The organism is Gilliamella sp. B2785, from assembly GCF_026537005.1.
In the GTDB taxonomy this organism is placed as follows: Bacteria; Pseudomonadota; Gammaproteobacteria; order Enterobacterales; family Orbaceae; genus Gilliamella; species Gilliamella apicola_E.
This window is the reverse complement of sequence record NZ_JAFNNC010000007.1, coordinates 1-194,813: the sequence shown is the minus strand read 5'-3', so window position 1 is coordinate 194,813 and position 194,813 is coordinate 1. Positions and strand designations below refer to the sequence as shown.

The 194,813-nt window shown below is 35.2% G+C and carries 178 protein-coding genes, 4 tRNA genes and 3 pseudogenes; 103 read left to right on the top strand and 82 right to left on the bottom strand.

The annotated features are described in order from the left end of the window. From J3U24_RS09595 to ispC, 9 genes and pseudogenes are all read left to right on the top strand, one after another. Positions 1-98 (top strand): annotated as a pseudogene (locus tag J3U24_RS09595) (elongation factor Tu); the annotation flags it as partial. Positions 99-435: 337 nt separating this feature from the next. After that, positions 436-771: a zinc ribbon domain-containing protein YjdM gene (locus J3U24_RS09590; RefSeq protein ID WP_065733703.1), complete on the top strand. Its 336-nt coding sequence runs from the start codon at positions 436-438 to the stop codon at positions 769-771. 834 nt (positions 772-1,605) lie between these two features. Next, complete coding sequence (gene rpsB / locus J3U24_RS09585) at positions 1,606-2,343, top strand: 30S ribosomal protein S2 (RefSeq protein ID WP_034882419.1); 738 nt, start codon at positions 1,606-1,608, stop codon at positions 2,341-2,343. A gap of 84 nt (positions 2,344-2,427) precedes the next feature. Further along, positions 2,428-3,288, top strand: coding sequence for a translation elongation factor Ts (tsf, locus tag J3U24_RS09580; RefSeq protein WP_267330774.1), 861 nt, complete (start codon positions 2,428-2,430; stop codon positions 3,286-3,288). A gap of 114 nt (positions 3,289-3,402) precedes the next feature. Then, the gene (gene pyrH / locus J3U24_RS09575) at positions 3,403-4,137 is read left to right on the top strand and encodes a UMP kinase (RefSeq protein ID WP_065562695.1); all 735 of its coding nucleotides are present in this window, start codon (positions 3,403-3,405) and stop codon (positions 4,135-4,137) included. A 27-nt stretch (positions 4,138-4,164) separates the two neighbouring features. Then, positions 4,165-4,722 (top strand): ribosome recycling factor, encoded by a 558-nt coding sequence (frr, locus tag J3U24_RS09570; RefSeq protein ID WP_065562696.1) that lies wholly within the window; start codon positions 4,165-4,167, stop codon positions 4,720-4,722. Positions 4,723-5,217: 495 nt separating this feature from the next. Beyond that, positions 5,218-5,883 (top strand): deoxyribose-phosphate aldolase, encoded by a 666-nt coding sequence (deoC, locus tag J3U24_RS09565; RefSeq protein ID WP_267337239.1) that lies wholly within the window; start codon positions 5,218-5,220, stop codon positions 5,881-5,883. A 54-nt stretch (positions 5,884-5,937) separates the two neighbouring features. Then, on the top strand, positions 5,938-6,699 hold the full coding sequence (deoR, locus tag J3U24_RS09560) for a DNA-binding transcriptional repressor DeoR (RefSeq protein WP_267337238.1): 762 nt from the start codon (positions 5,938-5,940) through the stop codon (positions 6,697-6,699). 2 nt (positions 6,700-6,701) lie between these two features. Beyond that, positions 6,702-7,886 (top strand): 1-deoxy-D-xylulose-5-phosphate reductoisomerase, encoded by a 1,185-nt coding sequence (gene ispC / locus J3U24_RS09555; RefSeq protein WP_267337237.1) that lies wholly within the window; start codon positions 6,702-6,704, stop codon positions 7,884-7,886. A 6-nt stretch (positions 7,887-7,892) separates the two neighbouring features. Here ispC and J3U24_RS09550 read toward each other — a convergent pair whose 3' ends face one another. Together J3U24_RS09550 and J3U24_RS09545 are read right to left on the bottom strand one after the other, a co-directional pair. Continuing rightward, positions 7,893-8,444 carry a sugar O-acetyltransferase gene (locus J3U24_RS09550; protein WP_267342338.1) on the bottom strand — a complete coding sequence of 184 codons (552 nt, stop codon included), beginning with the start codon at positions 8,442-8,444 and terminating at the stop codon, positions 7,893-7,895. Between the two features lie 4 nt (positions 8,445-8,448). Further along, on the bottom strand, positions 8,449-9,408 hold the full coding sequence (locus tag J3U24_RS09545; protein ID WP_267337236.1) for an aminoimidazole riboside kinase: 960 nt from the start codon (positions 9,406-9,408) through the stop codon (positions 8,449-8,451). A 273-nt stretch (positions 9,409-9,681) separates the two neighbouring features. Between J3U24_RS09545 and J3U24_RS09540 the strand changes: the two genes are divergently transcribed. Continuing rightward, entirely contained in the window at positions 9,682-11,151 is a 1,470-nt protein-coding gene (locus J3U24_RS09540) for a glycoside hydrolase family 32 protein (protein WP_065733695.1), read from the top strand. Between the two features lie 36 nt (positions 11,152-11,187). Here J3U24_RS09540 and J3U24_RS09535 read toward each other — a convergent pair whose 3' ends face one another. Further along, positions 11,188-12,192, bottom strand: a complete 1,005-nt coding sequence (locus tag J3U24_RS09535) for a LacI family DNA-binding transcriptional regulator (protein ID WP_065562703.1) — start codon at positions 12,190-12,192, stop codon at positions 11,188-11,190. A 195-nt stretch (positions 12,193-12,387) separates the two neighbouring features. On the opposite strand from J3U24_RS09535, the gene J3U24_RS09530 reads away from it, so the two are divergent. Beyond that, positions 12,388-13,629: an oligosaccharide MFS transporter gene (locus tag J3U24_RS09530; protein ID WP_218059968.1), complete on the top strand. Its 1,242-nt coding sequence runs from the start codon at positions 12,388-12,390 to the stop codon at positions 13,627-13,629. Positions 13,630-13,802: 173 nt separating this feature from the next. Next, positions 13,803-14,564 (top strand): serine O-acetyltransferase, encoded by a 762-nt coding sequence (cysE, locus tag J3U24_RS09525; protein WP_065562771.1) that lies wholly within the window; start codon positions 13,803-13,805, stop codon positions 14,562-14,564. Between the two features lie 57 nt (positions 14,565-14,621). Here cysE and J3U24_RS09520 read toward each other — a convergent pair whose 3' ends face one another. The 6 genes from J3U24_RS09520 to J3U24_RS09495 form a co-directional block, all read right to left on the bottom strand. Continuing rightward, a complete protein-coding gene (locus tag J3U24_RS09520) occupies positions 14,622-15,458 on the bottom strand; it encodes a mechanosensitive ion channel domain-containing protein (RefSeq protein ID WP_065562705.1) in 837 nt (278 codons plus the stop codon). Positions 15,459-15,518: 60 nt separating this feature from the next. Next, positions 15,519-16,106 carry a nucleoid occlusion factor SlmA gene (gene slmA, locus J3U24_RS09515; protein ID WP_255305725.1) on the bottom strand — a complete coding sequence of 196 codons (588 nt, stop codon included), beginning with the start codon at positions 16,104-16,106 and terminating at the stop codon, positions 15,519-15,521. Between the two features lie 2 nt (positions 16,107-16,108). Continuing rightward, positions 16,109-16,567, bottom strand: coding sequence for a dUTP diphosphatase (gene dut / locus J3U24_RS09510; RefSeq protein ID WP_065733692.1), 459 nt, complete (start codon positions 16,565-16,567; stop codon positions 16,109-16,111). Next, a complete protein-coding gene (coaBC, locus tag J3U24_RS09505) occupies positions 16,551-17,780 on the bottom strand; it encodes a bifunctional phosphopantothenoylcysteine decarboxylase/phosphopantothenate--cysteine ligase CoaBC (protein ID WP_416380480.1) in 1,230 nt (409 codons plus the stop codon). Before coaBC ends, dut begins: the two co-directional genes overlap by 17 nt. Before the next feature lie 49 nt (positions 17,781-17,829). Then, positions 17,830-19,491, bottom strand: a complete 1,662-nt coding sequence (gene recN, locus J3U24_RS09500; protein ID WP_267330785.1) for a DNA repair protein RecN — start codon at positions 19,489-19,491, stop codon at positions 17,830-17,832. Between the two features lie 116 nt (positions 19,492-19,607). Continuing rightward, positions 19,608-20,072 (bottom strand): AraC family transcriptional regulator, encoded by a 465-nt coding sequence (locus tag J3U24_RS09495; protein ID WP_267330786.1) that lies wholly within the window; start codon positions 20,070-20,072, stop codon positions 19,608-19,610. 183 nt (positions 20,073-20,255) lie between these two features. Between J3U24_RS09495 and J3U24_RS09490 the strand changes: the two genes are divergently transcribed. The 3 genes from J3U24_RS09490 to metF all read left to right on the top strand — a co-directional run bounded on the left by J3U24_RS09490 (position 20,256) and on the right by metF (position 24,239). Then, positions 20,256-20,807: a YagU family protein gene (locus J3U24_RS09490; RefSeq protein ID WP_065733689.1), complete on the top strand. Its 552-nt coding sequence runs from the start codon at positions 20,256-20,258 to the stop codon at positions 20,805-20,807. 184 nt (positions 20,808-20,991) lie between these two features. After that, positions 20,992-23,265 carry a 5-methyltetrahydropteroyltriglutamate--homocysteine S-methyltransferase gene (metE, locus tag J3U24_RS09485; RefSeq protein ID WP_267330787.1) on the top strand — a complete coding sequence of 758 codons (2,274 nt, stop codon included), beginning with the start codon at positions 20,992-20,994 and terminating at the stop codon, positions 23,263-23,265. A gap of 98 nt (positions 23,266-23,363) precedes the next feature. After that, positions 23,364-24,239, top strand: a complete 876-nt coding sequence (gene metF, locus J3U24_RS09480) for a methylenetetrahydrofolate reductase [NAD(P)H] (protein ID WP_065733687.1) — start codon at positions 23,364-23,366, stop codon at positions 24,237-24,239. A gap of 154 nt (positions 24,240-24,393) precedes the next feature. Here the strand turns inward: metF and J3U24_RS09475 are convergent, their stop codons facing one another. Then, on the bottom strand, positions 24,394-24,972 hold the full coding sequence (locus J3U24_RS09475; RefSeq protein WP_065733686.1) for an AAA family ATPase: 579 nt from the start codon (positions 24,970-24,972) through the stop codon (positions 24,394-24,396). Between the two features lie 182 nt (positions 24,973-25,154). Here J3U24_RS09475 and J3U24_RS09470 point away from each other — a divergent pair, with 182 nt between their 5' ends. The 3 genes from J3U24_RS09470 to J3U24_RS09460 all read left to right on the top strand — a co-directional run bounded on the left by J3U24_RS09470 (position 25,155) and on the right by J3U24_RS09460 (position 27,962). Next, on the top strand, positions 25,155-25,961 hold the full coding sequence (locus J3U24_RS09470) for an IclR family transcriptional regulator (RefSeq protein WP_065733685.1): 807 nt from the start codon (positions 25,155-25,157) through the stop codon (positions 25,959-25,961). A gap of 22 nt (positions 25,962-25,983) precedes the next feature. Then, entirely contained in the window at positions 25,984-26,631 is a 648-nt protein-coding gene (gene eda, locus J3U24_RS09465; protein WP_065733684.1) for a bifunctional 4-hydroxy-2-oxoglutarate aldolase/2-dehydro-3-deoxy-phosphogluconate aldolase, read from the top strand. Between the two features lie 80 nt (positions 26,632-26,711). Next, positions 26,712-27,962: an MFS transporter gene (locus J3U24_RS09460; RefSeq protein ID WP_065733683.1), complete on the top strand. Its 1,251-nt coding sequence runs from the start codon at positions 26,712-26,714 to the stop codon at positions 27,960-27,962. 590 nt (positions 27,963-28,552) lie between these two features. Here the strand turns inward: J3U24_RS09460 and J3U24_RS09455 are convergent. From J3U24_RS09455 to carA, 3 genes are all read right to left on the bottom strand, one after another. Beyond that, a tRNA-Met gene (locus J3U24_RS09455) sits at positions 28,553-28,629 on the bottom strand. Between the two features lie 283 nt (positions 28,630-28,912). After that, positions 28,913-32,128, bottom strand: a complete 3,216-nt coding sequence (gene carB, locus J3U24_RS09450) for a carbamoyl-phosphate synthase large subunit (RefSeq protein WP_267337234.1) — start codon at positions 32,126-32,128, stop codon at positions 28,913-28,915. Position 32,129: 1 nt separating this feature from the next. Then, a complete protein-coding gene (gene carA / locus J3U24_RS09445) occupies positions 32,130-33,284 on the bottom strand; it encodes a glutamine-hydrolyzing carbamoyl-phosphate synthase small subunit (protein ID WP_267337233.1) in 1,155 nt (384 codons plus the stop codon). 268 nt (positions 33,285-33,552) lie between these two features. Between carA and argF the strand changes: the two genes are divergently transcribed. Both argF and J3U24_RS09435 read left to right on the top strand, forming a co-directional pair. Then, the gene (gene argF / locus J3U24_RS09440) at positions 33,553-34,560 is read left to right on the top strand and encodes an ornithine carbamoyltransferase (RefSeq protein WP_267337232.1); all 1,008 of its coding nucleotides are present in this window, start codon (positions 33,553-33,555) and stop codon (positions 34,558-34,560) included. Between the two features lie 98 nt (positions 34,561-34,658). Beyond that, the gene (locus J3U24_RS09435; RefSeq protein ID WP_267337231.1) at positions 34,659-35,156 is read left to right on the top strand and encodes a phosphatidylglycerophosphatase A; all 498 of its coding nucleotides are present in this window, start codon (positions 34,659-34,661) and stop codon (positions 35,154-35,156) included. A 47-nt stretch (positions 35,157-35,203) separates the two neighbouring features. On the opposite strand, the gene nadK is transcribed toward J3U24_RS09435, so the two are convergent. Continuing rightward, positions 35,204-36,082 (bottom strand): NAD(+) kinase, encoded by an 879-nt coding sequence (nadK, locus tag J3U24_RS09430; protein ID WP_065733678.1) that lies wholly within the window; start codon positions 36,080-36,082, stop codon positions 35,204-35,206. A gap of 152 nt (positions 36,083-36,234) precedes the next feature. On the opposite strand from nadK, the gene grpE reads away from it, so the two are divergent. Then, complete coding sequence (gene grpE, locus J3U24_RS09425) at positions 36,235-36,819, top strand: nucleotide exchange factor GrpE (RefSeq protein ID WP_065562718.1); 585 nt, start codon at positions 36,235-36,237, stop codon at positions 36,817-36,819. A gap of 43 nt (positions 36,820-36,862) precedes the next feature. Here the strand turns inward: grpE and def are convergent, their stop codons facing one another. Beyond that, a complete protein-coding gene (gene def, locus J3U24_RS09420) occupies positions 36,863-37,375 on the bottom strand; it encodes a peptide deformylase (protein ID WP_065562719.1) in 513 nt (170 codons plus the stop codon). A 163-nt stretch (positions 37,376-37,538) separates the two neighbouring features. Between def and dprA the strand changes: the two genes are divergently transcribed. Next, complete coding sequence (dprA, locus tag J3U24_RS09415; protein ID WP_267330793.1) at positions 37,539-38,639, top strand: DNA-processing protein DprA; 1,101 nt, start codon at positions 37,539-37,541, stop codon at positions 38,637-38,639. 92 nt (positions 38,640-38,731) lie between these two features. On the opposite strand, the gene rraA is transcribed toward dprA, so the two are convergent. The 5 genes from rraA to J3U24_RS09390 all read right to left on the bottom strand — a co-directional run bounded on the left by rraA (position 38,732) and on the right by J3U24_RS09390 (position 43,578). Next, positions 38,732-39,223, bottom strand: coding sequence for a ribonuclease E activity regulator RraA (gene rraA, locus J3U24_RS09410; RefSeq protein ID WP_220225416.1), 492 nt, complete (start codon positions 39,221-39,223; stop codon positions 38,732-38,734). An 89-nt stretch (positions 39,224-39,312) separates the two neighbouring features. Then, positions 39,313-40,215 carry a 1,4-dihydroxy-2-naphthoate polyprenyltransferase gene (locus J3U24_RS09405; protein WP_267330794.1) on the bottom strand — a complete coding sequence of 301 codons (903 nt, stop codon included), beginning with the start codon at positions 40,213-40,215 and terminating at the stop codon, positions 39,313-39,315. Between the two features lie 68 nt (positions 40,216-40,283). Further along, a complete protein-coding gene (locus tag J3U24_RS09400; RefSeq protein WP_267337230.1) occupies positions 40,284-41,471 on the bottom strand; it encodes an ABC transporter permease in 1,188 nt (395 codons plus the stop codon). 14 nt (positions 41,472-41,485) lie between these two features. Continuing rightward, positions 41,486-42,625: an ABC transporter permease gene (locus J3U24_RS09395; protein ID WP_065562723.1), complete on the bottom strand. Its 1,140-nt coding sequence runs from the start codon at positions 42,623-42,625 to the stop codon at positions 41,486-41,488. Continuing rightward, positions 42,607-43,578, bottom strand: a complete 972-nt coding sequence (locus tag J3U24_RS09390) for an HlyD family secretion protein (protein WP_267337228.1) — start codon at positions 43,576-43,578, stop codon at positions 42,607-42,609. The genes J3U24_RS09395 and J3U24_RS09390 overlap by 19 nt, the downstream gene beginning before the upstream one ends. Before the next feature lie 336 nt (positions 43,579-43,914). Between J3U24_RS09390 and J3U24_RS09385 the strand changes: the two genes are divergently transcribed. Continuing rightward, on the top strand, positions 43,915-45,204 hold the full coding sequence (locus J3U24_RS09385; protein WP_065562725.1) for an NAD(P)/FAD-dependent oxidoreductase: 1,290 nt from the start codon (positions 43,915-43,917) through the stop codon (positions 45,202-45,204). A gap of 100 nt (positions 45,205-45,304) precedes the next feature. After that, positions 45,305-45,913 (top strand): YiiX family permuted papain-like enzyme, encoded by a 609-nt coding sequence (locus tag J3U24_RS09380; protein WP_267337227.1) that lies wholly within the window; start codon positions 45,305-45,307, stop codon positions 45,911-45,913. Here J3U24_RS09380 and rnhB read toward each other — a convergent pair. From rnhB to fabZ, 4 genes are read right to left on the bottom strand one after another with little or no spacing between them, the layout of a single operon-like run. Beyond that, positions 45,910-46,500: a ribonuclease HII gene (rnhB, locus tag J3U24_RS09375; RefSeq protein ID WP_065733672.1), complete on the bottom strand. Its 591-nt coding sequence runs from the start codon at positions 46,498-46,500 to the stop codon at positions 45,910-45,912. The two genes, J3U24_RS09380 and rnhB, sit on opposite strands and share 4 nt — an antisense overlap. Then, positions 46,494-47,648, bottom strand: coding sequence for a lipid-A-disaccharide synthase (gene lpxB / locus J3U24_RS09370; protein WP_267337226.1), 1,155 nt, complete (start codon positions 47,646-47,648; stop codon positions 46,494-46,496). Before lpxB ends, rnhB begins: the two co-directional genes overlap by 7 nt. Next, positions 47,648-48,427, bottom strand: coding sequence for an acyl-ACP--UDP-N-acetylglucosamine O-acyltransferase (gene lpxA, locus J3U24_RS09365; RefSeq protein ID WP_065562729.1), 780 nt, complete (start codon positions 48,425-48,427; stop codon positions 47,648-47,650). Before lpxA ends, lpxB begins: the two co-directional genes overlap by 1 nt. Positions 48,428-48,467: 40 nt before the next feature. Beyond that, on the bottom strand, positions 48,468-48,914 hold the full coding sequence (gene fabZ, locus J3U24_RS09360) for a 3-hydroxyacyl-ACP dehydratase FabZ (RefSeq protein WP_034882348.1): 447 nt from the start codon (positions 48,912-48,914) through the stop codon (positions 48,468-48,470). Between the two features lie 442 nt (positions 48,915-49,356). Here fabZ and fkpA point away from each other — a divergent pair, with 442 nt between their 5' ends. From fkpA to tusC, 3 genes are read left to right on the top strand one after another with little or no spacing between them, the layout of a single operon-like run. After that, complete coding sequence (fkpA, locus tag J3U24_RS09355) at positions 49,357-50,370, top strand: FKBP-type peptidyl-prolyl cis-trans isomerase (RefSeq protein ID WP_267337225.1); 1,014 nt, start codon at positions 49,357-49,359, stop codon at positions 50,368-50,370. A 4-nt stretch (positions 50,371-50,374) separates the two neighbouring features. Continuing rightward, entirely contained in the window at positions 50,375-50,740 is a 366-nt protein-coding gene (gene tusD / locus J3U24_RS09350) for a sulfurtransferase complex subunit TusD (RefSeq protein ID WP_267330799.1), read from the top strand. Positions 50,741-50,753: 13 nt separating this feature from the next. After that, on the top strand, positions 50,754-51,107 hold the full coding sequence (gene tusC, locus J3U24_RS09345) for a sulfurtransferase complex subunit TusC (RefSeq protein ID WP_267337224.1): 354 nt from the start codon (positions 50,754-50,756) through the stop codon (positions 51,105-51,107). 145 nt (positions 51,108-51,252) lie between these two features. On the opposite strand, the gene nagE is transcribed toward tusC, so the two are convergent. Continuing rightward, positions 51,253-52,722 (bottom strand): N-acetylglucosamine-specific PTS transporter subunit IIBC, encoded by a 1,470-nt coding sequence (gene nagE / locus J3U24_RS09340; protein WP_267330801.1) that lies wholly within the window; start codon positions 52,720-52,722, stop codon positions 51,253-51,255. Positions 52,723-52,971: 249 nt separating this feature from the next. On the opposite strand from nagE, the gene nagB reads away from it, so the two are divergent. From nagB to J3U24_RS09325, 3 genes are read left to right on the top strand one after another with little or no spacing between them, the layout of a single operon-like run. Beyond that, on the top strand, positions 52,972-53,778 hold the full coding sequence (gene nagB / locus J3U24_RS09335) for a glucosamine-6-phosphate deaminase (RefSeq protein ID WP_065562734.1): 807 nt from the start codon (positions 52,972-52,974) through the stop codon (positions 53,776-53,778). Between the two features lie 11 nt (positions 53,779-53,789). Then, complete coding sequence (gene nagA, locus J3U24_RS09330; RefSeq protein ID WP_220225425.1) at positions 53,790-54,932, top strand: N-acetylglucosamine-6-phosphate deacetylase; 1,143 nt, start codon at positions 53,790-53,792, stop codon at positions 54,930-54,932. 36 nt (positions 54,933-54,968) lie between these two features. After that, complete coding sequence (locus J3U24_RS09325) at positions 54,969-56,201, top strand: ROK family protein (protein ID WP_267330803.1); 1,233 nt, start codon at positions 54,969-54,971, stop codon at positions 56,199-56,201. A 45-nt stretch (positions 56,202-56,246) separates the two neighbouring features. Here the strand turns inward: J3U24_RS09325 and asd are convergent, their stop codons facing one another. The 13 genes from asd to J3U24_RS09260 all read right to left on the bottom strand — a co-directional run bounded on the left by asd (position 56,247) and on the right by J3U24_RS09260 (position 67,830). Continuing rightward, positions 56,247-57,350, bottom strand: coding sequence for an aspartate-semialdehyde dehydrogenase (gene asd, locus J3U24_RS09320; RefSeq protein WP_065562737.1), 1,104 nt, complete (start codon positions 57,348-57,350; stop codon positions 56,247-56,249). 275 nt (positions 57,351-57,625) lie between these two features. After that, a complete protein-coding gene (locus J3U24_RS09315) occupies positions 57,626-59,707 on the bottom strand; it encodes a prolyl oligopeptidase family serine peptidase (protein WP_267346996.1) in 2,082 nt (693 codons plus the stop codon). Positions 59,708-59,853: 146 nt separating this feature from the next. Next, positions 59,854-60,285 carry a PTS sugar transporter subunit IIA gene (locus tag J3U24_RS09310; protein WP_065733663.1) on the bottom strand — a complete coding sequence of 144 codons (432 nt, stop codon included), beginning with the start codon at positions 60,283-60,285 and terminating at the stop codon, positions 59,854-59,856. An 11-nt stretch (positions 60,286-60,296) separates the two neighbouring features. Beyond that, a complete protein-coding gene (locus tag J3U24_RS09305; protein ID WP_267337222.1) occupies positions 60,297-61,295 on the bottom strand; it encodes an SIS domain-containing protein in 999 nt (332 codons plus the stop codon). Then, positions 61,292-62,377: an SIS domain-containing protein gene (locus J3U24_RS09300; RefSeq protein WP_267337221.1), complete on the bottom strand. Its 1,086-nt coding sequence runs from the start codon at positions 62,375-62,377 to the stop codon at positions 61,292-61,294. Before J3U24_RS09300 ends, J3U24_RS09305 begins: the two co-directional genes overlap by 4 nt. 10 nt (positions 62,378-62,387) lie before the next feature. Next, the gene (locus tag J3U24_RS09295) at positions 62,388-63,212 is read right to left on the bottom strand and encodes a PTS system mannose/fructose/sorbose family transporter subunit IID (protein ID WP_065562742.1); all 825 of its coding nucleotides are present in this window, start codon (positions 63,210-63,212) and stop codon (positions 62,388-62,390) included. Beyond that, positions 63,193-64,023 carry a PTS mannose/fructose/sorbose/N-acetylgalactosamine transporter subunit IIC gene (locus J3U24_RS09290; RefSeq protein WP_220225430.1) on the bottom strand — a complete coding sequence of 277 codons (831 nt, stop codon included), beginning with the start codon at positions 64,021-64,023 and terminating at the stop codon, positions 63,193-63,195. Before J3U24_RS09290 ends, J3U24_RS09295 begins: the two co-directional genes overlap by 20 nt. A 14-nt stretch (positions 64,024-64,037) precedes the next feature. Continuing rightward, complete coding sequence (locus J3U24_RS09285) at positions 64,038-64,505, bottom strand: PTS sugar transporter subunit IIB (RefSeq protein ID WP_065562744.1); 468 nt, start codon at positions 64,503-64,505, stop codon at positions 64,038-64,040. Between the two features lie 11 nt (positions 64,506-64,516). Continuing rightward, positions 64,517-65,200 (bottom strand): GntR family transcriptional regulator, encoded by a 684-nt coding sequence (locus J3U24_RS09280; protein ID WP_065562745.1) that lies wholly within the window; start codon positions 65,198-65,200, stop codon positions 64,517-64,519. After that, positions 65,197-65,919, bottom strand: coding sequence for a GntR family transcriptional regulator (locus tag J3U24_RS09275; protein ID WP_267337219.1), 723 nt, complete (start codon positions 65,917-65,919; stop codon positions 65,197-65,199). The genes J3U24_RS09280 and J3U24_RS09275 overlap by 4 nt, the downstream gene beginning before the upstream one ends. A 319-nt stretch (positions 65,920-66,238) precedes the next feature. After that, positions 66,239-66,315 (bottom strand) — tRNA-Pro (locus J3U24_RS09270). A 25-nt stretch (positions 66,316-66,340) separates the two neighbouring features. Beyond that, a tRNA-His gene (locus J3U24_RS09265) sits at positions 66,341-66,416 on the bottom strand. 124 nt (positions 66,417-66,540) lie between these two features. Further along, positions 66,541-67,830: a serine dehydratase subunit alpha family protein gene (locus J3U24_RS09260; protein WP_267337217.1), complete on the bottom strand. Its 1,290-nt coding sequence runs from the start codon at positions 67,828-67,830 to the stop codon at positions 66,541-66,543. 375 nt (positions 67,831-68,205) lie between these two features. Here J3U24_RS09260 and J3U24_RS09255 point away from each other — a divergent pair, with 375 nt between their 5' ends. Together J3U24_RS09255 and J3U24_RS09250 are read left to right on the top strand one after the other, a co-directional pair. Continuing rightward, positions 68,206-68,886, top strand: a complete 681-nt coding sequence (locus J3U24_RS09255) for a response regulator transcription factor (protein ID WP_065562775.1) — start codon at positions 68,206-68,208, stop codon at positions 68,884-68,886. A 12-nt stretch (positions 68,887-68,898) separates the two neighbouring features. Continuing rightward, entirely contained in the window at positions 68,899-70,200 is a 1,302-nt protein-coding gene (locus J3U24_RS09250; protein ID WP_065562747.1) for an ATP-binding protein, read from the top strand. On the opposite strand, the gene J3U24_RS09245 is transcribed toward J3U24_RS09250, so the two are convergent. Next, positions 70,197-70,943: a M15 family metallopeptidase gene (locus J3U24_RS09245; RefSeq protein WP_081299501.1), complete on the bottom strand. Its 747-nt coding sequence runs from the start codon at positions 70,941-70,943 to the stop codon at positions 70,197-70,199. The two genes, J3U24_RS09250 and J3U24_RS09245, sit on opposite strands and share 4 nt — an antisense overlap. Positions 70,944-71,043: 100 nt before the next feature. Between J3U24_RS09245 and J3U24_RS09240 the strand changes: the two genes are divergently transcribed. From J3U24_RS09240 to J3U24_RS09230, 3 genes are read left to right on the top strand one after another with little or no spacing between them, the layout of a single operon-like run. Further along, entirely contained in the window at positions 71,044-72,222 is a 1,179-nt protein-coding gene (locus tag J3U24_RS09240) for a bifunctional tRNA (adenosine(37)-C2)-methyltransferase TrmG/ribosomal RNA large subunit methyltransferase RlmN (RefSeq protein ID WP_267337215.1), read from the top strand. A 13-nt stretch (positions 72,223-72,235) separates the two neighbouring features. Beyond that, complete coding sequence (locus J3U24_RS09235) at positions 72,236-72,844, top strand: hypothetical protein (protein WP_220225435.1); 609 nt, start codon at positions 72,236-72,238, stop codon at positions 72,842-72,844. A gap of 40 nt (positions 72,845-72,884) precedes the next feature. Beyond that, positions 72,885-73,457 carry a manganese efflux pump MntP family protein gene (locus tag J3U24_RS09230; RefSeq protein WP_065562750.1) on the top strand — a complete coding sequence of 191 codons (573 nt, stop codon included), beginning with the start codon at positions 72,885-72,887 and terminating at the stop codon, positions 73,455-73,457. An 85-nt stretch (positions 73,458-73,542) separates the two neighbouring features. Here the strand turns inward: J3U24_RS09230 and groL are convergent, their stop codons facing one another. The 3 genes from groL to J3U24_RS09215 all read right to left on the bottom strand — a co-directional run bounded on the left by groL (position 73,543) and on the right by J3U24_RS09215 (position 76,112). Next, positions 73,543-75,189, bottom strand: a complete 1,647-nt coding sequence (gene groL, locus J3U24_RS09225; protein WP_065562751.1) for a chaperonin GroEL — start codon at positions 75,187-75,189, stop codon at positions 73,543-73,545. Positions 75,190-75,235: 46 nt separating this feature from the next. Then, positions 75,236-75,529, bottom strand: a complete 294-nt coding sequence (locus tag J3U24_RS09220; RefSeq protein ID WP_034915350.1) for a co-chaperone GroES — start codon at positions 75,527-75,529, stop codon at positions 75,236-75,238. 148 nt (positions 75,530-75,677) lie between these two features. Next, the gene (locus tag J3U24_RS09215) at positions 75,678-76,112 is read right to left on the bottom strand and encodes an FxsA family protein (RefSeq protein ID WP_065562752.1); all 435 of its coding nucleotides are present in this window, start codon (positions 76,110-76,112) and stop codon (positions 75,678-75,680) included. A gap of 159 nt (positions 76,113-76,271) precedes the next feature. Here J3U24_RS09215 and J3U24_RS09210 point away from each other — a divergent pair. From J3U24_RS09210 to J3U24_RS09165, 10 genes are all read left to right on the top strand, one after another. Beyond that, positions 76,272-76,347: transfer RNA gene (locus tag J3U24_RS09210), tRNA-Phe, on the top strand. 510 nt (positions 76,348-76,857) lie between these two features. Next, positions 76,858-79,449, top strand: coding sequence for a type I restriction-modification system subunit M (locus tag J3U24_RS09205; RefSeq protein WP_267337213.1), 2,592 nt, complete (start codon positions 76,858-76,860; stop codon positions 79,447-79,449). A gap of 1 nt (position 79,450) precedes the next feature. Continuing rightward, on the top strand, positions 79,451-80,650 hold the full coding sequence (locus J3U24_RS09200; protein WP_267337212.1) for a restriction endonuclease subunit S: 1,200 nt from the start codon (positions 79,451-79,453) through the stop codon (positions 80,648-80,650). 9 nt (positions 80,651-80,659) lie between these two features. After that, a complete protein-coding gene (locus tag J3U24_RS09195; RefSeq protein ID WP_267337211.1) occupies positions 80,660-83,851 on the top strand; it encodes a type I restriction endonuclease subunit R in 3,192 nt (1,063 codons plus the stop codon). A gap of 232 nt (positions 83,852-84,083) precedes the next feature. After that, positions 84,084-84,992 (top strand): restriction endonuclease, encoded by a 909-nt coding sequence (locus tag J3U24_RS09190; RefSeq protein ID WP_187756183.1) that lies wholly within the window; start codon positions 84,084-84,086, stop codon positions 84,990-84,992. 156 nt (positions 84,993-85,148) lie between these two features. Continuing rightward, the gene (locus J3U24_RS09185) at positions 85,149-86,072 is read left to right on the top strand and encodes a hypothetical protein (protein WP_267337210.1); all 924 of its coding nucleotides are present in this window, start codon (positions 85,149-85,151) and stop codon (positions 86,070-86,072) included. A 462-nt stretch (positions 86,073-86,534) separates the two neighbouring features. Beyond that, complete coding sequence (locus J3U24_RS09180; RefSeq protein WP_267337253.1) at positions 86,535-87,518, top strand: sulfate ABC transporter substrate-binding protein; 984 nt, start codon at positions 86,535-86,537, stop codon at positions 87,516-87,518. A gap of 80 nt (positions 87,519-87,598) precedes the next feature. Then, entirely contained in the window at positions 87,599-88,417 is an 819-nt protein-coding gene (gene cysT, locus J3U24_RS09175) for a sulfate ABC transporter permease subunit CysT (RefSeq protein ID WP_416380479.1), read from the top strand. Between the two features lie 9 nt (positions 88,418-88,426). Continuing rightward, positions 88,427-89,275, top strand: a complete 849-nt coding sequence (gene cysW, locus J3U24_RS09170) for a sulfate ABC transporter permease subunit CysW (protein WP_267337208.1) — start codon at positions 88,427-88,429, stop codon at positions 89,273-89,275. A gap of 9 nt (positions 89,276-89,284) precedes the next feature. After that, positions 89,285-90,364 carry a sulfate/molybdate ABC transporter ATP-binding protein gene (locus tag J3U24_RS09165; RefSeq protein ID WP_220225442.1) on the top strand — a complete coding sequence of 360 codons (1,080 nt, stop codon included), beginning with the start codon at positions 89,285-89,287 and terminating at the stop codon, positions 90,362-90,364. A 19-nt stretch (positions 90,365-90,383) separates the two neighbouring features. On the opposite strand, the gene J3U24_RS09160 is transcribed toward J3U24_RS09165, so the two are convergent. The 5 genes from J3U24_RS09160 to sat form a co-directional block, all read right to left on the bottom strand. Beyond that, positions 90,384-91,337, bottom strand: a complete 954-nt coding sequence (locus J3U24_RS09160) for a LysR substrate-binding domain-containing protein (protein ID WP_065733648.1) — start codon at positions 91,335-91,337, stop codon at positions 90,384-90,386. 352 nt (positions 91,338-91,689) lie between these two features. Beyond that, on the bottom strand, positions 91,690-93,450 hold the full coding sequence (gene cysI / locus J3U24_RS09155) for an assimilatory sulfite reductase (NADPH) hemoprotein subunit (RefSeq protein ID WP_267337205.1): 1,761 nt from the start codon (positions 93,448-93,450) through the stop codon (positions 91,690-91,692). 47 nt (positions 93,451-93,497) lie between these two features. Next, positions 93,498-95,285: an assimilatory sulfite reductase (NADPH) flavoprotein subunit gene (locus J3U24_RS09150; protein WP_267337204.1), complete on the bottom strand. Its 1,788-nt coding sequence runs from the start codon at positions 95,283-95,285 to the stop codon at positions 93,498-93,500. Positions 95,286-95,424: 139 nt separating this feature from the next. Further along, positions 95,425-96,060, bottom strand: coding sequence for a phosphoadenosine phosphosulfate reductase family protein (locus tag J3U24_RS09145; RefSeq protein ID WP_065562758.1), 636 nt, complete (start codon positions 96,058-96,060; stop codon positions 95,425-95,427). Between the two features lie 45 nt (positions 96,061-96,105). After that, the gene (gene sat, locus J3U24_RS09140; protein WP_267337203.1) at positions 96,106-97,266 is read right to left on the bottom strand and encodes a sulfate adenylyltransferase; all 1,161 of its coding nucleotides are present in this window, start codon (positions 97,264-97,266) and stop codon (positions 96,106-96,108) included. 340 nt (positions 97,267-97,606) lie between these two features. On the opposite strand from sat, the gene J3U24_RS09135 reads away from it, so the two are divergent. The 3 genes from J3U24_RS09135 to ggt all read left to right on the top strand — a co-directional run bounded on the left by J3U24_RS09135 (position 97,607) and on the right by ggt (position 101,630). Next, complete coding sequence (locus J3U24_RS09135; protein WP_065733644.1) at positions 97,607-98,884, top strand: MFS transporter; 1,278 nt, start codon at positions 97,607-97,609, stop codon at positions 98,882-98,884. Between the two features lie 12 nt (positions 98,885-98,896). Next, complete coding sequence (gene pdxY / locus J3U24_RS09130; protein WP_267337202.1) at positions 98,897-99,763, top strand: pyridoxal kinase PdxY; 867 nt, start codon at positions 98,897-98,899, stop codon at positions 99,761-99,763. A 127-nt stretch (positions 99,764-99,890) separates the two neighbouring features. After that, entirely contained in the window at positions 99,891-101,630 is a 1,740-nt protein-coding gene (ggt, locus tag J3U24_RS09125; protein ID WP_267346995.1) for a gamma-glutamyltransferase, read from the top strand. 302 nt (positions 101,631-101,932) lie between these two features. On the opposite strand, the gene J3U24_RS09120 is transcribed toward ggt, so the two are convergent. After that, positions 101,933-103,330, bottom strand: a complete 1,398-nt coding sequence (locus J3U24_RS09120; RefSeq protein ID WP_267337200.1) for an RtcB family protein — start codon at positions 103,328-103,330, stop codon at positions 101,933-101,935. Between the two features lie 145 nt (positions 103,331-103,475). Then, positions 103,476-104,279, bottom strand: a complete 804-nt coding sequence (locus tag J3U24_RS09115; protein ID WP_267337199.1) for a hypothetical protein — start codon at positions 104,277-104,279, stop codon at positions 103,476-103,478. Positions 104,280-104,383: 104 nt separating this feature from the next. Here J3U24_RS09115 and J3U24_RS09110 point away from each other — a divergent pair. After that, positions 104,384-104,657: pseudogene (locus tag J3U24_RS09110) on the top strand (RtcB family protein); the annotation flags it as partial. A gap of 277 nt (positions 104,658-104,934) precedes the next feature. Here the strand turns inward: J3U24_RS09110 and J3U24_RS09105 are convergent. From J3U24_RS09105 to J3U24_RS09095, 3 genes are all read right to left on the bottom strand, one after another. Then, entirely contained in the window at positions 104,935-105,837 is a 903-nt protein-coding gene (locus J3U24_RS09105) for a hypothetical protein (protein WP_218059967.1), read from the bottom strand. Next, positions 105,837-106,784: a restriction endonuclease gene (locus tag J3U24_RS09100; RefSeq protein ID WP_267337197.1), complete on the bottom strand. Its 948-nt coding sequence runs from the start codon at positions 106,782-106,784 to the stop codon at positions 105,837-105,839. The genes J3U24_RS09105 and J3U24_RS09100 overlap by 1 nt, the downstream gene beginning before the upstream one ends. A gap of 71 nt (positions 106,785-106,855) precedes the next feature. After that, positions 106,856-107,278 carry a hypothetical protein gene (locus J3U24_RS09095; RefSeq protein WP_267337195.1) on the bottom strand — a complete coding sequence of 141 codons (423 nt, stop codon included), beginning with the start codon at positions 107,276-107,278 and terminating at the stop codon, positions 106,856-106,858. A 152-nt stretch (positions 107,279-107,430) separates the two neighbouring features. Between J3U24_RS09095 and J3U24_RS09090 the strand changes: the two genes are divergently transcribed. From J3U24_RS09090 to J3U24_RS09075, 4 genes are all read left to right on the top strand, one after another. Further along, positions 107,431-108,183 (top strand): hypothetical protein, encoded by a 753-nt coding sequence (locus J3U24_RS09090; protein ID WP_267337194.1) that lies wholly within the window; start codon positions 107,431-107,433, stop codon positions 108,181-108,183. A 279-nt stretch (positions 108,184-108,462) separates the two neighbouring features. After that, complete coding sequence (locus tag J3U24_RS09085) at positions 108,463-109,635, top strand: HlyD family efflux transporter periplasmic adaptor subunit (RefSeq protein WP_267337193.1); 1,173 nt, start codon at positions 108,463-108,465, stop codon at positions 109,633-109,635. Beyond that, positions 109,632-111,161: a DHA2 family efflux MFS transporter permease subunit gene (locus J3U24_RS09080; RefSeq protein ID WP_220680117.1), complete on the top strand. Its 1,530-nt coding sequence runs from the start codon at positions 109,632-109,634 to the stop codon at positions 111,159-111,161. The genes J3U24_RS09085 and J3U24_RS09080 overlap by 4 nt, the downstream gene beginning before the upstream one ends. 101 nt (positions 111,162-111,262) lie before the next feature. Then, complete coding sequence (locus J3U24_RS09075; protein ID WP_267337190.1) at positions 111,263-112,066, top strand: AraC family transcriptional regulator; 804 nt, start codon at positions 111,263-111,265, stop codon at positions 112,064-112,066. A gap of 58 nt (positions 112,067-112,124) precedes the next feature. On the opposite strand, the gene treC is transcribed toward J3U24_RS09075, so the two are convergent. The 3 genes from treC to treR form a co-directional block, all read right to left on the bottom strand. Then, positions 112,125-113,798 carry an alpha,alpha-phosphotrehalase gene (treC, locus tag J3U24_RS09070; protein WP_267337189.1) on the bottom strand — a complete coding sequence of 558 codons (1,674 nt, stop codon included), beginning with the start codon at positions 113,796-113,798 and terminating at the stop codon, positions 112,125-112,127. 69 nt (positions 113,799-113,867) lie between these two features. Further along, positions 113,868-115,295: a PTS trehalose transporter subunit IIBC gene (treB, locus tag J3U24_RS09065; RefSeq protein ID WP_065562511.1), complete on the bottom strand. Its 1,428-nt coding sequence runs from the start codon at positions 115,293-115,295 to the stop codon at positions 113,868-113,870. A 163-nt stretch (positions 115,296-115,458) separates the two neighbouring features. Next, positions 115,459-116,415: a trehalose operon repressor TreR gene (gene treR, locus J3U24_RS09060; RefSeq protein WP_065733630.1), complete on the bottom strand. Its 957-nt coding sequence runs from the start codon at positions 116,413-116,415 to the stop codon at positions 115,459-115,461. Positions 116,416-116,612: 197 nt separating this feature from the next. Between treR and J3U24_RS09055 the strand changes: the two genes are divergently transcribed. Further along, positions 116,613-117,143, top strand: coding sequence for a hypothetical protein (locus tag J3U24_RS09055; protein WP_267337188.1), 531 nt, complete (start codon positions 116,613-116,615; stop codon positions 117,141-117,143). 63 nt (positions 117,144-117,206) lie between these two features. Here J3U24_RS09055 and J3U24_RS09050 read toward each other — a convergent pair whose 3' ends face one another. Beyond that, entirely contained in the window at positions 117,207-117,542 is a 336-nt protein-coding gene (locus tag J3U24_RS09050; protein WP_267330834.1) for a winged helix-turn-helix transcriptional regulator, read from the bottom strand. Between the two features lie 177 nt (positions 117,543-117,719). Between J3U24_RS09050 and J3U24_RS09045 the strand changes: the two genes are divergently transcribed. The 3 genes from J3U24_RS09045 to J3U24_RS09035 all read left to right on the top strand — a co-directional run bounded on the left by J3U24_RS09045 (position 117,720) and on the right by J3U24_RS09035 (position 121,480). Then, complete coding sequence (locus tag J3U24_RS09045) at positions 117,720-118,355, top strand: NAD(P)-dependent oxidoreductase (RefSeq protein WP_267337187.1); 636 nt, start codon at positions 117,720-117,722, stop codon at positions 118,353-118,355. A gap of 332 nt (positions 118,356-118,687) precedes the next feature. Then, the gene (gene allB / locus J3U24_RS09040; RefSeq protein WP_267337186.1) at positions 118,688-120,055 is read left to right on the top strand and encodes an allantoinase AllB; all 1,368 of its coding nucleotides are present in this window, start codon (positions 118,688-118,690) and stop codon (positions 120,053-120,055) included. 42 nt (positions 120,056-120,097) lie between these two features. Next, on the top strand, positions 120,098-121,480 hold the full coding sequence (locus J3U24_RS09035) for an NCS1 family transporter (RefSeq protein WP_267337185.1): 1,383 nt from the start codon (positions 120,098-120,100) through the stop codon (positions 121,478-121,480). A gap of 34 nt (positions 121,481-121,514) precedes the next feature. Here the strand turns inward: J3U24_RS09035 and flhA are convergent, their stop codons facing one another. The 5 genes from flhA to flgA all read right to left on the bottom strand — a co-directional run bounded on the left by flhA (position 121,515) and on the right by flgA (position 126,365). After that, a complete protein-coding gene (flhA, locus tag J3U24_RS09030) occupies positions 121,515-123,596 on the bottom strand; it encodes a flagellar biosynthesis protein FlhA (RefSeq protein WP_416380478.1) in 2,082 nt (693 codons plus the stop codon). A 15-nt stretch (positions 123,597-123,611) separates the two neighbouring features. Then, on the bottom strand, positions 123,612-124,742 hold the full coding sequence (gene flhB, locus J3U24_RS09025; protein ID WP_065562518.1) for a flagellar biosynthesis protein FlhB: 1,131 nt from the start codon (positions 124,740-124,742) through the stop codon (positions 123,612-123,614). 137 nt (positions 124,743-124,879) lie between these two features. Then, complete coding sequence (locus J3U24_RS09020) at positions 124,880-125,314, bottom strand: flagella synthesis protein FlgN (protein WP_065562519.1); 435 nt, start codon at positions 125,312-125,314, stop codon at positions 124,880-124,882. A gap of 22 nt (positions 125,315-125,336) precedes the next feature. Then, on the bottom strand, positions 125,337-125,624 hold the full coding sequence (gene flgM / locus J3U24_RS09015; RefSeq protein WP_267337180.1) for a flagellar biosynthesis anti-sigma factor FlgM: 288 nt from the start codon (positions 125,622-125,624) through the stop codon (positions 125,337-125,339). Positions 125,625-125,702: 78 nt separating this feature from the next. Continuing rightward, the gene (gene flgA, locus J3U24_RS09010) at positions 125,703-126,365 is read right to left on the bottom strand and encodes a flagellar basal body P-ring formation chaperone FlgA (protein ID WP_267337179.1); all 663 of its coding nucleotides are present in this window, start codon (positions 126,363-126,365) and stop codon (positions 125,703-125,705) included. A gap of 150 nt (positions 126,366-126,515) precedes the next feature. Between flgA and flgB the strand changes: the two genes are divergently transcribed. Genes flgB through flgJ form a run of 9 tightly spaced genes read left to right on the top strand, consistent with a single transcriptional unit; the run spans position 126,516 to position 133,661 of the window. After that, positions 126,516-126,920 (top strand): flagellar basal body rod protein FlgB, encoded by a 405-nt coding sequence (gene flgB, locus J3U24_RS09005; protein ID WP_267337178.1) that lies wholly within the window; start codon positions 126,516-126,518, stop codon positions 126,918-126,920. A 2-nt stretch (positions 126,921-126,922) separates the two neighbouring features. Next, positions 126,923-127,330 carry a flagellar basal body rod protein FlgC gene (gene flgC, locus J3U24_RS09000; protein WP_141673923.1) on the top strand — a complete coding sequence of 136 codons (408 nt, stop codon included), beginning with the start codon at positions 126,923-126,925 and terminating at the stop codon, positions 127,328-127,330. Between the two features lie 52 nt (positions 127,331-127,382). Continuing rightward, positions 127,383-128,063: a flagellar hook assembly protein FlgD gene (gene flgD, locus J3U24_RS08995; RefSeq protein ID WP_370632648.1), complete on the top strand. Its 681-nt coding sequence runs from the start codon at positions 127,383-127,385 to the stop codon at positions 128,061-128,063. 16 nt (positions 128,064-128,079) lie between these two features. After that, positions 128,080-129,291, top strand: a complete 1,212-nt coding sequence (gene flgE / locus J3U24_RS08990; RefSeq protein ID WP_065562525.1) for a flagellar hook protein FlgE — start codon at positions 128,080-128,082, stop codon at positions 129,289-129,291. Between the two features lie 14 nt (positions 129,292-129,305). Beyond that, positions 129,306-130,055 (top strand): flagellar basal body rod protein FlgF, encoded by a 750-nt coding sequence (locus J3U24_RS08985; protein ID WP_267337177.1) that lies wholly within the window; start codon positions 129,306-129,308, stop codon positions 130,053-130,055. An 18-nt stretch (positions 130,056-130,073) separates the two neighbouring features. Continuing rightward, entirely contained in the window at positions 130,074-130,856 is a 783-nt protein-coding gene (gene flgG, locus J3U24_RS08980) for a flagellar basal-body rod protein FlgG (RefSeq protein WP_065562527.1), read from the top strand. A 10-nt stretch (positions 130,857-130,866) separates the two neighbouring features. Further along, positions 130,867-131,544: a flagellar basal body L-ring protein FlgH gene (locus J3U24_RS08975; protein ID WP_081299484.1), complete on the top strand. Its 678-nt coding sequence runs from the start codon at positions 130,867-130,869 to the stop codon at positions 131,542-131,544. 11 nt (positions 131,545-131,555) lie between these two features. After that, entirely contained in the window at positions 131,556-132,659 is a 1,104-nt protein-coding gene (locus J3U24_RS08970; protein WP_267337176.1) for a flagellar basal body P-ring protein FlgI, read from the top strand. 12 nt (positions 132,660-132,671) lie between these two features. After that, complete coding sequence (gene flgJ / locus J3U24_RS08965) at positions 132,672-133,661, top strand: flagellar assembly peptidoglycan hydrolase FlgJ (protein ID WP_267337175.1); 990 nt, start codon at positions 132,672-132,674, stop codon at positions 133,659-133,661. Between the two features lie 85 nt (positions 133,662-133,746). Here flgJ and flgL read toward each other — a convergent pair whose 3' ends face one another. The 8 genes from flgL to J3U24_RS08925 form a co-directional block, all read right to left on the bottom strand. Next, entirely contained in the window at positions 133,747-134,685 is a 939-nt protein-coding gene (gene flgL, locus J3U24_RS08960) for a flagellar hook-associated protein FlgL (RefSeq protein ID WP_267332180.1), read from the bottom strand. A gap of 15 nt (positions 134,686-134,700) precedes the next feature. Beyond that, complete coding sequence (gene flgK, locus J3U24_RS08955) at positions 134,701-136,344, bottom strand: flagellar hook-associated protein FlgK (protein ID WP_267337174.1); 1,644 nt, start codon at positions 136,342-136,344, stop codon at positions 134,701-134,703. Positions 136,345-136,492: 148 nt separating this feature from the next. After that, a complete protein-coding gene (gene motB / locus J3U24_RS08950; protein ID WP_065733615.1) occupies positions 136,493-137,380 on the bottom strand; it encodes a flagellar motor protein MotB in 888 nt (295 codons plus the stop codon). Next, positions 137,380-138,267, bottom strand: coding sequence for a flagellar motor stator protein MotA (gene motA / locus J3U24_RS08945; protein WP_065733614.1), 888 nt, complete (start codon positions 138,265-138,267; stop codon positions 137,380-137,382). The genes motB and motA overlap by 1 nt, the downstream gene beginning before the upstream one ends. Before the next feature lie 55 nt (positions 138,268-138,322). Further along, positions 138,323-138,928, bottom strand: coding sequence for a flagellar transcriptional regulator FlhC (gene flhC / locus J3U24_RS08940; protein WP_081299485.1), 606 nt, complete (start codon positions 138,926-138,928; stop codon positions 138,323-138,325). A 13-nt stretch (positions 138,929-138,941) separates the two neighbouring features. Further along, positions 138,942-139,262 (bottom strand): flagellar transcriptional regulator FlhD, encoded by a 321-nt coding sequence (gene flhD / locus J3U24_RS08935; RefSeq protein ID WP_141673924.1) that lies wholly within the window; start codon positions 139,260-139,262, stop codon positions 138,942-138,944. Positions 139,263-139,447: 185 nt separating this feature from the next. Next, positions 139,448-140,164, bottom strand: a complete 717-nt coding sequence (locus J3U24_RS08930) for an RNA polymerase sigma factor FliA (protein WP_267337173.1) — start codon at positions 140,162-140,164, stop codon at positions 139,448-139,450. Between the two features lie 172 nt (positions 140,165-140,336). Further along, positions 140,337-141,149 carry a flagellin gene (locus J3U24_RS08925; RefSeq protein WP_065562537.1) on the bottom strand — a complete coding sequence of 271 codons (813 nt, stop codon included), beginning with the start codon at positions 141,147-141,149 and terminating at the stop codon, positions 140,337-140,339. Between the two features lie 648 nt (positions 141,150-141,797). Here J3U24_RS08925 and fliD point away from each other — a divergent pair. The 3 genes from fliD to fliT are packed head-to-tail and all read left to right on the top strand — an operon-like array spanning position 141,798 to position 143,964. Then, positions 141,798-143,231 carry a flagellar filament capping protein FliD gene (fliD, locus tag J3U24_RS08920; protein ID WP_065733613.1) on the top strand — a complete coding sequence of 478 codons (1,434 nt, stop codon included), beginning with the start codon at positions 141,798-141,800 and terminating at the stop codon, positions 143,229-143,231. 11 nt (positions 143,232-143,242) lie between these two features. Further along, positions 143,243-143,611 carry a flagellar export chaperone FliS gene (gene fliS, locus J3U24_RS08915; protein ID WP_065561862.1) on the top strand — a complete coding sequence of 123 codons (369 nt, stop codon included), beginning with the start codon at positions 143,243-143,245 and terminating at the stop codon, positions 143,609-143,611. Between the two features lie 2 nt (positions 143,612-143,613). Then, entirely contained in the window at positions 143,614-143,964 is a 351-nt protein-coding gene (fliT, locus tag J3U24_RS08910) for a flagellar protein FliT (protein ID WP_267337172.1), read from the top strand. Between the two features lie 235 nt (positions 143,965-144,199). Here the strand turns inward: fliT and fliE are convergent, their stop codons facing one another. Then, a complete protein-coding gene (gene fliE / locus J3U24_RS08905) occupies positions 144,200-144,496 on the bottom strand; it encodes a flagellar hook-basal body complex protein FliE (RefSeq protein ID WP_267337171.1) in 297 nt (98 codons plus the stop codon). A 168-nt stretch (positions 144,497-144,664) separates the two neighbouring features. On the opposite strand from fliE, the gene fliF reads away from it, so the two are divergent. From fliF to fliR, 13 genes are all read left to right on the top strand, one after another. Further along, positions 144,665-146,359: a flagellar basal-body MS-ring/collar protein FliF gene (gene fliF, locus J3U24_RS08900; protein WP_267337170.1), complete on the top strand. Its 1,695-nt coding sequence runs from the start codon at positions 144,665-144,667 to the stop codon at positions 146,357-146,359. Then, positions 146,359-147,357: a flagellar motor switch protein FliG gene (gene fliG, locus J3U24_RS08895; protein ID WP_065561866.1), complete on the top strand. Its 999-nt coding sequence runs from the start codon at positions 146,359-146,361 to the stop codon at positions 147,355-147,357. Before fliF ends, fliG begins: the two co-directional genes overlap by 1 nt. After that, positions 147,341-148,099 carry a flagellar assembly protein FliH gene (locus J3U24_RS08890; protein WP_267346994.1) on the top strand — a complete coding sequence of 253 codons (759 nt, stop codon included), beginning with the start codon at positions 147,341-147,343 and terminating at the stop codon, positions 148,097-148,099. The genes fliG and J3U24_RS08890 overlap by 17 nt, the downstream gene beginning before the upstream one ends. Then, positions 148,089-149,486 (top strand): flagellar protein export ATPase FliI, encoded by a 1,398-nt coding sequence (fliI, locus tag J3U24_RS08885; RefSeq protein WP_267332176.1) that lies wholly within the window; start codon positions 148,089-148,091, stop codon positions 149,484-149,486. The genes J3U24_RS08890 and fliI overlap by 11 nt, the downstream gene beginning before the upstream one ends. Further along, positions 149,470-149,934, top strand: a complete 465-nt coding sequence (gene fliJ / locus J3U24_RS08880; protein WP_065561869.1) for a flagellar export protein FliJ — start codon at positions 149,470-149,472, stop codon at positions 149,932-149,934. Before fliI ends, fliJ begins: the two co-directional genes overlap by 17 nt. Beyond that, complete coding sequence (locus J3U24_RS08875) at positions 149,924-151,009, top strand: flagellar hook-length control protein FliK (RefSeq protein WP_267337167.1); 1,086 nt, start codon at positions 149,924-149,926, stop codon at positions 151,007-151,009. The genes fliJ and J3U24_RS08875 overlap by 11 nt, the downstream gene beginning before the upstream one ends. Before the next feature lie 175 nt (positions 151,010-151,184). Beyond that, complete coding sequence (locus J3U24_RS08870; RefSeq protein ID WP_065561871.1) at positions 151,185-151,646, top strand: flagellar basal body-associated FliL family protein; 462 nt, start codon at positions 151,185-151,187, stop codon at positions 151,644-151,646. A 5-nt stretch (positions 151,647-151,651) separates the two neighbouring features. After that, the gene (gene fliM, locus J3U24_RS08865; protein WP_267330852.1) at positions 151,652-152,683 is read left to right on the top strand and encodes a flagellar motor switch protein FliM; all 1,032 of its coding nucleotides are present in this window, start codon (positions 151,652-151,654) and stop codon (positions 152,681-152,683) included. A gap of 46 nt (positions 152,684-152,729) precedes the next feature. Further along, a complete protein-coding gene (fliN, locus tag J3U24_RS08860; RefSeq protein WP_370632649.1) occupies positions 152,730-153,044 on the top strand; it encodes a flagellar motor switch protein FliN in 315 nt (104 codons plus the stop codon). A 13-nt stretch (positions 153,045-153,057) separates the two neighbouring features. Continuing rightward, positions 153,058-153,429: a flagellar biosynthetic protein FliO gene (gene fliO, locus J3U24_RS08855; RefSeq protein WP_065561874.1), complete on the top strand. Its 372-nt coding sequence runs from the start codon at positions 153,058-153,060 to the stop codon at positions 153,427-153,429. A gap of 1 nt (position 153,430) precedes the next feature. Beyond that, on the top strand, positions 153,431-154,174 hold the full coding sequence (gene fliP / locus J3U24_RS08850; protein ID WP_267332238.1) for a flagellar type III secretion system pore protein FliP: 744 nt from the start codon (positions 153,431-153,433) through the stop codon (positions 154,172-154,174). Between the two features lie 14 nt (positions 154,175-154,188). Beyond that, positions 154,189-154,458 (top strand): flagellar biosynthesis protein FliQ, encoded by a 270-nt coding sequence (gene fliQ / locus J3U24_RS08845; protein ID WP_065561876.1) that lies wholly within the window; start codon positions 154,189-154,191, stop codon positions 154,456-154,458. Between the two features lie 5 nt (positions 154,459-154,463). Further along, on the top strand, positions 154,464-155,267 hold the full coding sequence (gene fliR, locus J3U24_RS08840; RefSeq protein ID WP_267330853.1) for a flagellar biosynthetic protein FliR: 804 nt from the start codon (positions 154,464-154,466) through the stop codon (positions 155,265-155,267). Positions 155,268-155,399: 132 nt separating this feature from the next. Here the strand turns inward: fliR and J3U24_RS08835 are convergent, their stop codons facing one another. From J3U24_RS08835 to miaB, 5 genes are all read right to left on the bottom strand, one after another. Beyond that, positions 155,400-156,581, bottom strand: a complete 1,182-nt coding sequence (locus J3U24_RS08835; RefSeq protein ID WP_065733601.1) for a serine hydrolase — start codon at positions 156,579-156,581, stop codon at positions 155,400-155,402. Between the two features lie 14 nt (positions 156,582-156,595). Beyond that, complete coding sequence (gene mrdB / locus J3U24_RS08830; protein WP_065561879.1) at positions 156,596-157,705, bottom strand: peptidoglycan glycosyltransferase MrdB; 1,110 nt, start codon at positions 157,703-157,705, stop codon at positions 156,596-156,598. Further along, positions 157,705-159,642, bottom strand: coding sequence for a penicillin-binding protein 2 (gene mrdA / locus J3U24_RS08825; RefSeq protein ID WP_370632650.1), 1,938 nt, complete (start codon positions 159,640-159,642; stop codon positions 157,705-157,707). Before mrdA ends, mrdB begins: the two co-directional genes overlap by 1 nt. Before the next feature lie 29 nt (positions 159,643-159,671). Further along, the gene (locus tag J3U24_RS08820) at positions 159,672-160,673 is read right to left on the bottom strand and encodes a PhoH family protein (protein ID WP_267330854.1); all 1,002 of its coding nucleotides are present in this window, start codon (positions 160,671-160,673) and stop codon (positions 159,672-159,674) included. 90 nt (positions 160,674-160,763) lie between these two features. Continuing rightward, positions 160,764-162,191 (bottom strand): tRNA (N6-isopentenyl adenosine(37)-C2)-methylthiotransferase MiaB, encoded by a 1,428-nt coding sequence (gene miaB, locus J3U24_RS08815; protein WP_220225482.1) that lies wholly within the window; start codon positions 162,189-162,191, stop codon positions 160,764-160,766. Positions 162,192-162,457: 266 nt separating this feature from the next. Here miaB and J3U24_RS08810 point away from each other — a divergent pair, with 266 nt between their 5' ends. Further along, a complete protein-coding gene (locus tag J3U24_RS08810; RefSeq protein ID WP_267337166.1) occupies positions 162,458-163,690 on the top strand; it encodes an N-acetylmuramoyl-L-alanine amidase in 1,233 nt (410 codons plus the stop codon). A gap of 29 nt (positions 163,691-163,719) precedes the next feature. On the opposite strand, the gene rsmG is transcribed toward J3U24_RS08810, so the two are convergent. Beyond that, on the bottom strand, positions 163,720-164,319 hold the full coding sequence (rsmG, locus tag J3U24_RS08805; protein ID WP_267337165.1) for a 16S rRNA (guanine(527)-N(7))-methyltransferase RsmG: 600 nt from the start codon (positions 164,317-164,319) through the stop codon (positions 163,720-163,722). Beyond that, positions 164,297-166,189, bottom strand: coding sequence for a tRNA uridine-5-carboxymethylaminomethyl(34) synthesis enzyme MnmG (gene mnmG / locus J3U24_RS08800; RefSeq protein WP_220225485.1), 1,893 nt, complete (start codon positions 166,187-166,189; stop codon positions 164,297-164,299). Before mnmG ends, rsmG begins: the two co-directional genes overlap by 23 nt. A 1,030-nt stretch (positions 166,190-167,219) precedes the next feature. Here mnmG and hda point away from each other — a divergent pair. Both hda and J3U24_RS08790 read left to right on the top strand, forming a co-directional pair. Beyond that, positions 167,220-167,903: a DnaA inactivator Hda gene (gene hda / locus J3U24_RS08795; RefSeq protein ID WP_065561886.1), complete on the top strand. Its 684-nt coding sequence runs from the start codon at positions 167,220-167,222 to the stop codon at positions 167,901-167,903. 1 nt (position 167,904) lies between these two features. Beyond that, a complete protein-coding gene (locus J3U24_RS08790) occupies positions 167,905-168,684 on the top strand; it encodes a Cof-type HAD-IIB family hydrolase (RefSeq protein ID WP_267337164.1) in 780 nt (259 codons plus the stop codon). A 63-nt stretch (positions 168,685-168,747) separates the two neighbouring features. Here J3U24_RS08790 and J3U24_RS08785 read toward each other — a convergent pair whose 3' ends face one another. After that, positions 168,748-170,253 carry an MFS transporter gene (locus tag J3U24_RS08785; protein ID WP_065561888.1) on the bottom strand — a complete coding sequence of 502 codons (1,506 nt, stop codon included), beginning with the start codon at positions 170,251-170,253 and terminating at the stop codon, positions 168,748-168,750. 301 nt (positions 170,254-170,554) lie between these two features. On the opposite strand from J3U24_RS08785, the gene J3U24_RS08780 reads away from it, so the two are divergent. The 4 genes from J3U24_RS08780 to J3U24_RS08765 are packed head-to-tail and all read left to right on the top strand — an operon-like array spanning position 170,555 to position 177,172. Continuing rightward, a complete protein-coding gene (locus J3U24_RS08780; protein WP_267337163.1) occupies positions 170,555-172,117 on the top strand; it encodes an oligogalacturonate-specific porin KdgM family protein in 1,563 nt (520 codons plus the stop codon). A gap of 36 nt (positions 172,118-172,153) precedes the next feature. Then, positions 172,154-173,710, top strand: coding sequence for an SGNH/GDSL hydrolase family protein (locus tag J3U24_RS08775; RefSeq protein ID WP_267337162.1), 1,557 nt, complete (start codon positions 172,154-172,156; stop codon positions 173,708-173,710). A 17-nt stretch (positions 173,711-173,727) separates the two neighbouring features. Next, entirely contained in the window at positions 173,728-174,894 is a 1,167-nt protein-coding gene (locus tag J3U24_RS08770) for a pectate lyase family protein (protein WP_065735265.1), read from the top strand. A gap of 34 nt (positions 174,895-174,928) precedes the next feature. Further along, complete coding sequence (locus tag J3U24_RS08765) at positions 174,929-177,172, top strand: right-handed parallel beta-helix repeat-containing protein (RefSeq protein ID WP_267337161.1); 2,244 nt, start codon at positions 174,929-174,931, stop codon at positions 177,170-177,172. 224 nt (positions 177,173-177,396) lie between these two features. Here J3U24_RS08765 and J3U24_RS08760 read toward each other — a convergent pair whose 3' ends face one another. Further along, positions 177,397-178,032 carry an RpiB/LacA/LacB family sugar-phosphate isomerase gene (locus J3U24_RS08760; RefSeq protein WP_267330862.1) on the bottom strand — a complete coding sequence of 212 codons (636 nt, stop codon included), beginning with the start codon at positions 178,030-178,032 and terminating at the stop codon, positions 177,397-177,399. Between the two features lie 232 nt (positions 178,033-178,264). On the opposite strand from J3U24_RS08760, the gene J3U24_RS08755 reads away from it, so the two are divergent. The 4 genes from J3U24_RS08755 to kdgR all read left to right on the top strand — a co-directional run bounded on the left by J3U24_RS08755 (position 178,265) and on the right by kdgR (position 181,602). After that, positions 178,265-179,437 (top strand): oligogalacturonate lyase family protein, encoded by a 1,173-nt coding sequence (locus J3U24_RS08755; RefSeq protein WP_065561894.1) that lies wholly within the window; start codon positions 178,265-178,267, stop codon positions 179,435-179,437. Between the two features lie 48 nt (positions 179,438-179,485). Further along, the gene (locus J3U24_RS08750; RefSeq protein WP_065735277.1) at positions 179,486-180,280 is read left to right on the top strand and encodes a gluconate 5-dehydrogenase; all 795 of its coding nucleotides are present in this window, start codon (positions 179,486-179,488) and stop codon (positions 180,278-180,280) included. A 95-nt stretch (positions 180,281-180,375) separates the two neighbouring features. Then, positions 180,376-180,696, top strand: coding sequence for a cupin domain-containing protein (locus J3U24_RS08745; protein ID WP_065561895.1), 321 nt, complete (start codon positions 180,376-180,378; stop codon positions 180,694-180,696). A 111-nt stretch (positions 180,697-180,807) separates the two neighbouring features. Further along, entirely contained in the window at positions 180,808-181,602 is a 795-nt protein-coding gene (kdgR, locus tag J3U24_RS08740) for a DNA-binding transcriptional regulator KdgR (RefSeq protein ID WP_081299433.1), read from the top strand. A gap of 6 nt (positions 181,603-181,608) precedes the next feature. On the opposite strand, the gene J3U24_RS08735 is transcribed toward kdgR, so the two are convergent. From J3U24_RS08735 to tusB, 3 genes are all read right to left on the bottom strand, one after another. Next, positions 181,609-182,715 (bottom strand): anhydro-N-acetylmuramic acid kinase, encoded by a 1,107-nt coding sequence (locus tag J3U24_RS08735; RefSeq protein ID WP_267337160.1) that lies wholly within the window; start codon positions 182,713-182,715, stop codon positions 181,609-181,611. Between the two features lie 4 nt (positions 182,716-182,719). Then, the gene (locus tag J3U24_RS08730) at positions 182,720-183,283 is read right to left on the bottom strand and encodes a Sua5/YciO/YrdC/YwlC family protein (protein ID WP_267337159.1); all 564 of its coding nucleotides are present in this window, start codon (positions 183,281-183,283) and stop codon (positions 182,720-182,722) included. Between the two features lie 122 nt (positions 183,284-183,405). Then, a complete protein-coding gene (gene tusB / locus J3U24_RS08725; protein ID WP_065561899.1) occupies positions 183,406-183,687 on the bottom strand; it encodes a sulfurtransferase complex subunit TusB in 282 nt (93 codons plus the stop codon). Between the two features lie 135 nt (positions 183,688-183,822). Here tusB and tsaE point away from each other — a divergent pair, with 135 nt between their 5' ends. From tsaE to purT, 10 genes and pseudogenes are all read left to right on the top strand, one after another. Then, the gene (tsaE, locus tag J3U24_RS08720) at positions 183,823-184,290 is read left to right on the top strand and encodes a tRNA (adenosine(37)-N6)-threonylcarbamoyltransferase complex ATPase subunit type 1 TsaE (protein WP_065561900.1); all 468 of its coding nucleotides are present in this window, start codon (positions 183,823-183,825) and stop codon (positions 184,288-184,290) included. 68 nt (positions 184,291-184,358) lie between these two features. Then, positions 184,359-185,051: pseudogene (locus J3U24_RS08715) on the top strand (N-acetylmuramoyl-L-alanine amidase); the annotation flags it as partial. A gap of 20 nt (positions 185,052-185,071) precedes the next feature. Further along, complete coding sequence (gene mutL / locus J3U24_RS08710) at positions 185,072-186,925, top strand: DNA mismatch repair endonuclease MutL (RefSeq protein ID WP_267337158.1); 1,854 nt, start codon at positions 185,072-185,074, stop codon at positions 186,923-186,925. Further along, positions 186,922-187,833, top strand: a complete 912-nt coding sequence (gene miaA, locus J3U24_RS08705) for a tRNA (adenosine(37)-N6)-dimethylallyltransferase MiaA (RefSeq protein ID WP_220225496.1) — start codon at positions 186,922-186,924, stop codon at positions 187,831-187,833. Before mutL ends, miaA begins: the two co-directional genes overlap by 4 nt. A gap of 311 nt (positions 187,834-188,144) precedes the next feature. Beyond that, positions 188,145-188,390, top strand: coding sequence for an RNA chaperone Hfq (gene hfq / locus J3U24_RS08700; RefSeq protein WP_065561904.1), 246 nt, complete (start codon positions 188,145-188,147; stop codon positions 188,388-188,390). Positions 188,391-188,411: 21 nt separating this feature from the next. After that, a complete protein-coding gene (hflX, locus tag J3U24_RS08695; RefSeq protein ID WP_267337157.1) occupies positions 188,412-189,701 on the top strand; it encodes a ribosome rescue GTPase HflX in 1,290 nt (429 codons plus the stop codon). Between the two features lie 30 nt (positions 189,702-189,731). After that, a complete protein-coding gene (hflK, locus tag J3U24_RS08690; RefSeq protein WP_267332160.1) occupies positions 189,732-190,967 on the top strand; it encodes an FtsH protease activity modulator HflK in 1,236 nt (411 codons plus the stop codon). A gap of 10 nt (positions 190,968-190,977) precedes the next feature. Further along, a complete protein-coding gene (gene hflC / locus J3U24_RS08685; protein ID WP_065561907.1) occupies positions 190,978-191,940 on the top strand; it encodes a protease modulator HflC in 963 nt (320 codons plus the stop codon). 19 nt (positions 191,941-191,959) lie between these two features. Further along, entirely contained in the window at positions 191,960-193,258 is a 1,299-nt protein-coding gene (locus J3U24_RS08680) for an adenylosuccinate synthase (protein ID WP_065561908.1), read from the top strand. A gap of 81 nt (positions 193,259-193,339) precedes the next feature. After that, positions 193,340-194,521, top strand: a complete 1,182-nt coding sequence (gene purT / locus J3U24_RS08675) for a formate-dependent phosphoribosylglycinamide formyltransferase (RefSeq protein WP_267337155.1) — start codon at positions 193,340-193,342, stop codon at positions 194,519-194,521. Positions 194,522-194,813: the final 292 nt, after the last annotated feature.

The window sequence follows — 194,813 nt, the reverse complement described above, 5'->3', positions numbered from 1 at the left end:
TAATTCACCCAATCGCAATGGCAGACGGCTTACGTTTCGCTATCCGTGAAGGTGGTCGTACTGTTGGTGCTGGTGTTGTTGCTAAAGTTATTAAATAATTTAAGCTTAATCAGCTCAAGAAAAGAAGGTGCACTATGTGCACCTTTTTTTATTGTTCTCAATGTTAATTAAATAAGTTATAGTCGTTGACCACTTTTTTATCCAAACTGCATTTTATTTATTTTTGTCATATTATCGGCATAGATATGGATAAAAATACACTAAAAAAAGCCAAACAAAATGTTATAAAAAATGACCTCAATTATATTGCAGTGTGCAATTGAAAAAAATAATAAATTTGGCATAACCACCTCTTAAAAAGAGAATACAATGACTAAACAGCCTTTTTTTGCTATAGTAATCACTATTTTATTTAACGTGGAATAATGAAAAGCTATGGAATCGATACCTAATTGCCCTGTTTGCCAATCAGAACATACTTACCATGATGGCACATTTTATGTTTGCCCTGAATGTGCACATGAATGGGATCCAAATCAAGAAACCTCAACCAATGATGAATTACAAGTTAAAGATAGTAATGGCAATACACTTGTTGATGGTGATGATATTATTTTAATAAAAGATCTAAAATTAAAAGGTTCATCAACTGTTCTCAAAAAAGGAGCTAAAGCTAAAGGCATTCGTCTTGTAGACGGCGATCACGAAATCGATTGTAAGGTTGATGGAATGAAAGTAATGCTGAAAGCTTGTTTTGTTAAAAAAGCGTAATTGTATAAATCAATATTCAACTTTTTATATAAACTAATGAAAAAACATCTTTAATTAAACCTTTGTTAAAACCATTTAATAACAAAAAATTATTTAATGGTTTTACAATATAAATCAATTCACACACAAATAAAAACATCTACGTTCGTTTAATACTTTTTGAGTATCTTTTAGTAGACAAAATACCTTATATATAATTTACACAATAATGTTGAGTTTTATCTTGATCGAAAATTTTAGCTTGTTTATTACTTATAGCTTTTAACGAAATAGATAATTAATATTTTTCAATCACTTTGGGGAATAGAAAAGTTTTACGATGGGAAGCTGTATAAACATTTACCATATGTAAAGCATTAAAATGCTGCGTAGCAACATTTGAATTGTCCATACTTCACACCTATTTTACATTAGGTGATAAATCATTTTTTGAAGTTTATTTATTATTTCCTCTACAGGTTCAAACGATATATCTAATTCATCAATAAGAACAACAATTGCCTTATTGATAATCTTTAAAACCACTCTGCACGGTTATTGATTTTATAAAGTTTTTATTCTTCACTAATATTATTTTTTTCTAAAAAATATGCATTATTCTTTTTACGTAAGAAAAAACTAGCAATTCTCAGTTAAATATGGTATAAAACGCGCGCTACTTTTCACATTCATTTTTCAAAAATATTTGTGAAATAAAGCACAAATTTAAAACTTAATTAACGTTATAACACACACATATCATTACTCTTTTCCGGGGTGCCTTTTACTTTGTGTATAAAGGTCGGATAAAGCGGATATGTGGAGGCATAACCCCAACGTCAAAATGAGGAAATCATGACTACAGTATCAATGCGCGATATGTTACAAGCAGGTGTACACTTTGGACACCAAACTCGTTATTGGAATCCAAAAATGAAACCATTTATTTTTGGTGCACGCAACAAAGTACACATCATCAATCTTGAAAAAACAGTACCTATGTTCAATGAAGCATTAGCTGAATTAAACAAGATTGCTGCGCGTAAAGGTAAAATTTTATTTGTTGGTACAAAACGTGCTGCAAGTGAAGCAATTAAACAAGCAGCTGAAAGCTGTGGACAATATTACGTTAATCACCGCTGGTTAGGTGGTATGTTGACTAACTGGAAAACAGTACGTCAATCAATCAAACGTCTTAAAGATTTAGAAACACAAGCTAATGATGGTACATTTGATAAATTAACCAAAAAAGAAGCACTTATGCGTGCTCGTGAAATGGCTAAATTAGAAAATAGCTTGGGTGGAATTAAAAATATGGGTGGCTTACCCGATGTGATTTTTGTAATTGGTGCAGACCATGAACATATCGCAATCAAAGAAGCTAACAATTTAGGTATTCCAGTCATTGCTGTTGTTGATACTAATTCAGATCCAGATGGTATTGATTACATCGTTCCTGGTAATGATGATGCGATCCGTGCAATACAATTATATGCAAATGCGGTTGCTGAAGCAGTTCGTTCTGGTCGTGAACAAAATCAATCTCCAGTATCTGAAGAAAGCTTTGTTGAAGAAGCTCCAGCAGCAGAGTAATAAACTCAAATATTTTCAGGGTCGATAATATCATCGACCCATTCTAATGAAAATCATCAAAATGGTTAAATAGAGGATTTAAAAATGGCTGAAGTTACCGCTTCTATGGTAAAAGAACTGCGTGAAAGAACTGGCGCAGGTATGATGGAATGTAAGAAAGCATTAGTTGAAGCAAATGGTGATATCGATCTTGCTATCGACAACATGCGTAAATCAGGTCAAGCAAAAGCAGCTAAAAAAGCTGGTCGTGTTGCAGCTGAAGGTGTAATCATTTCAAAAATTTCTGCTGATAAAAAAGTAGGTGTTATTTTAGAAATCAACTGTGAAACTGACTTCGTAGCTAAAGATGCTGGATTCTTAGCATTTAGTGAAAAAGTAGCAACAGCAGCTTTAAATGATCGAATCACTGATCTTGCAACGCTACAAGCAAAATTTGAAGAAGAACGTACTGCACTAGTAGCTAAAATTGGTGAGAATATTGGCATCCGTCGTATTAAAGAAATTGCTGGTGATGTAGTTGGTAGTTATCAACACGGCGCGCGCATTGGCGTTTTAGTTGCAGCTAATAATGGTTGTGATGAGGAATTAGTTAAACACATTGCAATGCACATTGCAGCAAGCAAACCAGAATATGTTGACCCAAGTGATGTACCTGCTGATGTGGTTGAACATGAACGTAATATTCAAATCGATATTGCAATGCAATCAGGTAAACCTCGTGAAATCGCAGAAAAAATGGTTGAAGGCCGTATGCGTAAATTCACAGGTGAAGTATCACTTACTGGTCAACCATTTGTAATGGATCCAAGTAAAACAGTTGGTGATTTACTTGCTGAGAAAAAAGCAACAATTGCAACATTTATCCGCTTCGAAGTGGGTGAAGGTATCGAAAAAGTCGAAGTTGACTTTGCAGCCGAGGTTGCTGCGATATCAAAACAATCTTAATTGTTTTTATCGAAACCGCCGTAATGGCGGTTTTGTTTATCTGCAAAATATTTTAAAATGATTGCCAGCTAGTTATTCTAGATTTTTAAGTAATAAAATATAGTGAGATTTCATATGGTAACCCCTTTCTATAAACGTATCCTTCTTAAACTCAGTGGTGAAGCATTACAAGGTGATGAAGGTTTTGGTATTGATCCAACCGTTCTTGATCGTATGGCACAAGAAATTAAAGAACTTATCGACATGGAAGTTCAGGTTGCTGTTGTTATCGGAGGTGGTAACCTATTTCGTGGTGCAGGACTTGCTAAAGCGGGTATGAACCGTGTTGTTGGTGACCATATGGGGATGCTAGCAACAGTTATGAATGGCCTTGCCATGCGTGATGCTTTGCACCGAATTGAAGTTAATGCACGTTTGATGTCGGCAATCCCATTAAACGGAGTTTGCGACGATTATCGCTGGACTGAAGCAATTAGCTTGCTTAAACATGGCAAAGTCGTTATTCTTTCTGCAGGAACAGGCAACCCATTTTTCACAACTGACTCTGCGGCTTGTTTACGTGGTATTGAAATTGAAGCAGATGTCGTTTTAAAAGCAACCAAAGTTGATGGTGTTTATTCTGCCGATCCAGTAAAAAATCCCAATGCTACACTATATAAAACACTTAACTATGAGAAAGTGTTGGACGATGAATTAAAAGTCATGGATTTAGCCGCATTTACATTAGCACGAGATCATAATCTACCAATTTGTGTTTTTAATATGAATAAACCTGGTGCATTACGTCGTGTCATTTTAGGCGAGCAAGAGGGAACATTAATCAATAATCAGACTACAGTGAGCTGTTAGTCTTAATTATTTAAAAAGGTTTTTATTATGCTAAATGAGATTCAAAAAGAAGCGCAAACGCGCATGGAAAAAAGTATTGAAGCGTTTCAAAATCATATTTCTAAAGTCAGAACTGGACGTGCTTCACCAAGCTTATTAGACGGTATTATGGTTGAATACTACGGTAGTCCTACACCACTGCGTCAGCTAGCTAACGTTGTTGCTGAAGATGCAAGAACTCTAGCCATTACGGTATTTGATAAATCATTAACGCCAATGATTGAAAAGGCAGTTTTAACCTCTGATTTAGGACTTAATCCTGCTTCAGCAGGGACAGTTATTCGAGTACCTCTACCACCATTAACTGAAGAACGTCGTCGTGATTTAACTAAAATAGTGCGTAATGAAGCAGAACAAGGTCGTGTGTCAATTCGAAATATTCGTCGTGATGCTAACGATCAAATCAAAGCTTTGTTAAAAGATAAAGAAATCTCAGAAGATGATGAACGTAAATCACAAGATTTAATTCAAAAAGCAACAGATGCAGCTATCAAAAAATTAGATGCAGTGCTTGCAGATAAAGAAAAAGAGTTAATGGAATTTTAATCTCTTGGCTAAAAAGCCTAGTTGATAAAACTAGGTTTTTTTGATTTTTACCAATCAACTATCAATCATTTAATTACCGCTGAAAAATACAAAATATTAGTTTTATCAGTAAGCGAATAGATCAAAAATAAAAAATCACTCAATAAAATAAACAGCTATCCTTCTATTTAAGCGATATAAAGTCTAACTGAGTTTATCTACAGTTGCTCAATGAAGATAATGCGCTTATGCAAAATTAAAGGGTAAACAATGTGTCCGTATTAGCGCATTATTAGCCACTAAAAATAATCAAGTTTGTCAAAATCATGGTTTCCAGTCTGGTTTGATTCAATTGTTTAAGTTTATTAAATAGTTTAGTTTTTAATTATCAAAATTTAAGTATATAATGTTACGGAAATAACATTATAGGGCTATATATGTTATTTTTATAACATCATTTACTTAATACTAAAATCATTTACTAGACATTACTAACAAAAATTAAAGGACATCATTATGGATTATGCAAAGTATATTGATCATACTTTACTGGCGATGAATGCCACAGAAGATCAAATACGTAAACTTTGTGAAGAAGCAAAGCAGTATCATTTCTATTCTGTATGTGTTAATTCAGGCTATGTGCCTTTAGTTGCTAGCTTGCTTAAAGGTAGCGATGTAAAGGTTTGTTCAGTCGTTGGCTTTCCTTTAGGTGCTATGCTGACTTCTGCTAAAGCATTTGAGACTGAAATGGCAGTCAAAGCTGGTGCAGAAGAGATCGATATGGTTATCAATGTCGGCTGGCTAAAAAGCAATGATTTAACGGCGGTTAAAGAAGATATTCAAACAGTATTTAATGCTTGTGGTTCAGTGCCGTTAAAAGTTATTTTAGAAACTTGCTTATTAACTAAAGAAGAAATCGTTACAGTTTGTACAATTTGTAAAGAAATTGGCGTTGCTTTTGTTAAAACTTCAACTGGTTTTAGCTTATCAGGGGCAACAGTTGAAGATGTTAAATTGATGCGCGAAACAGTCGGTGATAAAATGGGTGTTAAAGCATCAGGTGGCATTAGAGATCGTCAAACTGCTGAAAAAATGGTTCAAGCTGGTGCAACACGGTTAGGCGCTAGTGCTGGTATTGCAATTGTATCAGGCGATAAAGCATCATCTAGCGGCTATTAATTCATCCTTTTATAAGCTACTGTATAGTAGCTTATTGCTATTTATGGAATGGCAATGGAAACGCAACCGCAAAAAAGAGTTAATGCACTTATTGAGCAATTAAAAAATACCGATAAAATTCATTTAAAGCAAGCAGCGCAAATGCTTGCTGTTTCTGAAATGACGATTCGTCGAGATCTTAGTAATCAATCTTCATGTTTAGCTGTTTTAGGCGGTTATATTGTTAACCAAGCACGCCATACCATATCACAATATTTTGTTTCAGATCAGCAAGATAAGCATGTAGATGAAAAGCGTTATATCGGTAAGTTGGTTAGCCAATTTGTTGATGAGAACGACACCATTTTTTTTGATTGTGGTACAACCATGCAATTTATCATTGATGAAATTAGTGATGATATCGCCTTTACTGCAATCTGCTATTCACTCAATGCTTTTCTAGCGTTACAAAACAAACCAAAATGTAAAATCATTTTATGCGGTGGGCAATATCAGCTTAATAATGCAATTTTTACCAATATTAGTTCCCATAATCCGATCGATTTTATCTGTCCAAATAAAGCTTTTATTTCGGCAGCGGGTATTGATCTCACTCAAGGTGCAACTTGTTACCATTTTGATGAACTGAATATGAAGCATCAGGCGATGAAAAAATCTAATCAAAATATTTTAATTGCCGATCATACTAAGTTTAATCAAGTTAAACCGGCTTTTATTTGTAACCTTGATCAGTTTAATTTGGTGATGACCGATAGAGCGCCGGATTTAGGCTACGTCGCTTACTTTGAAGAAAATAACATTGGTTTAATTTATTAATTATGAAAAATATCGCAATTTTAGGTTCAACAGGATCGATCGGCTGTAGCACGTTAGCCGTCATTCGGCAAAATCCAACTTTATACAAAGCTTATGTGCTAGTAGGTGGCGCTAATGTTGCAAAAATGACAGAGCAGTGTCAGGAGTTTAAACCAAAATATGTTGCTATGGCGAGCAAACAAGCAGCGCAAGAGCTTAAAGCAAATTTAGCTAACCTAAAATTGAATATAGAAGTACTGAGTGGGGAGCAAGCTATGTGTGATTTAGCACAGCTTCCCGAAGTTAACCAAGTTATGGCTGCAATTGTTGGTGCTGCGGGATTAAGGCCGACTCTTGCTGCAATTAAAAAAGGTAAACGCATTTTACTCGCTAATAAAGAGTCATTAGTCACTTGTGGGCATTTATTTATGCAAGCGGTGAAGCAATATGGCGCCGAGCTACTGCCGGTCGATAGTGAACATAATGCGATCTTTCAAAGTTTACCTACCGCAGTACAACATGATCTTGGATTTGCTAATCTGACTGATCATGGTATCGCCAAAATTGTGTTAACCGGATCTGGCGGACCTTTTCGGGAACTACCGTTAAATAAATTAACTTCAGTCACGCCTGCGCAAGCGACTTTACATCCTAACTGGTCAATGGGTAAAAAGATTTCAGTTGATTCGGCAACGATGATGAATAAAGGCTTAGAATACATTGAAGCACGCTGGTTGTTTAATGCTAGTTCTGAACAGATGGAGATTATTGTACATCCTCAATCGATTATTCACTCAATGGTACGTTATCTAGATGGCAGTATTATTGCAGAATTAGGCGTGCCAGATATGTGTACGCCAATTGCTTATTCAATGTCTTATCCATTACGTATTTCATCCGGTGTACCTGCTTTAGATTTTACTCAAATCTCATCATTAACCTTCAATCAACCCGATTTTATTCGCTATCCATGCTTAAAATTAGCCATTGAGGCTTGTGGTGAAGGGCAAGCGGCAACAACAGCGCTTAACGCTGCCAACGAAGTGGCAGTTGAAGCATTTTTACAGCAAAAAATTGGTTTTATGGATATTGCCAAACAAGTTGCAACCACGTTAGATCAACTTAATTTTCCGGAACCTGCCACTATTGATGATGTGTTCACTATTGATGCATGGGCTAGAGCACAATGTAGCAAACAGATAGTTTAAATGGCATTAAAGTGTTTTATATACTCGGCATGGCGTACCCATGGCAACGACATTTGAAGGGATATCTCGATCTACAATACTGCCTGCTGCAATAACCGTATTATCGCCGATAGTCACATTGGGTAGTACAATTACGTTACCACCAATCCAAACGTTATTACCGATCGTAATCGGTTTGGCAAACTCAAGCCCACTGTTGCGTATTTGGCTATCAAGTGGGTGACCTGAGGTATAAAAACCGCAATTGGGTGCGACAAGGACATTATCTCCGAATGTAATTTTGGCCGCATCAAGCATGATGCAGTTAAAATTAGCAAAAAAATTCTCTCCAATTTCAACATTGTAGCCATAATCACATTGAAAACCGGGCATAATTGTAAATTGCTTCGGTGTTTTACCTAATAGCTTTCTAAAAAGTTGTTGCCGTTTATCCACTGCTGAAGGTGATAGTTGGTTTAACTGAAAGCAGAGATCTTGTGCATAAATTCGCTCTTTTTCAAGCTCATTAATACAAGGATTATAAAGTAAACCTGTTAACATTTTCTCCTTTTCAGTCATTTTACTATCCCATCTGTTTTGCTATTAGTGCAGGATTATCACTAATAAATGATTGTAAAAAACCACTGTCTGGTAATGCCGTTAATGCACCTTTTTTGGTGGTAGCTAGTGCTCCGCATGCGCTGGCTATAGTCATCATACTTTCTAACATTAATTTATCCTCAGGCATACCTGATAAAGCAATACTACTAAGTAATCCTGCAACAAATGCATCTCCAGCTCCAGTTGTATCAATGCTATTGACATGAAATGAGTCAAAAGTAAAAGTTTTACCTTGCCATAACACAATACTACCATCTCTGCCTTTGGTAACTAACTTAAGTGGTGCATTATAATGTTGTTGCAATTTATCGAGTGCTACATGCCAATCTTGGCTCTCAGTTAACCAAAACAACTCTTCATCAGAGAGTTTAAGAATGTCAGCATCATGACAGAATTGAGTGATAATTGTGCGCATTTCATTTTTATCTTGCCACATTTGTTCACGTAAATTGATATCAAAACTAATTAAACCATTTTTATCACTGAGTTTCTCAATAGCTTGTTTGAGCGTTTGTCGACAAGTTGTTCCAACTAATGCTAAAGAACAAAAATGAAGAATATCTTGATTAAAATCAGGAAGTGCTTGTTCTGACAAAAATTGATCGGCCGAAGGTGAAACAAGAAAGGTAAAACTTCGTTCACCATTTTCACCTAAATCAACAACAACAGTGCTTGTTCTATGCTCCTCATCCTTTTCAAGACTTTGGCAATCAACATGATGCTCACAAAAAGTCTTTTCCATGAAGTGACCAAATGGATCATGACCAACTCTACCAATAAAACCAGAGGGCAGTCCTAACTTAGCAATACCAATAGCAACATTTGCAGGAGCGCCTCCAGCACAGGCTCGGTAGTTCATTTCACCAAATGGTAATAAATCGATAACAGCATCACCAAGAGACCATACTTTTGTATTATTCATTTTGTCACTCATATTATTAATAGGTTAAATTTTTGTGTCATTACTATCTCAGCATACTCAAATTAATTCATTAAGCATTGATTAGCTGATGTATTGATAATCAATATTAACTATAAACTAAATCATTTATAAAAAAAATCATTGTTAACGTTAAAAATATGTGACTATCATCACATATTTTAACGTTTATTTCACTATAAGTTAACGTTAACAAAAAAATTAATGTAGTATGTAATCGTATTAACCTAACTCATGATAAAAGAAGGGAATGTTATGACAAATGCAATTGATAAAGCTAACCAAGCTATAAAAAAATTAGAAAAAGAAATGAATAAGCAATATTATCCTCATTTCCATTTATCACCTCAAGCTGGTTGGATGAATGATCCAAATGGCTTAGTCTATTATAAAGGACAATATCATGCTTTCTATCAACACCATCCTTATAATGAGAATTGGGGACCAATGCACTGGGGACATGCAGTAAGTGATGATCTTATTACATGGCGAAGATTACCAATTGCAATTGCGCCAGATCATGATTATGACAAGAGTGGGTGTTTTTCAGGTTCAGCTGTAGATAATAATGGCGAATTGAGCTTAATTTACACAGGCCATATATGGTTAAATGGTCAAGGTAATGATGAACATATCCGAGAAACTCAATGTCTTGCCACAAGTAAAGATGGTATTAATTTTAAAAAACATGGAACTGTACTTACACCAAAAGAAGGGATTATGCATTTTCGTGATCCTAAAGTGTTTAAACAAAATGGTAAATGGTGGATGGTAGTTGGTCAGCGAGAAACCAATGATGTTGGTCAAGTGTTACTTTATCGTTCAACTGATTTAAAAGATTGGAAGTTTGAACAAGTCCTTATCAGTGATATCGATCCGAATGTTTATATGCTTGAATGTCCAGACTTTTTCCCATTAGGAGATAAATGGGTATTAATGTTCTCACCACAAGGTATGCAAGCAAAAGGTTATCAATATCGAAATCGATTCCAATCTGGTTATATCGTTGGAGATTGGCAGCCAGGTAAACCATTTTCAATAATCAAATCATTCCAAGAGATGGACTTTGGTCACGATTTTTATGCGCCACAATCATTCCTCGCAGCAGATGGTCGTCGTATTATGTTTGGTTGGATGGATATGTGGGAATCAAAAATGCCAAGTAAACATGATAAATGGATGGGAGCATTTACTTTACCACGCGAATTAATCCTAGATCGACAAAATAGAGTTCGTAATCGACCAATTAAAGAACTTGTGGCACTTCGCGAAAAACCACAATCATTAACTAATATTGAATTAAATAGTGAATTAAAAAATACCAAAATTGAATCAATTAGTTGTGAAATTAATGTTGAAATTGATTTAGTCAATAGTAATGCTGAACGTTTTGGATTACAACTTGCTGCGACACCAGATGGTAAGCAAGCAACCTTATTGTACATTGATCGGCAAGCTAACCGCATCATTCTAGACCGAAGTCTTTCTGGAATTGACTTAAAAGGTTATCGAAGTGTGCCATTACCAAAAACCAAAAAACTAACATTACATATTTTTGTTGATGCATCATCAGTCGAAGTTTTCATAAATAAAGATTTATATAGCCTCTCAAGCCGTATTTATCCTAAATTACCAGCAAAAAGGTTAATTAACTTATTTGCCGAAAATGGACAAGCAAAAATTACCAAATTAGATAGCTGGCAATTAAAATCAATTTATGAATAATTTATAAAAAAACCACCAACTAAGGTGGTTTTTTCGTTATAAAGATTCTCGTTCTAAATATGGTGATGGTATGTGAGTGATAGTTTTTTTACTTTCACTATTGATTATATGGAGAGCTGCTTTTTGACCTATTTCATAATGTGGTAATTGTACAGTAGTCAGTGAAGGATAAAAAAGTTCACCAGTACCAACCATATTGTCATAACCGAGAACCGCAACATCGTTGGGAATATGAAATCCTTTACCAAGTAAAAATTGATAAGCAACAAAAGCAATTCTATCGTTACCACAAATTAATACATCAAAATCTGGTTTTTTAACACAATGTTTTGCCAAAATTTCTATCGTCATCATATATTCTAGGGAAAGGTTTGCAGGTGACATTAAAGTATGATAACTCTTGATATCGTTTAAATCGTTGCCAGCATCTAACCATGCTTGCTCAGCAGCTTTACGCCTAATTTTACCCGCTAAAGTATTTTCTGATAAATAGATACATAATGGTTTTTTATATCCCTTATTTATTACATTCTGCATCGCTTGATATTGACCAGAATAATCATCAGGGATGTAACAAGCAAGCAGCTCAGAATCACTAATGCAGTTTGCTAATACCACATTTTTACCGAGCAATTTATCTGGCAGTTGAACTTTTCTTAACCCCATTGTTGTATAAATAATACCATTAGGTCGATAAGATAAAAGAGTATTAATCGCATGATCAGCATCTTTATCATCAAATAAATTAACAATAAATGTATTCCAACCATGTTGTTGAGCTGTTTTTTCTATTGCTTGAAGTAATTCAACTGAGAATGGCGTTGTCGCCGTTTCTAATGCCAGCACACCAATAGCATAAGGGCCAGAATTATCTCCTCGAATCTTTCGTGCAGATAAATCCGGCACATAATTAAGCTCCTCAATAGCTTTCTTCACTTTTTTATATGTTTCTTTATTGAGTTTGTCAGGATTATTGATTGCTCGAGAAACCGTCATCAATGAAACTGATGCCAATCTAGCAACATCCTTGAGTGAAGCCATAGTTGAATCCTTTTGCTCACATTAAAAATAATAATAAATTTTAGCTTTGTATGATGATACCACAAATAAAAATGATAAAAAGTGTGAGGAAAGTAACATTTATGATAATTGGTTGTTTCTATTTTATTCCAATTATGACAATAATGTTAACATTAACATGTTAACGTTAAACTTCAACATAAAAAGAGAATGAAAATGAATATAGATATAATACAAAATAGAAATTATTGGTTCTCGTCAGGCTATCTTGTTACCTTTTATGCAGCATGGTCACTTTGGTGGTCTTTTTATGCCATTTGGCTCAAAAGCCAAATTGGTTTATCTGGTGAACAATTAGGGGTTGTTTATTCTGCTAACTCTGCTGCAGCCATGTTTTTTATGATTTTTTATGGCATTATCCAAGATAAATTGCAGATAGGTAAAGCGGTAATTACCTTCCAAAGTATTATCATGTTACTTATTGGCCCGTTTTTAATTTATGTCTATGAGCCTTTACTTCGAAATGATTTTATTTTGGGTGTCTGTATTGGTGCCCCAGTATTAAGTGCTGGTTTTATTTCTGGATGTGCTTTGATTGACTCTTTTATCGAGCGAATTAGTCGTCTATTTGGTTTTGAATTTGGGCCAGCAAGATTCTGGGGATCATTTGGTTATGCTGCTGCAACTTTTGTTGCTGGTATTTTATTTGGCATTAACCCTCACATTAACTTCTGGATGGCATCTGGCGTTGCAGCTATCTATTTCACCATCAATTTAGTTTTTAAACCTAAACAAGAGTCTTTGGCAAATGGTAAAACACAAGCCGTCATGGAAAAACCATCTATCCCTACCATGAGTGAAATTTTTTCACTATTTGGTATGAAAAAGTTTTGGTTATTTGTCTTTTTTATAATCGGTACTAATAGCTTTTATACCATATATGATCAGCAACTATTCCCAAATTTCTATACCAGCTTCTTTGATAAACCAGAAAGTGGCTATCAAGTTTATGGATATTTAAATTCTTTCCAAGTTTTTTTAGAAGCAGCTTGTATGATTTTAGTACCCTATTTTATTAATAAAATTGGTGCAAAAAAAGCTTTACTAGCAGCAGCGTTGGTAATGGTATGCCGAATCTCATTATCTGCAACGTTAGATAATGTTTATCTAATTTCATTAGTTAAACTTTTCCACGCAATTGAAACACCACTATTTATTCTAGCAGTATTTAAATACGCTGTAGCCAACTTTGATGCGAGACTATCATCCACACTATACTTAGTTGGATTTAACATCTCATCAAATGTAGGTGTTATTGTATTGTCATGGATTGTAGGTAAGTTATTTGATAAAACAGGATATTCAACTACTTTCTATGTACTAGCAGCAATAGTATTTGTCATTTTATTTATTGCAACATTTACTTTAAGTGACAATAAACAAAAAACAGAAAAATAACCATCATTCTTAAATGTTATAAAATGGGAACAATTTGTTCCCATTTTATAATATCTATAGAGAAAGCTTGCTTCTATTCTTAGTTTGCGAAACAATATAAATTGTTGAGACTGACGTTTAAATCTATATAGGTACTTGGTGTGAATACAAGCAAAAAAGTGGTTAAACCGGACATGTTATGGCAGACAATCCGAGAAGAAGCATCAAAGCTCGTTGAAAGTGAGCCAATGTTAGCAAGCTATTTCCATGCAACTTTACTTAATCATGAAAATTTAGGTAGTGCATTAAGTTATATTTTAGCTAACAAGCTTGCAACCCAAGTTGTACCGGCAATTGAGATTCGAGAAATTGCTAGACAAGCTTATCAAGCAGATAACAACATAATCAATGCCGCGATTACCGATATACTTGCTGTTTACATTCGAGATCCAGCAACCAATTACTATTCCACACCGCTACTTTATTATAAAGGTTTTCTTTCACTACAAGCTTATCGAATTGCACACTGGCTTTGGAAACAAAACCGTAAATCACTAGCAACTTTTTTACAGAGTCAAATTGCTATTGTATTTGGCGTTGATATCCATCCAGCAGCTAAAATTGGCTGTGGTGTTATGTTTGACCATGCAACAGGGATAGTCATTGGTGAAACCGTAGTTATTGAAAATGATGTTTCTATTTTACAATCAGTGACATTAGGTGGAACCGGAAAAGAAAATGGCGATCGTCATCCTAAAATTCGTGAAGGAGTAATGATTGGTGCGCACTCAACGATTTTAGGAAATATAGAAATAGGTAAAGGAGCAAAAATTGGAGCTGGTTCAGTCGTTTTAGAGCCTGTTCCTGAACATACAACAGTAGCTGGTGTTCCTGCTAAAATTGTTGGTTGTCCTGATTGTGATAAACCAGCTTTAAACATGGATCAAGATATCTAATTTTTGAAAAATGATTCCGTTGTTCAATGACAACGGAATACATAATGTAGTTGAAAATTACGACGGAGAACTAAGATTTACATCCATAGTTGGGTAAGGAATATTAATGCCATTTTCAGTTAGCCCATTTTTAATATTCTCAAGTAATACAGCTTTTACTGGTCCATAATTAGCATTTAACGTCCAGACTAAAACATTAAAATTCATGGATGAAGCATCCAGCAAATCCAAACGTATAATCGGTTCTTTACTCGTTAAAATATTATCAGTTTTATTTACAGCTTCTCTTAATACTTTATAAACTTTCTGAATATCAGAATCATATCCCACATTAACAACTATATCTAAACGTCTTTCTGGCAAACGAGTATAGTTAATAATATTTGCACTAACCACTTGTCCATTTGGAATGACGACCATTTCATTCGTTGGCGTGACAATAGTTGTTGAAAAAATTTGAATCGAATCAATAACACCTTGCTGATTATTAATAATGACTGTTTCACCAACTCTAAATGGGCGAAAGATAATTAAAATTACACCAGCTGCAAAATTAGACAACGAACCTTGCAGAGCTAAACCTACGGCTAAGCCGGCGGCACCAATTACCGCAACTATTGATGCGGTTTGCACACCAAGTTGACCTAACACGGCAACTAGCGTCATAACAATAATGGCATAATAAGATAAAGAACTAACAAATTTAACTACAGTCGGATCGACATGGCGATTAGTTAAAATTCTTCTTAATTGACGAGCAACAAATTTAGCAATTGTTCGACCAATTAAAAAAATAAGAATGGCAAAACAAAAATGAGCAATATAACTGATTACTACGCCATCATATTTCTCAATAAACAACCAAATCTGGTTTACTATATTTTCAAAACTCATGAAATTATCCTCTGTAAAAATAACAGAAATAGTTAATTGAATAATTGCGATTAAATTGGTTTAAACTAACTGTTTTGCTAATAAAGCCCAACGGGTTTCAAAGTTTGTTGTTGGTAGATATTTAAAACCAGAACGGGAATAACGAGCCATCATTCCTTCGCAAAAAGCAAGTAACTGACTAGATAAAATACGTTCATCAGTGGTAAAGGCCACACCTTCACGGATTTTTCTTTCTCGTATAACTTGCTTTATCTGCGTTTCGATACGTTCAAATAATTGACTGATTCGTTCTTGCAATTGGTCTTGCTCAAACATTAACGCATGGCCAGTCATAATCCGAGTCAACCCAGGATTCTTTTCAGAAAAACCAAGGATTAAAGCCAAAATAAGTTGAAGCCGCGTAAATGTTTTTGGTTCATCTTGCAAAATCACATTGATGCGAGAAAGCAAAATATCTTCAATATAAACGATCAAACTTTCAAACATTTTAGTTTTACTTGGAAAATGCCTATACAATGCCGCTTCAGAAACACCAACAGTTGCAGCTAATTTAGCAGTAGTTATTCGTTGTGTTCCCTCATTGGATTCAAGCATTGTTGCTAATGCTTGAAGTATATCTTCTTTACGATTTTTATTTTTGCTACTCACGATTATTTCTTACCTGAATGCCCAAATCCACCTTCGCCACGCGCTGATTCGATAAAATCATCAACAATATTAAATTCTGCTTGCACGACTGGCACAATAATTAATTGAGCAATACGATCACCTGGCTCAATAACAAATGGGTTTTGACTTCGGTTCCAAAGGGGAACAAACAACTGTCCTTGATAATCGGAATCAATTAAACCGACTAAATTACCAAGGACAATACCATTTTTTGAACCAAGGCCTGAACGAGGTAATACTAATGCAGCTAAACTAGGGTCAGCAATATGCATTGATAATCCGGTTGGGGTTAAGATTGTTTCGCCTGCTTTGATTTCGGTTGTTTTATCAAACATCGCTCTTAAATCAATACCTGCGGAACCTTCAGTTGCGTAAGTTGGCAGTGGAAACTCGTTACCTAAACGTTTATCTAATACTTTTATATCAATTTTTCTTTTCATCATGACTCGCTTTATATCGTGTTATAACTGCTTGAAGTAATTCTTTTGCTAATTCTTGCTTATTGCTTAATGGTAACGTTTGTTCACCATTTTGCCAATAAAGGGTTAATGCGTTTTGATCAGAATTAAAGCCTATTTTCTTGTCAGACACATCATTAGCACAAATCAAATCTAAATTCTTAGTGGTTAATTTTTTAAGGGCATAAGCCTTTATGTTATTGGTTTCAGCGGCAAAGCCTACAACAAACGGGCGTCCTTTCTTTAATGAAGCAATGTTGGCAACAATATCAGGATTTTTAACTAATTTAATAACAAGTTCATCACTATCATCGGTTTTTTTAATTTTTTTCGTGGCAATAGTTTCAGCTCTATAATCAGCAACAGCAGCACAAGAAATAAAAATTGATGATTTTTTAGCAAACTTTAATGCCACATCATACATCTCATTAGCACTTTTTACATTAATGCGATTCACATTATTTGGAGTTGCTAAATTAACTGGGCCACTGATTAAGTTTACTGTTGCTCCAATTTCAGCCGCTGCCTGAGCAATAGCATAACCCATTTTACCTGAACTGTAATTACTGATATAGCGTACCGGATCAAGCTCTTCAATGGTTGGGCCTGCAGTAATGGTAATCTCGGTTCCAGCAAGTGTTGACGTTGCTGAAAAATACTTCTCAACATGCTTAGCAATAGTTGCAGGTTCAACCATTCGCCCTGGGCCAAAATCACCACAAGCTTGAAAGCCATCATCAGGACCCCAAATTAAGGTATTTCGCGAAGCTAATGTCGCTAAGTTCTGTTGAGTTGCAGCAGCTTTATACATCTGTTGGTTCATAGCTGGCGCTATGGCAATTTTAGCTGGTGTTGCAAGACACACTGTTGATAAAAGATCATCAGCAATACCATTTGCCATTTTCGCAATGATATTTGCCGTAGCGGGAGCAATTAATACCAAATCAGCCCATTTAGCTAATTCAATATGACTCATCGATAGTTCAGCAGAAGGGTCAAATAAATCACTTGATACCGTATTACCAGACAATGCTTGCAATGTCATTGGCGTGACAAAATGGCTCGCTGACTCAGTTAATACCACATGTACCTGCGCACCTGCTTTTTTTAGATGGCGGACAAGATCAGGGCATTTGTAAGCAGCAATGCCACCAGTTATCCCTAATAAAATATGTTTACCAGATAGACTCATGATCTCGTTATTCTCCGATCCCAATTAAAGGCGATATATTACCATAATTAAATTAGATAATAAGTAACTCTTTCGCATTGGCAAGCGTTGCATCTGTAATTTTATCCCCACCTAACAACCGAGCAAGTTCATTTAAACGTCCGTTTTCATCTAATCTTTGCATATCTGTCGATGTTTGTTTACCATTCGTTTGCTTACTGACAAAATAGTGCTGATTAGCTTGACCCGCTACCTGTGGTAAATGCGTTACCGTAATGACTTGTGTTGACTCACCAAGTTGCCTTAACAGTTGCCCAACCTTAGCCGCTGTTGGTCCACTAATACCGACATCAATTTCATCAAAAATCAACGCTGGGGTATCCATTTTTTGCGCGGTCAAAACCTGTATGGCTAGTGCGATACGAGACAATTCACCACCAGATGCAACTTTGGCTAATGGCTGCACGACTTGCCCAGCATTAGTACTCACTAAAAAAGAAACTTGGTCTGCGCCATCTTCACCTAATCGATTTTCATCAAATATAACATCTATACTGAATTGACCGTTTGGCATAGATAAATCGTGCATAATAGCCATTACTTTTTTAGCCAACGTTTTACTCACTGTTAATCGTTTTTGATGCAATTTTGCAGCCAGTTCTATCGCAATTTGTTGATACTTTTTGATCTCTTCTTTTAACTGTTCACCTTGTTCATCTTGTTGATTAATCTGCTTAAATTCATTAAGTAAATTTTGATGTAACTCAGGTAATGCTTCAGGAGAAACATGATGTTTTCGCGCTAAAGCAATTTGTTTAGACAAGCGTTGTTCAAGTTGCATCACTCTTGCCGGATCGAGCTCTAAGCTCTCACTATAATGGCGTAATTCATAGCTAGCTTCTTTAATTTGAATAGCGGCATCTTCTAACATAGCTAAAACATCATTCAGTGAAGGATCTAATGCGACCAACTCATGAATACTTTGTTTAACACTATTAAGCATGTTGCTGACATTATATTCGTCTGCTTCATCTAATAGCATGATAGATTGTTGGCTAAGATTAATTAGCTGTTCGCTATTGGATAATTTTTTATATTCTTCATCTATTTGTTGATATTCACCTTCAATTGGTGAAAATTCATTTAACTCTTTTAATTGATATTGTAATAACTGAACATGAGCATCACGCTCTTGTTTGGAAGAAAGATATTGTTGATAAGCTTGGCTTGCTGATTTCCATTGTTTATAAGCTTGTTGCATATTCGACAATAGTGTCGGCTCATTCATATAATGATTAAGTAAAATTTGTTGATAATCACTTCGTAATAAACGCTGATGTTCATGTTGGCCATGAATTTGTATTAACATTTGTCCTAAATCTTTTAATTGTGAGATAGGAACAGCACGCCCATTAATAAATGCTTTCGAACGCCCATCTTGATTGATAACTCTTCTTAAAATACATTCATTACCTTCATCAAGTTGATTTTCGGTTAACCAGGAGTATGCTGCTGGAGTATCATCAAGAACAAAACTGGCTGAAATATCAACCCGATCAGCTCCATTACGAATAGCTGAAGCATCAGAACGATTTCCTAAACAAAGCCCTAATGCATCGATCGCAATCGATTTACCTGCGCCTGTTTCACCCGTAATTGCGGTCATACCTGTTGTAAAATCAACTAACAACTGATCGACGATAGCAAAATTATTAATAGTCAATTGCGTTATCATAATAAATTAATACATAAGGTTGGTTACCATATTGGCAGTATAACAGCAAAAACACTGTAAATAAATACAGTTAATTATTTTTATAAGCGTTAATTTTTAAAAAGATAATAATTAATTTACGCTAAAGGCAAATAAACATCAGTGATCATCTCTTGTGGTTGAATGTTTAAACCGACATTTACATAATGGAAAATTGGAGGAAAGTTCCCTATTCGCTCGCCACTTTGTGGAAGCCATGTTTCAAGTAAGTAAATAATGGCTTGATTATTTTCTCTAGAGCCAATATCCCTTGCCTTGGCACAACGAAGTTGTGGTATTTTTTTATTGATGATTCCGTAATCATTTGGGGGAATTGTGCTATTTATCGATATTGCAAAATCGACATGATGCTCATTGAGAGGCGTCGTGTTGGGATTGGTATAATGAATACCATAACTTTGATACTTTTGACTATCTAAAAAATTGTTTTCTTGTCGCCATTTAATGAATTTATTTAGAGTGTTATTCTCTAATAAAGGTGAACCATAATGTTCAATGACGGCTAATTGTGTAGCAGGAAATTGTACAATTTCGACATTCATAACCTAAATCCATGGATAATTTATTTGCTACCTTTTAGGATGCTATTAAAAGACGCTTAATAAATAATTTTTACCAATTATAACAATAACTTTTACACTCGGTCAATTCAGCTTATTCCCCTTTCTTCCACGGTTGCTTACGGATATAATTTACAAGCTTTTAAACTATAAAGGTATTATTAAATGTTTGGAAATAAAATAAATCGACAAATTATTGTTTGGACTACTCTGATTGGTGGATTCATTAGCGCACTGGTTAAATGGGGTTCTGAAGTTAATATGCCTCCTCGTGTTCCTGGGGAAATTTCACCACCTGCGGCACACATTGATGCATGGCTTGGTTGGTTAGGCATTAATTCTCATTCACTTGATTATGTTTACCAAACGGCAATCGTTTCGGGCGCAGTAACACTTTATCACTGGTTATTTAGTTTTGCCTTTGCCTTCGTTTATGTATTTATTGCCTACTTTTGGAATAATATTCGATTATGGTATGGTGCATTTTATGGCATTATCATTACCGTTATGATGCACGGTTTTTTAATTCCGCTATTAGGTTTTCGTCATCCCGCTTATGATCCGGAAGGCACCGTTGGTTGGTTATGGAACCTAAATGGTTATGAACTTTGGAGTGAAATTTTAGGGCATATCTATTGGGGTGTATCGATTGAAATCTGTATGATCGCTGTGCTTGCTCATTTTTCAAGACCAATTCGTGGCGAATGGCGCCAGTAGTTAATTTATTAATTTTCATCTATTTCAATCCTTCTGTTGAAAAACAGAGGGATTTTTTTATACCTTTTGATATAGTTAAAAACTATATCTTTTGATAAAAAACTAGAATTATTCAATAACATTTTTTTTTGCTATCTTTTTAACCACTAAAGAAAAGTGCTAAATGCTAAATAAGGAAAAGAAAATGAATACTGCAGTTATTGGATATCCTCGTGTTGGTAAACTTCGTGAGCTTAAATTTGCAACCGAAGCTTATTTTAAAGGTAACAAAACCCAAGCTGAATTATTAAATGAAGCAAAAGCCCTACGTGCTGAACATCTACAACAACAAGCATCACATAAAATTGCTTTAATCTCATCTAATGACTTTTCATTTTATGATGCAGTATTAGATACGGCCTGTTTACTGAATGTTATCCCGAAACGTTATCAAGATTTAGGCTTACCTGAACTCGATCGTTATTTTGCCATGGCGCGTGGTTATCAAGGTGAAAAAGGTGATGTGCGAGCGCTGGCAATGAAAAAATGGTTTAATACCAACTATCACTACTTAGTGCCGGAAATTGAAGATTCACTACAAATAAAACTAGCCAGCACCAAACCTTTTGACGAATATCAAGAAGCCAAAGCATTAGGTATTCAAACCAAACCGGTTGTGATTGGCGCATTAACCTTTTTCAAATTAGCACAGTATTTAGGTAATAAACAGCTAGTTGATTTTAAAGCCGATATTATTAAAGCCTATCAAGAAATTATTCAGAAATTTACTGCACTTGGTGCGCAGTGGATACAAATTGATGAGCCAATTTTAGTGACGGATTTAACTCATGAAGATATTGCTCTATTCAATGAGCTTTATCAGTCAATTTTATCCGTTAAAGGTACAACCAAAGTGGTTTTACAAACTTACTTTGGCGATGTGCGTGATTGTTACCAACAATTAGTGGCGTTACCATTTGACGGTATCGGACTTGATTTTGTTGAAGGTAAACAATCCTTAGCATTACTTGAAAGTCATGGTTTCCCGGCTGATAAAGTGTTATTTGCCGGTGTGGTAAATGGTAAAAATATTTGGAAAAATAATTATAAAAAAACATTGGAATTAGTCGCAAAAATTAAGCAAAAAGCGGCAAACATTGTGATTAATACTTCGTGTTCTTTACTCCACGTACCTTATACATTACAAAACGAAACTAAATTAACGATTCAACAACGAGCTTATTTTGCTTTTGCTCAAGAAAAACTACAAGAGTTAGCAGAACTTGGTGAATTAGTCAAAGACTCGAATTTTGAAAATAGTCCGGCTTACAAAGCAAATCAAACACTATTTACGCGTGAGCGTGAAGGAGCAAATCAAGCGGTACGTCAAAAAGTTTCGGCTTTAAAAGCGTCTGATTTTACTCGTCTACCGGAATTTTCAGTACGTGAAGCAGCACAGAAAAAAGCCTTTAATTTGCCATTATTACCTACAACAACGATTGGTTCATTTCCGCAAACACCTGATGTACGTTTAAACCGTGCAAAATTCAAGAAAGGTGAAATTTGTTTAAATGAATATACCGAGTTTAACAAACAAAAAATTGCAGAATGTATCAAGCTTCAAGAACAGATTGGTATTGATGTGTTAGTTCACGGCGAATTTGAACGTAATGACATGGTTGAGTATTTTGGTGAAAGCTTAAATGGTTTTGTCTTTACTGAAAAAGCATGGGTGCAATCTTATGGTACTCGTTGTGTTAAGCCGCCAATTGTATGGGGTGATATTTCACGCTCTAAACCAATTACCGTTGAATATTCACAATATGCACAAAGCCTAACTGACAAACCAGTTAAAGGCATGTTAACTGGCCCAGTGACGATCCTTAACTGGTCGTTCCCTCGTGAAGATATTTCACAAAAAGAGTCTGTATTCCAAATTGGTTTAGCAATCAGTGATGAAGTGTTAGATCTTGAAGCGGCCGGCATTAAAGTCATCCAAATTGATGAAGCGGCGTTAAAAGAGAAATTACCATTACGTAAAGCTGATTGGAATAGTGAATATCTGGATTGGGCTATTCCGGCATTTAGACTAGTGCACAGCAAAGTACAAGCTGATACACAAATTCATACACATATGTGTTATAGCGAATTTGCTGACATTATCAAAGATATCGATGCCATGGATGCTGATGTGATTTCATTTGAAGCATCACGTTCTAATCTACAATTGATTGATGTGCTTAAAGCCAATAATTTTAAAACGGAAGTTGGACCGGGTGTTTATGATATCCATTCACCACGTGTACCACCGGTTGCTGAAATCAAAGCAACAATTGAGAAGTTACTGGCAAAAATTGACAAGCAAAAACTTTGGATTAATCCGGATTGTGGTTTAAAAACTCGTGGTGAGAAAGAAGTTGTTGCAAGTTTAGAACATTTAGTTCAAGCAACATTAGAAGTTCGAAAAACACTTAATTAACAGCGTTAATTAATTTGCTTTACCTTAATTTCCGCCGCCGATTTTGGCGGCGGAAATGTCAGTAAGGATAATAGTAATCACACCAATGGATGATACAGATGAAAACAAATTTACTCTTTAATAAAAAAACCGTGTTCTCTTTTGAAGTTTTTCCCCCTAAAAAAACGTCACCTTTAGAGACAATCTATAGCACATTGCGTGAACTTGGTTACTTCAAACCTGATTTTATCAGTGTTACTTATGGCGCTGGTGGTAGTTTGAATGGTCAAACGACAATTGATATCGCCCACGCTGTCAAACATACTTATGGCATTGAAAGTGTTGCTCATTTGCCAGGAATTAATTTTGATAAAGCAGAAATGCAGAAAATTCTTCATGATCTCAAATGTGCCGGTATCGATAATGTGCTTGCATTGCGAGGTGATATTAGCCCGACAGTTACACCTAAAGATGATTTTCGCTATGCCAGCGAGCTGGTTTCATTTATTAAAGAAAATGGTGATTTTAATGTGATTGGGGCCTGTTATCCTGAAGGACATCTTGAAGCATCAACGCTAAAACAAGATTTAATACATTTAAAAGAAAAGGTGAGTGCCGGAACAGATCAACTGATATCACAGCTATTTTTTGATAACGACTATTTTTACACTTTCTTAGACAAAGCCCGTGATATGGGGATTAATGTACCAATTGAAGCAGGGATTATGCCGGTAACGAACAAAAACCAAATTGAACGTATGGTATCGATGTGTGGCGTAAATCTACCGAAGAAATTCAAACAGATGATGGAGAAATATGAGTATCACCCTGATGCATTCCGTGACGCCGGTATTGCTTATGCTATCGATCAGATTGTTGATTTAGTTTCACAAAATGTTGACGGTATCCATTTGTACACCATGAATAATAGCTATATCGCTAGAAGAATTAGTGAAGCGGTATCAACGTTACTTGCAGTACCAAAATCAGTATAAACAATAAAATTTTAAGTAAGAAAAGCTATAATAAATATAAAAGAATTAATGCAGGAGCAGAATTTGAACCAGTGATCTTATGATCCCAACGTACTACCAAGCTGCTCCCCTGCGTCAAAGACAAAAGTATATAATAATTATATAATCTCATAATCTAATTAAAGTGTTTTAAAAGAGTATATTCATCTATTTCCGGTGCACTATTATCATAACGGATATAATTTACATCTTTCCATAGACATCGTTTTTGATTTAAACTTTCAATAAATGTATCCCAATTATCTAATTTCCAGGTATCACGAGCATTATTACGTTCTAATATTCTTTGCTTCAAAACATCAGCTGGTACAAAGACTTCTAAAACATAGCATTCCATTTGGCTACAATTAAATCGTTGCTTAACTTGATTGATATAGTTTTCATCAGAAAAATAACTTAAAAAAGGAGCATCAAGTATTACTGAATTACCCAGTTTCAAATTTTCACTTGCAATATGCAGTAATGTATCATATTCAATATTCATAACTTCTTTTTTATAAAATTCGCATCCATCTCTTGCTGTAGGTTCATATCCTTTTGACATAAGTAATTCGCCAGTAAAGCGGTTAGCTACAATGTCTTTATCCAAATAACAATAGTGGAGCTTTGAAGATAAAAATTTTCCTACGGTTGACTTCCCTGAACCAGCTGCTCCAATAAGAAAAATAGCCTTTGTACTTGTATTAACTTTCATAATCCTTTCCTTTTCGCATTTGCGAACCGTCATTCATAAACGCGAACCATTAATGTGAACTAAATAATAAATTGAATAATATAATATAAAATGGAAATGCAATAATAATATGACATGCTATATTAAATACAGAAATATAGTTTAATTATTGAACCTACTTCACAGTTCACATTTGCGAAATTATGAAACAAGATAATAGACCACTAAAATTAAATAAATCGGCAGCAAGAACAATAGATTTACTTTTACTATTTGTAAGTAGTGATAAATATTTAACACTCAATAATATTTGCGAAATGTTGCAATTGCCTAAGAGTAGTGCTTTTGAACTAATACAAACTTTAGTGTATAAGGAAATTATCGAGATAAAAGATATTAAACAAAAAACTTATGGTTTGAGTTTATTAGCATTTGAAATCGGTAGTTCAGTTATTACTAATATGGGTGTAGCCGATGCAGCAAGGCCATTTATTCAGGAACTCAATCGACAAACAGGTAGTACCGTATTTCTTGGTGTAAAAGATAAAGGCAAAATAGTTTATATTGATAAGGCTGAAAATCATTCAACCATAAAACCAACAGCTAAATTGGGTTCTAGGCGTTATTTACATACAACAGGGTTAGGAAAAGGGTTGCTTCACGCATTTTCAAATCAGCAAATTATTGATATTTTAGGAAAAGAACCTTATCCAAGCAAAACACCACTATCGCATACAAATCATCAAGAAGTTCTAAAAGATGCCGATAAAACAAGAGAGCGTGGTTACGCTATCGATGATCGCGAAGATAATTTAGAAATGTATTGCATCAGTTCTGCTATCTATAACCACGAAAATGAGCCGATTGCGTCATTTAGCGTTGCCAGTTTATATAGTGGAATGACTAAAGATAAAGAACAACTTATTGCCAAATCAGTTAAAGAAACAGCTTTGCAAATTTCAAGAAAATTAGGATTTACTGGAAATAAGTTATATCAATTAAAAGATTAAGACAGACTATTGGAGATAATGAATGTATCGTAAATTAGATAATCTGAATAAAATTATTAATTCAGGAATTGTATTGATTGTGAGATTAGCAACAGAAGAAGAATCAATAAAAGTTGCTGAAGCAGCAATTAAAGGTGGTATTACCGTTATTGAAATTCCAATGGCAGTACCTAATGCTCTTGGTGTAGTAAAATATTTATCAGATAAATATAAAAAGAAAGGTATTTTAATTGGCGCTGGAACAGTTCTAGATGGTGAAACAGCCCGAGCTGCAATATTAGCAGGAGCGGAATTATTAGTTAGCCCTAACTTAAATCCAGAAATGATTAAAGTTGCGAATCGTTATCAAGCTATAACGATGAGCGGTGCCTTTACTCCCACTGAGATTCAAAATACTTTAGAAGCTGGAGCTGATATTGTGAAACTCTTTCCAGCTGAGTTTGTTAATCCAAATTATGTCAAATCTGTTTTAGCACCCTTAGAGCATGCTCCAATCTCTCCAACAGGTGGCGTAACACCTGAAAACGTTCATGAATGGTTTGCTGCTGGAGCTGTTTGTGTGGGGGTCGCTAGTTATATTACCAAAGCAGCTATGAAGGATAATGATTATAGTAAAGTAACTCAAGCAGCTAAAAAATTTGTAGCAGCAGTAAATAAAGCTAAAAAATAAACAATAATTAATATTAATAAAGTAAAGGCATATCTTTGATATGTCTATAGGATCGTTTTGTCTAAAATAAAGGTGTGGATATGACAATACAACAAAAACCAAAACTAAGATGGGGATTCATCATTCTTCTTGTAATCGGGGCTATCGTCAATTACTTAGATAGATCAAATTTAAGTATTGCAAATACAACAATAGCTCAGGAGTTTGGGTTATCTCAAACCCAAATGGGATTTTTATTATCGGCATTCCTCTGGCCATACGCGCTAGCTAACTTACCTGCAGGTTGGTTGGTGGATAAATTTGGTCCTAAAAAAATGTTTGCTTGGGCGTCTGGCCTATGGTCTTTAGTTACCATCCTTTGCGGCTTTTTAAATAGCTATTCAATGTTTTATGCCATGAGAGTAGTGTTAGGTGTTGTTGAATCACCTTTCTTTACCTCAGGATTAAAAACAACTGAAACATGGTTCTCAAAAGAAGAACGAGGTGTCCCTGTATCCATAATTAATACTGGTTCACAAATAGCTAATGCTATTGCTCCGCCACTATTAACCATTCTTATGTTAACGATGAGTTGGCGTGGTATGTTTATAATCATTGGTGTATTTGGATTACTTGTCATGCTTGTTTGGTTAAAAGTATATCGGAACCCAACACCGGAAGAAATTACGCTAATAAAAGGTAAATCTAATGCAGAAGAACCGAAAAGAAAAGAATCTCAAGCATCATGGGGAGATTTATTAAAACAAAAAATGACTTGGTTTATGATTCTCGGTAATTTTGGAATTATGTTTACTATTTGGGTTTACTTAACATGGTTACCTAGTTACTTAGAAAAAGAACAAGGCTTTACTTTAAAACAAATGGGATGGATTGCATCAATTCCTTTTTTCTGCGGTATTATAGGTGTTCTACTCGGTGGAATTATTTCTGATTTCGCTATACGACGAGGTTTTCAACCAATAAATGCAAGAAAAATTCCTATTGTTGGTGGAGCTATACTTGCAGCCGCTTCAGTCGCACCCATTGCTTTTATTGATAATACTGTACTTAGTATTGTTCTTTTATCTATTGGTTATTTTGCTTCTCAACTCCCATCAGGTGTTATATGGACATTAGCTGCTGATGTAGCACCTAGTCACCAAGTCGGTTCATTAGGTGCAATTCAGAACTTTGGAGGCTTTTTAGGTGCAGCAATGGCACCAATTGTAACAGGTATCATACTTGATATAACCGGTAGTTTCGGTTATGTATTTATATTAGGTGCATGTTTACTTATTTTAGGTGCAATTTCATATGGCATCTTTTTAAGAAAACCAATAAATAATAAATAATACAGACCGCTAATCATATATGAAGATCATTAATTTTAATGATCTTCCTTAATATTAATAAACTAATTACTTTTGATAAAAAACTAATATTTCATATTTAATAATTTAAGGATCAACATGATTACTCAATATCATGATCCATCCTTACATAGCTTCGTTTAAATAGTTATGCAAAATATTGATTTAATTGCTTGCTATACCTATCGTAAATCGAATATGGCCAATCAAATTGTGATAATTCTGCCAATCACACCAATAATCTAAAGAAGCCAATATTCTAGTAGTGGTTGCAGAAAACTCATTTAATAGCTAAATATAGAATTATGCCTCTCGTTTATTCTCTTATTTAATAAGTATCAGTTACACACGATTCTTAATGTTCTGCTAACCATTATATTGATATTCTGAATTAACTTTTCTCAAAGATAGAGAGTAATGTATGTAACTTGCATAACAGTATTTTTAATTATAATTAGGTTATGTATCAATGATTAAAAGATGCCAGCTCGATTTTAATGCTAAACCCTTGCAGTATACCAAAGTCAGGATAGTAAATTATTAAGAATAAGTTAGGATAGGTTTAAAAGAATTGGTTGCGGGGGCTGGATTTGAACCAACGACCTTCGGGTTATGAGCCCGACGAGCTACCAAGCTGCTCCACCCCGCGTCAAAGAGGTGGCTATATTATAGTAATAAAATAATAAAGCAATACCCTTCTAGCCTAAACGTCCTATTTTTACACATTCCTTAACAAATAAGGACGATTTTTATACGAAATGGTATACACTCCTCAATATTTTTTACATTAATTATCGTTGATTATGCTCAAACTCTCCTAATTAGATAAAATAGTTCAAAGGAAAAAGAAATATTTTTTCAGGTGAATAAGAGATCTTATTTGTACAACACCGTAAACCAGATTAGTGAAAAGAGACGAGCTTTACTCGTCTCTATTGATAAAGTGCCTGTAATGGTTTCACGCTATGAGCTGGATCATAATCAAGCGCCGACGTTGTGGCATAAGCCGCATTCATCGTGGTATCGTAATGAACTTTATATTGAATAGCACTACGGCGTAGGATTTTCGATGCCTCAATAGCAGCCCGTCCAGATGTGGTATTGAGAATATAGCTATATTCGCCATTTTTAATATGGTCATGAATATTGGGGCGCCCTTCGTTCTCTTTTTTAACCATTTGGCAGGGTATGCCAGCTTGTTGTAATGCCTTAGCAGTGCCCAAAGTAGCATCAATACTAAAGCCATGCGCAATTAATCGTTTAGCGATCGCTAACAAGCGAGTTTTGTCTTGATCACGAACAGATAGCAGAGCTTTTCCTGATTTTTTCATACTTGATAAGCTACCAAGTTGTGCTTTGGCAAAGGCTTCGGCAAAGGTTTTACCAATTCCCATCACTTCACCGGTTGAACGCATTTCAGGCCCCAAAATTGGGTCAACGCCACTAAATTTATTAAACGGTAATACCACCTCTTTCACTGAGTAATAAGGCGGTATGACTTCTTTGGTGATATTTTGTTTAGCCAGTGATTGCCCGGTCATAACTCGTGCAGCGATTTTCGCTAATGGCAAACCGGTAGCTTTCGACACAAATGGCACGGTGCGAGCGGCTCGAGGGTTGATTTCAATCAAATAAATTTGGTTATCTTTGACGGCAAATTGTCCATTCATAAGCCCTTTTACATTAAGTTCTAACGCTAATTGTTTAGCTTGCTTGCGCAATTGGTCTAAAATTTCCGAGCTTAAAGTATATGTTGGTAATGAACAAGCAGAATCACCGGAGTGAATTCCCGCTTGTTCAATATGCTCCATAATGCCGCCAATTACGATTTGCTCGCCGTCGGCAATGACATCAATATCAACTTCAATAGCATCATCTAAAAAGTGATCAAGTAGTACGGGAGCATTATTCGATTCACTGACTGCGTTTTTAAAATAACGTCTTAAATCTTGCTCGTTATACACAATTTCCATTGCTCGACCACCAAGCACATAAGACGGTCTGACCACTAATGGATAGCCAATTTGTTCGGCTTTAATCACCGCATCTTCAATATCGGTAACCGTTGCGTTAACTGGCTGTTTTAACTTTAACTTATCGACAATCGACTGAAAACGTTTGCGATCTTCAGCTTGATCTATCGCATCTGGCGAGGTACCAATAATCGGTAGCCCAGCGACTTCAAGCGCTCTGGCTAATTTTAATGGTGTTTGCCCGCCGTATTGTACGATTACGCCATTTGGTTTTTCCACATGAGCAATTTCAAGCACATCTTCCAGTGTGACTGGCTCAAAGTAGAGTCGATCTGAGGTATCATAATCGGTAGATACCGTTTCCGGATTACAGTTAACCATAATTGTTTCATAACCGTCTTCACGGAGCGCCAGCGCTGCATGTACACAACAGTAATCAAACTCAATACCTTGCCCAATCCGATTCGGTCCACCGCCTAATATCATAATCTTAGGGCGAATGAATTGTGGTTTAGCTTCGCACTCTTGTTCATAGGTTGAGTAAAGATAAGCTGTATCGGTCGAGAATTCCGCCGCGCAGGTATCAACTCGTTTATATACAGGATGAATATCGTATTGGTTTCGTCGATCACGAACGTCTTGTTCTTCAACATTCAACAGCTTAGCAATACGTAAATCTGAAAAACCTTTACGCTTAAGTTGCCATAATGATTCTGAATTTAGGCGAGCGAATGATTGCGATTTTAGTTGGTTTTCAAGGCTGATAAGTTCTTCAATCTGCACTAAAAACCAGCGATCGATATTCGTTAATGTGAAAATTTCATCTAAACTAAAGCCGGCTCGAAAAGCGTCAGCAATATACCAAATTCGTTCAGCGCCCGCTTCTTGTAGTTCATAACGTATTTTGCTGAGATTTTTTTCATCATCATAATTGTCAATTTTCGGATCAAAACCACACGCACCGACTTCAAGCCCTCGTAGCGCTTTTTGTAATGATTCTTGAAAAGTCCGCCCAATAGCCATCACTTCACCCACTGATTTCATTTGGGTTGTTAGACGATCATTACACCCAGCAAACTTTTCGAAATTAAAGCGGGGTATTTTTGTCACCACATAGTCGATCGAAGGCTCAAATGACGCTGGCGTTTTACCTCCGGTAATATCATTAGATAGCTCATCAAGGGTAAAGCCGACCGCAAGTTTGGCCGCAATTTTTGCGATTGGAAAACCGGTTGCTTTAGATGCTAATGCTGATGAACGTGATACCCTTGGATTCATTTCAATCACAATTAAGCGTCCGGTTTTAGGATCAACCGAAAATTGTACATTCGAACCACCTGTTTCAACGCCAATTTCACGAAGTACCGCTATCGATGCGTTACGCATGATTTGATACTCTTTATCAGTTAGTGTTTGAGCTGGCGCAACGGTAATGGAATCCCCGGTATGAATGCCCATAGGGTCAACATTTTCAATCGAACAGACGATGATGCAGTTATCATTTTTATCTCGTACCACTTCCATTTCGTACTCTTTCCAACCAATTAATGACTCATCAATGAGGAGTTCATTGGTGGGCGACAGATCAAGTCCTCGGGTACAAATTTCATCAAATTCTTGAGTGTTATAAGCAATCCCGCCACCGGTTCCCCCCATAGTAAAAGAAGGGCGGATAATGCAAGGAAAGCCAACTTGTTCAAGTACGGCATAAGCCTCTTTTAATGAGTGAGCAATGCCGGAACGGGCAGTATCAAGACCAATTTTTTTCATGGCTTGATCAAAACGTTTGCGATCTTCAGCTTTATCAATTGCATCAGCGGTAGCGCCGATCATCTCGACATTAAATTGTTTTAAAATGCCTCTTTTATCCAGTTCTAACGCACAATTGAGCGCTGTTTGTCCGCCCATGGTGGGCAAAATGGCATCGGGTCTTTCTTGTTCAATAATTTTACTCACCGTTGTCCAATCAATCGGCTCAATATAGGTGGCATCCGCCATTTCCGGATCGGTCATAATGGTGGCAGGATTAGAATTGACTAAAATAACCCGATAACCTTCTTCACGCAGAGCCTTACAAGCTTGAGCGCCGGAATAATCAAATTCACAAGCTTGACCAATAACAATTGGGCCAGCGCCAATAATGAGAATGCTATTAATATCTGTTCGCTTAGGCATGTTATTGCTCCTGCTTATAAATTTTAATTAATTCGATAAAGTGATCAAATAGTGGGGCGGCATCGTGAGGCCCGGGACTCGCTTCGGGGTGACCTTGAAAGCTAAAAGCCGGTTTTTGATTATGATGAATACCTTGTAGCGAACCGTCGAACAGTGATTTATGCGTCACACGTAAGTGAGTCGGTAAACTCATTTCATCAACGGCAAAACCATGATTTTGCGCGGTAATCATAACTCGATTATTTTCAAGATCTTTAACCGGATGATTGCCACCATGATGTCCAAATTTCATTTTTATGGTTTTTGCACCACAAGCCAACGCTAACAGTTGATGCCCTAAACAGATACCAAATATCGGTATGTTAGTGGCTAAAAACTGTTTAATGGCATCAATGGCATAAGTACAAGGTGCCGGATCACCGGGACCATTTGATAGGAATATACCGTCAGGATTTAATGCTAATACCTCCTGCGCAGAGGTTTTGGCCGGAACAATGGTCAATTTACAACCCCGTGCAACTAACATCCGTAAGATATTACGTTTTACGCCAAAATCATAAGCCACAACATGATAAGGCAAGGCGTTTTTTGCCGCGGGGTGTTCTTGCTCTCTTGTCCATACACCTTGTGTCCACAAATAGCTTTTTGTACAGGTGACTTTTTGGGCTAAGTCCAGTCCGGATAATCCTTTAAAATCGATCGCCATTTGTTTAGCGGTATCGACTTTTTCAAGTATAGTTTCTTTATCATATGCCGTGATAATCACACCATGCTGAGCCCCTTTTTCACGCAAGATTCGAGTTAAACGGCGAGTATCGATATCGGCAATGGCAATAACATTATGCTGTTTTAAATAACTCGAAAGATCGAGCTCATTGCGATAATTGCTGGCTAATAGTGGTAAATCACGAATAATCAGCCCTTTTGCATAAACTTGATTAGATTCAGCATCGGCATTGTTAGTACCGACATTACCTATATGGGGATAAGTTAACGTGACCAATTGCTCGCAATAGGAAGGGTCGGTGAGTATTTCTTGATAACCGGTCATTGAGGTATTAAAAACAACCTCACCAACAGTTTGTCCGTCGGCACCGATTGATTTACCGATAAATTGTGAACCGTCTTGTAATATAAGGAGGGCATAAGTTTGCATGGCTAAGAGACCTTTTGATTAAATAAACACTATTTATGAATAATAATTCACATAAATGCTTTTTCAGTAACTCATTAATTGGTCATTTTATTACAATTTTTTAAACAAAAAAAGTGTTATTATAAAAAATAATTAAATAATAAAATCTAATTTTTTAGACAATTCAATAACTAAAAAGGACATTTTATAAATTTAAAACGTTTAACTTGAAATTGCATAATTATTCAAATAGAATCGTAACAATACTTACCGCTATTAGGAGCTTGATATGTACGGTTTTTATCAACGTCATTTTTTACGTTTACTCGACTTTACCCCAACAGAAATTAACCAGCTGATTCAACTTGCTATTGAATTAAAAAAAGCAAAAAAACAAGGTAACGAAAAACAACATTTAGTTGGCAAAAATATTGCCTTAATTTTCGAAAAAGATTCCACCCGTACGCGCTGTGCTTTTGAAGTCGGTGCATATGATCAAGGCGCTCAAGTCACCTATCTAGGGCCAAGTGGTAGCCAAATTGGGCATAAAGAGTCGATTGCTGATACAGCTCGAGTACTCGGACGCATGTATGACGGTATTGAGTATCGAGGTTATGGGCAAGATATTGTTGAAACTTTAGCAAAATATGCCGGTGTGCCGGTTTGGAATGGTTTAACGACTGAAGCGCATCCAACGCAAATTTTAGCAGATTTTATGACCATGAAAGAGCATATCGGTGAGCGCCCACTTAATAGTGTTAAATTTGCTTATTTAGGCGATGCTCGTAATAACATGGGCAATTCGTTAATGGAAGGTGCTGCCTTAATGGGTATGGAGATCAGACTAGTGGCGCCTAAAGCGTGCCAACCTGAATCAGAGCTTGTTCAAAAGTGCCAAGAGATAGCTAAAACAACAGGCGCTAAAATCGTTTTAACTGAAGATGTCGCTGAAGGTGTGAAAGGCGTTGATTTTCTTTATACCGATGTATGGGTTTCCATGGGCGAACCGAAAGAAGTGTGGGATGAGCGAGTGAAATTATTAACCCCATACCAAGTCAATCAAAATGTAATTAAATTAACCGAGAATCCAAATGTTAAATTTATGCATTGCTTACCGGCTTTCCATGATATGAATACCACAGTAGGTCAACAAATGGCTGCCCAGTATGGTTTGAAAAATGGTTTAGAAGTGACAAATGAAGTCTTTGAATCTAAACATAGCATCGTTTTTGATGAAGCCGAAAATCGCCTGCACACGATCAAAGCAGTAATGGTTGCAACCTTAGCTAAAGACTAATAATATAGCTAAATATTATTAGTGCTGGCTAAAGTTAGCTAAACAAATTTTTTGCCGACCTCAAGTCGGCATAATTTTATCAACCGATTATCATCAGAATGACGAAACAAGCGCGCAATAAAGATTTTAAAAAATACCTAAAACTCACAAATCCAATCCATTTTTTAGCGGTCGGATTAGGCAGTGGGCTATCACCCATTATGCCTGGTACTATGGGATCATTAATGGCGATACCACTGTGGCTTTTATTTTTGGGTTTACAACCTACTTTATATTGGGTTTTTATTTTAGTGACGTTTGTGTTTGGTTGTTATCTTTGCCAAAAAACTTCAGATGATACCCATACTCATGATTCGGGTCATATTGTTTGGGATGAATTTGTCGGTATGTGGATAACGCTGTATTTCATTCCTCAATTTTCAATACTATGGGTAACGATTGCTTTTGTCGCATTTAGATTGTTTGATATGGCCAAACCTTGGCCTATTCGTTGGTTTGATAAGCGTGTGCCGGGCGGTTTTGGTATTATGGTCGACGATGTTATCGCCGCCATATTCTCTTCTTTATCTGTTTATGTATTAACATTTATCATTTAAAGATAGTTTACCTTTAAATGATAATTTTCTTAACATAACGATTAAATTCAAAACATCTTTTGTGACCAACCTAGTTTGCTTGAAAGATTATTAAAATAATCATAATCCTTAGAATGAATTAAATTAAACTCATAATCTGAGCGACGAATAATTACCTCTTGTGTTGGTTTAACAGGCAAGATAATTTGGCTATCGCAAGCAACATTAAGATCCAAAGCTGTTGTTGGAAATTTAAGATGGATAGGATTATCACTCTTAATCACTAATGGTCTGACCGCTAAAGAGTGTGGAAACATTGGTGTGATAATTAACGCATCTAAGTGTGGCGCAAGGATTGGCCCACCAGCTGATAACGAGTAAGCAGTCGATCCTGTGGGCGTTGCAATAATTAAACCATCAGCTCGTTGTGAAAATGCATTGCGTTCATTGATATACACATCATAATCAATCATATGCGCAACAGTATTAGGTGTAACTACAATTTCATTTACAGCAAAACCAGAATTAATTAACCGACCATCACTGTAGATAGACACTTCCAATAAAAACCGAGGATCATCATCATAGTCCCCTTTGATAACAGGAGTTAATTGCTCAATAACATGATCATGGGAAATATCGGTTAAAAAGCCTAAATTACCTCGATTTACTCCAATCACTTTAATTTTATAGTGCGACAATTGACGTGCCGAACGTAGCATATTACCATCACCACCGACAACAATGGCTAAGTCGGCTTGCTCACCAATCGTATCTAAAGTTGCGTATACACTACTAGGAAATTTTATATACTGCGCTAACCGATCTTCAACTAAAACTTGAATACCTAAGTTAACTAGCCAGTCATATAGAACCTGATGAGTTTCAATCGCCTCTAATTTACGTGGAATCCCAACCAAACCAACACATTTAAATGGTATACCCATAAAATATCCTTGTTTTTTTAACTTAAATATAAAGATTTTTTAGTTACCGTTTAAAAAACACGATATCATCTTATCGTTAAACTTGTAATAATAAAAATTGCCCCCATAATAACTGTTATTCATTAAGTTTTCGACTAAATTTGGAGTACCGTATGACTGAACAAGAGAATAATATGTCAGAAAATGAAACAAACATTGAAGTCCCAGCTGAGCAAACTACTGAAGAACAAACGCCATCTCAACCAAGTGTTGAAGAGCAGTTAAAAGCCAAAGATACACGTATTGCTGAACTTGAACAAGCATTAGAAATTGCTAAAAAAAATGAAAGTGAAGCAATGATTCGTGCTCGAGCTGAAATTGATAACGTGCGCAAACGTGTTGAACAAGATGTGGACAAAGCACGTAAATATGCTCTTGAGAAATTCTCAAATGAGCTTTTACCTGTAATTGATAATCTTGAACGCGCATTAGAATCTACAGATAAAAATAATCCAGAACACAAAGCAACTGTAGAAGGATTAGAGTTAACATTAAAATCGTTTTTAGATACGGTCAAAAAATTTGGTATTGAAGTGATAAATACGGCTGATTCACAATTAAACCCAGATCTACATCAAGCGATTAGTATGGTTGAATCACCAGAACATCAATCAGGGCAGATCGTCAATACTATCCAAAAAGGCTATACACTCAATGGTCGACTTATCCGACCTGCTATGGTGATTGTAGCTAAATAATGAAAGCTTAAATAAAAAACCGCCAAATTAATGGCGGTTTAATTTATCGATTCTTTTGCTCTTCACGAGCTAGCTTTTTCATCTTTTGCTCAATACGTTGACGCTTTAATGGCGAGAGATAATCGACAAAGAGTTTACCTTTTAAGTGATCCATTTCATGCTGGATACAAATTGCCAATAGTTCATCAGCATCAATTTCATAAGGTTTACCATTACGATCTAATGCCTTGATTTTGATTTTTTCTGATCTTGGAACAAATCCACGGCAGTCAGGTATCGACAAACATCCCTCTTCAATGCCAGTTTCACCTTCTTGGCTTATCACCTCAGGATTGATAATCACATAAAGTTGGCTTCTATCTTCCGACACATCAATCACAATAATCTGCTCATGTACATCTACTTGTGTAGCTGCAAGTCCAATACCATTTTCGGCATACATGGTTTCAGTCATGTTATCGATAATGTTTTGTAGCTCTGGTGTAAAATTAGAGACAGGCTTTGCAATTTTGCGAAGTCGTTCGTCTGGGAAACGTAATACCGGTAAAATAGCCATAAATTCTTCGATCTACTCCTCAATTTTGTATTTTTTCAAATTCGCCTACATTGTAAACATTTATTATGCCTATGAATAGATTTAGTTGACTATTACTAAAATATATCTAATCAATCCTTCTAGATATGGCACAAAGCAACAATGTAGAGGAAAAAGGACTGTAATGAGTAAATATGAGTTTTTGTTACGAATTTCAATGCTTGGTCAGAAAAGAAAGGGATATTTCGAGCAAATTGCTCACTATTTTAGTACTGGTCTACCTAATAAAATAAGAGATGTATCGCTATTATTAGAAAAAATAGGTTTATCCAAAACTCTCCAAGATCGTTTTTTTGAAACATCTTATCTTCATTTTGAGCCAATACTCGATTGGTTGGCAACACCTTACCCAGCCAAACATTTGATCGCTTATTGTGATTCCGATTATCCAATGTTACTTAAGCAAATTAGTTCACCACCATTATTGTTATTTGTTATGGGTAATAGGCAATTATTACATTCACCACAAATTGCCATGGTTGGTAGCCGTGAATTTAGTGAATATGGTGCACAATGGGGAAGATATTTCGCTGGCGAATTAGCAATTAATGGTTTAACAGTCACTAGCGGATTAGCATTGGGTTTAGACGCTATTTGCCATAGAGGGGCTCTTGAGGTATCAGGAAATACTATAGCTGTTTTAGGTAGTGGATTAGCTCAAATCTCACCACGCTCAAACCTCCGATTGGCAAATGATATTTTGGCACAAAATGGCGCCATCATTTCAGAATTTTATCCATTTGAAAAAGCAAGATCCGAATACTTTCCACGTCGCAATCGTATTATTAGTGGATTAAGTTTAGGAACCTTTGTGGTTGAAGCATCTGAAAAAAGTGGATCACTAATCACTGCTCGTTATGCGCTTGAACAAAATCGCGATGTATTTGCCTTACCGGGTGATATCGATAATCAAAATAGTCATGGAACCCATTATTTAATCAAGCAAGGGGCTTATCTAGTCACTCACCCAACTGATATTTTAGAACACTATAGTGGCTTTTTATCAACAATAAATAGACAAAATAGTGTTGAGAATAAAGAGAGTAATACTGTTTTATATCCTGAAATTTTTGCCGTTATTCGTCATCACCCAATTCCAGTTGATACAATTGCAGCCCTGGTTAATTTACCCATTCCTGAACTCACTATTAAATTATTAGATATGGAGATAGCAGGATTAATTATCACCGTTACTGGTGGTTATATTCGTAATCGAACAAAATAGAAAATTGTATCGCAAAAAAAGTTGAGGAGCGGGGTTTTTGAGCATAAAAAACCACTGTAAAACCACAGCGGTTTATGAAAATAATAAGTGATTTATTTATCGTCTACTTCAAGAGCGATTTCAGATAAGATAATGCCGGTATTATCAGCATAAATAAAGTCACCAGAGAAGAAAGTCACGCCACCAAAATTAACACGAATATCAATTTCACCAACGCCTTGATCATCCGAGCCAACAGGAATTGCTGCGAGTGCTTGAACACCAATTTCAGCATCAGCAATATAATCAACTTGGCGCACAGCACCATAAACGATGATACCTTCCCATTGGTTTTGCAGTGCAATATCGATTAATTCCGCATCTATCAATGCTCGGCGCACAGAACCACCACCATCAATAACCAATACTTTACCTGCCCCATTGGATTGTAATACTTCGTACAATATACCGTTATCCTCAAAACATTTCACTGTGACGACCTGGCCTGAAAACGAAGCTACACCACCAAAATTACTAAATATCGGTTCTACGACATTAACATCTTCTGGGTAGTAATCACAAAGAATTGATGTTTCAAACTCCATGGTAGAGTCTCCTTTAACTGTAATATTCATTCGATTCTAGTATAACGCTAACATTAAGTAAAACGATATAAATTTAGAATAAACGTGAGCTAGCTCAAAATAATACCCAAACAATAAAGTAAATTAGTTAATAAAGCAAGTTTGACCATTTGTATTAGTAACGGTGCAGCGTCATTAACCGTCTTAAATTTAAACACCGAATTGATATGTTTTATATATAGTGGCAATGTTAATAAAAATAGTCCACTCCAAAAAGTATGTAGATTTTTGTAAGCAAATAAACTAAATAGACAAAATGATACAATTAATAAAAGTAAGTGATAACAGCAACCGTAAGTTTTACCAATTAGCACAATCAATGTTCGTTTATGATGTTGTTTATCGCTTTCATAATCGCGTAGATTATTAATATTAAGTACTCCAACCGCTAATAATCCACTAGCAATTGCAGGTAAGATGAGTCGTGTCGATAACACTTTAGTCTGTAAGTAATCACTGCCAATTACCCCAACCAGCCCAAAAAAGATAAGGACAGAGAAATCACCTAATCCAATATAACCATAAGGTTTTTTCCCCATCGTATAGGTAATTGCTGCAATGATTGAGCATAATCCTAACAAGACAAAAATCAGAAGTTGTCGATAGTTGTTGCAGGCTAAAATAAGTAATGCAAGCCCTGAAGTAATACATAATAAAACGGTAATCCAAAGCGCTATTTTTAGTTGATTAAGCGTGATTAAACCTAATTGTAATCCCCGTTTATGCCCTGTTAAATTTTGTTGGTCACTGCCTTTAATTGCATCACCGTAATCATTAGCCAAATTGGATAAAATTTGTAATAACGATGCGGTAATGATTGATAGTAGCATAATCAATGGGTCAAAAGACCGTTGCCAATATGCTAGCGAATTTCCCATCAAAATAGCCGAAAGCGATAATACTAACGTTTTAGGGCGTAAACTAATAATCCATGGATAATATTTATTGGACATACGTTATTTATTTGAAAAATTTAAGCATTCATCATAACAGCTATTGATTGTATATTCACGTTTTAGCATTAACTAATTGAAGGTTTATTATTAACTTTTTTAGTATTTGAACGCACAAAGTTTTTTATTTTTTTGAAATATCTTCTCATTTTTCCTTCGCGTAGTGCTGCAATAAAAAAGCCTAGCGAACCATATATGACTCCGAGAAATAGAATCATAAATATATTAAATACATTATCTGATAAACCTAACCCCATCTGATTTACACCAGCAATCATATTTGTTGCCCATGTAGATGGTAACATTCGCGATACCGTTTGTACCCATAACGGCATAGCATCAAGAGGCCATATAGTACCAGATAGGTAAAATACGGGGGTAGTCAAAAAGGCTAAGGTTAGGTAAATCATCTCGGTTCGATGTAAACATTCAGTGAGTAATTTACTCAACCCCAACACCGCTAATAATAGCGGAAATGTCATAATAATAATTTCGAGTATGCTTGCTAATTGCCTATAGCCAAGAACCCAAGGCCATAATCCAAAGAGGACTAAAGACAAAAAGAGCCATATTGGTATAAGACCGCATAAACTTCCGAATATAACAATCTTTGGTGGTTTACCTTGGGGCAAGGAGTGCAAGGTGATATTGGTACGCGTTGAGGCAATCAAAAAGGAGTGTTGCAACAACATGACGAGTAATCCAGGAAAAGTTATCGCCGCAAAACTAATCCCGGCATTATAAAGCGGCATCGTTTGCCCTTTTATTGGCGATAAGATGATATTAATCTGCGGATCAGAAAAACCAGCATTGCGCATTACCCGCGTATTATATTCGGTTAATATTTGTTGATATATTCCTCTAATATCAACTTGTATTAGACCATTAGCTAGACGGCTAGAAGCATCACCATAAGCAGGAATTGTCACCTCTTCACCGTTTAAAAGACGTTTTTCGAAATTTCTTGGAATGGTAAATACCGCAAATAATTTACGGCTGTTAATATCATCATAAGCTTCTAATGAATTTTCATAAGTAAGCACATCAATTTTAGAGCTAGTATTTAAAGATCGAATCAAACTTCGACTTGTAGCGCTATGATCCTGATCAACAATTGCTACCGGCAAATTGGTGATGGTGCCATTAATATAAACTAAGCTCATTAATGAAACAGAAACTAATAGCAATAACCACATTGGTCGCATTAGCATATAAAAAAACATTTTTATAGCTGAAGATAAAAATAGCTTAAGCATCCAAATATTGCCTCTTACTGTGAATGTAAACGTTTGACTAAACGTTTTCTAACTAACACTGTAATAATTATTGGATAGATCATTAAAATCCCACATGTTTTTAATACAGATAGATAACTGGAATGTCGTAAAAAGAGATCGAATAATTTATTCAGTGCATAGGTTAAAGGCTCAAGTGACGAAATAAATCTTGCTATCCAAGGCATCGACAATTCAGGCACCACTACTCCTGAATAGGTCAACGCAAGCCCCACCAATACCCCAATATAGGTATATGCATCTAATACTGTTTTAGTAAATGTATAAAGCAAAATACCAATACTTTGCGCTGCAATAACATAAAAGAATACCACCAGCATCATAGCAAATGGCGAACCAGATACGCGCGCATCAGAAAATAAAACCAGCATAGCTATTTCAAACATCAATAACATGGTATACCAGATGGTATAAGGAGCTAGTTTACCTAATACAAATGGATAATTAGGCCGAGTCCGTTTAGGTAATCGCGATAAAATATGAATTGTTGTGGTCACTACAAATAATTGTAACAAATGAACTACCGCGGAAAATTGCTGGAAGTACATTGAGTTACCACTAGCATTAAATAACCCATCATAATTGAAATTAACTTGAGAAAGCTTAGGTACGGGCAAACCAATACTGGTTGCCATGGTCGTCCGATATTGTGTATTTAATGAAGCAATTAGGCCGGAATAGTCCATAATAGAGTATAAGCCAGCACTATAATATAAAGCATTATAATAAAGCATCGGCGTTGGTTGACGACCAGCTAACACATCGGCTTCAAAATTAGGCGGTATATAGAGAATGGCGTAAATTTTAGCTTTTTCTAAATCACGTTCAGCCATTTTTAACTGATTATCATAATTAATTAGATTTGCGTGCGCGCCAGCGTTAAGATCCCGAATAATTTCACGAGATAAGGTACTTTTATCTTGATCAACATAACCTACAGGAAGATCAAATAATACACCTCGATAAAATATACTGCTGATGATCACAAAAATAATCAGCGGTAAAATCCACATTAACCAATGGAAAGTAAAACGCTTAAATATAACTGGAATTTCATCGTTAAATGCTTCTTTAAAGCGATGCCAGAAATCTGAAATTAGTTGTCTATTTTCCATAATGTACTCATACCTGCGCGTAAGCCTTCAACAGGTTTAGTTGGATAAAGTCTAATTTCAAAGGTTTTCAAATCGAAATCACCCGTTGCTCGAGTAGCACGTTTAGTTGCATAATCGCCCATTGGTGAAATAAAACGAACTTCCGCTTCAACTTCTTTATTGCCAAGGGCTGGAACTTCCAACCTAACATGGTCACCCTTGTGAATATTAGGCATAATATTCTCACGAATATTAAACACAAAATAAGCTTGTGGTAATCGAATAACTGTTAATAGTGGGCTATTTGCATTAAACAGCTCGCCTACTTCGGCAGGGATTGAACCAACCTCACCATCTACAGGCGCCTTGACTTGCAGATCATCATATTGAATCTGTAATTGTTTAAGTTGCTCTTCAGCCTCTTGCAATTTAGCATTATAGATCTCACGCTGTTCAATACGATCACCGTTTTTCGCTTGATCTAAATTGGCTTGGGCTGACAAAACCTGCTGATGAGCTGCATCACGCGTTTTAAGGGCATTATCTAATATTGATTGAGAAACAAAACCTTTTGCCGAAATGGCTTTATTACGATTGTACTCTTTCGAAGCATTATCATAAGAAACTTTTGCTTGTTCCAATAACGCTTCATAATAGCGAATACTTTCTTCACGAGTACCGTTTTGAGAAAGTTCAACTTGCGCTTTTGCTTGATCTCGTCCAGCTTCAGCAGCTTTAACTTGAGCTAAAAGCTCAGGACTGTCAAGCGTAATTAAGACATCATTTTGTTTAACATCATCGCCACGATTGACATGAATTACTTGCACTCGCCCCTTGGCTTTAGAGGATATGCTGACATTAGGTGCATCAACTTCGCCTTGCAAAATAAGCTGGCTGCTATGAGCACTTATTAAGATCGTCATTGAAATTAAAATAACAATCAATGCAATAACAATAAAAATTTTTTTATTCATAAATTTGTTTTGAGTGACAATTGTAAGATAAGGCCTAAAGAACTAGGATAATTGTATGCAATCAAGAATTAACATACTTCAAAAATGATTACTATATCATACGATATAACGCTTTATTTAAACAATCTAAGCTATATTTCTATGCCCAAATAAGGCTAAACGGGATTATTTACAACTATATTGAATGATATTCTATTTCACCCTTAAATAAATTTCAATAATTGTAAACCTCCATTTTAATAGATTTCATTTATAAATGTTATCAGTCAAAAGAAATAGATAAAAACCTACTTATTTAGTATGATATTTTACAATTGAAATAATAAGGCTTGAAATATGCAAAAAATAATTATTATTGGTGGTGGTGCCGGCGGTTTAGAGCTCGCTACTGACCTAGGTGATAAGTTAGGCAAAACGGACAAAGCTCAAATTACCCTAATTGATAAAAACAGTTATCATTTATGGAAACCATTATTACATGAAGTAGCAACGGGTGTACTTGATGAGCAAGTTGATAATATTTATTATGCATCTCAAGGACAACAACATAATTTCGAATTTACCCAGGGTACCTTTACTGACCTTAATCGGGACCAAAAACAAATCACTATTATCAATCATCAAGATGAATCAGTCGCTATTGATTACGACATTTTAGTTATTGCCATTGGTAGTACTTCTAACGATTTTGGTACACCTGGTGTTAAAGAACATTGTATCTTTTTAGACGATCAAAATGCAGCGATTCGCTTGCGAGAAACCTTAATAAATAAATTCACCAGTTTCTGTTCAATTATCGATAATGATCAAAGCACCGACGAAGATAAAATTCGAATTGCTATCGTAGGCGGTGGTGCAACAGGCGTTGAGTTAGCTTCTGAACTACCACACATGGTGGAAGCATTTGGCGCCTGTGGTCGTAATAAGATGTGTTCCGATCTTTTAGATGTGTCGGTTATTGAAGCAACAGATCGTATTTTACCAGCCCTACCAGAAAAGACCGCAGCAAGTATTACTAAAACACTTGAAAAACAAGGTATTCATGTATTAACCAAGACCATGATTACTAAGGCTGAAAGCGATGGATTTTATCCAAAAGAAGGCGATACTATTAAAGCCGACATTATGATCTGGACTGCGGGTGTTAAAGCTCCTGATTATTTGAAGGAAATTGCTGGATTAGAGTCAAGTCGTTCAAATCAATTGGTGGTAAAACCAACATTGCAAACTTCTCGTGATGACAATATTTTTGTTATCGGCGATTGCGCTTACGCAATGCAAGACAATGGCCATGCCTCACCACCTACTGCTCAAGCTGCACATCAAATGGCAAAAATTTGTTACGAAAACATTATCAACATATTAGATAATAAGCCATTAAAATCGTTTAAGTATACCGATAATGGCACAATCATTTCTTTACATGATACCGCGCAAGGTGTGGTTAAAATAGCAGGAAAAAGTGAAATGGGTGTAAAGGGATGGTTTGCGCTAATTATTCATCGATTGTTGTATCGAATGCATCAAGCTAGCTTGTTAGGTATTTTCAAAACGATTCGTTTTGCTCGTGCCAGTAAAGTTATGTATAAAACAAAATCGACATCTATTTTCAGTAATCGGGATTAATGACTGAAACACGCCTAAAAGCTACTTAAAATTTATTTAAGTAGCTATTTTAGCTAATAATTTTATAATATTACCTTGATTTTTTTTTAATTATAAAATTATGCGTTTTATTTTAATTATTACATTACTCTTCGCTACTTACACAGCGGCCACAGCAGATTATCAACCACTTGATGGCGATATTATTTTCCAATCTTCTCAATCAAACCAAAGCAAGGCGATTGAGCTAGCAACCAAGTCACCTTATAGTCACATGGGAATAATTTTTATTAAAAATGGAAAACCTTATGTCTTTGAAGCAGCATCTAAAGTGGTCTATACACCGTTTGATAAATGGGTAAATCGAGGAAAAAATAGAAAATATATAATTAAACGCCTAAAAGATCACACTTTATCACAAAAAGAAATTGCTAATTTAAAACGAGTTGCTCATTCATTTGAAAATAAGCCTTACGATATTTGGTTTGGCTGGGATGATAAGTATATTTATTGCTCAGAACTAGTTTGGAAAATTTATAATAAAGCACTTAACTTAAAAATTGGACAATTACAAAGGATTAAAGATTTTAATCTGTCAGCACCAGCAGTTAAACAAAAACTAATTGAACGCTATGGAGATAAGATCCCTTATCAAGAAACCGTTATTTCACCAGTCGCTATATTCAATTCACCATTATTAATAACGGTAGATCAACATTGGTCGAATTAGATAAGTAACAATCTCTTAATTGGAGCAAAACTCTTACGATACAAATGGTTGATACCGTGTGATTCTATAGCCATTAGGTGATCCTTGGTGGGGTATCCTTTATGCTTTGCCAATCCATATTGCGGATACAATTTGTCTAATTCAACCATTTCACGATCACGAGTCACTTTCGCAAGAATCGACGCTGCGCTAATTTCAGCAACAAGTAAATCGCCTTTAACGACGGCTTGTGTTTGAATACCAAATTCAGGACAACGATTGCCATCCACTAAAACATAATTGGGTTTGATTTTTAAGCCAGACACCGCCCGTTGCATAGCCAGCATAGTGGCATGAAGAATATTAAGCTTATCAATCTCATCGACTGATGCTCTAGCAACACTCCACGCTAATGCATTTTGCTTGATAATATCAAATAAAGCTTCACGTTTTTTTTCTGTCAGCTTTTTAGAATCGGTTAATCCCTCTATCGGTTTATTTGGATCTAAAATCACAGCAGCAGTAACAACATCACCACACAGAGGACCTCGTCCAACTTCGTCAACTCCGGCAATTAATGTGGCATCAGGGTAGGTAAATTCTAACAACAATGTGAATCCTCTAATACATCAAGTACAGCTTGTGCTGCTTGTTCATCTGCATTACAACGAATTTGTTTATGCAAAGCTAAAAATGTCGCTTTTAATTCGGTATTATCACTTTCTAAAAAAGGAAGAACATGATTAGCGATATTTTCTGGTGTACAATCATGTTGTAGCAACTCAGGCACTATTTCTTTACCTGCTAAGATATTTGGTAACGACACATAAGGCGTTTTGATTAACTTTTTAGCCAACCAAAACGTAAAAGCTTTCATTTTGTAACCGACAACCATTGGGCATTTAGCTAACATACATTCAAGAGCAACCGTTCCAGACGCTAAAATTGCCGCATTACTGGCAATCATTGCTTCACGAGCATGACCATCTAATAACTGCACATTAAATTGTGGTACGATTTCAGCTTTAATTCGCTCAAACTCTTGTCTCCTTTTCTCATTTGCTAAAGGAACCACAATATGTAAATCAGGAAATTTGTCACGTAGCAATTGAGCCGCCTTTAAAAAAGGCTCAGATAATAACGTCACTTCAGCATGACGGCTGCCAGGTAAAAGTGCTAAGCATTGGCAATCAAGCGGGATACCTAATTGTTGACGCATTGCGGTTTGATCTGGTTCTAAAGGAATATCATCAGCCATTTTATGACCAATAAAACGACAAGGAACATCAAATTTATCGTAAAAGGCTTTTTCAAAAGGAAGAAAAGCTAAGATAAGATTAGTATTTCGTTTAATCTTAAACACGCGCTTTTGTTTCCAAGCCCAGACTGATGGGCTCACATAATGAATAGTTTTAATACCAGCTTGTTTGAGTTTACCTTCTAATGAAAGATTAAAATCAGGCGCATCAATACCAATAAATATATCAGGTTTTAGTTCAATAAGGCGTTTAGTGATATCTCGACGAATAGCTAAAATACGACGTAATCGACCTAATACCTCGACAATGCCCATCACAGACAGCTCTTCCATTTCATACCAAGCTTTACAGCCTTCAGCTTGCATTTGTGGTCCAGCAATTCCAACAAATTGAATATTTGGATGGTGTTTTTTGAGAGAACGAATTAAACCTGCACCTAAAATGTCACCAGATGTTTCACCAGCGACAAGTGCTACAGTTAAAGCTTTATCAGTCATTAACGAATAATGCCACGAGTCGAACGAGCAAAAAAGTCAGTAAACAGTTGAACTTCAGGGTACTGTTTAGCTAACGATTCAATTTCAACTTTGGCATCGTCAAGGGTTAACCCATTTCGATAAAGAATTTTGTAAGTATTACGAATAGCTTGTAGTGCTTCTTTACTAAAACCTCTACGTTTCAATCCTTCATAGTTAACGCCATGTGGTGTTGCATGATTGCCTTGTGCAATAACATAAGGAGGAACATCTTGGGCAACACCAGAACAACCACCAACCATTACGTGAGATCCGATAACACAAAATTGATGTACAGCTGTCATACCACCAATAATAACATGATTGTCTAACTGCACATGACCGCCAAGCGTTGCATTATTCGCTAAAATACAATTATTACCAATAATACAATCATGAGCAACGTGTGCATTAATCATGAATAAATTATCACTACCAATACGCGTTAACTCCCCCCCTTGAACAGTGCCGCGATGAATCGTCACACTTTCACGAATCATATTACGATCACCAATTTCAGTGCGAGTTGGTTCTCCACGATATTTTAGATCTTGGTTAACTTCACCGATTGAAGCAAATTGATAGATTTGATTATTTTGACCAATTTTGGTGTGGCCATTAACGACAACATGTGATTTTAAAAAAGTGCCATCACCAATTTCAACATGTTCACCAATATAACAAAAAGGCCCGATTTTGACGTTATCACCAATCTTTGCCCCCTTTTCTATTACTGAACTTGGGTGTATTTCCGTTGCCATAGCAATTCCTTAATACATTTGGGATATTTCAAAATCAATATTATTTACGAGCACACATCATTTCGGCTTCACAAACCAGTTTACCATCAACTGTTGCAACACCATGGAACAATGCAATACCACGACGCTCTTTAATATATTCAACATCAAGTACGATTTGGTCACCTGGTACTACAGGACGTTTAAAACGCGCTTTATCGATTGAAGCAAAATAATAAAGCTGTCCTGGCGATAACTCTTCAATACTTTTAAAAGCTAAAATTCCAGTCGCTTGCGCCATCGCTTCTAAAATTAATACACCAGGGAAAATCGGTTTATTTGGAAAGTGACCTTGGAAGAATGGTTCATTAAAAGTAACATTTTTAATGGCCTTTAATGTTTTGCCTTTTTCATAACTAAGTACGCGATCAACCATTAAAAATGGGTAACGATGAGGCAGTAAACTTATGATTTCTTCAATATCAAGGGTATTAAGTTCGGTAGTCAAAATAGCTATCCTTATACAATATTTACTATAAATTGGATCTATTATAACTGAGGATACCACTTTCACTCAAGGAGTGATTTTTCAGTGTATTTTTACAGTTTTCAATAACAAATAAACCTAATTTTATATAAAAGATGCTTAAAAAATATTTTGTCTTATAGTAGATCATATAATACGATTGATATTTAACTAAAAGGTCGTTTAGCTTAGAGAGTGAATTGAACTCATTTATTAAATTGACATTAATAAGCAGTACTATCTTATTAACACTTACAGGCTGTAGTGATTTTCCTGTGTGTTTTTACAGTTTTCAATAACAAATAAAGCTAATTTTATATAAATTAATTAGATAAAAGATACGTAAAAACTATATTATCATATAATAGATCATATATAATACCGTGAATATTTAGCTAAAAGATCTTTTAACTTGGAGAGTGAAATGAAATCATTTATTAAAATGACATTGATAAGTAGTGCTATCGTATTAGCACTTGCAGGTTGTGATGATAAAAAAACTACCGAAGAAAACAAAACACCTGCTACTACAACGACAAATGCTACCGAAACAGCACCTGCACCAGCAGAAAATAAAGCAGAACCTGCGCAAGCAGAAAATAAAGCAGAGCCTACACCAGCAGAAAATAAAGCAGAGCCTGCACCAGCAGAAAATAAAGCAGAGCCTGCTAAAACCGATGATAAAGCTGAAAACACAGTTTCAACTTCAACTGAAAAAGCTGATTCTTTGAACAATAAAATAAAAATTACCACTGAAGCCCAAAAAGAGTCTTATGCACTAGGTTCTTCATTTGCTAACTACCTAAAATCAAACTTAGAACAAAATGAAGTAAAAGCAGACCAAGAATATCTAATCAGCGGATTTAATGAAACCATGAAAGGTGATTCACAACTTAATCAAGAAGAAGTGAACACAATTCTAGAAGCTTTCGGTAAACGTATCCAAGAAGAAAGCCAAGCGCGATTTGAAAAGCAAAAAACTGAAAATACCGCAGCGGGTGAAAAATTCCGTGAAGCATTTGCCAAAGAGCCTGGAGTAATAAAAACTAAATCAGGTTTATTATATAAAGTTATTCAAGAAGGTACTGGAGCTCACCCAACTGCCAAAGATACTGTTATCGTTCACTATGTTGGTACCTTAACTGATGGTCGTAAATTCGATAGTTCTTATGACCGAAACGAGCCAGCAACCTTCCCACTTGACGGTGTAATCAAAGGTTGGACTGAAGGAATTCAACTCATTGGTGTTGGCGGTAGAATTAAATTAGTTGTCCCACCAGAATTAGCTTATGAAGATAAAAGCTTCCCAAGCCAAGGTGACAATGCCAATATTACCCCTGCGTCAACTTTAGTTTTTGAAGTTGAATTGCTTGGTATTGATAAAGATAACAACGAAGAAGCTATTCCAACTGCTCGGCCAGTACAAGCACCAAACTAATTTGATGAAACCATTAAGTTATACGCTGGTTATTATGGGTCCCGCTTATGGGACCCAATCTGCTTATTGTGCTTATCAATTTGCTCAAACATTATCTTCAAATACAAATCATTCAATCAATAGCATCTTTTTTTATGCTGACGGTGTCTATAACGCTAATCATTTTACTGATCCCGCCAATGATGAATTTGAACTCGTCAAAGCATGGCAAGACTTAGCAAAACAAAATGCTTTAAAGCTTAAGGTTTGCGTGGCAGCAGCACAAAGAAGAGGAATTAGTATAGAAAACCTTGCTGAACATTTTGAACTAACCGGTCTTGGTGAGTTGAGTGAGGCAGTAGCAAGTTCTGATCGAGTTCTACAATTTTAAAAAGGTAGATTAGATGAAAAATGTAGCAATTATTATTAGTACTCCACCACACGGCAATGCAAAAGGCCGAGAAGCATTGGATACGGCTTTAGCTTTATCAACATTTAATCACATCTCTGTCTTTTTTATGGGTGACGGTGTTTTTCATCTCTTACCTAATCAACATCCAGAAGAGATATTAATGCGAGATTACATAGCAACCTTTAATATGTTAGAACTTTATGACATTGAAGAGGTTTATGTTTGTAAAACAGCTTTAGATGAGCGGAATTTAAGCCAGATTGCCCTCAACATTCCTAACCAACAAATCGAAATTACCCAGTTTCATCAGTTACTTGCGGATCAAGACACTATTTTACGCTTTTAATTAGCTTCAAAAACCCCGCTCCTCAACTTTTTTTATAATTCTATAAACAAAATCTATGCTTGCCAAAGATAATAAAAATCCTCGTGGCTTTTATCATTACTACCACGAGGAGAATATTGATAAAACTTATTTAATAAAATTGATATTAAACTAATTTTTTCATTTTATCGGCAATCTTCTCAGCTTGTTGACCAACAACAATTTGAACGCCAGTTTTACCTAGTTTTATCACTGCCATTGCACCAAGTGCTTTAGCTGCTTGTTCATCAACCAAATCTGAATCATGAACATTCAAACGTAAACGTGTGATACAAGCATCAATATTAGTTAGATTTTCTTTACCACCAACGATAACTAAATATTGTTCAGCAAGCTTAGAAGTATCGCCCACAGTTGGTACATTCTCTTCAGCTGAAGTATCGGTCACATCGTCTTCACGCCCCGGCGTTTTAAGATTGAATTTAACAATAACAAAACGGAACACAATATAATATACAAAGAAAAATACGACACCTTGAAGAATAAGCATATACCAATGTACAGCTAAAGGATTGCGGCTTGAAAGTAACATATCGAGTAAACCAGCACTAAAGGCAAATCCAGATATCCATTGCAATGTTGCTGCAATAAACAAAGAGATACCCGTTAAAATTGCATGGATAACATAAAGCACTGGAGCCACAAACATGAAGGCAAATTCTAATGGTTCAGTAATACCTGTAAAGAAGGCAGCAAAAGAAGCGGCTAACATAATGGAAGCTGTTTTGTCTTTATTACCTTCTTTCGCTGTATGATACATCGCTAAAGCAGCACCTGGTAAACCAAACATCATAATTGGGAAGAAACCAGCTTGATAACGACCAGTAATACCAACAATCGCTTTACCACTATCAATTGCATTTTGTCCTGCTAAAAAATTAGGGATATCGTTAATTTCAGCAACATTAAACCAAAATACAGAATTAAGTGCATGATGCAAACCAACCGGAATCAACAAACGGTTAAAGAACCCATAAATACCCGCTCCAATTGCACCTTGTCCTTTAATTTCTTTACCAAATGTGACTAAAAATTCATAAATATGTGGCCAAACATAAAGCATTCCAAAAGAAACAAATAACATTACAAATGAAACAATAATTGGTACCAGACGCCTTCCACTAAAGAAAGCAAATGCCTTATGTAACTCAATATTACTAAAGCGGTTATATATTTCAGCAGAAATTATACCAACTAAAATACCGATGAATTGGTTTTGATGGATTTTATCAAAAGCCTTTGAAACTTCAGCTTTTGGTGTAGAAGTTAATAATGCTACTGTATCTGTAGATAATAAAGTTGTTATAACCAAAAAACCAACCAATCCACTCAACGCCGCAGCACCATCTTTATCTTTAGACATACCGTATGCGATACCAATAGCAAACAGTATAGCCATATTATCGATAATGGCCCCACCAGATTTAATTAAAAAAGCGGCGACTCTGCTATTTGCTCCCCAACCAACAGGATCAATCCAATAACCAACACCAAGAAGAATTGCAGCAGCAGGTAATACTGCCACAGGCACCATCAACGAGCGCCCAATGCGTTGTAAATAAGCTAAAATTCCCATAAGTTTTACCTCATATTATTATTTTGGGTTACTTAAAAAATAATGAAATTTCACATCTTTAAGTAAATGTAAGTAAGTCAACTATATTTCACATTATATTATTTTACTTCGCAAATTAAATGTTTGCTTTTTGTGATTTATATCACGATTTATTTTTGATTAATTAGTTTAATATAGTAGAATATGCTCAACATATTTTACGTTAAAAAAAAAGATTTTATTTAATTATATCAGAAGAGGCTGTATCTTATGAGACTTATTCCTTTAGTAAATGCGCAAGAAGTCGGCGCTTGGGTAGCACAGCGCATTGTTAACAAAATTAATCAATTTAAACCGACAGCGGAACGTCCGTTTTTATTAGGTTTACCTACAGGTAGTTCTCCGCTAGTTATGTATCAACAACTCATCAAACAATATCAAGCAGGTAAAGTCAGTTTTAAACACGTTGTTACCTTTAATATGGATGAGTATGTCGGTCTTCCAGAAGATCACCCTCAAAGTTATCACACTTTCATGTATGAAAATTTCTTCAACCATATTGATATTGATAAAAACAATATCCATATATTAAATGGTAATGCACCAGATATCGATCAAGAATGCCGCGAATATGAAGAAAAGATTAAATCTTACGGTAAAATCAATATTTTCGTTGGTGGTGTTGGTCAAGATGGGCATATTGCATTTAACGAACCAGGTTCTTCACTTTGCTCAAGAACTCGAATTAAAACTTTGACTGAAGACACAATTATCGCTAACTCACGCTTCTTTGATAATGATATCAAACAAGTTCCGAAACATGCGTTAACGATCGGTGTTGCAACATTAATGGATGCACAGGAAGTGATCTTATTAGTTTGTGGACACAACAAAAGTTTAGCGTTACAAGCCGGTGTTGAAGGATGCGTTAATCATTTATGGACAGTTACCGCATTACAAATGCATCCAGCATCAATTATTGTTTGTGATGAGCCAAGTACTGATGATCTTAAAGTGAAAACACTAAAATATTTTAAACAAATGGAAGCTGATAACCTTAAAGTGACCGTTTTATAAAGGATAACTCAATGTACGCATTAACAAATTGTCGTATTTACACTGGTTATGAAATTCTTGAAAATCACGCCGTTATTATTGACGGCGATAAGATTGCCAAAGTTTGTAAACAAGAAGAACTACCAGCTAATATCACTACTGAAGATTTACAAAGTGCCATTGTTGCACCGGGTCTTATTGATATTCAAGTCAATGGTTGTGGTGGTGTACAATTTAATGAGACCCTCGATGCGTTAAGTGTCGAGACATTAGAAAAAATGCAAAAAACTAATCTAGTTTATGGTTGTACTAGCTATTTACCTACTTTAATCACATCAACTGATGAATTTATGATTAAAGCAGTAAACGTTATGCGTGAGTATTTGGCTAAACATCCAAACCAGGCATTAGGTTTGCATCTTGAAGGCCCTTACATTAATCCAGAAAAGAAGGGTATTCATAATGTAAATTACATCCGCCAACCTTCACAAAAAATGATCGACTTTCTTTGTGAAAATGCTGATGTCATAAAAATCATTACGTTAGCCCCAGAAAAAGTTGAATCTCACTATATTAAGCAATTAGCTGATGCTGGTATTCATGTTTCTGTCGGTCATTCTAACGGTCATTATGAAGACTGTCGTCGTGGTTTTAATGCTGGTATCCGTTTAGGAACGCATCTATTTAATGCAATGCCTTATATCACTGGACGAGAGCCCGGTGTTGTTGGCGCAATTTATGATGAACCCGAAGTTTATGTCGGTATTATTGCTGATGGTCAACACGTAAGTTGGGCTAATATTCGTAATAGTCATAAAATTAAACAAGATCATTTAATTTTGATTACCGATGCTATGTTATTAGCAGGGTCTAATCTAACCTCTGGCGTATTTGCTGATAAAACTATCTATTATAAAGATGGCCGTTGTGTTGATGAAAATGGCACTTTAGGTGGTTCAGCATTAACTATGATTGAAGCAGTTAAAAATGCAGTTGAATATGTTGGTATTGCTTTAGATGAAGCTCTAAGAATGGCAACGCTTTATCCTGCAAAAGCAATTGGTGTTGATAAACAACTTGGTACAATTAGTGAAAGTAAAATTGCGAACTTAGTTATTTTTAATCGTGATTTTTCAAACGTGAAAACGGTTGTTAATGGAGTAATGACCCGCTAGAATGTTAGATAGTTAATGAAAATATTGAGATAAAATATGACCTTTAATTATCTACACCTAGTTGGCAATGCTGAGCTAATCAAACAATTAAATTACGCTATGATTTACCGTTTGATTGTTCAGCAAGCCCCAGTTTCACGGATACAACTCGCCGAAATTAGTCAATTAGCACCAGCCAGTATAACCAAAATTACTCGCCAACTTATTAAAAAAAATTTAATCAAAGAAGTTGATGCACAGCAATCAACTGGTGGGCGTCCGGCTGTGTCAATACAAGCAAAATTTGGTTACTATCAGACTATTGCCATTCAATTAAGTCGTTCCCATGTTACCATTGAACTATATGATCTTGGTGCTAACTGTTTAGTATCTGAAGTTTATCCATTAACCTCGTTTACCCAAGAATCAGCTGAAGAATATTTAATTGCATTAATTGAACAGTTCATAGAGCAAAATAGCAAAAAAATAAAACATCTTGTTGCTATATCAGTGGTATTACCAGGTTTGATTGACTCTGTTCGCGGGATTATTCGTTATACACCTCATATTCAAGTTAAAGCTTGGCCTCTAGCTGATGCTCTTCGTAATAAATTTAACATTTCGATTTTTATTGGCAATGATATTCAAAGTTTAGCTTTAGCCGAAAGTTATTTTGGCTCAACTCAAGATGTTGATGACTCAATTTTGATTCGTGTACATCGCGGTGTGGGATCCGGTGTAATTGTCAATCAGCAACTATTAACAAACCATAATCAAAGTGCTTGTGAAGTTGGACACATCCAAATCGATGCGTTAGGAGAGCGTTGCCATTGTGGAAATTTTGGCTGTTTGGAAAATCGTGTAGTTAATAAAGCGATCGAGTTTCGAGCTAAACAAATGATTGAGCAAGGTTATCCAACTAAATTAAGTTTAGATAACTGTAATATTTCCACTATTTGTAAATATGCGAATCAAGGCGATGAGCTGGCAATTAAGTTAGTCAAAGATGCTGGTGAAAATCTTGGTCGTGCTGTTGCTATGATGGTGAATATTTTTAATCCACAACGAATTGTGTTAGCGGGTGAATTAACTAAATCATCAGAAGTGTTGTTAAATGCGGTAAACAGCGCGTTAAACGCACAAAGTTTAGAAGAGTTGAGAAAAAATCTTACTATCAATTGTTCATCGCTTAATGACCGTTCAGCAATTGGTGCATTTGCATTGATACAACAAGCGTTATTTAATGGTTCATTATTAATGACATTGTTAGAAAACAATATTACATTATAATGTGCATATATCACAAAAAAAGCCCGGTAACCGGGCTTTTTTTGATTAAGCTAAGATGCGAAGCATTCTTCTTAATGGTTCGGCAGCTCCCCATAATAACTGGTCGCCAACAGTAAAGGCTGATAAATAGTCTTTACCCATATTAAGTTTACGTAAACGTCCAACTGGCGTAGTTAATGTACCAGTAACAGCTGCTGGAGTCAGCTCACGCATTGATAAATCACGATCATTAGGGATAACTTTTACCCAATCGTTATGCGCAGCAAGTAGTTTTTCAACTTCTGGCACACTGATGTCTTTTTTGAGTTTGATGGTAAATGATTGACTATGGCAACGTAATGCACCAATACGCACGCAAAGTCCATCAACAGGAATAATTTGGCTAGTACCTAAAATCTTATTCGTTTCAGCCTGGCCTTTCCATTCTTCTTTACTTTGACCATTATCAAGAGCTTTATCAATCCAAGGGATTAAACTACCCGCTAATGGCACACCAAAATTATCTGTTGGTAAACTACCATCACGCATTTTTTGCGTCACTTTCCGTTCAATATCTAAGATCGAAGAATTAGGGTCTTGTAGCTCTTTAGCTACTTCGGCGTTTAACATGCCCATTTGGGTAAGCAATTCACGCATATGACGCGCACCGCCACCTGAAGCAGCTTGATAAGTTGATACCGATACCCAATCAACTAAGTTTTCAGCAAACAATCCACCAAGCGACATTAACATTAAACTTACGGTACAGTTACCACCAACAAAGGTTTTGATACCTCTATCTAAAGCTGCATGAATATTAGCTTTATTGACTGGATCAAGAACAATGATTGCTTCATCTTCCATTCTCAATGTTGATGCCGCATCAATCCAGTAACCTTGCCAGCCAGTTGCACGCAATTTTTTATAAATTTCAGAAGTATAATCACCACCTTGGCAAGTCACTATAATATCTAATGCTTTCAGAGCATCAATATTATCGGCACTTTGTAATGTTCCTGTTTTACCACCAAAGGTAGGGGCAGCTTGACCAGCTTGAGAAGTAGAAAAGAAAACAGGATTGATATAATCAAAATCATGCTCTTCAACCATACGTTGCATAAGGACGGAACCAACCATTCCACGCCAACCAACAAAACCAACATTTTTCATATTTTATTTCCAACGGTAGATGTTATATAAAGAAATCTTTATTGACTATTAAAACAAAATATCACCATAAAACAAGTGAGATAAGAATTATTTTTTAAGAGTATTAAAAGATAATAGCGAATTATATAAAACTATCGTTATTTAAATTGCTGGCTAGTTTTTATTGATATTCCTTTTCCAGATAATTTTTCACGATGATAAGTACACCCAAATGACTTATTTGATGATGAGGATTGTCATAAATAATATTAACTCTAATATTAACTATTTTTTAATTATGGTGTTGGCGTGGTTTTCCAAATAAAAAACTCGACTGTATTTAGAAAATTATCAAAAAAATGCCCTTCATATTGATCTGCTACAACTAATAACTGCTGTTTTTGGGTATGGTTTATCTCATTAAGACGAGCGATAAATTTAGCACTTTGCCATGGAGCTACACGTTCATCTTTCAAACCTACCGAAATCATAACCGGTGGATACGTAACATAATCTTTTAAATTTAAATAAGCATCTATTTTAGATAAATCCTTTAACTGTTTTAAGTTTAATGGCGAGCCAAACTCAGCAAAGTTTGCTTTACCAATGGCGATTTTATCTAATCGACTCATATTTAACATACCCACATTAATGGATGCCGCAGCAAAAAGTTCAGGATGTTTAGCTAATGCCATTCCAATTATAATACCACCAGCACTCTCACCGCTGATAACTAGCTTAGATGGTTGAGTAATATTATGATTAATTAAATATTGTGCGCATGTTATAAAGTCATCAACTGAGTTTTGTTTATTAGCTAAGCTACCGCCAATATGCCAATCTTCGCCTAATTCTCCACCTCCCCGAACGTGAGCAATTGCAATTATTCCACCTCTTTCAAGCCAAATTAAACGTGTAGCATCAAAAAAAGCGCGCTGACTTACACCATATGCACCATAGGTAGTTAACCATGTAGGAGCAGTACCATCATATTTGATCCCCTTAGGATGAATAATCGTCATAGGAACAAGTGTTCCATCGTTTGATTTTACCCATTGTTGTTCAGCCTCATAGTTTGCAAACGAAAAAGCACTGGGATTAATCATTTTTGAATCTTGAATTGATCCATTATCGGGGTTATAGGTAAATATTTTCGGGGGAACAGTCCAATTTTGAGCAGTAAATAATATTTCTTTGCGATCAGTATCACTAAAAATGGCTGTTATTTCTTCACTATTTATAAGAGAAATCAATTTAACATGATGAGGGTCAGTAAAAGGAATAGCAACAAACTTGGGTGTTTCTGACTCATGATAAGCTAAGTAAATAGCATCTTTGCTTGCTGCAAATTGGAGCAAATCTCCATTTTGCCATTCCATAATTTTTTCTTCTAATTGGCTATTCTTATTCAAATTCACGCGCGAAATAGTATAACCAGACAACACATTGTATTTAGCTAAATATAACCAATCATCTTTTAGAATAAAATTGGTAACTTTTTGTTTTCTATCGATGATTTTTTGCCAGTGAACTTTAGTATTATTAAGATTATCATAATGTGTAAGGTATAAATCGATACTATAACCAGATATAGAAGATGAGATAGACGCAATAGCCCAATTACTAGAAAAAGATAAGGCTATATTTTGATCGGTAACGGGGTCATAACCCGTTATTTGATTTTTACTAAAGATTAAGACATCATCTTTTGTCTTAGTATTTAGATGGTGCAAATATAACTCTTCTGTGCCCGATTTTGGGCTATTTTGTTGATATTTATCATTTCTTTTATAAAAAAAAGATAAATTATCATTTGACCAAATAATGCTTGGATCCGATATGCCTGTTATATGATCATTAAGATGTGATTTAGTTTTTACATTGATAATTTTTATTGATGATATCTCAGCACCATTTTCATAAATACTATAAGCAATATATTGCCCATCACGTGACGGATAAAAATCATATATACCATAGCCAATAGGAGGATCTATCAACAATTTTTCATTATTGTAGCGATCTCTAACAAAAAGGCGATTATACGGATAATCTGCTGTTTGTTTGAAATAAAAACAATTATCGCCTACATATTGAATATCAGAAATTCTAGGTTCAGAACCAAAATCAGTTAATTGATTAAATCGTTTACTGACAGTTTTTGACCATGGTAATGCATCTAGTATGTTGACGGTTCGTTCAGACTCAGATAATAACCAATTACTGATTAACTGTGGCTGATTTTCCATCCAACGGTATTTATCGTTCGCTTCGATTTTTTTTAACGTTAATTCATTATTAGTTGTACAACAGCAACAAATACTACTTAACAAGAGAATCAATATTATGATAAATGTTTTCTCTTTAGATATAGTCAAATTTACCTACCTATTAATTCTATATAATTCAAGGCTTAGATAAAAAGGTATAACTAGTAATGAATAAAAGCAAATATAATTTTATTTGAGTTAAAAATATATTTGCCTTATTAAAGTTAAATTAATTGATTATTTATCTGACCAGCTTAAAACTCTTCATCTTCTATTATTGATGACGTCATTGACACCATATTATAGTGCTCAATACTTTGTTGAGCTGTTTGCATTAGTTCTGATAGTAAATCATCTAGCGCCATTTGTGTTCTTAGCATAAATGTTGCCAATAACATGGGTATATTCACCCCAGTAACAATTTCTAGATTTGGATAATTGGCCATTAATCTGGTTAGTGTGTTAAAAGGCGTTCCGCCTTTTAAATCCACCAAACACAATATTGCCTCACCTTGTTGAGCAAAGCTTGCTAAATGATTTTCAATCTGTTGTTGAAACTCATCTAACGATTGCCCCATTAAAAAGGGCACTGCTTCACATAAGGTTTGTTTACCACAAATCATCTCGGCACTTACGATCAGACTTTGAGCAGTAGGTCCATGAGTACTGATTAATACCGCAACCATTGTTGCTCTCCTTAATAATCCAAGCAACGATAGTAGCGACGAATAGTCATTGGGTGCCGATTTAAGTGTTCAACGTAAGCATCAATTCGGTTATTTATCGTTCTAAACACAAACGGTGATAAATGACCACGATATTTTTCTGATATACCCGGTAATGGATAGTCTTTGGTATCAATAATGGTGTAGTTACCACAAATTTGCGGTAAGAATTTTGCCACTCTTTCACTTAATGGACGTTGACTATCTTCACCAACATAAACAGTTACAGCTGTATCACGGTCAATCACTTCTAATGTGCCATGGAAAAATTCAGCAGACTCGATCGATTTTGAACGTAGCCAGTGTTGCTCTTCCCAGTAGCACATCGCATGAGAATAAGTTGCACCCCATTGGTTGCCAGCGCCGACAAAATAGTGCATAGCATCGTTATGATGTTTCAATGCGACTTCTTGCCCGAATGCATCAGCTTTTTTCGCCACTTCGACGATATTTTTAGCAAAATGTTGATCCATTTGATGATAAAATTCATCATAGTCAGGGTATTCGCCTGCTAAATACATTAAGCGATCAGCAGCCATAAAGAATTTTAATTGCTCATTCATTGGGTAAGAAATCACATGGTGCGCCATTTTACCTAATGGTGAATCGGCTTTATCTAAAAAGGCTAAAACTGTTGCACCCACATCTTGTTGAATTTTATTAATAGCCTCAACGACCTCTTGGGTTGAGCCTGTAACAGATGAGATGATAATTAAGGTGTCTTTGGTTATACGCTTATTGCCGGTAACCAGATATTCCGCTGCATGTTGAATAAAGGTTTCAATGGCTGATTTTTCTTTCATATGGACAACTGCTTGCATCGATGAAGCGTAAGTTCCGCCAATACCTAACCAGCACACATTACTGTAACCACGGAAGTGAATTTTATCTATAAATTCATTGATTTGTGGACGAAGTGCTAATGCGCCATTCATGCTGTCGAGTTCTTTTTTTTCATCGTATTTTCTCATGCTCTAATCCTCTTAATTTTAGATTTAGTAATTTCATCAAATTCCGGATATGTTGATTTTTCCAGATTGTGACCTTTTAACTGTGATACTTGATAGCTAAGTAAGTGAATAGGAATTGTCATAAACAGCGAAGTTAATCGCTCATCACAACTGATACCTAGACATAAGTCATTTTGTGTTCGGTTGCCTTGTTGATATGCATAAATTGTTACAACATTTTTCACATACTGATTTAAGAATTGTTTTAAGGAATCGGCTCTTTGCGCCAGTCTTCCTTGCGGTTCAATAAAAATGATTTGATCATCGCTATGCAAACCCAGATAAGGGCCATGCATATACTCTTCGAGCTCTTTACCCAACGCAGTGTTGCGTACGGTTTCGGTAAATTTAGTTTCTCCTTCCCTTGCAACCCCGTAGGTAGCACCGTAACCGATCAATATTACCCGTTGAGCTAGAGTATATTGATCTTCAAGGCGATTAACCCAAGCTTGTGAACGCTCAATGACTTGTGGTAATAATTGGGTAATCGTTTTAATCTGATTCATATAGTCATCAAATTTGGCTTGATTAATGGTTTCGGTTTTTTGTCCAATAATGAGGCTAATTAAGATCAAATCTAAAATAGTGATACTATAACCGGCACTGACATAAGGCATTTCTTCAATCGGCATCCCCATAGATAAAACGTGATTGCTAACTTGATACAAAGGACTTTGTGGATTGCTGGTCAGGCTATATATCGTCTTGTTATGGTGAATAAATTCCTTAACTAAATGAATGGTTGAATAACTCTCTCCACCTTGTGAAATGGCAAAATAGAGTGTATTTGGATCGTTATAGTGTAGGTAATTAGCCGCCATTGAAGGATCTTCAATATAGACAGGAATCTTCAACAGTTCGCTCATTATCGGTCTTGCACCATAAGCAGCATTAGCACTGGAGCCGGTGGCAAAAATGACAATGGCATTAAGCTGTTTTATTTGACTTAAATCGATATGGTCGGCAAATAACGTCTGATAATTATCTAAAACAGCTTGATAATATTTCGGCTCTAATGCGACATAATCAGCAATACTTTTCATTGTTAATTCCTCAACTTCCTAATAACCCAGTCCAGGCACCGAAAATACCAATGGCGGCAATGAGTAGAAGAATCCAATGTGCTTTAACGCCTTTTCTCACCAATACAAACATAAATAGCGTAAAGAGTAACGGTAGGATCTGTGGCACAATGCCGTCAAAAATATCTTGTAAGGATGCCGAATCATCACCGGTACCTATTTTCAATGGCATATTGAGTGTCACCATGGTGGCAACCATTGCCCCGACCACACAGAGCCCGAGTACTGAAGCGCCATAGGACAATTTATCCATTAAGCCCGTTTTTTGCACTTTTTCAATAAAGGAAGCACCAATGTTATAGCCAATTAATAAGCCAAAATATCGTGCTAAAATCGCCGGCACATTAAAGATAAGCAGGAATAACAATGGACCTAAAATATTGCCTTCCAGCGCTAAAGAGGTGCCAATGCCGGTGGCAATAACACGTAATGTCCCCCAGAAAAAAGAGTCACCTAAACCACTCAACGGCCCCATTAACGCAATTTTGACATCATTAATCGAACTTTTATCAAATTCACTATCGGTGGCATTTTGTTCTTCCATAGCAATACAGATGCCTAAAGGGAAAGTAATTAGCCAAGGGGTAACATTATAAAATTCTAAGTGGCGTTGATAGGCATCGGTAAGGTCAACTTGATTATCACTATAAATTTTATCTAAAGCCGGGCGCATGGCATAGGCATAGCCTAAGTTCATTTGCCGTTCATAATTCCATGACCATTCAGCGGTGAAAGAGCGCCAAAAAGTTCGGGTTAATTCTTTATTGGTTATTAATTTAGAATTCTTCGTTTTCATAATCGATCTCCTGTGCACCTAAAACGTTGCCAGTTGTTAGCTTCTGACTGTCTTGTTCTGTTACGCCTTTTTTTCCATTAAATGAGGAATAACCGGTCAAAATAAGTGCTAGGCAGGCACCAAAAATGGCCACGCCAGTAACAGGCACTTTCATATAAACGGCTAAAGCAAAGCCAAGAACAAAAAAGGTGACATTGGTTTTTTTAATCATAATTTTCATTAACATAGCAAAACCGAACGCCGGTAATAAGCCGGTGGCAATACCTAAACCATCGATAATAAAGCGAGGAATCATTTCTAATAATCCATTGACCGCTGAACTACCGAATAAGTAGGAGAATCCAACCACTAAACCAATTGGCAGATTGATTGAAAAGAAACCACCAAGTATGTTCATTCGATCCATACCTTTGCCGTTGCCTTCGCTGGCGTATTTATCGGCTTTGTGAACAAAGTAAGGAAGAATAAAAAGAAAACATAAATTTTTGACTAATAAAACCAGTGATGCAATTGGAATGCCCAGTGCTAAGGCGATTTCGGTACTTTTCCCAGCGCCAATGGCAAAAGCGGTACCTAAAACACTGCCGGAAATTATTTCCGGTGGAATGGATGCACCGATTGAAAACGATCCGACAAACGCTAATTCCAACGTTGCCCCAATTATAATGCCTTGTGTGATATCACCCATGACTAAACCAGCTAAGGTACAAGTCACTAACGGTCTGGATAACATTGATGAACCTAAAAAGTATTCACCATTTGCTAACATCGCAATCAAGGCTAGCAGTAATGCGGTTAATTCGATACTCATTTTGTACCTCTCAACTATTTCTCAAATTTCTGCTTTGATTCACTTGGAATTTGCTGAATGTAGATATCAATACCGTCTTGTTGCAATTTGGTCAGTAAATCTGCTTCAAGATCGGTTAAATTGATGGTTTTAGAGTAGTTTTTTGTGCCTTCACGTGGTTTAGTACCACCTAAATTAAGGCTGGTTATTTTGCCTTGCGTGCCACGGATTAATTTTTCAGCATCTGCTACTGATTCAACGACTATCAGCATTTGATATTTATCAGTTGCGCCTGAGTTTATCGCCTCAATACTGTCATCAATTGATTTCATCACTAATTTTGCATGCTCTGGCTTAGCCAAACGAATCGCAGATTTACGTAGTTCGTCGTTGGCTACAACATCATTAGCAACTAAAATCGTGTTTGCATCCATACTTTCGAACCATGAAACAACAACTTGACCATGCAATAAGCGATGATCAACGCGTAACAATTTAATCATTGGTGTACCTCCTAAGTGAAATCGACCACATATTTGGTATTACTAGCAAACTTATACTCGAGAGCAATCGGTTCGCTATTAGTATCAAAATAGTGATTAGAAATTTTAAATAATGGGTCGTTAATCTGGATTCGAAGTTGTTTAGCGAGCTCGGAGTTGGCCACAATCAGTTGCAAATCTTGTTCTAATTTATCGACTTTTTTCTTGCCTGAATTGATGATTTCGAGCGCAGATAACACTTTGATAATTGAAATTTGAAAATCGGGAAAGTTATTTAATGGCAGGACAAAAATCTCTTTCGTAATACTGTTTTTTGCCACTTCAAGGAAGCTAATGTAATAGATCAGTTCAGCCGGTTTTATTTTTAGTAATTGACTGTAATATGCACCTGCTTGTCTTAAGTAAGCTTCTTTGATTACTTTTTTGTGATTGGGGTAGATGTATGGTTTTATGATACCTGTCATCTCTAAAATATTTTGGGTCGAGAGCGTTGGCGCAACAAACAGACCAACTCCTTTTTTCCTAACCACCATATTTTGATCAACTAATCGATCTATTGCTTTACGAACAGTTGTTCGACTTACATTATAATCTTTTTGCAATTGCCCTTCGGGTGGTAACTCAGCACCAACGCCATATCGTCCGGTATTTATCTGCTCGAGTAATTGAGCGGCAATTTTTTCAAATAGCTTCATTCATGTTTTTCCTCATAATTGAAGATATTTTTGGCCGATAAGTGATACCGAAATCGGTTACCAATCAAATATTGTTCAGTATATTCAAATGGTTGAAAATTATTATCGTAACTATAACTTGATACTTTATAGATAGGTGTTCCTTCGGCAATAGCTAAATACTCTGCTTTATCTTCGGTCGCCGCTTCGTAGGTGATCTCTTCCCGTCCATGGCTTGGTGTAAAATGATAATGCTCTTTAAGGTATTCATAGAGCGAAATGTTATTTAAGTCCTGTTTTTCTAAATCGGTAAATTTTTCTGAAGGGAGATAATTGATTTCATAAGAAAGCGGTATTTTCCCCAATAGACGTTGTCTGATAATTCTAATTAGTTGCTGGTTAGATCCGAAAAAGGTACGCAATTGTGCAGGCATCTTTATAATTTGATTGGACAATACTTTTATTTCAATTTGAACATTTTCTTCTTTTTGGATCTCTTCACTAAACGATGACATTTTTAGCATATTGATTTCAAAAACATTGTGTTCCGGGCTATAGTTATCTGCTTGAAACATATAACTTTCCATAGCTAAATCATGCAATGCTTTCCTGACGGTTGTTCGGCTTACCTTAAAAAATTCGGCAAGTCCTCGCTCAGTCGATTTTTCCGTAATAATTTTAGGATTTGCTCTTATTTGTTCTTCTACATCGGTTTTAGACGCAATATCACGATATTCCAAAGATCACACTCCAATTACTGGGCTTTTTTAATTCACAGATATATCTTAAATCACATAATATAGTTCAAAAAATAGATAAAAAAATACATGTTGTCAATTTTAAGTACCAAAAGTGTAAGGGAGATCACAAATTTTATGAGAAAGTTAATAAAATCAATTAAATGAATATTAATTAGGGTTGGCAGTGGGGTAAAATAGCAGCAGATAATGCGTTAAATAAACACTATAAAGCAACTGTTTATATGCTATTGCTGAGAATACAAGCGATAAAGCGGATAATAAAAAAGCCTACTCATTGAGCAGGCTTTTTTATATAAATTGGTCGGCGAGAGAGGATTCGAACCTCCGACCCACTGGTCCCAAACCAGTTGCGCTACCAAGCTGCGCTACTCGCCGTTAGATGTTTCATACTTTGCATAAATGGGGTGGCTAATGGGATTCGAACCCACGACAACTGGAATCACAATCCAGGGCTCTACCAACTGAGCTATAGCCACCATATGAAGTAGGACGAAATATTACGCATAAAAAATAATATTGTCCAGTATATTTTTTAAAAATAATGCTAATTGGTTATATTAAAAGCGCTTAAAGTCTATTCTTTTACCATCAGGGATAACATTAGACTTTATGCGACATAATATCAATGATCTGAGTATCCAATGCTTTCATACTATTACTTGCAATCGCCCCTAGATTATTAATGGTCGTTTCAACACTATCACAAACAATGCCTTCATTACCGGTTACTCGAATCCGATTTAAAGCCATCAATACAGCTTTAAATCCAGATGAAACCGATGTTGACACTTTCATTGCACAACTATTTGATGCACCATCACATATTATTCCTGACAAATCACCAACCATATTGCATATTGCCATATCTACTGGCTCATATTGCTCTTTTCCAAGCAACCATGCCATACCAGCAGCAGCGCCCATTGCAGCCGTTGATGCTGCACAAAGTGCTGATAAAGGTGGGAATTTGCTATGTATATAGATCGCAATAGTATGAGATAAAATTAATGCTCTAGCTAATTGCTCTGGCGTCGCATTTAAATAATCGGCGACAACAACTACCGGCATAGTTGCTGTTATCCCCTGATTACCCGATCCGGAGTTACTCATTGCAGGTAAAGTCGCACCACCCATTCGTGCATCAGATGCTGCTGCGGTGCGAATCATCACTTTGGACAGCAAGTCATCTGCTAACAATCCTGTTTTTGTTTGTTCATACAATGTTGCAGCAATACTTAAACCATATTCTCGTCTTAATCCTTCTTGTGATAAAGCATTGTTTAATTCTGCCGAATGTAAAATAAATTCGATATCATCAAAATTAGCTTGCATTGCAAACTCATATATCTGTTTGACTGACATATGGTTTATGATCGACTCTTGTTTAGATTCACCTTGTGCTCTTTTATCTGCTTTGAAAATAGTTTCACCATTTTTTTCGATCAAAATTACGTTAGTATGTGAGTTTTCGATGCATACCCTAACATGATCGGTGTTCGTATAAATATTGGCTTCAGAATAAATAGCAGTATTATTATCAGCAATTTGTACATTAACTTTATGTTCACTAATTAACGCTTTAGCCTGATTAATTTGTTTTGGTTTAATATTTTTTAATACTTCAAGGCCAGCTTGAGCATCGCCACCTATTGCCCCAATTGCTGCGGCAATAGGTAATCCAACCATACCGGTACCTGGAACAGTAACACCCATGCCGTTTTTCATTAAATTTGGCGAAACAAAAGCCTCAATACGATTAATATTATTTTTATCAATATATTTAGCTGCAACTGCAGCAGCCAAAGCAAGCGAGATAGGCTCTGTACAACCAAGAGCAGGTAAAACTTCGTGTTTCACCAATTTAATTAATTGTTGCCAAGTTAGTTTCATTTATTATCTCCATATAGCTAACAATAAATAGTGAAACGTTCAATTTATAAATAATGCGACTATTTTATTCTATTTAACTTGAAAACTGAATGTACTGCTCACATATTACATAACAAGTTAGTTAAAAAATATTAATGAAACATAGCTTTTATTAATAAATTACATCACTACTAACAGTTCCTTATTCAATCGTTTTTTGATTGAAATATATACTATGAAAATAGAGTAAATCTAAATTTCTATACTTAGTTGCATAGTAAATAAATTAATCAGGAATAGTTCAAAATATGTAATATTTTAGTAAATCCACCTGACTTTTTTTTTATTATTGCAATAATGTAACTATCTAAAATTAAATAATAATGGCGACGTATGATAAATATTTTATTAATTGATGATGATGTAGAATTATCACAAATGCTTAGCGAATATTTAACCAATGAAGGTTTTAATATTAAAAGTGTTTATTTGGGTAAAGATGGTATTGATGAAGCGCTTTCAGGTAAATACCGTGTAGCAATTTTAGATGTAATGTTACCTGATATTAATGGAATTGATGTCCTTAAAAGCATTCGTCAACAATGTAATATGCCAGTAATTATGCTAACCGCTAAAGGTGATAATATTGATCGCGTGTTAGGGTTAGAATTAGGTGCAGATGATTACATTCCAAAACCATGTTATCCACGTGAATTATTAGCTAGATTACGAGCGGTTTTACGTCGTTTTGATGAACGTTCGGTTGAATTAGTCGATGATAAAAAATATCACTTTAATGGTTTAACCTTAGATATTCCTCAGCGATTATGCACTTGGAATGGTCAACCTATTGATTTAACGTCTACCGAATTTAACTTATTAGTTTTACTTGTGAAACATAGTGAGCGAGTGGTAACTAAAGAAGAATTATCTGAAATTGGGCTTGGTCGTGCACGAGAGCTTTATGACCGTAGTGTAGATGTCCATATCAGTAATATTCGCCAAAAATTACATCAAGTCGCACAAAATGATGTAACCATTGAAACGATAAGAGCCGTTGGTTACCGTATTCGTTAATGTAGGTTTAACATGAATCGTCGATTATTTTGGAAAATTCTGATTATCTTTTGGATAATCTTTTATCTTACTTTCCAATTAACTTGGATTGCTTTCTCTTATTATATAGAGAATAAAAATCAACGATTCTTAAATCATATGCCAACTAAAGTGGATATGATTGCACAATTACTACATGTTGCTGGTGAAGATGAGACTCTCAATTTTATCGCACATCTCCCCGAACGTGAGCGAGTTTTATTGTCGATAAAATTGGTCTCTCCTCAAAATGATCAAGTCAATATCATCACAGATGAATTAGAATCAACCAGTTATTTATATCAAAGGATGGCGGTTGCACCAGACGGAACACTTTACTCGGTATCATTTAAAGACGATAAAACAGATCATAGCAATAATAGGAAAACTTTATTCAATATGCCAACTCCCATTGTATTAATGGGGATATGTGTTGGGTTAGTATTCAGCCTTTTTTTAGCATGGAACTTAACCAGACCAATGAAGTTATTAAGGCAAGGGTTTTTTAGAGTTTCTCAAGGCGATCTTTCTGTCCGCCTATTCAAAAAATTAAAACCTCGTCGTGATGAGCTTAGCGAATTAGGTAAAGATTTTGACATGATGGTTGAACAGCTCAATATCTTAATTTCTGATCGCCAAGCACTACTTCATGATGTTTCACACGAACTTAGAACACCACTGGCCCGTTTGCAGCTTGCCATCGGCCTTGCACAGCAAAATAAACAAAACATAGATACTTCATTAGCTAGGATTGAGTTAGAGTCAGAACGCCTAGATCAATTAATAGGTGAAATTTTGAATTATTCACGCGCAGAAATGAATAATCGAACCGATGAATATTTTGACTTAAAAGAGTTAATTGGTGTTGTTGTTAATGATGCTAACTATGAAGCAAATCATCAATCTATTGAAGTAGTATTTAGCATATCATCGATTTCACATTCTATTGTTAAAGGTAATTCAGAACAAATACGACGAGCGATTGAAAATATTATTCGTAATGCTATCCGCTTCTCTAAAGCCGGTCAGACTGTTGAAGTATCGTTAAAAGAAGCTGGAAAATATTTACAAATAGAGGTTAAAGATCGCGGTCCTGGTGTAGATTCAAGTAAATTATCAAGCATTTTTGAACCTTTTGTCCGTATTCAATCAGCACAATTAGGTAAAGGCTATGGACTAGGCTTGGCGATTGCAAGAAAGACCGTTATTATGCATAACGGTACTATTCAAGCTAATAATCGAGATGGCGGTGGTTTAGTGGTAACAATAAAACTACCTTATTGGCGAAAGCACTAATAACATTCTGAATTAACAGTTAAAACATACTCTTTCACAAGGCTTTCAAGTGTAATTTTATCATAACCAGTAAAATTCAAATTTTTCATAATTGTTTGTGGATTAGTTTCAAGTATCGCCTTATATTCAGCTATATATTGCTTTGCAATTGGTTTATAAGACCAGTGCCACTCTTCTGGTAAATATCCACCCTTTCTTCCTTCATTAAATGGCTGGCAAAAACCATATTTTGGTAAGTTTTCACGAAGCCATTGATACAAAATAATACCCTTTTTATCATTTTTAAAATATTCAGATGACACGCTGGTAATATCAATATCTGTTCCCCAATGATGTCTTGATGTGCCAGGCATTGAAGATAATTTTAAAATTTCTTCGGCAATTTTTTGTGGCACTTTTAACTTAGGTAATAAGGCGTCCCATTTACGTTGCCAAATGCCATTTTGATACGTGTAATTACGTGTTGCACTCACAACTATAAACGGAATATCTGGATAAGATTTTTTAAAATCGTTATAAGCTTTAATTAGCTGCTGAGTGGGCTCTTTTTGAAGATACATGCCTTTTTTATTTACTGGTAATATTGTTGAATCCAGAGCAATAAAATCGCTGTCTTTTTTCTCATCAAATTGGCCTGTAAGTTTATTTAATGGAATTGATTGTGCCATAGCAAATGTTGAACATAAAAGTAGAGTTAAAGTTTGAGTAAAATTGGCAATTGTTTTTATTATTTTTTTCATCATTCAAATTGTAATTAATATTATATTAGCCAGATAAGGTGAAAAACAGTATAATCCTTTCCCTAAAAATTGAAATAGCCATAATGTGTAAAAACGAGGCAATATGTTAACACCAGCTACACAAAAATCGTCTGGCGATTGTTCAGATGTGACAACCAATCAAAACACCACAAACCCAACCAATGAAAAAATTAACTTGCTTAACTTCACTAGACAACAGTTAAGAGAGTTTTTTATTTCCTTAGGGGAAAAACCATTTAGAGCTGATCAAGTGATGAAATGGATCTATCATTTTGGGATAGATGATTTTGATCTGATGACCGACATCAACAAAAAGCTCCGTGAGCAACTAAAAAAATTAGCTGAAATTAAAGCACCTAAAATTGCTCTTGAACAGCGAGCATCGGATGGTACCATTAAATGGGCGTTAGATGTGGGTAATAATCAGATGATTGAATCGGTTTATATCCCTGAACGTGATCGAGCAACTTTGTGCGTATCATCACAAGTGGGTTGTGCGCTTGAATGTAAATTCTGTTCAACTGCCCAGCAAGGTTTTAATCGCAATTTAACCGTTTCTGAAATTATTGGCCAGGTTTGGCAAGCATCAAATGCGATTGGTGTCACAGGTAAATTAGCCGATCGGCCTATCACGAATGTTGTTATGATGGGTATGGGTGAACCTTTACTTAATTTATCTAACGTTGCACCAGCAATGGAAATCATGTTAGATGATTTTGGTTATGGTTTATCAAAAAGACGTGTCACACTTTCAACCTCTGGCGTAGTACCGGCATTAGATAAATTGGCAGGAATGATTGATGTTGCTTTAGCTATTTCACTTCATGCACCAAATGATGAAATCCGAAGTGAAATAATGCCAATCAACCAAAAATATAATATGGCAATGCTACGTGATTCAATTTTACGTTATCTATCAACATCAAATGCTAATCACGGTAAGGTGACAATTGAATATGTTTTACTCAATCAAATCAATGATAGTGTTGAACATGCGCATGAACTGGCAAAATTCTTAAAAAATGTGCCTAGTAAGATCAATTTAATTCCATGGAATCCATTCCCTGGAGCACCTTATTCTCGTTGTTCAAATACCCGAATTGATCGCTTTATGAAAACATTAATGGGTTATGGATTTACGGTTATTGTTCGTAAAACACGCGGTGATGATATTGATGCGGCTTGCGGGCAACTTGCTGGAGAAGTGGTTGATCGTACTAAACGCACACTATATAAGAAACAAAACCTTATTCAACAATAAAAAGGAGTTGTGGATGAAAGGCGTATTAATTGCATTAATTAGTATGTTAATACTAGCTGGCTGTCAAACAAATGCTCGTGAAGAATTTGATCCTGAAGCAGCGGCACTCGCTAGAATGCGATTGGGGTTAGGCTACTTAGCTAAAGCCAATGAATCCGAGGATAATGTTAAAGCTGCACATTATAATCTAAAATTAGCCGCTCAGTATTCACCCAATAATCCACAAGTGATGCTGGCAATGGCAATGTTTGATCAGCATGTTGGTGAATATAATGAAGCAGAAATGATCTACAAACGTATTACATTAATGCAACCTGGTAATGGCTTATTTCATGTCCATTATGGATCCTTTTTATGTGGCAGGAATCGTTATCAAGAAGCCAAAGAACAATTTAGCAAAAGCCTAGAATTTGATCGACACCGCTGGAAAGCCGATACCTATGAGCAATATGGTTATTGTGCGATTCAAAATGGAGATACAAAAACGGCAGATCTTATGTTCAAACAACTTTTTGAATATGATTCAAACCGCCGAAATAATGTAATAAAAACAGCAGAATTTTATAAAAACAAAGGCGATAAAAAGATAGCTAACTATCTATTTTTAATATCAAAAAAATAAATTATAAAAATTAAAATCATTAGAAGCAAGAGTAAATATCATGAGTTTTTGGGCTATTTTATTATTAGCATTAGCCATGTCGACTGATGCATTTGCGGTAGCGGTTTGTCGTGGCGTTTCGCTTAAATCAACACCCTTTTTCGGTGCATTAAAAGTAGGCGTTTTATTTGGCTTTATCGAAGCTATTACCCCTATACTAGGCTGGTTTATTGGCTATATTGCACTTCAATATATTGAAAACTGGGATCATTGGATCATTTTTGCCGTCATGCTTTTGTTAGGTCTTAATATGATTTATCATAGTTTTAAAGAAGAAAACGATGAAAATGACGACCAAAAACCCCTCTCCTCAAAATCATTTCTAATATTAGTCCTTACGGCTATTTCAACTAGTATTGATGCTTTTGCAATTGGTGTTGGATTAGCCCTCGCTAGTGTCAATATCTACTTCGCATCAACAATGATCGGGTTAGCGACTTGTATTATGGTTACCCTTGGGTTATTGCTAGGTAAAAAAATTGGTTGTTTAATTGGGAAAAAAGCATCATTTATTGGCGGTATAGTTCTTATCATCATTGGTTCAATAACACTTTACCAGCACTTAACAAGTTAATTTTGAATATTTTATATAATCAACCGCTAGGTATAAAAAAACCACTCACATAACGGAGTGGTTTTTATTAGGAGAAACAGCAGAATTACATCATTCCGCCCATTCCACCCATGCCGCCCATACCTGCAGCAGCACCTAAATCAGCTTTATCATCTTTAGGTAGATCAGTAACCATACATTCAGTTGTGATCATAAGACCAGCAACAGATGCAGCATATTGTAATGCGCTACGAGTTACTTTAGTTGGATCTAAGATACCCATTGCGATCATATCGCCGTACTCTTCAGTTGAAGCATTGTAACCATAGTTACCTTTACCACCTTTAACTGCGTTAACAACAACAGATGCTTCTTCACCACAGTTAGTCACGATTTGACGTAATGGCGCTTCCATTGCACGAAGGGCAACTTTAATACCAACGTTTTGATCTTCGTTTGCACCTTTAAGGTCTAAAATTGCAGATGCAGCACGAACTAACGCAACACCACCACCGGCAACCACACCTTCTTCAACTGCTGCACGAGTTGCATGTAATGCATCTTCAACACGTGCTTTTTTCTCTTTCATTTCAACTTCAGTTGCTGCACCAACTTTAATCACAGCAACACCACCAGCTAATTTAGCTACACGTTCTTGAAGTTTTTCTTTATCGTAATCAGAAGTTGATTCTTCGATTTGTTTACGAATTTGTTCAACACGTGCACTGATTAAAGACTCTTCACCAACACCATCAATGATAGTGGTATTGTCTTTATTGATAACAACACGTTTAGCTTGACCTAGATCTTCTAAAGTTGCTTTTTCAAGCTCTAAACCAATTTCTTCTGAAATTACAGTACCGGCTGTTAAAATAGCGATATCTTGTAACATTGCTTTACGACGGTCACCAAAGCCAGGTGCTTTAACTGCGGCAACTTTAACAATACCCCGCATAGTGTTCACAACTAAAGTTGCTAATGCTTCGCCTTCAACATCTTCAGCAATGATTAATAGTGATTTACCTGCTTTAGCAACTGCTTCTAATACTGGTAATAATTCACGGATGTTAGAGATTTTTTTATCCGCTAATAAAATATATGGGCTATCTAATTCAACAGTAGCTGTTTCTGGTTTATTGATGAAATATGGTGATAAATAACCACGATCAAATTGCATACCTTCAACAACATCAAGCTCGTCTTGTAAACCAGTACCATCTTCAACAGTGATAACACCTTCTTTACCCACTTTTTCCATTGCTTGAGCAATTAAAGTACCAACAGTTTCATCTGAGTTAGCAGAGATTGTACCTACTTGAGCAATCGCTTTAGAATCAGCACATGGTGAAGATAATTTTTTAAGCTCTTCAACTGCTGCAACAACTGCTTTATCGATACCACGTTTTAAATCCATTGGATTCATGCCTGCAGCAACCGCTTTTAAACCTTCATTAACAATAGCTTGAGCAAGTACAGTTGCGGTAGTTGTACCGTCACCAGCGGCATCGTTTGCTTTTGAAGCCACTTCTTTAACCATTTGTGCACCCATGTTTTCGAATTTGTCTTCTAATTCGATTTCACGAGCAACTGACACACCATCTTTAGTAATAGTTGGTGCACCGAATGATTTATCTAATACTACGTTACGTCCTTTTGGACCTAAAGTTACTTTAACTGCATCAGCTAATACATTGACGCCTTTAAGCATTTTAACGCGAGCGTCATTACCAAATTTTACATCTTTAGCTGCCATTTTGTATTTCTCCTAAATTCTGTCTATAAATTAAATTATTTGCCAATTACGCTTGAACAATGGCTAAAATATCGCTTTCAGATAAGATAAGCACTTCTTCGTTATCAATTTTTTCTGTTTTAACGCCATATCCTTCATTGAAAATAACGATATCACCAACTTTTACATCTAGTGGTTGAACTTGACCATTTTCTAAAATGCGACCATTACCAACAGCTAAAACTTCACCACGTGTTGATTTACCCGCAGCTGAGCCTGTTAAAACAATACCGCCAGCTGATTTTGACTCTACTTCTTTGCGTTTAATGATCACACGATCATGCAATGGACGAATTTTCATTAGTTATCTCCTAGCACTAATATAAATTAAATAATTATTAACAATAAATCATAAAATTATGATCTATATAATATAGTGAACATTAAATGGGGGTTGTTTTAAATTCTTCAAGAGAATAACATTAAAAAATTTTTTAATTGATTAATTATTAGTCATCTTTACGCTCAAATTCACCCTCAATTACATCATTAAGTTGCGCATTGTTGCTAGAAGAAAATGATCGAACTTTGAAAGGAAATTTTTTAACAATAAAGCGAACAATATAATCTTGAACGCGTGGAATTAACAAAATCCCGCCAAGCATATCGGTTAAAAAACCAGGAATTAGCAATAAAAAACCCGCAAAGAGTAAGGACACACTCTTAATAATTTCATCTTTAGGACTTTGATTATTAGCGATTTTTTGTTGCATAATACTTAGGTTATTTAAACCCTGCTTTTTAATTAAAGAAAACCCAATAATCGAAGTGGCAATAATGCCAATTAAAGCAAGAAAAACACCTATTGAATCAGCAACTTTTATAAAGAAGCTGAGTTCCAAATAAGCATAAATAAAAAAAACAATAAATCCAAAGACTCGCATATAAAATTCCTCTAAGTATAGAGTGATATTATGTCATAATAAGTTACTAATATAGTAATAACTAGTTAAATTTCAACCAAACGACATATATTTTTCAAAATATCTTACAAAAGGGATTGACTGATAATCGCGAATCGTGTTTAATACACCTCCATTGTTGCCCGGATAGCTCAGTCGGTAGAGCAGGGGATTGAAAATCCCCGTGTCCGTGGTTCGATTCCGCGTCCGGGCACCAATTACGAAAAAGGAACACCAGCGAAAGCTGGTTTTTTTGTGTCTGAAATCTCGCTAAATGAATATATTCTCCACCTTTTTTAAGCATTTCCGTTGTATTACCAATGATATTTATGATGCTAGGAAATTCACTTTCAAAATAAACTAAAATAAGATTAATCCACTAGTTCAATTAATTTAGATAAAATAAACAGTTTCAAAAAGCTTAAGCAGCAATTTAAAGAAAAAACGATAATAGCAACATATAGAATAACTTAAGTTAATAATGGCGTTTATGGATTTTTGAGATATTCACCTGTATTATTATACTCAAAATAAGTCAATTAGGCTGTTCGTCAAAAGCATGGACTAGTTCAGCTAGCAAGTTAAAACATTGCGGATTGGCATTATGGCGCCTAAACGATTCAATTTAAAAAATTAGTTCATTTTGATAAAAATTATCAAAATTTATATTGTAAGGATAATTGTTAGATTTTATCTGATTTCGATAACATCACCAAACAGGATAAAAATGAATAAACAACAATTGGCCGCTAAGATTTGGGAATCTGCCAACCAGATGCGTTCTAAAATTGAGGCGAATGAATATAAAGATTACATTCTTGGTTTTATTTTCTATAAATATTTAAGTGATCAGTTAGTACAATTTGTTTCCAAAGAAGGCATGACACCAGACGATATCAAATTGCTTACTGAAACAGATACAGACACGGTAAAGTTCGTGCAAGATAACTTAGGTTACTTTATTGCCTATGATAATTTATTTTCCACTTGGATAGATCCCAAATATCCATTCGATGAATCTAATGTACGTGATGCACTATCAGCATTTAGCCGTTTAATTTCACCAACCTATAAAAAGCTCTTTGAGGGAATTTTTACCACTTTAGAAACCGGTTTAAGTAAGCTCGGTGAAAGTGCAGGTAAACGTACCAAAGCTATCAGTGATTTACTTCAATTAATCAAAAGTATTCCAATGAATGCTAATCAAGGATACGATGTATTGGGTTACATTTACGAATATTTGATTGAAAAATTTGCGGCGAATGCGGGTAAAAAAGCTGGTGAATTTTATACACCGCATGAAGTTTCAGTACTGATGTCAAACATCATCGCTCATGAATTAAAACATAAAAATACTATTAAAATTTACGACCCAACATCGGGGTCAGGTTCTCTGTTAATTAATATCGGTGAGGCGTTCCAGAAATACGGCAAAAATAAAGACAGTATTACCTATTATGCTCAAGAATTAAAAGCGAACACTTATAATCTTACTCGTATGAACTTAATTATGCGGGGTATTAAAGCCAGCAACATTAAAACCCGTAATGCCGACACATTGGAAGAAGATTGGCCTTATGTTGACGACAGTGATCCACAAGGTTCATATGACCCTTTGCATGTTGATGCAGTAGTATCAAATCCACCTTACTCCCAAAGCTGGGATCCAAGTTTTAAAGAGAGCGATCCTCGTTATTCTCGTTTTGGGCTCGCCCCCAAAACCAAAGCCGATTTTGCGTTTTTGTTGCATGATCTATACCATTTAAAACCCGATGGCATTATGACAATTGTTCTTCCTCATGGTGTTTTATTTAGAGGGGGTGAAGAGGGCGAGATTCGTAAGCAACTTATTGAACAGAATCATATTGATACGATCATCGGTTTGCCGGCAAATATCTTTTTTGGTACCGGTATTCCGACGGTAATTTTAGTACTTAAACAAAAACGTCAAAATACTGACGTATTGGTAATTGATGCCTCGAAACATTTTATTAAAGAAGGAAAAAATAACAAACTGCAAATTAGTGATATCAAACGTATTACAGATGCGGTGATTAATCGTGAAAGTATCGATAAGTTCTCACAACTTGTTAGCAAGGATACTATACGTGCTAACGACTTTAACCTTAATATTCCTCGCTATGTGGACTCTTCAGAAGCGACACCAAACTGGGATTTACATGCCACTATGCTGGGCGGTATACCTAACAGCGAAATTGCTGAATTACAGCACTATTGGCAAACTTTTCCAGCGCTGCGTAACAAACTGTTTGCTGCTAAATCAGCGGCTTATAGTGAGCTAGCTATCGATAAAAAAGACGTCAATGTCACTATTGTGCAGCATCCACAAGTGTTGGCATTTATTGACGCCTATAATCAAGCCTTTAACGGTTTTGATACATACTTACAAACGCAATTAATTGAAAATTGGCAGAGTGTTAAACGTAATCAGTGTGAATCGGCGTTAAGTGCTGAATTATTTAACCGTTTAGCGTCAAATAATCTAATCGACAAATATCAAGCTTATCAGTTTTTAAGTGATCAATGGCAAATCATCAGCGCTGATTTAGAAATGATGCAAACAGAGGGGTTTTCCGCCACTAAACAAGTTGATCCCAATATGGTGATCAAGAAAAAAAACGGTCAAGACACTGACGTACAAGACGGTTGGAAAGGCCATATTTTACCGTTTGATTTAGTACAAAAGACTTGTTTGAATGATGCTTTACAGGCATTAGCTGAAAAGGAAACTCGCTTAGCTGAAATTGCGAGTTTGCTGGAAGCGATTCTAGAATCGCTCACCGAAGAAGAAAAAGAACAAGATACCATTAAAGAGAGCCAAGATGGTTTTGCCAACACCGAAGTTAGTAAAGCAGCCAAAAACTTCTTAAAAGAGCAAAAAGAGAGCAAAATCAAGTTTGCTGAAGAAAGTTATGAGCACAAAATAATTCAAGCTAGTCGGCTGATTGATGAAGAAAAAACATTAAAGAAAACGGTTAAAGACGCCGCTATTGAGTTGCATCTAAAAACCAAAACGACTATTGAAAGTTTAACTGATGAACAGGTGAACAATCTACTATGCCTTAAATGGATTACCCCATTATGCAATGAACTTGCCACAATGCCAAACGTAGTAATTAACCAACTCACTAATCAAGTACAAGCGCTTGCCGATAAATATGCTGTGACCTATTCGCAAATAGCCAATGAAATTAAAACCACTGAGCAAGAGTTGGCACAGATGATAGGTGAACTCACTGGTAATGAGTTTGATATGCAGGGTCTTAATGAACTCGCGAAATTACTAAAAGGTGAATAGGATGAGTGCGGATAGAAAAGTGCCAGAGATTCGGTTTAAAGGGTTTCATAAAGAGTGGTTTGAAAATAAGCTAGGTGAATTAATAGATATTAGATCTGCTGCAAGAGTTCATAAAAAACAATGGACTGAAGCAGGAGTACCATTTTTTAGAACAAGCGATGTTATATCTATTTACAAGGGACAGAATAATAGTAAAGCCTATATACCTTATGAGGTTTATCAACAGCTATCTGAAAAAATCGGCAGAGTAACAAAAAATGATCTACTTATAACTGGTGGAGGTTCAATTGGTATCCCTTATCTAATTCGGAGCGATAATCCTTTATATTTCAAGGATGCAGACCTACTATGGCTAAAGAACGATAAAAATTTCAATGGATACTTTCTATATACATTTTTCTTTAGCAAATGTTTCAAAAAACATATTAAAAGCATTTCTCATACAGGAACGATTGCGCACTACACAATTGAACAAGCTAAAGCAACACCAATAAATATATGTAACGAAGAAGAACAAGTCTCTATAAGCAACTACTTCCAAAAACTCGACACCCTTATCAACCAACACCAAAAAAAGCATGATAAGCTTTGCAATATTAAAAAAGCCATGCTGGAAAAAATGTTCCCCAAGCAAGGTAAAACGATTCCAGAAATCCGTTTTAAAGATTTTAGTGGACAATGGGAAGAAAAAGCTATTTACGAACTGTTTACTATCACTCGTGGAAATGTGTTGTCGGCAAATAAAACCAGTCCGATTCCAACTACTTCTATGTGCTACCCCGTATATTCATCACAAACAAAAAACAATGGATTGATGGGATTCTATGATAAATATTTATTTGAAACAGCAATTACATGGACAACAGATGGAGCAAATGCAGGAACAGTTAATTTTAGAGATAGTAAATTTTATAGTACGAATGTAAACGGTGTTCTTTTATCTAATAAAGGTTATGCTAATAAAGCTATTGCAGAAATATTAAACAAAGAAGCTTGGAGACATGTTTCACATGTTGGAAATCCTAAATTGATGAATAATGTTATGAGCACAATTAAAATAACAATTCCTAACTCGATTGCAGAACAAAACGCCATTAGCAATTATTTCCAAAAACTCGACAATTTGATCAACCAACACCAACAACAAATCACCAAACTCAATAATATCAAGCAAGCCTGCTTGAGCAAAATGTTTGTTTAAGGAGAAACAATGATAACCTTTAGAACTGAAGCCGAATTTGAGCAGGCCTTTATTGATGTCCTTACCCAAAAAGGGTGGGAATCGGAAATACTTAAAAACAAAACTGAGGCGCAATTGTTGCAAAACTGGGCAACTATCTTGTTTGAAAATAATCGCCAACAGGATCGGTTAAATGATGTGCCCTTAACCAATACCGAAATGCAGCAAATCATTGAGCAAATCAAAGAGCTTAAAACACCGATCAAACTAAATGGCTTAATTAACGGTAAAACTATTGCCATCAAGCGAGATAACCCATTAGATACCTTGCATTTCGGTAAAGAAGTCAGCTTAAAAATTTACGATCGCCAAGAAATTGCCGCCGGTCAAAGCCGTTACCAAATTGTGCAACAACCCAAATTTGAACGTGGTAGCCCTTTGCGTAATGACCGTCGTGGTGATGTTATGTTACTCATTAATGGAATGCCGGTGATTCATGTAGAGCTAAAGCGCAGTGGTATTCCGGTTAGCCAAGCTATTAACCAAATTGAAAAGTACAGCAAAGAGGGAATATTTAGCGGGCTGTTTTCGCTTATCCAAGTATTTGTGGCGATGGAACCAGAGGAAACGAAATACTTTGCCAATCCGGGGATAGAGGGCAATTTTAACCCTGATTATCAATTTCACTGGGCTGATTTTAATAATGAGCCGATGAATCATTGGAAAGATATTGCTTCGACCTTGTTGTCTATTCCTATGGCACACCAATTGATTGGCTTTTACACTGTTGCTGACGATACTGATGGCATCCTTAAAGTGATGCGTAGTTATCAGTATTATGCTGCCAATGCAATATCGGACAAAGTTGCCAAAACCAATTGGCAACAACTTAGTAATACTGCAAATAATTCAGATCGCCTCGGTGGTTATGTATGGCATACTACTGGCTCAGGTAAAACCATGACCAGTTTTAAATCGGCGCAGTTAATTGCTCAATCCAAAGATGCCGATAAAGTAATTTTTTTAATGGATCGTGTTGAACTCGGTACACAATCCCTTGCAGAGTACCGCAATTTTGCCAATGATGGTGAAGACGTTCAAGCTACGGAAGATACCCATACGCTCATTACCAAATTAAAAAGTAGTAATCCAGCCGATACTTTAATTGTTACTTCTATTCAAAAAATGAGTAATATTTTTGAAGCGGTTAACGATGAAGGGACAGCTACTAACTCTGCCGATATTGAAAAAATTCGTACCAATCGCTTAGTGTTCATTATCGATGAGGCACATCGATCAACGATGAGTGGCGGTAATGAAGATAAAGAAGGCATGTTGGTGCGAATAAAAAGAACTTTCCCTAAGGCACTCTTTTTTGGTTTTACTGGCACACCGATTCATGAGGAAAATCAGATTAATCTCAATACGACCGCTGATGTGTTTGGTAACGAACTACATCGTTACAGTATCGCCGATGGTATACGCGATGGCAACGTACTGGGTTTTGATCCCTATAAAGTTTCTACGTTTAGAGATATTGATTTGAGGGAAAAGGTAGCGCTTGAGCAAGCTAAAGCTAACACCATTATAGAGGCCATGAACGATCCCGTAAAGAAAGAAAAATTTAATTATTTTATGAATGATGTGCCTATGGCTGGCTATAAAGATGCTATGGGTAAATATCACAAAGGCATTGAAGACTATATACCGAAAAGCCAATATTTATCCGATGCGCATCAAGAAAAGGTTATCAGTGATATCTTAGATAAATGGGAAATACTCAGTCAAGGCAATAAGTTTCATGCTATTTTAGCTACAAGCAGTATCGCCGAAGCCATTGATTATTATCGACGATTAAAAGCAGCCAAACCGGAACTGAAAGTGTCCGCCTTATTTGATCCACATATTGATAACAGTGGTGATGAAAATCGAGGCCCAACCTTTAAAGGTGATGGTTTAGAAGAAATAATGGCCGATTATAACGCACGTTACAGTCAGAATTTTGATTTTGCCCGCCATGCTGCTTTCAAAAAAGATTTAGCGGATCGTCTTGCTCATAAAAAACAATACAAACATATACATACTGAGCCTGCAAAACAGTTAGATTTATTGATTGTAGTAGACCAGATGCTTACCGGTTTCGATTCTAAATGGCTCAATACGTTATATTTAGATAAGGTGATTAAATATCAACATATCATTCAAGCGTTCTCACGTACTAATCGCCTGTTTGGTCCTGATAAACCTCATGGCATTATTCGTTATTACCGCTACCCACACACCATGGAGCGGCACATCAACGATGCGGTAAAACTCTACTCTGGTGATAAGCCGATTGGTCTATTTGTTGATAAGTTGGCAAGCAACCTTGAAGCTATGAATGAATTTGTCGCAGATATGCGTGAGCTGTTTATTAACGCAGGTATTGATAATTTTGAAAAACTGCCAGAAGATATTGATGCTTGTGCTAAATTTGCAAAACTATTTAATACGTTTAATCAACACTTAGAAGCAGCAAAAATACAAGGATTTAATTGGAAACAGTCGATCTACTCCTTTACTGAAAAGGATAAACCGTATGAGGTAACATTAGCTATAGACGAACAAACTTACTTGAGTCTCATTTTACGTTACAGAGAGTTGGTTGCAAAAGGCGAAAGCATTGGTGCGAGAGGGGGGGATGTCCCTTTTGATGTTAGTGGTTATTTAACGGAAATCGATACCGGTAAAATCGATGCCAACTATATGAATAGTCGATTTGATAAATATTTGAAAGAGCTGAATCAAAATTCAATCAATATTGAAAACACCTTAAATGAGCTGCATAAGTCATTTGCTTCACTTTCTCAAAGTGAGCAAAAGTACGCTAAACTTTTTTTACATGATTTACAACGTGGTGATGCGCGGTTAATTGATGGTCACACTTTTAGGGATTATATCAATATTTACAAAGATAACGCTGAAAATGCGCAAGTGAATATGGTGGTTGATGCGCTTGGTTTAGATAAAAGACTACTTTTAACGTTAATGAGCGATAGAGTGAATGTGAATAATCTCAATGATTTTGGTCGATTCGATGCCTTAAAAGAAACGGTCGATAAAGCAAAGGCGAAAGCCTATTTTGAAAAACAAGACGGCATCACAATATCATTATTTAAGCTCAATATTCGCATTGAACAGTTTTTGAAACAATTTATTTTTTCACGAACAGATGATCTTTAAGATAACGTTGTTTGTAGGGATTTTTTCAAATTAAATTTTTTAAATAAGTTTTAATCTAACCATTACAACAAAATTTGGTTTTTTTCGATTCAACTCATAACGTTTTGTAACGTTATACAATAGATTATAGAAGTTTTTTCTGTATTGATGTGAATAACTTGAATTTAATGGGACCAATATAAATGGTTGTGATAAGCTTAAAAATATAATCCATTATATTAAGGAGAAATAAATGGCTATTCCCGATTATCAAACGCTTATGCTACCACTTTTAGAATGGTTATCCGATGGAAAAGCGCATACAACAAGGAAAACGTATGATCATTTGATTCAGCTATTCAACTTAACACCTGATGAAGCAAATCAATTACTCCCTAATAGCAATCAAGCGATTATTGAAAATAGAATCGGTTGGGCTAAAACCTATCTGAAAAAAGCAGGATTAATTGATAACGCTAAACGAGGTATTTGGCAAATAAGTGAATTGGGATTAAAGTTTTTACAAAGCAAGCCTACGCGATTAACAAATGAAGAGTTAATGCACATACCAGAATTTGTATCATTTAAACAATCATCGTCTGCCACTCCAACGCAAACAAAGCCAATTAACGTTGAATCAGAAAACACACCGACAGAACTTATGGATTCATCCTATCAAGAAATTCGAGGCTCACTTGTCACTGATCTACTGAGTTCAATTAAAACGTGTTCACCTGCATTTTTTGAACGGTTAGTCTTGGACGTTATGCTTGCTTTAGGTTATGGTGGCTCTCGCCGTGATGCAGGGGAGGCAACTCGCATAGCAAAAGATGGTGGCATTGATGGGATCATCCGAGAAGATAAGCTTGGACTTGACATGATTTATTTACAGGCTAAAAAGTGGGAAGGTACTGTCGGCCGACCTGAAATACAAAAATTTGCTGGCGCCCTACAGGGTGTAAAAGCTAGAAAAGGCGTATTTATTACAACTTCCAATTTTAGCAATGAAGCAATTGATTACGTAACACATTTAGAGTCAAAAATTATTTTAATTAATGGTAGTCAGTTAGCAGAGTTAATGATTGATCACAATGTTGGGGTTTCAACAAAGCAGACTTATGAAGTAAAGCAAATTGATAGTGATTACTTTGAGGAGGTTTAGTAAAAGGTATTTCCTATATGAGTTTGATGTCATCATAAATCGATACTTTATTTACACAAAATGAAAAATAATGCGGAATTAGTAACGGTTGCTCCGATAAATTTTTCTAGAATTTATCCAATACAACGATTATTAAATATAGAAAAGGGAAATAATATGGAATCTGCTCGTGATAAATTGACAAGACAAATTGTTGAAGCTAAGGATTTATGCAAGTTAGATTTTGTTAACCGTAAAGGTTATGAATGTTGGGGTTGCGGTATTGATATGGTTCCCCGTTCATGGGGCGAAAAAAATAAATTGCGTCCAAATTTCTCTAAATATCCAAATCAATCTCATGTTGGAAATTGTGATGCAGACGCAGAAGAGAAAATTATTAATCAGGGGATAGGAAAAAAACAGAGTATCAAAGATAAATTAGAAAACACGCCTGGATTATCGCCTTCAGGATTGGTTCTGATTGATGAAAGAGAGCATGTGGGGGATTTAGTCAATCCAAATAGCAAAAAGGCATCCTCATCAGTTAACGCAAATAGTAAAAACCAAGATCTAAATGATGTTCTTAATAAAAAATCCAGACGGGCAGCTAATACTATTCGTCCAATATGTCGAGCTTTTGTCAACTTTCCTTACGATCGTAATATGTCTTTAAATGTTCCCGGAGTTTCTGGTTATAATTATATGACAATTTTCAAAAAAATTGAAAATAATGCGATTAAAAAATATAACGAAAAGAAAATTTTTTATTCTCCATTGCAATGGAATAAAATCATACATGATGATGAGTTATTGATTATACCGTTGACTGCTGGAATTTGGACTGACAATAAACCAGAACGTACTTATAAAATTCACGTCGATTGGTCTACATGGTCTCAAGCAAAAAAAACAATGTTATTGCATGAACTCGAAGCCGCTCAAGACGAGGCAAAGCAGGCTAAAAAAGAAAATAAGAAAGATAAAGCTTGGGTCTTTTTTATCGGCGAACAAGATGAAGAAAACGATGATATTTTTTATCTAAAAGATCAAAGGCTGATTTGTTCTATTGTTGGTCATATCCTTTACCCTCGACTAACATAGTTAGATGAGTTCTATCTTAATCGTAAAAAAATTCATTTTTAAAGGAATAAGGCATTACAAGGATCGATTGAACAAAATTTTGATAACCAAAATGCTATTCATCATTTTTTAAAACAACATCATTTATCTGAGAATGTTTCTCTTGATTTTGAAGATTTCAAAGAATTTATTTTAGAACGTGAAAAATATATTAAGCAGGATTTACTTGATATATTGAATATTAAGCCGAGCCTTTAAATATTATAAATATATTAATTTTTATATTCACCTCTCCTCATCTCCCTCCACACCTATATATCTATTTTTGTTATAACTAAATGCAAAATAATCGTTTTCGCATCTCACCATAATTTGGTCTAATTATTTCATATTTTTATCATTACTAATCCAATACATTAGTAGCGTAGCGTGAGGTGTCGAGTGAAAAATTTACCTCTTTTTCAAAAATTATATAGGCATGGGATCAGCTTAATCTTATTGGCAATTTGCACTTTTATGCATCAAGCGCAAGCAATTGAATTACTCAATGTTTCTTATGATCCCACGCGAGAGCTTTATAAAGCATATAATCAGGCTTTTATCGAGCATTGGCAGCAGCAAACCGGTGAACGGTTGACGATAAATAATTCGCATGGTGGGTCTGGTAAACAGGCGCGTTCGGTCATTGATGGTTTGCAGGCCGATGTGGTTACGCTTGCTTTAGCGTGTGATATTGATGCGTTAAACCGTTATCAAACTAACATATCACCTGATTGGCAAGCTAGGTTGCCAAATAATAGTGCGCCTTACCATTCAACTATTGTCTTTTTAGTGCGTAAAGGTAATCCAAAACAGATTTATGATTGGGGTGATCTCATAAAAGATGATGTTGAGGTAATAACACCCAATCCCAAAACCTCGGGTGGGGCTCGTTGGAATTTTTTGGCGGCTTGGGCTTATGCTAAAAGTACCTATGGTAACGATGAACAAGCTCAAGACTTTGTCACCAAATTATATCAACATGTTCCGGTTTTAGACACAGGTGCCAGAGGCGCAACCATTAGCTTTGTACAGCGAGGCTTAGGTGATGTTTTAATTTCTTGGGAAAATGAGGCTTATTTGGCGTTAAGAGAGCAAGGTGGCGATCAATTAGAAATTATTATGCCCTCATTATCCATTTTAGCTGAGCCGACTGTGGCTTTAGTCGATAAAGTTGTTGATAGCAAAGGTACACGTAAGCAAGCGCAAGCTTATTTGGAATACTTATATAGCGATCCGGCACAACATATTATAGCCAAGCATTTTTACCGTCCTGTTAATCCTGATGTCCTTAAACAATATGCTGATCAGTTTCCTACTATTAAGTTAGTTACGGTTGATAACGATTTTGGTGGATGGCAAACAGTGCAAAAAAAATTTTTTAGTGATGGGGCCATCTTTGATGCAATTTATGCTGAGATAAACTAATTACTACTTATTCTGGCAATGTTATGTGTGTGCTCACTTAGCTTTGCGGTATAAAGGTGAATGTTATGAAAGTTGCAAGCATTAAACAACAACGGATCATCCCAGGTTTTAACTTAACGTTAGGTTACACTTTAACCTTTCTTAGTTTGATTGTGCTTATTCCGTTATTAGGTTTGTTTCTTTATTCAACAAAGCTGTCTTTTGAGGAGTGGCATCGGTTATTAGTCAGCAAACAGTTTTTATTGGCATTAACTCTTTCATTAAGTACCGCATTTATCAATGCCGGTTTAAACAGCTTTATTGGTTTATTATTGGCTTGGGTACTGGTGCGTTATCGATTTCCAGGACGTAAGATAATGGATATCTGTATTGATATCCCGTTTGCTTTACCAACAGCCGTTGCTGGCATTGCGTTAACCGCAATTTATGCCCAAAACGGGCCAATTGGGCAATGGTTCAGTTTTAAAATTGCTTATACCCCCATTGGCATTACCTTAGCGCTGTTATTTGTTACATTGCCGTTTGTTGTGCGTACTTTGCAACCGGTGATGGCTGATTTACCACGTGAACAAGAAGAAGCGGCGAGTTTGCTTGGTGCATCGCCTAGGCAAATTTTTATGCATATTATTTTACCTGCCATTTTACCAGCTTGGCTAACGGGGTTTACCCTCGCTTTTGCTCGTGCTATTGGCGAATATGGTTCAGTAGTCTTTATTGCCGGTAATATTCCATTTAAGACCGAAATATTACCGTTATTAATTGTCTCAAAACTTGATCAATATGCTTATGATGCCGCTGCCGCGATTGGCGTAACGATGTTACTGATTGCTTTTGTATTGTTATTAATTATGAACAGTTTACAGCGAAAACTTAACCGTAAGATTAATAAAAACCATTAATATAAGATTATGCAGATATTACAATCAATAACAGAAAAAAAGAGAGTAACCCGTTTCCAGCTATTGCTAATCTTGTTGGCGGTATTACTGTTTTTCGGACTTTTATTGTTGCCGCTAGTTGTGGTGCTCGCGCAGGGGCTAGCTAATGGTGTAAATGCATTTTGGCAAGTGATTATTGAGCCAGATACCTTATCCGCTTTTAAATTAACACTGATTGCCGTTGGTGTAGCGGTGCCATTAAATGTGATATTTGGTGTATGTGCAGCTTGGGTCATAACTAAATATCAATTCAAAGGCAAACAAATATTAGTCACATTAATTGATTTACCGTTCTCGATTTCCCCCATTGTTGCGGGTTTAATCTATGTATTGCTATTTGGCGCACAAAGTGCGTTGTATCCGTTTTTGCAGGCGTGGAATATTCAAATTGTCTATGCGATTCCAGGAATTATCTTAGCAACGATTTTTGTATCCGTTCCTTTTGTGGCAAGAGAACTCATTCCGATAATGGCGTTACAAGGTACTCATGAAGAAGAGGCCGCCAGCGTCCTTGGTGCAAATGGCTGGCAAATTTTTTTCCACATTACTTTACCCAATATTAAATGGGCCTTAATGCATGGTGTTGTTCTTTGCACCGCTCGCTCACTCGGTGAATTTGGCGCGGTATCGGTTGTTTCTGGGCATATTCGTGGTTACACCAATACCTTACCGCTTCATGTTGAGATTTTATACAATGAATACAATATTGTTGCCGCATTTAGTGTCGCTATTTTGCTATTAATTATGTCGCTTGCGTTACTCTTGATTCGTCAATGGATTGAAAGGCGCTTAGCCAATGAATGTCATTACGGGAACTAAGAGGTAGATATGAGTATTACACTACACAATATCAATAAAAGTTTTGAACACGTTAATGTCTTAGAAAATATCAATTTCAGCATAAAACAAGGTGAATTAGTTGCACTATTAGGCCCATCTGGTTGTGGAAAAACAACTTTACTGCGCATTATAGCGGGTTTAGAAACAGCCAGTTCAGGGCAAATCTATTTTGCTGATAGGGAAGTAACTAAGCTGAGCGCCAAGCAACGAGATATTGGTTTTGTCTTTCAAAATTATGCGTTATTTCGGCATATGAATGTAGCTGAAAATGTGGCATTTGGACTAAAAATGAAACCAAGATCTGTACGATTAAATAAAACAGCAATTGATGAACGCGTTAATCAATTACTCGAATTAGTGCAACTTGACCATTTTGCCAAACGTTATCCAGACCAACTGTCAGGTGGTCAGCGTCAGCGAGTTGCGTTAGCGCGTGCGTTGGCTTCGAAACCTAATGTGTTGTTGCTTGATGAACCATTTAGTGCTTTAGATGCTAAAGTCCGTAAAGATTTAAGACGTTGGTTACGTGATTTTCATCATGAACTTAATGTTACCAGCATCTTTGTTACCCATGATCAAGAAGAAGCACTGGAAGTTGCTGATAGAATAATTTTAATGAATCAAGGTCACATAGAGCAAATAGGTACCCCTGCTGAAGTCTATAAGCAACCAAAAACCGCCTTTGTTGCGCATTTTCTAGGGGATGTTAACCTTTTATATGGTTATATTGAAAATAATACATTAATCATTGGTGATTTTCACAAAGATATGAAGGAACAAGGTACCTGGCCTGATCAGTCTGCTATCGCTTATGTTCGACCTCACGAAATCAGTATTGCTAAAATTGCCCGAAAAAATGATATCCAAGGAGAAGTTGTACGTATACATACTGCTGGTCCAACCGTCTTTCTGGAAATTGCTGTAGCCGGACAACCAAAGCATATTGATGTATCTATTAGCTATCGACAATATGAACAACAGCAAGTTGAAATTGGTGATACTGTCTACTGGCAACCTGCACTCGTTAATATTTTTATGCAAGATGAGCTATTAGAGTTTATGATTTAAGGAGAATGATTCCTATAAATTAAATCTGATAATCAAGTATTTTGGAATGAGTTTGCTCAATTAATGCATGACTTTTGATATCTTCGAGTGACAACTCTTGATTGCATAATTGAATAAAGCGCCAAATATAATTACGTTGTAATTTATGTCGTTTTAATCCTAGCCATGTAACATGTGATTCAAACAGATGTTTCGCATCCAATTCAACTAAATTGATATCATGATCAGGGTTGTACATTTTATTACCTAAAATACCAATCCCTAAACCTAACTCAACATAGGTTTTAATAACATCAGGCTCCTGAACATTGAGCGAGATATTGGGTGTCAATCCAATAGCCGAAAAAGCTTTATCAATACTTTTACGAGGAAATATTCCTTGACGATAAGTGATGATAGGTAATGTTTGTAACATATCTAACGTCACTTTATCGACTTTAGTCAAAGGATGATCTTTAGGAGTAACTATCGAGTAATGCCAACGATAAAAAGGGTAAATAGCAAGTGAATTGTTATCCACTCTTTCATTATCAATACCAATATCCGCTTCGCCAGAAAGAAGCTGAGAGATAATTTCACTAGATGATCCCTGATTGATAATGATATGAACTTTAGGAAAAAGCATTCTAAAAGATTTTATAATATTTGGGAGAATATAACGGGCCTGAGAGTGGGTGGTCGCTATCACTAATGAACCTTCATCAGTATTAGAAAAAATGGTTGATAACCGCTTAATATTATTAATTTCATTTAAAATTCGCTCGGCAATAACCACCAATTCTAAACCGGGTTCAGTCATGTTAATCAAGCGCTTACCTTGACGAATAAAAAGATCAATATTCAGCTCTTCTTCTAGCTCTTTGATATGTCGGCTTACACCAGACTGAGATGTGTATAAAGAATTTGCGACTTCGGTTAAATTATAATTACAACGCGCAGCTTCGTGAATAATCCTTAATTGTTGTATATTCATGACGATCTTCCTAGTAAAAATTACTTTATTCCCGTTATATAGTTGTATTATTTATGTGTAAGTTGCTGTATATAATTAATAACTAAAAAGTGAATTATTTAAAAAATTTCAGACCGCAAGCAAGCATAAGCAATATGATGAAACTGGTTATAAGCATTTTGTCTAATTTATAAATTATGCTTATTCGTAATTTTATTAGTAAAATTATGTACTTTGATAAGTAATTTCAGTATAAAAGAACGTATAAAAAAGACAAATATGATAAAGTAATAACCATATGAATTATGGCTATATATGCCTACAGTCAATAAACATAGTTTAAAATTATCAATCAACAACTTTTATACTCATCTCAATTCGCCTCCTGATAAAAATCGATCGCTGAATTGAGTACCGGTTTCACAATCTCATGACGAATAACAAAATCACCAAATCCTTCTTCTTTATTGCGATGAATGGACCATGCGGCAATAAGTGGTTCAAGTGCTAATAAAATCTCCTCTACATTCACGTTTTCTTTATATAAGCGAGGAATTCGTGTGCCTTCTCGATTACCGCCGAGATATAAATTGTAGCGACCAGGTGCTTTACCCACCATGCCCACTTCCGCCAACATGGCTCTGGCGCAACCGTTAGGACAACCGGTTACACGCAAAATAATATAATCATCGGATAAGTGATGCTGAGTTAACATCTGTTCTATTTTAGTTACAAACGTCGGTAAAAACCGTTCTGCTTCAGCCATAGCTAGTGGGCAAGTTGGGAAAGACACACAGGCCATGGAATATTTACGTTGTAATGTGACAGTATCGTCAAGCAAACCATATTGACGTGCAATTTGTTCAATGGCTGCTTTTTGTTCCTCTGGCACGTTAGCTATAATTAAGTTTTGATTGGCGGTTATACGCAGATCACCTTGATGAATTTTGGCAATTTCTGCAACGCCGGTTTTTAATGGTTTATTGGGATAATCAAGTAACCGACCATTTTCAATAAATAGCGTTAAATGCCAGTTATCATCAATACCTTTATACCAACCAAATTGATCACCTCGTCGACTAAATTTATAAGGTTTACTACTTAGAAATTTACTTCCGGCACGTAGTTCAACCTCTTTTTTGAAGTTTTCCACGCCAACACGTTCAAGCGTATATTTAGTTTTGGCATTTTTTCGATTATTGCGGTTACCCCAATCACGTTGGGTGGTCACAACGGCCTCAGCAAAAGTCAGTACTTTTTCGACAGGAATAAAACCAAAATCGTCGGCTTTGCGTGGGTAAGTTGTTTTATCACCATGCGTCATTGCCAAACCACCACCAACTAATACATTAAAACCAATTAGTTCGCCTTTTTCTGCTATTGCCACAAAGCTAAGATCATTAGCATGAACATCCACATCATTAATCGGGGGGATGACAACGGCAGTTTTAAATTTACGCGGTAAATAAGTCGAACTTAAAATTGGCTCACTATCGGGTGTAGAAAGCTTTTCACCATCCAGCCATATTTCAACGTAAGCACGGGTTTTCGGTAAAAGATGTTCTGAGATTTTGCTTGCCCAATGATAAGCTTGTTGATGAACTTTTGATTCCACAGGATTTGAAGTACATAAAACGTTACGATTCACATCACCGGCAGTGGCGATCGAATCTAGCCCTATCTTATGCAACAGCTGATGAGCAGACTTAAGGCTGCGTTTAAACAGTCCGTGAAATTGGAAAGTTTGTCGAGTCGTGAGTCGAATACTGCCATATTTTGTTGCTTCAGTAGCAAATTTATCGATAGTCAGCCACTGTTTTGGGGTGATGATACCACCAGGCAGGCGGCAACGTAACATCATGGAGATCAGTGGCTCGAGTTTTTGTTCTGTGCGTTCTTTACGAATATCGCGATCATCTTGCTGATACATACCATGTAAGCGAATTAGCTGAGAATTATCGCTGTTAAAGCCACCCGTTAAACCGTTATCAAGATCATCAACGATAGTGCCTCGCAAATAATTACTTTCTCGCTTAAATCGTTCAGAATCCGATAAAGGCAGATCAGAGACATCATTTTGTGGCGGTGTTAAATTGACTGTTTGAGTCAGGGTAACTGTTTTAGATTTGCTCATATTACATCACTCGATAAATTAATATTAGTTGTTGTATCTGTTTATCATTAGTAAACATCTCGTTGATAGCGCTTTTGACTTCTTAATTCATCCAAATAACTTATAGCTTGTTCTTGACTATATTGTGCTTGAGTCATCAAAATTTGTTGAAGCGCTAAATCAACCGCTTTTGCCATACGTTTAGCATCTCCACAAACATAGATAAAGGCACCTTCTTGTAGCCATTGCCAAATATCACTGGCTTGAGCAATTAATTTATCTTGTACATAGATTTTCTCAGCTTGATCTCGTGACCAAGCAAGATCGATGCGAGTTAACAGACCTTCTTTAACATAGCTCTGCCATTCCACTTGATAGAGAAAATCGGATATAAAATGTGGATTGCCAAAGAATAACCAATTCTTACCGGTAGCACCTTGACTCGCACGCTGTTGTAAGAACGCCCTAAAGGGGGCAATGCCCGTACCGGCAGCAATCATAATGATTGGTGCATGAGTATCATCAGGTAATCGAAAATTATCATTATGCTCAATAAAAATTTTGACTTGATCTTGATCAGCAATTTGATTTGCTAAGAATCCAGATGCGCCGCCCATACGGATCTTATCGTCGACCTGATAACGTACTACATTTACGGTAAGATGAACTTCTGAGCCAACTTCATCTTGCGCAGAAGCAATGGAATAGAAACGCGGAGTAAGAGGCCGAAGCAATCCAACGAAGACCTGTGCCGCTATCTTGCCGCGATAGCGGTTAAGCATATCAACCAGTGGTAATGTTTGACTCATTTCCAATAAGGCTTCTCGATCGCCAATTAAGGTAAGAAGTTCGGGATGTTGAACGGCTTGAGCGTATTTTTCAATAATGATCGGCGTATTTTGAGTCAATTCAACATATTCAGTCAGAACTGTTTTTAAAGCGATCTGTTGTCCATGATGTTCAACTGGCGTCTCACCTGCAAGTTGGGTGATACTTAGTATCTCCTCCACAAGTTCATTACTATTTTGATACCAAACACCTACCGCATCACCAGGCTGATAATGAAGATCCGAATCGGACAGGTCAAGCTCAATATGACGAATATCACGATCTGAATCGCGTGAGGTGATTTTTTGATTAACGTTAACGGTTGCAATAAATGGATTATCGCGGTGATAAAGGCTACTGTTAACGGCTATACTGGTTGAATTTTCTGTTGGCGATTGTGTGTTTGATAGTTGAAATTGACTAAGTTTATCAATCACTGCCTGTCGCCAAGAGGTACTTACGGTTTGAAAATCTGTATCAGCATCTACACGTACTAGCAGGCGCTGAGCATCTAATTCAGCTAATCGTTGATCAAAGTCTTTAGCGGCTTGACAAAATTTTGGATAAGAAGCGTCGCCTAAGCCAAAAACCGCAAACTGTAAATGAGTTAATTTAGGCGCTTTAGCGGCAAACAGATATTTATAGAGTGACAGCGCTTCTTCCGGTGGCTCGCCCTCACCTTGGGTTGAGGTCACCAATATTAATATCTCTTCCTGACTGAGTTTTTTAGCTTTATATTCTCCTGCCGGCAGATGAGTCACCGCAATACCCAAACGTTCAATATCCTGACTTAACTCGTTAGCGACTCGGCGGGCATTACCGGTTTGTGATGCCGATATGATTGTGACTTTTTGCTCCGCTTGTGTCATATTGGAGGGGAGAGTGGTACTCGGTAAAACTTGTTCGACGGAACTTTTTTCCGCCCGTCCCCATAAATAACCCGATAACCAAGCTAGCTGCTTATCGTTGTAATTTTCAATAATTTTTTTTAATTCATCACAATTAAAAGGAAATTGTTGTGTACTCATACGATGACCTTATCTGATAGCGTTTAGCTATCGTTAAATTGCTATTGGCTCGTAACCTTAACGTGCTATGGTAAATCCAACCAACTTAGATTCACTTACCTTTTGCCAGTAAAGTCTAATGTTGTTTATTTATAAAAAATCAAAAAGTTATTTTATGTAAACCGCACTCTCTACCTTGTGGTCCTTTAGTTGGATCGACGTAGTCCATTTCGTTAGGTAAATTATGTTTTTCGATATAATTCTGCATATCTTGACTCGTCCAATCGAGTATTGGGGCGATCTTAAATAAATTGTCCCCTGCTTTTGTTACAATATTGAGTTCTTGCCTTAGCGCAGATTGTTCACGGCGTAGTGCAGTAAACCACAATGTGGGTTTAAGCGTAGACAAAGCACGGTTAAACGGCTCAATTTTAACAATTTGTGTAAACTCGGTGTGTTCCGGAGTATCAAGTTCAGGTAGCCCGCCATATCGCACATTTAAATAAGCGGTCGTCCTTTGTGGAACAAAAATATGTAAATTAAGATTAAGTTGCTTAGTAATTTCATTGGCTACACGATAGGTTGCATTGGTTGCATAACCGTTATCGACCCAAACAACCTTAATATTCGGATCGATTTGGGTAACAAGGTGCAAAAGTACTGCCTCATAAGGGCCAAAATGGGTACTGATAATACTTTTCACTGGAATATCTTGTTGTTTTTTCAGTGCCCATTCAATAATGGTTAACGGTGACTGATTTTGCAATTTTTGGTTAACTTTAGTTAAATCTAGCATGGCTTTTCCCTTTATTGATTTATGGATGATTAACTATTTAGCTGATTACTGATTTACCCATTGATATAACTCAGCAACGACTTCTGGCCGACTAAAAGTTTCTGGTATCGGCTCTTTGGCTTGTAAACGCCGTCTGACCTCCGTGCCTGAAATAAGAACGTGATCAGCACTACCGTGTGGACAGGTTTTCGTTGATGCCATACCGTCACATTTATGGCAATAAAATGTCCAGTCAATCTTAATTGGCTTAATGAGTAAATCGTTGTCCTGCAAATGGCTAAAGATCTCTTGTGCAGCAAACGGTGAGTAAAAATCCCCAACCCCAGCATGATCGCGGCCAACGATAAGATGACTACAACCATAATTTTGTCTAAAAAGGGCATGTAGTAACGCCTCTTTCGGCCCAGCATAGCGCATATCTAAAGGGTAACCGGAATGAATAACGGAATCTGGCACAAAGTAATTATGAATTAAACGATTAATTGCTTTAAGACGAATGTTGGCCGGTACATCGCCGGGTTTTAAGTTACCAAATAATGAATGGATAAGCACACCATCAAAAAGTTCTAACACGGTTTTAACTAAATATTCGTGTGAGCGATGCATTGGATTACGAGTTTGAAAGGCCGCTATTTTTTTCCAACCTAATTGATTAAAGCGTTCCCGTGTCTGTTGTGGCGTTAAAGCATATTGACCAAATTGTGCTTTAAAGCCATTATCGTGCAGAACCCGGACTTTACCACCTAAATTAACCGGTGGTTGAGCCATCAGCATTGCAACACCAGGATGGCTTGGATCTGTCGTTGTAAATACCTGATTAGCTTCATATTGTTTATCTGGACGATAAATGCTATCCACATTCAAAATACCGATTATCTGCCCATCTGGTGTTTTTAAAGCGATTTCATCACCTAATTTTAGGGTATCAGCTTGAGCATCGGTCACAGATACGGTTATGGGAATTGGCCAAAAAACCCCGTTCGCTAAATGCATATTATCGCAAACGCTACGCCAGTCCTCTTCTCGCATAAAGCCATACAGAGGTGTAAAACCCCCGATGCCTAACATGACTAAATCTCCAGTTTCACGACTGGATAAGGTAATTGCTGGTAAATTTTTTGCATATTGTTGCAGAGCTAGCCGTTCATCGTCATCAACCTGTAAAGGTTGTAAACTGCCACTAGCATGAGGCGCGATCAATCCCATAATGATTCCTTACCGATATTTTTATTAAATCTAATTAAAAGCGATTATCGATAAATAAGGAAATATCAATTTTATATACCATTATGCGATTTGTGCATATTCAAAGTTGATTGAAGATGTTATTACTACAATAAGATAAAAGTTATCGGAAGCCCAAAGCTAAAGTGTTATAATTAATTCGCACACATCAAGTTGAACGTATTTAGTAAAATAGAAATATTATTAAATTTCTATATATAATTTTTAATCTCTTTTCAGATAACGAATTGTGATGTTGATAGCTTTGTGCTAGTTTTATTATTCATTATTGGTCATACATTCCTCTACCCAAGGTTTACTTATGTCAAATTCATCTGCAAAAAAAGTGGCGTTTGCTGCTTTTATTGGTACTACTATTGAATGGTATGATTTTTATATCTATGCGTTAGCATCGGTATTGATTTTTGGTCAGCTATTTTTTCCGTCTGATAACGAGTTTGTACAAATTTTAGGGGCATTTGCTACCTTTGCAGTAGGTTTTTTATCCCGTCCTTTAGGTGCGATGTTATTTGGGCATATTGGTGACCGTTTAGGGCGTAAAAAATCACTTATTATCACTTTGCTTTTAATGGGGACGGCGACCACTTTTGTTGGGTTATTACCGTCTTATCAACAAGCCGGTATTTTGGCACCAACGTTATTGGTTGCATTGCGAATTTTACAAGGTGTTGCCGTTGGTGGTGAGTGGGGTGGTGCCGTGTTGATGACGAATGAACATGCGCCGAAAGGGTTGAAAAACTTCTTTTCATCCTTTGCTCAGTGGGGAAGCCCAGCAGGCAATATTTTAGCATTACTGGTTTTTTCTTATATTATTCGTTTACCGGTTAATGAACTGATTGATAGCGGTTATTGGCGTATTCCTTTTTTAGCCAGTGCGATTTTGTTAATTATTGGCATTATTGCTAGGGTGACGTTAACCGAATCGCCGGTTTTTGTTGAAGCATCTAAAAAACAAGCAGACTTAAAGCAAGAGTCAGCACCGATTATTGAAGTATTTAAAAAAGCATTGCCATTATTAATATTAGCGATTGGTGCTAATGTGCTGTCATTTAGCGGTATCTTTTCCAATACCTTAATGATTGGTTATACTACTTTGGTACTTGGTGTCGAAAAATCAGTGATAGTTGATGCACTGTTTTGGATCGCTATTGTCCATTTTGTTGCTCAACCGTTTATCTCTTATTGGTCAGAAAAATTCTCGGCAACACGCTTTTTGATTTGTACAGCAATGTTGGCAATGGCATCGGTATTCTTGTTATTCCCGATTATAAATTCAGGCACAAAAACCAGTTTTATTATTGGTATTTCGTTAAATGTGATTTGTTATAGCGGCTTTTATGGTGTGATAGCTGGGTATTTAAGTCGTATTTTCCCTGCCAGAATGCGCTATACCGGGTTATCAATGAGTTATCAAGGATGTGCGGCTATTTTTGGTAGCTTAATTCCGATGATAGGGGGTTATGTTATTTATACCTTCAAAAGTTTTTGGTTACCCTTAGCCTTGTTTTATTGCGGTTTAGCACTGATATCCATTATCTGCATCTACTTGTTAAGCAAATATCGTTATTATGATGAATAATAAGGTCAATATATGAAAACCGTTTTATCAATTCAGTCCAATGTTGTTTATGGTTATGCCGGTAATAAAGTGGCGACGCTAGCGATGCAATTGCAAGGTGTCGAAGTGATGCCAATTCACACCGTTCAGTTATCGAGTAATACGGTTTATCCACATTATGACGGCATTGTGCTGGGCGCTCAGCAAATCACTCGAATCGTCAATAGTTTAGAAAAAATTGGCGTATTGTCATCCATTGACGCCATTATTTCGGGCTATATTGGACTTGCCGAACAAGGTGAAGAAATCCTTGAAGCCGTAAAAAAGATTAAATTTTATAATCCTAATGCGATTTATGTTTGCGATCCGGTTATGGGGGGCGATATCAATAAAGGCAGTTCCTTGCCACAAAATATTATTGATTTCTTCACTAAGCAAGCAATCAAATACGCTGACTATATCACGCCAAATTTATTGGAGTTACAGATATTATCGAATCTGGAAATCAAAACGTTTAACGATGTGCTTAAAGCGATAAAAACACTGCAAAATAAGCCGATTCAAGCCATATTAGTTAAAAATCTGCTGCATGCCGGTAAAACGACTGAATTATTTGAAATGATTTTAGCCACACCATCGCAAAGCTATCATCTGGCTCGACCATTATACGATTTTCCACACCGTCCATTAGGCGTTGGCGATTTAATTTGTAGTCTGTTTACAGCCCATTTAGTCAATGGACAATCACAATTAACCGCCTTTGAACTCGCTGCCAATGCTGCAAATCACGTGCTCGATATCACCAAACAACAAAATGCCCGAGAGCTGGCGATTATTGATGCTCAGCAGTGGATTAAACAGCCGGATTTGAAGTATCGCGGAACACCGCTTGCATTATAAGGCAATTCAGATTGGTATTATCATCATTGGTCATAATCATTTTTGCTGCAAAATTTAAATAGTTTATTATTGGCATAGAAAATGCATTCCTCAAAATGTTACAGTTAACAATTGAGGAACTTCTAAAATGAGGAAAAGATACCCAATATTAATAAGTTTATTGCTTATTAGTCATTTATCTGGCGCTGCTGATATACCGCTATCCAATACAGGGAAGTACTGTGATACCCCTTCCCATTGTCTTAACCCGATAACGACCAATGTCATGGTAACGTCCCCCAATTATTTAGCGACTCAAGCTGGAATTGATGTATTACGTAAAGGAGGCAATGCGGTTGATGCAGCGATTGCCGTAGCTTCAACGCTTGCTGTTGTTTATCCTCAAATGAATACCATTGGTGGCGATAACTTTTGGTTAATCTACAACGCTAAAACCAAAGAACTAAAAGGGCTAAATGCCAGCGGTCGTTCTGGTAGTTTAGCCACGATAGACTATTATAAAAATCAAGGTTTCCATAAAATTCCCTCACGAGGTTATCTGGCAGCCAATACCGTTCCAGGGGTGGTTTCCGGTTGGGATGAGGCGTACCAATATGCATCTAAAAATATGAAAAATGCACTACCGTGGCGCACGTTATTCGCATCAGCAATTGATTATGCCGAACATGGATTTTCGGTTTCACCTAGCTTAAATTATTGGACAACAATCAATATTGATCCAAAAGACAAAGAGTTTCGGGAGTTACAGCGTTTTTCGGAGTTTAAAAAAGTATTCTTAAAAGACGATGGGCAAGCTTACCAAATTGGCGAAATCCTTAAACAACCCGATTTAGCTAACACATTAAAAACCATAGCAAATAAAGGCGCTAAGGAATTTTATAAGGGTGATATTGCCAAAAATATTGTCAACGATCTGCAAAGCCATGGTGGTGTGTTAACTTTAGATGATTTTGCTAAGCATCGTGCTACATGGGTAGCCCCGATCCATGTTAATTATCGAGAATATACCGCCTATAATCTACCACCCAATACACAAGGTATGGCATCGTTAGAGATTCTAAATATACTCAATAATTTTGATATAAAATCCTTGGGGGAAGGCAGTGCGGATTATTACCATTTAATAATTGAAGCAACAAAACAAGCATTTGCTGATCGAGATAAATACCTTACTGATCCCGATTTTAATCAGATTCCGCTTGATCTCTTATTATCTACCCAACATGGTCAGCAACAAGCAAAACAAATTGATATGCAAAAGGCTCGTGTAGAAATAAAGCCATTAGATCCTAAAGGTGATACCGTTTGGTTTGGTGTTGTTGATGCAGAAGGAAATGCGGTATCTATTATTCAAAGTATTTACCATGATTTTGGTTCCGGCATTGTTGCTAAAGATACAGGAATTTTATTGCAAAATCGTGGTAGTTTTTTCTCGTTAGATCCTAACCATATTAATCGTTTAGAGCCAAATAAACGCACCTTTCATACGTTAAATCCAGCCATGCTTTTAAAAGACAATAAACCTTATCTGGTTTACGGTACCATGGGCGGAGAAGGACAACCCCAAACGCAAGCGGCAATTGTGACACGAATTGTTGATTTTGATATGACACCTCAAGATGCCATTAATGCACCAAGGTGGTTACATGGCCGCACATGGGGTGCATCTTCCAATAATCTTAAAGTGGAAGGGCGCATACCTAACGATGTAATTCATTCCCTCAAATTACGTGGGCATGATGTGCAATTTATTGATGATTACTCGGATACCATGGGACATGCCGGTGCCATTCTTATCGATACCAATCATCATCTACTAATGGGCGCAACCGACCCGAGAGGGGATGGTTTAGCGGCTGGGTATTGATACTATTTGTGTAATGAATTGATAGCGGTTAAATAAAGTTGCTCAATGCAGAAAAATCCCTTTTAAACTATATATAATCTTGTTAAGGTTTCCACCGTTAAATGTTGGAAACCTTAAACCAGATAACGGTATAGACTCCCCAATATTTTTTACAAATTTTAATAAGCAATAACTATTGGCTTGGTATTGTTTGCTATAAACAAGTTGTTGTGAGTTTTTTTGCTGATTTAGCCGATACTTGCGCAAACAAAGTAATTTTTAAAACCGCATCAAACCAAGTCAATGCGGTTGTTGTATAAAAATTACACCTTAAACGTAACCCACGGTTTAAGTTTAACCACTGTTTGAATCAAACCGGCGTTTTGTTGTGCTTCAATCACTGGTGTGATCGGTTTGTAGGCTGTGGGCGCCTCTTCACGTAGCCGTTCTTCTTTTAAGGTAATACATTGCCATGGCAAATTAACCTTATCATATTCAACTTTTTTGCTACGCATAGCTTGTCGTCTTTCTGCTCGACCTGCACCGTGTGAGCAAGACCATAACCAATCAGCATTACCTTTTCCTACTGCCACATAAGAGTGATCACCCATTGAGCTAGGGATTAAAGCTATCTGACCAGCATAAGCAGGCGTCGCCCCTTTACGATGAATATTCATCTCATGTTCAGGCAAAATGATATTGTGCGAAATGTCGACCACGAGTTGACTATTATCTTGATGAAAAATAGTTGCAAGTGATTTACGTATCAATTCGGTAATCACAATTCGATTAATCCAAGCATAACGCGCAGCAACGCCCATAGCTTGTAAATAGGCTTGTGCGTGACTATCTGTTAAACCAAACAATCCTGATTTTGGTTGTTTTTCATTAATCGGCCATAAAGCTTTTGCTTTATCTTGCCAACGCTGACCAATGTAAAAACCGACATCACGCGATCCAGTGTGAATCATGACGACAACACTATTTTTTTCAAGACCTAATTGATAAGCTAAATGTCGATCGATAATATCATCAACAATTTGTAACTCGACAAAATGGTTGCCAGATCCGACTGTACCTAAACTCGCAGGGCGAATAATATCGCGCTTTTCAAAAAAGGCTTCAGGCGCATACTGACTATCTGCCTTAATTAAATGATTACCCGATATTTTATCAAGCTCTGCGTGTAACCGTTCATAATTAACTGAATTCCACAAACCTTGCTGCGGTAACGCCGATAACCATGCTGCAAGGCCTTGTTCGAATAATGCTTGAAAAGATTGTGGAGTAACAGGTACATCACGCTCATCTTGCAATAACACACGTTTTAACTGTGCAATAATTGTCGATTTTTGTTCACACACCTGATCAAAGCTTAAACCCGTGGTAAAAAGCCGCATACCGCAATTAATATCGGTACCAATTGCTGCCGGAATAACTAAATCCTGTGTAGTTGCAACAATACTACCAACAGGCGCAACCGCACCCGGATGAAAATCAGGTGTAGCACGAGCCATGCAAACTTTCCCTACACTATTAGGAACGCTCACAGATGCAAAGTTCAGTAGCTGTTCTACCGCTTTTTGCTCTAATGGCAATGGACTCGGTAACAAAATCTGAGCAGAAGTATTTTCTTTATTTAAAGTATAAATATCATTATTAAAATGACTTTCAATCCCAAGACGGGACAAACGTTTTTGTAAACGGGAAAATGTAGACATAATAGCCACCTAGAAAACAATAAAAAAGCGTCTCCTCAAATTGAGAAGATAATTACTGTTTTCCTGCAGCAGCACTATTCAGGAAAGCGGGTGAATTTTATACCAAGTTTATAGGGTTGTGAAGTACTATATATATTAAACAACCCTATATCAATATTTTAGTATGTGGTTCAAAAAGTCGATAGTCATAGGGCCATAATTCATCTTTTTTATGGATATAAAGCAATTGCCGATAACGAACAAGATCAATGGCTTCATTTAGCGAAATATTATCTTCTTGTAATTTGGTTAATAATTCTTGATCAGGATGGTTTAGACTATCCTTGCCTGTGAAATTATAAAAAAGTCCTTTTTCAGTTTTAAAATCAAATCGAAAGCTGGTACGCCATTGAGAGTTATGTCCCCATCCGTGTGACAAATCATGGGCTTCACGATTGTTTCTGGTATAGGCCCAATAGATCGGTGCTGTTTTTATCTCTTGAATCGGATACTGCTCATCGGGCAAGGTGATTGTTGCACCCCCTCGATTGATTAATAAGTTACCCAAAAATAAAGCTGGGTAATGCACAGCGTGTAACAAAAAAGGATCCTTTCCTACTTTGACATCCGTAATTTCATAAAAAAATGGATGAAACTCTTTAGGTTGCTCACAGCTTAAGCCAATACTTTGGGCAAAGGCTATATACTCATCCAATGAAATATGCGGGTAATGAGAAGAGTGTTGTAAGGAGCATGTTAATATATCTAATACACGGGATAGAGCATAAAGCTCCCAATTAGCAGCATCAGTAATATAAAGTGCATCCTCAGGTTCGATGATGTTTTCCCCAATATGTTGTAAATAACGATGATAATTTTGCTTATTTGACCAGAATGAAATGACATCAGAATAAAATGTATTTCCTTGGTATTCGGTCATAACAAAAAAAAGTTCTCTAATGCTATTCATTTAGTTATACCTGTTTAATCTCATCCCAACTCAGCCCAAATTTTGCCAAATATTTTTTTAGCCTGTCGGCATCATTACTCTTCTGTTTTTTGGTTCTCTAAATCGCAAAAAACTGTATTTTACAAGGACTGGTCAATGAATACAATTTCTGCTCCTGTTCACATTGTGTTGTGAATGATAAGCCCAACAGCGACGAGAAACAGATTTACCATTAAAGATCAAATCAAAGCAACGGCACATGTCGAATGTCGAAAAGATGCCAGCGTGATTGATGAAATCCCAACGGCATACAAAGATATTGATACCGTTATGACTGCGCAAAATGAATTAGTCGAAATAGTGCATCAATTAAGGCAAGTGGTGTGTGTAAAGGGGTAAAAATTATTGAGGAGCGATCCTCGATTTCAATTAATATTTACTGCTATCAACTTTAAATTGCCAAACTTACTAAGCGCCGTAATTGCATTGAATAACACCATCTGCGTCGCCATGTCCTGATGGTGCCACATTTAATGCAAATCTGATTAGCAATCGTGTTATTACTGTTTTTAGCATCCAACAAACCAATATAGGTTAACCACAAATCTGCATGAGGTAAGTTGGTTTATATATTAATTGGATTGTGGAAAATGAAGATTAATGTATTTGTTTTAGGTTATAAACAAATTAATTCAGAATAATTTTGAATTGAATTAAGTGTTAAATATATGTGTTTGGGCATTGGTGATCCATTTTTTGTTATTATTACGTGTCGATATTCATGTTGATATAAATATTTAATATGCTTATGAAACTCAATTATTGGTTTTGAATTCCTTAATCTATTCTGTATTGGGTCAATATACTCGACCATTTTATAAGCAAAATCTTCAATTTCGATATGGTTTCTTAACTCAGCAATTAGTTCATCGGCAAACTTTTGAGAATTGTAGATAAATAGGCAACTATCCGTATCAAAGTCACTGAATAACCGTATATCAAATTCACCACTAGTACAAAATACATAATAATCTCTTTGAGTTTCGTAAGAAAAATCCACATTTCCAATTGGTTTAATTATATTTCCGTATTTATCTTTAATAGTTATATTATCGGGGTTTACATGAAATGTTGCTTTCATTTCATCATCCCTTTGTGCAACATTTAATGAGGGATCTAAAAATGAACTTGCTAAAGAAACTTTAAAGCTATTATTTTTTAAATATTCTTTATTGCTAAATTTAATAAGATGTGGTTTTTTGATTTTAGCTAGATGGTTAATTTCTTTTAAACGATCAGATGCTTCTAACATTGGTTTAGGTACGGCACTCTTGAATAACAATTGTTCTTTTGGAAGTTCATTACGTATCTTCATTTCTTCCATAGTATGAGTGAACTTAATCATCAGTTCTGTCCAAGGACTAACTCGAATATCTCTTATACCTATCTTTCCATTAGTTTCCAATGTAGTTAAATTTTCTACAAGATAACGAAGCCTATCGTTTATTTGTTCAGTTGAAAGATATTTCATATACCGATTTTGATGATATTGTAAAATCCAGTTTTCGTATAGTTTCATTATAATATCTTCTTTATTTCTGAAATAAATTGAGGTATTTTTTGTATCCAATTTATTTCCGTATTTTCTCTCATATCTTTATCAAACTCATTAATGTTGATGAGTTCCAATCGGCATGATTTTTTTGCTTCATCATATGCTGTTTTCGTAAAATCTGATGTTGTAACAATAACGCCTTTTGTCGCATTTTCTACATTTAATGTACCTAAGATTCCCCTGATTATTTGTACTCCAACTTTCTCCGTATATCTTTTACATTCAATGTGCAATTTTTCATATTCTCTTTGGTTGTCTTTTATAGCTAAAACATCATAGCCACCATCTCTAGTCCTTGGTGTTATTCTAATTTTGTAACCTTTTTTGTTATATAGATAAGCCGTTAATAATTCAAAATCTCTAGAAGGAATATCTAATAATATTTGTCTTATAGGTAATTTATGACTTATATATTTAGCTTCAATAAGACTTATAGCATCAGATATTCCGTGTATTCTATGATCTGTTAAAAATAAACAATGAGCAGAATAGTATGAATTTATGGCATTTATTGCATCATAAGGGCTCGAGGGTAATAAATCGACAATCCAAGTAATCGATGGCCATAATATATTCCAATCTTTCAATGAAATAAGACGTTGATAGTAGGTAAAGGAATTTAAAAGTTGTTCCTGCTTTTCTATTGGTTGCATGAAAAAAAAGTCTTCAATGATATTGTCAGAATTAAATCGACCGCCTGAAATCAAGAATTTTGATAGTAAAAATTTAACTTCTTTATCTGTTTTTTGATCTATATCTTTTATATATTGTTCTTTCATTTCATCAGTAGGAAAACAACAATCAAGAATCAAAAAACTATCTGTTTTTTCATTTGCATAAACATAATTAAGCCATTCATCTAAAGATATTTTTGTTGCATGAATCAAAACTTTATCTTTTGTTTTTTTCATTAAAAATGCCAATTATTTTGCATAGTATTCAATACATTATTTGATAAATGAATAGTTAATTTAGTTTAAAACTATCCCTCTTTTCCCAATATTTTATCAATCTTTTTAACCGTTATCCCCAAAATTTTAGCAATATCTTCAACCGAAACACCTTTATCCAACAAAGCATTAATCAATATTTTCTTTTCAGTCTCAGCTTTTCCTTTTATTTCTTTTGCTTTTTGTTGAGCTGTTTTTGTCTTATCCTTCTCAACCGCCAACTTCTCTTTAGCAATTAACTTTTCTTCCTTACGGATGCGTTCAACCACTTGATAAGTTGGGACGTATTTTAGGCTTTGTTCTAAATCGTCCATCAGTTTGGTACTGCGGAAGCTAATATAGGATTTAGGGGTGATGATTAGGTGGTCAATTTGGTTATCACGCAATAACACACGTTGCATAATGCTGTACACATCGTCCGTGCCTTCATCATGCTTGGTGAGTTTTATATCCATCTTATCGCCTTGTAAAATCAGTTAAAAAATAATATAGCATATTCTGTTTAGGCTGGGCAGTTGTTAATTAAACAATTCCAAGAGTTTACTTTTTAGGCTATAGTGTTTGTGAAAATTATTGAGGAGTCTATACCGTTATAAGGAGCGTAATAATGTATCATGCAATTTTACCGAGTAAGCAACAGCCTGCTGCAGAGCGATTTTTGCAACAGTTGCCCAAGTTCGTTGCAGCAAGTCCATTATGCCAGCGCCTTAAACCGACATCATTGCTGATTGATATTGCTCCGTACACCTTAACGGCTCAACCCCACAGTTTTATTGCAGCTCAGTTCAACCTGTCACCACGAGCAGCTCGTAGACGGGATAATGTTATTCGGCAATTGCTGGAACAGCATGAGCCTGACCTTTATCAAGCGGTATTAGACCTTGAGAAAACCACCCCTAACCAGGTCAGTCAGCAAGCGAAAGCATTTAAATCATGGCTTAAAGATTTGCTCAGTACATCTGTCATGCCTTGCGATTATTGCGAATCACCTCTGACTGTTCGTATTGGTCACCGCCTTAATTTTCGTTGCCGAAGCTGTCGACGCACGTTTAATCCACTCAAAAAATATCAATTAGATCATTTATCTCATTGCGAACTGTGGTTACCTTTTGTTGACTTATTGCTACAAGGTGAAACCCTTAAAACCGCTAATCAGCAATTAGGGATTAACTCCAATACCGCCGCTAAATGGAAGTCCTGTTTCCTGTGGATAATGGAAAAGCAAGGGTTTTCCATATTGGCGAATTATTGCCGAGTAAAGCGACGCCAACGTTATCGGCAAATTTGGTTAGATGTTAAAGCCGGAGCAACATTTTTACCCACCGTTGGCTCTCGTTTTAGGCATAAATCACATTTTTGATTTATATCTCTGTAAAAAATATTGAGGAGTCTATACCGTTTCAATCAGCACGTTAAATGATTTCTCTTTAAAATCGCGATTATAGAATTTTGACTGCTGTTTTTGCTTTCTACATTCTATAGTCGATATATTAAGTATTAATTACCCAAGATTCATTCAAATAAATCAGCTATATCAATTTAAAATCAAGTTAGCTACTTTATTCAAGACAAAGCCAATTATCTATCTAATACTACTGTTTTCTACCCTTAATTATGTTGTAGTAAGACGGACAAAAGTATGGATAAAGAGATAGATTCGCCACCGCACCCAATTAAACGTAAAAAGAAGCTGATTATATTAACGCTATTATTTCTTTTTTTTGCTTTGGCTTATGGCGTTTATTGGTTTATGTTTAGTCGATTTAATCAATCAACTGATAATGCTTATGTTATGGGTAATCAGGTCCCGGTTGATGCGCAAGTAAATGGTGGAATATTGACGATTAATGTCGATAATAACGATTTTATTCAACAAAATGATGTGATCGCAACGATTGATGCAGTTGATGCAGAAAATGAATTTGGTTATGCCAAAAATGCGTTAATCAAAGCGATTAGAGAGTTGCATCAAATTCAGATCACAAATGAAAAACTTTCAGCCAGCATTCAGTTAAAACAAGTCACCTTAGACAAACTTAAGCAAGATCTTGAACGCCGGGAGAATCTTTGGTCACGAAAGGTCATTTCAAAAGAAGAGATTATTCATGCAAGGCAAGATGTCGATTTTGCTATTAATGATTTAAATATATCTAAGCATGAATTAGCCATTAATAATGCTCTACTAATGAAAACGCCATTATTAGAACAACCAAGTATTCAGCAAGCAATTTTTAAATTAAAACAAGCTTGGCTTAACTTAAAGCGAACCAAAATCACCGCACCTGTAACTGGGTATGTCGCGAGGCGAAGTGTCCAAGTTGGTACACAAGTGACTAAAGGTGAGCGTTTAATGGTTATTGTTCCATTAGATCAAGTATGGGTAGAAGCAAATTTTAAAGAGGTACAGTTAAACGATATTCGTATCGGTCAGTCAGTTACCTTAGAAAGTGATTACTATGGTGAAAAAGTTGAGTATAAAGGAAAGATAAGTGGTATTGCGATGGGCACCGGTGGCGCTTTTTCTTTGCTACCTGCACAAAATGCAACAGGAAATTGGATCAAAGTGATTCAACGTTTACCGGTACGGATTGAATTAGACAAAGCGCAACTTAAACAATTTCCATTACGTATAGGCTTATCAATGAATGTTAATGTGGATACGCATGATACGTCAGGTAAGCTTTTAACCGATATTCCAGCGAAGACGATAAAATATCAAACGGATTCACTTTCTTTTGATGAAACTGAATTTGAGCAGCTCGTTGAGGATATTGTAAAAACCAATTTCTACGCTACGCAGATTATTCAATGAATCAAAGTAAAGCGTCCTCATTGCCTTTAACTGGCATCAGATTTATCTTACTAATTATTTTATTAGCGGTAATCGCGTTTTTACAGATTTTGGATTTAACAATTACTAATGTGGCGTTATCAACCATTACGGGTAATCTTGGTGCTTCAAATTCGCAAGGAACGTGGGTTATCACCTCTTTTGCCGTTGCTAATGCTATTTCGATCCCCTTAACGGGATGGTTAGCTCAGCGTTTTGGTGAAGTGAAATTATTTACTTATTCTATCTTATTTTTCGTAGTCACTTCTTGGCTTTGTGGCATTTCAAATAGCTTAGCCATGCTGATTTTTTCAAGATTATTGCAAGGTATGGTTTCTGGACCAATCATCCCTCTATCGCAAAGCTTGCTATTAGCGTATTGCCCACCGGCCAAAAAAAATATGTCATTAGCCATATGGTCAATGACAATTATTATTGCGCCAATCTGTGGTCCAATTCTAGGTGGTTGGATTAGTGATAATTATTTTTGGGGATGGATCTTTTTAATCAATATTCCTTTCGGGATCATCATTTGGTTTGGTGTTCACCTTTTATTAAAAGATCGTGAAACGGCTACCAGCAAATTACCCATTGATAGGATTGGATTAGTTTTATTTATAGCTGGCGTGGGATGTTTACAACTGGTATTAGATAGAGGAAAAGAGCTTGATTGGTTTAATTCTAATCAGATTATTATTCTTTCTGTATTAGCTGTTGTTTTTATTAGTTATTTTATTATTTGGGAACAAACAACAGATTATCCAATTATTGATTTATCCGTTTTTAAATCCCGAAATTTTACCATTGGCACAATTTGTATCAGTTTGGCATTTTTACTCCATATTGGCACGCTGGTTATTCAACCACAATTATTACAACGTGTGTTTGGTTATACTGCAACTTACGCCGGTTTAGTGTTGGCGCCAATTGGTTTGGTTCCTATTTTTCTTGCGCCAATAATTGGCCGATTTGCTTCAAATGTTGATATGCGTAAAGTGGTGACGTTTAGCTTTATTGTGTTTGCACTCTGTTTTTTTTGGCGAGCATATACATTTGAATCAAACATGACTTTTGCTGATGCAGCATGGCCGCAGTTTTATCAAGGTTTTGCGATAGCGTGTTTTATTATGCCCTTAAATATTATTATTTTATCTGATATTCCCATTCATAAATTAGCAATTGCCGGCAGTATTTTTAACTTTTTTAGAACGTTGTCGACATCAGTTGGTACCTCGTTAACCGCTACTTTATGGGAGCGTCGTGAAGTGATTCATCATAGTCAATTGACTGATATAATTTATCAAAATTCCCAAACATTAAATTACACTTATCAACAATTCAATCAACTAGATTTATCTAACATGCAAGTATCAGCTATGCTGGCACAACAGATTACCAATCAAGGTTTATTAATTGGCATTAATGAAATATTTTGGCTATATGGTATGATATTTTTAGGTTTAATTGGTATAGTATGGTTAGCAAAATCTTCGGTGAAGGTTAATTGATACTTGGCTAATTAAATCAACGTGATTTTTATTTTGTGGCAGGAGTAAAGTATTAATCAGTGGTATAGTATTCAGATATAAAATAAGCAGGAGAGCGGATTTTGCATATTGATTCAGTGATTCAATTAGATGAACAAGACTCAGCAACTTTGTACTTTCTCCATAACGTTAATACCGATTTTCATCGCCATCCTTGTTTACAATTAACGATATCACTAAACGATATTTTTTTAAGTACAGAAGATAAAAAGTATCGTGAATTTGGTTTTATTATTCGTTCAAATCTGTCACATAAATTAAATACAACTTGCGCTATCAATTTTTTACTCGAACCCGACGCGCCTTATTTTCATTTGTTGTCACATTTTACCGAAAACGATCCTATTTATCGTTTATCGCGTGAAGAAGCCTCAATACTGGCACAATATTTTATACATACTATTGAAAATAAACAGGTATTCGATATCGAGCATATTGTTAATCTATTATATCGCCCTAATACCAGTTGTCTTTGTCGGCAAGATAGTCGCATAGTTAAAGCGACCTCAATAATTTCGTTATTGCCGGTAAAACAGATATCCTCAAAAGAAATTGCTGATAAAATTTATTTATCCGAAAGTCGTTTTTTACATCTATTTCGAGAAAATCTAGGTATCAATTTCCGAGGCTACCTGTTATGGAAAAGATTGCGTGATGTTATTAACACGCTTGACGCATCGGCAACATTAACAACTTTAGCTAATAATATGGGCTTTGCCGATTCAGCTCACTTTAGCCGAACTTGTGTTGCAAGTTTCGGATTAAGGCCCTCAGAGCTGAAACGAGCGTTAATTTATAATCAAAAATTGCCAAACAATAAACATGGTAAACATATTTATTGTTTGCATAAGCCAGCAGAAAAATAACTCACCAGACCCAGCTGAGCCATTCAATTCTGCGTTAATTTTAGTATGTTAAAAATTGCTAATTATTTTCGTGCAACAAATACATAGCCTCATAAGGTTGTAATACCATTTCACCTTCAAACTCTGTTTGATTTGAGTAATTACTTAACAAGTTTTGCCAAGAACTATTTTCCAATGCTTTAGGCAATTGCCATTTAACCGTATTTTCGGTCAGATTGGCTATCACAAGTAACGTTTGATTATTCCAATGTCTGACATAGCACCAGCAATTAGCATTATTAGGCGTTAGATCTTGATAGTCACCGAAAATAAAAATCGGGTATGTTTTGCGTAATTTGATTAAAGTTTTATAGCAATAGAAGATTGAATTGGGATCGTTAAGTGCTGCTTTAACATTGATTTTTGGATAATTATTTGCCACCTCAATCCAAGGTTTACCTTGGCTAAATCCGGCATTGGCAGTATTATCCCATTGCATTGGCGTTCGGCTATTATCCCGTGATTTACTAGCAAGAATCGCTAACATGTCAGACTCTGACATACCTTCGGCAATTTTTTCTTGGTAGATGTTAAGACTTTCCACATCTTTATATTGCGAAATATGAGTAAAATGGGGATTGGTCATCCCGATCTCTTCACCTTGATAAAGATATGGCGTGCCTTGTAGTCCATAAAGAATCATCGCCAGCATTTTTGCTGATTCGTTGTGGTATTGGTCTTCATTACCTAAACGTGACACAATGCGAGGTTGATCGTGATTACACCAGAAAATCGCATTCCATGCTTTACCGTGCATACCCACTTGCCAATAGCCAAGTATCTTTTTGAGTTCAAGTAAATCGGGTTTAGCCAGCGTCCATTTTTCTCCATTTGGATAATCAATTTTTAAATGATGAAAATTAAACGTCATGGTCAACTCTTTGCCATCCAATGCGGCATATTTTTGACAGTTTTCAAGCGTAGTGGACGACATTTCGCCCACGGTTTTTAAGTCATTAGGTTGAAAAACATCTCGGCTTAGCTCTTGTAAAAATTCGTGTATTTTCGGGCCGTCCGTATAATATTTTCGCCCGTCACCATTCACGTCATCCAGAAAGTCTTGCTGTTTAGAGACCAAATTAATCACATCCAGCCTTAATGCATCGACGCCTTTATCTGCCCAGAATTGACAGACATTTTTAATCTCTTGGCGAACGGTTGGATTTTCCCAGTTAAGATCGGCTTGCTGTTTTGCAAATAGATGTAAATAGTATTGTCCTGATTGCTCATGCCACTGCCAAGCTTTGCCGCCAAATTTTGACCGCCAATTATTAGGTTCTGAGCCGTCAGCTTTGGCGTCTTTCCAAATATAAAACGATCGAAAAGGGCTGGTTTTATCTAAGGCCGATTTAAACCATGGATGCTCTGTTGAAGTGTGGTTAAATACCATATCCATCATAATCCGGATATCACGTTCATGCGCCTGCTTCACCAATAATTCAAAGTCGTCCATCGTGCCATAAGCCGGATCAATATCATAATAATCCGATACATCATAACCATTATCAACTTGCGGAGAGGGATAAATTGGCGTTAACCAAATCGCACTAATGCCCAAATTTTTCAGATAATCTAATCGACTAATAATGCCTAATAAATCCCCCGTTGAACCCGCGCCACTGGCTTGAAAGCTTTTGGGATAGATTTGATAGATAGTACCATTTTGCCACCACGGGATATCTATTTTATTCATTGCTTACTCTTTATTTTTAATCAGTAAAATTAAATTCACATAAAACGGGTGAATTACTATTTATTATCATTATTGAATATTTAGTGTGCCTTTTTTCTGTTTTATTTTATAAACAATGATGGTTAATGCGATTGGAACAATAATCGCTACTAGCATTGCTAAGGCATAAATTGACCAATAAACAGGTTTTATTGATAAGATACCAGGCAATCCTCCCACACCGATACCATTAGATAATACACCATATAAACCACAGATTAACCCAGCACTAGCTGCACCAACCATGGCACAGAACATTGGGAATTTATAGCGTAAGTTAATACCGTACATAGCTGGCTCAGTAACACCTAGATAGCCGGATATAGCAGCAGGAATGGAAACTTCGCGCTCATTATGTTTTCGACTGATCAAAATGATGCCAACAACGGCTGAAGCTTGAGCAATATTGGATAAAGCAATGATTGGCCAAATTGGTGTACCGCCCATACTTTCTGTCATCTGCATATCGATAGCTAATGTAGTATGGTGAATTCCAGTAATAACCAACGGTGCATAAAAGAATCCAAAAATTGCCGAACCAATGAAGGCATAATCACCAGTCATTAAGTATTTAACCACATAAGCAATACCATTGCCTAACATTCGTCCGATTGGCCCTAAAAGAAAATGTGCAAGGACGACGGCTAATAGGAGTGATACGATTGGTACAATCACTAAAGTTAGGTAATTAGGGACAATTCTACGTAATCGAGTTTCGATCCATCCCAATGCCAAACCGGCAAAAATAGATGGAATCACTTGTGCTTGATAGCCGACTTTTTGAATCGTAAACCAACCAAAATCCCACACGTCAGGAACGATTTTCCCTAGATTATAAGCATTCATCAGTTGTGGAGAAACCAGTGTTATGCCTAAAACAATCCCTAACACAGGAGAACCGCCCATTTTTTTGACTGTAGACCAGCAAATAGCCACCGGTAAAAAGTGGAAAATCGCTTCACACGGTAACCAAAGGAAACTATGTATAGGTACCAACCAAGTATACGTGTCAGTAAGCGGTTTATCGTTAATAGTTGGCATTTCACCAATTACATTACGCAAGCCGAGTAATAGACCACCCGCAATCAGTGCAGGTAATAATGGAACAAAAATTTCAGCTAAATTTGAGATTAACCGTTCAAACCATGACATATTTTGTTTAGCTGCGGCTTTTGTTTGCTCTTTGGTCGCTTCGTCAATATTTAATTGTTCAATCAATAACTTGTAATAACTATCAACATCCGTTCCAATAATAACCTGAAACTGCCCGGCATTATTAAAGCATCCTTTGACAAAAGACAATCCTTCAATCGCTTCAACATTGGCTAATTTGGGATTAGCAAGCGCAAACCTTAATCTTGTCAAACAATGGGTAACACTAGCAATGTTTTCTTTTCCTCCAACAAGTTCAATCAATTGCATAATTGATTTTGTTGAAACTTTAGGTGCTTTTGCCATTGTTAAGTCTCCTTATTTTCAATTTAAGCCAAAATTTTTTTAATTATTTCGACCCTAATTTGGTAACAATTAAGCATAAATTGAATTATTATTTAAATAAATGGGAACGTTCCCTTTTTGTGATAAACCTCACAATTTTAGGCAATATATCACTCAAAAATAATTAAATGAGTATTTGGGAAGGAACCGTAATAATTTTAGGTTTTGCTCCACTTTGTAGTATTTGCAATAACTCGTTTGCAGCATAAGTACCCGCTTTATCAAAACCAAGATCGACAGTAATCGTTTTGGTAAACAAAAATTTAAGCAGCTCACTACTACCAATGCTAATAACAACAATATTATTGATATTTTTTTCAGATAAGAACTTATTTAGACCTAAAGCAATTGAATCGGTAGCACAAATGATTGCTGTTGGTGAATCAACCAATACTGACTCGGCAAGCTCATAACCAGAATAATAGCTTAATTTGCCAAGCACCGCATTTGGCTTAAGTTTATGAGTATGACAAAAATTAGTATACGCTTGGTAGCGTAATTCACCAGTAGTCTGATCTTGTTTAGTAATACCAATATAGCCAATTTTTTTATGCTTTTGATATAAATAGGTTAATGCTTTGTTTACCGCCCCTACATCATCATAACAAATGCAAGTATAATCAGAAAAAGGCCTAGCAATAACCACACATTTATCTTGCCAAAATGTCAGTCGAGAGCTATTCAATCCTGTAAAAGCAAAAATCACTACACCGTCAGCTTGCTTTTCTTTTAACATTGTCAGGTGTTCTTCGACTTTTTGCGGGCTAAATTGGCTCTCAATGATAATCGGATCATACCCATTTGCATAAAAAACAGGCAACATGTTTCGAACTGCATGATTTTCGGATATGGAATCAAGGCGAGTAACAATTATACCAATCACTTTATTACCATAACCACGCATTGCTCTAGCTGATTTGGATGGGGTAAATTGATATTGTTCAACAATTGCCATCACTTTGTTACGTGTCGATTCCTTCACCATTGGGTCGTGATTAATAACTCGCGAAACAGTGGATTTACTCACCCCGCTCAATTTGGCAATATCTTTAATGGTTAAATTCGGTGATGGCTTATTCATAATCAATTTTTAGAATGAAAATCAATTAAATCATAGTAATATAGTTTTAACAAAATGGCGATAGGTTGGCTAATAAGTTAATATCAAAATTATTAACTATTGCTTATTCTTCATTTATAATTGGATTGAGATTTTATAGAGAAACAAAACTTAACTGAATCAACAAAGCATTAATAACCTCATATAGACAATGAATTATGAAAAAATCATATTTACTTTTAGGTTACACGCTATTTTTTTTGAGTTTATCTGGATATGCGTCTAGTGATGACACAAAGACTATAACAGAACAATTTAGATCCGCATTATTATGTCAGTCAAAACCTTTTGCCATAGAAGATAAAAAGATCATTGCTGAACTTGCAAAACAAAAAATTACTTTAAAAAAACAAGATAGTATAAATGAAATCGAATACTATTTTGAGCAACCTATCAAAGTTAAGAATGTATGGGTTAATATGATTCGTTATGAAAGCGATAATTTTGTCACATCTTTTTATGCCAAAGCCAAAGGTGATATGCACAAGTTCGCTAAATTGATTGAGGTTAACCCTATATTACGCAGCTGTGAAGAACCTATTCCTTTGAATGATACAGACATATTCCGAAAGGAAATTACCCCTATTACTGACAATAATCTTTACCCAAATACAATCGTTATTGGTCAGGATAAAGATTCAAAGCCGGATGAATTTTATTTCATATGTTCTAAATTTGAGGCTAATTAGCCATAATTTTTTTGCTTAATGAAGATCATGCTATTAGTTTACTAACATTACTTATGTATAAACCTATTTATTAGCACTTTGTTTTGATTTATAAGCACTTCCCCACGCTAACATAGCATCATGCACTTGTTTTAAACTTTGCCCGACATCGGTCAATGTGTATTCCACTTTAGGTGGTACTTGGGCATAGACTTTGCGGCTGATTAAGCCGTTTTTTTCCATTGTTCTTAGATGTTGGGTTAAGACTTTTTGAGATATACCGTTTAGTGATTTTTTTAATTCTCCAAAGCGTTTTGTACCTGTTAATAAATCACGAACGATTAAGACTTTCCATTTATCACCCATTAACATAAGGGTAATTTCGACAGGGCAAGGAGGTAAAATTACGTTGAGTGACATTAGTTAAAAATCCTTTAAATTCAATAATAGTATCATTTCAGTAACTATATTACTGCTTGGTACCTACTTTACAATAGATACTTAGAATATTAACCTAAAAATATCAAATTGTTAAAAGATTTTTCCAATTTAAAACCTGAATCAAACAATACTTATAAATTAATAAAGGAGTAAAAAATGAAAATTGCGGTTATTGGTGCTAGTGGTAAGTCAGGTAGTCTGATAGTTAAAGAAGCAATTGCGCGTGGACATGATGTAACGGCGATTGTTCGTAATCCCAACGCTCATGTTGACCCTAAGACAAAAATTCTAGTTAAAGATCTGTTTGATCTAACTTATGAAGATTTGAAACCTTTTGATGTCATTATTGATGCTTTTGCAGCATGGACACCAGAAACCCTTCCACAACATCAAACTAGCTTAAAACACTTAACTGATATTTTAAGCGGTAAACCTAATCGTTTATTAGTTGTTGGCGGTGCAGGTAGTTTATATGTCAATCCTGAGCATACTATTCGTTTAGTTGACTCTCCGGATTTCCCGGATGAATTTAAACCATTAGCCAATAACATGGCAAAAGCTTTAGATCAATTAAGAACTTGTAATGATGTAAATTGGACCTATCTAAGCCCAGCAATTGAGTTTATTGCTGATGGTCCAAGAACTGGTCATTATATTGTTGGTGGCGAGCAAATTTTGGTTAATAGCCAAGGGAAAAGTCAAATCAGCTATGCTGACTATGCAATCGCGATGATTGATGAAGCGGAGAATGCAAAACACATTAAACAACGTTTTACTGTGGCTACTAAATAATATTTACAAGGCCTTACATTAGTAGCGATAACCAAAAGGTTGACTTTAATGTAAGGCACATAATCTAATTTTTCTAATGTTTTATTCGATTTTCCTATCTAATCCCCCAAAATAGTGCAAAACATTGAGTCAAACAGATATAAATGGATCATTTTAGTGCAATTCCACTTAAAGAAAACCAAATCATGTCAGTTATTACTTACTTTTTGATTTAGTGGCACGTTTATTGCATAAATATAAAGATTATTATGAAAATTTGATAAAACAAATAATACTGATAATATGAATGATTATGTGTCTAATTTGTAATCAATTTAGTTGGGAAAATTATTATGCAGTACGATCTCATTATTAAAAATGGTCTTGTCATTCTCGAATCTGGCGAAATTTATACCGATATTGCAATAAAAAATGGCAAAATTGCAGCAATTGGCCCTAATTTAGTGCAAGCCGATGAAATTATTGATGCTAATGGCTTGATTGTTAGTCCCGGAATGGTTGATATTCATGTTCATATTAGTGAACCTGGTGGTGTTCGTCATGAGTGGGAAGGCTATATCACAGGAACAAAGGCATGTGCAAAAGGGGGCGTAACAACCTTTGTTGAAATGCCTCTGAACCAACTCCCGGCGACTACTAGTGGCGAAACTCTTCGCACCAAATATGCTGCTGGTGAAGGAAAACTTTATGTCGATGTTGCTTCTTATGGTGGATTGGTTCCTTATAATCTGACCAATAATGGTATTGCAGAACAAGTCGAAGAAGGTGTCGCGGCATTTAAATGTTTTATGGCAACCTGTGGTGATCCAAACCTTGACGGTGATTTTGCCAATGTAAATGATTACGCATTATGGGAAGGAATGCGCCAAATTGCTAAAACCGGTAAAGTGCTAGCTATCCATGCAGAAAATGCCGCAATTACTGATATTTTAGGGCAACAAGCTAAAGCACGAGGCGAAAGTAAATTATCACAATATGTAGCAACCCGTCCGGCATTTACTGAAGTTGAAGCAATTCGTCGAGCAATCTTTTTCGCTAAACAAACTGGGTGCCCGATTCATATATGCCATGTCGCTTGTCCTGAAGGAGTTGAAGAGGTTATCAAAGCACGCCAAGAAGGCATTAATGTGACGTGCGAAACCTGTATCCATTACCTCTATTTTACTACAGACCAATTGGATGCTATTGGACCAATTGCAAAATGTTCACCACCAATCCGTGATCAGCAAGCTCAAGAAGGATTATGGAAATATCTATTTGCTGGCCACATCATCACTGCGGTGTCTGACCATTCACCATGTACTTACGATTTAAAAGACAAAGCCAATGCCTTTGATGCTTGGGGCGGAATTTCTGGTGTTCAAAATAATGTAGATATTATGTTTGATGAAGCCGTACAAAAACGGGGTATGTCATTAAAACAATTTGCCGATATCATCGCTAAAAACCCTGCTGAAAGATACAACTTACCAACTAAAGGCTCAATTCAAGTAGGTAAAGATGCTGACATCATCTTTATTAAACCTCATTCTAACTATGTATTAAAAGAGCAAGATCTCGAATATCGTAATAAATTTAGTCCTTATGTAGGACGACAAATTGGTGCACAAGTTGTTCAAACATTATTACGAGGCAAAACTATTTATCAAATTAATGCCGGTATTAATTCAACACCAAGAGGTGAATTTATTCGGCGTTAATAATGGAATTGAAACGACAGAAATAAGTAGGGAAGGAAAGTCATGAAGAATAATACAGCACAATCACCAAATACATCGATGCAGATTGATAGTTCTTTATTACCCAAATCTAGCAAAGATCGAACTATGAATCCTTTAGCCTATTCTTTTATGTGGATTGGCGATGGCATGAATTTGGGTAATATGACCTTAGGTGCAAGCTTAGTTGTAGCTGGTGTTGCCACCATGAATATTTTCCAAACTTTTGCCGCAACATTAATTGCAATATTGATTATCACGACAATTTTTGTTTTTAATGATCGCTTAGGATATCGCACAGGTATTCCTTATGTGGTACAACTTCGCATGTCATTTGGTATAAAAGGCGCTATTATTTCTTCATTACTTCGCGGTATTCCTGCTATTGTTTGGTATGGATTTCAAAGTTGGATAGGTGCAACTGCGCTCAATGAAATTATTAGAATATTATCTAATGGTGATTTTAATAATATATTTATCTGTTTTCTTATTTTACAATTTTTCCAAATCGCTTTATCGCTATATGGATTCCATGCAATAAAATGGGTAGAAACGTTAATTTCAATTGTTATTCTTTGTGCGTTAATTTATGTCTTTATTATATTACTCAATAATCATCAAGAAATTATTATAGACAAATGGGTAAATGCCGAAGGAACTTGGGGATTACCATTCTGCGGCTTCATTATGATGTTCTTAGGTAATTACGCTGCAATTTTTCTTAGTGCAGCTGATTACTCACGAGAACTAAAAGCTGGTTTTAGTGATAGAAAAAGGGGGCTCCTCTATTTTCTACCAATTTTTGTTGCTTACGGTTTTATTATTACCATTGGTGTGATGTTGGCCTCAGTCACAGGTAACTCTAATCCAGTTAAAGCATTTGCGATTGTAGTAAATAATCCATATATCACCATCGTGGTATCATCCTTTATTGTATTAGGCACCATTGCTGTAAATATCGTTGCTAATATCATCCCACCAGCTTACGTAATTACGTTATTAACAAAAGCTAAATATAAAGTAGCAGTAACCATTACAGGATTATTAGCTATCGCTTCTTTTCCTTGGGTTCTTGTTCAGGATACCTCAGCAAAAGGATTAGGTTTATTTATTCTAATTTACTCCGCATTTTTGGGACCAATTGTGGCAATTTTGTTGGTGGAATACTATCTGTTACGTCGCCAAAAAATTGATGTAAATACACTATATGATAACAACGGTCAATTTGCTGGATTTAACCCCGCTGCTATTCTAGCGATGCTTATTGGATCAGCAGCTGCATTTTATGAAGTGAGCTTAACATGGATTGTCGGCTTTGTTGTTGGTGGTATAAGTTATATATTGCTCACCAAATTCTCATTTAAAAACTCACCTTTCAAAAAAGGGACAATATTTGAAAAAAAATAGATTAAATGACGATCAATATTGTGCAGTAAATTTATCATAATTCACTGCCAATTTGATATGTCACTTGGATCTTTCGGTTATCAGGTATTTCTAAATTAGATAACACAGCTAATTGAGGAAAATTAGGTCTTAAAAACTGGGAGAGCATCGCTCTTAATGTGTGATTAACCAATAAAACAGGCGGCGCTCCCATTGCATCTTGCTGATTTAATGCTTGTTTGAGTTGTTGAAGAATATGTTCTGCTAGTCCCGGTTCAACATTACTAGTATTTTGCAAAGCTTGCAGTAATATTCTTTCTAAATCAATATTTAATCCAATTACTCTTATCGGTTCCGTCCCAGGAAACCATTGTTGGGTAATCACACGCCCTAGCGCTATTCTAACAATACTGAGTAAATGATAGGCATCATTTTGATTTGGTGCCTGTTCACAAATCGTCTCAATAATTGTGCGCATATCACGAATCGACACTTTTTCAGAAAGTAAGTTTTGTAGAATTTTATGAAAAGTAGTTAAAGGCACTACGTCAGGAATAAAATCTTCGACTAATTTAGGAATATCCTGCTTTATTCGATCCAATAATTCTTGTGTCTCTAATCGTCCCAATAAATCACTGGCAAATTGATGTAACAAATGATTGAAATGGGTGGCAATCATGGTACTAGTATCAACAACAGTGTAACCCAATATTTGTGCATTTTCTTTGTCATTTTCATCTATCCAAACAGCAGGTAAACCAAAAGCCGGCTCAATAGTTTCAATGCCTTCGATAGTTTCGGTTACTGTGCCGGGGTTGATCGCTAACCATTTATTATTCATAATTTCGCCTTGACCAATTTCACCACCTTTTATAAAAATTTTATATTGATAAGGTGATAACGAGAGATTATCGCGAATATGAACTTGAGGCGGTAGAAAGCCTAATGTTTGCGCAAACTTTTTACGCAAGCTACGAATTCGACCAAGTAATTCACCATTTTGGTTTTGATCAACCATAGGAATAAGCCCGTATCCAACTTCCATCGCTAAGATATCTTCAATATTGACATCAGACCATGAAGCGTCAACATTTGTTGGCGCTACAACACTTTTTGGTGGAGTAGCAACTGTTTTCTCAACTCTCTTTTGTTTGGTTAACCACCAAGAAATTACTGATAATACCGCAGTAAACATTAAAAATACTAAATTTGGCATCCCTGGAATAAGTCCAAGCAAACCAATAACAACCGCAGTTAAGATTAATACTTGAGGGTTATTAAATAACTGTTTAAGCATTTGGTCACTAATGTTTTCTTGTGAGGTAACCCGAGTCACAATTACACCCGCAGCGGTAGAAATAATCAGTGAGGGAATTTGTGCAACTAGACCATCACCAATAGTCAATAATACATAGGTTTTACTCGCATCTGAAAATGTCATACCATGCTGCATTACCCCAACTAATAATCCACCAACAATGGTTATGGCCATAATTAGTAATCCAGCGATGGCGTCACCACGTACAAACTTACTCGCACCATCCATTGAGCCATAAAAATCGGCTTCCTGTGTAACTTCTGCGCGCCGTGCTTTGGCTTCATCTTCACCAATTAATCCAGCATTGAGATCAGCATCAATTGCCATTTGCTTACCTGGCATACCATCCAACGCAAAGCGAGCACCAACTTCAGCAATCCTACCAGCACCTTTAGTGATTACCATAAAGTTGATGATAACTAAAATAATAAAGACAACAATACCAATAGCAAAATTACCGCCCACTAAAAAATGCCCAAAAGCTTCAATAACTCTACCAGCTGCATCACTACCAGTATGACCTTTTAACAGTACAACCCGAGTTGAAGCAACATTTAGCGATAGTCGTAATAACGTTGCAAAAAGCAGAACGGTAGGAAACGCTGCAAAATCTAAAACCCGCTTAGTAAACAACGCAACAATCAAAATAATAATTGATAATGCAATATTAAAAGTAAAAAACAGATCCAATATAAATGCAGGTAAAGGTAATACCATCATTGAAAGAATCAATAAAATAAGCATTGGCCCTGTTAAAATTCGATAATGACCACTTTTTGATAGATTTACTGATAATAAATTGGCTAATTTTGATTTCATCATAGAGATTTACTTTTACTCATTTACGGATAAAGATTCAGGGATCGGTATATTCGTTGGTTTTTGAGGCTTATCACCACCATGTTTATGCCAACGTTTTAATTGATAAACCCAGGCTAAAATTTGCGCAACGGCAGCATAGAGTTCGGCTGGAATGGTTTGTCCTATTTCACCATAGCGATATAAAGCCCGAGCGAGAGGAGGAGCCTCTAATTGTGGAATGCGATGCTCTTGGGCAATTTCTTTAATTTTGATAGCGATATTGTCGGTACCTTTAGCTATCAGTTTAGGGGCAGACATAGTTTTATCATCATATTGTAGTGCAACCGCATAATGAGTTGGGTTAGTGATAATAACATTGGCTTTTGGTACATCTTTCATCATTCGACGTCTTGCTATTGCTTGTTGCATCTGGCGAATGCGGCCTTTAATTTGTGGATTACCTTCTTGCTCCTTGAACTCGTCTTTAATCTCTTGTTTAGACATTTTTAATTTTTTTAAATTACTCCAGATTTGATAAAAAATATCAAATCCAACCATAGGAATTAAAGCTAATATAGTTAATATTCCTGAATAAATAAGCAGTTGCATAACGTTAGATAATGCACTATTTAAATACATATTTGGCAGCGAAAGCATATTTGGAAATTGATTGATTAGAAACAATGTCACGGCAAAACCGATTAAAACAACTTTAAGCAGGCTTTTAAATAACTCTGAAAAAATTCGAATACTAAAAATTCTTTTAAATCCGCTAATCGGATTCAATTTACCAAAATTGGGTTTAATTGATTGCAAACTAAAAAGTAAACCACCAACCCCCATAGGTGCAATGATGGCAATAATGACTAATCCGAAAAAAATAGGTAAAATCGACCAAAATCCAGCGGTTAATAAATTAATTAAATTGAAAATAATTTGTTTATCATCATCTGTTCGGTATGCAACCAACATAGCGTGTTGAATAATTGTTTTTAAATTAGCAACAAAATGACTACCCATCATCCAAAATAATAGGATACTAACCAACAAAATAATTAACGATGTTAACTCGCGAGATCGTGGGATTTGTCCCTTTTCCTTGGCTTTTTTTAATTTGCTATCGGTGGGTTGTTCGCTTTTATCTAGATCACTATCATCAGCCATATCTTAATTAAATCAATTTTATTGCCTAATTACCGTTTACAGCACAGTATGAACGCAACTTGAGAAAGTTATTTGCTTAATAAGACCCTAATTTAATAGTTATTTATCTCGTTTACCGTGAAACAACTTCAAAATGATTAAACTTTAGCGCGTTTAGATGAAATAGTTTCTGGTTGTTGATAACCATTATGGGTATAAACAGCAGGATTATTCATGCTTTTCAAATAATCTATTGAATGTTGAGTTACGTTCATTCGGTTTTGAATAAGCACTCCGTTTTCCCGATTGATTTGAGCTAATCGCTGAGTCATTTTTGTGATAGCTTGCCATTTTAATGCTAACTCTTGTTTTTCACTATAAGGTGATTGAATATTGCATTGCTGACTAACTTTTAGTCTTTTTTCATCAAGTAATTTTAACTCAATAAGTAATTGGCTTTTTTGGTTTATAATTTCACTCAATTGATTTACTGAATTATTTTTAAATAATATTTGTTGTTCAGCTTCTAAAATATCTGACAGGGCTTGTAACATAACTGTTACATTATTAAAAATGTTATCTAATTCTAACATGACGACATTCCTTCAAAATCAATTAGATTTCAATATTTTCGAAAGTTTGCTTAATAATTTCATCGGCAATTTTATTTGGATTGATCACTAATTTACCTTCAGTAATGGCCTGTTTTATCTTTTCAATTTTACTAATATCGATATCATTTTCAGTTGAATGCAACAATGCTATAGTATTTTGGCTTAACTTAACATTCAACGTTAAGTTATTTGAGTTTTGCACAGATGCATTAGTTTTTTTATTTTGCTCATTTATACGATTAAGTACCCCTGATACGGCGGTAACCATTTTTGTTGCATCTATACTCATAAAATTCCTTCAATTAACGTTGAGGTTTATAGGGGAGGTTTAATCTAATTATCGGCAAAAATCAGAAAATCATTAATTTTATTTGTTTAAAATTATGATACCTTTTTCTGTAACAACACCCTGAACAATATTACCTGTATTAAGTTTGATATTTATTAATTCACCCAAGGCACCATTGCTTAGTGTTTTGCCATTAGCAGCAATTGAATAACCCTCACCATTAACAATTACTTTTACAGTTTGACCTGCTTTAACATGCCAATTTTTCTGTAACATTGAATTTTTAATTGGCTCACCATTATTAATATTTCTTAAAGCAATATGATTGATAACCTCTGATTTATTCAAAATTACAGCAGGTGGTAATTTATCTAACCGCCCAGATTGCATTTTCACTTGCTGCTCTGTCATTAATGTTCCTGCACTTATCGGCTGATTCGCCATAACATAACTCCCAGTAACAGCAACATAAACTTGAATATATTTAGTGATATTTTCACATTTAGCAGTGATGGTTAAATTACCCCAATGCTTATTTTTATTTAAAATCGCAAATGTTGGTGAATCACAATTTAACTGAGGTTTCAAAGTGAGGTAATCAATAGCAATATTATCAATATTAGCTTCGCTAATTTGTTGATAGATTAGATCGCTAATCTGTTTTTCCATTGAGTTAGCCAAAGCTATTTTTGAGCTACACAACACACCTAAAAGGCTTATATATTTTATAAACTGAGACATATTTGTTCACAACATTATTGGTAACTAAATTTTACTTTATCAGCTAATTTATTGAATGTTGAAATAAGGGCAATTTTTATCGTTATTTATACGATGATTTTTTTTTGATTTGCTTAAAATTCTCTACATAAAAAAAGATGAGATGATTTTATGCTAAATAAATTAGATACTTTTGTTAACTTTCATCAACAAGCATTAAATGTTCGTGAAAAACGACAAAATATACTTGCGACCAATATTGCCAATAGTGATACGCCTAATTATCAAGCTAGAGATATTGATTTTAATATTGAATTAAAAAAAGCTATCAATAATCAACATACGCTTAATAATATAAAACTTAATATAACATCAGCAAAGCATATCCAAACCATCGGCTCAGCAGATTATCAACTTCTGTATCGCATTCCTTATCAATCATCTGCTGATGGTAATACTGTTGAAATGGATCAAGAAAGAACAGCTTTTATGGATAACAGTATCCATTATCAAAGTAATTTAACATTTTTAGGTGAACAATTTAAAAATGTAATATCCGTATTACAGCAAGGATAACCATTATGAGCTTCTCTATTTTTTCTATCTCTGGTTCTGCCTTAATGGCACAAACTCAACGAATGAATGTTAGTGCGAGTAATTTAGCAAATGCTGATAGTGTTACAAGTACTTCAGGTCAAGCTTATCGAGCTAAACAAGTTATTTTCCAAGTCGATGATAACAATTATCCCAATAGCATAGCTGGAGTAAAAGTATCTGAGGTCATCGAAGACCCATCACCAATGAATTTAGTCTATGATCCTAAGCACCCTTTAGCTGATGAGAAAGGTTACATTCAAAAACCTAATGTAGATGTAGTGGCAGAGATGGTCAATACCATTTCAGCATCTCGTAGCTACCAAGCAAATGTGGAAGTCATTAATACCGTAAAAAGCTTAATGCTTAAAACACTTACCTTAGGGCAATAAAGGGGCTTAATTCATGGGTATTTCGAATGTACCAGTTTCAGAATCGTCAAATATGGCTAGTCCACAAGCAGTGAGGAAAGGTTCATCTGATGGTAATTCTAGTCAGGAATTACAAGATAACTTTTTAACATTACTTATTGCCCAAATGAAGAATCAAGATCCAACTAATCCAATGGATAATAGTCAGTTAACCTCGCAATTGGCGCAAATTAATACATTAGCAGGCATTGAACGACTTAATACAACGTTAGGTATGGTTTCAGGCCAGATTGACGATAGTTTATCAGTCAACGCGAGCAATATGATTGGTAAAGGCGTTATGGTTCCTGGTAATAAAATATTAGTCGCAACTTCAGAAATAGATGGTTCAAAAAGTGATAAAGAGACCATTACTACGCCGTTTGGTTTTGAACTTATGCGTGATGCTGATTCGGTTGTTATCACCATAAAAGATGAAAATGGTAATGTTGTACGAGAAGTCGATCTTGGATCCATCCCTGCTGGTGTCAGCTCTTTTACTTGGGATGGAGAACTTAACGATGGAACTTTAGCTCCAGATGGTAGCTACACGTTTTCAGTTAATGCTACTTACGAGGGGCAAAAAGTCACATCAACACCATTAGCTTACTCTGTTGTTTACGGAGTAATTAATAGCAAAGTTAATAATAAAGTATTACTTGATTTAGGGATACTTGGTTCAATTAGTATTGACGAAGTGCGTCAAATTCTTTAAAGGGGAATAAGTTTATATGGGATTTTCTCAAGCAATCAGTGGTATGAATGCCGCTTCTAAACAATTAGATGTTATTGGTAATAATATTGCCAATTCTGCAACAGTTGGCTTTAAAAGTGCTAGCATTTCATTTGCTGATATCTATGCCGGTTCAAAAGTAGGGATGGGTGTTAAAGTTGCTGCTGTTATGCAAAATTTTAATGACGGCACAACAACCTCAACCAACAACAGTTTAGATGTAGCGATTTCAGGTAATGGATTTTTCCGATTAGTTGATAGTAGTGGACAAATCTACTATACCCGTAATGGTCAGTTTCAATTAGATGCTGAACGTAATATCGTATCTGCTGACGGTTTCAATTTGACTGGTTATCTTGCGACAGGTACTCCACCACAAATTCAACAAGGTTCAGCACCAGGCCCATTAAAAATTTCACAAGAAATGTTAAATGCATCAGCAACCAATAAAGCTGCTTTGCAAACAAATCTAAATTCAAATAGTAAAGTTCCTGAAAAACAACCCATTAATGCAACAGATGCTGACACATTCAATTATTCAACCACTATCACCACTTATGATTCATTAGGTAATCAACGCAATGTTCAGCTTTTTTATGTAAAAACAGCAGATAACCAATGGGATGTTCATTACCTTGATAGTAGCGATCCTAATGCAACCCTACAAGCATTAGGAAAAATGGAATTTGATTCATCAGGCAAATTAATCAGCGATCCCGAAATGACTATCAATATTAATGGCATAAATGGATCAGAAGATAATAGCTTTACATTATCACTTGCAAACAGTACGCAACAAAATATGGGTAAAGAAGTCGGTAGCATAAAAACGCCTATCGTAGATGGTTATGCAGCAGGTGATTTAGTTGGTTATAGTATTAACAATGATGGCACTATTTATGGTGTTTATTCCAACCAACAAACCATGTTATTAGGTCAAATTGCCATGGCTGATTTTGCCAATGTTAATGGATTAGAGTCAGCAGGGAATAATAACTGGCGTTCAACACTAAATTCTGGTGGTGAAGTATTAGGCTCAGCCAATACTGGTACTTTTGGATCATTAGCCAGTGGTGCCGTTGAATCATCCAATGTTGATATGAGCCAAGAATTAGTTAATATGATTGTTGCCCAACGTAATTATCAATCTAATTCTCAAACCATTAAGACGCAAGATCAAATTCTTAATACATTAGTTAATTTAAGATAATTTAAGGAATATGTATGGATCGCGTTATTTATACTGCCATGTCTGGCGCTAGCCAAACATTAAATCAACAATCCATAACCAGTCATAACTTAGCTAATGTATCAACAGCAGGCTTTCGTGCTCAATTAACGGCAATGAAAGCCGTTCCTATTGTGGGTAATAGTATGCCAACAAGGACCATGGTTGCAGCAACCACGCCAACCTATGATTCAACAATGGGTGCATTTAATTACACTGGGCGAGATTTAGACGTTGCTTTATCAGAAGATGATTGGCTAGCTGTACAGTTAGCTGATGGTAGTGAAGCATATACTCGTAATGGTGCCATTCAAATTGATGAAAATGGCACGCTTAATATCCAAGGTCATCCATTACTTGGTGATAATGGCGTATTAACAGTTCCTCAGCGTTCACAGGTTAGTATTAGTGCCGACGGAACTTTATCAGCGTTAGGTGCAGGTGATAAACGCACAACCATTGCTCAAGTTGGAAAAATAAAGAAAGTTCACCTTGAACCTAATGAGTTGGTACGTGGCGATGACGGTTTTTTTCATGCAACAACTGTTAACAATCGTGGTGCAGTATTACAAGATAATCCTAACGCAAAACTAATGTCTGGAGTATTAGAAGGCAGTAATGTTAATCCTGTTACTGCAATGGTGAATTTGATTAGCCATTCTCGTCAATTTGAAATGCAGATGAAGCAAATTACTACAGCTGATGAAAATGCACAAAGAGCCAATCAAATATTATCGTTAACATAATTAAAATAGGAAAAAGCAATGATTAAATCATTATGGATTGCAAAAACTGGGCTAACTGCACAACAAATGAATATGGATATAATTTCCAATAATTTAGCCAACGTTAGTACTGGTGGTTTTAAACGCCAACGTGCTGTTTTTGAAGATCTGTTATATCAAACTATTCGCCAACCTGGCGCTCAATCATCTGAACAAACAACACTACCCTCTGGATTACAAATTGGTACCGGTGTTAGACCTGTAGCTACCGAACGAATTCATAGCCAAGGAAATTTAGAATTAACTGATAATAGCAGTGATATCGCTATTAATGGACAAGGTTTTTTCCAAGTTCTGATGCCTGATGGAACGCTAGCTTATACTCGAAGTGGTGCTTTTCAAGTTAACCAAAATGGTCAATTAGTTACCGCTGCTGGTTACGAAATTCAACCAACCATCAACATTCCATCAAATGCGATAAAAATGACCGTGGCACGGGATGGTATTGTTAGTGTGACGTTAGCCAATCAATCAACTCAAGTGCAAGTTGGTCAATTAACATTACATACTTTTATTAATGACACTGGGTTAGAAAGTGTTGGTGAAAATCTCTATTTAGAAACCGAAAGCTCCGGTGCTCCAACTGAAAATACACCAGGATTAAATGGTGCTGGATTGCTTTATCAAGGTTATATCGAGACCTCTAACGTAAATGTTGCAGAAGAGCTAGTTAACATGATTCAAGTACAACGTGCTTACGAAATTAACAGTAAAGCAATATCAGCGTCTGACCAAATGTTGCAACGTTTAAATCAGTTATAAATCTATGATAATGAGATATCTTTATATTTTAGTAATGATGTTATTAGTTGGTTGTAGCCAATTACCTAAAAAAGCATTAGTTGAAGGGCAAACCAGTATTGTTCCTCAAATGCCAGAAATTGTTAATTCAAGTGGCTCAATATATCAAGCATCACAACCAAGTAGTTTTGGCTATCAACCAATGTTTGAAGATCGTAGACCTCGCAATATTGGTGATGTATTAACTATTGTATTACAAGAAAATGTGAGTGCGAGCAAAAGTTCATCTATTAATGCTGGCCGTAATGGTGGGGTAAATTTAGGTGTAAAAACTGTTCCTCACTTTTTAGATGGGCTAGTTGGTCGAGGCAAAGTAGATACTGATATCTCAGGCAGTAACGATTTTAAAGGTTCTGGTGGCGCTAATGCAAAAAATACATTTAGTGGAACCATCACCGTCACCGTTCAAGATGTCATGATTAATGGCAATTTAAAAGTAATAGGTGAAAAACAAATTGCAATAAATCAGGGAACAGAATTTATTCGATTTTCAGGCGTTGTTAACCCAAGGACAATAAGTGGTAACAATACCGTTATTTCAACTCAAGTTGCCGATGCTCGCATTGAATATGTAGGTAATGGCTACATTGATGAAGCTCAAACTATGGGTTGGTTACAACGCCTGTTTTTTAATCTTTCACCTTTTTAATGAATCTGATTATGCTTAATAAATTACGAACTTTTATTATTTTAATAATGATAGTGGGCACACCCTATAGTTATGCCGAACGAATAAGGGATTTAGTAACTATTCAAGGCGTGCGTGAAAACGCCTTAGTAGGCTATGGAATTGTTGTTGGGCTAGATGGTACAGGAGACCAAACTTCACAAACACCATTTACCATTCAAAGTATAACCAACATGCTTTCGCAATTAGGTATTACCGTACCATCAGGTAGTAACATGCAATTAAAGAATGTTGCTGCGGTAATGGTTACTGCTAAATTACCATCTTATGCACGAGTTGGGCAACAAATTGATGTTGTTGTCTCTTCATTAGGTAATGCCAAAAGCCTTCGCGGTGGCACATTGATTATGACGCCATTGAAAGGTGCCGACAATCAAGTTTATGCCATTGCTCAAGGTAATCTTTTTGTTGGTGGTATGGGCGCAAGCAGCAAAGGCAGTAGTGTAACAGTTAATCAAATGGCTGGTGCAACTATCCCGAGTGGAGCGACAATTGAGAGGGAATTAACAACCCGCTTAGATGAAAAAAGTTCCATTCACTTACACCTTAACCATTTTGACTTTACCATGGCATCAAAAATCGCTGAAGCAATTAACAAGGTACAAAAAAATATCGCAGTTGCTTTAGATGGTATGACGGTTAAATTGAACATGCCACAAGATAGCCAGGCAAGAGTTAAATTATTATCGAAGATTCAAAACCTACAAATTAGTGCTTCACCAATTTCAGCAAAAGTAGTCATTAATACGCGCACTGGCGTGGTAGTGATGAATCAAAAAGTTCAATTAGACAATTGTGCCGTTGCTCATGGTAATTTGTCTGTGGTGGTCAATAACAAATTAAAAGTTAGTCAGCCTAATACTCCGTTAGCCGGAGGACAAACCGTAGTTGTTCCTGATGATGAGGTCAGCATCGAACAAGATGGCGGAGCATTACATAATTTAGCTTCTGGCGCTGATTTAAACCGAGTAATTAGCTCACTTAATTTATTAGGCGCAAATCCAACAGAATTAATGTCGATACTTGAGGCATTAAAAACCGCAGGTTGTTTGCACGCTGCATTAGAAACGATTTAAAGCATAATTATTATGAAAAACCTAGTTAATCAGTCTATTAATCGCTTTGTTTATGATTTTTCGAGCATTGGCCAATTAAGGCGTAACGTTGTTAGTGGATCAAGTGAAAGTGTCAAGCAAGTTGCCGATCAGTTTGAAACACTATTCGTCAATATGATGATGCAATCTATGCGAAAAGCCGTTCCTAATGGTGGATTATTTAATCAATCTGCAATGCAGTTATTTACTTCAATGTTTGATCAGCAAATTGCTCAACAGGCTGTCGGTAAAGGATTAGGTCTTGCCAATATTATTGCCAAACAATTAAATAATCAGCCAAATAGATCTATTACCCCACAATCTCAGGCTAATAATATAGAATTAGCACAATCTTTATTTAGTGATTCAAATTCATCGCCTGCGGCATTAGGTCAAATGCTTTACCAGCAAACGAATAAATTAACGAATACTAACGTCAAACCATTACCGCCAGCAGTTAATGATTCTGATAAAGACCATATCACGCAATTTATAGTTGAGTGGTTTGAACCCGCTAAAAAGGCATCCAAAATGTCAGGTATTCCTTATGAGGTTATCATTGCACAAGCGGCCTTAGAAACAGGTTGGGGTAAAAAGCAGATAAAAACAGCCGACAATCAACCAAGTCATAACTATTTTGGCATAAAAGCGACATCATCATGGAAAGGCAATTCAACTCGGTTAACAACACGAGAATTTTTAAATAACAATATGGTTAAGATTCAAGATGAATTTAGAGTTTATAAAAGTAAACAACATGCATTAACAGATTATCTTGATTTACTTACCAAAAGCCCACGTTATCGTGCCGTTGTTAACGCACCTGATGCAAGAACCGCAGCCAAAGCACTGCAAGATGCACACTATGCAACCGATCCTAACTATAGCGAAAAGTTAATTCAAATTATTAGTCGGATTGAAGAAATTGCTAGAAATACACCGCAAAAATCAATATCAGGTTTTAGACAAATTGCCTTTAGATAATAACTAAATAAATTTTAATGAAGTTAATAAATAGGAGGCATAAGCCTCCTGTTTATTAACGATTTAAATAAGTGATGACAGAAAGTTATTTCATTTGAAATAAGGACATATTTTGCATATTCATAAAAGTATATTGAGCTGCTTGTAAATTCGCCTGTAACATCACATAATCTGCAATGGCTTCATACCAATCAACATCTTCAATTTGGCTAATTTGTGTCTGAAAATCAATGTCCAAGGTTTTACCTAGTGCAGTTAATCGTTCAACTTCCGACAACACATTACCACCTGCAGCCCTAACTGTTGAGATATTTTCAAACGAATTATCAACGCCTTGACTAGCTTTCGATAAACCTTCTCTGAATTGCGTAATCGCATCAGGGTCATTATCATCTAACCCGATTTGCAGTACTTCTAATGCATAGTCAATGCTAGCAAAAACATCACTTTCCACAGAACTATTGGCGCCTGACATAAAAATCTGATCACCAGTAAAACTTAATGACACTTCACGCGTATCATCAATAAAAATATTAATCGTTGTAGAACCACCGACATAATTAACTTTACCTGATTCATCCACAACAAAAGGAGGTGTATCATTTTTATTTCCAGCAAAGATATAATTGCCATTAGTGTCTTTAGCATTAGCTAACGAAATTAATTGATCTTTTAGTCCTTGTAATTTATTGGCTAAGTCACGTCTATTTTCATCGTTTAACGTCTCATTACCCGCATAAACTAGTGTCTCTTGAATTGATTGGATAACAGTATTCGCTTCTTTTAGTACTGTATCTTGGCGACTTAACGAGTTATTAACACTTTCACGAGCTGATTGATACTGAGTATTTCTTGATTGAGCCTGTTTTAAAATTAATGCTTGCGATGACCCCATAGGATCATCAGAAGGTGATAAGATTTTTTTACCGGTTGCTAAATGCAATCCTGATTTTTGCCATTTACTGTTGGTATTTAAAATACTCGTTAAATTTTTTTGATACATTGCATTAGTACTAACACGCATATTTAAACCCTTCTATTATTTAGCTAAACCTAAAATGGTATCGAATATTGTGGTTGCCGCATCAATAATCTTTGCATTAGCTTGGTAATACTGCATATAAACCTGCATAGAGATATATTCTTCTTCAATATTAACGCCTGATATTGATTGATTTTGCTCATAAATTTCTTGAGTAATATTATGACTAGATTGCGCTGAAATTTTAGCTGTCTGTGTTTCACTTCCCACATAACTAACTAAGGCGTTATAAGCACTATTTAACGTTTTAGTGCCATTAATTAATTTTTCATTTTGGATATCAAGCAATTTAGCTACATTACGATTATCGCCATTACCATTTTCATCATCATTAATACCTGTTGCTAGTTTGTTGACATCCTTAACTAGTAGCTGGAGTGATGATGCTACATCTGCAACAGGTTTAAGTAAGATACTATCACCCGCTACTGGATCACCATTTATTTCAATAGATAACCCATCAAACAACAACTTACCATCTTCAACTTGAGGGGTAATTTGCTTGTTATCAGATAATCTGGTTACGACCCAATCGTTACCATCAAACTCAATTTTATAATCAGATGCTTTGACGTCTGTCACTGAGTTATAGTTAATTTTAGCAGTGGCATTACCTTGATTTTGGGCGTTAGCAATACTAGTTGGGCTATGATAATCAAATAATTTCTGACCTGGTTCGCCATTAATATCAACCCCTGACATGTGTACTTCATTAAATCGTTCTGCTAGATTTAACGCAATCAAACCTAATTGGTTGCGAGCTTCTAGGAGTGGTCCATCACGAAAAGCTAATAATCCATTTAATCGGCCTGATGCGATATTTTGACTTGATAGTTCTTGAGTCGCACCAGAATTATGAGTGTAAATAATTGTATTTAAAGCAGGATCATCTTTAGACGGCTGTACAGATAACTGAGTTGCCGATGACCCTTGCACTAAACTTAAACCATTAGGTAGTGAAATATTGTATTGTCCATTTTGCTCAGTAACAGTGATGCCTATCATCTCGCTTAACTCATTAACCAGTTGATCGCGTTCATCAAGCAATGCATTCGGCTCATGACCACCACTTACTGCCTGTAATCTTGCTATTTTTTGGTTAAGATCAGCAATTTGTTGGGTATAAGAGTTAATGGTATCAACATTATTAACAATTTCAGTATTGATATTGGCAATCTGATTTTTTAAATTCAATTCCGTTTTATTAAACTGACTGACTAACGAGCTAAGATCATTTATTACTGTTTGCTTGGAAGCGGCATCACCCGCATTTGAAGAAAGTTTATTTAAACTTGCAAACAGACTATTTAGTTGCGAGGAAATACTATTATCATTCTCCGCTAATAAATTATCGACTTTTGACAATTCATTGTAATAAGCCTTTATAGAGCCATTTTGTGATTGAGATTGACGTAATTGACCAACCACAAAACTATTATATGCCCGATTAACTGATGATACAGATACACCGTTACCAACAAAACCATAATTATATTTAGTGCCATTTGCTTGTTGCAAAATTTGTTGTTGACGATTGTAACCAACGGTATGCGCATTACTGATATTATTGCTTATAACATTAAGCATATTTTGCGCAGCATTTAATCCACTAATACCGGTATTCATCAATGAATTTGACATAAAAGCTCCTAAATATATTTAGTCAATAATCAAATTATTAACTTAAAGGGTTATTCTTATATCGGATAAAAAAGATAAAACTTTAGTTATTTTTAGAAAATAATTGAAATTTAATTTTTTAACAGGCTTAACCTGTGTAATTCCAATGCTATTTTTCAGATTTAGTTGCTTGTTTTAAAAAATCTATTCCCGTCATTGTATTTTCATCTTCAATATATTTTTGAGCTGACTTATTCAAAATTAAAATACTAATACGGCGATTAGCATCTTTACTATAATTAGGATTGTTTAAACCTACCGTATCAGCTAAACCAATAATTCGAATAATTTTGCTTGAATCTAATCCAGCAGCGATAAGTTCTCGTCTTGACGAATTTGCTCTATCAGCAGATAACTCCCAGTTACTATAACCTCTATCACCTGTTATATATTGACGCTCATCAGTATGCCCTGATAAGGTCATTTTATTGGGTAAATCGTTTATTATTGGTGCTAGAGCGTGAAGAATTTCTTGCATATTAGGATGAATAACTGCACTACCAACATCAAACATTGGTTTATCATCAGTTGCTAAAATCTGAATTCTTAACCCCATTTCAGTTAGTTCAACAATAAGATTAGCCGCTAATTTTTGCAGTCGAGGATCAAGTTCAAACGCCTCATAAATTTTACGAGCAGTTTCGATCAATTGATTTCTTTCAACTATATTGGGATCTATTGGTTGTTCATTTATTATGCTCTGTTGCTCTTCGCCCAAACTTTTACTGACATCATCGCCACCACCAGGAATAGGGCTTTCGCTATCGCTAATATTTTTACCACCATTTTGACCTAGTATTAATGGCGTTCTGAAATATTCGGCAATTCCTTGTAATTCTTGCGGGCTGGATTTGGCTATCAACCACATGACTAAAAAAAGTGCCATCATAGCAGTCATGAAATCTGCATAAGCAATCTTCCACGAACCACCATGATGGCCACCGCCATGCCCTGACTTTTTTTTAGAAATAATTATTCTTACTGGCTTATCTTTCATTATTCATTATTTTCTGTTGGGTTAGCATTTTTATCTTTCACTTCTTGAATATATTTTTCTAATTCAAAGAAAGATGGTCGCTCATGCGAAAAAATAGTTTTTCGACCAAACTCAATACAAATCTGTGGAGCATAATCATGCATACTGGCAATAAGAATAACTTTAGTACATTCTAAAATTTTTACTGTATCAGCATTCTTCTGTCTTAATAAAGCAGCTAGTGGCGAAACAAACCCATAAGCCAGTAAAATTCCTAAAAAGGTTCCAACCATAGCATGTGCAATAAGTTCACCCAACTCGCTAGCAGGCCTATCTGCTTGTGCTAATGTGTTAATCACTCCCATAACCGCAGCCACAATCCCAAAAGCAGGTAACCCATCGCCCACACTAGAAATCGCATCTGCAGGTTTTTCTAACTCATGGGTATACGTCTCAATTTCTTCATTCATTAATGCTTCAATTTCATAAACTTCCATATTTCCGCTAATCATTAAACGTAAATAATCAGTGATAAAATCGCATATTTGTGGATTGGCAAGAATAAGTGGATACTTTTTAAATAACTCACTCTCTTTTGGATTATCAATATCTTCTTCAATAGATAACCCCCCATTTTGACGTATCTTAGTTAAAATGGTGTACATTAAATTAATTAATGTTAAATAAAGAGTTTTATTATATTTTGATGTTTTAAATAAACTACCTAACGATTTAAGTGTAGCAATTATTGCTTTCTTTTCATTACTTACAATGAAAGCACCAATAGCTGTACCACCAATTATCAGAAACTCTAATGGTTGAAAAAGTACTGCCAAATACCCTCCACTTAGCACATAACCAACTAAAGCAGAAGCGATAACAACAATATATCCTATAATTATTAGCATTGGCTTTCCTTTATCTCTATAAAATGTAACTAAACTTTTTTAATTAATTGCTTATCTAAACCGTTACCTGATTTGCGGTGACTAAGTTGAATGCACTAGGTATTGATAAAACTTGTAAGCATTTTGCTTGGCTTTCTTTATGCGTTTTATTATTTTTTTCGGCCCTTGATGGCGGTTGGCATAAACTGCAAACAAAACTATTATGTGGCTGGTAAGCGTGTGTAATAAATCGCCCTTTACACTCTTTGCAACACGATTGCTGCATAACATTACTTTCAACAAATTTAACTAAAATCCATGCACGAGTTAAGCCTAAAACCGGCTCTTCATCGTGATGAAGGGAACATTGCTCTAAATAAAGTTGATAAGCTTTAACAATTGCATGAACTCCAGATTTAGTACCATGCTTGACTAAAAATCGGTAAGCATTATAAAACATGCTTGAATGAATATTAGGCTCCCAAGTCATAAACCACGTGGTAGAAAAAGGAAGTAAACCTTTAGGTGGTGGGCATCCTTGGATTTCTTTATATAATTTAATCAGCTTTCCACGGCTTAAATTGGTTTCACTTTCCAACATTTGAATTCTAGCGCCGAGTGTAATTAATCGAATAGCTAATTGGACTTCTTTATATTTTTGGATAATGCTTTTGCTACTCATTTTTATCATTTACCTACTTATTAATAGAATCTAAAAGTAAGCTTGATAGAAGGATCCCTGTATGCATCTGCTTTATATCACTAACGCGAGACTCTTCAGTTAATTTTTCCATCATTGCTGAATTTTTAAATCGAAATTGAAACGTTAATTGATTGGTTTCAGATAAAACCAACATTTGAGAAGCACTTAAATTACTCAAAATATCAGCGGTTTTTTCATCAATTCCTAATCGATACATTGCCATCACTTTATCTTTCTCTATCATTCTTTGGCTTAATAAAAGCGTTGAAAGATTTAAATGATGTATACATTTCAAAATATCGTCTTCTTGTATATTTCCCAATTTACTCACCAAAATTTATATTTTTCTCGCATAAAAAAATGCGAAATCAGTAAAAAATATCTTAATTCGTTTTTTTTCACTTAAAGTTACATTTTTAAAAGCAAAAGGTCAATAAAAAAATCATTTCGATTTATTTTCAATTTATTTTTTCATGTTTTACTGTTTTATTCTGTTTTTTATATATTAATTTTACTTTGTATTCGTTTTATTGCTTGGCTATGTAATTGACTTACGCGAGATTCACTAATATCTAACACTTTTCCAATCTCTTTTAAATTCAACTCTTCTTGATAATAGAGCGCTAAAACCATTTTTTCTTTTTCAGGTAAGTTATCAATTTGTTGAACAATAATATTGCGAATTTCATCATTAATAATAAAAGCAAAAGGATTGTTATCGGAATCAGGCTTAATCAGCGCATCCAAATTATCGCCGAGTTTTTTTTGTATCTCATCGTAAGAACAAATTTGGCTATAATTTGAATCTAATAACACTTTGCGATATTCAGTAAGAGACAATTGCAGATGTGCAGCTATCTGGTGATCATTAGGTGGGACACCTAAAATTTGTTCCAATTCATTAATGGCGTTAGTGACATCTTTAATTTTTTTTCGGGTTTGCCTTGGTAGCCAGTCACGACTACGCAACTCATCTAACATTGCTCCCTTTATTCTAGGAATAGCAAATGTAGTAAAAGTATAACCTTGTGCTGCATCATAACGTTTTATGCATTCTAATAAACCGATATAACCAACTTGTAACAAGTCATCAAGCTCAATCGTCGTTGGTAAACGAACAGCTAATTTCAACGCTTCATTACGAACTAAATAGATATATTGTTGCCAATCGATTTGATTCACTACACCCTGAGAGTTATACAGGTTATCACTCATTTCCTAAACCATTGTAAAAAATGCTAAGGAATATTATGACGATAATTGACTGAGTTAATGGCAAGAATAAAGTATTAAAAAATAGGTAATTAACATTATTAGCAATAATGGTATTAAAAAATACCATTATTACTATAGTATAAAAATTAAAGTAAAATTTTAGAGGTATACTTTATTGTAATAAAGACAGTACAGATTGAGGTACTTGGTTAGCTTGTGCTAATACTGAAGTACCTGCTTGTTGTAAAATTTGACCACGAGTCATATTAGATACTTCTTCAGCATAATCTGCATCTTCAATACGGCTACGCGCTGAGCTTAAGTTATTTACTGTATTGTTGATGTTAGTTACAGTTGACTCAAAACGATTTTGTACCGCACCAAGCTCACCACGTAATTCATCAATTTTTGATAATGCAGCATCAAGTGTTTTTAAAGGATCTGCTGTTGGGCTTGAAGAAACATTAAATGAAGCTAAACCGAGTTCAGTACTGTCAATTTTTTTCAAATTGATTTCAATAGTTTCACCATCATTTGCACCCACTTGTATTTTAAGTGTTTTATCAGCAGATAATACTTTAGTACCATTGAAATCAGTTTGTTTAGATACACGGTCTATCTCTTCTAAACGTTGATCAATTTCGTTTTGAATTGATTCTAAATCGCTTTGAGAGTTTGTACCATTTGCCGCTTGAACAGTCAATTCACGAATACGTTGAACGTTGTTATTAATTTCGTTTAATGCACCTTCAGTTGTTTGAGCTAAAGAGATACCGTCATTTGCATTACGTGCAGCTTGAGTTAAACCACGAATATTTGAAGAAAAACGATTAGCGATTGCTTGACCTGCTGCATCATCTTTAGCGCTGTTGATACGCATACCTGATGATAGACGCTCAATTGCAGTTCCAAGAACACTTTGAGAATTATTCAGATTGTTTCTTGCCATTAAAGACATAGTATTGGTATTAATTACCTGTGCCATTTTTATCTCCTTTAATATGATTAGTTAGATCAACGAGATATTGAAAATATTATTCAATACTTTTGCTGATGATTTAGTTATCGGTATTAAAAAAAGAAACTTTAATATTTTTTTAATTTTTATTTTATGTCGTCGAATAAAACCGAATAACTAATTAAGTTTGATAAAACGCTCAGAGGTCCTAATACATTTTTATATGTAAATTAATCGGTAAAAAACAGTTGATAGCCTTATTTAATAAAGGCCGCGGCAAAAGTGCCTAACCTCCTATCTATTTAAATAATTGCAATATATTTACTAATAATAGAAATTATATTAGAAAGATCACTACTTAATTTTATTTTTAAATAACGCCCACCATCCTTAAAAACATTTAGCTTTTAACACTTTAAAATATCAAAGTTCATTGATTAAAAAGATAATTTATAACTCCAGTAGCGATATGTCACCTACATCTTTTTACAGTGCAAAATAGATATGGATATAACATTGATAACTGAATAAATAACTGGTTTTTGAATAGATAAAATCGTCTAGCAATATATGCATTGCCAAAACCTAATTATTTATTAGTAAAAATATCTAAACTTTTTATTACATCAGTCGATAAAACAAGAGATGAAAGAATTTATAATAGGATAATAAAACATGGCAATGAGTATATTGGGGATTGGTTCTGGTATTGATTTAAATGAAGTATTAGATCAATTAGAAGCGGTAGAAAAAAACCGTCTTACGCCAATAAAAGCACAGCAAAAAACAATTAATAATAAAATAAGCGGTTTTGGCAAATTAAAAAGTGCATTATCAACATTTAATAGCGCAACAGCAAAACTACAAAAAAAAGAGCTGTTCCAAGCTAGAACGGTATCGGGCAATGACAACTACTTTACTACTAACGTAAGTAGCAATGCTCAATTAGGTAATTATGCAGTGAGTGTGCAACAACTTGCAAGCGCACACAGCGTTGCTACTAATACAATAAACGATAAACAAACAGCGTTAGGTAACAATAATGAAACGCGAACAATCACCATCGAACAAGCTAATGGTCAAAAATTAAATGTCACTTTAGGCAAAGATGAAACATCCTTAGAATCAATCGCAAATGCAATTAACCAAGCTAAAGTGGTTAATGAAGATGGCTCAATCAGTGAATCTCCCGTTAATGCAACAATTGTTCGTTCAGGAACCGATAGCTATCAACTGGTTATCACATCTAAAGAAACAGGTGAACAACAAACTATAACTTCAATATCATCCGATGATGAAAAACTCAATTCATTAGTTGGTTTTGATATTAATCAAGCTGATTCATCAGCAATGAGCGAAATCGCTAAAGCGCAAGATGCTAAATTTAGTTTTAATGGTATTACCGTCAATAGTGCATCAAATACCGTTAAAGATGTCATCCCTGGCGTTGATATCACTTTAAAAGCAGTAACCACCACATCGCAAAATTTAACTATTACCGCGGATAACGAAAAAACCCAAGAGGCACTTAAAGAGTGGGTGGAGGCATTTAATCAATTACAATCAACGATATCAGCCTTAACTCAATTTACTGCTAGTGATGCCAATTCAGATGAATTAAATAGTAATAATGGACCACTGGTTGGTGATTCAACACTACGTAATATAGATCAAAGTATCCGATCTATCTTTTCGAAAGGTCAAGCTGGTGAAATCTCTGTATTGGCTCAAATCGGTATCAATATGGATAGTAATGGCAAGCTAATTATTAAAGAAAACGAATTAGAAAAAGCCCTCAAAGAAAACAGTGAAGCAGTCGCCATGCTATTTATTGGTGATGGTGAAACGACAGGCATAGCTAACGAAGTATGTGCCAAAGTGAGTAGCTTCATTGATAGTGATGGTATGATTGATACCGCAACTAACGGCTTAAACTCAACCTTAAAATCATTAGATAAACGCTATGATCAAGTTAACAACTCTATTGACCAAACTATTGAACGTTATCGCGTGCAGTTTACTAAATTAGATATCTTGATCAATGAATTAAATGGTATGAGCAATTACTTAACCACGCAATTCGAAATGATGGCGAACATGAAAAAATAAGGAATATAAAAATGGGAGTTCAAGCTTATAAGCAAGTTAATTTAGAAACGAGTGTTAATCAGGCTTCGCCACATCAGCTTATTGTTTTATTATTCGAGGGCGCACTTAATGCTATTCGTTTAGCTGAGTTATATATAGAAAAAGGGAATATTGCAGGCAAAGGGCAAGCCATTTCGAAAGCAATTAATATTATAGATAATGGACTTAAGAGTTCACTTGATCTAGAGCAAGGTGGTGAAATTGCCGAAAATTTAGATCAATTATATCAATACATCAGTCAGCAGTTGGTTTTAGCCAATTTACATAATGATAAAGACAAACTGCAAGTCTGTTTTAATTTGCTTGATAACATTGCTCAAGCTTGGCGGGAGATAGCATAGTTATGGGAATATCAGTTTTAAATAATAATTTATTATTAGAACAATATGAAAAGCTTAATTATGTTGTTGAGCAAATGCTAATTAATGCACAAAAAGAAAACTGGGAATCATTAATCAGCTGGCAAGCTCAATACCACCAATTATCTAAAGATATCCAACTAAATGTTACAGATACTATAGCATTACCTCAGCAAGATATTATTCGAATGTATATCAATAATATTTTGGGTTATCAAGAGCAGTTAGAACAATTAATACATCTACGGCATGGTGAACTTACCAAACTCATTGGCGAGCAGGTTAATTATCAAACTAAAATAGATAGTTACCAAAAAATTGCCAACCTAACATAATTCACTAAGTAATCAAAAAAATAGACTAAAAATAATTGAGGAGCGGGGTTTTTAGCGATTTTAAAGTGCCAAAAACCCCACTCCTCAAACTTTTTTTATTATTAAATTAAACTTGTTAAGGTTATAAAAGGTGAATAGTAGGCTGACTTTTTAACAATATAGATGAAAACCAATTTTTGATAAAAATTGGCAGCTAATGAATGACGATTTTTAAACAAATAGAATCATTAATAAATTAAACATTCATATTCATGATTTCTTGATACGCTGCTACTAACTTATTTCTAACTTGCACGCCAAATTGCAATGAAACCGAAGACTTTTGCATATTAACCATTACTTCATTTAATGAAACATTAGGTTCACCCATCTCAAACGCTTTAGCTTGCTTACTTGCCTCAATTTGAGTTTGGCTAATTTTATCTAATGCCATTTTTAATTCAGCAACAAAATTTTGCTCTTTACTTACCTGTTGATTCGAAAAAAAATCCAATTTAGTTGCCGGATTAAAAGCCTCGATACTGTTCATCATATTAATTATATTCACCTTAATAAAATTACCGCTTAAATTATCACAAAGATAACAATCTAAAAGCGATAACTAAAGGGTAAAGCATGTGCTTTTTTAGCTATTGATTTTTATAAATACACAGATAATAGACCCTAGAATTAATCTAACCTGTTTAGAATTAGGATACATATGGATAGCCAGTCAGTAGGTAACAAAGGCGAATCAATATTGAATAAGTTACCATTTATCAATCAATTAAAACAAAATCGAAAAATGCTGCTCCTTATTGTAGGAGTGATCGTAATAGCTATAAGTAGTATCACCTATTTATGGCTTAAGAGTGATGCTTACGGTGTGCTATTTAGTAATTTGAATGATAAAGATGGCGGTGAAATCATTAGCCAACTTGATAAGATGAATATTCCTTATAAGTTTTCATCATCCGGTACAACGATCTTAATTCCCGAAAATAAAATTTATGATACTCGCCTACGAATTGCTCAACAAGGTTTACCTAAAGGCGGTGCTATCGGTTTTGAACTACTCGATAAAGAAAGCTTTGGAATGAGCCAGTTCAATGAACAAATCAATTATCAACGAGCATTAGAAGGCGAATTATCCAGAACGATTTCAATCATTAGTAGTGTTGATGATGCCAGAGTGCATTTAGCTATGCCAAAACCCTCTTTATTTGTTAGAGAAAGAAAATTCCCTTCTGCATCAGTCGCACTAACTTTATTACCTGGTCGCTCGCTATCTCAAGGTCAAATTGACGCTATTATCCATCTAATTTCAAGTAGTGTGCCGGAATTACAAGCTGATAAAGTCACTATCATCGATCAAAACGGTAATTTATTGACTGGAGAAAAATACCGCGATACTAACGTTAATGTTGCCCAATTAGAATATAGTGAACGAATCGAAAATTTGGTGCGTGAACGCGTAGAAAAAATCATTATACCGATTTTAGGTAAACAAAATGTTAAAGTTCAAGTTAATGCTGACATTGACTTTAGCCGTCAGGAATCAACATCCGAAATCTATGATCCTAATAGCGATGTTAACAATCAAACCATTCGCAGTAAGCAGCAAGTTGAAAACCGTCAATTAGCATCAAGCAATGCTATTGGTGGTGTACCAGGGGCTTTATCTAACCAACCAGTACCAACACCAAGTGCACCAATTGATGGAGAGAATGAAGTAAAAGATAAAGACGACAAGCAAAAAATGTATCATTTACAATCTAATAATACGTTGAACTTTGAAGTTAATCGTCAAATTATTCATAGCAAAATTCCTGAAGGTCGTATCAAGCGCTTATCTGTTGCGGTTCTAGTTAATTATAAATTTGCGATAATCAATGAAGTAGCATCGTCAAATGAAGAAAATCAAAAAAATGAAGCGGTCGAAAAATGGGTAAAACTCGATAAAGAAGAGCTTACTCATATTGAAGCATTAGCACGTCAAGCTATGGGATTTTCTGACTTGCGTGGTGATTCATTAACGGTGGCAAATTTGAAATTTACAGATCAAATAGATGATGAAAATGACGCCATCACCTTTTTACAAAAACATGAAGTTTACGACATGCTGAAAACGGCAATTAAATATCTAATTTATATCTTAATAATATGGTATGCATGGCGAAAAGTACTGCGTTCGGTATGGGTTAAGATTCAAAGACAATACCTCAATACGGATAAATCTGACGGCACGATGGGCGCTGAAGATAAGCTTGATTATAAAGCACACAGTAAACTGCAACAGAAAATTTTTGAAGATAATATGCAACAACAGCAATACATCCGAAAAATTGTCGAAAAAGATCCTCGTGTAATGGCTCTCATTATTCGTGGTTGGATGAACAAGAAGGACACCGAGTAATGAATTTAAGTGAATCTCAAAAAGCAGCGACAATTTTAATGATTTTAGGTGAAGAATTAGCTGCAAAAGTAATGCAATTTTTAGACCATAAAGAGGTACAACAAATTAGTAGTGCCATGATGGGATTGCCACAATTAACACAAGAACAACTCAAAAATATTCTTAATGAGTGTCAAACCACACTTGATGATTGTGCCGTATTAAATACCGATACTAATGGCTATCTACGAAAAGTTCTCGAAAAATCAATTGGTAGTGATAAAGCCAGCCGTCTACTTGATGAACTATTAGATACCGATATTGAAGATACTACCGATGGCTTAAAAATGCTTAACTTTGTTGATGCGGCCAGAGCTGTTGATTTGGTTAAGAAAGAGCATCCACAAATTATCGCCACAATTTTAGTTCACTTAAATCGTGACTTAGCTGCTGAAATATTAAATCTATTTGATGATGATCTGCGTAATGATGTAATGCTACGTATTGCAACCTTCGGTGGAGTAGAGCCTTCAGCGTTAGAAGTTTTATCAACATCGTTATCAACTTTACTACATGGACAAAATATTAAACTTAATAATATGGGTGGTATCCGCACCGCAGCAGAAATCATCAACCTGATGAAATCACAACAAGAAGAATTGGTTATCAATGCATTACGTGATTATGACAATGAGTTAGCTCAAAAAATCATTGATGAAATGTTCTTATTCGAAAATCTGGTTGATGTGGATGATAGAAGTATCCAACGTCTACTCAAAGATGTGGATAATGAAACCTTAATTATTGCCCTGAAAGGTGCGACAGAACCATTACGGGAAAAATTATTATCGAATATGTCGCAACGTGCTGCATCTATATTACGTGAAGATTTAGAAAACAGACCACCAGTGCGCTTGTCACAAGTTGAAACCGAACAGAAGAAAATTTTGGTTATTGCTCGTCGTTTAGCTGAAACTGGTGAGATGATCTTAAGTAGCGGTGATGATGAATATGTATAATCAAGCTAGTACCTTAACTTGGAAACCATTACACTTTCAAGATTTAGCAGAATCATCACCACTTATACCAGAAACCGATGAGCTAGAAGAGAGTGAACCAGAACTTGAAATAGTCGATGAGGCCGATACCAATTTTATTGATATTAATAGCCCTGAAATAACGCTAGAACTTGAAAATATCAAACAACAAGCAAGAGAAGAAGCCTATCAAGAAGGCTTTAATCTAGGTAAAGAAGAAGGTTTCAATATTGGTAAACAAACAGGGTATGAGGAAGGGTTAACAATAGGCCAACAAGAAGGCCTGGAGAAAATAGAACAACAGATAAACGAAGAAAAATTAAATACTGTTGAATCCATCAAAAATCTAGCAATTCAATTTCAGCAGTCAATTAATCAAATTGATGAAAAAATTGTACCAAAGCTATTTGATCTCGCTTTACTTGCCGCTGAAAAAACTGTTGGTTCGTTATCCAAAGTAAAACAAAAGCAATTAATGCATTCGATCAAGTCATTAATTGAACAAAATACAATTACACCGATTGTGGTTCGAATCAATCCGAATGATTTTTTATGGCTAGAGCCACAGCTAGATGATCAACTAAAAAACGAATGGCAATTTATTGCCGATGCAAATATAGAATTAGGTGGCTGCAAAATATTTACTGAAACAAATGAGATCGACGCAAGTATAACCAATCACTGGCAAATTATTTCTGACACAGTGCATGGAGATGAGCGTTAAGGTGAGCTTTTGTACGCAATGGGCAACTAAAATTGATAGTGCTAAACAGAAATTAGAGTCTGCATCTTTAATTCGTCAATATGGTCGATTGGTTAAAGCGTCTGGTCTTGTTCTAGAAGCTATTGGTTTAAAACTACCATTAGGATCCAACTGTTTTGTTGAACGACAATTAGATGGCAAAATCCAAGCGGTTGAGTGTGAAGTAATTGGTTTTAAAGGAAAAACACTATACCTCATGCCGTTTGAATCAACAGACGGTATATTACTCGATGCAAGAGTTTATACATCACAATATGATTTAACACATTTTAGTCACAAAGTTTTACCAATTGGTATGGGGTTATTAGGCCGAGTTGTCGATGCAATGGGAAAACCTCTCGATGGCAAACCATTACCTGAAGATATCGAATATGAAGGATTAATTAATAAAACACTAAATCCGCTAACCCGAACACCAATTCATCAAGTTCTCGATGTTGGCATTCGTGCAATCAATGCATTATTAACCGTTGGTCAAGGTCAGCGAATGGGGCTTTTTGCAGGTTCAGGCGTTGGTAAAAGTGTTTTACTTGGCATGATGGCAAGATACACCAAAGCCGATATTATTGTGGTTGGTTTAATCGGTGAGCGAGGTCGAGAAGTAAAAGATTTTATTGAAAATATTTTAGGTGAAGAGGGCTTAGCTCGATCTGTTGTTGTTGCCGCGCCTGCTGATGTATCGCCATTATTACGTCTACAAGGTGCAGCCTACGCGACTAAAATTGCTGAAAAATTTCGTGACCAAGGATTTAATGTATTACTCATTATGGATTCATTAACACGATACGCCATGGCACAACGTGAAATAGCCTTAGCGATCGGTGAACCACCAGCGACTAAAGGATATCCTCCTTCAGTATTTGCAAAATTACCAGCATTAGTTGAAAGAGCCGGTAATGACGCAGAAGGCAAAGGCGCTATTACCGCTTTTTATACCGTGCTAACCGAAGGTGATGACCAGCAAGATCCTATCGCTGACTCAGCTAGAGCAATTCTCGACGGACATATTGTTTTATCCCGTTCTCTTGCTGAATCAGGTCATTATCCAGCTATTGATATTGAAGCATCAATAAGTCGCGTGATGACAGAACTAACCAAAGACGAAAAAAAATCACGGTTATTTAAGCAATTATTTTCAAGTTTCCAACGAAATCGTGACTTAATTAATGTTGGTGCTTATGTAGCAGGAACCGATCCTTTATTAGATAAGGCAATAACGCTTTTTCCTGCTATGCAACAATTTTTACAACAAGGAATTTATGAACATTGTAGTTATCAAGACGCTTATCAACAGTTAGCAAGAATTGTTGATTCAAACTTAGGAAAGAACAATGGCCAATCAATATAATGGTAAATTTGCCTTTTTAACATTAAAAAAGTTAGCTGAAAAATCAGTCGACGACAAATTGATTAAATTAAAAAATGCGCATGATAATAAGCGTAATGCTCAATCACAACTAAATGTATTAAATGATTACTATAATGAGTACCAACAGCGCTTAAATAAAGCATTATCAGTTGGCATTACAGGATCAGAACTGAACAATTTTAATGCTTTTATTACTGCTATTGAGCAAGGAATCACACAACAAAAAAAGTTATTGTTAACTTTAGAAATTAAACAAAAACAGATCACCAATGAGCTAAATCAATCACAAAAAAGTCTCAATACTTACACCACATTATTGGATAAACAAGATAAAAAACTACTGCTACAGCAAAGCCGTTTACAACAAAAATTAACCGATGAATTTGCACAGCAGCAGTTAGCAAGGAGAATGTTGAATGAATATTAATCAATTTAGTGATATCCCATTAATATCACCTATAGAATTGAATGAAGTATCAATTATTGAAGACAATTTTTTTCAGCTTTTATTACAGTTTAATGAAAAACAAGAGTTAGGCGAAAATAATAGCCTAGCCAAAGCTAATATTCTCGAGAACAAACTCGATCATCAATTAGATGATCAAGAAGAGGAAGATAGTGATGAATTATTCACACTATTTCCACTAACTTTGCAAGTCGATGAAGAGCCTATAATTAATAATGAGCATACTGAACAGCCAGCAATACGTGAATTAAAAATTAATACTACAGCTAATGATATACTTTTAACGGCACCAGTTTCTGATGATATCAATGTAGATGAAAAAGCAGCAGAAATTCTAACTATTATTAATAGTAGTGAACAAGTAATCATTAAGCCAAATAAACAAACGAGTTTGCTAACGAATGATGAACATAATATATCAACCAATATAAATTCAGTTAAAACCTCAAATCAACCATTACCAACTCTTACTAATACTCAAAATAACAATATCGATTTACCTATCACCAATTTTGATATTAGCCACTTTGAACAAGAACCTACATTACTAGTCCATAGCCCAAATCAATTAACCACATCAACACCATTAATTGAAAGTCAAAAAACGTTAAATATAAATTTACCTATGCCAATGGATATTACTGAATGGCAAAAAACATTAAACGAAAAAATTAGCCTCGTTTGTCGTCAAGGTATCCAAAATGCGGAAATCAAATTACACCCTGAAGAATTGGGTTCGCTTCATATTAAATTGGCAATAGTTGATGACAAAATGAACCTTCACATGGCTGTTGCACATAATATGGTTAAAAGCGTGTTAGAATCAGCTTTACCGCAATTAAGAACTTCATTGGAAGAACAAGGTATTATGTTAGAGCAGACCGATATTAGTGATTTTTCAATGATGAATGACTCCTCATCACCTTATAAACAAGAGTTTGAAATAGAGCAATTAATGGACGATAAAAATCAAACACTTCATGAACTTGATCATCCATCAAACATTGTTCAATCAGGATTAAGTATTTTTGCCTAAATAATAGTATTTGAAACAGTACTATGTTTTGATAGCTAGAGATTAAAAAGGTTGAATAGGTCATATTTTTACTGCCTATTCTTCCAATTAATTCTCAAAGCATGATTTATTATTTTGGTAATTTTTGGCTATTTAAATAGACATTTCATTAATTTTCATTGAGACAATAATAAATATGCAAACTACCAAGAAAAAAATAAGTATTTTAAATCTAGTGCTTATTTTAATTACCCTTTTAGCAACAGGTTTTGCTGCTTATTTATGGTTACAAGATTCTCCTAAAACGACGCCCCATGTAGAACCAGAAGTGTTATCACCGGTTTTTTTAACATTAAAACCTTTCACAATTTCACTTCCACCATCTAAAGAAAATTTAGAAATCAATAAAATTCTATACGTAGGTATGGTGTTACGCGTCGCTGATGAAGAACAAAAAACCGTTTTATTAGATTATCTTCCTGAAGTAAGAAGTGACGTACTTTTGTTAACTTCAAAACAGTACGTTAATAATTTAAAGAAAGAGTCAGGCAAACTTGAATTACAAGAGCAGATAAAAATGGCATTATCTCGCCAATATGATGCAAAACATTCAGTAAAAATTGATGAAGTTCTATTTACTGATTTCATTGTAAGGTAATTATCATGTCTGATAAGCTTCAACCTAATACCGATAAAAGTGAATCTTTGCATTCACAAAATAATTCAGCCAGCATAAAAAATGATGCTGAGCAAAATTATCATTTACAACAAAGTAAACGGACTGAAGTTAAGCCTTATGATATATCAGTTAAACATAGCTTTATCCCAGAAAGACTAACCGCGTTAGAGATTATTAATGAACGCTTTGCACGTCAATTTAGAATTGGATTATTTAATTTATTACGCCGAAATACTGATGTTATAACCTCACCCATTGAACCCCAAACGTTTAAAGAGTTTTCACATGTTTCAGCAACCAATCATTTAAATTTAGTTCATCTTAACCCTTTGCGGGGAAGTTGCTTATTTTCATTTTCACCTGAATTAGTATTTATTGTTGTTGATACTCTTTTTGGTGGGGATGGCCATACTACTAATGTTGATACTGAAGGACGAGAGTTTACTCATACTGAGCAAGAGATTATTCGACGAGTATTAAGTCTTGCTTTAACAACTTATCAAAGCTCCTGGATTGATGTATACAATATTGAAACCGAATACATCCGCTCTGAAGTAGAAAGCAAATTTACCAACATTACCAGCTCGCCTGACGATGTTGTGTTAACTTCATCATTTTTAGTCGAAATTGGTAATTTTAAAGGAACATTTTGCATATGTATTCCTTATGCAATGGTTGAACCAATTAAAGAGCTATTAATTAAACCACCGATAGAAAACCAAACTCACCAAGATGATAACGTGTGGATGAGCTCACTGACGAGTGGTATTAAACAATCAACCGTTGAGTTAGTCGCAAACTTTACAAACATTCAAACAACTGTTGCCAAATTATTAGCATTAAAAGTCAGTGATATTTTGGATATCGAAAAACCAACAAGCCTTGATGTCACCATTGGCGGTGTACCAGTATTAAAAGGTCATTATGGTAGCGTAAATAAACAATATGCAATCCAAGTAGATCAGATAAGCAATCCAGTTTTAGAACAATTGAATGAAGGAGTGTTCAATGAGTGATATACCAAGTGATGATAGCCAACTAAATATTAGTGATGAATCAGTAATGAAAGAAGCTATTTTCGAAACCCTTTCACCACAACCAACAGACGTAAAAAAGCAAGATATTAACCTTATCCTAGATATTCCAGTTAATCTAAGCGTAGAACTTGGTCGAACCAAAATGGCCATTAAAGATCTTTTAAATTTAACTCAGGGTTCAGTTATAGCCTTAGACGGCTTAGCTGGTGAACCTTTAGACATCCTTATTAATGGCTATTTAATTGCGCAAGGTGAAATCGTTGTAGTTGGAGATAATTATGGAGTACGAATTACCGATATTATTACGCCATCAGAACGTGTTCGTAGATTAAGCCGTTAAAAATGAGATAACCATGACCCAAACTTTATCCGCCATTCCAGTAGAATCAAGCCTATATAGCCAGATCGGCATGGCATTTTTTTGTGTAATTGCTGTTATCTTATTTTTAGCATGGATAATAAAACGAATTGGTTGGAAAAAGTCTACCAAACAATTCATTGATATTAAAGCAACTTATAATATAAGTGCTAAAGAGCGCATTCTTCTGGTTTATGTTGATCATCAATTACTGGTAGTTGGTGTTACTGCACAACAAATGACATTACTGCATACCATAAATGAACAACGCACTGAAATGTTATTAGCTGAGCCCGCTGAGGTTGAGCAATTGTCAAAAAGTAACCTGTTTAATCAGATATTACAGTCTGTGTTAGACAAGAGGTAAGATAGTGCGGTTAATACATATTATTTTGCTAAACGTACTGTTTTTTAGTCAATGTAGTTTTGCTCAATTATCACCATTAACAATTGTTTCTCAAACACCCTATCAAGAAGGACAAAGTTGGTCTTTACCTGTTGAAACCTTAGTCTTTTTAACTTTACTCACTTTTATCCCTATTATTCTACTACTAATGACGAGTTTTACTCGGATCATTATTGTATTAGGATTATTGCGAAGTGCACTTGGCACACAATCTGCACCACCTAATCAAGTGATAATAGGCATTGCGTTATTTATGACATTTTTTATCATGTCACCAACACTCGATAAAATATATCAAGAGGCGTATGTGCCTTATTCGAAACAACAAATCACCATGCAAGAAGGGTTAAATGAAGCAACAAAACCGCTTCGTGAATTTATGCTCTCTCAGACTCGTGAAAGCGATTTAGGGTTATTTGTAAATATGTCTCATACGAATGAAATTCAAACTCGTGAAGATATCCCACTACGAATTTTGGTGCCGGCTTTTATCGTTAGTGAACTCAAAACCGCTTTTCAAATTGGCTTTACACTGTTTATTCCTTTCTTAGTAATTGATTTAGTTGTCGCCAGTACCTTAATGGCGTTAGGGATGATGATGGTCCCACCAGCAACGGTATCTCTACCATTTAAAATTATGTTGTTTGTATTAGCTGATGGCTGGCACTTACTATTAGGTTCGTTAGCACAAAGTTTTTTTAGTTAAAGTAAAGGAATATAATGCCATCTGAATATATTAGCCATTTCGCCATACAAGCCATCAAGGTTGCAGCATCGCTTGCTGGTCCTTTATTAATAGCGGCACTGGTTACAGGATTAATTATCAGTTTACTACAAGCAGCAACCCAAATTAATGAGATGACGTTATCTTTCATCCCAAAAATTTTGGCTGTTATTCTAGTATTAATTATTTTAGGTCCATCAATGCTAACCACAATGATCGACTATATTCGCCTTGTCATCACTAGCATTCCCAACCTAACAAGTTAACCTTAATGGATTTAGCTATTGTCGATCTATTGAATATTGATTTTTTTGCTTGGGTTCAATCAAGTTTTCTCCCTTTTGTTCGTATTTTAGCTTTAATTATGGTCGCACCAATCACTGGCGAAAAAGAAGTACCAAACCGTGTAAAAATAGGTTTAGCAATACTTATTGTCATTGTGTTACCTTTACCAAAGTTAGCCGACAACCTTACCCTTTATTCGTTAATGGGCATCTGGATTATTGCTCAGCAAATCATGATTGGCATCCTAATTGGTTTTGCAATACAACTTACCTTTATGACGGTTAGATTTTCGGGGGAGTTAATTAGTATGCAAATGGGATTAGGAATGGCCACTTTTTATGATCCTATCAGCGGTCCATCAACCTCGGTATTATCACGTTTAATTAATATTATTGCTATGTTGATATTTCTTAGCTTAGATGGTCATTTATGGTTACTTTACGGATTAGCTAACAGTTTTGATATCATTCCTATTACGGTCTATCCTTTAAAACAAAACGGCTATTTAGCCTTAATCGAAATAACGGGTCTATTATTTAATAACGGTATTATGTTGGCATTACCATTAATGACATTATTACTTATTATTAATCTGTCATTAGGCTTATTAAATAGATTTACACCACAACTATCAATTTTTGTGGTCGGCTACCCGCTTACATTATTATGTGGGCTAACGATGTTATCGTATCTATTTTCTGCTTTACCATTGTTTGTCGAATCAATTTTAGAACAGATCTTTTCAACAATTTCTCGCATCTTAATCTATCTTGCTGATGTATCTACTTAGACAAAAAAAGTTGAGGAACGGGGTTTTTGAACGCCTAAATTAGAGATAATTAATGCTTGATAAAATCAAGTTTTGCTTAAAATAAAAAACCGCTGCGTAAACAAAAGTCACACAGCGGTTATTAAGAAAAAATTAATTAAATAATTTATGGAATTGTAAACATATCCAATCCCAAATGCCGCCGAAGAATCCAGTTTCCTCAATATTTTCAAGCGCAACTAAAGATTGTTCATTGATAACTTTATCATCCAATAAAAATTGAATTTTACCAACCGCGGTTCCTTTGGTTATTGGTGCATAAATATAATCATCAATGGTATATTGCACTTTAACATCTGCTGAACGACCTTTTGGCACTGTGATATAAGCGCCATTGATCGCACCTAATTTAACTTTATTTTCATCACCATACCAAATTGACTCAATCGCGAGTGGATCATTGGGTTTTACTGGATTTGCCGTTTCAAAGAATCTGAATCCCCACGTAAGTAATTTTTTACTTTCTTCTTCACGACCTTTAAATGTTCGTCCACCCAGTACCGCTGAAATTAAACGTGTATTACCATCAACAGCAGAAGCAACAAGGTTATAACCGGCTGCGTTAGTATGTCCAGTTTTAATGCCATCTACATTTAATGTAGTATCCCAAAGTAATCCATTACGATTCATTTGAGGTTTAGAAAGATTGTAGGTAAATTCTTTTTCTTTATAAATTGCATATTCTTTTGGTAAGTCACGGATTAAAGCCTGACCTAACAACGCCATATCTTTAGCTGTGGTATATTGACCCGGTGCATCAAGCCCGTGCACAGTTTCAAAATGAGTGTGTTGTAATCCAATTTTTTTCGCATATTCATTCATCAAATTAACGAAAGCACCTTGGCTACCTGCAACATGTTCAGCCATAGCAATACATGCGTCGTTACCCGATTGAATAATGATACCTTTATTTAAATCAGAGACCGAAACAGTCTTACCGACTTCTAAAAACATTAATGATGAGCCTTTTAATACTGGGTTACCTGTTGCCCAAGCATCTTTACTCACTAATACCATATCATCATTTTTAATTCGGCCTGATTCTAAGGCTTGACCAACAACATAACTTGTCATCATTTTAGTTAAACTTGCTGGATCGCGTTGTTGTTCCGCATTATATTGCGCTAAAATTTCGCCAGATTTGGCATCCATTAAGATATACGCTTCAGCATCTAGTTGTGGAATAGCCGGTATAGGAAAAGCCATTTCCGCAGAAGCAGAAGAACATATTGCGAGCACTAATAATCCAAAAGATAATTTAAATTTCTTTTTCATTTATAAAAATTCCGTTAAATGTTTTTAGATAACATATATCGATGAGTGTGAATAGACATCATAATGCCAAAACTTGCCATTAAAACGACTAATGATGAGCCACCATAACTTATTAGTGGTAATGGTACACCAACTACTGGCAATATTCCACTGACCATACCGATATTAATAAATACATAGACAAAGAAGACCAAAATTAAACCACCAGAAAGGATTCGGCCAAAAGTCGTTTGTGCTTGAGAGGCAATAATCAAACCTCTAATTATTAAGCATAAGAATAAGACTAGCAAAATAATCGAGCCAATAAAGCCAAACTCTTCTGCGATGACTGAAAAAATGAAATCAGTATGGCGTTCAGGTAAAAATTCTAACTGTGACTGGGTACCTTCTAGCCAGCCTTTGCCCCATATTCCACCTGATCCAATTGCTGTTTTAGATTGAAGAATATGATAGCCAGTACCATTAGGGTCACGTTCAGGATTAATTAGCGTTAATACTCGTTCACGTTGATAATCATGCATTAAGTAGAACCACATAATCGGTACAAAGATAGCCAACAATATCAAAGCAACAAGAATAAATCGCCAATTAATACCAGCCAAAAAGATAATAAAAATACCAGACATGACAATTAAAATAGCAGTTCCCAAATCGGGTTGCATTGCCACTAATAATGTTGGCACACCGATAATAGCTAATGTTTGTAAGGTCGTTTTTAGTGGTGGAGGGCAACCATCACGATGAATAAATTTAGCTACCATTAAAGGAACAGCAATTTTAGCAATTTCTGAGGGTTGAAAACGAATAACTCCTAAGTCTAACCAGCGTTGAGCGCCTTTACTGGTGTAGCCAAAAATATCAACCAATAGTAATATAAAAATACAGGCAATATAAAGATAAGGTGCCCACTGTTCATAACTTCTTGGTGAAAACTGTGCAAAGACAATCATCACAAAAAAACCAAGTAATATTTGGATCACTCTTTTTTGCATCATATCTATATCTTGGCCGCTAGCACTCCATAGAATATAAAGGCTATAACCAAGTAGTAAAGAGATAAATAAGCAAAAAAGCGGATCGATATGTATCTTTTGCCAAAAAGATTTCTTAATATTATTCATCATTAATCTTCATGTCCTGTATTAGGTGATTCATCGTTTAATTCCGTTGAGTTATCACCTTCAAGATAATAATCTAGTATCTTACGTGCGACTGCACCACCGTTGGAGCTTCCTCCTCCCCCATTTTCTAGAACAATCGCTAAGGCTATTTTCGGTTTATCGTAAGGTGCGTAAGCAATAAATAAAGCATGATCGCGTAAATGTTCAGGTATTCTATGTGCGTTATAGGTTTCGTTTTCTTTTAAACCATAAACTTGAGCAGTACCTGATTTACCCGCGGCTTGATATTTAGCGCCTGCATAAACTTTACGCGCGGTGCCTCGAGCACCAAACATTACTCGGTGCATACCTTCTTTTGCTAATGCCCAATAGGTTGGATTAACATCAACAAGACTGTTTTTTTCAATATATTTTGATGGATCAATCAACGGTTGATTTTGATTGGTATTGATAATGTCGCTCTTTTTATATAATAAAAAGTGTGGTGTATAGGTTTTACCATTATTAATTAGTGTAGTTAATGCTTTAGCCATTTGCATTGGCGTTGCTGTCCAATAACCTTGACCTATACCGACAGGAATAGTGTCTCCTTGTAACCAAGATTTTTTATGGCGTTTTAATTTCCATTCACGACTTGGCATGACAGCTCGTGTCTCTTCACTAGGCGAGATATCAATGCCTGTTCGCTGGCCATAACCAAACTTAGTCATCCATAAATTTAAGCGATCTATCCCCATGTCATATGCAACTTGGTAAAAATAGGTATCTACTGATTCTTCTATCGCTCGTAATACATCGACATGACCATGTCCCCATTTTAACCAGTCTCGATAACGTCTTTCAGTACCCGGTAATTGCCACCAACCCGGATCGTTAACCACACTTTTTGGTGAAACAACGCCTTCACTTAATGCTGCTATCGAAATAAATGGTTTAACAGTTGAAGCTGGGGGATAAGCACCGAGCAATGCACGGTTAAATAGTGGTTTACTTGGATCATTAAGTAACTCACTATATTTCTTACTTGAAATACCACCTACAAAGTCGTTTGAATCATAACTTGGGCTTGATACCATTGCTAATATTTCACCATTATTTGGATTAATAGCAACAACCGATGCTTTACGGCCAGCAAGCAGTGATTCAATATAGAGTTGTAATTTGAGATTAATGGATAAATAGATATCTTCACCCGCTTGTGGTGGATGTTGTTCAAGTAAGCGAACAATACGACCTCGGCTATTGACTTCAACCTTTTCGTTACCCGCCGTGCCATGTAAAACATCTTCGTAATATCGTTCAATCCCCATTTTTCCAATATTAAAGGTAGCCACGTAATTGCTAGCTTTATTTTCTTCTTCTAGACGTTGCTTATCTTGACTGTTTATTTTAGATATATAACCAAGAATATGGGTAAGTGAAGCACCGTATGGATAATATCGATGTTGAATTTTTACAATCGATACAAAAGGAAATCGATGCTGATCAACAATAAACCGAGCAATTTGTTTTTCGGTTAAGTTTTCTTTAAGTGGTACAGGACGATGAGATCGATAATTTCGTCGCTCCTTTTGGAAGTTTTCAATATCTTCATCAGTTAAATCAACAATCTTTTTTAATTGTTCAAATTGCTCATTAAGGTTTTTAGTTTTGTCAGGAACAATATTAAGTTGATAGGTAATATTATTTATCGCTAATGGCGTGCCATTACGATCATAGATCATACCGCGACTTGGAGGAATAGGGATAATTTCAATACGATTATTGTTCGATTTGGTGCTGTAATAACTAAAATTCGATATTTGCAAATCAGCTAAATTGGCTAATAATACAAAAATTAGTAGTATAATTACGACAAATGCAAACAGTGCTCTACGCAAAAATAAGTTTGTTTCTGCGGAGTGATCGCGAATATAGCCTTTTTTTGTTTTACCTGAAATAGAGATAATCTAACTCCTCTAAATTCTGTTTATAGATGTTCTTTTTGTTCCCATTTTTCATAAGCATTAACAATTCTTGCTACCACAGGATGGCGAACTACATCTTCACTCTTGAAAAAATTAAAACTAATATCTTCAACTTCATTTAATACTTCTATTGCGTGACGTAACCCAGATTTTTGATGACGAGGTAAATCTATTTGGGTTATATCACCCGTTATTACCGCTTTAGAATTAAAACCAATGCGCGTTAAAAACATTTTCATTTGTTCTATCGTTGTGTTTTGGCTTTCATCAAGAATAATAAATGCATCATTGAGTGTACGCCCACGCATATAAGCTAACGGTGCAACTTCAATCACACTTTTTTCAATTAGTTTTTCGACTTTTTCAAAACCAAGCATTTCAAATAAAGCATCGTAAAGCGGACGCAAATAAGGATCGACTTTTTGGCTTAAATCACCTGGTAAAAAACCCAATTTTTCACCGGCTTCAACTGCAGGGCGTGTTAATACAATTCGTCTAACTTGTTGTTTTTCAAGTGCATCAACTGCGGCAGCTACAGCTAAATAGGTTTTACCTGTACCAGCAGGACCGATACCAAAAGAGATGTCATAATCTAATACATGAGCAATATATTGTGCTTGATTAGGCGTGCGGGGTTTTATTACTCCTCGCTTGGTCTTTATCATCACTTGTTTGCTACCATGCAGATCAACATAACTAGGTGCGTGTTCATTAGCTTTTTCTAACGCACCTGATTCTTTAATAGCTAAATGTATCTGCTCTGGTTCTATATCGACAATACTGTCTTTTACTTTAGTTTGTTTATACAGCGATTGTAAAATCTCAGTTGCCGCTTTTGCACAAATTGTATCGCCAGTAATAGCAAATTGATTACCCCGATGGTTTATTTCTAATCCTAATCGTCGTTCAAGTTGTTTGATATTGTCATCATAAGGACCACAAAGACTATTAAGCCGCTGATTATCTGCTGGTTCAAGCATTGTTTCATATGTCGTAATATTCAAAGATATGTCCCCAAATCGTTTATTTTAAACACGTTCTTTTGAGCCAAAATTTATCAACATGTTTATATTATTATTTCAATCATTATTTAATTATGGTTGATAGATAGCCACACCTAAATCGTTTTCTTTACGGGTACGAGAGATGACCGATATTGGTGATTCGCTCACACGTAAATTCATCTGATCCTCTGTTCTTACTACTTTACCACGCAATGAGTTAGGATAAACATCGGTAATTTCAACATCAACAAATTTACCAATCATATCCGGACTACCTTCAAAATTAACAATACGATTATTTTCTGTTCGTCCAGTTAATTCCATAAGATCCTTTTTAGAAGGGCCTTCAACTAAAATACGTTGCACAGTATTTAACATGCGACGACTAAATTGCATTGCTTGTTGATTGATTCGTTCTTGGAGAATATAGAGCCTTTGTTTTTTCTCTTCTTCAGAAACGTTATCTTCCATTTCAGCAGCAGGTGTACCTGGTCGTGCTGAATAGACAAAGCTATAACTTAAATCAAAATTAACATCAGCAATGAGTTTCATGGTTTGTTCAAAATCTTCTTGGGTTTCACCAGGGAATCCAACAATAAAGTCTGAACTAATTTGAATGTCAGGACGAACTTTGCGTAATTTGCGAATGATTGATTTATATTCAATTGCTGTATGAGTGCGTTTCATTAAATTTAACACTCGGTCAGAACCACTTTGTACCGGCAAATGTAAAAAGTTAACTAGTTCTGGCGTATCACGATATACATCGATGATATCATCAGTAAATTCAATTGGATGGCTAGTTGTAAAGCGAATGCGATCAATACCATCAATAGCAGCAACTAAGCGTAGTAGTTCAGCGAAAGAACAAATATCACCATCGAAAGTTGGCCCTCGATAAGCATTTACATTTTGACCCAGTAAATTAACTTCGCGTACACCTTGTTCAGCAAGTTGAGCTATTTCATAAATTACATCATCACAAGGTCGGCTCACCTCTTCACCACGGGTGTAAGGTACCACACAATAAGTACAGTATTTATTACATCCTTCCATAATTGAAACAAAAGCTGTTGGACCTTCACTGCGAGGTTCAGGTAAACGGTCAAATTTTTCAATTTCAGGAAAACTAACATCAACCACATGATGACCATTACCACTACGAATTTGTTCAATCATCTCAGGTAAACGATGAAAAGTTTGTGGTCCAAAAATAATATCAACAAAAGGAGCACGCTTACGGATATGTGCACCTTCTTGTGATGCTACGCAACCACCTACACCAATGATGATATCAGGATTATGTTGTTTTAAATTTTTCCAACGGCCTAGTTGATGAAAGACTTTTTCTTGGGCTTTTTCTCGAATAGAGCAAGTATTTAATAGTAAAATATCTGCTTCTTCGGCGTTTTCTGTTAAAGTTAAACCATGGGTGGATTCAAGGAGATCTGCCATTTTTGTTGAATCATATTCATTCATTTGGCAACCCCAAGTTTTGATATGTAATTTTTTGCTCATCAATAACTCAGCTATATTTAATTGTTAAAATGAAAACGGGTTTAAATCCGTGATTTTAGCGTGCCATATTGTAATCCTTTGTGATTGTAGGGTCTATAATTAATATAAAAAACTATATTTATATGCTTTATTTAGAAAATAATGTCTAATTAGTAATTAATCTATCGAAAAAACAACTGATTATGATAATCATTCTTTTTAATATCGTTTTATTTTATGCTATTATTCTTGGCCTATTAATATTACTAATATAAAAGTGTCTAGGTATGTCGAAAACTTTTAGTCCAACAAAGCGCTTTTTGATCAAAGGCATTATTGCTACTTGTCTATTATCTGTTACACGAGTTGGCTTTGCTGCGGCAATGGCTCAAGTTGTGGCTGTGCGTGTTTGGCCTTCATCAACCTATACACGAATAACGTTAGAATCAAACGTTAAGCTTAATTATAAAAGCGCACAATTATATAACCCTGATCGTATGGTGATTGATATTGATAATCTCAATTTAAATCCAATATTAAAAACCGTTTCGACAAAAGTTTTAAGCCGTGATCCTTTTATTAAATCTATACGTGCATTACAGTTAGATCCTAAAACTGTACGTATTATGATCGAATTAAAACAGGGTATTGATCCTAATACATTTACATTACCACCGATTGCTGAATTTAAACATCGATTAGTCGTTGATCTTTATCCGTCTAAACCGGCTACAGCTAATGATGATCCTTTACTTGCTCTTTTAGAAGAGTATCAAAAAGGGGATCTAAATAAAAAACAAGCGCAAATAAAATCGCCAACGAATAAAAATAAAAACTCGCCTATTATTGTTATGCTTGATCCTGGTCATGGTGGTGAGGATCCTGGTGCGATTGGTTACAAAAGAACACGAGAAAAAGACATTGTTTTGCAAATTGCCAGACGAACATATAGTTTGCTAAAAAAAGAACCAAATATAAAAGTTTATATGACTCGTAATGAAGATGTTTTTATTCCATTAAAAGTTCGAGTAGCGAAAGCGAGATCTTTACATGCGGATCTATTTGTCTCTATCCATGCTGATGCTTTTGCGAGTCGATCTGTTAGAGGGTCATCTGTATTTGCTTTATCAACACGTGGAGCTAGTAGTTCTGCTGCAAGTTATTTAGCCCAAACTCAAAATGATGCAGACCAAATAGGTGGTGTTAGCCGAAGTGGTGATAAATATTTAGATAACACTATTTTAGATTTAGTGCAAAAAACAACCCTTTCTAATGGTGTATTATTAGGAAGTGCTATTTTAAATCGAATGAAAAATGTGAATAAATTACATAAACCATCGATAGAAAAAGCAGGTTTTGCAGTGTTAAAAGCACCAGATATTCCATCAGTTTTAGTTGAAACAGCCTTTATTAGTAATATAGCTGAAGAGCAAAAACTTAAAACAGCAGCCTTCCAAAATCAAGTTTCTAAAGCCATAGTTGATGGTATTAAGGATTATTTAAAAAGACGTAAGAATTGATCTAAAAAGTGATTAGATCAATTTGTTTTTTATTCAATGATCATTAATCGTCTTTCAGCATTCAATTCAGGTATGGTAAGTTTTATATCTTGTTTAAGCGTAAATCCTTCAGGGATCGGATCAAGATCACTGCCTTTTAACGCATAAAATAATCCTTGTTCATTAGGAAGATGTTTACACCAGGTTAACATATCTTGTAAAGAAGCAAATGCTCGACTTATTACCCCATCGAATTTTTTTTGATTATATTCTTCAATACGGCTTTGAATTGGTTGAATATTTGCTAGCTTTAATTCAAATTGAACTTGTTTTAAAAAACGGATCCTTTTACCTAAACTGTCAACGAGATCAAATTGTTTGTCTGGATTGATAATTGCTAAAGGAATCCCTGGTAATCCAGGGCCTGTACCTACATCAATAAACGTGCTACCAACTAAATAAGGTGAAACAACTAAGCTATCCATAATATGTTTTATTAACATTTCATTAGGATCACGCACCGCTGTTAGGTTGTAAGCTTTATTCCATTTATTAAGCATTTCAACGTAATTGATCAGTTGATCAATTTGCTGACAATTGATTGAAAGATCCGTTTGATCAATAAGATTAATGAGTTTCTTTTTTAACATAGTTCTTCTTTTTTAAATAAACTAATAACATTGAAATTGCAGCTGGTGTAATACCTGAAATACGTGAAGCTTGGCCAATTGAAACCGGCTTATGTTGTTTTAATTTAGCAACAACTTCGTTAGATAACCCTGATATTTCAGCATAATCTATATGTTCAGGTATGAGAGTTTCCTCATTTCGTTTTTGTCTTTCTATTTCTTCAATTTGTAGTTTTATATAGCCGTCATACTTAACTTGAATTTCAACTTGTTCTGCTGCTTGATCATCACTTAGCCCTGGTGCAAATAAAGACAGGGATTGTAGAGTTTTGTAGCTCATTTCAGGGCGTTTAAGCAGCTCTTCTCCATTGGCTTCTTTGGTAAGGTTAGCGCTTAATACCGCATTAACTTCATCAATTGTTTCAATGTGAGGATGAACCCAAATGTCACGAAGACGTGCTCTTTCTTGTTCAATAGCTTCAAATTTTTCGTTAAAACGTTGCCAACGGTAATCATCAACCATTCCAAGTTGTCGTCCAATTTCTGTTAAACGAATATCTGCATTATCTTCACGTAACATTAAGCGATATTCAGCTCGTGAAGTAAACATACGATAAGGTTCATTAGTACCTAAAGTACAAAGATCATCAACCAAAACCCCTAAATAAGCTTGATCACGCGTTGGATACCATTGATCTTGATCATAAACAAAACGAGCTGCATTTAATCCTGCCAGCATACCTTGAGCAGCGGCTTCTTCATAACCTGTAGTACCATTGATCTGTCCTGCTAAAAACAAGCCTTTGATCACTTTACTTTCAAGAGTTGGTTTGAGATCACGAGGATCAAAGTAATCATATTCAATCGCATAACCTGGTCTGACTATATTGGCATTTTCCAGTCCTTTCATACTGCGAACAAAAGCTAATTGTGTGTCAAAAGGTAAACTTGTTGATATTCCATTTGGATAAATTTCATTGCTGTCTAAACCTTCTGGTTCTAAATAGATCTGGTGCGAGTTACGATCAGCAAAACGCATTATTTTATCTTCGATTGATGGACAATATCGTGGACCTACACCTTCAATAACACCTGTATACATAGGGCTACGATCTAAGCTGTTTCGAATAATATCATGTGTGGTTTCATTAGTACTTGTTATATAACAAGGAATTTGTTTAGGATGCTGTTTAGCATCACCTAAAAATGAAAATACAGGCACAGGATCATCACCGTATTGTGTACCTAATTTAGAAAAATCTATGGTTCTAGCATCGATACGGGGTGGCGTTCCTGTTTTTAAACGACCCATTCTAAATGGGTATTGATGCAACGATTTGGAAAGACCTATCGAAGCAGGATCACCCGTTCTACCGCCACTATAATTATCAAGTCCTATATGGATCTTGCCATCTAAGAAAGTGCCAGTAGTTAATACAACAGATCTTGCTTTAAATGAAACACCCATTTGTGTAACTACGCCTGTGATCTGATCGTTTTCAATGATCACATCTTCAACTGATTGTTGAAATAACATTAAGTTTTCTTGGTTTTCAAGGGTTGTTCGTATTACTTTACGATATAAAGATCGATCCGCTTGAGCTCGTGTTGCTCTTACAGCAGGACCTTTGCTGCTGTTTAAGATCCTAAATTGGATCCCAGAAAGATCAATAGCATGTGCCATTAATCCACCCATTGCATCAATTTCTTTTACCAAATGTCCCTTACCAATACCACCAATAGCAGGGTTACATGACATTTGTCCTAACGTATTGATGTTATGGGTTAAAAGTAATGTTTTTCGGCCCATTCTTGCTGATGCCATTGCTGCTTCTGTTCCGGCATGGCCACCACCAACGACGATGACATCAAAAAGATCTGGATAAAACATATAAAGCCTCGTTTTTTATTTTACAGATAGATGATCATTATTTTGATCAGGTGATTTGGTTTTATTTAGCGTAAGGAATTTTACTCATCTTTTTTATTACGTCAAATGATCTATTTTGATCATCATTTAAATTAAATAAGATCTTTTTGTGATCTTTTTTATTTTTACTATTATTAGTTTGGATCATTTTTGTTGATAACTCTTTTTTATGATTATTTTATAGGATCTTAATGATCGTCTAATGCTGTTAATTGATCGGATCTTTTTTTAGTTAATCCTGTTTATAACTCTTATTTTTATCCACAACCTTTTTTACTTTTAAGGTTGTTAATATGATTATAACAGCTTATATAGTGGGTTTATCACAGAGTTATCCACAAAAAATAAATTTGTTTGCTTAAATTTTATCTTTTATTGTCTATAATTTAATCTTAATTATTTAGATCATTCTGGTTAAAAAAGTTATACATCTTAAATATTATGATCAATAAAAATGTAATTATGAGTTTTAATGATCATTATAAAGTTCGAAATATGATCTTTGATCATACTTAGCGGCATTAATATTATTAATTTAAATTTTAAAAATACCTAAGAATAGGATAATTAATTATCATTTTATTAGTTTTTTTTAAAATACCTGAAAGAGAGATTTTTCTAAAAGATATTGGTGTTTTTAGTAGAAAGCTAATGTAACTAATGTTTAAAAGTAGGATTATAAGTATTTGTTTCTTTTAATTCGGAAGTGCTGTGAGGTAGCAGTACCATCATCACTTAAAATAATAGTACTTATTAAAAGCTATTTAGGAAAAGGTTAAAATGTTTTTTTAAGTATTAGATAATAATAAAATGGATTAATTTCTATATCTAAATTAATTTTTAATTAGGTTATTATTTAGTTTTTTAGGATTGATATATTAATTTTTGATAGTTACTTTCGTTAACTTATTTGTTTGCTGTAAAAGTGATTGATTTTTGTAAAAGCAAATTTATACTTAGTAAGATTATATTTTTATTGTGAGGTTATTTTATTACTCTTTCACAGTTGCCTTTACCTTTTATATTACCTAATAACGAAACATTTGATAGTTTTTATGTAGGTAATAATCAATTATTGTTTGAATCTTTGCAAACCTTACTTGATAAGGAAGGCTTCAACGTCTTTTATATATGGTCAGCAAGTGCCGCTGGTCGTACTCATCTATTACATGCTTCATGTCAAAATAAGTTAGCAAGCTATATTCCTTTAAAACAGCATGTTCTACTTGTACCTGAGATTTTACAAGGTTTAGATAATTATGATTTGGTTTGTTTAGATGATATTGATGCGATAGCAGGTCATCGTGATTGGGAAGAAGCAATATTTGATCTTTTTAATCGTTTAACCGAAAAAAACGTTAGTAAATTATTGATAACTGCCAGTGCCCCTCCAAAACAAGTTCCTTTTATACTACCTGATTTGGTATCAAGGTTAACGTGGGGGCAAGTTTATCAGTTAAAAGAGTTAAGTGATGAGGATAAACTAAAAGCTTTACAACTTAGGGCTAAGCTAAGTGGATTTGAGCTATCAACGGAAGTTGGATTATTTTTGTTAAAACGTGTTAATCGCGATATGCGAACTTTATTTTCTTTAATGGAAGAGTTTGAAGTCGCTACGTTAGCTCAACAACGCAAATTAACCATTCCTTTTATTAAACATATTTTGGATTTATGAAATGAAAAAGAAACCTGAAGCTATTGTTTTTTTCGATTTAGATGGAACCTTATTTAATAAAGATATAGATGTGTTACCTAGTTCTTATGATGCAATTAGAAAACTAAAACAAAATAATATTGTACCAATAATTGCAACTGGTAGAACACCACCTGAAGCGGTTGATTTGATGAGGGATACTGGTATAGATTCAATTATTGGTATGAATGGCCAAGTAGTTATTTATGAAAAAGAAGTTGTTTTCACAAATAATATTGATAAAAACCTCATTACTCGATTATATGAATATTCAAGAGAAAAGATGAATATTCCATTATCTTTCTATAGCTATAAGACTATGCGAGTGAGTGAAAATAGTCTTCCAGCTCAAAAATTCTATACTTCTTTAAAACAACAAGTACCTCCTGTTGATGATCAAATTTACTTAAAAGAACCGATTCAAATGTTATTACTGCTTTGTGAACAAGGCGAATCACCTTATAGAGAAGTTTTTCCTGAATTGACGTTTATCCGTAATACACGTTATTGTGTTGATGTTTTTAATCATGGCGGTTCTAAAGGTAATGGAATTAAAGAATTATTAGAAATTAAAGGTTTTAATGACGTACCTACTTATGCCTTTGGTGATGGTATGAATGATTTTGAAATGTTCCTAACCGTTGACCATCCTGTAGCAATGAGCAATGCGGTTGATCAGCTAAAAGAAAAAGCTGAATATGTCACTGATACCAATAATAATGATGGCATAGCGAAGGCATTGAAAAAGTTTGGATTAATTTAAGATAAAAAAAATCATCTAATTGTTTAGATTAGATGATTTTAAGTTTAATTATATTACTTTTGTTTAGTGGTGTTGTTTAAAGCCTACATTATTGTTACCAAAACAGTTGTCATATTCAAAGCCAGTTAACTCTTTAACTAAACTTCTTATTTCTGGTGTTGCATCTTGTTTTTTGCCACCATTTTTTAATCTATCAAGTTCTTGAATAATAAGTGCATGAGTCGATTTATCTAATTTCATACGATATGTGAAGAAGATACCTAATAGTGCCATTCCACACACACCGAAGATTAATACTAAGTTAATTGCAGTAACGGCACTCTCTGGTTGAACAGCATCTACGCCAGACACAAAACCAGAATATTTCAATACAATACCTAAGACAAAGACGATAGTTGCACGCATTAATTTACCGGCCATGGTCATAGCACCAGCATAAATACCTTCGCGACGTCTTCCTGTTAGTACTTCATCGATATCTGCTAAAAATGTGTATACACTCCAAGGAATATAATAAACACCACCCGTTCCTAATCCAAACCAAATAGTAATACCAATTACAATCCATGTAACATGAGGCATATTAAAGTAGTAGACACCGATATAGCCGATTACCGAAGATATTACTATCAATATTGCAATAACAAATGGTCTTTTGAATCCACGTTTTACACACCAAGCCATGAAAAAGGCAGTTGAGATTAATTGGCAAATACTACTTAAACTGTTCATTTGTGAAACGAATGTTTTGGGTTGGCCTAAGTTAAATACCACAAAATAAGTAAATGTTGCTGCAAATAACCATTCAGCACCAAAGCCAAATAGATACATACCTAAATGGTTTCTAAAAGTTTTTAAACGGAAAGTTGAAAAAACATCTGAAAATAATTTAACAATACTTTCCCAAAGGCCAGAAGTTGTTTCATCTTCAATTTCATCAACTGATTTTTCCCAGCTATTAAAATAAAGCAAAATTAGTGCTATCGCCATAATAGATGCATAAGTAATACCTGTTAATAAGAATGGTAGTGGAGAGTCTTTACCATCAAATAGATAGAAAAATACACCAGGAATAGCTGCAGCTAAGAAGTTTGCTACTTTACCAAACATCGCTTTGGAACCTGCTAGGTAAGTTCTTTGATCGAAGTTTTTAGTCATCTCTACCGGTAAAGTATTGTATGGAATCATAATCATGGTATAGATGAATTCAAATAAAATATAAGTAGTTAAGTAGTACCAGAAATTCATCCCATCTACCCAAAGTAATGGGTAAATAATCATACATGGAATAGCAAATAGGATGAAGAATCGACGGCGACCAAATCGACGTCCAAGTTTTGTATGGTTAAAGTTATCAGTAATAAAACCCATTAGTGGATTTAAAATTACATCTAAATAGGTAGCTATAGAAAAAATTAACGTTGCTTGAAATGCCGAAAGTCCACAAAATGTTGTATAAAAGTATAGTAACCAAGCGGCACTAATTGCTAGAGCACCACTTCCTATCAAATTACCACTACCATACGAAAATCGAGTGAGTGTGGTTATTTTTTTCTGATTATCAGCCATAAATCTATTTCCTTTAATAATTATGAAATACTGTTTTAAAATTATTATTGAAATAATACTAAATTTATACAAATTAATTTTAATTTTTTTTTAGAAATGTGACGTTGGTAACAAATTATTTTGATTTTTAAGGTATATATATTAATATTATTTTAAATAAAAATTAAATATATCATGTAGTTATTGTTTTTTTTGAATTGTTTTCTGAAACTGTGATCTTATTAACAGAAAAAATTAATAAAATAATAAAAAATATAAAACAGTATTTCAAAAATAAATTTAAAAATTTAGGAAAACAATAATGAGTCAATTTAAATTAAAAAAAATACCGCTTTTAATGTTTCTGTCTACCTTTCCTATTTATTCTTTTGCTGGTCAAACAACTTTTCAATATGAACATAACTGGAAATCTATGGATAGGATTCATGGGGATACAATTAAGTTAATTCATAAAACTGACGATAGTTGGCAATATGAATTTAAATTTGGTGTTACTGAAGGTGGTGGAAACAAACGTGATGTTTTATATGATGATATGCAAGGTGGATCGGGTGGTGTTGTTATTCAAAAAACATTTACGCTTGATGATGGCTGGGGATCGATTATTCCATCATTAGAATTAGGTTTCAGCAAAGATTCAACTCTTTATCAACCAGGATTGAAATATAGTTATAAAATTAATAGTGATTGGTCAACAAGTTTTCGATATCGCTATGAATGGAAAAAAATATCTCACGCTGAACGTTATAAAAGAGCAAAAATAGCTGGCAAACAAGTTAAATATGTTGCTAGTAGTAATACAGGAAGGAATCGTTTAGATTGGGCATTAATGTATTCTGGTATAAAAGCATTTAACTTTGCCTATACCTTTAACTATTATTTTGGTGATTATACTAACAATTCTTATAAAGCCTTGAAAAAAGGTTTTTCTAAAAATGAATATAAAGCTTATAACAATAAAAAAACTGATTATGAGCAAGAATTTAAAATTACCTATAATTATTCAAAATTACTCCGTCCTTATTTTTCTATTTCTGATGTATCGAAAAATAAAACCACTAATACTCGACAAGCTAAGTTTAAAGTTGGTTTCAATTACGCATTCGGTCAATCAAATAGCAAAGATTCTAATTTCGCTTATAAAACCTATTTCAAATATGCACATCATTATGGTTTAACTTCACATTACCATGGTGATAGTTTTGGTCTATATACTGATTTTGATAAAAAAGGCTATGTTGGTCTAAGTGTAAATACCTATAACCAATTAAAAAATAGATTATTCTTTGATGATATTGTTTCTAGTCATTATCAAATTTATGGAGGTTACAATTTTTATTTAGCTGATAATTGGATACTAACACCAAATATGGAAGTTAGATTCTATTCAGGTGGTGGTTATAAAGCTAAAAGTAAAGAAAACTTACCCCATTATCAGTTAGGTGATGTAAGTGATTCACAACGTCCAGGTGTTCGTTATTCTCCCGCTTTAAAATTGACTTGGTTACAAAGTGATGATCTATCTTTTTATGGCCAATATCGATTTGAATATCGCAAAGTTTCAAGAAGTAAACGCGAAGATAGTGTTCAAGGTTATGTCGATAATCGAGCGCGCAATCGTTTTGATATAGGTACTGATATTAATCTAACTCCTGATTGGAACATTGGCTATCGCTTCTCATACTTAAAAGGAAACTATGTATTACACAATGATAAAAAGCATGATTATCAACAAGAACTGGATATAAATTGGCAAGCAACCAAAGTTTGGCAAGTTAACTTTGCTGCAGAAGATGTGGCAAAAAGTGTTCATTCTGACGCAAGGGAAGCTAAGTTAGCACTAGGATTATCTTATTTATTTTAATCGATAAAAGTGTTAAAAACAGTTAGTGGTGAAAAAATGATAAAGAAAATTTTTTTCGGATTTTTATTGGTTGTCACTTCAATCAATCAAGTATTGGCAAGTACTGTAATACAAGGTTATGTTTATGTTAATAAACCAGTTGTTTCATCGGTGATAGTCCGTGATGTGAATAATAAAATTTTAAAAACGGCGACTAATAGCGATGGGTTTTATCAACAAGATGTTTCTGAACTGACTCCACCACTAATTGTTTTTAGTAATGAAAACTCACTTGCCCGAAAAGCGGATGAAGGGCAAATGTGTAACGGTAATTGTTTGGTTTCATACGTTCATACCTTACAAAAAGATGAAAAAAATACTGTTAATATTAATCCATTAACTGATTTTTTAACTAGTGAACTAGCTAAACAAATCAATCTTCTAGGCCCAGAACAATTTACTGATAATCAATTATCTTTTTCAATAGATGATGCTGCGTTAAGCCATGCTTATAAAAATTATCATATGCTGTTTGATAAAGCATTACGCCAAGTAGGTATTATTGCTAATTCTTTTGATCCACTTACCACCGAAAATCCAGATATTAACAAGCTACTTAATGTAATGTACTTTAATCGTGGATACGATTCTTCTACTGGTAAAGTAAGTGGTACTGTATTGTTTGATATGCGTTTAAGACCCATTAGCCAAGATTCACCTTTTGATTATGATCAGGCAGTTAAGCAAAAAGAAAGAAATATAAATGCTAAGCAACGTATTTTTATTTTAGGTGATTCGACTGCGTCCAATTATGATAAAAAAGTTTATCCAAGAATGGGATGGGGCCAAGTTTTTGATCAGTTTATTGATGATAAGGCTGATACGGTTGTCATCAATGGCGCACAGTCAGGCCGTTCAAGCCGTAGTTTCAAAACTGAAGGATGGTTCGATTTATTGATCCCTTTAATGAAAAAAGGCGATTATATGATCATCGCTTTTGGACATAATGATGAAAAATGTAACGGTAACAATCCGAAACGAGGTAAAGTGGATGTTGCTAATTTATGCACTTATCCTAATGATGATAACAACCAAAAACAGTATCCATCAACGCAAGAAAATATGTCATTCCAATCCTCTTTAGAAGGTTATCTCTCTGTGGCAAAAGCGTTGGATATGACGCCAATTTTAATGACACCAGTCACCCGTTATAAAGATAAGAATAATAACATTGCTTATCAAAATACTAATCCTGTTAGTCATATGCATTATACCGCCAATAAACCAGGTTTTGCTTATTGGGGAGATTATTCGAATACGATTAAACATACGGCAAAAGTTAATCAAGTTGCTTTAATTGATTTGGAGTCATTTAGTATTGATTTTGCGAACCAACACAAAGATGACTGGCAGTCTTACTGGTTAGCTGTAGATCCTAATGATCCTCAATATCCTTATTATAAAAATCAAACTTCTGGCGTGATTAACAATCCTGATGCTACGCATTTTCAAGAAAAAGGCGCATTAGCTATCGCCAAAATTATTGCTAATGCCATAAACAACGATCCTTGGTTACAGCAAGGAATCACTTTCGATCAAACTCAGATTAACTAATAAAAGGTATTTGTTAAATGAAAAAATTAATCATTGCGCTATTAGTTCCTTTGGCAATTAATTCATCTATTGCTGCATGTCATGCATTATCTCCGTCTCCTATCAAAATTAGAGAAGCTCGTGATGTTGCACCTAGAGACGGTTTTGGTGGTTATGATTTAGCGACAAATACGGGCACGATCGGTGGCGCTAAAGCAAATGAAAAAATGATCTTTATGGTGAATAACAAAAAAGATCTTTTAGATGCGATTGCGATCAATAAAAATCAGCCTCGTATTATTCAAGTCTCTGGGATTATAGATATTAGTGAAGGCAAACCTTACAAAGACTTTGATGATCAAAAATCTCGTTCGTTGATCAAAATTCCTAGTGATACCACATTAATTGGTGTAGGTAATAATGCTGGTTTTATCAATGGTTCACTTATGTTGTCTAAAGTAAATAATGTCATTATTCGAAATTTAAAAATTGAAGCACCAATTGATGTTGCGCCAAAATTTGAAGAGGGAGATGGATGGAATGCTGAATGGGATGGGATAAATATTATTACCTCAACTTATGTTTGGATTGATCATGTCACTCTAACTGATGGTAAATTTACCGATGATATGTATCAGGAAAAAGATGGCTGGAAATATGTACAACATGATGGTTTATTGGATATTAAGCGTGGTAGTGATTTCATTACTATCTCTTATTGTCTATTTGAAAACCATGATAAAACTATGTTAATTGGCCATAGTGATAAAAATGCTGATCAGGATGAGAATAAGTTAAATATCACGCTTCATCATAATGTTTTTTTAGACATCACTCAACGCGCACCAAGAGTAAGGTTCGGCAAAATCCACATGTATAACAACCTGTTTAAAGGATCGGTTAATAAATCTAAAACTGTATACCCATATCAATACTCTATTGGCTTAGGCTATAAAGGTAGTGTGCTTTCGGAAAATAATCAATTTATGATTGATGGTTTAAAAGATAACTGCAAAGTAGCTAAACAGTTTAAAGGCGATAACCTTCGGGATAATAATTCTCTATTTAATCAATCTAAGTTGAAATTATCATCATGTGGTTTTGTTGATAATTTGAATTGGTCTGTGCCTTATCAATATAGCGTGGATGATATTAAGCAATTTAGTAAAAACTATGGACGATTAGTCGGTAGTGGAAAGCTTTAGAATTATTGAAATAAACAAAATGTTAGGACCCATAATGAAAAAAATATTAACTTCAATACTTTGTCTGTCTTCGCTTTATGTTAGCGCAGCTTCTGCACAAGAGTGGAAAGCGATAGCATTTGGCCAATCGACTGACTTAAATTTTGCCTCACTTATCAAGCCTGAAAAAGTGGGAACCAATAATGCATGGATTGCTGGTCAAAAAGATTATTTAGTTCCAAATCAACCTTATCAATTACCGTCAGATTTCTATTTAGAAAGTCGAGGCGGTAAAATTGCTAACTCGCATGATGGAATGGTGGTTTTTTATACTCAATTACCCGTTAATCAAACTTTTACTTTAGAAAGTGATGTTACCTTAGAGCAAATAGGACCTGAAGTGGATGGAAAAACGCCTGCCGCTCAAGAAGCGGTGGGTTTATTTGCTCGTGATACTATTGGCGTAGCTAGAAGTGATCCTCAGCCGGCTGGTTATGAGGAGTTTCCAAATGCTTCAAATGTAATTATGAATGCATTAATTACTCAAAATCAAAAAAATGATAATTTAGTAAAAGTAACCGGCTTAGTACGTGATGGTGTAAAAAAAGCATGGGGTAATGAAGGCATATCAATTGAGAAAGTTGGTTATGTTGAAAATGTTAATTATGTTGATGTTAAAAGTATGCATTTAACAATGACCAGAACGGCAGATCAATTTATCTTATCGATGAAAAATAATGCGACTGGTGAAGAGAAACAGTGGGCAACCAATGATTATTCAGGATTCTTAAATCAACAAGATAACAAAAATATTTATGTCGGCTTTTTTGCTTCTAGAAACGCAAAAGTTGAGTTCAAAAATTCTAAATTAACCCTCAGTGATATAACGGTTGATTATGATAAATTACCCGCTAAACCTGAGGTAATTGTTGATGTTAAACCAACGTTAATTTTATCATCACCAAATGATGTATATAGTAAAAATTATACATTACAATTTTTTCCAAATACTTCAGGTACCGTATTTGTTAAAGAAATTAATAAAACGTTGAATGCGGAAGTTGGTAAGTTATTACAGTTTCCAGCTCAGCTAAAAGATGGAACTAATACCTTTACTGTTGAGTTTACTGATAATGCTAAAAATAATACTCAAATTTTTACAATTAATCTAAATAAATCATCGATTGAAAATTTATCTAATATTATTGTTTCGCCAGAAGGTAAAAAGGATAATAAAGGTACCAAACAATCACCGGTTGATTTCGAAACGGCTGTTAATAGCGTTGAACCGGGCGGTATTATTCATTTGATGGATGGTTATTATGACGGCATAACTCTTCCGGCTCAATTAAGTGGATTACCCGGTAAATTAAAAACCATACAAGCCATTAATAAGCATAAAGCGATTTTTATTAACACTACGTTTAATTTAGATAGCAACTATTGGTCTATTAAGCAGGTTATCTTTGATGGAAATATTGATGATAAAGATAATAAACCAGCTTATTTAAGAATTTCGGGCAGTCATAATGTGATTGATCAAGTTATTACACGTAATAATAGTGATACAGGTTTGGCAATCTCAGCTAAAAAGAAAAATCAAAATCGAATTTATTGGCCATCTTATAACCTAATTCTTAACTCTGATTCTTATAATAATATGGATAAATCAGGTAAAAATGCTGATGGTTTTGCCGCTAAATTGGGTGTTGGTAAAGGGAATGTATTTAGAGGGTGTATTGCTCATAATAATACTGATGATGGTTTCGATCTTTATAACAAGATTGAAGATGGCCCAAATGATCCGGTATTAATTGATAGTTCTGTTACATATTCAAACGGTTTTCCTTTTTCAAAACCCAATATTGCTAAAGGGAGTATAGGTAATGGCTTTAAATTAGGAGCAGAAGGTCAACCGGTAAATCATAAAATTATCAATTCAATTTCCTTAAATAATAATATGGATGGCTTTACTGATAATTTTAATACTGGTTCTTATATCATGAATAATAATATTTCGATCAATAGTGCGAGGTATAATTATATTTTACGTGCTAATCCTTATGAATTTTTAAAACCAGTGGTCATTTTTGAACACAATTATTCTATTCGTGATAGTTGGCAATCAGCGATAAAAGATTCATTTGGACCACAGATTAAAAGTAAAGATTTTAAATCTGTAACCAGCAATCAATTATGGAAAGGAAATAGTGACTTTAAAATCACTCGAGATAAAAACGGTAATATAGTGTTACCAAAAGAGCTAAAAACGCTAATCGAAAAAAATAAAGCTAAATAATTAAAATAATAGAGTGCTAGATCTAGTAAGATTTAGCACTTTTAATCTTTTCAATCAGCAATCTCATTCCTCCATTTTTAAATTAAATCGGTTTAATCATTTGTTAATGAAAAATACATTAGAATTTATTCTATTAAGTTAGAAACGATTAAAAATAGTGAATTGAGCCATTTCACCAGTTAAGTTGAAATGGCACAAAATTGAAGGATGTAGTAAACTCTAAATTAAGCTAGTAAGCTTTTGATGTAATTGGTTATTTCAGGATCTTGACTATTTTCAAATAAACATTTTTGGAAACGCTCACCTCTGATCGCATCTTTAAGTAATGATTGATCAATTGATTTCAATGCATCAATTAAACTTTTTCCTGCTGCATTTTTCATATCATTTAAAATTACAGCATTAGCATTTTGAGATTCACGACGCTCAGGTGGATAACCCAATCCTTTTTCGCCATCAAATGCTTTTTCAAAAATATAACGAGCATTGAGTTCTGCACCCCAACCAAAGCCTTTAGCAAAAGCAAGTGATAACGCATTACCATTATTTACTTGTGCAAATAAATAAGCATCAGTAGGTTCAATACAATAACCACAGTTAACACCAGGGAATGCATTTAACGCCATTAATGCGCCTTGTCCTGTTCCACAACCTGTGATAACAAAATCAACGGCTTTACTGTTTAATAAAATAGCGCTAATAATACCTAAATGAACATAAGTTAATTTTTTATCATTGTCGCCATCCATGCCAACGTTAAAAACAGTATGTCCATATTTCTCAGTTGCGTTTTTTAATTCATTTAAAATAATTGGATTTTTAGCAGCTTGGCTAAATTCGTTCATTAGTGCTATTTTCATGATTTTCCTCTATTTTGATAGAAATAATAACTAATTGCATATTAGTACATTTCGTTTTCATTATAATCCTACCCAAAAATATATCAATTTTTTTAACTAAAATAAAACGATGTTTTAATAAATTTATTGCAATGTGATGAAAGTCACAAAAACGTCTTAATTTTTATATTACTATATTTAATAAATGAAAATCTTTTAAACATTTAATTATATTTATATTCAGGGAGTTCATATGGCTAAGGGGAATATCGTAAGGCTATCATATTCATCATTTACAGATGAAGATTCAAAAAATGAAATTATTCGGTTAACGCCAGAAGGTATTTTATGCCACCGTAATTATTTTTATCAAAAATGTTTTACCAATGATGGTCAAAAATTACTTTTTGCTGGTGAATTTGATACTCATCGTAACTATTATTTACTCGATATTGAAAAACAAACAGCAAAACAACTTACTGAAGGACCTGGCGATAATACTTTCGGTGGTTTTTTATCACCAGATGATAAATTTTTATACTATGTTAAAAATGAACGCAACTTACAACAAGTTAATCTTGAAACGTTAGAAGAAAAAAATGTTTATACTGTTCCTGATGAATGGGTTGGTTATGGCACATGGGTTGCTAATAGTGATTGTAATGAAATTGTTGGGATTGAAATTGATAAAAAAGATTGGACGCCACTTACCGATTGGACAATATTTAAAGCATTTTATGATAAGAATCCACACTGCCGTTTAATCAAGATTGATATAGAAACAGGTGTAGCTAAAACAGTTATTGATCAGAATGTATGGCTAGGTCACCCAATTTTTAGACCTTTTGATGATAAAACTATCGCATTTTGCCATGAAGGTCCTCATGATTTAGTTGATGCAAGAATTTGGTTGGTTGATCGTGATGGTAAAAATGAACGAAAAGCGCATGATAATTTACCTGGTGAAAGTTGCACTCATGAATTTTGGGTTCCAGATGGTTCTGGATTAGCTTATGTATCTTATATGAAAGGGCAACAAGAACGATATATTCGTCTTTATAATCCGGTAACTGATGAAGATAAAGAAATTATGGAGATGCCAGCTTGTTCGCACTTAATGAGTAATTTTGATGGCACTCTTTATATTGGTGATGGAACAGGCAGTCCTGTAGATGTAATTGATACAAGTGGCTATAAAATTGAAAATGATCCATGGCTTTATATTTTAGCACCTAAAACAAAAACAGCTCATAAGTTGGTTAAGCATAATAGTACATGGCGAGTTTTAGATGGTGATCGTCAAGTTACTCACCCTCATCCATCATTTTCACCTGATAATAAATACGTTTTATATTCATGTGATGCACAAGATGAACCTGCACTTTATTTAACCAAAGTGCCAGCTAACATATTAGAAGAAATGTGATAGACCTTTTTGTCTATCATAACTATAACGGAGAATATAATTATGTCGATTTTAAATAAATTTTCACTCAACAATAAAATAGCGCTGGTAACGGGCGCTTCTTATGGCATCGGTTTTGAGATAGCAAAATCATTAGCCGGTGCCGGAGCGAAAATCGTATTTAATGATGTCGTGCCTGAAAATTTACAAAAAGGACTTGATGCTTATAAAGCAGCTGGTATTGATGCCCATGGCTATCTATTTGATATTACGGATGAAGCTGCTGTTGAAAAATCGATTGCTCAAATTGAAAAAGAACATGGTGTGATTGATATTTTAGTCAACAATGCTGGTATTATTCAACGCAAATCAATGCTTGAAACAAGTGCGGCTGATTATCGTAAAATTATTGATATCGACTTAACAGGTCAATTTATTATGGCAAAAGCAGTCCTTCCTTCAATGATCAAAAAAGGAAGTGGCAAAATTATCAACATCTGTTCAATGATGAGTGAACTTGGTCGTGAAACGGTTGTAGGTTATGCATCGGCTAAAGGTGGTTTAAAAATGTTAACCAAAAATATCTGTTCTGAATTTGGTCATGCCAATATTCAATGTAACGGTATTGGTCCAGGTTATATTGCCACACCTCAAACTGCGCCATTACGTGAAAAACAAGCAGATGGTTCTCGTCACCCATTTGATCAGTTCATTATTGCTAAAACACCGGCAGGCCGATGGGGGACTCCTGATGATTTAGCTGGTGCAGCCGTATTTTTAGCATCGGAAGCATCGAATTTTGTTAACGGCCATATTCTTTATGTTGATGGTGGTATTTTAGCTTATATCGGTAAACAACCTTAATAAAATAAGGTTAAAAATTAGATAATTTAAGAGATAATAAAATAAAAGGATATTATTTATTATCTCTGTTTTTTTATAAATTTAGGAGTAATGTCATGTTTTGTTTTAATTCAGATATTGAATTAATTGATTTAGGAAATGGGGTTAAACGTAAAATTTTAGCTCATGATGGTAATATGATGGCGGTTGAAGTTCATTTTGAAACTGGCGCAATTGGTGCGATGCATCATCATCCACATGAACAACTAACCTATGTTTTGTCTGGTGAATTTGAATTTACTATCGGTGATGAGACTAAGATTGTTCGTGCTGGTGATACATTATATAAAAAACCCAATATTGAACATGGTTGTGTTTGCAAACAAGCTGGTGTTTTGCTTGATATGTTTACTCCTCAAAGATTAGATTTTTTATAAAATAGCTAGTTCATTATTAATTATGATATACTTTCGATAATTTTGATTTGTTCTAGTTGATCATTTAATAATAGAATAATGACTAATTTTTAGTAAGGAGATGTGCTAATAATGAATGATAGCTCACCAGAATCGGTTGCTTCGGTTTTAAAAGTTTTCGGAATTTTAGAAGCTTTATCCGAATCTAAAGACATTGCTATATCAGAATTATCGCAAAAAGTAATGATGCCCAAAAGCACAGCCTATCGTTTTTTACAAACCATGAAATCATTAGGTTATGTTAATCAAGAAGAAGATTCAGATAAATATTCTCTTAATTTAAAATTACTTGATTTAGGCAACCGTGTACTTTATCACCAAAACTTTTTAGCTATTGCTGATTTAGAAATGAGAAAGCTAAGGGATAAAACTAAAGAAACGATCCATTTAGCCGTTCGTGAAGGTGACCAAATTATTTATATTAATAAAGTGGCATCTGAACAGTATAGTCTTTGTTTAACCTCTAAAATTGGTAATCAAGCAACTGTACATGCCAGTGGATTAGGTAAGGTTTTATTGGCTTGGTTAGATGATGAAAGCAAAAAAAGTTTAGTAAACGGCATTAATTTTGTTCAATACACACCTAAAACAATCACTAATAAAGAGGCATTTTTTGCTGAACTTGATGAAGTTAAACGTTTAGGTTATGGCAAAGATGATGAAGAATCAGAGCTTGGTTTACGTTGTTTTGCTGTGCCAATTTATAATCGTTTAGGTAATATTATTGCAGCCTTAAGTTTATCAACCTCTATCTTTAGATGTAATACAGCAGAAGATGAAGCTAAACTTGTCGGTGAAATTAGCCAAGCTGCCGCAAAAATATCTGAACTAATTGGTTATAATAAGCAATCAAAATTATCAGATTAAAGGTTATTATTGATAAATAACTCCTAAGCTTACCGCTTGGTTTGCTCCAGTTACTTCTGGAATATTAGATGGAATATTATTCATCCTACAATATGCAAGCCAAGCGAAAGCAATCGCTTCCATATCGTCACTGCTTACCCCTTTCACATCTGTGGTCAAAACTTCCCATTTTGGTAATAATGCTGACAATCGATTCATAATCAGAGGATTTTTTGCCCCTCCGCCACAAACTAGCAATTGACAAGGTAAATGAGCATTTATTGATAATTTATTAATCTCATGAGCAACAGTGGTAGCAGTAAATTCAACGAGTGTTGCTTGAATATCTTGAGCGTTTAGATTGAAGTTACTGAGTTTTTGGTTAAGCCAAGTTAAATTAAATAATTCTCTACCAGTACTTTTTGGGGCTGGTAGTTGAAAATAATTTTCATCACATAACGCATTTAATAAACGTTGATCTACCTTTCCTAATTTGGCCCATAAACCGTCTTTATCGTAGTTTTTTCCTAGATTTTTATTTATCCAACTATCAAGTAAAACATTGCCTGGCCCAGTGTCATAACCAATTACAGGTTGGCCTGGTATTAGAACGGAAATATTGCTAATACCACCAATATTTAAAACAACACAGTTAATTGACGGATTTAAGAATATCGCTTTGTGAAAAGCTGGAACTAATGGTGCTCCTTGGCCACCATAAGCCATATCTTTACGACGAAAATCAGCAATTGTTGTAATGCCTGTTTTAGCAGCAATGATATTGGCATCACCAATTTGCATAGTAAAGGGATGTTGGCTATTAGGAGAATGATAAATAGTTTGCCCATGGCAACCAATGGCTTTAACTTGTTTTTTATCAATATGATTTTGCTTTATAAACTGATCAATGCTTTTTGCGTAAAGCATACCAAGTTGGTGATCAAGCTCACCGAGCGCTTGTAATGTAGTTTGCTTACTATTACAAAGCGTTAATAATTGGCTTTTAATTTCAGTTGGCATTGGGTAGCAATCACTAGCAATCGAAGTAATATTCCCATCAGTAATATCAACTAATGCAATATCAACACCATCCATACTGGTACCTGACATTACGCCAATGTATAAATTTTGCATAATATTATCCTTGTCGAATGATAGTACCAGTTTGGACATCCCGGATGATTGATGGTTGTGAACGCTCACCGGTTTTACCATCTAAAATTGGAAAAAATTGACCAAATTGGTTTGCAACTTCTATTGCTGTTTTACAAGATTGATGACCAGAAAGGTTGGCACTGGTCGAAACTAATGGCTTACCAAATAAATCACAAAGTTTACATACTAATGGATGATCAGTAACGCGAACGGCGATAGAATGATATTTTCCGCTCAAAAAATTTGGTGTATTAACATTTTTCGGAAAAACCCAAGTATTAGGACCGGGCCAACTATCAATAGCCATCTGTTTTTGAACTTGAGTCAAAGCCGATTGATCAATATAAGGGATCAGTTGTTCATAGTGACTCGCAATTAAAATTAAACCTTTTTCAACTGAACGTTGTTTTAATTTTAACAATTTAAAAACTGCTGATTCACAATCGGGATCACAACCTAAACCAAAAACAGCTTCAGTTGGATAAGCAACCACTTCACCTTTTTTTAATAATGAATTGATTTCTAAAAGACTTAATAAGTTTGCCATTAAATTTTGTATGTTTACCAACTATTGTTAAAAATTATATTAAACTGAGGTAAGCCTATTTGCAAATTGAAGATGGTAGCAGTGATATTAAGATAAATACTGGTTTAAGATAATTAGTCAAATTACTCCCAATTCATTTGTGGGAAATAGTTAACAGTTAAATCAACAACCTGCTGCATACTGATTATTTTTACTCTTGGATCTATTAGTGAAGCTAAACTACGAGCATTAATATCATTATCAAGCACAAAACAATTTTGGGTATTTTGTAAAATAGCCTTCAATATGGGATTATTTTGACAAGCTATAATTACGCCATTTTGCCAGAAAAGTACTGCATCTTGCGCTGAAATTAGCGTTGGATCAATTGTTGATTGGTTATTTGTTGTGATGGTATGTAGCATTTGTTCCTTTTACCTTTAAATTACCCTTCAAAAACCCCGTTCCTCAACTTTTTTTGATATAAATTAGAGTTAATTTTACTTGGTACATCTTTATTAGTATATAATAAGGACTATTTATTGAGCAAAGAATTCGTCATGAAACCTATTATTTTAGCCAATGAACAAGAAACAATTTTGTTTGGTCAACAATTGGCTGAGCAGTGTTTAAAATATTTGTCTAATCATGATAGTGCAATTGTTATCTATCTGATAGGCGATCTTGGTGCTGGTAAAACAACGTTTAGCCGTGGCTTTTTGCAGCAGCTCGGGCATGTCGGAAATGTTAAAAGTCCGACTTATACTCTTGTTGAACCTTATCAATTTGATCTGTTTTCAGTATATCACTTTGACTTATATCGATTAGCTGATCCAGAAGAGTTAGAGTTTATGGGGATTCGTGAATATTTTTCATCGAAATCAATTTGCTTAATTGAGTGGCCTATGCAGGCTGAAGGTATTTTACCTCCTGCTGATATTGAAATTCATTTGGCTTATTTGGCGCTTGAACGCACAGTTTGTTTGCAAGCAAACAGTGAAAAAGGGCAAGCTATTATTAACCAATAAAATTAGCGAAAAAAATGAAAAAAATACTCACTTTTTTTATATTATTACTGCTTTGTGGCTCAGTTTATGCTTCACAAGTTATCATTGCTGTTGATGCTGGTCATGGTGGTAAGGATTCTGGTGCCGTTGGTAAAAATAAGTTATACGAAAAAAATGTCACCATTTCGATAGCAAAAAAATTAACTAATTTATTGAATAAAGATCCTAACTTCAAAGGCGTATTAACACGTAGCACGGACAATTTTATTTCTGTACCTCAGCGTTCTGATATTGCTCGTAAAAGTAAAGCAAACCTATTAATTTCTATTCATGCAGATGCCGCACCTAATCGCAGCGCGTCTGGTGCATCAGTTTGGGTATTATCTACTAAGCGAGCGGATACAGAATTGGGGCGCTGGCTTGAACAAGATGAAAAGCAATCTCAACTATTAGGCGGTGCTGGTGATGCATTAAGTGATGATCATGACCAAAATTTAAGCCAAGCAGTATTAGATTTACAGTTTTCATATTCACAGCAGGTTGGCTATGAATTAGCCACTCAGGTTTTAAAAGAGATGAAAGGTGTTATTAAATTGCATAAGAATAGGCCTGAACATGCAAGTTTAGGTGTATTGCGTTCACCTGATATCCCTTCAATATTAATTGAAGTTGGATTTATTACTAACGAAACTGAAGAAAGTTTGTTAGCAAGTAATGCCCACCAAGATAAAATTGCTAAATTGATTTATCAAGGTATAAAAAATTATGTCAAACAGAACCCTAAATTTGGAAAACAGCATTAATGGCTATTCATATATTATCTCCTCAATTAGCTAACCAAATCGCTGCTGGTGAAGTGGTTGAACGACCAGTATCGGTGATCAAAGAGTTAGTTGAAAACAGCATTGATGCTGGTAGTACTCAAATTGATATTGATGTTGAACAAGGTGGCAGTAAATTAATTCGTATTCGTGATAATGGTAATGGTATTGCTAAAGATGAATTGGCATTAGCTTTAGCTCGCCATGCAACCAGCAAAATTAATACGTTGGATGATTTAGATACCATAATGAGTTTGGGGTTTCGTGGTGAAGCGCTGGCAAGTATCAGTTCTGTTGCTCGGTTAACCTTAACTTCACGCACAGCCGATCAGTCTGAGGCATGGCAAGTTTATGCTGAAGGTCGTGAAATGAAACCAACAATTAAACCGGCTGCACATCCTGTTGGAACAACGGTTGAAGTTCTTGATCTGTTTTACAATACGCCTGCTAGACGTCGCTTTCTTAAAACTGATAAAACAGAATTTATGCATATTGAGGAGTTTGTTCGTCGAATTGCACTTGCTAGACCTGATATTACTTTTAATTTGCAGCACAATGGGAAACTCGTCAAACAGTATCGAGAATCACTTCTTGAAAAACGTGTTGAATTAGTTTGTGGACGTACATTTGTTCAAAAAGCGATAAAATTAGATTGGCAACATAATGATTTATTCATCCAAGGATGGGTAAGTAGCAGTGAAGTGAGTGAGTTGCAATATTTTTATGTTAATGGGCGGGTAATAAAAGATAAATTAATTAATCATGCTTTGCGTCAAGCTTATAGTAGCCGGACTAATGAACAACAGAGTTATGTCATTTTTTTACAGATCGACCCTAAACAAATTGATGTGAATGTTCACCCAGCTAAGCATGAAGTGCGTTTTCATGAAGCAAGATTAGTGCATGACTTTGTTTATCAAGCTATTGTCATGGCGCTTGAGTCAAACCAACAACTTGCCAATGACGAAAATGTGCTAATGATGCCGAATCGACAAGCAGCTGGTGAGAATATTTTTAATAATAAAACTGAGAATAAAACTTATTCACCAACTAGCGCATTACCTAAAAAAGCTATTAATCATGTTAAAGAAAATAGACTATATGGGCAATTGGTTGATACTAAGTTAAAAGGAGCAATAGAAAAAACGCTCTTAAAATCTTTTGAATTATCGGATGATGATAGTTCTATAACTGCACCACAACAAGCGGTTATTGAGGGATTGTTTCCTAAACGAAATGTACCTTTGCAATCACTACATCAGCAAATTGATAGATCTTCACTAATACAATTTGGTAAAGTATTAACGGTTATTCAACCAGATATAGCCTTAATTGAAAAATCAGAAAATAATCAACAAAAGTTCATGTTAATGAAGTTGTCGGTTGCTCAACAGAAAGTAAATTCAGTTAAATTATTATCTAACGAGTCAGAAAGATTACTCATTCCATTGACAATTTTGATTAATAAGAAAGAACAAAAAGTATTAAATGATTATCAAGAACAATTGAAGTTTTTAGGCTTTGATTTTTATATTGATAAAGCAAAATTGCATTTGCATAATGTGCCAAAAATGTTAAGAACTACAAATTGGCAAAAATTATTACCAACTTTAATTTCGTTTCTTTTATCATCCGGTAAGGATGTGCTCGATCCAACGCAAATTATAGCTTGGTTGGTTGAAAATTGTGGAGATGATTCTGTTGAAAATTGGAATATAACTAAAGCTATCGAGTTATTAGTACAATTAGAACAGATAGATATTAATTTATTACAACAAGATAGCTTTTTATATCCGATTGATCTTCAATCTTTTTCACAATCAATTTTATCATGAATAAACCAAAAATTATTTCGTTAATGGGGCCAACCGCATCGGGTAAAACTGCTTATGCCATGGCGCTTTACGACAAGTATCCTATAGATATTATTAGTGTTGACTCCGCACTTATTTATCGAGGTATGGATATTGGCAGTGCAAAACCAACTAAAGAAGAACAACTTAAATATCCACATAAACTTATTGATATTTGTGACCCTGCAGAAAGTTATTCTGCTGCTAACTTTAGGCATGATGCGATTGTAGAAATAGAAAAATCATTAAGTAATGGCCGAACGCCATTATTAGTTGGTGGAACAATGTTGTATTTTAAGGCGTTAATCGAAGGACTTTCTCCTCTTCCAGCGGCAAATAGTGATATTCGAGATCAAATTGAGGAAAAAGCAAATCGATTAGGTTGGCAAGCGATTCATGAGGAGTTAAAAAAAGTTGATCCTGTATCAGCTCAGCGAATCCATCCCAATGATCCACAACGCCTTAATCGAGCATTAGAGGTTTATCTTATTACTGGTAAAAGTTTAACTGAATTAACTAAAGAAAGTGGTGATGCATTACCTTATGATATTATGCAATTAGCTATCATGCCGGAAGATAGAGCAGAATTACATCAACGAATTGAACAACGCTTTTTACAAATGCTAGATCAAGGCTTTGAAGATGAAGTAAAAAAACTTATGCAGCGACCCGATCTTCATTTAAATCTACCTTCTATACGTTGCGTAGGGTATCGTCAAATGTGGGAATATTTAAATGGCGATACCAGTTATGATGAAATGGTTTTTAAAGGAATTTGTGCTACTCGCCAATTAGCAAAAAGGCAAATTACATGGCTTAGAGGTTGGAAACAATCGATAACATGGTTAAATAATGATAATATAGATTCAGTTCTTAATCAGATTTTTTAAGTTACAAATAGTAGTAATAGTTTTTGGTATTTTTTCTATTGGTTATTATAATACGCTAAATTTTTTCATTTCTTAAAAAAATTTCTACTTTTCTTAACGATTAAGGTTACTTGTTTGTATAAATTTCGTTAATTTATTAAATTTTTAGTTATTTGTGCATAAATTACTGTTGATTAGTTTAAGAGCTGAGTTTTTTATGTTATTTTGGTAAATACTACATAAGTATTTTATATTGCGATCAATTAAATTATTATGTTGATTGTAAACTTATTTTATCTTTATATTTTTATTTCATCTTAAAGGATAAACTCATGTCAAAAGGGCAGTCATTACAAGATCCTTATTTAAATTTGCTTCGTCGCGAGCATATTCCTGTATCTATTTATTTAGTTAACGGTATTAAATTACAAGGACAAATTGAATCATTTGATCAGTTTGTTATTTTATTAAAAAATACTGTTAGCCAAATGGTATATAAGCACGCTATCTCAACTGTGGTACCATCAAGACCAATTTCTGGATTGATATCACAACCTGAAGAGGACAGCGAAAGCTAATTAGTTGGGTGGAGAATGTGATTGTTTGAGCGATATAAAGGTGGTGAATCTGCCTTATTAGTCCATGTATTCTTCCCTCAAGAAAGCGATATCGAGGATTTAAAAGAGTTTGAAGTGCTTGTTTCTTCTGCTCAAATTGAAATTCTCGATATTGTGACAACCTCAAAAAAGTCCCCACAAGCTAAATATTTTATTGGTGAAGGAAAAGCATTAGAAATCGCCGATAAAGTAAAAGAACTAAATGCTTCAGTCATTTTAGTTAATCATACTTTAACACCGACCCAAGAACGCAATCTTGAGCAATTATGTGAATGTCGCGTAGTAGATAGAACTGGATTAATTCTCGATATTTTTGCTCAGCGCGCTAGAACACATGAAGGTAAATTACAAGTTGAATTAGCACAATTACAATATTTATCTACTCGATTAGTTCGTGGTTGGACTCATTTAGAACGCCAAAAAGGTGGAATTGGCCTTCGTGGACCAGGTGAAACTCAGTTAGAAACTGATAGAAGATTAATTCGCCATCGTATTCAATTAATTTTATCAAGACTTGCTAAAGTTGAAAAACAGCGCAATCAAAATCGTCAATCTAGAAGTAAAGCAGATTTATCAACGGTATCATTAGTTGGTTATACAAATGCTGGTAAATCGACTCTCTTTAATGCATTAACTAATGCTGAAGTTTATGCTGCCGATCAATTGTTTGCAACGCTAGATCCGACTTTAAGACGCATTAATGTTGAGGATGTTGGAGAGGTTGTTTTAGCTGATACAGTCGGATTTATACGTCATTTACCACATGATCTTATTGCTGCTTTTAAAGCAACTTTATTAGAAACACAGGAGGCATCACTACTATTACATGTTGTTGATGCAGCTGATCCTAATATATTAGATAATATTCATGCCGTTGATGAGGTATTACTGGAAATTGATGCACATGATATTCCTACTTTGTTAGTGATGAATAAAATTGATTTAATAGAAGGTAAGGAACCGAGTATTGATCGGGACGAAAATGGTGTACCAATTCGCGTTTGGATTTCAGCTCAAAATAGTTTAGGATTAGATCTTTTATTTACCGCATTAAAAGAGAGGCTCTCTGGGCAAATTCAAGTTTGCCAATTAAACTTACCTCCTTATTTAGCTAAACTTAGAAGTCGTCTATATAAATTAAATGCAGTGGAGAATGAAGTCATTGAAGATGATGGGAGTTTTCACCTAAATATAAGAATACCTTTAATTGAATGGAATCGCCTCTGTAAACAAGAGCCAGATCTGTTATACTTAATCAATACGCAAAAATAACAACTAATTGTTAAATGGAGCATATAAAATATGGCGTGGAATCAGCCCGGCAATAACGGACAAGATAACGACCCATGGGGAAATAACAAAAAACCTTCCAATTCTTCGTCGGGAGGAATATTTGATCAAATTAAAGATCTCTTAAAAAGAGGTGGATCAAGTAATAATCGAGGTTCCTCAGATATTAACTTGAGTTCTTCTAAAATTATTATGTCGATGATTTTAGTGCTTGCTTTGATTTGGGGGGTAAGTGGTTTTTATACCATCAACCAAAACCAACGAGGTGTAATAACTCGTTTTGGACAAGTTCAACCTGAAATTATCCAACCTGGTTTAAATTGGAATCCAGCATTTATTGATACAGTTTATAAAGTAGATACCCAAGGAACTTATAACTTTAATGTTCAGGGTGATATTATAACGACTAGTTATAACGGTGAAAATCTAGTCTTTGTTGAAATGAATGTTCAATATCGAATTAGTGATCCTATTAAATATTTATTTAATGTAACTAATGTTGAAGATAGCTTACGTCAAGCAGCAGATAGTGCGCTTAGAACATCTATTGGGAGCTCTAATATTGATGCAATTATTTCAGATGGACGCTCAGTTCTAGAGAACAGTACAAAAGAAGAACTCATCAATGTTATTTCTCATTATGATATGGGTATTACTATTGTCGATCTTAACTTCCAAGTAGCGCGTCCTCCTGTCGAAGTGCAAGATGCTTATGCTGATGCTATTCGAGCTCAAAATGATAGTGAGCGGGAAATAAAAAAAGCTGAAGCATATAAAGTGCAGTTAATTCAGCAAGCGGAAGGTCGTTCTGCCACTATTTTAGAAGATGCAAATGCTTATAAAGTACAAGTTGAATTAGAAGCAGCTGGTGATGTTGCACGGTTTGAAAAATTATTACCACAATATAAAGCAGCGCCTGAAATTACTAAAGATCGTTTATATATTGAAACAATGGAAAAAGTATTAACTAAAACCCAAAAAGTGATTGTTAATGATAAGAGTGGTAACTTATTGGTATTGCCGTTAGAAAAATTAGTGAAAAATAAAATTGAACCTGAATCAGCAAACTTATCAAATTTAAGTAGTGATGGCAATAACAACCCGCCAGCAGCTTCAGAAACAGTTGATAGTACTTCTCAAAATAACAATGAAGCACAAAACGCTACAACTGATAACACTACAACTAATAACACTGCAACTCAAAATAATAGTTCTATTAATCGAAGTAACCGAGCTATGGGTCGATAAGGAGAGAAAAATGCGAAAATTATTGATTCCTATAGTTTTAATTTTAATTGTTGGGCTTTATTCAAGTGTTTATGTGATTGAAGAAGGCACGCGTGGTGTGGTTTTACGTTTTAATAAGATTATTGGGTTATCTCAACCGGGTCTCCATTTTAAAATGCCTCTTGTTGATAGCATTAAAATAATCGACGCTAAAATACAAACCACTAATAGCTCAAATAATAATAACGAAAAGCGTTTTTTTAACGTTCATAAGAAAGAGTTAATAGTCGATTATTTTGTGCAATGGAAAATTGTAGATTTTAATCGTTATTATGAAACTATTGCTGGTGGTAATGATGTTAATGACTTAATCTTGGCTCGTTTAAATGGTCGTTTGCGTTCTGAAATAGGTAAATTAAGTAACCGAGATATCATTAATGATACTAATGCTGATACCAAATCAAGAAATTCATTAATGGCAAGTGTTAAAGATGCATTAAATGGTTCACCGCAAGATGTTGAAGAAAATTTACCAATCGATAAATTGGTCAATGATGCGAAAAAAGATCCTGAAAATAGTAAAGCCAGTTTGAGGTCCTTTGGGGTTGTTGTGATCGATGTTCGAATCAAACAAATCAATTTCCCTGCTGAAGTGTCAGGATCAATTTATGCTAACATGCGAGCTGAACGTGATATTATTGCGCGTGAAAAACGATATGAAGGTGTTAAAAAAGCTGAAGAAATAAGAGCGAAAGCTACATTTGAAAAAACTAAAATAATATCGGAAGCTGAGCGCCAAGCTCGATCTATTCGTGGTGAAGGTGATGCAAATGCAGCTAAACTTTATGCAGAAGCTTTTGGTAAAGATATTGAATTTTTTAGTTTTATTCGTAGTTTGAAAGCTTATGAACAAAGTTTTACAGGTAATGATGTTATGGTCATTAGTCCTGATAGTGAATTTTTCCAATATATGAAACTAAAGTCTAACAAATAATACAATGAGTAAATAAACTATGAGTAATAATGTTGTTGTGCTAGGTACACAATGGGGTGATGAAGGCAAAGGAAAAGTTGTTGATTTACTCACAGAAAAAGCAAAATATGTGGTACGTTATCAAGGCGGACATAATGCTGGCCATACCTTAGTTATTAATGGTGAAAAAACAGTATTACATTTAATTCCATCAGGTATTTTACGTAATGATGTCATTAGCATCATCGCAAATGGCGTTGTGCTTTGTCCTGATGCTCTTATGAAAGAGATGAAAGAGCTTGAGGAAAATGGTATCCCTGTTAAAGAGAGACTTCTAATTTCAGAATCATGCCCTTTAATATTACCTTATCATATAGCATTAGACCAAGCTCGAGAAAAAGCACGTGGTAATAAAGCGATAGGCACTACAGGTCGAGGTATTGGTCCTGCATATGAAGATAAAGTCGCTCGTCGTGGATTGCGTGTAGGTGATTTACGTGATCGCCAAGCATTTGCTGAAAAATTGAAAGAAGTTATGGAATACCACAACTTTCAATTAGTAAATTACTATAAAGTTGAAGCGGTTGATTATCAAAAAGTCCTTGATGACACATTAGCGATTGCAGATATTTTAGTGGCTATGATTGCAGATATTCCGACACTATTAGAAGATGCTCGGAAAAAAGGCGAAAGAATCATGTTTGAAGGGGCGCAAGGTACTTTACTTGATATTGATCATGGTACTTATCCTTTTGTTACCTCTTCAAATACTACTGCTGGCGGTGTAGCAACAGGATCAGGCTTTGGTCCTCGTTATGTTGGTTATGTTTTAGGTATTGTTAAAGCTTACTCTACTCGTGTCGGTGCAGGCCCTTTCCCAACTGAATTATTTGATGATGTGGGTGAATATCTTTGCAAACAAGGTAATGAATTTGGTGCAACAACTGGTCGTCGTCGTCGTACTGGTTGGCTTGATGCGGTTGCTGTACGAAAAGCCGTACAACTAAATTCAGTTTCTGGTTTCTGTTTAACTAAACTTGATGTTTTAGATGGTCTTAAAGAAGTCAAAATCTGTGTTGGTTATCAATTACCAAATGGTGATGTCATCAAAAATGCACCAGCTGCTGCTGAAGATTGGAGTTTAGTAAAACCTGTATATGAGTCTATGCCTGGTTGGAGCGAGTCAACGTTTGGTATTAAAAGTTATGATGCTTTACCACAAGCAGCCAAATCCTATATCAAACGAATTGAAGAATTAACCGAAACACCAATTGATATTATATCAACAGGTCCGGATCGTAGCGAAACCATGATTCTACGTGATCCTTATCAAGCGTAATTGTAAATAAAAAATCGGGTGCGTTTTCCCGATTTTTTATTTTTAGGATATTAAAAATAGTTAACTGAGTATGAGGACATTATGGCTAAATTAGGGACGCCGTTATCACCGACTTCAACCAAAGTTATGCTGTGTGGCGCAGGTGAATTGGCTAAAGAAGTTGTGATAGAGCTACAAAGGTTTGGTTGTGAAGTTATTGCTGTTGATCGCTATGCTAATGCACCAGCAATGCAAGTTGCTCATCGTTATCATATTATTAATATGCTAGATGGTAATGAACTGAGAAAAATTATTGAACAGGAAAAACCGGATTTTATTGTTCCTGAAATTGAAGCCATTGCAACGCAAACTTTAGTTGAGTTAGAGCAAGAGGGATTTACGGTTATTCCCACTGCAAAAGCAGTCGCGTTAACCATGAATAGAGAAGGAATTCGTCGCCTTGCTGCTGAGCAACTAAATCTACCAACTTCACCTTATCGGTTTGCTTCAACCGAAATAGAATTTAAAGATGCTGTAAAAGAGATTGGTTATCCCTGCTTAGTTAAACCAGTGATGAGCTCTTCCGGTAAAGGGCAAACATTATTACGCAGTGAAACTGATCTTCAATTAGCCTGGAAATATGCACAAGAAGGTGGTCGAGCTGGTGGCGGTAAAGTTATTATAGAAGGTTTTATCGACTTTGATTACGAAATTACCTTATTAACAGTTAGGCATATCAATGGTGTTTCTTATTGTGAACCGATTGGGCATCGTCAGGAAAAAGGCGATTATCGGGAATCTTGGCAGCCTCAACAAATGTCTTGTAACGCTTTAGAGCAAGCAAAAGATATTGCAACTAAAATAACTGAAGCATTAGGCGGGCACGGTTTATTTGGTGTTGAACTGTTTGTTAAAGGCGATAAAGTTTGGTTTAGTGAAGTATCGCCTCGTCCTCATGATACCGGAATGGTAACTTTAATTTCCCAGAATCTATCTGAGTTTGCCTTACATGCCAGAGCCATATTAGGTTTGCCTATTCCACTTATTGAACAATATCATGCTAGTGCATCTGTGGTCATAATGGTTGAAGGTGAATCAAAACAGGTATCGTTCACAAATATAGATAACGCATTAAGTCAACCAAATACTGATTTACGTTTATTTGGCAAACCACAAGTTGAAGGTTGCCGTAGAATGGGGGTTGCACTTGCTAGTGCTGTAACAGTGGAAGAAGCAATAAATAAAGCCGATGCTATCGTAAAACAGTTAAAAATAACCCTATAAGACGTTGCTTTGTGTAAAAAGCAATCACTTAATCCAAAAAAAGCAAATTTTGCAAAATAGGGGTTGACGTAAACATGTGAAGTGAGTAACATACGCAACCCTTGAGACAGCAAACTAAAACAACAAAATGTTTAGTTAAATTTAAAGCTGTCAGCTCTTTAAAAAGAAGAAACAGACAATCTGTGTGGGCACTTGCGAGACGAAAAATTAAAAGTCTACGGACTCAAAAATTAAGTCTTGATAAGTGACACTGAAGATTCATTTGAATTATGTCAGAGACAGTTATTGAGCA

Coding starts and splice junctions, on each gene's coding strand:
- recN (WP_267330785.1), bottom strand. CDS start 19,491: ATGATAACGCAATTGACTATTAATAATTTTGCTATCGTCGATCAGTTG.
- J3U24_RS09260 (WP_267337217.1), bottom strand. CDS start 67,830: ATGAAACTAACTTGGCAACAATTAATTAAATTGGTGAAACACGAAGTT.
- J3U24_RS08730 (WP_267337159.1), bottom strand. CDS start 183,283: ATGGCAAACTTATTAAGTCTTTTAGAAATCAATTCATTATTAAAAAAA.
- J3U24_RS09120 (WP_267337200.1), bottom strand. CDS start 103,330: ATGTCTACATTTTCCCGTTTACAAAAACGTTTGTCCCGTCTTGGGATT.
- flhB (WP_065562518.1), bottom strand. CDS start 124,742: ATGGCTGATGATAGTGATCTAGATAAAAGCGAACAACCCACCGATAGC.
- fliE (WP_267337171.1), bottom strand. CDS start 144,496: ATGATGAACAGTATCGAGGCTTTTAATCCGGCAACTAAATTGGATTTT.
- asd (WP_065562737.1), bottom strand. CDS start 57,350: ATGAAAAATGTTGGTTTTGTTGGTTGGCGTGGAATGGTTGGTTCCGTC.
- dprA (WP_267330793.1), top strand. CDS start 37,539: ATGAGTAAATATGAGTTTTTGTTACGAATTTCAATGCTTGGTCAGAAA.
- kdgR (WP_081299433.1), top strand. CDS start 180,808: ATGAATGATAGCTCACCAGAATCGGTTGCTTCGGTTTTAAAAGTTTTC.
- J3U24_RS08755 (WP_065561894.1), top strand. CDS start 178,265: ATGGCTAAGGGGAATATCGTAAGGCTATCATATTCATCATTTACAGAT.
- J3U24_RS09535 (WP_065562703.1), bottom strand. CDS start 12,192: ATGGCTTCACTCAAGGATGTTGCTAGATTGGCATCAGTTTCATTGATG.
- carB (WP_267337234.1), bottom strand. CDS start 32,128: ATGCCTAAGCGAACAGATATTAATAGCATTCTCATTATTGGCGCTGGC.
- J3U24_RS09150 (WP_267337204.1), bottom strand. CDS start 95,285: ATGAGTACACAACAATTTCCTTTTAATTGTGATGAATTAAAAAAAATT.
- J3U24_RS09405 (WP_267330794.1), bottom strand. CDS start 40,215: ATGTCCAATAAATATTATCCATGGATTATTAGTTTACGCCCTAAAACG.
- mutL (WP_267337158.1), top strand. CDS start 185,072: ATGGCTATTCATATATTATCTCCTCAATTAGCTAACCAAATCGCTGCT.
- J3U24_RS09240 (WP_267337215.1), top strand. CDS start 71,044: ATGTTAACACCAGCTACACAAAAATCGTCTGGCGATTGTTCAGATGTG.
- J3U24_RS09245 (WP_081299501.1), bottom strand. CDS start 70,943: ATGATGAAAAAAATAATAAAAACAATTGCCAATTTTACTCAAACTTTA.
- J3U24_RS09385 (WP_065562725.1), top strand. CDS start 43,915: ATGCAAAAAATAATTATTATTGGTGGTGGTGCCGGCGGTTTAGAGCTC.
- J3U24_RS09540 (WP_065733695.1), top strand. CDS start 9,682: ATGACAAATGCAATTGATAAAGCTAACCAAGCTATAAAAAAATTAGAA.
- J3U24_RS08985 (WP_267337177.1), top strand. CDS start 129,306: ATGGATCGCGTTATTTATACTGCCATGTCTGGCGCTAGCCAAACATTA.
- deoC (WP_267337239.1), top strand. CDS start 5,218: ATGGATTATGCAAAGTATATTGATCATACTTTACTGGCGATGAATGCC.
- J3U24_RS09490 (WP_065733689.1), top strand. CDS start 20,256: ATGTTTGGAAATAAAATAAATCGACAAATTATTGTTTGGACTACTCTG.
- J3U24_RS09435 (WP_267337231.1), top strand. CDS start 34,659: ATGACGAAACAAGCGCGCAATAAAGATTTTAAAAAATACCTAAAACTC.
- flgD (WP_370632648.1), top strand. CDS start 127,383: ATGGCTAGTCCACAAGCAGTGAGGAAAGGTTCATCTGATGGTAATTCT.
- metF (WP_065733687.1), top strand. CDS start 23,364: ATGAAAACAAATTTACTCTTTAATAAAAAAACCGTGTTCTCTTTTGAA.
- J3U24_RS08970 (WP_267337176.1), top strand. CDS start 131,556: ATGCTTAATAAATTACGAACTTTTATTATTTTAATAATGATAGTGGGC.
- metE (WP_267330787.1), top strand. CDS start 20,992: ATGAATACTGCAGTTATTGGATATCCTCGTGTTGGTAAACTTCGTGAG.
- J3U24_RS09085 (WP_267337193.1), top strand. CDS start 108,463: ATGGATAAAGAGATAGATTCGCCACCGCACCCAATTAAACGTAAAAAG.
- J3U24_RS09020 (WP_065562519.1), bottom strand. CDS start 125,314: ATGTTAGAATTAGATAACATTTTTAATAATGTAACAGTTATGTTACAA.
- J3U24_RS09215 (WP_065562752.1), bottom strand. CDS start 76,112: ATGCGAGTCTTTGGATTTATTGTTTTTTTTATTTATGCTTATTTGGAA.
- lpxA (WP_065562729.1), bottom strand. CDS start 48,427: ATGGCAACGGAAATACACCCAAGTTCAGTAATAGAAAAGGGGGCAAAG.
- J3U24_RS09590 (WP_065733703.1), top strand. CDS start 436: ATGGAATCGATACCTAATTGCCCTGTTTGCCAATCAGAACATACTTAC.
- J3U24_RS09205 (WP_267337213.1), top strand. CDS start 76,858: ATGAATAAACAACAATTGGCCGCTAAGATTTGGGAATCTGCCAACCAG.
- J3U24_RS09165 (WP_220225442.1), top strand. CDS start 89,285: ATGAGTATTACACTACACAATATCAATAAAAGTTTTGAACACGTTAAT.
- J3U24_RS08835 (WP_065733601.1), bottom strand. CDS start 156,581: ATGAAAAAGAAATTTAAATTATCTTTTGGATTATTAGTGCTCGCAATA.
- fliF (WP_267337170.1), top strand. CDS start 144,665: ATGGATAGCCAGTCAGTAGGTAACAAAGGCGAATCAATATTGAATAAG.
- flgJ (WP_267337175.1), top strand. CDS start 132,672: ATGAAAAACCTAGTTAATCAGTCTATTAATCGCTTTGTTTATGATTTT.
- J3U24_RS09475 (WP_065733686.1), bottom strand. CDS start 24,972: ATGAAAGTTAATACAAGTACAAAGGCTATTTTTCTTATTGGAGCAGCT.
- J3U24_RS09470 (WP_065733685.1), top strand. CDS start 25,155: ATGAAACAAGATAATAGACCACTAAAATTAAATAAATCGGCAGCAAGA.
- nagA (WP_220225425.1), top strand. CDS start 53,790: ATGTACGCATTAACAAATTGTCGTATTTACACTGGTTATGAAATTCTT.
- J3U24_RS09145 (WP_065562758.1), bottom strand. CDS start 96,060: ATGCTAGATTTAACTAAAGTTAACCAAAAATTGCAAAATCAGTCACCG.
- fliQ (WP_065561876.1), top strand. CDS start 154,189: ATGCCATCTGAATATATTAGCCATTTCGCCATACAAGCCATCAAGGTT.
- fkpA (WP_267337225.1), top strand. CDS start 49,357: ATGAAATCATTTATTAAAATGACATTGATAAGTAGTGCTATCGTATTA.
- J3U24_RS08775 (WP_267337162.1), top strand. CDS start 172,154: ATGATAAAGAAAATTTTTTTCGGATTTTTATTGGTTGTCACTTCAATC.
- J3U24_RS09050 (WP_267330834.1), bottom strand. CDS start 117,542: ATGTCACTCAACGTAATTTTACCTCCTTGCCCTGTCGAAATTACCCTT.
- nagB (WP_065562734.1), top strand. CDS start 52,972: ATGAGACTTATTCCTTTAGTAAATGCGCAAGAAGTCGGCGCTTGGGTA.
- hfq (WP_065561904.1), top strand. CDS start 188,145: ATGTCAAAAGGGCAGTCATTACAAGATCCTTATTTAAATTTGCTTCGT.
- J3U24_RS09135 (WP_065733644.1), top strand. CDS start 97,607: ATGTCAAATTCATCTGCAAAAAAAGTGGCGTTTGCTGCTTTTATTGGT.
- J3U24_RS08975 (WP_081299484.1), top strand. CDS start 130,867: ATGAGATATCTTTATATTTTAGTAATGATGTTATTAGTTGGTTGTAGC.
- J3U24_RS09200 (WP_267337212.1), top strand. CDS start 79,451: ATGAGTGCGGATAGAAAAGTGCCAGAGATTCGGTTTAAAGGGTTTCAT.
- sat (WP_267337203.1), bottom strand. CDS start 97,266: ATGGGATTGATCGCGCCTCATGCTAGTGGCAGTTTACAACCTTTACAG.
- ispC (WP_267337237.1), top strand. CDS start 6,702: ATGAAAAATATCGCAATTTTAGGTTCAACAGGATCGATCGGCTGTAGC.
- dut (WP_065733692.1), bottom strand. CDS start 16,567: ATGAAAAGAAAAATTGATATAAAAGTATTAGATAAACGTTTAGGTAAC.
- J3U24_RS09310 (WP_065733663.1), bottom strand. CDS start 60,285: ATGGTTGCGGTATTAATCAGTACTCATGGACCTACTGCTCAAAGTCTG.
- J3U24_RS09285 (WP_065562744.1), bottom strand. CDS start 64,505: ATGATTAAATTGTTACGCGTTGATCATCGCTTATTGCATGGTCAAGTT.
- J3U24_RS08770 (WP_065735265.1), top strand. CDS start 173,728: ATGAAAAAATTAATCATTGCGCTATTAGTTCCTTTGGCAATTAATTCA.
- J3U24_RS08890 (WP_267346994.1), top strand. CDS start 147,341: ATGATGAATATGTATAATCAAGCTAGTACCTTAACTTGGAAACCATTA.
- treR (WP_065733630.1), bottom strand. CDS start 116,415: ATGAATAAGCCATCACCGAATTTAACCATTAAAGATATTGCCAAATTG.
- J3U24_RS09550 (WP_267342338.1), bottom strand. CDS start 8,444: ATGACTGAAAAGGAGAAAATGTTAACAGGTTTACTTTATAATCCTTGT.
- J3U24_RS09325 (WP_267330803.1), top strand. CDS start 54,969: ATGACCTTTAATTATCTACACCTAGTTGGCAATGCTGAGCTAATCAAA.
- def (WP_065562719.1), bottom strand. CDS start 37,375: ATGGCTATTTTACCGGTATTACGTTTCCCAGACGAACGACTTCGCAAA.
- J3U24_RS08870 (WP_065561871.1), top strand. CDS start 151,185: ATGCAAACTACCAAGAAAAAAATAAGTATTTTAAATCTAGTGCTTATT.
- J3U24_RS09250 (WP_065562747.1), top strand. CDS start 68,899: ATGAATCGTCGATTATTTTGGAAAATTCTGATTATCTTTTGGATAATC.
- J3U24_RS08780 (WP_267337163.1), top strand. CDS start 170,555: ATGAGTCAATTTAAATTAAAAAAAATACCGCTTTTAATGTTTCTGTCT.
- J3U24_RS08790 (WP_267337164.1), top strand. CDS start 167,905: ATGAAAAAGAAACCTGAAGCTATTGTTTTTTTCGATTTAGATGGAACC.
- J3U24_RS09105 (WP_218059967.1), bottom strand. CDS start 105,837: ATGAAACTATACGAAAACTGGATTTTACAATATCATCAAAATCGGTAT.
- J3U24_RS09395 (WP_065562723.1), bottom strand. CDS start 42,625: ATGGAAAATAGACAACTAATTTCAGATTTCTGGCATCGCTTTAAAGAA.
- J3U24_RS08680 (WP_065561908.1), top strand. CDS start 191,960: ATGAGTAATAATGTTGTTGTGCTAGGTACACAATGGGGTGATGAAGGC.
- cysW (WP_267337208.1), top strand. CDS start 88,427: ATGCAGATATTACAATCAATAACAGAAAAAAAGAGAGTAACCCGTTTC.
- J3U24_RS08745 (WP_065561895.1), top strand. CDS start 180,376: ATGTTTTGTTTTAATTCAGATATTGAATTAATTGATTTAGGAAATGGG.
- fliR (WP_267330853.1), top strand. CDS start 154,464: ATGGATTTAGCTATTGTCGATCTATTGAATATTGATTTTTTTGCTTGG.
- motA (WP_065733614.1), bottom strand. CDS start 138,267: ATGCTAATAATTATAGGATATATTGTTGTTATCGCTTCTGCTTTAGTT.
- flgE (WP_065562525.1), top strand. CDS start 128,080: ATGGGATTTTCTCAAGCAATCAGTGGTATGAATGCCGCTTCTAAACAA.
- hflK (WP_267332160.1), top strand. CDS start 189,732: ATGGCGTGGAATCAGCCCGGCAATAACGGACAAGATAACGACCCATGG.
- J3U24_RS09190 (WP_187756183.1), top strand. CDS start 84,084: ATGGCTATTCCCGATTATCAAACGCTTATGCTACCACTTTTAGAATGG.
- J3U24_RS09160 (WP_065733648.1), bottom strand. CDS start 91,337: ATGAATATACAACAATTAAGGATTATTCACGAAGCTGCGCGTTGTAAT.
- treB (WP_065562511.1), bottom strand. CDS start 115,295: ATGGCAAAAGCACCTAAAGTTTCAACAAAATCAATTATGCAATTGATT.
- carA (WP_267337233.1), bottom strand. CDS start 33,284: ATGCAAACTTATGCCCTCCTTATATTACAAGACGGTTCACAATTTATC.
- tsaE (WP_065561900.1), top strand. CDS start 183,823: ATGAAACCTATTATTTTAGCCAATGAACAAGAAACAATTTTGTTTGGT.
- groL (WP_065562751.1), bottom strand. CDS start 75,189: ATGGCAGCTAAAGATGTAAAATTTGGTAATGACGCTCGCGTTAAAATG.
- J3U24_RS09380 (WP_267337227.1), top strand. CDS start 45,305: ATGCGTTTTATTTTAATTATTACATTACTCTTCGCTACTTACACAGCG.
- J3U24_RS09035 (WP_267337185.1), top strand. CDS start 120,098: ATGAAGAATAATACAGCACAATCACCAAATACATCGATGCAGATTGAT.
- J3U24_RS08765 (WP_267337161.1), top strand. CDS start 174,929: ATGAAAAAAATATTAACTTCAATACTTTGTCTGTCTTCGCTTTATGTT.
- pyrH (WP_065562695.1), top strand. CDS start 3,403: ATGGTAACCCCTTTCTATAAACGTATCCTTCTTAAACTCAGTGGTGAA.
- J3U24_RS09290 (WP_220225430.1), bottom strand. CDS start 64,023: ATGAGTATCGAATTAACCGCATTACTGCTAGCCTTGATTGCGATGTTA.
- rraA (WP_220225416.1), bottom strand. CDS start 39,223: ATGGAGTTTGAAACATCAATTCTTTGTGATTACTACCCAGAAGATGTT.
- J3U24_RS09235 (WP_220225435.1), top strand. CDS start 72,236: ATGAAAGGCGTATTAATTGCATTAATTAGTATGTTAATACTAGCTGGC.
- allB (WP_267337186.1), top strand. CDS start 118,688: ATGCAGTACGATCTCATTATTAAAAATGGTCTTGTCATTCTCGAATCT.
- J3U24_RS09300 (WP_267337221.1), bottom strand. CDS start 62,377: ATGAAAAGTATTGCTGATTATGTCGCATTAGAGCCGAAATATTATCAA.
- fliJ (WP_065561869.1), top strand. CDS start 149,470: ATGGCCAATCAATATAATGGTAAATTTGCCTTTTTAACATTAAAAAAG.
- J3U24_RS09495 (WP_267330786.1), bottom strand. CDS start 20,072: ATGAATGTCGAAATTGTACAATTTCCTGCTACACAATTAGCCGTCATT.
- grpE (WP_065562718.1), top strand. CDS start 36,235: ATGACTGAACAAGAGAATAATATGTCAGAAAATGAAACAAACATTGAA.
- J3U24_RS09045 (WP_267337187.1), top strand. CDS start 117,720: ATGAAAATTGCGGTTATTGGTGCTAGTGGTAAGTCAGGTAGTCTGATA.
- fliS (WP_065561862.1), top strand. CDS start 143,243: ATGGGAGTTCAAGCTTATAAGCAAGTTAATTTAGAAACGAGTGTTAAT.
- hflC (WP_065561907.1), top strand. CDS start 190,978: ATGCGAAAATTATTGATTCCTATAGTTTTAATTTTAATTGTTGGGCTT.
- tusB (WP_065561899.1), bottom strand. CDS start 183,687: ATGCTACATACCATCACAACAAATAACCAATCAACAATTGATCCAACG.
- J3U24_RS09460 (WP_065733683.1), top strand. CDS start 26,712: ATGACAATACAACAAAAACCAAAACTAAGATGGGGATTCATCATTCTT.
- fliI (WP_267332176.1), top strand. CDS start 148,089: ATGAGCGTTAAGGTGAGCTTTTGTACGCAATGGGCAACTAAAATTGAT.
- tsf (WP_267330774.1), top strand. CDS start 2,428: ATGGCTGAAGTTACCGCTTCTATGGTAAAAGAACTGCGTGAAAGAACT.
- J3U24_RS09095 (WP_267337195.1), bottom strand. CDS start 107,278: ATGGATATAAAACTCACCAAGCATGATGAAGGCACGGACGATGTGTAC.
- J3U24_RS09530 (WP_218059968.1), top strand. CDS start 12,388: ATGAATATAGATATAATACAAAATAGAAATTATTGGTTCTCGTCAGGC.
- tusD (WP_267330799.1), top strand. CDS start 50,375: ATGAAACCATTAAGTTATACGCTGGTTATTATGGGTCCCGCTTATGGG.
- motB (WP_065733615.1), bottom strand. CDS start 137,380: ATGAAAGATAAGCCAGTAAGAATAATTATTTCTAAAAAAAAGTCAGGG.
- flgG (WP_065562527.1), top strand. CDS start 130,074: ATGATTAAATCATTATGGATTGCAAAAACTGGGCTAACTGCACAACAA.
- mrdB (WP_065561879.1), bottom strand. CDS start 157,705: ATGATGAATAATATTAAGAAATCTTTTTGGCAAAAGATACATATCGAT.
- purT (WP_267337155.1), top strand. CDS start 193,340: ATGGCTAAATTAGGGACGCCGTTATCACCGACTTCAACCAAAGTTATG.
- fliG (WP_065561866.1), top strand. CDS start 146,359: ATGAATTTAAGTGAATCTCAAAAAGCAGCGACAATTTTAATGATTTTA.
- flgM (WP_267337180.1), bottom strand. CDS start 125,624: ATGAGTATAGATGCAACAAAAATGGTTACCGCCGTATCAGGGGTACTT.
- fliT (WP_267337172.1), top strand. CDS start 143,614: ATGGGAATATCAGTTTTAAATAATAATTTATTATTAGAACAATATGAA.
- J3U24_RS09090 (WP_267337194.1), top strand. CDS start 107,431: ATGTATCATGCAATTTTACCGAGTAAGCAACAGCCTGCTGCAGAGCGA.
- flgB (WP_267337178.1), top strand. CDS start 126,516: ATGCTAAATAAATTAGATACTTTTGTTAACTTTCATCAACAAGCATTA.
- J3U24_RS09220 (WP_034915350.1), bottom strand. CDS start 75,529: ATGAAAATTCGTCCATTGCATGATCGTGTGATCATTAAACGCAAAGAA.
- cysI (WP_267337205.1), bottom strand. CDS start 93,450: ATGAGCAAATCTAAAACAGTTACCCTGACTCAAACAGTCAATTTAACA.
- J3U24_RS08760 (WP_267330862.1), bottom strand. CDS start 178,032: ATGAAAATAGCACTAATGAACGAATTTAGCCAAGCTGCTAAAAATCCA.
- J3U24_RS08930 (WP_267337173.1), bottom strand. CDS start 140,164: ATGAGTGATAACCTGTATAACTCTCAGGGTGTAGTGAATCAAATCGAT.
- flgL (WP_267332180.1), bottom strand. CDS start 134,685: ATGCGTGTTAGTACTAATGCAATGTATCAAAAAAATTTAACGAGTATT.
- fliO (WP_065561874.1), top strand. CDS start 153,058: ATGACCCAAACTTTATCCGCCATTCCAGTAGAATCAAGCCTATATAGC.
- J3U24_RS09115 (WP_267337199.1), bottom strand. CDS start 104,279: ATGAATAGCATTAGAGAACTTTTTTTTGTTATGACCGAATACCAAGGA.
- J3U24_RS09230 (WP_065562750.1), top strand. CDS start 72,885: ATGAGTTTTTGGGCTATTTTATTATTAGCATTAGCCATGTCGACTGAT.
- tusC (WP_267337224.1), top strand. CDS start 50,754: ATGAAAAATGTAGCAATTATTATTAGTACTCCACCACACGGCAATGCA.
- frr (WP_065562696.1), top strand. CDS start 4,165: ATGCTAAATGAGATTCAAAAAGAAGCGCAAACGCGCATGGAAAAAAGT.
- treC (WP_267337189.1), bottom strand. CDS start 113,798: ATGAATAAAATAGATATCCCGTGGTGGCAAAATGGTACTATCTATCAA.
- J3U24_RS08735 (WP_267337160.1), bottom strand. CDS start 182,715: ATGCAAAATTTATACATTGGCGTAATGTCAGGTACCAGTATGGATGGT.
- nagE (WP_267330801.1), bottom strand. CDS start 52,722: ATGGGAATTTTAGCTTATTTACAACGCATTGGGCGCTCGTTGATGGTG.
- J3U24_RS09305 (WP_267337222.1), bottom strand. CDS start 61,295: ATGAGAAAATACGATGAAAAAAAAGAACTCGACAGCATGAATGGCGCA.
- nadK (WP_065733678.1), bottom strand. CDS start 36,082: ATGGGTATACCATTTAAATGTGTTGGTTTGGTTGGGATTCCACGTAAA.
- lpxB (WP_267337226.1), bottom strand. CDS start 47,648: ATGACTGATAAAGCTTTAACTGTAGCACTTGTCGCTGGTGAAACATCT.
- cysE (WP_065562771.1), top strand. CDS start 13,803: ATGTTATGGCAGACAATCCGAGAAGAAGCATCAAAGCTCGTTGAAAGT.
- J3U24_RS09195 (WP_267337211.1), top strand. CDS start 80,660: ATGATAACCTTTAGAACTGAAGCCGAATTTGAGCAGGCCTTTATTGAT.
- miaA (WP_220225496.1), top strand. CDS start 186,922: ATGAATAAACCAAAAATTATTTCGTTAATGGGGCCAACCGCATCGGGT.
- J3U24_RS08810 (WP_267337166.1), top strand. CDS start 162,458: ATGTCGAAAACTTTTAGTCCAACAAAGCGCTTTTTGATCAAAGGCATT.
- J3U24_RS09080 (WP_220680117.1), top strand. CDS start 109,632: ATGAATCAAAGTAAAGCGTCCTCATTGCCTTTAACTGGCATCAGATTT.
- J3U24_RS09390 (WP_267337228.1), bottom strand. CDS start 43,578: ATGAATAAAAAAATTTTTATTGTTATTGCATTGATTGTTATTTTAATT.
- eda (WP_065733684.1), top strand. CDS start 25,984: ATGTATCGTAAATTAGATAATCTGAATAAAATTATTAATTCAGGAATT.
- ggt (WP_267346995.1), top strand. CDS start 99,891: ATGAGGAAAAGATACCCAATATTAATAAGTTTATTGCTTATTAGTCAT.
- J3U24_RS09100 (WP_267337197.1), bottom strand. CDS start 106,784: ATGAAAAAAACAAAAGATAAAGTTTTGATTCATGCAACAAAAATATCT.
- J3U24_RS09185 (WP_267337210.1), top strand. CDS start 85,149: ATGGAATCTGCTCGTGATAAATTGACAAGACAAATTGTTGAAGCTAAG.
- J3U24_RS08925 (WP_065562537.1), bottom strand. CDS start 141,149: ATGGCACAGGTAATTAATACCAATACTATGTCTTTAATGGCAAGAAAC.
- J3U24_RS09295 (WP_065562742.1), bottom strand. CDS start 63,212: ATGAAAACGAAGAATTCTAAATTAATAACCAATAAAGAATTAACCCGA.
- miaB (WP_220225482.1), bottom strand. CDS start 162,191: ATGAGCAAAAAATTACATATCAAAACTTGGGGTTGCCAAATGAATGAA.
- fliN (WP_370632649.1), top strand. CDS start 152,730: ATGAAAGAAGCTATTTTCGAAACCCTTTCACCACAACCAACAGACGTA.
- fliM (WP_267330852.1), top strand. CDS start 151,652: ATGTCTGATAAGCTTCAACCTAATACCGATAAAAGTGAATCTTTGCAT.
- J3U24_RS09520 (WP_065562705.1), bottom strand. CDS start 15,458: ATGAGTTTTGAAAATATAGTAAACCAGATTTGGTTGTTTATTGAGAAA.
- flgA (WP_267337179.1), bottom strand. CDS start 126,365: ATGTCTCAGTTTATAAAATATATAAGCCTTTTAGGTGTGTTGTGTAGC.
- deoR (WP_267337238.1), top strand. CDS start 5,938: ATGGAAACGCAACCGCAAAAAAGAGTTAATGCACTTATTGAGCAATTA.
- pdxY (WP_267337202.1), top strand. CDS start 98,897: ATGAAAACCGTTTTATCAATTCAGTCCAATGTTGTTTATGGTTATGCC.
- rsmG (WP_267337165.1), bottom strand. CDS start 164,319: ATGTTAAAAAAGAAACTCATTAATCTTATTGATCAAACGGATCTTTCA.
- J3U24_RS09400 (WP_267337230.1), bottom strand. CDS start 41,471: ATGCTTAAGCTATTTTTATCTTCAGCTATAAAAATGTTTTTTTATATG.
- J3U24_RS09545 (WP_267337236.1), bottom strand. CDS start 9,408: ATGAATAATACAAAAGTATGGTCTCTTGGTGATGCTGTTATCGATTTA.
- J3U24_RS08785 (WP_065561888.1), bottom strand. CDS start 170,253: ATGGCTGATAATCAGAAAAAAATAACCACACTCACTCGATTTTCGTAT.
- flhC (WP_081299485.1), bottom strand. CDS start 138,928: ATGAGTAGCAAAAGCATTATCCAAAAATATAAAGAAGTCCAATTAGCT.
- J3U24_RS08875 (WP_267337167.1), top strand. CDS start 149,924: ATGAATATTAATCAATTTAGTGATATCCCATTAATATCACCTATAGAA.
- fliD (WP_065733613.1), top strand. CDS start 141,798: ATGGCAATGAGTATATTGGGGATTGGTTCTGGTATTGATTTAAATGAA.
- J3U24_RS09280 (WP_065562745.1), bottom strand. CDS start 65,200: ATGAAGCTATTTGAAAAAATTGCCGCTCAATTACTCGAGCAGATAAAT.
- argF (WP_267337232.1), top strand. CDS start 33,553: ATGTACGGTTTTTATCAACGTCATTTTTTACGTTTACTCGACTTTACC.
- rpsB (WP_034882419.1), top strand. CDS start 1,606: ATGACTACAGTATCAATGCGCGATATGTTACAAGCAGGTGTACACTTT.
- flhA (WP_416380478.1), bottom strand. CDS start 123,596: ATGAAATCAAAATTAGCCAATTTATTATCAGTAAATCTATCAAAAAGT.
- flgK (WP_267337174.1), bottom strand. CDS start 136,344: ATGTCAAATTCATTGATGAATACCGGTATTAGTGGATTAAATGCTGCG.
- J3U24_RS09055 (WP_267337188.1), top strand. CDS start 116,613: ATGAAAAAATCATATTTACTTTTAGGTTACACGCTATTTTTTTTGAGT.
- mnmG (WP_220225485.1), bottom strand. CDS start 166,189: ATGTTTTATCCAGATCTTTTTGATGTCATCGTCGTTGGTGGTGGCCAT.